Below are 226429 nucleotides of genomic sequence, written 5' to 3'. Positions count from 1 at the left end.
CATCGGGCGCCGCGAGGATGTGCGTGACGGCGGCTGGCGTCAGCACGTGGCAGCACAGCACGCTGAAGTTCTTGACGCCGAGGCGCTCGGCCTGTTGCACCACCAGCGCGGTGGGCGGCGTGGTGGTTTCGAAGCCGATGGCAAAGAACACCACCTCGCGGTCAGGATGGGCCTGCGCCGTCTTCAGCGCATCGGCCGCGGAATACACCATGCGGATGTCGCCACCGCGGGCCTTGGCCTTGATCAGCGACAGGCCGTCAGACGCCGGCACCCGCATCGTGTCACCGTAGGTGCAGACGATGGCGCCGCGCTCGAGCGCCAGGCGGATGGCCAGGTCGATGCGGCCGATGGGCAGCACGCACACCGGGCAGCCCGGGCCGTGAATCATCTGCACCTGGGGCGGCAGCAGCTCGGTCACGCCGTAGCGGGACAGTGCGTGCGTGTGGCCGCCACAGAACTCCATGAAGCGGTAGACGCGGTCGGGGTGCGCCTCGGCGTGGATGCGTTCACCCAGCTGGCGCGCGATGGCCCCGTCGCGGAATTCGTCGATGTACTTCATGTGGCGGCGCCTCCGGTGGTCAGTGCCGCTTCGGCGGCCTGCGCGGCATCGAGCTCGGCAAACAGCGCGAGCGTCTTCTCGGCCTCGTCCCGGTCCAGCAGGCCGATGGCGTGACCCACGTGCACGATCACGTAGTCACCGATTTCAGCTTCGGGCACGAGGGCGAGCGAGACCGCCTTGCGCACGCCGCCCAGGTTCACGATCGCCTCGTCGCCGTCGCGTTTCTCGACGACTTGGGCAGGCAGGGCTAGGCACATCAGCGGGCTCCTTCGGGGGACAGGACGGGAACGGGTGGGGTCGGGCAGCGCGGATCGGCCACGGGCGACGGAACAGGCAGCGGGTCGATCTGGCCGGACGCGAGGTCGGACAGGCTCGACAGATGAGCCACCGCCCAGGCCTGTCCCATGGCCAGGCCCGCGTCGCCGCAGGACACGGCCTCGGCCTGCAGCACGCGCAGCGTGGGCAAGCCGGCCTGCTCGGCGTGGTGCGCCAGGCCTTCACGCAGGCGGGCCACCAGCAAGCGGTTGTAGAAACAGCCACCGCCCAGCACCACGGTGCGCACGCCATGGCGTTGGGCGGCCTGCACGGCCCAGCGGGCCAGGCCATCGGCCAGGGTCACGTGAAAGCGCGCAGCCCCTTCACCGCGCAGCGCGGCATCCGGCTCGCCACGCCGGTCAGCCGGATCGGTGTCGGTCAGGGCCCACAGGCGCGTCATCAGGGGCAGCAGGTCGAGCGTGCCGTCATCGCGAACGGGCGCATCGTCGGCTTCGGCCTGCATCGGGTGCTCGGCCAGCCAGGCGGTGGCGGCCTGCTCCAGCGCGATCGCCGCCTGCGCCTCGAAGACCTGGCGGGCGCCCAGGCCGAGCGCGCCCGCAGCCGCATCGAACCAGCGCCCTGCCCCCGTCGTCAGCGGGCTGTTGAGCCGCTTCGACAGCATGGCCGACAGCAGTCGCGTGGCCGATTCGCCGTGGTGGGCGCCCAGGCGCTCGGGGATCTCGTCGGTGCGGCCCAGCGCGTGCAGCGTCGCGGCGGCCATGCGCCAAGGCTCGCGCGCGGCCACATCGCCGCCCGGCAGGCACAGGGGCGACAGGTGGCCCAGGCGCGACCAGCGCGCCCCGTCCACCCACAGCAGTTCGCCACCCCACGCCACCCCGTCGGTGCCCAGGCCCACGCCATCGAGGGCCAGGCCCAGCACCGGCTCGCCCAGGCCGTGCTCGGCCTGCAGCGCGGCAATGTGGGCATGGTGGTGCTGCACGCCGATGGCCGGCACGCCCAGCTGCTGAGCCCAGCGCTGCGCGAGGCGTGTGCTGAAGAAATCGGGGTGCAGATCGTGCACGATCGCGTCAACCGGGCCCTCGGCCAGCAGCGCCTCGATCGAGGCCTCCAGCGCCATGCACTGGGCCGGCTCCGCCAGGTCACCATGCAGCGGCGACCAGCGCACCGTGTCACCCTCCAGGCGGCACGCGGTGTTCTTGAGCCACGCGCCCACCGCGAGGATGCGGCGCGGGGCCGGCTGCGGCACCGACTGGGTGTGCAGGGCAACAGGAGACGACATCGCGTTCACAGCGTGGGCTCGACGTGCATCAGCCAGCTGACCCAGCGGTCCATGCCCGCGCCGGTGGTGGCCGACACCTCGATCACCTCGATGGCCGGGTTGACGCGGCGGGCGTTCTCGATGCAGCGGGCCACGTCGAAGCTCAGGTAGGGCAAGAGGTCGACCTTGTTGACCAGCATCAGGCGGGCCGCGGCAAACATGTCCGGGTACTTCAGCGGCTTGTCCTCGCCTTCCGTCACCGACAGGATGGCGACCTTGGCCGCTTCGCCCAGGTCCCACATGGCCGGGCAGACGAGGTTGCCGACGTTCTCGATGAACAGCAGCTTCTCGGCGTGGTGGTGATGGTGGTGGTGATCTCCATGGTCATGGTGATGCGCGTGCCCGTGGGCCGCCACCGCCCCATGCAAGGGCAGGCGCTCGAAGGCCTCGGCCACCATGGGTGCATCGAGGTGGCAGCCCTTGCCGGTGTTGACCTGGATGGCCGGCGCGCCGGTCGCACGGATGCGGTCGGCATCGACGCTGGTCTGCTGGTCGCCTTCGATCACGGCCACGGGCAGGCCCGGATGGCTGCGCTTGAGCGCCTCGATGGTGGCGCACAGCAGCGTGGTCTTGCCCGAACCCGGGCTGGACACGAGGTTGAGCGCGGTGACGCCGTGCGCGAAGAAATGCGCGCGGTTGCGCTGCGCGACGCGGCGGTTCTCACCGAGCACATCGGTTTCGATCTGGATGGCGCGCGCCTGGCTCATGCCCGGCACGCTGACCCGGGCCGCGCCGGCGCCGTAGTGCAGGTCGCCCGTGGCCGCATCGACCTGAGGGGTGCCCACCGCCTCGTGGGCGTGGTGGGCATGGCCGTGCTCGTGCGGATGCGGGTGGGTGTGAGGATGAACGTGGTCATGACCATGATCGTGGTCATGCGCGTGGGCGTGGGCCCCTTCAAGCTTGGCAGCATCGCCGCCAGAACATCCACAGACGACACACATGGTGGACTCCAATCGAATTCAGGGTTGGGTGGCGGGCTCGTCGTCCACCAGCAGGTCGACAACGCGCAGCTCGGTGCCGCCCGTGGGCTGCAGGCGCGCGCCGCCACATTCGGGGCAAGGATCCAGCCGGCTCAGGATGGGCACGGACTGGTTGCAGCCCAGGCACCAGGCCTGGGCCGGCGGTTCATCGATCTCGATGCGGGCCTCGGCCAGGCAGGTGCCAGGCACGATGGATTCAAGCGCAAAGCGCAACGCACGCACCTCGACGCCCGACAAGGCGCCCGCTTCCAGGCGCAGCACCTGCACGCGACGGAAACGCTCGCGCGCCGCGGCGTCTTCCACGAGCTGGACGATGCCGCCCGCCAGACTCAGTTCGTGCATGGGGACTCCTCAGGGCCCTGTAACGGACCGGGTTGCACAGTCTGCACCAAAGGCGCCGTCGCGGGGAAGTCGGCCGCAGGGCAGACGCTGCCATCCGGTGACATGACCGCAAACGGCACGCAAGGGTCATACGCGGCCGACACCGTGGGCAGCAGCGCCAGACGGGTGCGGTCACACAGGGCCGGGTCATGCAGCAGCAGGCTGGCCACCGGTCCCTGCGGGTGAAAGTTCCACTCGGTGGGGGCCACCACCTGGCAGGCGCGCACGGTGGCCCGCGGCCCCTCCCCGTCCAGCGCCACCCAGTGCAACAGCGTGCCCCGGGCCATTTCGACCCAGGCGACGCCCGCGTGATCTCCGAGCGAGACCGCACCGGACTGCAGGACATGCCGGCCCGCCGGCCCCGCGACAAACGCAGACAGGCCGGGAGACACAGGCAGGGCCGGCTCATCGGGCAAGGCCAGGCGCGCCAGGTCGGCGAGCCGCGCGCCCATGCGCCACCACAGCGTGCGCGACTCGGGCAGGCGATCGGTCTCGTGCGTGCGGCACCACGGCCCGGTTTCCACGGGCACCCCGTCCCACGCCGGCACGCGGGCGTGGCCGGGCTGGCTGGCCAGGCGCTGCACCAGCCCGCGCAAGGCCTCTCCCTCGGTCACCACCAGAGCACGCAGGGGATGGCGCACGGCCTGGGCCGCGGCACGCACGTCGCGCAACAGGCGTGCAGGCAAGGTGTCAGTGCGATGGCACCAGTCGGCCAGCGCCGCCTCGCCATCGCGCAGCCAGTGCAGCAGCCACACTGTCAGCGGCTCGCCGAACACATGGGTTTCGAGCCAGGCCCGCGTGGGCGCCAGCACGGCCTCCGGCTCGGCCGCCAGACGCGACAGCGGTCCCTGCAGCGCCGGGCAGCTGTGCAGCGACTGCAGGCGGTCCACAGGGATCGAGGCCTCGCCCCGCAGCACGCGCGGCCAGTCCAGCCACAAGCGGCGCAGGTGCTCGCGCAGCGTTTCGAGCTGCAGCGCGGCGGCGTCCCGGCCCGACAAGGCCGCGGCCTCGCCCTGGGCCGCACGCACGGCCAGGGCCGAGGTGATCTGGTGCGCATGCCCGCACAGGGAGAACAGCGCCGACACCAGCGTCGGCAAGGCCGAGGCCGGCTTGCCCCGCGTGAGCGCGTTCACCAGCTCCGGCCGCTCGTTGCTCAGGCGGGGTGCAGGCGCGTCGAGGTGCAGCACGACGCGGCCCGTCAGCCGATCGACCTCGCTCATCATGGGTGCCGTCATCGACGTCATCGCGATGACTCCGTGGAAGGCGGGCTGCTGCGGCCCGACCGACCGAAGAGGAAACCCCGTCGCGCCGCCACGCGAGCGGCTTCGTCGGGCACCTCCCGCAGCGCCTGCAGCACGGCGGTGGCGGTGGCCACGGCAGCGGCATGGTCGGCAAACTGGAACATCGGCGAAATCAGCGAACACGCTTCGAAGGCGCCGATGGCGGGCTCGAACGCCCCCAGAAAAGGCATGGCCTCGCCAGCCAGCGTGCGAACGCGCGTCTGCCCCACCGGCAGCGGTGTGGCCTCCGCCGCGTCGGCCCGCCAGACGAGGTTCATGAACCACGGCGTGACGAGCACGCCCAACGCGCCAGCTTCGATGGCTCGGGACTCGTCGGCTGCCCCGCCCACCCGCACCGACCGCGCATGAAAGCCCACAGCCTGCACGCACAGGCGCGGATGCACCACCGGCAGACCCGCCATGCGGGTGCGGGCGATCTGCGCGAAGGTGGCCTCCAGCTGCCGCACCCATTCAGCCTGGGCGGGCGACAGCGTCGGGGGCGATGCCACGGCGGCGTGCATGGTCAGGCCGCGTCCTCGCCCAGGACCATGAACTGGTCGGCGGCCCCATCGCACTGCGGGCAGCGCCAGTGGGCCGGCAAGGCCGTGAACGGCGTACCGGGCTCGATCTGCCACACCGGATCGCCCTCGGCCGGGTCGTACACCCACCAGCAGATCTTGCATTCCAGGCGGGCACCGTCCGGCAACCGGGCACGGTCGCCCAGGTAGCTGCCTTCGAAACGCGGCTGACCCAGGTCGCTCATGTCAGGCCCCTTCCACCCAGGCCAGCATGTCGGCCAGGCGCTCGTGCGAGTCTTCCAGGTCTTCACGGGCCGCGCAGGCCACTTCCGGCAGGTCCGTCACCTCGACCGTGTCGAGGATCAGCGCGTCCTGCGAGTTGAAATAGCTCACGCGCCAGGTCAGCGGCACCTCGGTGTGCACGATGCGGCAGTTGCCATAGCCGCGCGACAGGATCTGGATCGGGCCCTGACCCAGCGTCTGGTCGATCACGGCCACATCCTGCGGGCTCAATGGCAACAGCGTCAGGTTGACCACATGGGCCGCCACGCCGGGCTTCCACAGATGGATGTGGTCTTCCAGTTCGGTCAGGATGGCGGGTGCATTCATCACCCCGGCCGGCCAGGCCGACGTGTCGTCCGGTTGCAGTCGCACGCGGCGCGCGCCACCGGCCTGAACCCGGGCAGCGGCCGATTCCAGTACGCCTTGGGGAATGCGTCCCACCTCGATGCGGTCGCTGCGCACCACGCGCGCCTCGCTGCCCCGCTGCGTCACCTGGTGCAGCACGCGCCACACGCCGGCGAACACCGCCTCCTGCACCACCAGCTCGCCGTCGGCCAGGCTCACGCGCACGCTGACCTCGCCCTCGCCCAGCACCTGGTTGATCAGGCGGCGTTCGGCATCGTTCAGGTGCATCAGGTCGACCGGGTCGGCGGGCAGCCCGTGGCGGGCGCGGTCCAGGCATGCCAGCGCCAGGCGCAGTGCCTCGTGGGCTCCCGTCAGGCTGGCGATCTCCTCGCGTTCGGGCAGGGCCGGCGCCTGGTAGGTGGACATGCCGCTGGGCATGACCATGTAGTCCAGCGTGTCTTCTTCGATCTGGCTGCCGGGGCCCATGGGCAGATCGGCCACGACGGGAATGGGAAAAGGCTTCATGCGGGCTCCGTGTCAGTGGCAGGAAGAGGCGGCGCCGGCCGCCTGGATGGCGATCGGGGCGTGGGTGGTGGGGCTGGCCAGCGCGTTGCGCACCAGCGCCAGGAAATCGGTCCAGTCGTGCATGCCGGACACGGTGGTGACATAGCGGCCATCGCGCACGAACACCAGCGAGGGCCGGCGCTGGGCGCCATAACGCTGGCCGATCGCGTCTTCGTCTGCCGGCGTGGCAAGGCCGATGCGGAACGGCCGGCACGATTCGGTGCGCAGCTCGGGCAGCACCACGGCCACGTCCAGGCCTTCCGGGAAGCGCACGGCATCGCCAGCAATCAGGATCACGGCATCGCCTGCCGCCGCGGTCAGCCAGGCCGGGAGCGTGGCCAGATCGACCCAGTGCGCACCATGCTCGCGCACCAGGCGCTGCATCAACGGGTGAGCCTGCGCAGGGGCGTCGGCAAAGATCGGGGTCGACGAGGTGTTCTCAGCCATGGTGGGCTCCGTGAGGGATGGATGCTGGCTCACCATCTGAGCCAGTGGAGGAAAGGGATTGACCGGACAAGGCCGCCACCTGGGCCGCGCTCATGGCAGAAGGCAGCGCAAAGCCCGGGTCACCGAAGGGATCGATGCCGGCGTCAGGGCTCAACGCCCCTTCGATCAGATCGAGGGCGGCGTTGACCTCGGCCGCACGCTCGTCATCCAAACGCTCGCGGGCGCCTTCAAGAAAGATCAGCAACCACTCGCCGACCACCGGCTCACCGATCAGAGCCGTGTTGACGCGACGGCGCTCGCCGCGCCCCTCCACCCAGGCGTGGCCGGGCTCGATGGCGCACACGCGCATGGGCACACCGATGCACATGTCAGTGGCCCTCCAACGAGGTGCCTGGCACCAGGAAACGGTCGTCACCCACGCGACAGGCGGCATCGGCCGGCGGCCGGCCGGCCTCGTACGCGGCCATCGCCAGCGTGTCGATCGTGACCGCGTCCTGCGCGCCCAGGGGCCGGGTGCGCTGCGTCACGGCGACGCCCCAGCCGCGCAGCGTGTCCACGCCTTGCTGCAGCGCGTCCTCCATCGCGGCCTTGACCGTGTCGGTCAGGCTGCCGCCGTAGTCCTCGATCTGCTCGGGCTGGCAACCGATCAGGCGCACATGCTTCGGGAAGCGCTCGGTCAGCTGCGCCAGCATCAGCACCTCCTGAAAGCCGGTCTGGTGCAGGCTCATCTTCTTGGCACCCATGAAACGCGGCACCTCGTCGTCGTCCACGATCTTCAGCGTGCCGGGCTCCAGGCCGTAGTCCACCGCGTCGAAGATCAGCAGGTGGGTGGCGGACTGCACATACTGGATCAGGTACAGCCCCTGCGTGCCGCCGTCCACCAGCTCCACATCGGGCGGCAGTTCGAAGCGCTGCTGAAAGGCCTCGACGCAGCGCACGCCAAAGCCTTCGTCGGCCCACAGCAGGTTGCCGATGCCCAGCACGATGACCGTGTCCTTGCCACCAGGGGCGTGACAGGCCGGATCGGACGAGGTGGGGCGGGGATCGGTGTCGGTCATGTCGAAAATTGGGGGAGAAGAAGGGGCGCTCAGTGCGCCGAGGAGCGGGCCAGAGCGCGAGTCAGGTCTGCCGCGGAGGGCGTGCCGTCCGTCGACACCGCGCGCCAGGCCTTCCAGGCCTGGAAGCTGTCCCAGCGCGACTGCAGGGCCATCCAGAAACCGGCATCGAGCCCGAAGGCCATGGCGCAACGCAGCGCGGTGTCCGGCGTGAGGCTGCGGCGGCCCACGACGATCTCATTGAGTCGGCGGCGGGACACACCCAGCAGCCGGGCGGCCTGCCCCTGCGTCAGGCCGAGTGGTTTGAGGAACTGCCGCTCGAGAAAGCGGCCCGGATGCACCGGTGCACGATGCGGCACCCCCACCGGCTGCCGCCACGGCTGGGCCGCCGTCTGCAGACGTTGCTTCAACTGGGCGTGCAGGGTGGGCAGCATCGGGGCGTCCTTCGCGGCTCAGTCCTTGAAGGTGCGGAAGCCCGAGATCATCGTGCTGATGATGCTCTGGCGGCCCATGATGTCCTCGCGCACGGCGGCGTACACGTGCAGCACGACGAAGATGATCATCAGCCACATGCCGAAGTGGTGCCAGGTGTGCACGTCCTGCGACTGGCCGAACAGCGGAATCACCCAGCCAAAGGCCGCGTGGGCCCACGAGCCGGCTCCCGTGCCTTCGCCATACAGCGCGAAGCCGGTCACACACATGAACACCGCGTTGAGCAGGAAGAGCAGGAACATCATCAGCCGGGCCATGGGGTTGTGGCCCACATAGCGTCCCGGCGAGGGGATCAGGAAGGCGTACCACTTGAGCATGGTGACGACTTCCTTCCAGTAGGCCCAGCTCGATACCGGGATGGTGAACAGCTCGCGCGCATGGTGGTTGCCCACGATGGCCCAGTAGGCCCGCCCCAGCAGCCCCACGGCCAGCACGTAGCCCGACGCGAAGTGGGCAAAACGGATGTAGCCCATCACGTAGCTGTTGCTGGCTTCGCCGGGCATGGTGGGCAGCGGTGCACCGATGAAGTAACCGGTCACCGCCAGCACGAAGATGGCGGCTGCATTGACCCAGTGCCACAGGCGCACCGGCGCCTCGTACACGTAGACCGAGGTCGTGTGCTGACCAGCACGCACTTCGCGTTCGTCAACGCCGGTCGCGTGGGCCAGATCCTGTGCGGACGTGGATGAGGCGTTCATGCGGGTCTCCTCTTTGTCTTTCGGTGGATCAGGCAATGAGCCAGGGATCAGACCCGGGCGAGCATCAGCAGGCCGGCGGCGCCGAACAGGCTGCCGGCGGCACGCCATGTCCACAGCTGCGCGCGACGCATCGCCGTGCCCACGCCCAGACCCGCCACATGCAGCACCAGCGTGCTGAGCACAAAGCCGCCCACGTAGGCCAGCGCGCTGGCGCCCACCGGCAGCTCGGCACCGTGGGCCAGGCCGTGGAACACCGCTGAGGCGGCCACCAGCGACAGGCCGGCCACGGCCGACCACTGGCGCACACCGGCCAGCAGCACGCCGAACAGCACGACGCTGGTGGCGATCAGGGCCTCGGTGCCGGCCACGCGCAGGCCCGCCAGGCCCGCAGCCGCACCGGCCAGCAGCGCCAGCACGAACACGGCCGGGCCCATCAGCGCACGGCGTGCCGGGAGCGCGGCGGCCGACCACATGCCCACGGCCACCATGGCCAGCAGGTGATCCAGCCCCAGCGGGTGGGCCAGGCCTTCGGTCAGGCCATGGGCACCGTGGCCCGGGTGGGCCTGGGCCACACCGGCGGCCAGCAGCATCGACAGCGGAATCAGGCCGCGACGGGCCCGCAGGAAGAAGGAAGCGTTCATGGGGTGTTCCTGTTGGGTGGGCGCGGTGATCAGCGGACCTTGACCTTGCACAGCTCGGCGCCGTCCGGGCTCATGACGTGGGTCGAGCAGGCCAGGCAGGGGTCGAACGAGTGCAGCGTGCGCAGAATCTCGACCGGCTGTTCGGGGTTGACCATCGGCGTGTTGATCAGCGAGGCCTCGAAGGCGCCGATCTGGCCCTTGTGGTCACGCGGCGAGCCGTTCCAGGTGCTCGGCACCACGCACTGGTAGTTCTCGATCTTGCCGTCCTTGATCTTGATCCAGTGGCCCAGCATGCCGCGCGGCGCGGCCACGGTGCCCACGCCCTTGGCCTCCTTCGGCCAGGTCGACGGGTCCCACTTCTCGACGTTGGCCGTGGCGGTGTCGCCGGCCTTGATGTTGGCGATCAGTTCCTTGTAATCGTCCAGCATCATCTCGCCGCAGTACTGGCCTTCCAGCGCGCGGGCCAGCGTGCGGCCGATCGTGGTGGGCAGCAGCTGCTTGAGCGTGTACTGCGTCTCCGGCATGCCCAGTGCCTTGGGCAGGTGGGTGTTGATCATGCCGGCGGCGTACTCCAGCTGCTCCTTCGGGCGCTGGGCGTACTTGTTGCCCTTGTTCGCGTGCGCATAGGCCAGGATGTAGCGCGACAGCGGGCCCACCTCCAGCGCATGACCACGCCAGCGCGGGGCCTTGATCCACGAGTACTTGGCGCTCTCGTCGATCTCTTCGATGTTGGTGCGCGAGCCCTTGGTCTTGCTGCCCAGTTCGAAGTGTGGCTCGGTCACGCCGTCCCACGGGTGCAGGCCCTTGGTCTCGTCGGCATAGGTGTACCAGCTGTGGGCCACGAACTCCTGCACCTGCTCCGGATCGCGCGGATCGATCGGCAGGATCTCGTCCCAGTTGCCATTGAGGATCACGCCACCCGGCAGCTGGTGCGTGCTGTGGTCGTAGGGCACCTTCTCGTAGGTGCCGTAGTCGGCCACGTTGGTGGCGCTCAGGCCACCGCCGTACAGCCAGCCGGCTTGCTTGTAGATGGTGCCGATGGCCAGCACATCCGGGATGTAGACGTTCTTGTTGAACTCGATCATCTCGTGGATGCGCGCCTCGATGAAGTTCAGGCGCTCCATGTTCAGCGGCGCGCCAGAGGCGCCCTGACCATCGATGTTGATCGCGCACGGCACGCCGCCCACGAGGTAGTTCGGGTGCGGGTTCTTGCCACCCAGGATGGCGTGGATCTTGACCCATTCCTTCTGCAGGTCGAGCGCCTCCAGGTAGTGGGTCACGGCCATCAGGTTGGCTTCGGGCGGCAGCACATAGGCCTTCGAGCCCCAGTAGCCATTCATGAAGGGGCCGAGCTGGCCGCTTTCCACGAACTTCTTCAGGCGGTTCTGGATGTCGCGGAAGTAGCCCGCCGACGACAGCGGGTGCGACGGCGACACCATCTGCTGCAGCTCGCTGGTCTTCTTCGGATCGGCATTCAGGGCCGACACGACGTCCACCCAGTCGAGCGCGTGCAGGTGGTAGAAGTGCACCGCATGGTCGTGCACCTGCAGCGTCTTGGCCATGATCTCGCGGATCAGGTGCGCGTTCTTCGGGATCTGGATGCCGAGGGCATCTTCCACCGCGCGCACCGAGGTCAGCGCGTGGCAGCCGGTGCACACGCCGCAGATGCGCTCGACGAAGGCCCACGCATCACGCGGGTCACGCCCCTTGAGGATGACCTCGAGGCCGCGCCACATCGTGCCAGTCGACACGGCGTTGGTGATGACGTTGTTGCTGTCGACGTTGACCTCGCAACGCATGTGGCCCTCGATGCGGGTCACCGGGTCCACCACGATGCGGCGGCCGCTGTTGTCGAGCTTGAAGCCTTGGGTTTCGTAAGACATGAGAGAGGCTCCGCCTGATCAGGAATGGCTGTTGTTCGAGGTGTTCGCGCCGTTGCCCTGGGCCGCGCGCTTGATGGCCGAGACGGCCGCGTGGGCCGCCACGCCGGCACCCACCACCGCGGCGGCGCCACCGCCGATCTGGTCGGCCGTGCCTTCGATGCCGAACTGATGCACCGTGGTCAGGCGGTCGTAGAACGAGCCCTTGTCCCAGAAGCCGTCTTCCGAGCAGCCGATGCAGCCGTGGCCCGACTTGATCGGGAAGCTCGTGCCCTCGTTCCACATCACGGTCGAGCAGGCGTTGTACGTGGTCGGGCCCTTGCAGCCGACCTTGTAGAGGCAGTAGCCCTGGCGCGCGAACTCGTCGTCGAACGACTCCACGAACTGGCCAGCGTCGAAGTGCGGACGGCGGTAGCACTTGTCGTGAATGCGCTGGCTGTAGAACATCTTCGGGCGGCCCTGGCGGTCGAGCTCGGGGATGCGGTCGAAGGTCAGCATGTAGGTGATGACACCGGTCATCACCTCGGCGATCGGCGGGCAGCCCGGCACCTTGATGATGGGCTTGTCGGTGATCACCTTGTGCACGGGCACGGCCTGCGTCGGGTTCGGCTTGGCGGCCTGCACGCAGCCCCAGCTGGCGCACGAGCCCCAGCTGATGATGGCCTTGGCGTCCTTGGCCACGTGCTTGAGCTGGTCCAGGAAGGGCCGGCCGCCGATGATGCAGCTCATGCCATCCTGGTTCAGCGGCGGGTTGCCTTCCACGGCCAGGATGTAGTTGCCCTTGTACTTGGTCATGACCTCTTCGAGGATGGCCTCGGCCTGGTGACCGGCAGCGGCCATCAGCGTGTCGTCGTAGTCGAGCGAGATCATCGAGAGCACGACATCCTTGGCCAGCGGGTGGGCCGAGCGGATGAAGCTCTCGGAACAGCACGTGCACTCCAGCCCGTGCAGCCACAGCACGGGCGTGCGCGGCTTGGTTTCCATGGCGTGGGCAATCTGCGGCACGAAGGCCGGGCCCAGGCCGAGCGAGGTCGCGGTCAGGGAGCAGTACTTCAGAAAACTGCGGCGCGAAATGCCCTGGCGTCGCATCACTTCATAGAACGTTTCCATCGCGCGGTGTCTCCGGTTGTGTGGGGTGTCATCGGCGCGGCACACCCCCCTGGGTGCGCGGCCTCGGCCCTCTCCGTCTCCAGACGGTCGGGGATGTCTGTTCTCAAGACCCGTGCCTGCCTGAACGCCGCCCGTGCCACGCCGTGCCGAGTGCGCCAAGTGCCTGTCAGCACTGGTCTTTTGTCACATTCGTGACAGACGGTCGCGTGCCGACCCGGGTTAACACGCGACACCTTGGCTGACAGAATGGCAAGCAAACTGAAAGGACACTGACCACCCGGATGCAAGAGGCCTTGTCACCCGGCTTGCCCGACAATCGAGGCCATGCCTCAGCTTCCCGCCCTGATCCTGGCCGCTGGCCGTGGCGAGCGCATGCGCCCGCTGACCGACACCACCCCCAAGCCTTTGCTGGCCGTGCGCGGCCAGCCGCTGATTGCCTGGCACCTTCAGGCCCTGGCCCGCGACGGCGTGCGTGACGTGGTGATCAACACCGCCTACCTGGAAGGCCAGTTCGAGCCCGCGTTGGGCGATGGCAGTCGCTGGGGTCTGCGGATCACCTACAGCCACGAAGAGCGCGACCACGGTGGCGCGCTGGAAACGGCTGGCGGCATCGCCAAGGCCCTGCCACTGCTGGGCGACGCGTTCTGGGTGCTGGCGGGTGACGTCTTCGTGCCCGGCTTCCGCTTCGACGCCGACGAGGCCGAGGCCTTCCGCGCCGGCGACGACTGGGGGCGCATCTGGCTGGTGCCCAACCCGCCCCATGTGCCGCAAGGCGACTTTGCGGTCGATGGCGATCAGCGCGTGCGGCGCAAGGACGCGGCCCCCGCTGGCGCCCGCACCGGCACCTACTCGACCATCGGCCTGTACCGCCCGGCCATCGTCGACGGCGTGCGCGTGGGCGACAAGGCGGCCCTACGGCCCAGCCTGGAGCGCGCGATCGACGCGGGCCGACTCAGCGCCCGCTGGCTGGAAGGCGACTGGACCGATGTGGGTACGCCCGAGCGGCTGGCGGCGCTGAACGCCTGCTGAACCCACCGAAGGGTCCTGGCCGGTAGAATGGCAGGCTTCGTCCACAGCCCCTGGATCAACACCATGCCCCGCTGTTCTCTGACGGACGCCCCTCGGCGCGCCGCTCCGGTGCTCGCCTTGATGCTGTCCTGTCTGGCCGCCCCGGCGCTGGCCCAAGTCACCCAACTGGCTCGCGTGCTGCCCACCGACACCCTGCGCGGCGCACTCGTGGTCGGCGTGCCGCCCGAGGCCACGCTCAACAAGCAGCCCATCCGCCTTGCCCCCGGCGTGCGCATCCGCGGCAGCAACAACATGCTGATGCTCAGCGGTGAAATCGGCGGCTTCAGCGGCAAGGTCAACTACCGGCTTGAGACCGGCACGGGCCTGCTCAAGGAGATCTGGGTGCTGACGGACACCGAAGCCAGTGCGCTGTGGCCCACCACGCCCCTGGAAGCCGCAAGCTGGGCCTACGACCCGATCGCCCTGCGCTGGACCAAGCCCTGAAGACCGACACCATGAGCGACACCCCCACGAACACCGCGGCCCGCAAGGTCTACATCAAGACCTACGGCTGCCAGATGAACGAATACGACTCGGGCAAGATGTCCGACGTCATGAACGCGGCCCAGGGCTACGAGCCCACCGACAACCCGGAAGAGGCCGACCTCATCCTCTTCAACACCTGCTCGATCCGCGAGAAGGCGCAGGAGAAGGTGTTTTCCGACCTCGGCCGCGTCAAGCACCTGAAGGAAAAGGGCGTGATGATCGGCGTGGGGGGTTGCGTGGCCAGCCAGGAAGGCGCCGCCATCATCGAGCGTGCACCGTACGTGGACGTGGTCTTCGGCCCGCAGACGCTGCACCGCCTGCCGCAGATGCTCGCCCAGCGCCAGCAGGCCAAGCGCCCGCAGGTCGACATCAGCTTCCCCGAGATCGAGAAGTTCGACCACCTGCCGCCGCCGCGCAAGGAAGGCGCCTCGGCCTTCGTGTCCATCATGGAAGGCTGCTCGAAGTACTGCAGCTACTGCGTGGTGCCCTACACCCGCGGTGAAGAGGTGTCACGCCCGTTCGACGACGTGCTGACCGAGGTGGCCGACCTGGCCGACCAGGGTGTCAAGGAAGTGACGCTGCTGGGTCAGAACGTCAATGGCTACCGCGGCAAGATGGGCGACACCGCCGAGATCGCCGACTTCGCCATGCTGCTCGAGTACGTGGCCGAGATCCCCGGCATCGAGCGCATCCGTTACACCACCAGCCACCCCAACGAGTTCAGCCAGCGTCTGATCGACGTCTATGGCAAGACCGACAAGCTGGTGAACCACGTGCACCTGCCCGTCCAGCACGGCTCCGACCGCATCCTGATGGCCATGAAGCGCGGCTACACGGCGCTCGAGTACAAGAGCACGATCCGCAAGCTGCGTGCGGTGCGACCGAACATCAGCCTGTCGACCGACTTCATCGTGGGCTTCCCCGGCGAGACCGACGACGACTTCGACAAGCTGATGAAGCTGGCCACCGACCTCGAGTTCGACGCCTCGTTCAGCTTCATCTTCAGCGCGCGCCCCGGCACGCCGGCCGCCTCGCTGGCCGACGACACGCCGCACGAGGTCAAGCTCAAGCGCCTGCAGACGCTACAGGCCTACCTCGAGTCGAACGTGCTGCGCTACAGCCAGGCGCTGGTCGGCACCCGTCAGAAAATTCTGGTCGAGGGCCCCAGCCGCAAGGACCCGGCCGAGCTGATGGGTCGCACCGAGTGCAACCGCATCGTCAACTTCGCGGCCGGCCCCACCCAGGCCCTGCGCGACCGTCTCGTCGGCCAGCTGATCGATGTGACCATCACGACGGCCTATCCGCACTCGCTGCGAGGCGAACTGTTGCTGGCGTGATTCGTCCAAACGCGAAACAACCCCGGGATTTCGGTCGTACTGGGCCGATCCGCGGGTTGTGACGCATTGCACAGTTGGGGGACCGATCACCAAGCTGTGCAACCATGAAGTTACTGCGACTTTGCCTCGACCAGATCGGCGTCGGGCGCCCCCTCCCCTGGAACGTCTACAACGACGCGGGCCAGCTCGTGCTGCGTCAGGGCCACATCGTGCGAGACGAGGCGCAACGCGAAGGCCTCATCCTGCGGGGGGCCTACATCGACCACCAGGTTCATGGCGAGGCGACCGACACGCAGGACTTCCATGCGGTGCGCGAGCACGCCGCCACGCTTTGGCAGGACGTGCGCACGCGGGCCGAAACCTTGCTGCTCGAGCCGGGTGAGGCCCAGCCCTTTCGTCGCGGGCTGAAGGTCATCGGCGGGCACATCGAGTTCGCGGTGGTGCACCACCTCGACGAAAGCCTGTTCGAGCTGCTGCACCGTGAGGGCCGCAACACGCCGGCCGTCTCGCACGTGATCCAGGCGGCCTTCCTCGCCAACATGGTGGCAATCCGGCTCGGCTGGCCCAACGCCATGGTGCGCTCCACCGTGCACGCCGCCCTGACGATGAACCTGGCAAGCCTGCAACGACAGAACGCGCTGCACGAACGCGCGCGGCCGCTCGATGCCGCGGAGCGGACCGACATGGCCGAGCACGGCGCACAGGGCCGGCTGCTGCTGGAGATGCTGGGCGTGGAAGACCGCGACTGGCTGCAGGCGGTGGCGCATCACCACCCTCCGGAGGATGGCCGTTCGCTGGCGGCGTGGCGCCACATGGCGGGCGACATGGCCTGCCTGCTGCACCATGTGGACCTGTACCTGGCCAAGGTCAGCAGCCGGGCCTACCGGGGGGCCCTGGCGCCCGATGTGGCCGCGCGCCAGCTTTTCCACCGCGGGGGTGGCGCGGCCAACCCGTTTGCCAGTGCCCTGATCAAGGAAGTCGGGCTCTTCCCGCCCGGGGCCAGCGTGCGGCTCGCCAACGGCGAGCTGGCGGTGGTGCTGCGGCGCGGCGAGCTGGCCCACCTGCCGGAGGTCTGCGCCGTGCAGGGCGCCGACGGCGTGGCGCTGCCACAGCCCGTGCGCCGCCGCACCTGCGAGCCGGCCTACAAGGTCGTGGCGGCGGTGCCACGCGGCGTGATCACCCTGCCCGCTGAAGCGACGGCCCTGCACTGAGCATCATGCTCAGCGCGGACACCGTGCGAGCGCCGCAACCAGTTCATCCACCTGCGCCAGCGTGTGCGCCGCCGAGAGGGAAATCCGCAGCCGGGCCGTGCCCTCGGGCACCGTGGGTGGACGGATGGCCGGCACCCACACGCCCTGTTCGTCGAGCTGGGCCATGACGGCCAGGGCCTCGGCGTTCGACCCGATCACCAGCGGCTGGATCGCCGTCTCCGATGGCATCAGATGCCAGGGAATCTGCGCCGCAGCGAGCCCCTCGCGCAACCGCGTGCGCAAGGCGTGCAGATGTCGCCGGCGCTGCGGCTCCTGCCGGATCACGTCGATGGCGGCACGCAGGGACGCGGCGATCACCGCCGGGGCCGCCGTGGCAAACATGTAGGTGCGCGCCTTCTGCATCACCCACTCCACCATGTCGGGGTGGCCCGCCACGAAGGCGCCCGACACGCCGGCCGCCTTGCCCAGCGTGGCCATGTAGATCAGCCGGTCCATGCGCCCTTGCCAGGCGGGGGCCACCCCATCCACGCCGGTCAGGCCGAAGTGGGCCAACGTGCCCTCGCCCTGCGGGCCGAGCACCCCATAGCCGTGCGCGTCGTCGATCAGCAGCCAGGCATCGTGGCGCTCGCACAGGGCCATCAGCGCGGGCACGTCGGCCACATTGCCGTCCATGCTGAACACGGCGTCCGTCACCACCAGCTTGCGGCGTGCGGTGCTCGCAGCCAGGGCGGCGTCCAGCGCGGCCAAGTCCGCATGGGGCACCACGTGCAGTTCGGCCCGCGACAGGCGGATGCCATCGATCAGGCAGGCGTGGTTCAGAGCATCGGAAAACACCGCATCGCCCCGCCCCACCAGCGCCGGCACCAGGCCCACGTTGGCCGCATAGCCGGCATAGAAGTACAGCGCGCGCGGCAGGCCGACGTGGGCCGCCAGGGCTGCTTCCAGCTGCTCGTGCTCGGGGCTGTGGCCGCACACCAGCGGCGAGGCCGTCGCCCCCACGCCGTAGCGGTCGATGGCCGCGTGGGCCGCCGCCAGTAGCGCCGGGTGCTGCGACAGCCCCAGGTAATCGTTGCTGCCGAAGGACAGACGGGGCTGCCCGTCGATCAGGTAGGTGGTGCCGCGCAGAGCTTCATCTTGGGGCGTCAGGGCGGCCGGGGCCACCACAGGGGCCACCTGGCGGCGCCGGCGCAAGGCCAGGTTCTGGCGCAGGCCGTTCAGCGCCTCGTCAAACGGGAGAGTCATGCGGCCAAGGGTAGCAGAGGCGACAGTCCCGCGACATGCACGCCACAGGCGCGCGAGTCCGCGCAAATGCGAATCATTCCTGCTATCTTTCGGGATTGCGGACGCCGCGCCGCACCCTTTCCCGATCCACCCGCAAAAGGAATCGCAACAACATGGCCCGACTGCTGCCCCGCCTTGCCACCCTGACCGTGATCGCCCTGGCCTGCCAGGCCCACGCCGACGACAAGGTGCTCAACATCTATTCGGCTCGTCATTACCAGACCGACGAGGCCTTCTACGCCGACTTCACCAAGCAGACGGGCATCAAGATCAACCGGCTGGACGGCAAGGAAGACGAACTGCTCGAACGCATCAAGAACGAAGGCGCGAACTCGCCGGCCGACATCCTGATCACCGTCGACGCCGCCCGTCTGGCGATCGCCGACCAGGCTGGCCTGTTCCAGCCCATCCAGTCCAAGGTGCTGACCCAGCGCATTCCAGCCCACCTGCGCACGCCGAACTGGATCGCGTTTTCCACCCGCGCCCGCGTCATCGTCTACAACAAGGCCAACGTGAAGGCCGAGTGGGTGCAGACCTACGGTGACCTGGCCCACCCGCGCCTGAAGGGCCAGGTGTGCGTGCGCGCCGGCTCGCACCCCTACAACCTGTCGCTGGGGGCGGCCTTCATCGCCCACGACGGCGAGCAGCAGGCCGAAGCCTGGGCTCGTGGCCTGGTGCAGAACTTCGCCCGCAACCCCAAGGGGGGCGACACCGACCAGATCAAGTCCGTGGCCGCCGGCGAATGCGGCGTGGCCATCTCCAACAGCTACTACCTGGCCCGCCTGATGCGCTCGACCAAGCCGGAAGACCAGAAGGTCGTGAACGCCATCGGCATCGTGTGGCCCAACCAGCAGACGTGGGGCGCACACATCAACGTGTCGGGCGCCGGCATCATCAAGACCGCGCCGAACCGCGCAGCGGCCGTCAAGTTCATGGAGTACCTCGCCAGCGACAAGGCCCAGGCCTACTTCGCCGACGGCAACAACGAATGGCCCGCCGTGCCGAGCGTGAAGGTCGACAACCCGGCGCTCAAGGCCATGGGCCCGTTCAAGGCCGACACCCTGCCGGTGGCCGAGCTGGCCAAGAACGCGGCCACGGCCCAGAAGGTGTTCGACCGCGCCGGCTGGCGTTGAGTCGAGGTCAGCGCGGGAAGCTCACTGCGGGGCGGCTTCGCCCTGTCGGCCCCGCGCGATCTCGCTGCTCAGCACGATGAGGGGCAGCAGGCCCACCACCACGATCGCCAGCGCGGCGGTCGAGGCTTCGGTGAGTCGCTCGTCGGAAGCGAGCGTGTAGGCCTGCGTGGCGAGCGTGTCGAAGTTGAAGGGCCGCATCACCAGCGTGGCGGGCAGCTCCTTCATTACGTCGATGAACACCAGCAGCGCGGCCGTCAGCAGGCTGCCGCGCAACAGGGGGAAGTGCACGCGGCGCAGCGTGGCCGCGGGCGTCAGGCCCAGGCTGCGAGACGCGTTGTCCATGTTGGGCGTGACCTTCAGCAGCCCCGCGTCGACGGCCTGCACGGCCGGTGTCAGAAAGCGCACGGCGCAGGCATAGACCAGGCCGGCCAGCCCCCCGGTGATCAGCAGGCCCCCCTCCCATCCCCATGTGCGACTGGCCCAGTCGGTGAGCCAGTTGTCGATGCGCGTGACCGGGATCAGCACCCCCACCGCGATCACGGTGCCCGGCAGGGCATAGCCCAGACCCGCCAGGCGATGCACGCCCCGCACCAGCCACGAAGCCTGCAGGCGCGCGGCATAGCCCAGCAGCAATGCCAGCAGCACGGCGATGAAGGCCGTCATGGCCGACACCGTGACGCTGTTGCGGGCCAGCTCAATGAAGCGCGTGCCGAACTGCGCATCGCCTTCGGTCACAGCCATCTCCAGCAGGATGCCGGCCGGCAGCAGAAAGCCGAGGCACAGGGGCAGCAGGCAGGCCGCCACCGCCAGCGCCGCCCGGCCGCCGCGCAGCCGCACCGAGGCAAAGCGTGCACGCCGCAGCGTCGTGTCATGGAAGCGCGCCCGGCCCCGTGACAGGCGCTCCATCGCCAGCACGAGCACCACAAAGCCCAGCAGCGCCGTGGCCAGTTGGGCTGCGGCCACGCGATCACCCAGAGAGAACCACGCCCGGTAGATGCCGGTGGTGAAGGTCTGCACGCCGAAGTACGACACCGCGCCGAAGTCGGCCAGCGTCTCCATCAGCGCCAGCGCCACGCCCGCGGCGATCGCGGGGCGGGCCAGCGGCAGGGAGACCCGGAAGAAACTGGCCCACGGCCCCAGCCCCAGCGAGCGCCCGGCTTCCAGCATGCCGCCCGCCCGCTCGAGAAAAGCCGTGCGCGCCAGCATGTAGACATAGGGATAAAGCACCAGCGAGAACAGCACCACCGCCCCGCCCAGCGAGCGCACATCCGGGAACCAGTAGTCCGCTCGCGTCCAGCCGAAAGCCTCGCGCAACGCCGTCTGCACCGGCCCCACGAACTGCAGCAGGTCGGTGTAGGTGTAGGCCATCACGTACGCCGGCACGGCCAATGGCAGCACCAGCGCCCATTCGAGGGCGCCGCGCAACGGGAAGTCGTAGCGCGTCACCAGCCAGGCGGCACCCACACCCATGCAGGCCGTGCCGAAACCCACCCCAACACACAGCACCAGCGTCGAGCGGATGTAATCGGGCAGCACGGTCGCTGAGAGGTGGGCCCAGGTGTCGCCGGTGCCGGTCGACAGCACATGGCTGATGACCGCCAGCACGGGCAGGGCCATCAGCGCCCCCACGACCAGCGTCGCCACGCTGAACCACAGGGCCGGCAAGCGGGACAGTCGCCACGCGGCGGCGGCGGGGGAAGGCAGGGTCAGGCTCATGTCAATTGAGAATTATGATCGTTCGCATGCCCACCGCTGTTTTTCAGAGCGCGCCGGAACGTGCGCAAGTCCATGTCAGCGCAACACACGACGCCGCCTGGCTGGTCGTGGACCGCATCGCCCTGCGCTACGGCACGCGCACCGTCGTCTCCGACCTCAGCTTCGCCCTGCCCCGCGGCACGCTGGCCTGCCTGCTCGGCCCTTCCGGCTGCGGCAAGACGTCGGCGTTGCGGGCCATCGCCGGCTTCGAGCCACTGTTCGACGGCCAGATCCGCCTGGCGGGCCAGGTGCTGAGCGCGCCAGGCCGCCTGACCCCGCCCGAGAAGCGCCGCATCGGCATGGTCTTCCAGGACTACGCGCTGTTCCCTCACCTCACGGTGGCGCAGAACGTCGGCTTCGGCCTGCGCGGGCAAGGCGATGCAACCGACCGCGTGGCCGCCATGCTCGACACCGTGGGCCTGGCCGCCGCCGCTGCGCGCTACCCGCACGAACTCTCGGGCGGCCAGCAGCAGCGCGTGGCGCTGGCCCGCGCGCTGGCGCCCCAGCCGAGCATCCTGCTGCTCGACGAGCCCTTCTCCAACCTCGACGTGGCCCTGCGCGAGCACCTGGCGGGCGAGGTGCGCGACATCCTGAAGGCCACCCAGACCACCGCCATCCTGGTCACACACGACCAGCATGAAGCCTTCGCCATGGCGGATGTGATCGGGGTGCTGGCCGACGGCCGCCTTCAGCAATGGGACACGGCCTACGGTCTGTACCACCGCCCGGCCAACCGGCGCGTGGCCAACTTCATCGGCCAGGGCGCCTTCGTGCCCGCCACCGTGCTGGATGCGCACCGCCTGAGTCTGGCGTTCGACGCCGGCCAGGTGCACCGCGACGACACCACCTTCACGGCCGACACCGCCCTGCCCTTCACGCCCGGCAGCCGCGTCGACGTGCTGCTGCGCCCCGACGACGTCGTGCACGACGACGCCAGCCCGCTGCAGGCCCGCATCGTGCACAAGGCCTTCAAGGGTGCCGAGTTCCTCTACACCCTGGCCCTGCCCAGCGGCAACGAGGTGCTGTCGCTCGTGCCCTCGCACCACGACCACGCGATCGGCGAGCCCATCGGCATCCGGCTGGAGATGGACCACCTGGTCGCCTTCCCGCAGGAAGGCGCGGGCCGCTGAGGCTCACCGGCTCCAGGCGGCGAACAGGCCCTGGCGTGCGGCCTCCGTGATGGCGAGCACGCCCGGGTGCGTGAGCCGCCGGTCCACCGTGATCACGTAAAAGGCCTCGACCAGGTCGGTGGCCTCGCCCAGCAGCGTCGCACCGAACTGGCCGCGCACCTGCTCATCGAGCACCATCGGCGCCGTGAACACACCGTGCCCCTGCTGCCCCAGCGTCATCACCATCGCGCTGTCATCGAACTCGCCCGCCAGCACGGGCTTGAGGCGATGGCGTCCCAGCCACTGGCTCAGCCGCACCCCCATGGCCGACTCGGTGCCCGGCGCCAGCAGTGGCACGCCATCCAGGCATTGGGGAAAGGGCTGCCCGGTCAGCCGCTTCGCCAGCGGGCCGGCGGCATAAAAGCCCACGTGCGCCCCACCCAGGCGGTGGTTGTAGGCACTCACACTCAGCGAAGGCGGCAGGGGCGTGTCGGACAGCACCAGGTCCAGCCGGTGCACCGCCAGTTCGGCCAGCAGGCTGTCGAGCTTCCACTCCCGGCACACCACCTTGAAGCGCTGCGCCCCCTGAAACGCCGGCTCGAGCAGCCGCGCGGCCACCAGCTTCGGCACCGCATCGGCAATGCCCACGCGCAACTCCACGGGCCGGGCCGTGCCCCCCGGCTGGCTGAGCGCCTGCTCCAGCTGCGCACCCAGGCTGAAGATGTCCTGCGCGTAGCTGAAGGCCAGCTCGCCTGCTTCCGTCAGTGCCAGCTTGCGCCCCTTCTTGCGAAACAGCGGCTGCCCCAGGCTGTCTTCCAGCAGCTGGATCTGACCGCTCACGGTCTGCGGCGTCACGTGCAGATGCTCGCCGGCCTGCGCCACGCCACCCAGCCGTGCCACCGTCCAGAAGTAGAGCAGGTGCTTGTAGTTCATATCGGTTTTTCCGAACTCATGAGGAAATAAATTCGAATTTACCTGAAGCTTTCAGGCCCGTACAGTTACACCGTCATCCACTCTCATTGCGAGGTTCAACATGCGCGTTTTCATCCAGACTCATGGCCTGATCCTGTCGCGGGAGGACCGCGAACACATCCGTCAGCGCCTGCATCAGGCCCTGACCCGCTTCGGCCGCCAGGCCATGGGGGCCACCCTGCACCTGAGCGACACGAACGGCCCGCGCGGCGGTGAAGACAAGGATTGCCACCTGGTGGTCGAACTGGAAGACACCACCACCGTGGTGCGCGACCGTGGCGGCGCCGTCCGGGCCCTGGTGGACCGGGCCGTGCACCGCGCCGTGCATGCCGTCAACCGGCAGCTCAAGGAAATGCAGCACCGCGCCCAGCGCGTGCCGTCTCTGAGCCGCAGCCGCCACGAAGCCCCGCGCAACCGCCGTCTGGCGCGCGCGATGACCGCCATTCCCGACGGTGCCTGAGCGCACCCGACCCGTTTATCTTGAAGGAGCCCCTCATGTCTGACGACCTTCGTCGTACCCCCCGAGCCATCCCCCTGAACCAGCAGGCCGCCTGGCGTGGCGTGGAAGACGCCCGCTATGCCGACGGCAACGCGATCGGCGCCAGCGCCCGCAAGGTGCTGCGCAACACCTACGCGCTGCTGGGCATGACGTTGCTGTTCAGCGCCGCCGTGGCGGGCACCGCCATGACGCTGAACCTGCCGCACCCCGGGCTGCTGCTCAGCCTGATCGGCATGTTCGGCCTGATGTTCCTGGTGCACAAGACCGCGAACAGCGGCTGGGGCCTGCTGTCCGTGTTCGCCTTCACCGGCTTCATGGGCTACGGCCTGGGCCCGGTGCTGGGCAAGGTGCTCGCCATGCCGCATGGCAGCGCGGTCGTCACCAACGCGCTGGCCGCCACCGCGGTGGCCTTCATCGGCCTGTCGGCGGTCGCCCTGAGCACCAAGCGTGACTTCAGCGCCATGGGCAAGATGCTGTTCGTCGGCATGCTGGTCGCCTTTGCCCTCAGCCTGGGCGCGATCTTCTTCCAGATCCCTGCCCTGGCACTTGCGGTGTCCGGCCTGGTCGTGATGCTGAGCTGCGGCCTGATCCTGATGGAAACCAGCCGCATCGTGCATGGCGGCGAGACCAACTACATCCTCGCCACCATCGGCCTGTACGTGACGATCTACAACCTGTTCAGCAGCCTGCTGATGCTGTTCGGTCTGGGCGGCAACGACGAGTGACGCCGCCCGGGTCGGGTGCTGCGGCCGCCGCTGCCCGCCCCCTGTCACCCCGAACGACGGCCCTGGCCGCCCGACCTGCCCGCTCAGGTCCGGGCGGCCTTTCCTTTGGGAGCCGGGATGTCGCCCGCGGCGCTGACCAGCGCCCGAACGTGGTCGGCAACCTGGTCGGCTGGCACGTGGGCGTAGCCCATCACCAGGCCATTGAAGCCCGCGGGGCCACCGGTGCCGTAGGCGCTGAGCGCACGCGGCCCCAGCCCCCGTTGCGCGGTCGCCCGGGCCAGATCCACGTCCGGTAGCCCGTCAGGCAGGCTGACAACCAGGTGCATGCCGCAATCGCCGCCCAGCACTGTGCCCGGCCAGCGCCAGTGGTGGGCCAGCGCCTCGCGCAGGGCCTGCTGCCGCTCGGCATACAGCACCCGCATCCGACGCAGATGCCGCGTGAAGTGCCCCTCGTCGATGAAGGCCGCCAGGGCACGCTGTGTGGTCGCCCGCCCACGCGGCCACAACGCACCCGCCACGCCGGTTGCCCGCTCGGCCACCGCAGCGGGCAGCACGACAAAGCCCAGGCGCAGGCCGGGAAACAGGGTCTTGCTGAACGTGCCGAGGTAGGCCACCGGGGCATCGGGCTCCAGGCCCTGCATGGCCGCCAGCGGCGGGCCGGCGTGCCGGAACTCGCTGTCGTAGTCGTCCTCGAGGATCCACGCGCCCTGCGCACGCGCCTGGGCCAGCAAGGCCAGCCGGCGGGGCAGGCTCAGCACCGATCCGAGCGGATACTGGTGCGAGGGCGTGGTGTAGATCAGGCGGGGCGGCGCCTGCCGCCACAGTGCGGGCGGGGGCGACATCCCTTCGGCATCCACCGTCACCGGCACACAGTGCAGGCCGGCCGCGCGCAGGCCCGCAAAGGCGCCACCGTAGCCTGGGTGCTCGATCCAGGCGGTGTCGCCCGCATCCGCCAGCAGCTGCGCACACAGCGCCAGCCCCTCCTGCGTGCCTTCGGTGACGATCACCTGCTCGGGCCCGCAGACCACGCCACGCGAAGCCCGAAGGTAGGTCGCAATCGCCTGACGCAGTTCGGGCTCACCGGCCGCATCGCGGTAACCCGCCTCACGCCACGCCGCCTGGCGGGTGGCCCGCGCGGACACCCGCTGCCACACCGGCCATGGAAAGGCATCCAGCGCCGGGTTGCCGGGCACGAAGGGACGCAGTTGCGCTTCGGCCGAGCGCGGCCGCTGGAAACCGGCCGACCGGCGGGACAAGGGTGGCATGGCAGCGCTGTGCGGCACGGCGCGCCGGGGTCGCTCGAGGGCGCAGACCACCGTGCCCTGCCGGTCTGCCTGCACATACCCCTCGGCCGCCAGCTGTTCGTAGGCATGCAGCACGGTGTTGCGCGCGATTTTCAGCTGGCCGGCCAGCGCCCGCGTGGACGGCAGCACCGCGCCCGCCTGCAGCCGCCCTTCCACCACTGCCTCACGCAGCACACGGTAGAGCCGCCGCTGCAGCGGCTCGGGGACGCCGGGCAACAGCAGCGGGTCGTTCTTCAGCCAATGCAGGTCGCTCATGTCGTGGCTCCATCATCAAGCCGTCTTGTGGCTCTTTGCATGGTGCCACGGCCACCCTATCTTTCCGGGGTCGTTTCACCGATTCAGATCAGGAGGAATCACCTTGTCCCACGCCATCGACACATCGCCCGTCGGCACGCCCCCGTCAGGCCGCACCACCATCCGTCGCGCCAGCGAGCGCGGCCATTACGACCGCGACACGGTGCATGCCATCGTTGACGCGGCCTGGCTGTGCCATGTGGCCTTCACCGACACACGCGGTGCCGCCCACGAGGCCGAGCCCTTTGCGGTGTGCCTGCCCACGGCGTGCTGGCGGATCGGCAACGCGCTCTACATCCACGGCTCGAATGGCAGCCCGATGATGCGACGCCTGGCCAGTGGCACGGTGGCGTGCGTGACCATCACCCACCTGGACGGCCTGGTGCTGGCGCGCTCGGCCTTCTCGCATTCGATGAACTACCGCTCGGTGGTGGCGTACGGCCGCTTCAGCGTCGTGCCCGATGCGGACAAGCCGGCGGTGCTGGACGCCTTCATGGCCCGCTTGCTGCCGGGCCGCGAGCACGAGGCGCGTCCGGCGGATGAGAGCGAGCTGAAAGCCACCCTCGTGCTGTCCATGCCGCTCGATGAAGCCAGCGCGAAGGTGCGCAACTGGGGCCCGCGCGACAAGGAGCACGACGCCCATCACCCGGCCTGGGCGGGCGTGCTGCCACTGGCCATCACCCGGCTGCCCCCGGTACCCGACGAGCGGAGCCGGGCGACGGGCCAGGCCCTGCCGGCTTCGGTGACGGACTGGCTGGCCGCGGATCCCGGGCCGGCTCCCTTGTCACCCTGAGGCGGCCCCGGCGCGCTGGCTCAGGGCAGGCTCAGTGAACGAGCCAGTGCCTCGGGCGTGGCGTCCGGGTCCCACGGCCAGTGGGCCAGCATGGGAGCCTGGATGCGACGCTGCAGCGTCACCAGGTTGGCCGCCCGCTCCGGCATGGTGGGGTCGACCCCGTTGGCCACCCAGCCGGCCAGCGTCAGCCCGCGTGAGACGATGGCCTCCTGCGTCAGCAGGGCATGGTTCAGACAGCCGAGTCGCAGGCCCACCACCAGGATGACGGGCAGGCCCAGCCGCTGCGCCAGATCGGCGCTCGTCAGCCACTCACCATGATCCCCGCTGGCGTCGGCCAGGGCGGGCTCGTGCAGGGGCACGATGAAACCGCCCGCGCCCTCCACGACCACCGCATCGGCATGCTGGCTCAAGGCATGGAAGCTCGCCTCGATGTGAGAGAGATCGATGCGCTCGCCCGCGTTGCGCGCGGCAATGTGCGGCGACACCGCATCGGGCAGCGCGTAGGGGTTGTCGAAGCTGCTCGGCACGTGGAGGCTCGACGCCGCACGCAGGGCGGCCACGTCCTCGTTGAGCCACTGGCCGGGATGCCCGTCCACGCCGGGCACCCAGTCGCACCCGGCCGCCACCGGCTTCATGCCCACCACGCGGGCATGGCCCGCAGCCCGCAGGGCGTGGATCAAGGCACTGCTGGTGCGGGTCTTGCCGATGCCGGTGTCGGTGCCGGTGATGAAGTAGGCGGGCATGGTGTCTCGCGGAGGGAAAGTGGGCCCGTTCAGGGCACCGGCACGGTGGCGACACCGGCCTCGGGCAGTGCATCGCACTCGCTCAACACCTGATTCAGCACGCGCAGCAGCCCCTCGGCCAGAAAGGCCTGGTCGGCCTCAGTCAGCACATAGGGCGGCATCACGTACAGCGTGGCGCCGATCGGGCGCAGCAGCAGTCCCGCGTCCATCGCGGCACGGTGGTAGCGCGCGGCAAACGTCGGCTCGGCCACGTCGATGTCCCACGCCCAGATCATGCCGATGCGGCGATGCGCCTTCACCCGCGGATGCGCCCGCAGCGGGGCGGTCAGGTCGTCGAAGCGGGCCGCGGCCTCCCGGTTGCGCGCCAGCACATCGCGGCCCTCGGCATCGCGGGCGGCCAGGGTGTCGAGTACAGCCAGCGCCGCCCGGCACGCCAGCGGGTTGCCGGTGTACGAGTGTGAATGCAGAAAGCCGTGCACGGTGCGGTCGTCATAGAACGCGGCGTACACGTCGTCGGTCGTCAGCACGGCCGACAGCGGCAGCACACCGCCCGTCAGGCCCTTGCTCAGGCAGATGAAATCGGGCTTGACCGCGATGCCATCGGGCCCGATGGCCTGCTGGTGCGCGAACAGCGTGCCGGTGCGGCCAAAGCCCACGGCGATCTCATCGGCCACCCAGTGCACGTCGTAGCGGTCGCACAGCGCGCGCACGGCCACCAGGTAGGCCGGGTCGTACATCGCCATGCCGGTGGCGCCCTGCACCAGCGGCTCGAGGATCAGCGCGGCCGTCTCTTCGTGGTGCTCGGCCAGCCAGGCCTCGAGCGCCGCGATGCAATGCGCGAGGTGGGCCTCGGGGCTCCCACCCGGTGCCGCGCGACGCGGATCGGGCGACGGCAGCGTGGCACTCAGCCGCAGCAGCGGCGCATACGCCTCGCGGAACAGCGGGATGTCGGTGACGGACAGCGCCCCGGCCGTTTCACCGTGATAGCCCCCTTCCAGCCCGATGAAACGGTGCTTGCCGGGCCGGCCGCGGTTGCGCCAGCTGTGGGCGCTCATCTTCAGCGCGATCTCGGTGGCGCTGGCGCCGTCGCTGGCATAGAAGGCGTGGCCCAGCCCGGTCAGCGCAGCCAGCCGCTCGGAGAGTTCGACCACCGGCGGGTGCGTGAGCCCGGCCAGCATGATGTGATCGACCCGGCCCAGCTGGTCGGTGATGGCTTCGCGGATCGGCGCGAAGTTGTGGCCGAACAGGTTGACCCACCACGAGCTGACGGCATCGAGGATGCGATGGCCCTGCTCGTCGATCAGCCAGGGGCCGTCGGCGGCGACGATGGCGCGCGGCGGAAACCGCTCGTGCACCTTCATCTGCGTGCACGGGTGCCAGACGGCCTCGCGGCTGCGTTCGGCCAGGCTGCGGGCGCTCATGGCGCGATCAGGCCTGCGGGCGGTACACGCAGCGGTCGCCCGCGGCGCGCGACACAGCCACGCTCGACACCTGCGGAATGCGGCGCTGCACGTGATCGTGGATGAACACGCTCAGGTTCTCGAGCGTGGGTGCACCCAGGCCAGCCACTTCGTCGAGGAAGTGGTGATCCAGCTGGCTGCGGATCTCGGCCAGCACCTCGCGCAGCACGGCCAGGTCCACCACCATGCCCGATTCAGGTTGGCGCTCGCCGCGCACCGTCACCTCGGCCGTGTAGGTGTGGCCGTGGATGCGGCGGCTGCCCGCGGCTTCTTCGGGCGAGACATGGCGCTTCAGCGTGTGTGCAGCGTCGAAAGAAAAGGTCTGACTCAGTTCGAACATGATGTTTCCCGAAAGGGCTGACGGGCCCTTTCCGTGTGCTTCAGCGGATGCCCAGTGTCTTGTGGGTCTGCACGCTGAGCAACCAGCGCGGGTGGTCCAGACACCACTGGACCGCCCAGTTCATGGCCTGGTCGCGCGCACCGGGCAGCGCGCTGTCCATGGCCTGCACCCTGAACTGCTGGAAGTCCAGCTTTTCAAAGGCGCGAAGATCGTCTTCGGTGAAGCCGGCCTGCGGCACCACCACCTTGAGTTCATGGCCGCGCGTCTGCACCAGGGTCGAGCCCGCTTTCGGGCTCACGCAGATCCAGTCCAGCCCGGCCGGCGCGGCCACCGTGCCGTTGGTCTCGACCGCGATCTCGAAGCCCTGCGCATGCAGCGCCAGCACCAGGGCGTCGTCGACCTGCAGCAGCGGCTCGCCACCGGTCAGCACCACAAAGCGCTGGCCCTGTGAGCCCGCGGGCGTGTCGGGCCAGAACGACGCGATGCGCGCGGCCAGCTCGGCCGGGGTGGCGAACTTGCCACCACCCAGCCCGTCGGTGCCCACGAAATCGGTGTCGCAGAAGCGGCAGACGGCCTCGGCACGGTCGGCCTCGCGGCCCGTCCAGAGGTTGCACCCGGCAAAACGGCAGAACACGGCCGGCCGGCCGGCGTGCGTGCCCTCGCCTTGCAGGGTGTAGAAAATTTCCTTGACGCTGTAGGTCATCTCAACGCAATCCTGTCCACCAGATCACCAGCGCCGAGGACAGCACCAGCCCACCATAGGTCACCATGGCCCCGTCACGACCGGTCAGCAGCAGGCCGGCCAGCAGCACCCCGGCACCGACCAGCGCCACGCCGCGGGCCTGCGTCCACCACTGTCCCCGCAGCGTCTTCCAGAACGCCAGACGGGCCAGCGTGGGCGCCAGCAGCGCCATGCCGAGGGCCGGCAGGAAGAAGTTGACGAGGTGAATGAGCGCGTCCAGCGGTCCCATGGCGTTCCGGCATCAGGCCCGCGCCGCGTGCGGCGGCACTTGCCCTGAATCAACAAACAACGTCGAAATGGGCACGCCCTATCGCCGCAATCAAGAAAAGGGCAGGCCAACAGGCCCACCCATGGCCAACCCGGGATTTTATAATGCCGCCTCATGACTGTCTTGACCCTGGGCCTCAACCACACGACCGCCGCCGTCGATCTGCGCGGCCGGTTCGCGTTCGCGGTGGACCAGCTCGCGCCCACGCTCAAGACCCTGCACCAGCGGCTGACCGGCGCCACGCAGGCTGAAGTCGCGCTGCTGTCCACTTGCAACCGCACCGAGCTGTACTGCGCCGCCGGCCACCCGGCCGAGCCCGTGCACGCGCTGCAGCACGCGGCGGTCGACTGGCTTTCCGGCATTGGCGGCGTCTCGCACGACGAACTGATGCGCCACACCTATGTGCTGGAGGGCGGCCAGGCCGCGCGCCATGCCTTCCGGGTGGCCAGCGGGCTGGACTCAATGGTGCTCGGCGAGCCCCAGATCCTGGGGCAGATGAAGCAGGCGGTGCGCGAAGCCGACACGGCCGGTACGCTGGGCACCACCTTGCACCAGCTCTTCCAGCGCAGCTTTGCGGTGGCAAAAGAGGTCCGCACCTCCACCGAGATCGGCGCGCACTCCATCAGCATGGCTGCCGCTGCCGTGCGCCTGGCTGCCCAGCTGTTCGAAGACCTGCGCAAGACGCGCGTGCTGTTCGTCGGCGCGGGCGAGATGATCGAGCTGACGGCCACCCACTTCGCCGCCCGCACGCCGCGCGTGATGGCGGTGGCCAACCGCACGCTCGAGCGCGGCGAAAAGCTCGCCACCCACCTGGGCGCGCAGGCCATGCGCCTGGCCGACCTGCCCGATCGCCTGCACGAGTTCGACATCGTCGTCTCCTGCACGGCCAGCACGCTGCCCATCATCGGGCTGGGCGCGGTCGAACGCGCACTCAAGGCCCGCAAGCGCCGCCCCATGTTCATGGTCGACCTGGCCGTGCCGCGCGACATCGAATCCGAGGTCGGTCAACTGGGCGACGTCTACCTCTACACCGTCGACGACCTGTCGGCCCTGGTGCAGACGGCCGGCGAGAAACGCCAGGCGGCCGTCGCGCAGGCCGAGGCCATCATCGAGACCGGTGTGCAGGGCTTCGTGCACTGGCTGGACCAGCGCACCACCGTGCCGCTGATCCAGGCGCTGCATGCGCAGGCCGACGCCTGGCGCACGGCCGAGCTGGCCCGCGCCCGCAAACAGCTCGCCAAGGGGGCCGACCTGGAACAGGTGCTCGACGTCCTGTCGAAGGGCCTGACCCAGAAGATGCTGCACGGCGCCATGGCCGAGCTGCACAGCGCCAGCCCGCACCACCGCCCGCAGGTGGCGGCCACGCTGTCGCGCCTGTTCCTGCGCGGTGAACTGCCACGCGCTGGCGTGCAACCAGACGACCGACACCAGCCGGACGAGGACAAGGCGTGAGCGGCGGCCTGGCGCCGTCGCTGGCCGCCTCGCTCGAACGCCTGGGCCACCGCCTGCAGGAGCTCGACGCCGCCCTGGCCGACCCGGCCGTCGCCGCCGACAACAAGCGCTACCGCGAGCTCTCGCGCGAGCATGCCGAAGTCAGCAGTGTGTGCGACCTGGCCCGCCGCCACACGCAGCGCCAGCTCGACCGCGACACCGCCCGCCAGCTGCTGGATGACGCGGGTGACGACGCCGACATGCGGGCCATGGCCGCGCAGGAAATCGCCGACGCCGAGGCCGAACTGGCGCAGCTGGAAACCGAGCTGCAGACCGCCCTGCTGCCCCGCGACCCCGACGACCACCGCAACGCCTTCGTCGAAATCCGCGCGGGCACCGGCGGCGACGAATCGACCCTGTTCGCCGCCGACCTGGCCCGCATGTACCTGCGCCACGCCGAACGCCAGGGCTGGCGCACCGAGATCCTGTCGGCCAGCGAGTCCGACCTGAACGGCTACAAGGAAGTCGTGATCCGCGTCGAGGGCCACGGCGTCTATGGCCAGCTGAAATTCGAATCGGGTGGCCACCGCGTTCAGCGCGTGCCCGTCACCGAAACCCAGGGGCGGATCCACACCAGCGCCTGCACGGTGGCCGTGCTGCCCGAGCCCGACGAGGCCGAGGAAGTCGAAATCAACCCCGCCGACCTGCGCATCGACACCTTCCGCGCCAGCGGCGCCGGCGGCCAGCACATCAACAAGACCGACTCGGCCGTGCGCATCACCCACCTGCCCACGGGCCTGGTGGCCGAATGCCAGGACGACCGCAGCCAGCACCGCAACAAGGCCAAGGCGCTGGCCGTGCTGGCCGCCCGCATCCGCGACCAGGAACGCATTGCGCGCCAGGCAAAAGAGGCCGCCACCCGCAAGAGCCTGGTGGGCACGGGCGACCGCTCCGACCGCATCCGCACCTACAACTTCCCGCAGGGCCGGCTGACCGACCACCGCATCAACCTGACGCTCTACAAGCTGACGACCATCATGGAAGGCGATCTGGCCGACGTGACGGCTGCGCTGTTGTCCGCGCAGGCCGCCGATCAACTCGCCGAACTCGAGGCCGCCACGGGCGTGTGAGCCGCACCATGACCGCCCTGCCCCGCACCCCAGCCGACGCCCTGCAGCACGCCCGCGCCTGCGGCATCGAGCGCCTGGACGCCCAGCTGCTGCTGACCCACGTCACCGGCCAGTCGCGCACCTGGCTGCTGGCCCATGACCACGACCCGCTGCCGCCCGAGCAAGCGGCCCGCTTTGTCGATCTGGTCACGCGCCGGGCCGCAGGCGAGCCGGCCGCCTACCTGCTGGGCGACAAGGAATTCTTCGGCCTGACGCTGCAGGTCACGCCCGCCACGCTGATCCCCCGTCCCGACACCGAAACCCTGGTGGACTGGGCGCTGGAACACATTCCCGAGCAGCCCGACCCCGGCCGCGCTGCCTTCGCCGTGCTCGACCTGGGCACCGGCAGCGGCGCCATCGCGCTGGCCCTGGCCCACCGCCGGCCGCACGCCGCCGTGACCGCCGTGGACGCCAGCGCCGACGCGCTGGCCGTGGCGGCGGCCAACGCCCGCGCACTGGGCCTGCCCCTGCGCTGCCTGCATGGCAGCTGGCTGACCCCCGTGACCGGTGAACGCTTCGACCTCATCGTCAGCAACCCGCCCTACATCGCCGAAGGCGACCCGCACCTCGCCGCGCTGACCCACGAGCCCCTCACCGCGCTGACCGCCGGCCCCGATGGGCTGGACGACATCCGGCACATCGTGGCCGAAGCGGGCACACACCTGCAGCCCGGCGGTTGGCTGCTGCTGGAACACGGCTACGACCAGGCCGACGCGGTGGCGGCCCTGCTGCATGCAGCCGGCTTCACCGAGGTCGCCACCCGCATCGATCTGGGCGGGCAACCGCGCTGCACAGGCGGTCGGGCATCCTTCACGGACTGAGCGGATTTCTGCGTCCCACCTGGCGTTTCCCGTCAAAACAGGGAACTGGGGTCACGAACGCTCACAAATCTGATCCACAGACACAGAGCGTCTCCTTAGCATGGGCACCGTGTTCCGGAGGTTCCCGATGCGCCCGCTGTCCCGTTTCCCTGCTAAGCCCCGATCGCATCGGTCGAGCCGCGGCCGCGCCCGTGCCGGCTCTGCCTGGACGCTGGCGCTGCTGCTTGCCAGCACCGCAGCGCATGCCCAGATGGTGCCCAAGGCGAGCCACGCGTACCGCCAATCGCGCACCGGTGACCTGACGGAAGCACGCATCAGCTGGCAGACCGTCGGCCTGCCCGCCACACTCACCGCGCGCGATGCCGATGGCCCGGACCTCGACGGCCAACGCCTGCTGCGCCAATGGGAAGGCCGCGTCGGCGCCCTGATCGACCGCCCGGCCGACCCCATGCGCGACCACCTCGGTGCCAGCCTGTCGGTGGCACCCGGCCTGCGTCTGCGCAGCCTGCACCTGCTCACCGATTACTACGTGGCCGGCGGCCTGCGCGCCACGGCAGGGCTGGTGGCCGGCGAAACCGCCCAGGCCTGGTGGGGTGCCGGCGAGCGCGGCGGCGGGCTCAATCTCAGCCTTCAACGCGTCGAAGGTCCGGCCGCAGGCCTGGAGGGCAGCCCGAACACCCCCCGCACGGCCCCGTATGTGGGCGCCGGCTACAGCGCCCGCCTGACGCTGCCGGGCTCGCCCACGGCCTGGCAGCTCAATGCCGACGTCGGCGTCACGCCTCGCGCCACCGGCCACGACACCGTCCTCACCCGGGCCACCGACACGGAAAGCGCCCAGCGCCTGCGCCACGTCGTCAAGGTGTCGCTCGGCTACGCGTTCTGACGGCACGCCCGCGCTCCGCCCCGCTATCCCTTCCACGCTGCTGCACTTCCGCCACCCCGCCGTCCTCGGGCGTGGAGGCCTGCTATAAACCGGCCTTGTCACACACCCTTTTTTCCGGATGAGCAGGTTATGAGCAACGTTCAACAACGCATCGACGAACTCGTGAAGGGCAACCGCGTGGTGCTCTTCATGAAGGGCAACCCGACCTTCCCGCAATGCGGCTTCTCGGGCCGCGCCGTGCAGATCCTCAAGGCCTGTGGCGTCACCGACCTGACCACCGTCAACGTGCTGGAAGACGAAGAGATCCGCCAGGGCATCAAGGAATACGCCAACTGGCCCACGATTCCGCAGCTCTACATCAACGGCGAATTCGTCGGCGGCTCGGACATCATGATGGAGATGTACCAGGCCGGTGAGCTGCAGCAGGTTCTGACCCCGCAGTAAGACCGTGCCATCGGCCCTTCCCCGCCCGGCGCGCCTGATCGTCGGGCTCACTGGTGCCAGTGGCGCGGTCTATGGCGTGCGCCTGCTGGAACGCGCTCGCGTGCTGGGCGTCGAGACCCATCTGGTCGCCACGCCCGCCGGCATCCTGAACGTGCACCATGAGATGGGGCTGGGCCGCGCCGAGCTGGAAGCGCTGGCCACCGAAGCCCATGCGCCTGGCGACGTCGGTGCCTGCATCGCCAGCGGCAGCTTCGCCACCGACGCCATGGTGATCGCGCCCTGTTCGATGAAGACGCTGGCCGCAGTGGCCCACGGGATGGGCGACAACCTGCTCACGCGGGCCGCCGACGTGACGCTGAAAGAGCGCCGCCGCCTGGTGCTGATGGTGCGTGAAACGCCCTTCAACCTGGCCCACCTGCGCAACATGACCGCCGTCACCGAGATGGGCGGCATCGTCTTCCCGCCGCTGCCGGCGTTCTACCACCGCCCGGCGAGCATCGACGAGCTGGTGAACGAGACCGTGGAGCGCGTGCTGGCGACGCTGCAGATTGCATCGGCGCGGCCGCAGGAGTGGCGCGGGCTGTGAGTCCGGCGCTTCCGCCGTCTGCCCTCAGCGGCTGAGGCCGTGCGCCGCCCCCGCGTCGGCCATCTGGATGGCGGCGTCGGCGGCCGGCACCTGCCAGGTCCGGCGTGCGGCCGTCACCATGTTCGGGTATTCGGCCCGGCCCCGGCTGCCGTTGTAGCGGCCGAGCGCCAGGAACAGATTGCCCTTCTCGCGGTCCAGGTAGTGCCGCAGGATCACGCAGCCGAAACGCAGATTGGTCTGCATGTGGAACAGCGTGCTGGCGTCGCCATTGCCGATGGTGCGCGCCCAGAACGGCATCACCTGCATGTAGCCGCGCGCGCCCACCGACGAGATCGCGTACTTGCGGAAGCCGCTTTCCACCTGAATGAGACCCAGCACCAGCGTGGGCTCGAGCCCAGCCCGCTTGGCCTCGTAGCACACGGTCACGAGGAACTCGCGGCGCACCAGCTCATCGGGCTTGCGCTTGCGCAGCTTGTCTTCCAGCGCCAGGGCCCACCGCTCGCAGGACGCCTTCTGCGTGGCGTCGGCAAACGCCAGCTGGGGCGCCGCCCCACGCCCCACCGCCATCGACAGCGCGGTGCGCACCGAGTCGGCCAGCGGCTCTTCCACCTGGCCGCCCGCCTGCACCGTCAGGGCAGCGCCGCCCAGGGCGCACGCCAGCACGAAAGCACAGAAACGACGGCAGGACCACTTCAGCATGGCGCGAACTGTACTGGAAGCCGGCCTCGGGTGATCGCGGCATCTGACCGCTGTGGCCGCCTGTTTCGGGGAGATACATCCCCGCAGCGGCCACCCCGAGGCCACACCGGCCGTCAGGCCTGGGCCAGACGCGCCCGCAGGGTGGCGAGCAACTCGGCCACCGGCACCTTGGTGGCCGCGGCATCGCCACGGCCCTGGTACTCGGCCAGCCCTTCCTTGAGGCCCTTGTCGCCCAGCACCACCCGGTGCGGCACGCCGATGAGTTCCCAGTCGGCAAACATCGCCCCCGGGCGCTCACCGCGGTCGTCGAGGATGACGTCCACGCCATCGGCCACCAGGTCGGCGTACAGGCGGTCGGCCGCCTGCTTCACGTCGTCCGAGCGGTCGTAGCCCACCGGGCAGATCACCACGGTGAACGGCGCGATGGCGTCCGGCCACAGAATGCCGCGCTCGTCGTGACGCTGCTCGATGGCGGCGCCCAGAATCCGCGTGACACCGATGCCGTAGCAACCCATCTCGAAGTGCTTGGGCTTGCCGTCCACGTCCAGGAAGGTCGCGTCCATGGCCTTGGAGTACTTGGTGCCCAGGTAGAACACGTGGCCCACTTCGATGCCGCGCTGGATGGCCAGCACGCCCTGGCCGTCCGGCGACGGATCGCCTTCGACGACGTTGCGGATGTCGGCCACCAGATCGGGCTCGGGCAGATCACGGCCCCAGTTCACGCCACGGATGTGGAAGCCTTCTTCATTGGCGCCGCACACCCAGTCGGCCATGTTGGCCACGGTCCGGTCGGCAATGACTTTGACAGGCTGCTTCAGGCCGATGGGGCCGAGGTAGCCCGGCTTGCAGCCGAAGTGCGCGACGATCTCCTTCTCGGTCGCGAAGCGGAAGCCCGCCTTCAGACCCGAACCATCGGCCAGCTGGAGCTTGCCGGCCTTCACTTCGTTCAGGTCGTGGTCGCCGCGCACCAGCAGCAGCCACACGGTCGACTTCACGATCTCGCCGGCTTCGTTGGTCTCGTCGGTGGCCAGCACCAGCGACTTCACGGTGCGCGACAGCGGCAGGCCCAGCAGCGCGGCCACATCGGCGCAGGTGCTCTTGCCCGGCGTGGCGACCTTCTCGCAGGCTTCGGCAGCGGCGGCGCGCTCGGCCAGCAGCGACACGGCTTCCGCCAGCTCGATGTTGGCAGCGTAGTCGCTGGTGGGGCAGTAGACGATGGCGTCTTCGCCGGTGTCGGCGATCACCTGGAACTCGTGCGAACGGTCACCGCCGATGGCACCGGTGTCGGCCGCCACCGCGCGGAACTGCAGGCCCAGGCGCTCGAAGATGCGGGTGTAGGCGGCGTACATCGCGTCGTACGACTTGCCGGCCGCCTCGACATCCCGGTCGAAGGAGTAGGCGTCCTTCATCGTGAACTCGCGGCCACGCATGATGCCGAAGCGCGGGCGGCGCTCGTCGCGGAACTTGGTCTGGATCTGATAGAAGTTCTTCGGCAGCGCGCGGTAGCTGCGCAGCTCCTGGCGCGCGATGTCCGTGATGACCTCTTCCGCGGTGGGCTGGATCACGAAGTCGCGGTCGTGACGGTCCTTGAAGCGCAGCAGCTCGTCGCCCATCTTCTCGAAGCGACCGGTTTCCTGCCACAGCTCGGCGGGCTGCACCACCGGCATCACCAGCTCCACGCATCCCGCCTTGTTCAGCTCATCGCGGATGATGGCTTCCACCTTGCGGATCACCCGCAGGCCCATCGGCATGTAGTTGTACAGGCCGGCGCCCAGCTTGCGGATCAGGCCGGCACGCATCATCAGCTTGTGGCTGGCGATCTCGGCGTCGGCCGGGGCTTCCTTGAGGGTGGAGATGAAGAACTGGGAGGCTTTCATGGCGGGCAGAAGGGGCGCGGAGACATGCACCGCAGTCAGGGGCTTGACGATCGCACTAGGCGAAGCGGTCAGGGGGTGCAATAATGAAACCAGTTGAAAATTCGGAGTTGATTATGCTCGACCGGGAGGGCTTCAGGCCCAACGTCGGCATCATCCTGCTCAATCATCGGAACCAGGTTTTCTGGGGCAAGCGTATTCGCACCCACTCCTGGCAGTTCCCCCAAGGCGGCATCAAGCATGGCGAGTCGCCCGAGCAGGCGATGTTCCGCGAGCTCCACGAAGAAGTGGGCTTGCTGCCTGACCACGTCCGGATCATTGCGCGCACGCGCGACTGGTTGCGCTACGAGGTGCCGCAGCACTTCATCCGCAAGGACGCGCGCGGGCACTACAAGGGCCAGAAACAGATCTGGTTTCTGCTGCAGCTGACCGGCCGCGACACGGACATGAACCTGCGCGCCACCAACCACCCCGAGTTCGACGCCTGGCGCTGGCACGAATACTGGGTGCCGCTGGAGGCCGTGATCGAGTTCAAGCGCGGCGTCTATGAAATGGCGCTGTCCGAGCTCGCCCGCTTCCTGCCGAAGCCGCAAGGGCATGCCAACCGCTTCCTGCGGGGCAACATGCGCCGTCGCGCGGGCGATGGCCCTGACGACGCCGAGGAAGGCTCGGCCGCACACGGCGGCGCAGCCCCGACGACCGGGCTGCTGGCCCCCGACCGCGAATGAGCAGGCCGACCGCCGGCGCCCGGCGGTCGGCCCCCCTCACCGCCCGAAGGCGGACAGCACTCAGTCGATTTCGGTCTTGGTGGCGCACTCGGCGTCAGACGGGTTCACGCTGCAGCGGGCGCGCTTGATGATGTTCAGGCCCTGCTTGTTGTAGATGCCCTGCTTGGCAATCTCGATGCGCGACTCGCGGAACATCAGCACGTACTTCGGCACGGCCTCGGCCGGGATGTCGTCCCACATCGCCGCGGGAATGCCCTTCTCGGCTGTCTGCACGATGTTGAGCGCCCGATCGAACTGGCTCAACCAGTACTGGCGCGACTTCTCGCCAAACCCTTCCGGGAACTTGTTCTTGTTGAGCACCACCTGCACGGTCGGGATCAGGATCGGGAAGCGCCCGATGCCGCCCTTGGTGCCGATGCCCTTGTAAAGCTCGAAAGGCTTGAAGGCCACGGCCGGCAGGGTCACCATGTCGACGAAGCCGTTGTTGAACTTCGGCCCGATGTTGGTGACGTCGACCGAAACCGGCTGGGCGCCGATGCGCTGGATCATCACGCTCTGCGCCTTGTCGTAGTCGAAGGCGGCGATCTTCTTGCCCGACAGTTCCTCGACCGTGTTGATGGTGCGGTCGCGCACGATCGGATAGGCCGCCCCCAGCGGGAAGATGCCACCGATCTCGTGGTTGCCCTCCACCATCAGCTTGTTGGCCTGCGGCGAGGCAAACACCTGCACCACCTTGCGAACGACCTCGTAGCTCGCGTTGATGTCGACCTTGCCGCCCTTGACGACGGTGGTCGAGCCGATGCTGTCGAGCGAGCCGGCCAGGCTGTTGAACTGGCGGGTGCGGAAGGCCGTGGCGATCACGCCGTCACACTGACCAGCGCGATAGTCTTCGACGGCCACGCGCTCGTCGACGTAGCTCTTGAGCTCCATCTCGGCGCCCGCCTTCTGCATGGCCACCACGAAGTCGGTGGCGGCAGCGTAGACGTCACCGGTCTTGCCGGCCACGTCCCACACGCACAGCAGCTGTTTGGCCTGGGCGGCCGGGGCTGCCACGGCGCCCGCGACGACGAGGGCGGACAGCAGGCGAGGGGCAGAGGGACGGAACGGGGTGCGGGATAGGGACATGGAGCCTCCGGGATGGACACGCGCCGCGTGCCGGGGAAAAAGAGAACCTGGGACAGCTTTGTAACGCGCCCAGGCTACCCCACCCCGACAGGGACTACCCGAATATGGATCCAGTTGTTGTCACATTTCACGACACGACAGGCGGAGGCCCCGTGTGGTGAAACGCCGTGCCAGGCCGCGCAATGCCTGGCTTTGTACCGTTTGCGACAGTCTCAGGCGAGGACCAGGTTGTCGCGATGGATCATTTCCGGCTCGTTGGTGAAGCCGAGCACCGCGCCGATCTCGCTGGATGGCTTGCGGGCAATCAGGCGGGCCTCGCCGCTGGCGTAGTTGGCCAGCCCGCGGGCCACGTGCTCGCCCCGGAGACTGCGCACTGCGATCACGTCGCCGCGGTGGAAATCACCGATGACCTCGACCATGCCGATGGGCAGCAGGCTCTTGCCTTCGTCGCGCAGCTTGACCACGGCGCCGTCGTCGATGACGACCGTGCCCCGCAGCTGCAGGTGGTCGGCCATCCATTGCTTGCGTGCAGTGAGCTTGGCCGTGGCCGCCATGAAGAGCGAGCCAATCGACTCACCCTGGGTCAGCCGCACCAGCACATCGGGCTCACGGCCCCAGGCGATCACGGTGCTGGCCCCGCTGCCGGCGGCGCGCCGGGCGGCAATCACCTTGGTGATCATGCCGCCGGTGCCCACACCCGAGCCGGCGCCACCCGCCATCTGCTCGAGCGCCGGATCCCCGGCGGTGCAGACGTCGATGAAGCGGGCGGTCGGGTCCTTGCGCGGGTCGGCGCTGTACAGGCCTTTCTGGTCGGTCAGGATGACCAGGGCGTCGGCCTCGACCAGGTTGGCCACCAGCGCGCCCAGGGTGTCGTTGTCACCGAACTTGATCTCGTCGGTGACGACCGTGTCGTTCTCGTTGATGACCGGCACGACCTTGTGCGACAGCAGCGTCAGCAAGGTCGAGCGCGCGTTCAGGTAGCGCTCGCGGTCAGCCAGGTCGGCATGCGTGAGCAGCACCTGGGCGCTGCCCATGCCGTGCTCGCGCAGCTTGGTTTCGTACATCTGGGCCAGGCCCATCTGGCCCACTGCGGCGGCGGCCTGCAGTTCGTGCAGTTCCTTGGGCCGCGTCGCCCAGCCCAGGCGCTTCATGCCTTCGGCAATGGCGCCGCTGGAGACCATGATGACCTCGCGCCCGTCGGCCGCCAGTGCGGCCATCTGCCGGCACCAGGTGCCAATGGCCTCGGCGTCCACGCCCCGGCCTTCGTTCGTGACCAGGCTGGAGCCCACCTTCACGACAATGCGGCGGGCGTTCTTCAACACTTCGTTCATGGGCGACAGAGGGGCGGAGACGGGTTCGCGACAGGCGGGGGCGGAAGCAAGCCGACCGCGCGGGCAACCGGAAGGGGCCGCCGCGCACGGTCAACAGGCTTACTTCTTGGCGGCTTTCTTCGCCACCTTCTTGGCAGGCGCCTTGGCAGCGGCCTTCTTGGCCACCGGCTTGGCGGCGGCCTTCTTCACAGCGACGGCCTTCTTGGCCGGTGCCTTGGCCGGTGCTTTCACCGGGGCCTTGGCAGGTGCCTTGGCCGGGGTCTTCCCCACGGCCTTCTTGGCGGCGACCTTCTTGACGGCAGCCGGCTTCACGGCAGACTTGGGAGCAGCCGCCTTCTTGGCCACCGGCTTGGTCACAGCGGCCTTCTTGGCGGTCGCCTTCTTGGCTGCCACGGGCTTGGCCGCTGCCTTCTTGGTCACCGGCTTGGCGACGGCCTTCTTGGCGGCGGCCTTCTTGACCGCGGCGGGCTTGGCTGCCGCCTTCTTGGCGGTCACCGGCTTGGCCGGCTGCTTGGCCTCGGCCTTGACCGGCTTGGCGGCCTTGACTGCCTTCGGCACAACGGCGGCCTTGACCTTCTTCGCCGGGGCGGCCTTCTTCACGGCAGCGGGCTTGGCAGCCGCCTTGCGGGCCGGTGCCTTGGCGGCTTCGGCCTTCACGGCGGGCGCGTCGGCGGCCACGGTGGCCTTCTTCACGGTGGCCTTCGCGCTCTCCTTCTGCGCGGCAGCCTTTTTCGTGGCGGTCTTGGCGGGGGTCTTGGCAGCAGTCTTCACGTTGTCTTTCTTCGGTTTGACCAGGGCTTCCAGGTCGTCGTCGTAACGTAGACCGGCCTGGGCCATCAGGTCGGTCGCCATGGGCAGGTTGGCCTCCACATCGAAACGCACGTCGGCGTCGCGGTGGTGCTCCTGCATGCTCGCCACATGCTGGTAGATCGTCTGGACCAGCTGTTCACAGCCCGCACGCGTGAGCGCAGAGATCTGGAACACCGGGCCCTTCCACCCATAACGGCGGACGAACTCCAGCACCTTGGCCACGCGCTCTTCCGGCTGGATCATGTCCAGCTTGTTGAGCACGAGCCAGCGCGGCTTCTCGTAAAGCGCCTGGTCATAGATCTTGAGCTCGTTGACGATGGCCCGGGCCTGCTGGACCGGGTCGGAATCGTCGAACGGCGCAAGATCGACCACATGCAGCAGCAGTCGGGTGCGCTGCAGGTGACGCAGAAAGTAGTGGCCCAGGCCGGCGCCTTCGGAGGCGCCTTCGATCAGACCGGGAATGTCGGCGACCACGAAACTCTTTTCGGGGCCGGCGCGCACGACACCCAGGTTCGGGTGCAGCGTCGTGAAGGGGTAGTCGGCGATCTTCGGACGGGCGTTCGAGATCGCGGCAATCAGGGTGGACTTGCCAGCGTTGGGCATGCCCAGCAGGCCCACATCGGCCAGCACGCGCAGTTCGAGCTTGAGCTTGAACATCTCGCCCGGCCAGCCCGGCGTCTTCTTGCGCGGGGCCCGGTTGGTGCTGGTCTTGTAGTGCAGGTTGCCGAAGCCGCCGTCGCCGCCCTTGGCCAGCAGCTTCTGCTCGCCGTGCTCCAGCAGTTCGAGCATCACCTCGCCGGTCTCGAAGTTGCGGATGATGGTGCCCACCGGCATGCGCAGCACGATGTCTTCGCCGGCCGCGCCGAACTGGTCGGAGCCCCGCCCCTGCTCGCCGTTGCGGGCCTCATGGCGACGCGCGTAGCGGTAGTCGATCAGGGTGTTGATGTTGCGGTCGGCCACGACAAAGACGTGCCCGCCCCGCCCGCCATCGCCGCCGTTGGGGCCGCCGAAGGGGATGAACTTCTCGCGACGGAAGCTGATGCAACCGCTGCCGCCGTTGCCGGCAGCCACATCAATGGTGGCTTCATCGACGAATTTCATGGGGTGTCCTGAACTGGGGATGCGGGCGCGAAAACCGCCATTATCTCGCGGGGATGCAACCCGGAGGATGGGGTTGCGCAGGGAAGGCCGGCGCGATGCGGCTGGCCGTCGAGGCGTGGCTGCGGATGGCAGGGGCCTTCAAAAAACAAAAGCCCCGGCGGACCGGGGCTCGTGACGCGGGCCACACGAAGCGGCCCGCCAGGTCATGTCGACCCTCAGACCGGCGTGACGACGACGGTCTTGCGGTTTTGCGAGCCCTTCACGGCGAAGGACACGGTGCCGTCCACCAGGGCGAACAGCGTGTGGTCGCGGCCGGTGCCGACGTTGGTGCCAGCATGGAAGCGGGTGCCACGTTGACGGACGATGATGGAGCCGGCGGGCACGACTTGGCCGCCAAACACCTTCACGCCCAGCATCTTGGGTTGCGAATCACGGCCGTTCCGTGTGGAACCGCCGCCTTTTTTCTGTGCCATGGATCTGCTCCTTGGGTACTGAAGTTAGACGATGAAGGCGCGAGATCAGGCGTTCACGGCGCTGATTTGCAGCTCGGTGAAGTTCTGACGGTGACCTTGGCGCTTCTGGTAGTGCTTGCGGCGACGCATCTTGAAGATGCGGACCTTGTCGTGACGGCCATGGGCCACCACGGTTGCTTTGACGGTTGCGCCAGCCACCAGAGGGGAACCAACCTTGAGTTCAGCGCCGGAGCCGACTGCCAGAACCTGGTCGATCACGATCTCTTGGCCAACTTCCGCAGCAATCTGTTCTACTTTAATTTTTTCGCCAGCAGCAACCTTGTATTGCTTGCCGCCGGTTTTTATGACCGCGTACATGTTGAGACCTTTCGAAGGGAAAAGAACTTTCTTCACCCATCAAAGGGCGAAGCTCTCCACTCTAGCACAGGCGGTCAATGATGTAAAGGCACGTCGCGGGTGCCGGGCGGGTCCGGCATGTCGGCCGCCCCCAGAGCGGGCTGCAGACCGGCCGGCTCGTCGCCCTGCACGGGGCGCCGCTGCCAGCCAAAGAAGGCCTCGACCTCGGCGCGCTTGGCCAGGGCGTCGGCAAAGCCGAGGTGGATCAGCTCGCGCGTGAACGACGATTCGAACAGCAGGTAGCTGGCCAGGGCGGTGCCGCGCGCCGCCTTGCCGCTGCCGTACACGCCCACTGCGCGCAGCATGGCGCGCACCGCGGGTGGCAGGGCCCACAGGTGGCGGGCCGCGATGTCGTCGATGCGCTGGCTGGGCGCGATCACCAGCACGTCGACCTGACGCAGGCCGGTGGCCGCGCGCTGCTCGGGGGACAGCAGCGCCAGCGTCTTGTTGACGCGCTGGAGGCGCTCGATGTCGACCGCCAGAGCGTCCAGGAAGATGCTGGACATGGCGTGGCCGGCGATGGTCGCCAGATTCGGGTAGTCGGACGACGCACGCCGCGGTTCGGCCGGCTCGTGCAGCCGGCCCGCGCCGATCACGAACACGCGGTCGGCCCCCAGGTGGATGGCCGGCGAGATGGGCGCAGCCTGGCGCATCGAGCCGTCGCCCAGCCAGTGCGGTCGGCCGTCCACACCCAGGCGCACGGCGGGAAACACGAAGGGGATGGCCGAGGAGGCCATCAGGTGGTCGATGGCCAGGGGGGCCTGCACGCTGAGCCGCTGCGAGCGCGTCCACGGGGCAACGGGCTGTGCACTGTCGTAGAAGGTGACGTGCTCACCGGTGGTGTAGCTCGAGGCCGACACCGCCACCGCATCCAGGTGGCCTTCGGCCATCAGTCGCGGCAGGCGGTCGGTGCGGAACAGCGTGGGCAGGAAGTGGCGCAGCGGCTCGTTGTCGAGCAGGGAACGGGGCCGCGCGCGGCGCCACCGCGCCAGGGCCCAGCCCAGCGAGAACAGCGTCAGCCATTTGGCGCCCGTCTGGATGACGCCGAAGGAGTCGGAGCGGTAGACCTGTTCGGATCGGAAGTCGCGCCAGACCTCGACCATGGCGCGCACGGCGAGGTCATAGTGGTCGGCGCGGCACGCGAGCGCCAGGCCGTTGATGGCCCCGGCCGAGGTGCCGCAGATGATCTGGAAGGGATTGCGCCGCCGGGGCTGCGCGCAGTCGTGCCGGATGTGCTGCAGGGCCTGCAGCACACCGACCTGGTAGGCGGCGCGCGCGCCACCGCCCGTGAGGATGAGGGCGGTCTTTCCGGAGGGGCTCATGGCGGTTTATCGGCCTGCGTCAGCCTCGGATTGAAGGGGCCCCGCACAGTCGGGGGCGGACACGCGACGGTGCCCTGCCCCGCCGCTCACCAGCCGCAGGCGGTGTCCTGCTCGGGCTGGCCGAGGCCGTAGACCCGCTGCAGCGTGGCCCAGGCCTCGTCGGCGGTCTCGACGTAGCGGAACAGGTTGACGTCCTGCGGGCTGATCAGGCCGGTCTCGATCAGGTGATCGAAGTTGATGAGCTTGGTCCAGAACTCGCGGCCGAACAGCAGCACCGGGCGCTTGCGACACTTGCCGGTCTGCATCAGCGTGAGCACTTCAAAAAGCTCATCCAGTGTGCCGAAGCCGCCGGGGAAGCACACGAGCGCCACCGAGCGCATCAGGAAGTGCATCTTGCGCAGCGCAAAGTAGTGGAACTGAAAGCACAGCCGCGGCGTGATGTAAGGGTTGGGCTCCTGCTCGTGCGGCAACACGATGTTCAGGCCGATGCTCTTGCCGCCCACTTCGTGGGCACCGCGGTTGCCGGCCTCCATGACGCCGGGGCCACCGCCCGTCACGACGTAGATGGGCGCATCGAGCTGGGCCGACGCGGTGGTGACGAGGGCCGCGAAGGCGCGGGCTTCCTCGTAGTAGCGCGACATGTCGAGGTGGCGCTGTGCCTGGCGGACCGCGAAATCGCGTTCGTGTCCGGGCGGCAGGTCCATGGCTTCCTGCAGGAGGGCGTTGGCCGCCTCGGCGGGCAGGATGCGGGCGCTGCCGAACAGGACGATCGTGGATTCGATCTGCTCGTCGCGCTGCACCATCTCGGGCTTGAGCAGCTCGAGCTGCATGCGCACCGGGCGCAGCTCGGGATGCAGCAGGAACTCGGGGTCGGCGAAGGCGAGGTCGTAACTGCTGTCCGGCCCGCCGTAGAGCGAGGGTTTCGGGGCCCGGCGGACATCCTGGTCCGCAGTCGGGAAGTTGCGTTCGAGCAGCTCATTCGGGTTGTTCATGCTGGCGATCCTGAGAGGGGTTTCCCACATGCCGACGCAAGCACGTCGGGAACCCAGTATGCAGCCGCGCTCACAGGCCCGACACGCGAAACAGCGCGCAAGCCGGGGGGCAGTTGCGAAATCCCGTCAGTGCCCGGGGGCGTGGGGCTCGTGGCCGCCACAGACGGCACAGTCCGGTTGCCGGCGCGCACGCATCTCGGTCCAGCGCCAGTTGCGGCCATCCAGCATCAACAGGCGCCCGGCCAGGCTCTGGTGCCCGTGCCAGCGCCCATCGGGGCCAGACTGCAGCAGCAGCTTGAGCGCCTCGCCCGCCTGCATCACGCCCATCACGCCCACCACGGGCGCGAAGATGCCCAGCAGCGCGCAGCGTGCTTCCTCGGGCGGGGTGTCGGGGGGGAAGAGGCAGGCGTAACAGGGGCTCGCCGCATCACGCGGGTCGAAGACGCTGATCTGCCCGTCGAAGCGCAGCGCCGAAGCCGACACCAACGGCACACCCGCTTCATGGCAGACGCGGTTGACGAGCTGGCGGGTGGCGAAGTTGTCGGTGCAGTCGAGCACGACCTGCGCCCGCGGCACTTCGCGGCGCAGCAGGGCCTCGTCGGCGCGCTGGTGGAGGGGCTCGACCTGCACGCCGGGGTTGAGCGCGGCCAGCGCGGTGCGCGCGGAGTGCACCTTGGGCTGGCCGATGCGGTCGGTGGCGTGGACGACCTGGCGCTGCAGGTTGGTGAGGTCCACCTCGTCGGGGTCGACCACCGTGATGGCACCGACCCCGGCCGAGGCCAGGTACAGCAGGGCGGGCGCACCCAGCCCCCCTGCCCCGATCACCAGCGCGCGGCTGGCGAGCAGGTGATCTTGCGCGGCCTCGCTGAACTCGTCGAGCAGCAGATGGCGGCTGTAGCGCAGCCGCTGGTCGTCGTTCACTGCGCCTGGTTCTCTTCCGGCTTGCGCTCGGTCATGGTCTTGGAGACGGCAACCGGCTTGCCCTTGAGCTGGTTGAGGGCCTGCAGCAGCGGGAAGTCTTCGGCCGAGCCGAACTCGGGCAGCGGCTTCGGCGGCTCGTTCTTCTTGCCGTTGCCGTTGAGCTCTTCCAGCTTCTTCATCGCTTCCTCGCGGGCCTTCTCGCGGGCGGCGTCCTTCTCTTCCTTGCCCTGGCCGCTGCCGATGTGCTTTTCCAGGTCGGCTTCGCGCATGCGCAGGGCCGAATACAGGTTGCCTTCGACGCTTTCGTCGACCATCACGTCCGGCACGATGCCGCGGGCCTGGATCGAGCGGCCACTGGGGGTGTAGTAGCGGGCCGTGGTGATCTTGAGCGCGGTGTCGGCCGTCAGCTGGCGCACGGTCTGCACCGAGCCCTTGCCGAAGGTCTGGCCACCCATGACGGTGGCGCGCTTGTGGTCCTGCAGCGCGCCCGAGACGATCTCGGAGGCCGAAGCCGAGCCTTCGTTGACCAGCACCACCAGCGGCACGGTCTTGAGCGCGGCCGGCAGCTTGGCCAGCGGGTCGGTGCCGAAGCGGCGCGAGTAGTCTTCGGCGCGGGCCTTGAAGGTGGCCTTCGATTCAGGCAGCTGGCCATTGGTGGACACCACGACGACGTCCTTGGGCAGGAAGGCGGCCGAGATCGCGATGGCGCCCTCCAGCAGGCCACCCGGGTCGTTGCGCAGGTCGAGCACCAGGCCCTTCAGCTTGGGGTCTTCCTTGTAGAGCGCGTTGACCTTGGTGACGAAGTCGTCGACGGTGCGGTCCTGGAACTGGCTGATGCGCACCCAGCCATAGCCGGGTTCGATCATCTTCGTGCGCACCGACTGCACGCGGATCTCCTCGCGCACGATGGTGACGGGGAAGCTGCGGTTTTCGGTCTTGCGGAAGATGGTGAGGACCACCTTGGTGTTGGGCTCGCCGCGCATGCGCTTGACGGCCTGGTCCATGGTGAGGCCCTTGACGAAGGTGTCGTCGATCTTGGTGATCAGGTCGCCGCTCTTCATGCCGGCGCGGAACGCGGGCGAGCCCTCGATGGGCGACACGACCTTGACCAGGCCGTCTTCCATGCCGATCTCGATGCCGACCCCCACGAAGCGGCCGGTGGTGCCTTCGCGGAATTCCTTGAAGCTGGTCTTGTCGAAGTAGACGGAATGCGGGTCGAGCCCGGAAACCATGCCGCCGATGGCGTCACTGATGAGCTTCTTCTCGTCGACCGGCTCCACGTAGTCGGTCTTGATCATGCCGAACACCGCGGCAAGTTGCTGCATTTCTTCCAGCGGCAGCGGCGCCACCGTGTTGCGCGCCGTGGCACCGAGTTGCAGCGTGGTGAGGCCGCCAGCCAGGGCGCCCAGCGCAACCCAGCCCGCGATCTTGAATTTGGAGGTCATGGCGATCATTGCCTTGTGAAGCCAGCTTCGCGGCCCGTGTCGGTGGGCAGACGAATGAACGGTCAGTATAGGGTCGTGCGCAGGCGCTCGGCGCGGAATAAGGCCATGACCACCTGCCAATCGGACGCCGGGTGCATTTCGGTGGCATCCGGTGCACACCGAGGGCACGCCAGGCGCATGGGCGGGGGCGCTGCGTTCAGGGGGCGATCGGCGCGTAGTCGACCGGCACCCAGCTGAAGCGGCCCTGCCCGTCGGCGCGCACCTGGCCCAGGCCGGGGAACGGCAGGTGGGCGCCGGCCACAAGCAGGGCGTCCTTGGCGGTCCAGCCGAAGAGCTTCAGTCGGGTGGCAAGCGCCTGCTTGCTGTCGGCATCGAACTCGATGGTGACCTGGGGCCGCGCGAACTGCACCGCCGCGTTGTGAACGATGTCTCCCCACACCAGCAGTTGCTGCCCACGCGACTGCAGCAGGTAGCTGGTGTGCCCCGGCGTGTGGCCGTGGGACTTGACCGGCGCGATACCCGGCAGGATCTCGGCATCGCCGCTGAAGGTCTTGAACGCACCCGCCTTGACGTAAGGCGCCACGCCGTCCTGCGCCATCTTGAAGAAACGCTGGGCGCCTTCCGGGGCCTTGGCCGCCACATCGGGGCTGAGCCAGTGCCCGGCATCGCCCGCCGAGGCGTACACGGTGGCCTTGGGGAAGACGGCCTGGCCGTCCTGCACCAGCCCGCCGACGTGGTCGCCATGCAGGTGGGTCAGCAGCACCGCGTCGACCTGCTCGGGCTGGTAGCCGGCGGCCTTGAGGCTGGGAACGACCTGTCCCAGGCCCGGCCCGAAGAAGCGCCCGGCACCGGCGTCCACCAGCACCAGACGCTCGCCGGTGTTGATCAGGAAGGCAATCACGGCCGTGGGCGTGGGCGTGGTGCGGAACTGGCGTGCCAACAGCTTCTGGATGTCCGTGGCGGAGGCATTCTTCAGCAGCTTTGCATCGAGCATGATCTGCCCGTCGTACAGCGCGGTCACCTCGAAGGTCCCGACCATCTGCCGGTAGTAGCCGGGCACCTGGGTCTTCTGCTGGGGGGCTTCGGCCCGGGCGGCGGGGGCCACGGCACCCAGCACGGACAGTCCGAGAACGAACGGCGCAAGGCCCCGGGCAAGACGGATCGACATGAAGGCTCCTGGAAAACCGAGATGCCGAACAGTCTAGAAGAGACACGGCGCCACAGACGGGCGCCACGACGAATGCCCCCGTGACACAAACGGGTCGCCGGGTGCTATGGTTTGCCTACAACATCACAAGAGTTGGCACTCCACCTCCTGCGCAATGCGCCTCCTGACTTCCATGCCTGCAGTCTGGCCGCATGGTCTGCTCACCTGGCTGATCTACACCACGGCTGGTCTGGCCGCCCTGTGGCTGGTGCCTCCCGGGGGGTTTGCCTCGCCGCTTTACCTGGCCGCCGGGCTGGGGCTGGGCGCCGTTCTGGGGTGGGGCCGCTGGATGGCGGTGCCCGTTGGCCTCGGGGCGGTCACCGTCGTGCTCTCGCTGCATCTGAGCGGGCCGGGGCCCATGCCGCCGGCCATGTGGGTGCAGGCCCTGATCAGCGGCCTGGGCGCCGGCCTGCAGGCCTGGGTGGGCTCGAAGCTGATTCTGGGCCAGGACGGGCGCGCGGGACTGGAGCTCGATCGGCCACGCCGGGTGGTCCGCTTCATGGCGCTGGCCGGCCCGGTGGCCAGCGTGGTGAACGCGACGGTGTCCGTGGCCGGGTTGCTGGCGCTGGGCCTCCTGCCGCTGGACGGCGCGGTCAGTGCATGGCTGAAATGGTGGGGCGGCGACCTGCTGGGCGTGCTCGTGGGCGCGCCGCTCATGCTGACCTTCACCGGCCGGCCCACGGCGTTGTGGCGCGCGCGGCGCGTCACCGTGGGCCTGCCGATGGCGCTGGCCACCGTGCTGCTGTCGCTGAGCATCCACCAGGTGCAGACCTGGGAGGCCCGTCGCAACCGGGATCTTTTCGAGCACGACGTGACGGCCACCGTCCACACCCTGCGTCAGCAACTGGGTGACTATCTGGATGCGTTGGAATCCCTGCGCAGTGTGTACGCGGCCTCCGACCTGGTGGAGGCCGACGAGTTCAGGCGCGCGTCCCGGTACTGGCTTTCGGGGTTGACCGGGGTGCACGGTATGGGCTGGGCGGAACGGGTCTGGGCCCGTGATCTGCTGGTGTTCGAAGGTCACATGCGCGCCAACGGCGTCCCGGACTACCGGGCCTTCGACGGCGTGGCGCGGGAACCGCCCTCGGGCGACGAGCTGGTCCTCCTGCGCTTCATCGAGCCGCAGGAGCGCAATCGGGCCGCGCTGGGCTTCAACGTGCTGTCGCGCCCGGTGACGCGCGAAGCCTTCGAGCGCGCCCGCCGCGAGGACCGCCCCATCGCGACCCGCGGATTCCGCCTGGCGCAGGAGACAGGCTCGCAGCAGGGGGTGGTGATCTACCTTCCCATCTACGACGGCCAGCCCTTCACCCCGCAGGCACGGGTGCAGTCGACGCTGGGTGGTGTGTTCATCACGATGCGGATGGAGGACGCGCTGGGCAACATCCTGCGCAACCGGCCGGGCTACCTGTCGGCCTGTCTGGTGGACCGGACCGCGGCGGTGGTCCAGGTGCTCGGCGGGCCGTCTGCGTGCCCGGGTGGCGTGGTGCCCGCCGGCGTCCTGCTGAGCGAGGTGGTGCCAATCGATTTTGCGGGGGCACAGTGGGCGCTGCTGACGTGGACGAACGAGCCGGTGCCGCTGGCCGAGGGCCAGTCTGCGTGGCTGTTTGCGGTGGGCGGCGTGGCCTTCGCGGCGGCACTGGGCACGCTGTTGCTGGTGATGACGGGCCACACCCGCCGCGTGCAGGCCGCGATGGAGGAGGCCCGCGCACAACGGGCTGCCGCCGAATCGGCCAGCCAGGCCAAGAGTGCCTTCCTGTCACGCATGAGCCATGAACTGCGCACGCCGCTGAACGCGGTGCTGGGTTTTGCACAGGTCATGGAGATCGACCAGACGAACCCGCTGCCGCCCTCGCAGGTGGCGCGCGTGCAGCAGATTCAGCAGGCCGGCTGGCACCTGCTGGACATGATCGACGACGTGCTGGACATCTCGCGGCTGGATGCCGGCACGGTGCGGCTGGACACCCGGCCGCAATCGGTGCGCGAGGCGCTCACGGCGGTGGCCGGACTGGTGGAGACGCAGGCTCGGCAGCGCCGCATCACCCTGGTCTGGCCGGACCGCGTGCCCATGCACTGGGGTGTGCAGGCCGACCCGACGCGACTGCGCCAGATCCTGACCAACCTGCTGACCAACGCCATCAAGTACAACCGGCCGGGCGGCGAGGTGAAGGTGGCCGTGCAGCGGCAGCAACCGGCGCAGGGCGCGTCGCGGCTGGAAATCGCGGTGAGCGACAACGGCCTGGGCATGAGCGAAGCGCAGCAGGCGCAGCTGTTCCAGCCCTTCAACCGTCTGGGGCGCGAGTCGCTGGTGCCGGACGGCACGGGGATCGGCCTGGTGATCAGCCGTCACCTGGCGCAGCTGATGGGCGGCGAGTTGCGCGCGCGCAGCGAGGAAGGCAAGGGGTCGACCTTCACGCTGAGCCTGCCGGCGGTGGTGCTGACGCCCGAGGCCCCGCCTCCACCGGCCGCCACGGCACCGACGGCGTCCAGCCCCGCTGCCCCCCGGCCGAGCCGCATGGTGCTGCTGGTGGAAGACAACGCCACCAACACCGAGGTGATCCGTGCGGCCCTGCGCGCCCGGCCGTGGGTGCAGCTGCAGACCGCCACCACGGTGCAGGGCGCGATCCAGCAGTTGCATGAAGGGCGCGAGGGCACGCCAGCGTTGATCCTGCTGGACATCAACCTGCCCGACGCGTCGGGCCTGGAGATGCTCAAGCAGGTGCGCCTGAACCCGGACACGGCCAGCATCCCGGTGGTCGTGATCTCGGCCGACGCGATGCCCGAGCAGATCGACGCGGCGTTTGCCGCCGGCGCCAGTTGTTACCTGACCAAGCCGGTACAGGTGCCGGCGCTGCTGCAGCAGGTCGACGAGCTGTTGCCGCCGGCCTGAGCCTGGGCTTGCCGTTTCAGCGGGGCGCGTACTCGGGCACGAGGGCGTGCAGGCGGGCGCGCAGCACGGCCGGGGTGGCGGCAGCCTCGTCGTCGGCCAGCGTCAGCAGGCGGCCGATCCAGTCGGGCGGCAACTCGCCACGCAGCTGCGCCAGCCTCAGCCGCGGGTGCGGCGTGGGCAGCGTGGTGTCGGCATCGGCCAGCAGCTCTTCATAGAGCTTTTCGCCAGGGCGCAGGCCGCTGAACACGATGGGGATCTCGGCCTCGGTGTGGCCGCTGAGGTGGATCAGCTGGCGAGCCAGGTCAGCGATCTTCACCGACTTGCCCATGTCCATCACGAAGACCTGCCCGGTTTCGGCCAGCGCCGCGGCCTGCAGCACGAGCTGGGCTGCCTCGGGAATGGTCATGAAGTAGCGGGTGATCTCCGGGTGGGTGACGGTGACCGGACCGCCCCGGGCGATCTGCTCCTTGAACTTCGGGATGACGCTGCCGCTGGAGCCCAGCACGTTGCCGAAGCGCACGGCCATGAAGCGCGTGCCGGGCGCCTGGGCGGCCCAGTGCGACACCACCATCTCGGCGGCGCGCTTGGTGGCGCCCATCACGTTGGTCGGGTTCACGGCCTTGTCGGTCGAGATCAGCACGAAGCGCTTCACGCCGTGCTCGGCCGCGGCCTGGGCCACGCGGAAGGTGCCCAGCGTGTTGTTGCGCAGCGCGATCCACGCGTTGTCGTCTTCCATCAGCGGCACGTGCTTGTAGGCCGCAGCGTGGAAGACGAGGTCGGGCTGGTGGGCGGCCATGGCGCGGCGCAACGCGTCCAGGTCCTTCACGTCGCCGACCAGGCGCACCAGCGGCAGGTGCGGGAAGTGCTCGCCCAGATCCTGCTCGATCTGATAGAGGGCGAATTCGCTGAGCTCGAACAGCACGAGGCGGCTGGGGCCGAAGCGGGCGATCTGGCGGCACAACTCGGAGCCGATCGAGCCCCCGGCGCCCGTGACCAGCACCGTCTGGCCGCTGATCAGCGACGACACCGCGCTTTCGTCGAGTTTGACGGGCTCGCGGCCCAGCAGGTCTTCCGGTTCGATGTCGCGCACGCGGTCGATGCGCGAGCGGCCTTCGCGCAGCTCATCGGCCGAGGGCACGGTGACCACGGGCAGGCCGGTGTCGGTGGCGAGGTCGATGGCGCGCTGGCGTTGCTCCTGCGTCGCCGACGGCATCGCCAGCACGAGGTGGGTGACGTCATCCAGCGTGCCGGGCTCCTTCAAGCGCTCGAGCCCGCCCCACACGGTGAGGCCTGCGATGCGGCTGCCTTGCTTGCTGACGTCGTCGTCGAGCAGGCCGACCACCGTCCAGCCGCGGTGCTGGATGCCGGCGATGAGCAGCTTGGCCGCTGCCCCGGCGCCCAGCACGAGCGCACGCTGGGTGCCAGGCTGGCCGCCAAAACGGCGCGCGCGCGATTGCTCGCTGAGCATGCGGATGGTCATGCGGCCCAACGACAGCATCACCAGCGTGAACACGGGGTGCAGGGCCAGCACGGCCCGCGGGATCTCGACCAGCTGGGCCATGAGCACGACGACGGCGCTGGCCAGGCCCGCACCCAGGCAGACCCAGGCAAGGCGGGTGATGTCATGGAAGCCCGTGTAGCGCCAGCTGGCGCGAGGCACGCCCAGCGCCCACGAGACCACGCTGTAGACCGCGATCACGCAGAGCAGCACGCTGCCGTCGTAACTGGGGCGCTCGTGCAGCCAGCGCTCGACACCGAGGCGGAAGAGGTAGGTGGTGTGCCACGCCAGCACGATCAGCAGGGCGTCGGCCAGCAGCACGACGGCCTGGCGACGGGGGCGAAGCGTGTCGAGAAAGCGGTTCAGCGAGGTCCAGAGCATGGTGGGCGGGCACGGCGGCGCCCCGGCGGACGGGGGCAACCCGACATTGTGCCGTGCCTGCGGCGCCGGGCGCCCGGTCAGCGGCGGATCGTGGTGGCGTCCTGCCCGAACAGCACCTTGCGGGAGGCCTCGTTCACCGTGGGCGTGCCGGCCGGGTTGACCTCGGCGGCGCGGCCGTAGGCCCGCTGCGTGGCGGGCCGCGCGGCGATGGCGTCGAACCAGCGCTTCAGGTGGGGGAAGTCTTCCAGGCGCTGCTGCTGGCGTTCGTGCGGCACGATCCAGGGGTAGCAGGCCATGTCGGCGATCGAGTACTGCCCATCGACGATGAAGTCGCGGTCGGCCAGGTGGCGGTCGAGCACGGCATACAGACGCGCGGTTTCCTTCACATAGCGCTCGATGGCGTAGGGCAGCTTTTCCGGCGCGTAGGTGCCGAAGTGGTGGTTCTGGCCGGCCATGGGGCCGAGGCCGCCCATCTGCCAGAACAGCCACTGCAGCGCCTCGTTGCGCCCGCGCAGGTCGGCCGGGATGAACCGGCCGGTCTTGTCGGCCAGGTAGAGCAGGATGGCGCCGGATTCGAACAGGCTCAGCGGCGCGCCGCCATCGGCTGGCGCCGTGTCGACGATGGCGGGGATGCGGTTGTTGGGCGCGATCTTCAGGAAATCGGGCTGGAACTGGTCGCCGGCGCCGATGTTGACCGGGATGAGCCGATACGGCAGGCCGGCCTCTTCCAGGAACAGCGTGATCTTGTGGCCGTTGGGCGTGGCCCAGTAGTAAAGGTCGATCATGGCGCAGAAGGTGGCAAGGTGAGACAGGGGTCGCGAGGACGATGGCCCTCATCATGCCGCCAGCCCAAGGCCTGCGGGACAATGAGGGCATGTCTGCTGGTGAACCCCTTCCGCCCCTGCCCTCGCTGCCGACCGGTCGGTACGAGCATTACAAGCGCCTGCCCTACGAGGTGATCGGCGTCGCCCGCCACAGCGAGACGCTGGAGCCCCTGGTGGTGTACCGGCCGCTGTATGGCGAGGGCGCGCTGTGGGTGCGGCCTTATGCGATGTTCACCGGCACGGTGGAAGTGGGTGGGCAGACGGTGCCGCGTTTCCGCTACGTGGGGCCGGCCGCTGACTGATCGCCGTCCGCGTTCACGGGGCGGGCCTGCGGGGCCCAGACCATGAGGTCGCTGCGTGGCAGGGCCACGCAGGGCAGCATGGCGCCTTCGTCCTTGTCGTCCGGGCTGAGGCTGGGCCAGTCGATGCGGTAGGCCAGTTCGCCCGACCGCAAATGGCACAGGCAGGTGCGGCAGCTGCCGTTGCGGCACGAGCGCGGCAGGTGGACGCCGGCACGCTGCGCGGCCTCGAGCACCGACTCGGTGGCGTCGCACCCGAAGGTGGCGCCAAGCGGCTCGATGCGGACCTGCCACATCGGGGTCGGCCTCAGGGTTGCGCGGGGGCCTGGTCCACCGCGGGCGCGTCGCCACTGCCGGTCGCGGCCTTCACCCCGGCGGCCGTCACGTCGACCGCGGTCTCGACCACCGTGGCACCGACCGACACGGTCGTGGCCACCACAGACACCGCCGCATCGGCCACGGCCACCACGGCACAGCCCGGCAGGCAGGCGCAGACAAAGGCAAGCAGGGCAAGGCGACGCAGCATGGCACTCCCGGTACGGCAATCATTGGGTGGATTCAACCTGCCATTGTCGCCGGGATGTCAGGGCTCACCGGGGAACAGCGGCAGCGAGGTCGGCACGGGGGCGGCCTCGGCTGCGGCGGCGTCGGCCTCGGTCACTAGGCGGTCGATGCGCACGCCCAGCAGGCGCAGACGCTGGTCGAGCGGTGCCGTCTTCAGGGCGCGGCCGGCCCACAAGCGGATCACTTGCGCGTCGCGCGTGGGCTCGGGCAGGCTGACCGAGCGCGTGACGATGTGGAAGTCGGCATAGCGGAGCTTGACCGCGACGGTGCGACCCCGGTAGCCCTTGCGCTCAAGGTCGGCGGCCACCTGCTCACACAGGCGGGTGAACAGCAGGGTGAGCGTGGCCTTGTCCTGCCGGGGGTCGAGGTCGCGCTCGAACGTGGTCTCGCGGCTGAGGGATTTCGGCTCGCGCCAGGTGACCACGGGCCGGTCGTCCTGACCGTGGGCCGCGGCGTGCAGCCAGGCGCCGTAGGTGGCGCCGAAGTGCTCGACCAGCCAGGCCAGCTCGGCGGCCGCCAGCTCGCCGATGGTGCGCACGCCCAGGCGCGCGAGCTTCTCGCTGGCTTTCGGGCCGATGCCGTTGATGCGGCTGGCCGGCAAGGGCCAGATGCGCGCCGGGATGTCGTCGGGCATCAGCAGGGTCAGGCCATCGGGCTTGTCGAGGTCGGAGCAGATCTTGGACAGCAGCTTGTTGGGCGTGACGCCGACGGAGCAGGTCAGCCCGGTGGCCTCGTGCACGGCCTGCTTGAGGCGCTGCCCCACAGCGCGCACCCCGCCCAGCGGGTCGCCGTCCACCGCGTCCTGTGCGCCGGGCACCTCCGTGAGGTCGAGGTAGATCTCGTCGATGCCCCGGTCTTCCATCACGGGCGCGATGGCGACGACCGCCTGTTTGAACAGCCGCGAGAAGTGCCGGTAGCGATCGAAATCCACCGGCAGCAGCACGGCCTCGGGCGCCAGCGCGGCCGCCTTCATCAGCCCCATGCCGGAATGCACGCCCAGGGCGCGGGCCGGGTAGGTGGCGGTGGTGATGACGCCGCGGCCGGCGTAGTCGCGCAGCGTGGCAAAGCGACGGGTGCCGTCAGGCTGGGGCTCGGGCTGATGTCGCCGCCCCCCGCCGATGACGACAGGCAGGCCGCGCAGCTCGGGATAGCGCAGCAATTCGACGGACGCGTAGAAGGCGTCCATGTCGAGGTGGGCGATGAAACGGCGCGGCGACGGGATGTCGGCTGGCGCCTCGGGCGTGGCGTGGGTCATGGGGCGGTGGGCGCCCCGATCGTAGCCGTTCGGCCGGGTGGGATCAGGCCTCCTCGTCGAGCAGGCTGCCCATCATGCGGTTTTCGGTGCGGATCACGCCGAGGGCCGCCATGTACTCGTAGCTCGCGGCCTGCTGGTCGATGAGGTCGCGCTCGAGCGCCGCGCCCGTGGTGTCGGACTGCGTGACGCTGGTGGCCACGCCCGCGGGCTCGAGTGTGCGCTGCAGCGTCTGCTGGCGGCGGAAATCGGGGGTCTCGATGTTGGCGACGTTGTGCGCAGCGGTGTCGAGCCGCAGGCTTGCGGCGTGCACGCCGCTCAGCGCGATGGACGAAGCACCCATGGTGGTTCACCTCCTGTCCGGCATGGTGAGGCCGAACGGCGCCGAACACCATGGCCCTGCCGGATCCCGGCGTGGCCGATTACCGGAAAAGCGGCCGTTTGCCGCCGCTTTTCATCGGATGGCAAATTGCACGCGCGTGGCGGGCCCCGTCTCGCCGCGCGGCAGCTCGCCATCCACCCGCGAGGCCGTCAGCATCACGCGCTCGGGCGGCAACTGGGTGGCGAGGAAGGCCTTGACCGCGTCGCCCCGGCGGTCGGCCAGCTCGCGCAGCGCACGGGCGTCCACCGGCGCGCTGGCCCGGAGCCGGGCCGTCATCTCGTCGGCCGGCAACGCCTTGGCCAGGCCGACCAGGTTGCGCGGCTTCTGGATGTCGGCGGCCTTGTAGGCAGCGCTCAGCCAGGTCAGGCGCTCGGACTCGGCCACGGTGACTTCGGCCAGGGGCTGGCGCGTGGCACGGGCCTTGGCCTCGCGCATCAGGCGCTCGACATGGGCCGTGCGCAGGCCTTCGGTGTCGGCGGCCGGGTCGGCCTGTCCGGTGGCCTCGAGCTTGAGCGCGGGGCGGTCGGCCAGCTCTGCAGCCAGCGTGGTGAGGCGCTGGCGGGCGGTGGCGTCCAGCTCGGTGCTGCCGGGTGCGAACGGCACGAAGCCCAGCTCTTCGCTGCCGCCGCCGGACAGCAGCGAAAACGGCGCCGTCACGGCCTTGGTGATCAGGTTGACGAACACGCGCCAGATGATGCCGCCCACCGAGAACTCTGGCTCATCGAGTGAGCCAGAGATCGGCAGGTTGATGTCGATCTCGCCCTGGCGGTTCTTCAGCAGCGACACGGCCAGGCGCACGGGCAGGCTGGTGGCATCGGGGCTGTCGACCTTGTCGCCGAAGGTGAGCTGATCGAGGAAGACCTGGTTCGTGGCCTTGAGCTGTCCGCCATCCACCTGGTAGTGCACGTTCACCGAGAGGGTGCCCTTGTCGATGGCGTAGCCGGCATAGCGGGCGGCATAAGGCGTCAGCCGCGTGAGCTCGATCCCCTTGGCCGAGCCCTGGATGTCGGTGTAGAGCCGCGGGCCCAGCGGGTGCAGCTTGCCGGTGATGCGCAGCGGCGCGGCGTCGTCGACCGCGCCCGCAATGCGGACCTCGGCCGGCTCGGTGCGCTCGGAGGACACGGCCGAGATCGTGCCTTCGACCTGCGTGAGGCGGGCCGAGTAGTTGGGCTGGATGAAGTTGTCGGTGAAATCGACGCGACCGTCGGCCAACTGGATCTGCTGCCAGCGCAGCCGGTGTGCGGGGGCCGCTGGCGCGGACGCTGCGGCAGCCGGCACCGGCGCGGATGCCGCGCCTGACGCGGCTGGCGTGGTGAGCGAGCGGGCGGCCTCTTCATCGGGCTGGCGCACGATGTGAGCCAGGTTGAGGCGGCCATCGGGGTTGACGATCACGCGGCCGTAAAAGCCCTGCAGGCGGATGCGGCCGAGGTCGGCATCCAGCGGCGCGTGGGCGGCCCAGCGCACATCGAGGTTGTCGAGCGCGAGCGTCTGCCACGTAAGGAAGTCGGCCTCGTTGAGGCGGTCGAGCACGCGCAGCCCTGTGATGCCGGCGCGGCCCTGGTAGCGGGCGCTCAGGCCCTTGCGGGGGTCGTCCTGCAGCTGCAGGCGCCCCGCCGCCTGGGCCTGCGCACGCGCCAGGCTGACGTTGAGCAGCGGATCGAGGTAGGGCCGCACCGCACCGACCTCGAGGTTGCGCACGGCCACCTGGGCCTGCACCGACAGGGGCTGGGGCCGCACCGTGCCCTTGAAACGCAGCTCCCCCTTGCCCTGCGCCCGGGTGTCGAGGTCGACCGCCAGCGGGCGGCGCAGGTCATGCGAGAGCCCCTCCACGGTCAGCGCCAGCCGGCTGGTGTCGAACCGCGCGGCGGGCTCGACCCTCTCGTCGACGAAACGCAGCTGGCAGCCCTCGCATTGCACACGCCCCACCGTCCAGCGTGGCGCGGCGGCGGCCGGCGCCGCAGGGGGCGTGCGGGCTTTCGAAGTGGCGGACGGGCCGCCCAGTCCGAGCACCCGGCCCTGCCCGTCGCGGCGCACGCGCGCATCCAGCCCGGTCAGGGCCACGTTGTCGATCGAGACGGTCTGCACCGCACCGCCCTCCACGCGGGCCACGACGCCGGCCAGCGCCAGCTTCTGCCAGTCGATCCGGTCGTCGACACCGCGGGCTGCGCGCGCAGGCCGGGACTGGAGGTCGGCCACGCTCAGCGCGTCGGCCTGCACGTCCACCGCACCCTCGCCATCCCACCGGGCCTTCAGCGCGGTCTTGAGCGACACGGCCCCCTTCTGCGGCTGCAGCGGGAGGGCGCGCCAGGCGGGCACGTCGGCCAGCGGGGCGGTCCAGTGGGGCAAGGACAGCTCGGCCACGTCGATGCGGGCGCTGGCATGGTGCGCGGCCACATGGAGGTCGCCTTGCGCCTGGATGCGCGCGCCCGCCGCGTCGTTCAGTGCCAGCTGCCAGGTGGCGGGCGGGCTGGACGGGGCGGCGTTCAGCCCCCGCACATCGAGCTTCACGGTCTGCAGCGTGGGCCAGGCGGCTGCGGCCTGGGTCTGCACGGCCAGTTGCGGGGCCTCGACCTTCAGGGCATCGACCTGCCAGCGCCAGCCCGCTTCAGGCGTGGCCGGGGCCGAGGCCACCTGCGCACGCGACGCCACGGGTTTCACCGGCGCCGCATCAGCCTGCGGATGCACCGCCGCCGTCAGCCCGGACAGCGCAATCTGCCCGACGCGCGCCTGCCGCTCCAGCGGACGCACCGCCACGCCGGTCACGGCCAGTTCGCGCCAGCCTGCTTCCAACGGCCCCACACCCGGCAACCCGGTGGCCTGCACCGACAGCGCCCGGACGGTGGCCTGGCCTTCGATCAGCACGCTGGGCACGGCCGGCGCGGGCCGGGCCTCGAAGCGCACCGTCAACGCCGTGGTCAGTTCGCCCGATGGCATCTGCACCTGCCAGCCTGCCGGCAGCAGCGGCCGTGCGGCCTCCAGCCATTGCGGCAGCTTCACGCCCTGCCAGGCCAGCGACATCGTCGACGTGCGGGTGGCCGAGAAGGGCTGGCTGCGGCCCTCGATGCGCAGCGGGCTGCCATTGACCCGGGCCGACAGCACCGGCTCCACATCCACCGTCACGAAACTCGGCAGGTTGGAGAGAAAGGGCACGCCGAGGGTGATCTGGTCGACCTGGTGGGACTGGTTCAGCACGCGGTCGACATAGCGCACCGCCCCGCCCTCCAGGCGGATGTTGTGCACGGCAAACCGGGCCGGCTCGCCGGTGTCGGGCTCACTCGGTTGCGCGCGCAGGTGGTCGAGCACCGGGCTGAAGTTGAACCGATCCGGCGTCTGTCGTTCGATGAAGAGTTGCGGCCCCCGCACGGTCGCGCGGCGCACCACGGGTGCCAGGCGCCACAGCGATTCGGCCGAGATCTGCACCTGGGCTTGCTGCACCCGCAGATACGGTGCATGGGCGGGCCCCACGCGGGCACCCTCAACGGTGAGCGTCAGCGTCCAGGGCTGCAGGGCCACCGCGTCGAGTGAAACGGGTGTCCCCAAGGCCTCGGTGGCCGCCTGCTCCACGCGCGGCTTGATGAAGCCCGGCAGCCAGGCACCCACGAGCCCCGTCCAGGCTGCAGCCGCCACGCCAAGGCCCAGCGGCCAGCGCCACCAACGGCCCCCGCGGGCACGGGCGGCGGGATCGGCGGGCGACGGGACATTCCCGGGCTGGTCCATGCAAAAAACCTCGGCTGACAGAAAGCACATCGCCCCCGATGCCGGGACGGCATGGGGGCGATGGAAATCATACCGCCGGGGTCAGGCCACGGGGACCCCGCAAGGCCCCATGCCTGCCGGGCCGCATCAGCCCAAAGCGCGAGCCATGCGCGACTTGGGGGCCGACTCGTCCTCGGTGCGGGCGGGCTGCAGCACGAAGTCGAAGCGCACGCGGCCGATCGAGCCCGTCACGCCCAGCGATTCGTACCCTGCAGCCGACACGCCGGACTCCACCTCGACCACCAGGCCGTCGCGGGTCGCAAAGGCAAAGTCGTCGTCGTTGTACGGGTCGCCCGAGATGTTGACCTGGGTGGTCAGCAGGCGCTGGCCCGGGGCCGCAACCATGAAGTGCACGTGGGCCGGCCGGTTGCCATGGCGACCGAGGGCGTCGAACAGTTCCGACGTGGGGCTGTTCGGCGGGATGGCATAGCCCGGCGGCAGCTTGCTGCGGAAGCGGTAGCGGCCTTCAGCGTCGGTCTCGATGCGGCGACGCAGGTTGTAGGCAGGCTGGGCCGGGTCGAAGTGCGAGTAGCGGCCCTGGTCGTTGGCATGCCACACGTCGACGAGGGCGCCGGCCACCGGCTGGCCCTTGGCGTCAAGCACACGGCCTTCCATCACGAAGGTCTCGCCCTTGAGCTCGGCGCCTTCGTCCAGACACGTCTCGTACTTCGACAGCGGAGCACCGGCCACATACAGCGGGCCTTCGATGGCGCGCGGCGTGCCCTTGGCGATGCCAGCACGTTCGTCGGCCTCGTCCATGCGGATGTCGAGCAGGCGGTCGAAGCCCAGCCCGGCGGTGATCAGGCCGATCTGGCCGGTGGCGCCCAGGCGGGCCAGCCAGTCGGTGGCGGCCCAGAACTCGTCGGGCTGCACGTCCATCTCGTCGATGGTCTTGAACAGATCGCCCACGATGCGGGCCGTGAGGGCGCGCACGCGCTCGTTGCCGTCGGCAATGCGGACCGTGTTGACGCGGTCAAGCAGCGCCTGCTTGCTCATTTCGTTCTTGCTCACATTGTCTCCTTGGGGTGATGAAAAGGGCGACTCAGCGGTCGTCATCGTGGATGGACGAGGCATGCCGGCACAGGGCCTGCACCTCGATGTCCATGTACGGGAACAGCGGCAGGCGCGACAGCACATCGTGCAGGGCAGCCGGGCTGTCGACATCGAAGATGCTGACGTTGGCGTAGCGGCCGGCGATGCGCCAGAGGTGGCGCCACGTGCCATCGCGCTGCAGGCTTTGCGCCATGGCCTTCTCACGGGCCTTGAGTTCGTCGGCCACGTCGGCCGGCATGTCATGCGGCAGGCGCACGGTCATCTGGACGTGAAACAGCATCGGGGTCTCCTGGGGAATGAGCGAGAGGGGATCAGAGGCCGGCGGCGCCAACCGGGCGGACGCGATCCGGGTCACGGCGGTAGTGCGCCAGCTTGTCGAGGTCGAGCGCGAGGCCCAGGCCCGGGCCGGCCGGCATCTGCAGCGCGAAGTCGCGGTAGACGGGGCGCTGCTGCACGATGTCGTCCTTCAGCAGCAGCGGGCCGAACAGCTCGGTGCCCCAGTACATGGCCGGGCCGGCAGCAAACGCATGGGCCGATGCGATCGAGCCGATCGTGCCTTCCAGCATGGTGCCGCCGTACAGGCCCAGACCCGCGGCCTCGCCCACCGTGGCGGCCTTCAGCACCGCAGCCAGGCCACCCGCCTTGGCGGTCTTGAGCGCGAGGATGTCGGCCGCACCCAGTTGGGCGATCTCGTAAGCGTCCATCGCGTCGTTGAAGCCCTCGTCGGCCATCAGCGGCACATCGAAGCGGGCACTCAGGCGGGCCATGGCGCGGCGGTTGCGGCCGTGGATGGGCTGCTCGACCAGCATGATGCCGAGCTCCTGCATCGCGGCCATGCCCTCCATGGCCTGGGCCTCGTTCCACGCCTGGTTCACGTCGATCGTGAGCTGGATGGCATCGCCCAGCCCCTTGCGGATGGCGGCCACGTGGGCCACGTCCTCGGCCACCGGGCGGCGGCCCACCTTGAGCTTGAACACGTTGTGGCGACGCTGCTCGATCAGCGAGAGGCCTTCGTCCACATCGCGCGCAGCGTCACCGCTGGCCAGCGTCCACAGCACCGGCAGACTGGTCTGGGCGGTGCCCCCCAGCAGGGCATGCACGGGCAGGCCCAGGCGGTGGCCCAGCGCGTCCAGCAGGGCCGTTTCCACCGCGCACTTGGCGTGCGAGTTGCCCTGCACCTGCTTGCCCACACGCTGCATCGCAGCCTGCACGGCCGAGGCGTCTTCGCCAACCAGCAGCGGCGTGATGTAGCGGTCGATGGCCAGCTTGACGCTTTCCGGCGACTGCTCGCCGTAGGCGAGGCCACCGATGCTGGTCGTCTCGCCGATGCCGATGGTGCCGTCACTGCAGTGCAGCCGCACGATCACGAGGGTCTGACCGTGCATCACCGTCATCGCCAGCTTGTGCGGGCGGATGGTCGGCAGATCGACGAGGATGGCTTCGATGGCCTCGATACGGACTTGAGGAGAAGAAGCAGACATGGGAGGTATGGGTTCGGCTGAGGGTGTGGAGAAATGATCCTCGTGTACGCTCGGCCCGTCCAATATCGAATGGGTCCAATCCCATACCCCACAGGTATACACATGGAACTGCGTCACCTGCGCTACTTCGATGCCGTGGCCACCGAGCTGAGCTTCAGCCGCGCCGCGGAGAAGCTGCACATTGCCCAGCCGCCGCTGAGCCGGCAGATCCGTCAGCTGGAAGACGAACTCGGGGCCGAGTTGTTCGACCGCTCTGCGCGGCCGCTGGCCCTGACGCCGGCCGGCCGCTACTTCCATGCCCAGGTGGTGCAGAGCCTGAACCGCATCCAGGAGGCCGCCCGCGCCACGCGACGCATTGCCGAGGGCCACCAGGGCTGGTTCGGCATCGGCTTCGTGCCCTCGACGCTGTACGGTTTCCTGCCCGAAGTGATCCGCCGCTTCCGCGAGGCGCACCCGCGCGTCGAGGTCGGCCTGAGCGAGCTGACCACCGTGCGCCAGTACGAGGCCTTGAAGGCCGGCCGCATCGACGTCGGCTTCGGGCGGCTGGAACTGGCCGACGTGGCCATTGCCAGCGAGGTGGTGGCGCGCGATGCGCTCGTGGCCGCCCTGCCCGCCCGCCACCGGCTGCTGGCCACCAAGCGCCTGCCGCTGGCCCGCCTGGCTGAAGAGCCGCTGCTGCTCTACCCCGCGCAGACGCGCCCGAGCTATGCCGACCAGATGCTGGCCCACTTCGAGGCGCGCGGCCTGCGCCCCCGCATCGTGCAGGAGGCCAACGAGATGCAGACCGCCATCGGCCTGGTGGCCGCCGGCATCGGGGTGACGCTGGTGCCCGCCCCCGTGCAGGCCCTGCAGCGCCAGGACGTGGCCTACCGCCCATTGCGCGAGGAGGGCGTCGACTCACCCGTCGTGATGAGCCAGCGCCGGGGCGATGACTCGCCGCTGCTGCAGGCCTTCCGCGCCCTGGTCGCCGCCACGCTGGTGCAGGCGATCACCGCACCGCAGGCTCGCTAACATCGGCGCATGCAGCTCACCCGCATCCACCACGTCGCCCTCATCTGCGGCGACTACCCGCGCAGCAAGGCCTTCTACACCGAGGTGCTGGGCCTGCGCGTGCTGGCCGAAACCTGGCGGGCCGAACGCCAGTCACACAAGCTCGACCTCGCCCTGCCGGACGGTGGACAGCTCGAACTGTTCTCGTTTCCCGATCGGCCGCCACGGCCGTCTTATCCCGAAGCCCGGGGCCTGCGCCACCTGGCCTTTTCGGTCGAAGACCTCGATGCTGCGGTGGCCCACTTGCAGGCCCATGGCGTCGCGGTCGAACCCATCCGCGTGGACGAGCTCACCGGGCAACGCTTCACCTTCTTCGCCGACCCCGACGATCTGCCGCTGGAGCTGTACGAAACCGCTCGGTAGGCCAGGCCTGCCAGGTCAATCGAGACCGCCGGTGCGGGCGTGCAGGCACACGGACAGGGTGCCCAGCGTGCCGTAGCGCAGCTGAACCGGCACACCGCACGGCAGGTCGAACGCCCCGGCATACGAACCGGTGATGACCACCTGCCCCGCCCGCAAGCCTGTGCCCTGCTGTCGCAGAAACTCGGCCAGCCAGTGCAACGGGCCGCGCGGCAAGCCATCGGGCATCACGCCGTCACGCACCGCATCCGGCTGCCCCGGCATCTGAATGGTGATGGGGAAGCGCACGGCTTTGCGGGCCGCCTCACCATCGACCCGAGGACCGACGAACAACCCCTGGTTCACCAGCCCGTCGGCCAGCTTGTCTTCAAAAGAGGGCGCGGCATCGGCCGCATAGCGCGAATCGATCAGCTCCAGCGCCAGGTGCGTGGCCTCCACGGCCGAATCCACCTCGGCGGGCGACCAGGTCTCCGCGCGGGGGGGAAGGTCGGTGGCCAGCACGAAGGCCAGTTCGGGCTCGACCCGCACGGCCGGGGCGCCATCGCCCACCCACGGCCAGGCGGTGGCCACGGGCGCTGCAGACCGCGGGCCCTCTGCCTCTGCCCGGCACACCGTGGGTGCGTAGATGGGCGCCACCACCAGCTTGCCCGGCGCGGGCAAGGCGCACTTCCAGCCGGCCACCGGCCAGCCCAGCAACCGCGCCACCGCCGCCTGCACGGCCAGCGCTTCGGCATGGGTGCGTGGGCGCATGGCATCCGGCAGCAAGGGGCCACGGCGCCCGCCACGGCGGCGTTCGGCCAGCACCGCACCGGCCTCGGCCAGCACCGCCAGGCGGTCGGGGGCCAGCTGGGCTTCGTCGTTCAGCGTCAGATGGGGGTACAGCGGGGCGGGCGTCAGGGCGGCGTTCATGCACCCATCGTAGCGCCCGGCTGCCGCGCGACATCGACGCGCCGCAGGCCCCAGGCCGACCACAGCGCCAGCCCCACCAACACGAGCGTGAAGCCCGCCACCGGCCACCAGCCCCCGTGACCCCAGAACCACCCGCCCACCGAGCCCATGACGCTCGAGCCCAGGTAGTACGACAGCAGGTACAGCGACGACGCATGCCCCTTGCTGCCCACGGCCAGGCGCCCCACCCAGCCGCTGGCCACGGCGTGGGCCACGAAGAAGCCGAATGTGAGCCCGACGATGCCCGCCACCACGCCCCCCAGCGGCGTCACGCAGGTCAGCATCAGACCAGCGCCCATGCACACCATGCCCGACACCATCACCGGCCAGCGACCGAAGCGATCGGCCAGCGCCCCGGCCACCGCCGAAGACACGATGCCGAACACATAGGCCGTGAAGATCAGCCCGATCTGGGTCTGGTTCAGGTCATAGGGCGGCAGCACCAGCCGGAAGCCGATGTAGTTGTAGACCGTCACGAAGGCGCCCATCAGCAGCCCCGCGATCGCAAACAGGCGCGGCAGGCCGGGCTGGCGCAGGTGCGCAGCCCAGTGCCCCACATGGTCGGACCAGGCCTGCCCCCGACGCGGCACGAAGTTGCGCGAGGCGGGCAGCAGCGCGGCAAACCCGGCCGCGGCCGCCAGACCGATCACCCCCAGGCAGATCAGCGCCGCGCGCCAGCCCATGAACTCGGTCAGCACGCTGATGCCGATGCGGCCCATCATGCCGCCGAAGGCCGTGCCGCCCACATACAGGCCCATGGCCAGGCCCAGACCGGGCGGCTCGATCTCTTCTGCCAGGTAGGCCATGGCCACCGCCGGCACCCCGCCCAGCACGAAGCCCGCGACGGCCCGCGCCACCAGCAGCGCATGCCAGTCGGGCACCAGCGCGGCCACAATGTTGAGCACCGCCGCGGCGCACATCGACGCGCCCATCAGCGGCCGGCGCGCCACGGCCGACGACACTGCGCCGGCCCCGAGGATGGCGAACGCCAGCATGCCTGTCGACAGCGACAGCGCCAGCGAGCTCTCGGCCGGGCTCACACCAAAGGCCTGTGCGATGGCCGGCAACAGGGGCTGCACGCCGTACAGCAGCGAGAACGTGGCAAAGCCCGCCAGGAACAGGGCGACGCTGATGCGGCGGTAGGCGGCCGTGCCGCGTCGGGTCCACATCGGCGTGGTCGCCGGGGCGGTGTCGCTGGCAGAGGAGGTCATGGGAAACAGATGGGACGCAAACCCGGATTGTCGCCAAGCCTTCCCCGTCGGGCCCGCGCAGGGCCTTGTGGATTGCCACATTTCCGAGCACCCCAGCCCGCTTCCCTGGGAGAAACCCGGTTCCCCCCCGCTTGCCAACAAAGTTGTCCACAGGAAATGGGGACAACCGCCCCCGCAGCCGAGCCCCGCCGCGTACACTCGCGCCCTTGGGCCCCGCGCCCCCTGCTGCACCCGAACGGCCCCCGGCCCCCGCCCCCGCATGTCCTTTGCCGATCTGGCCCTGCCTTCCGCCCTGCTCAATGCCCTGAGCACCCTGGGCCTGTCCACCCCCACCCCGGTTCAGGTCGAAGCGGTGCCGCCGCTGCTGGCTGGCCGCGACATGCTGGCCCAGGCCCAGACCGGCTCGGGCAAGACCCTGGCCTACGCCCTGCCCCTGCTGGCGCACTGGCTGCAGGCCGAGCGCCGCACGCCCCGTGCCGTGCGCGGCCTGGTGCTGGTGCCCACGCGTGAACTGGCCGATCAGGTGGGCGCCACGCTGGCCGAGCTGTGTGCCGACTGGCCGCAGCGGCCCAAACTTGCCGTCGTGTACGGCGGCGTGTCGATCAACCCCCAGCTGATGCACCTGCGCGGCGGGGCCGACCTCGTCATCGCCACGCCGGGCCGCCTGATCGACCTGGTGCAGCACCGGGCCCTGACGCTGTCCACCGTGGCCACCCTGGTGCTGGACGAGGCCGACCGCCTGCTGCAGCTGGGCTTTGCCGACGAGCTGTCCCAGATCCTGTCGTGGCTGCCGGCGCGGCGCCAGACGGCGTTGTTCTCCGCGACGTACCCGGACGAGGTGGCCGGGCTGGCCGAGCACGTGCTGCATCGCCCGGTGCAGGTCACGGTCGCCGATGCGCCTGAGACCCTGCCCGACATCCGCCAGCGCGCGCTGGTGGTCGACGCCGAGCAGCGCACCATGCTGCTGCGCCACCTGATCGCAAACGAGCACCCGAACGACCGCATGCTCGTCTTCGTGGCCAGCAAGTACGGCGCCGAGCTGGTGGCGCACAAGCTCGCCCGCAATGGCGTGCACGCAGCCGCCTTTCATGGCGAGCTGAGCCAGGGCACGCGCCGCGCCACGCTGGCCGCGCTCAAGCAGGGCGAGCTTCAGGTCGTGGTCGCCACCGACGTGGCCGCCCGCGGCATCGACATCGCCAGCCTGCCGGTGGTGGTGAACTACGACCTGGCGCGCTCGCCGGCCGATCACATCCACCGCATCGGCCGCACCGGCCGCGCGGGCGAGGCGGGCACGGCCTACAGCTTCGTGCCGCCCGAGAGCGAATCGCATTTCCGCCTGATCGAGAAGCGCCAGGGCCTGCGTGTGCCGCGCGAGACCGTGCCTGGCATCGAGCCCCGTCCGCAGCCGGCCACGGCCAATGGCGACGAGACGACGGCGGACGCCCCCGGCACGCCGCCCGGCACCGGAGGCATCAAGGGCCGGCGCAAGAGCAAGAAGGACAAGCTGCGCGAACAGGCAGCACAGGCCGCAGCCGACGCCGCTCGCACACCGCGCCGCAAAGCCCTCTGAGGCACAAGGTCGGGTCTGTCCCGGCCCTGATCGGCGGCCGGCCTTGGCACCATGGGCGCATCGGCCTGGAGCGCGCCATGACCTCTTCCCGTTCAGACAACCCGCCGCCTTCACTGAGCGGCCGCACCGTCGGCGTGATGACGGACGACACAGTGCCCGTGCCACTGCCCTTCCGGCAGCTGCTGTACCGCTATTGGTTCTTCGGCTGGCTGTTCCGCGACGTCAACCGGCCCAACCTCTTCGAGCGCGCGGCCGCGTGGCGCCACAACCAGCAGCAGGTGCGCTGGCTGCCCACCTACCTGCGGCGCTGGGCGGTGTACTCGGCCCTGTGCTTTGGCCTGGCCGTGGTGATCGAGCACGGCTTCAGCGCCCAGGTGCTGTCGGCCGTGTTCTACGTGCAGGCGGTGCTGGGCATCACCTATAACGCCGTGACCTCGGTGCTGCTGCTCGGACTGAAGCTGCTGCCCGGGCCGATGTGAGCGCCCCTACAATGGTCGCCTGCTCCGGCCTTCGCCGGCCGGGGCAGAGCGTTCTCAGGGCGGGGCGGAATTCCCCACCGGCGGTAGGAGGCCTTCGGGCCTCGAGCCCGCGAGCGCCTCGCACTGCTTCGGCAGGGCGAGGGTCAGCAGACCTGGTCAGATGCCAGGGCCGACGGTCACAGTCCGGATGAAAGAGAGCGCGATCCCTGCCCCGCTGGACGGGTGCGGGTGCGTGCGCCTTCGCGGCGGCACACGCCTGCGCGCGCCAGACGGGCGGTGTTGTCGTGCGCCCTGATTTCTGGACCCGTTGTCGTTTCACGAGCCATGAATCAGTCTGACCTTCCTTCTGCTTCCCTTCCTGCTGCCGGCAAGCTGCCGCAGCGCCCCCGCGTGGCCCTGATCCAGGCCAGCTGGCACACCGAGATCGTCGGCCAGGCCCGCGAAGGCTTTCTCGCCGAACTGGCCCGCCTGGGCTGCGCCACCGATGCCGTGCAGGTGTTCACCGTGCCGGGCGCCTTCGAGATCCCGCTGCATGCCAAGAAGCTGGCCGCCTCCGGCCGCTTCGACGCCATCGTGGCCACCGGTCTGGTGGTCGACGGCGGCATCTACCGGCACGATTTCGTGGCCACGGCCGTGATCGACGGCCTGATGCGCGTGCAGCTCGACACCGAGGTGCCCGTGTTCTCGGTGGTGCTCACGCCGCACCACTTCCACGAGCACGACCAGCATCACCGCTACTTCCACACGCACTTCGTGACCAAGGGCGCCGAGGCCGCCCGGGCCTGCGTGATGACGCTGGCCAGCCTGCAGCAGGTGGCGGCCGTCACGGCCTGATGCACCCGCGGGGGCTCGCCACATGCGGCCCCCGTGCTCAAACCGCGCCCGTCACAGGGCGTGCGTCACCAGCTTGAAGTCGGGGTCGTCCGGATAGGACTTGACCGTGAAGCCCAGGCTGCGCATCAGGCGCAGCATGCTGTCGTTGTTGGCCAGCACCAGGCCCTGGATCTCGGCCAGCCCGCGCTCGCGCGCCACGTCCATGATGCTTTCCATCAGGCGCGAGCCCAGGCCCTTGCCGCCAAAGTCATCGGCCACCACCAGCGAGAACTCGCAGGTGGTCTGGTCGGGGTTGGTGATGTAGCGCGACACCCCGATCACGCGTTCGCGCTCGGTGATCTCGCCCTGCTCGTCGGCGTGGCGTTCCTTGTAGACGGCCACCAGCGCCATCTCGCGGTCGTAGTCGATGAGCGTGAACTTGGCCAGCATGGCCGGCGGCAGCTCGGTCATCGACGACACGAAGCGGAAGTAGCGGCTCTCCGGCGAGAGGTTGTGCACCAGCTCCTGCAGCATCTGCGCATCGGCGGTGTGGATGGGGCGCACGGTGTACTCGCCACCGCCGCGCATCGGCCAGACCTGCTCGAAACGCGCCGGGTAGGGCAGGATGGGCAGGTGCCCATAGGCGTTCGCCCGGCCCCCGATGGCCTGGGCTGCACTGTCGATCACGATGCGGGCATCGACCGCCACCGCACCATGCTCGTCGATGATGATGGGGTTGATGTCCATCTCGCGCAGCTGCGGCAGCTCGCACACCATCTCCGACACGCGCAACAGCACCTGCTCGAGCACCTCCATGTCGACCGCGCCGGCGCCACGCCAGTCACCCAGCGTCTCGGCCACGCGCGAGCGCTCGATGAGCCGGCGCGCCAGATACTGGTTCAGCGGTGGCAGCTCCATCGCGCGGTCGTTGATCAGCTCGATCATCGTGCCGCCCGCACCGAAGGCGATCACCGGCCCGAACGGGTCATCGGTGACCACGCCGATGTAGATCTCGCGACCACGGCGCGTGCGCGCCATCTGCTGCACCGTCACGCCGTTGATGCGGGCCTTGGGCTGCAGGTGGCTCACGCGCTCCATCATGTCGTTGTAGGCGTCGCGCACCGCCGTGCCGTTCATGATGTTGAGCACCACGCCCTGCACGTCCGACTTGTGGCTGATGTCGGGCGAGTCGATCTTGAGCGCCACCGGAAAGCCCATCTGCGTGGCGATCATCATGGCCTCGTGCGCGCTGCGCGCCAGAATGGTTTCCGTCACCGGGATGTGGAAGGCCGACAGCAGCGTCTTCGACTCCATCTCGGTCAGCACCTTGCGGCGCTCGGCCAGCACGCTTTCGATCACCAGGCGCGCGCCCTCGATGTCGGGCTTGGCCAGGGTGGTCAGCGGCGGCGGGGTCTGCTGCAGCAGCAGCTGGTTCTGATAGAACTGCGAGAGGTTGCCGAAGGCGCCCACGGCCGCCTCGGGCGTGCGAAAGCTCGGGATGCTGGCGTCGTTCAGCGCCACGCGGGCCTCACCCACCGAGGCATCGCCCATCCAGCACGACAGCAGCGGCTTGGCGATCGCGGCCTTGCACCGGGCCACGGCCTGGGCCACGGCGAGCGCGTCGCCGCCCACCTTGGGCGAATAGATGACCAACAGGCCGTCGATGGTGCGGTCGTGGTTGGCGGCCTGGATGGCCGCTTCGTAGTGGTCGGGGCCGGCGTCTTCCGACAGGTCGATCAGGTCGGCCAGCGAGGCCAGCTCGGGCAGTTGCGGGCGCAGTGCGGCCGCCGCCTCGGGCGCCAGCCGGCCCAGCTGCAGGTCGATCTCGTTGACCCAGTCGGCTGCCAGCACGCCCGGCCCGCCGCCATTGGTGACGATGGCCAGGCGCTTGCCCACCGGCCGGTAGCGCGAGGCCAGGCATTTGGCCGCCGAGAACAGCTCGACAAAGGACTTCACGCGCACGGCGCCCGCGCGGCGCAGGGCCGCATCGAACACGTCGTCGCTGCCGACGATGGCGCTGCTGTGCGTCTGCGCGGCCTCGTTGCCTTCCGGACGGCGGCCGGACTTCAGCACCAGCACCGGTTTGGCGTTGGCGGCCGAGCGCAGCGCGCTCATGAAGCGGCGCGCGTCGGAGATGCCTTCCATGTAGACCAGGATGCTCTTGGTGTGCGGGTCGCTGGCCAGGAAGTCGAGCGTTTCGGCCAGCCCCACGCTGGTGTGCGGGCCGAGGGACACGACCGACGAGAAGCCCACCGCATTCTTCTCGGCCCAGTCCAGCATGGCCGCCGTCAGCGAGCCCGACTGCGACACCAGCGCCAGCGGGCCGGCTTCGGCCAGGTTGCCGATGGCCCCGGCGTTCAGGCCCAGCACCGGACGCTGGAAACCCAGGCAGTTCGGGCCCAGCAGGTACAGGCCCTCGCGCCGCGCTAGGCGGTGCAGTTCACCGGCCAACTCGGCCCCGATCCCGCTGGACAGCACCATCACCGTGCGGCACGCCATGCGCGCGGCCAGCTCCATCGCCGGGGCGATCTCGGCCGGCGGCAGCGCGATCAGGGCCAGATCGGCCTTGACCTGGGCCAGGTCGGCCAGCGTGCCACTGGTCTGCGTGTCGACGAACTGCAGGCTGCCCTGGTAGCGCTGGGCTTTCAGGGCCGCGAGCAGCGCACGGGCATGGGACGACAGCGCCTCGGGCTCACCGGCCTGGCCGGCGAAGACAACGATGGAGCGGGGGGCGAAAAGCGGGGTGAGGTAGTGCTGGTCCATGTGCAGAGTCAGTCCGCACCGATCAAGGCCTTGACGTGTGCGGCTGCCGAACGACCCAGGGGGCTGAGCACGTAGCCGCCCTCCAGGCATGAGATGACACGCCCCTGACCATGGCGTTTGGCCACGGCCAGGAGCTGCTGCGTGACCCATTCGTAATCGGCTTCGACCAGGCCCAGGTTGCCCATGTCGTCTTCGCGGTGGGCGTCAAAGCCGGCGGAGATGTAGATGAGTTGCGGGCGGAAGGCATCGAGGGCCGGAATCCAGTGGGTCAGTACGGCATCGCGGAAGGCATCGCTGCCCGACCGCGTCGGCAAGCCCACGTTGACCATGTTCGGGCCGACCGCGTTCTCGCCATTGAAAGGATAGAGCCCTTTTTCATAGATGGAACACATCAGCACCCGGCTGTCGCCACGGAAGATGTCTTCGCTGCCATTGCCGTGATGCACGTCAAAGTCGATCAGGGCCACCCGTTCGAGGCCGTGGACGTCCAGCGCATGACGGATGCCGACCGCCACGTTGTTGAAGAAACAGAAGCCCATGGCCGCGGCACGCTCGGCATGGTGCCCGGGCGGGCGCACGGCGCAGAACGCGGCGGGCACCTCGCCGGCGAGCACCAGGTCGGTGGCCTGCACCGCGGCCCCGGCAGCCCGCAAGGCGGCCTTCAGCGTGTGCGGGTTCATGCTGGTGTCCGGGTCGACCTGCACATGGCCCTCGGTGGGCGCCATGGCCATCAGCTCCTGCACGTACAGGCTGGAGTGCGCGCGGCCCAGCTGCTCTTCGGTGGCCAGCGGCGCGTCGTACGGCAGCATGTAGTCCAGCAGGCCCTTGACCAGCAACTGGTCGTTGATCGCGCCGAGGCGCTCGGGACACTCCGGGTGCTGCGGGCCCATCTCGTGACGGGCGCAGTCGGCGTGCGTGATGTAGGCAGCCAGCATGAAAAGTCTCCTTCGGGCCGTCTTGGCGGCTCCTTGTGAAGACCAGTTTAGGACGGGGGGTCTGAAACGCAATGCCTCAAATTGACACAGCACCGGGCACGCCGTCAAGCGCCATCAAGGTGTGCGCCAGGTCAAAACCCTGCGTTGCGCACGCCGCTAAGGTCCCCTGACTCAACACCCCATAGAACGGACCCAGGAGGCCCCACCGATGAGCACCACCACCTTCTTCATCCCCAGCGTCAACCTCATGGGCCGAGGTTGCCTGACCGACGCAGTGCAGCAGATTGCCGAGCGCGGCTGGCGCAAGGCCCTGGTTGTCACCGACGCGCCGCTGGTGCGCACGGGACTGGTGGGGCGCGTCACCGAACTGCTGGGTCAGCACGGCGTCACTTCGGTCGTCTTCGATCACGTCAAGCCCAACCCGAATGTGGCCAACGTGGAAGACGGCCTGGCGCTGCTGCAAAGCAGTGGCTGCGATGCCGTGATCTCGCTGGGCGGCGGCTCGCCGCATGACTGCGCCAAGGCGATTGCCCTGGTGGCGGCCAACGGCGGCCACATCACCGACTACGAAGGCGTGGACAAGTCGGCCAAACCGCAACTGCCGCTGGTGGCCATCAACACCACGGCCGGCACGGCCAGCGAGATGACCCGCTTCTGCATCATCACCGACGACCGCCGCCACGTGAAGATGGCCATTGTCGACAAGCACACGACGCCGGTGCTGTCGGTCAACGACCCGGAACTGATGGCCGGCATGCCCGCGGCACTCACGGCCGCCACCGGCATGGACGCGCTGACGCACGCCATCGAGGCCTATGTGTCGACCGCGGCCACACCGATCACCGACGCCTGCGCCCTGCAGGCCATCACGCTGGTGGGCCGCCACCTGCGCCAGGCCGTGCAGCACGGTGACGACCTGATTGCCCGCGAGCAGATGGCCTATGCGCAGTTCCTGGCCGGCATGGCGTTCAACAATGCCTCGCTGGGTTATGTGCATGCGATGGCCCACCAGCTCGGCGGCTTCTACGATCTGCCCCACGGCGTGTGCAACGCCATCCTGCTGCCGCACGTGCAGGCCTTCAACGCGCGGGTAGCGGGCCGCCGGCTGGCCGATGTGGGGCAGGCGCTGGGCGTGGATGTGCGCGGGCTCGATGCACAGGCGGGCGCCGATTGCGCGCTGCAGGCCATTCGCGAACTGGCGCGCGATGTCGGCATCCCCTCCGGCACGGGCGAACTGGGCGCCAGGGAGGCCGACATCCCGACGCTGGCCGCGAACGCGATGAAGGACGCATGTGGCGCCACCAACCCGGTGCAGCCCACGTTCGAAGAGGTCTGCGAGATCTACCGCGCCGCGCTGTGAGCACGGCGATGTGACTCAGGCGCGCTCGATACGCCACCACGACGGCAACAGCCGCTGCACTGCGCGGCGGCCGTAGCGGTCGTCCATCAGCACCACGGTGCCCTGGTCGTCCGGCGTGCGGATCACGCGGCCGGCGGCCTGCACCACCTTCTGGATGCCCGGGTGGAGGTAGACGGCATCGTGCCCCTGCCCCGGCCCGAGCAGCGCATCCAGCCGCTCGCGCAGCGCCTCGTTGACGGGGTTGACCTGCGCCAGGCCCAGCGTGGCGATGAAGGCGCCGATGAGGCGCCGGCCCGGCAGGTCGACGCCTTCGGCAAAGGCGCCGCCCAGCACCGCGAAACCGATGCCCTGCCCTTCGGGCTGGAAACGCTGCAGAAAGGCGGCCTGTTCGGGCTCGCTCATGCGGCGAGCCTGTCGCCACACGGGGATGTCGGGGTGAGCCCGCTCGAAGGCATCGGCCACCTGCTGCAGGTAATCGTGGCTGCTGAAAAAGGCCAGGTGGTTGCCCGGGTGCCGGCGCCAGGTGTCGGCCATGAGGGCCACGATGCCGGGCAGTGAGGCGGCACGGTCCTTCCAGCGCGTGCTCAGGCCGGCAGCCACGCGCACCTGCAATTGCTCGGCGCGGAATGGCGTGGGCACCTCCATCACCACCGTGTCGCCAGGCAGACCGAGCAGGCGCAGGTGGTGCGCCGGCGGCTGCAATGTGGCCGAAAACAGCGTGACCGTGTGCGCGGCCGCAAACCGCGGTTGCAGATAGGGGGCGGGCAGCACGTTGCGCAGCGTCAGCGTGGTGCTGCGCCGGGCGCCGGTGCTGCCGGGCTCGAGGCCCAGGTCGACCATGGCGTGCGGGCCGTGCGTCTCGGCCAGGCGCACGAAGCCGATGGCATCGAGGTAGAAGCGCTGCAGCAGCGGCTCGACCTCGGTGGGGTGGTCGGCCTGCCAGGCGCCAATGTCGGCCACCGTCTGCTGCAGCGCGCTCAGCCAGCGGGTGGGCAGGTCGGGCAGCACGCGCCAGTCGCCGGGGGCGGCGTCGGTGGCGTCGAGCGCCTGGTTGAGCGTGCCCCACGCCCGCTGAAGCCGACTCAGCGTGCCCTTCAGCGCCGCGGGCGCCACCGTGCGCAGGCCCCGCAGGGCCGTTTGCGACAGCGCGGCCGAGTACATGCCCCTCGCCCGGTCGATCAGGTTGTGCGCCTCGTCGGCCAACACGCCCACGCGCCAGCCTTCGGTCTGCGTCAAGGCATGCAGCAGGGCGTGCACGTCGAACCAGTAGTGGTAGTCGCCCACCACCGCATCGGCCCAACGGGCCAGCTCCTGCGCCAGGTAGTAGGGGCACAGCCCATGCGCCAGGGCCAGCGTCCGAACGCTGTCGCGGTCCATCTGCGGCAAGGCCATGGCGGCCTGCCGGGCCGCGGCCAGGCGGTCGTAGAAGCCACGCGCCAGCGGACAGGAATCGCCGTGGCAGGCCTTGTCCGGGTGTTCGCACGCCTTGTCGCGCGCCACGAGTTCGAGCACACGCAGGCGCGCGCCCGGCTCGCCCGGGGGTTGCAGCTGGGCCAGCGATTCAAGGAACAGCCCCTTGCCCGCGCTCTTGGCACTCAGCGCAAACACCTTGTCGATGCGCTGGACCGGCATGGCCTTGAGCAGTGGGAACAGCGTGCCCACCGTCTTGCCGATGCCCGTGGGCGCCTGCGCGAGCAGGCAGCGCCCCCGCACTGCAGCACGGTACACCGCCTCGGCCAGTTCACGCTGCCCGGTGCGAAAGCCCGCATGCGGAAACGCGAGCGCATGCAGGGCGGCATCCCGCGCCGACCGGTGTGCGGCTTCCTGCGCAGCCCAGGCGGCAAAGCGGCCGGCGCGCTCTTCCAGCTCGGCCTGCAGCGTGGCGGCCGACGCGCGCTCGATGATCACGGTTTCCTGCTGCGAGGCCACGTCCACGTAGACCAGCGCCAGTTCCACCTCGGGCAGGCCGAGCTCGGCGCACAGCAGCGCGCCGTACACGCGCAACTGCGCGCGGTGCAAGGCCCGGTGGTTGGCGGGCTGGTCGTCCAGCCGGCCCTTGTGCGTCTTGATCTCTTCGAGGCGGCCGCGGGTGGCATCCCACCCGTCGGCCCGGCCGCGCACCGTCAGCGCGCCGAGGGTGCCGCTCAAGGGGCGCTCGGCCTGCCAGCCCGCACCGCGCCGGGCGGCCACCAGGGCATGGCCCTCCTGGCCTTCCAGCGCGGTCGGCGCGGGCGTGAAGCGCAGATCCAGGTCGCCAGCGCGTGCAGTGAAGGCGCACAGCGTGCGCACCGCGACGGTGTACGTCGGCGTGCCGGAAGGCGCCGCGGGCGCCGTGTCGGGAGCGTGGGGCATGACGGGCGCGAGTGTACAGTCGGGTCAGATCCCGTGGAGCCCTGATGACCGATCCGATGAGCGAACCCACGGCGGAGGCGATCGCACGGGCCGTGCACGCCCTGCAGCGGCGCTGGTCCGCGCGGCTGATCGAAACCCACATCTCGTGGGTGCTGCTGGACGGCACCCACGCGTGGAAGATCAAGAAGCCCGTGCACCTGCCGTTTCTGGATGCGCGCACCACCGCCACCCGACGCGCCCTGTGCGAGGCCGAATGCACGCTGAACCAGCGGCTGGCGCCCCGCCTCTACCTCGACGTGCGCAACATCACGGGCTCACCCGATGAGCCAGGCATCGACGGCACGGGGCCCGCACTCTCACCCGTGCTGCGCATGCAGCAGTTTCCACCCGGCTGCCTGTTCACCGAGCAGCTGGCCGCCGGCACGCTGGCCGAGGCCGACATCGACCGCCTGGCGCACCGGCTGGCGGCCTTTCACAGGGCGGCCCCCGTGGCCCCGGCCGAGCGCGCGTGGGGCACCGCCGAGCATCGCGCGGCCGCATTGACCGAGGCGCTTGGCAGCCTCGCGCAGGTCGATGTCGAACACACGGCCCGGGTGGCGGCGCTGCAGTGCTGGGTCACCCAGGCCATCGAACCCCTGCGCCCCGTCTGGCAGGCGCGGCACGCGGCCGGCCACATCCGCGAGTGCCATGGCGACCTGCATCTGGCCAACCTCATCCGCCTGCCGGACGGCGAGGTGACCGCCTTCGACTGCATCGAGTTCGATCCGGCCTTGCGATGGATCGACCCGATCACCGACATCGCCTTCCCCGTGATGGACCTGGCCGCCCATGGCAGGGCCGACCTGGGCTGGCGTCTGCTCAATGCCTGGCTGGATGAAACCGGCGACCATGCCGGTGTGGCCGTGCTGCGCGCCGACCTCGTCTACCGCGCCACCGTGCGGGCGCTGGTGGCCCGGCTGCGCACGCAGGATGCGCCCCCCGATGCCCTGCCCGACGGCCCCGACTACCTGGCCCTGGCCGAGCGGCTGGCCCACCCCGCGCCGCCCACGCTGACCATCACGCACGGCCTGTCGGGCTCGGGCAAGAGCCACCAGGCCCTGCGCCTGCTGCAGGTCACCGGCGCCATCCGCCTGCGCGCCGACGTCGAGCGCAAGCGGCTGTTCGGCCTGCCTGCGCAGGCTCGCTCGCAAGACCACGTGCCCGGCGGCATCTACACCGCCGAGGCCACGCAGCGCACCTATGCCCACCTGATGGACGGCGCGGCCAAGCTGCTGCAAGCCGGCTGGCCCGTGATCCTGGATGCGGCCTTCCTGCGCCGGGCCGAACGGGTGGCCTGTCGCGCGCTGGCCGACCAGCACGGCGCCCGCTTCCGCATCCTGCACTGCGAGGCGCCACCGGCCGTGCTGCAGCAACGCCTGGCACACCGGGCCGCACAGGGGCAGGACCCGTCGGAGGCCGATGCCGGCGTGCTGGCACAACAGCAGGCATGGGCCGAGCCGATCACGGCCGACGAACTCCCCAGCGTGATGCCGCCCCCTTGAGTGCCTGACGCAGGCACGCCGCTTGCCGCTCGCACGCAGGAGGACATCACCATGCGATGGCAACAGGCCCTGTTCGGCGAACGTTCGCTCACCAAGGTGGCCGGTCTGTTCGTGGACCGCGCCAGTGCAGAAACCGCAGCCAGCCAATTGGTGCAAGGGGCCGGCTTCAGCGCGCCGCAAGTGCGTCTGCTGGGCCCGGAGGTCGGCAACCTGCGTGATCGCGATCTGCTCGCACGCCAGGTCGAACCCGAGCAGGGCGGCATCTGGCGCACCATCCTGCGCGCCCACCTCACGCTGGGCCTGCTCGGCGGTTTGGCCGGCACACTGCTGTTCGCAGGATGGTGGCTGTCCGGCGCCGCCGCCATCCGCAGCACCCCGTTCATGGCCTGGGTCAGCATGGCCGGCTTCGGTGCCACGTTCGGCCTGCTGGTGGGGGGCCTGCTGTCGATGCGGCCTGACCACGGACGCGTCATCAGCCGGGTGCGCCGCGCGCTGCGCCATGGCCGATGGGCGGTGGTCGTCCACCCAGTGGGCCCGGAGCAGACGCGCCTGGCCCTGGCCCGCCTGCGGCCCATCAGCCTGCGCGTGGTCCGCAGCTTCTGAGGGGCGGCACGCCTGTTGCCGGCTGGGCGCGCACGCCTTTCTTCCGCCATGCGCCCTGCCTCCAATCCCCCCACCCTGCCCGCCGGCACCGGCATCCCGAAACTGACGGCGTGGGACAGCACCCTGGCATGGCGTGCCGACCCGTATCGATTCCTGGGCCGCCAGGCTGCGCTGCTGGGCAGCGACGTGTTCGAGGCCCGATTGCTGCTTCAGCCCACGTTGTGCCTGACCGGCCCCCAGGCCGCCCGTCTGTTCTACGACGACAGCCTGTTCCAGCGACAGGGGGCCGCGCCCCCTGCCCTGGTCAGCACGCTGTTTGGCCAGGGGGGCGTACAGGGCCTGGACCACGCCCGGCATCGCCACCGCAAGGCGCTGTTCATGGCGATCACGGCGCCCGAACGCCTGCAGCGGCTCATCGAGCTGGTCCGCCGCGAATGGCTGGCCAGCCTGCACGACTGGATCCTCTCGCCCCCTTTCTCGCTGTACCGGGCCCTGCAGCCCGTGCTGGCGCGCGCGGTGTGTCAATGGGCCGGGGTGCCCCTGGCCGATGACGACCTGCCACGGCGCACCGCCCAGCTGGTGGCACTCTTCGAGGACGCCGCGGCCGGCCCCGTGGCCCACCTGCATGCACGCTGGGCCCGACGCCAGGCCGAGGCCTGGCTCACGCCGCTGATCGCCGCTGCGCGGACCGGGCACACCCGCCTGCCCACGGACACCGCGGCCCACGCCATCAGCACCCACCGGGATCTGGAGGGCCACCTGCTGCCGCCACGCGTCGCCGCCGTGGAGCTGCTCAATGTGCTGCGGCCCACGGTGGCCGTGTCGGTCTACATGACGCTGCTGGCCCACGCGCTGCACACGCATCCGGTCTGGAAAAGCCGGCTCGCGGGAGCGGCATCCGGTCCCGATGCCATGGGCTTCGTGCAGGAGGTTCGGCGCCACTACCCCTTCTTTCCGGCGGTGGCCGCGCGCGTGCGTGCCGATTTCGACTGGCAGGGCCTGCACTTCGAGGCCGGCCGCCGCGCGCTGTTCGACCTGTACGGCACCAATCACGATCCGCGCAGCTGGCCCGGGCCCGACACCTTCTCGCCCGAGCGCTGGGCCCGCCAGGCGGCATCGGCCGCCTTCGTTCCGCACGGCGGTGGCGATCCCCACCTGCAGCACCGCTGCCCCGGCGAAGACCTGACGGCCCGGCTGATGCTCCTCGCGCTCGACATCCTGCTGCACGTGATGCGCTTCGACGTGCCCGTGCAGCGCCTTGCGCTGAACATGCGCCGCCTGCCCGCCCTGCCCCGTGCGGGCTTCGTGATCGAACGCGTACGCCGCATCGCCTGATTGGACGAGCGTCGGTCATCTTCATCGTGCTGGCCAACCTGCGCGTGCGGGTGCGCTTCGTGCCGTCGCGGATCACCTCGCTGGCGATCGCGGCGGTCATCAACGGCCATCCCGCGGGGGATGCCTGACGCTCAGTCTGGGCGGTGCCCTCTCGTCCCACCCTCAGGCCACCTCGCTCGAGGCCCTGATGGCGCTGGCCGACGGCCAGTTGTACGAAGCGAAGCGCGCGGGGCGTCACACCCTGCGCATCGCCTGACCGCCCGCCAGGCCGCCCCGCAGGGCGACGTGACGGGCGGCATCAAGCCACTCAGCGTTGCTGGTCGTTGCGGCCTTGCTGGCTGCCACCCTGGCTGCTGCCTTGGTTGCTCCCCTGGTTGCCGCCCATGTTGCCGCCTTGTTGCTCGCGTTGCGAGCCCGGGATGTCCTGCTGCTGCTGGCCCGGGTTCTGGCCTTGCTGCCCCGGCTGCTGCTTGCCCGGCTGGTTCTGCTGGCTTTGCTGCTTCTGACCCTGGCCCTGTTGGCCTTGCTGGCCCCCTTGCTGACCTTGGGTGTTGGTGATGTCGTTGCGATTCTCAGCCATGGTGTTTCTCCTGACATGCCGGCGAGATTGCCGGCTACGATCAGTTCGGCAAGTCGCGTTCCCGCCCCCGTTGCGGCGGCACGCCCGCCCGGTCTGCACCCATGACGGCAAACATTGCCACCCCTTGCCGACGGGCGCTGTGCGCACAGTGAACAATCCCCTCCATGCTCGAACGCATCGTCGCCATCCTGTTCCCGCTGTTTGCCATCACCGCGCTCGGCTTCATCGTCGGCCGGCGCCTGCAGCCCGACCTGAGCCACGCCAACAAGCTCAACATGGACGTCTTCACGCCCGCCCTGGTCTTCTCGGCCATGGCCAGCAAGGATTTCCACCTGCTGAGCTTCGGCCCGCTGCTGCTCGCGGCTGCGCTGCTGATTCTGGGTTCGGGCGCCGTGGCATGGGGCGCGGCCCGCCTCACGGGCACCGCACCGCACACGCTGGTGCCACCCATGATGTTCAACAACTCGGGCAACCTGGGCCTGCCGCTGGCGGTGCTGGCGTTTGGCGACACGGCCCTGGCGCCGGCTGTCGCCATGTTCGTGGTCGCCAACCTGCTGCACTACGGCTTCGGCACCTGGTTGCTTGATCGCGATGCGCGGCTGCTCACCGTGTGGCGCACCCCCACCATCCTCGCTGCGCTGGCCGGCATTGCCGTCAGCATCTCGGGGCTGAGCGTGTGGCCGCCCCTGTTGACCGCCATCCGCATGGTTGGTGAGATCGCCGTGCCGCTGATGCTGCTGAGCCTGGGGGTGCGGCTGGCTGCCTCCCGCATCGAAGCCGTGCGCTTCGGGCTGTTCGGTGCAGTGCTGCGTCCGGTCAGCGGCATGCTGATCGCGTGGGCGTTGATCGCGGTGATCCCACTGCCGCCCATGCAGCAGGCCCTGCTGCTGGTGTTCGGCTCGCTGCCTCCTGCCGTGCTGAACTACATGTTCGCCGAACGCTACGGCCACGAGCCCGACAAGGTGGCTTCGGTGGTGCTGATCGGCAACCTGATGGCGCTGGTGTCGCTGCCGGTGGCCCTCGCCATGGCGCTGCAGTAAGCCCCTCGAGGCTCAGTCGTTGCCAGTGGCGCTCGAACGCATGAAGGTGTAGATGAAGCCCAGCCCCACGGTGCCACCCGTCGTGCGGCGCACCAGCGGGCTGTCCTCGTTGGCGGCGCCCGCCACGGAGTCGAGCCGGGCAAAACCGAACACGCGCCAGTCGGTGCCCAGCGGGCGCGACATCGAGGCGCCCAGGCGCCAGGCCACCAGGCCGGGCTGGGCCCGGTAGGCTGGCCGGTCGGGCAGCACCTCGCCGGGACGCACCTCGTAGAAGGTCGAGGCCAGCCGCCGGTCGGCAAACACGGCGCCCACACTGGCCCCGTACAACCACCCGCCCAGCGTCCGGCGCTCGAAGCGCAATTCGGGCTCGAAGGCCATGCCACGGTGCGCTGCCCCATCGCTCAGGTCGAACACACCCCGCACGGGCAGATCCAGGCGCCAGCGCCCGCCGCCCGGCCCGGCGCCCAGAAACCACTTCAACCGCGGGCCGAATTCGACCAGCGTACCGAGGTCCCGCATGCCATTGCGTGCGTCGATGTCGCGCGAGCGCGACCCGAACGATGCGGCAAAGCCGACGTCCAATTCATAGTTCTCGGTCTTGACCGCGCGCAGGCCGGCGGTCTCACGGTCAGCCCGCAGGAAACGCCCCCGATAGACGAAATACGGCAGCACCAGCCCGCGACGAACCTGTTGCTCGGACCCCGGATACGCCTGCTGCGACACCCCGATGCCGGCGGCCCCGACCTCCCACAGCGGCCGCAATCCCGGCCCGGCGGGTGCGTCGGCGCTGCCCGTGCCGGACACCTGTGCCGCGGCCAGCAACGGCGCCCCACACAGCACCGTCAGGGCGGCCCAGCGCTTCATCGACATGGCAGGCAGTGGGCGGGCAGAACGGGCAGACATAGGCACTCCGGCAGGCTTCATCGCGACAACCTTACCCCATGCCGGGCACCCCGTGTCCACCATGGGCAGACAGCCCTACACTGAGGCCTTTTTCGTCATCCGTCCGATCTTTCCATGAGCGACAACCACGCAGAACGCCCCGCCCTGCCCGACCATCTGGCCGTCGACCCCCGCAGCCCGCACCACGACCGCACCGTGCTGGCCCACGACATCGGCATCCGCTTCAACGACAAGGAGCGCCATGACGTCGAGGAATACTGCATCAGCGAAGGCTGGGTCAAGGTCGCCGCCGGCAAGACGGTGGACCGCAAGGGCCGCCCGCTGCTGATCAAGCTCAAGGGCAAGGTCGAAGTCTTCTACCGTTGAAGGCCACACTGCTGCACACCGTGCCGGTCTCTTCCTTTTCTCGCCCGCGCGCCCGCCTGCTGGCCGCGCTGCTGCTCGGCGCCGTGGCGCTTTCGGGCTGCAGCGCGCTGCAGCGCAACAAGCCCTATCCGCCGCAAGAACGCTTCGCGTCCGGCGAGACCTTCTCGCGCCTGTTCGATGCCCCACCGGCCGCGGTGTGCCGCTCGGCCCGGCTGGCTCTGCTCAGTCAGGGCTACCTCGTCACGGTGAACGACGCCGCCCTCGTCGAAGGCAAGAAGAACTTCCAGCCCGATGTCGGCTCGCACATCGAGATGGTGATCCGCGTGGTCTGCGTGCCGGATGGCGACGGTGCCATCAGCATGGCCTTTGCCGCCGCCGTGCAGGAGACCTACACCGTGCGCCGCGTCAGCAACTCGGCCAGCGTGGGCGTGGGCTCGGTGGGTTCGCTGTCCGTGCCCTTTGGTGAAACCAGCGAGGGTCTGACCCGCGTCGGCAGCCAGACCATCCAGCTCGGCGAGTTCTACGACCGCCTGTTCACGCTCATCAAGAGTTACCTTGCCATGGACAGCGTGCCCGCCGCGGCCGCCCCGACGCCCACACCCTGAACGCGCCACGGCCCGTCGGGAACACGGCTTGCCGCGCTTCCCGACATCCTTGCCAACGCGAAAGGGCGTCACCATGGAAGCCAGAGCCAAGTTCCTGGGGCACCCCGTGCACCAGATGCTGGTCGCCTTTCCGCTCGGCTTGCTGGGCGGCGCCGTGGCCTTCGACCTGCTGTACTGGGCGCTGGATCTGCCCGTGATGGCCGACGTGGCCTACTGGACCATGGCCGGGGGCCTGCTCGGCGGACTGGTGGCCGCGCCCTTCGGCTTCATCGACTGGCTGGCCATTCCCAAGGGCTCGCGCGCGCGCCTCGTCGGGCGTCTGCACGGGTTGGGCAACCTGGTGGTGATGGTCCTGTTTGCAGGCAGCTGGTGGACGCGTCATCAGCAGGCCGACCACGTCGCTCTGACCGGCACGGCCCTGTCGCTGGCCGGCGTTGCCTTGGCGCTGCTCACCGCGTGGCTGGGCGGCGAGCTGGTCAGCCGGCTGGGCATCGGCGTGTCGGACACGGCGCACATCGACGCCCGAAGCTCACTCGATGAGCGAGCATGATTTCATGCGCTTTCAATAGCCCGCCAGCAGCGCCGTCACCCGCCGGTTCATGAACCCCGGCGACAGCTTGGACAGCAGCGCGAACACCTTGGTCTGCAGCCCCACGTGCGTGTGCACCGGCAGGCCGGCGGCACGCCCCGTGGCCAGCTTCAGCACGGCCTGCGCCACGTCGTCGGCCGACAGCCGCACGCCCAGCCTCGACACCGTCTTCATCTGTGCCACGTCGTTGCGCACCATGGCGGTGTCCACGAACAGCGGCAGCAGGTCGACCACGCGGATGCCCTGCGCCTGCCATTCGATGTCCAGCGCCTCGGTCAGGCTGCGCACCGCTGCCTTCGTGGCCGAGTAGGACGCCAGCATCGGCTGCCCATACAGCGCCGACGCCGAACACATGTTGATCACCCGGCTGCCCGGCGTGCGCTGCAGGTAGCCGTGCGCCGCATGGCAGCCATTGAGCACGCCCTTCAGGTTCACGTCGATCACGGCGTGGTGGCGACCGATGGCGGTGCCCTCGAACGGCGCCGTGGCCGAGATCCCCGCGTTGTTGAACAGCACATCCAGCCGCCCACCCGCGGCGCGCCAGAAGTCGGCCAGCACCCCAGCCCACGCAGCCGCATCCACCACGTTGAGCGCAACGGCATGCGCCTGCGTCTCGCCGATCTCGCGCGCCAGGGCCTGCACGGCGGCTTCATCGACATCGCTCAGCCCCACGAACCAGCCGGCCCGCGCCAGACGCAGGGCCGTGGCTCGCCCGATGCCCGCGGCCGCTCCGGTGATGAAGGCGGCCGGCCGCGACGACACAGTGGAAGGTGCGATGCTCATACCTGCTCCTTGGCCTGAAGCCGATCAAGTTGAAACCGCCGGGACAGCATCCTGTCCAGAAGGCGAACGGGCAGCCAGCGTGCCAGGAAGGGCAAGAGGCTGCTCTTGGGGCCCAGGCGCACCACCGGCGGGCAATCGGCCTGCGCCAACCGCTCGACGAGCAGGCGGGAGAAGGTCTCGGCCGGCATGGCGTCGGCCTGGCTTTCGTTGGCGCGGCCCATCACGCCGGCCTTCACAGCCTGGTAGGGCGAATCGGGCGCGAGGTGCACGCGGTGGGCCGCCGTGTCGCCAAAGCCCGAGCGGATGCCGCCCGGCTGCACGGTCACCACCCGCACGCCCAGCGGCTGCAACTCCATGCGCAACGCGGTGGAGGCCGCATTGAACGCCGCCTTGCTCGCGCAATACGGGCCCGCAAACGGCGTGGTCAGCACGCCCGACACGCTGCTGATGTTGACCACCAGCCCGCGCCCGCGCGCCACCATGGCCGGGGCCACGGCGCGCGTCAGCGCCAGCGGCGCAAACACGTTCACATCGAACTGGCGCTGCCATTCTTCGGCCGGCACATCCAGCATCGGGCCCATGGCGCCGTAGCCCGCGTTGTTCACCAGCGTGCCCACACCCAGGCCCTGTTGCGCCAGATCGGCCAGCAGCGCCGCCACGGCGACCGCGTCGGTCACGTCCAGCGTGCGCGTCATCAGGCCTTCGCGGGCCAGGTCTGCCAGCGTTTCGGCGCGGCGCGCGGTGGCGCACACACGCTGGCCCTGCTGGTGAAAGGCCCGCGCCAGGGCCTGGCCGATACCGGATCCGCAGCCGGTGATCAGCACCACTTCGTCACTGTGCTTCATGAGGGGTTCCATCTTTTGCAGCAGCGCATTCTGCGGGCGATCGCCGCGCCTGCCAGCCGGGGCTAACGCGAAGCCGACTGCGCTGCGAGTGCCCGGCGCGACGCCACCGCCAGCACCAGCGCGAAGCCCACAACCTGAGCCAGTGCCACGCTCAGGGTGGCCGTCTGCGCCACGAAGCCGATCAGCGCCGGCCCGCCCATCATCCCGAAATAACCCATGGCCGACACGAAGGCGATGCCGGCCGCCGGCGCCACACCCGGCACCTGCGCCGCTGCCACGAACAGCAGCGGCACCACATTGGCCAGGCCCAGCCCCACCAGCGCGAACCCGGCCAGCGCCAGCCACAGGTTCGTGGCCAGCAAGGCCGCCGTCATCCCGAAGGCGGCCAGCAGCGCGCTGGCCCGCAACAGGCGTGGCGCCGGCAGGCGCGCCCGCACCCAGTCACCGCCAAAACGCCCCGCCGCCATGGCCCCGGAAAAACTCGCATAGGCCCAGGCCGCACTGCCCTGGTCCACCTTCAGTCCGTCGCGCACATACAGCACGCTCCAGTCGTACATGGCCCCCTCGCACAACAGGCCGAGGGCCGACAGCACGCCCAGCAGCACCAGCGGCCCGTGGCCCCACTGGAACCGCGCATCGCCGCCCGCGGGCGCCACACCGCGCGCCATGCGGTGCGCGCCCCATGCCGCCAGCGCCCAGCACGCCAGCGCCGAGGCCCACAGGTGGTGCTCGGCCGCCATGCCGGCCCGCAAGGCCACGGCCCCCAGGCCCGCGCCCACCAGCCCGCCTGCGCTGAACAGGCCATGAAAGCCGCTCATCAAAGGGCGGCCCGCCTGTTGCTCGATGTCGTTGGCGACCACGTTCATCGCCACATCGAACGAACTCGAGACCAGCCCGAACGCAAACAACAGCGCCAGCACCCAGGCAAAGTCCTGCCCCAGCAGCAAGGCGGCAATCGCCACCGCCCCGGCCGCCCCGCCCACGAACAACACCCGCCGCGGGCCGAAGCGGGCGATCACCCGGCCCGCCTGCGTGAGGCCCACGCACGCGCCCAGCCCGGTGGCCAGCATGGCCATGCCCAGCGCCTGCTCGCCCACGCCGTAATGCGCCTTCACCGTCGGGATGTGCACACCCCAGGTCGCGAACAGCGCGCCTGCGGAGAAGAACAGCGCCCGCACGCCGGCGGGCGCGCTGCGATGCAGATCGGAGGCCGCGTGCGTCATCGGTTGTCGGCCCGGGTGGCGGTGGCCGCCGGTGCAGGCGCCCCCAGCGCACTGCCGGCCGAGGCGCCCACCACACAGGCAATGGCCGCCCACTGCAGCGCGCTCAGGCGCTCACCCAGCATGAAGAAGCCCACCAGCGCCGCCACCGCGGGCGAGGCGCTCACCAGCAGGCCGAACACATGGCGCGGCAGGCGCCGCAAGGCCACCATCTCCAGTGAATACGGCGCGGCGCTCGACAGCACCGCCACGGCCAGCCCGGTCAGCAGCACACCGGGCGCCAGCAAGGCCGATCCCGCCTGGGCCACGCCCAGCGGCAAGGTGAAGGTGGTGGCGACCAGCATGCCCCACGCCGCCGCCTGCCCACCGGGCAGGGCCGAGGCCCGCTTGCCAAACACGATGTACAGCGCCCAGCAGGCCGCTGCGGCAGCGGCCCACACCATGCCCACCGGATCGAGCCCCGTGGCCCCGCGCACCGGCAGCAAAGGCAGCAACCCCGCCACCGCCAGCACCACCCACAGCACATCCCGCGGCCGGCGCGAGCCGAACAGCGCCACGGCCAGCGGCCCCGTCACCTCGATGGCAATGGCCACGCCGATGGGAATGCGCGCCATCGCCTGGTAGATGCACAGGTTCATCAGGCCCAGCATGGCGCCATAGGCGATCAGATCGGGCAGCGCGCGGCGGCCCGGCCACGTGCGCCACGGCCGCCACACCGCCATCAGGATCACCGCCGCGATGGACACGCGCAGCGCCGTCACCCCCTCCGCGCCCACCAGCGGAAACAGCCCCTTGGCCGACGCCGCGCCCACGTACTGCGACAGCAGCGACGCCAGCAGACAGCCCAAGGGCCAGGCCACAGAGGAAGAGTCGGACACGACAGAGGCGCGTGCGGCGCTGGGGTTCATGCAAGCGATGCTAGCCGAGGGCCATGGCCCTCCGGGGGGAAGGCCCTGCCCCGCGTCAGCCTGCCAGGAAGCGGGCGATGCGCTGGGCCATCGCGTCGGGCTGCTCGCGGTGCGGCACATGGCCGGTGGCCGGCAGGATGTCGGTCTGCACCGGGCCGCGGCTGTGCTCGGCCACACGCAGCGCGTGCGCCGGGCTGCCGAACTCGTCGTCCTCGCCGTGAATGGCCAGCGCCGGGCATGTAATCTGCGCCAGCACGCCGTTCAGCGTCCAGCCGGCAAAGTCCGGATCCAGCCAGGTGCCGATCCAGGCATCGAGCACCCAGTCCGCCTTCGGGCCGTGGTAGCGCGAGATGCGGTCGACCTGGGCCGGGTCCGAGAACTGCACCTTGGCGGCGCGCACGCCGTCCAGCGTCTTGTCTTCCACAAAGGTCTGCGCGGCGATGCTGATCAGCGCCTCGCACTCGGGCGTGGTGGCTGCCACGTTGATGGCCATGCCGCCGCCCACGCTGTGGCCGAGCACCGCAAAGCGGCCCACGCCCAGCTGCTCGCGCACATGGGGCAGGTACAGGCGGGCCTCTTCGGCCACGAAGTCGTGGCTGGGCCGGGCCGGGCGCGCGTCCGAACGGCCGAAGCCCAAGCGGTCGTACGCGACCACGCGACGGCCGGTGGTGCGGCACAGCAGCTCGGGAAACCCGCGCCACAGCTCGATGCAACCCAGCGAATCGTGCAGCAGCACCAGCGGCACGCCGGTTTCAGCATCGGCGGGCGGCGTCCATTGGCGCGCGAACAGGCGGCCTTGCGGGTGGGTGATCCAGTGGTCGGAAACGGTGGGGGTGAAGGACATCGGAGAACCTGTACTGCAGATCAGGAGAAAGGCAGGCGCGTCAGGCCTGGCCGCCGCGCGAGCGCCACCACGTCTCGACGTAGAGCGCCTCGACCTTGGCGCGCGCCCACGGCGTGCGGCGCAGGAACTTCAGGCTGGACGCCACGCTCGGGTCATGCGTGAAGCAGCGGATGGGAATGAGGTGCCCCAGCTCGGCCCAGCCGTAGTGGTCGGCCAGGCATTCCACGATGTGTTGGAGGGTGGCGCCGTGGAGGGGGTTGTGGGGTTGGTTGTCCATATCGGATCGCTGGCGAAAGAGGATATGGCCGCAACAATTCAGAATAGCGATCAAATCGATACCCCACTCATTCGACCGCACCACGAGGAAACTCTCAATTATATATCAAGAGACAGGGCTAATCCAGTCGACTATTATACCCTTCTCATTCATCCTAAGTACTGAGTTTCCACGGCCAATCTCGCCAGAACGAAAAGAATCCATTCTCCGCTCGAGAGCCGAAACCCCTCTGTATCGCTTGACACGGCGGCCATCAAGATACTCATCCCATACCTTATCAACCCCATTCCACTCGATCACTCGAAGCTTCGCTTTGGAACTCAAGAAATCCACTTGATTAAAAGAGCTCGATCTACCCGACGCAACATCCGAGGCATGGTGATACGCATACTGACTCAAGCAAGCATCGAAGCATGCAGCAAACACCGGAATTCGCCTCCTGACATCTTCAGAAAAATCGGCAACAAGGTAGTTTTGAGGAAATGCGTGCGCAGCCGAATGCCTCTTTTTAGCCAAGGCCCCAAAAATCGAAAATATATTACCTGAGATCGCCACCCGAAAAACTTGCCCAACGTGGTCAACCGCTTTCTCGACTTCACCAAAACCAACAGCCTCAAGCAAAGCCTTGACGGCCCCATCAGAAATATTTGATGAAGAGCGACCAAAAAAATACTCTGAAGGGACAAACCTCCCGTTCTCCCCCGTTTGCCCAAGAAGCATCCCTTCAAGTTGAACAATAAAACCTCGGTCGGCCTTCTCAGCCCTCTCCAAAGAAAAGTTAAGCCCTTTCAAAGTCCCAATCAGAATAGCTGACTGCAACGCACCCGGCAAAGCAGAGAAAGGAACATTTTGACTCCCCAACCAGTGCAGAACCTCGTAAGCTCTCCGCCGAACAAAGTCCTCCAAGACGGAAAATGCAACCACGGAAAGCCCATTCAACCTCAGATGCGCTGCACTTCGATTATTTCCAAGCTGCGCTGATGTCAGGTTTGGCATCTGGTCAGCCTCTTCCCGCAAACTGGTGAGCGCTGCCCAAAAATCGTCAAATGCACTCTTCACGATTCCCTCAGAGCAGCGAGAATTCGCGACACCCGATCTCGCACGAACGAAGGGGTGTTTGTGCCTTGCCTTACTATGCGCTCAAAGGTGACATCCAAGAAAAGATCGGAGGTTGTTTTGAGAACTTCTGCTCTCTTGCTCTTCGCCGCAATTAACTCGACTTCAGTCAATTCGTTCACGGCGAGCATTTCAGCGTCATAAACACCAGCCAAGAATTGATCTCTCCAACCAGCCCCAGTGAACCTCTGAAATGCATGATCACCCCAAATTTCCTGACAAGCCCCGAGCGCCCTAAGAAATTTTTCCTTTAAAGCCTCCAAGACGCTCTCGGACGCGTTCATATTGCGAACCATACAAGCATCGAGCTCATCTCGGAGCGAGCCGGAGAAGTGTTTCCAAGACTCACTTAACGCAAAAAACCGGAGAACATATTCAGCATCCGCCATTTGCACATAAGCAGGCGACTTATCGTTTTCAATCTTAAGTTGCGACCTCAGGAACGGCTGATCGGAAAGTTTGTAAATCAGGTCACTGAACTCCCCCCGATAAGCCACCTTTCGCAGCTCTTGGGGCAACATCGGTTCTCCGCCGCGATTGAGGCGGGTGAAAACCTCAAACTTTAGATTAGGGTCGGACTGCTTCAGCAAAGTCACAACGCGAACATACGGCCTTATATTAAGCGCATTCCGGAGATCCTCTGGCAGACTCTCAAAATCGTACCCCTCCAACTCACCGAAAGTCTCCAAACCCTTGAGTTTCAGCTTTTCAGCCATAAAAGCGTGAATTGCTGTCAAGCGCTGCTTTCCGTCCACTACCGAGTACTGACCGTATGAATTCTCCGCCAAATAAATGGGAGGCACGGGCACATTCATCAGGAACGACTCGATCAACGCCGACTGCTTCACAGCATCCCAACGTTGCCGACGCTGAAAATCAGGCGCCAAATCTATTGCAGCTTTACCCTTGGAGTCTGGCTTTAGCATGCCAGCAAGAGAAGAAAGCGAAAGGTCGGCAGTTTGATAAACCAGCCGATCCTGCGCCTTAAGAAACCTATCCAAAATGGCAGATTCCTTGTCCATCGTTTTCATTGCTTGCGGCTTAGCCATTAGACACCTTAAAGTGACACCACATGAAATCTCTTACCTGATCCGATTAACGGAAGCCCCAAAAGCGCTACTCTATCAGCCGCCTCCCCCTAAAAGCTTCATCACACGAATGCTGCAGATCAGGAATCCAACAAAGGACTCCGACTCTGTACACCGTGGGCAAATGACTCGATTTAAGAGCCACCAGTCCGGCAATCTAGCGGGATCGCCGCATTCATCACTGTAAAGGCGACCATACATCACTCCACCGTCACACTCTTCGCCAGATTCCGCGGCTTGTCCACATCCGTCCCCCGCGCACACGCCGTGTGATACGCCAGTAACTGCAGCGGCACCACGTGCAAGATCGGTGACAGCGCGCCATAGTGCTCCGGCATGCGGATCACGTGGATGCCCGGCTCGGCTTGGATGTGCGTGTCGCCGTCGGCGCACACGTACAGCTCGCCGCCCCGCGCGCGCACTTCCTGCATGTTGCTCTTGAGCTTTTCCAGCAGCGCGTCGTTCGGGGCCACGGTCACCACGGGCATCTCGGCGGTCACCAGTGCCAGCGGTCCATGCTTCAGTTCGCCGGCCGGGTAGGCCTCGGCGTGGATGTAGCTGATTTCCTTGAGCTTGAGCGCGCCTTCCAGCGCGATCGGGTAGTGCAGCCCGCGGCCCAGGAACAGCGCGTTGTCCTTGCGCGCAAAGGCTTCGGCCCAGGCCATCACCTGCGGCTCCAGCGCCAGCACGGCCTGCAGCGCGGCGGGCAGGTGGCGCATGTCCTTCAGGTGCTCGGCTTCGGCTTCGGGGCTCAGTTGCCCGCGCAGCTTGGCCAGCGTCAGCGTCAGCAAAAACAGGCCGGCCAGCTGCGTCGTGAAGGCCTTGGTCGAGGCCACGCCGATCTCGGCGCCCGCCCGCGTCACGTAGGCCAGCTTGCATTCGCGCACCATGGCACTGGTGGCCACGTTGCAGATGGTCAGCGTGTGCTCCATGCCCAGGCTGCGCGCGTGTTTCAGCGCGGCCAGCGTGTCGGCCGTCTCGCCCGACTGGCTGATGGTCACGATCAGCGTGCGTGCATCGGGCACGCTGTCGCGGTAGCGGTACTCGCTGGCAATCTCCACATTGGTCGGGATCTTCGCAATCGACTCCAGCCAGTACTTCGCGGTCGAGCCCGAGTAGTAGCTCGTGCCGCACGCCAGGATCAGCACGCGGTCGATCTGGCTGAACACGGCCTCGGCCTGCTCACCGAACAGCGTGGGCGTGATCGCCTCGACGCCTTCGAGCGTGTCGGCAATGGCGCGCGGCTGCTCGAAGATTTCCTTCTGCATGTAGTGGCGATACGGGCCCAGCTCGACCGCGCCGCTGTGTGCCGTCACGGTGCGCACGGGGCGCTCGGCGGCGTCCACGCGCTGGTGCTCGGCGCTGCCGGGCGCGCGGTGCTCGATCCAGTGGCGGCCGGGCTGCAGGTCGACCACGTCGCCCTCTTCCAGGTACACGATCTGGTCGGTCACGCCGGCCAGCGCCATGGCGTCCGACGCCAGGAAGCGCTCGGTGTCGTCCGCGCCGCCCACGCCCATGATGAGAGGCGAGCCCTGGCGGGCACCGACCACGCGCTGCGGTTCGTCGCGGTGGAACACGGCAATGGCGTAGGCGCCGGTCAGGCGCAGCGTGGCGGCCTTCACCGCGGCAAACAGGTCGCCGTCGTAAAGGTGGTCGACCAGGTGGGCGATGACCTCGGTGTCGGTCTGGCTCAGGAACACGTAGCCGCGGGCCTGCAGTTCGGCGCGCAGCGCTTCGTGGTTCTCGATGATGCCGTTGTGCACCAGGGCCACGCGGCCCGGCTTGGTGTCGGCCGCATCGGCGCCCGGGCCGTGCGAGAAGTGCGGGTGGGCGTTGTGAACGGCCGGCGCGCCGTGGGTGGCCCAGCGGGTGTGGGCGATGCCCAGCGGGCTGTCGATGCCTTCGTCGCGCGTCTGGGCGGCCAGCTCGGCCACGCGCTCGGTGCTGCGCGAGCGGCGCAGCGCGCCATCCTGCAGCACGGCCACGCCGCACGAGTCATAGCCTCGGTATTCCAGGCGCTTGAGGCCCTCGACCAGAACCGGAACGATGTTGCGCGCCCCGACGGCGCCGACGATGCCACACATGTTTGGATGCTCCTGCGCGTTGTTGCGCCTGGAGACGATGCTAGCGCGGGTAACGTGGTGTTTTCTTTCGTTTTGATGCCATTTTCGGAAAGGAAATCCACCAAAGATTCTCACAAAACAAAGTACTCCAAATACTCGATCTTGATGAAATAATCTCTCATCATGAGCGCCATCGAACTCGACGACACCGACCTCCGCCTGCTGCGGCTGTTGCAGGAAGACGCCAGCCTGTCCAACCAGGCGCTGGCCGATCTGGCGGGGCTGTCGCCCGCGACCTGCCACCGCCGTGTGCGCCGCCTGCGCGACGAAGGCGTGATCGAGCGCGAGGTGGCCATCCTGTCGCCCACCCGGATGGCCGAGGCGCTGGGCTGGGGGTTGACTGCGTTGGTGGAGATCACACTCGACCTGCAGACGGCCGAGGCACTCGACGCCTTCGAGGCCCGCGCCGTGCAGGAGGCCGCGGTGCAGCAGGTGTGGCGGGTGTCGCCCGGGCCGGATTTCGTGCTGGTGGTGCAGGTGGCCGACATGCCGGGCTACCAGGCGCTGGCGCAGCGCCTGTTCACCGCCGACCACCGCGTGCGCACGGTGCGGGCGTTCTTTGCCACCAAGCGGGCCAAGTTCGGCACGGCGTGGCCCGTGCCTGACAGGGTGCGCTGAACCCGCGCTCGCAGCCGGGCTGCCTCAGGGTGCCGACGCGGCCAGTTCGGGCGCCAGCGGGTCCACCAGGTGGGCCTCGGTGCGCAGGCGCAAGGGCTTGCCATCAAGCATGTGCTGGGCCTCGGCACGGACAGCGGCCGGCGTACGCGGCGCCCCGGCCGGGCGATCCAGCAACGGCAGCACCTTCAGCAGCTCTTCGTCGCTCATGCGCGAGAGTTCTTCCACGGTCGGCGGGCGACGCCCGGCCAGCACCTCGGGGGCCGCCGGTGTCGCGCCCGCGGTCTGCAGGGGTGCGACAGCGGGCGGCGGCTCCGCCTCCGAGGTGGCGGCAGCCGCGGTCGATGCGGCGCGCACCGGCGCCACGTCCCCATAGCCCTGCGCGGGTTGCGCGGGTTGCGCCAGGTAGTGGTCCGACAGCGCCCGGTCCATCTGGCTCTGCGTCTTCACCTGCCACACCCAGGCGCCCAGCAGCGTGCCCAGCAACAGCAAGGTCACGCCGCCACCCACGGCCAGCCGCGGCGAAGGCGGCCACCAGTGCGGCACTTCTTCCACGCGAGGCGCCAGCCAGTCCATGTCCACACGGGTTGCCGGGCCTTGGCGGGCATCGTCCTCGTCGTCCTGATCGGGCTCGGTGGCCGCTGGCTGCAGGCTGGCGTCGTAACTGGCCCGCGCACGCGGATCGATCAGGATCTCGTAGGCGGCGTTCAACGCCACCATCTGCGCGTGCACCTCGTCCCCCGGGCCCTTTGCCCCACCGTGGCGATCGGGGTGCAGGCGCGCGGCCAGCACACGGTACGCAGCCCGGATCACCTCGGGCGGCGCATCGGGCGCCACCTTCAAACGCTGGTAATGGGTCAAGGGCGAGGACATCCTGGGTTACTTCATGCGGGCACGCGGCATGTTAGCGGTTGAAACCGCGCCGGAACATCGCCTGAATCAGCGCTTCGTTTTCTGGGGGCGAACCCATCCAGAAAGCGACACCTGCTTGGCGCGTGCCACGGTCAGTTGCCCCGCGGGCGCGTCCTTGGCAATCGTGCTGCCGCCGCCGATGGTGGCGCCGTCGCCCAGGGTGATCGGGGCGATCAGCACGCAGTTCGAACCCACGTGCACGTCGTTGCCGATCACGGTGCGGTGCTTGTTGGCGCCGTCGTAGTTGGCCGTGATGGAGCCGGCGCCGTAGTTCACGCGCTCACCCACGGTGGCATCGCCCAGGTAGGCCAGGTGGTTGGCCTTGGCACCGCGGGCCAGCGTGCTGTTCTTCACCTCGACGAAGTTGCCAATGTGCACTTCCGGGCCGAGCTCGGCACCCGGGCGCAGTCGGGCAAACGGGCCGATCAGGGCGCCCTCGCCCACCGTCGCGCCCTGGGTGTCGCCGTCGATGTGGGTGAAGGCGTGGAGGACCGCACCGGCGCGGATCTCGGCGTTGCGGACCACGCAGTTCGGACCGATGCGCACGCCGTCACCCAGCACCACATGGCCTTCGAACACGCAGTTCACGTCGATCTCGACGTCCTGGCCGCAGCGCAGCGTGCCGCGCAGGTCGAAGCGCGCCGGGTCGGCCAGGCGCACGCCGTCGGTCATCAGGCGCTCGGCCTGCACGCGCTGGTAGCGGCGCTCCAGGTCCGCCAGTTGCGCCGGGCTGTTGACGCCCAGCACCTCGACTTCATCGCGCGGCTGTGCGGCCACCACGGGCACGCCATCGGCGCGGGCCATGGCCACCACGTCGGTCAGGTAGTACTCGCCCTGGGCGTTGTCGTTGGTCAGGCGGCTCAGCCAGCCCTTCAGCAGCCGGGTGGGCGCGGCCATCATGCCTGTGTAGACCTCGTTGATGGTGCGCTGCTCGTCGGTCGCGTCCTTGTGCTCGACGATGGCCAGCACCTTCTCGCCCCAGCCGTCACGCACGATGCGGCCATAGCCGGTCGGGTCATCCAGCCGGATGGTGAGCAGGGCCAGGTGTTCGCCTGCGCACGCCTGCACGAGGGCCGCCGCGGTGGCGGCCTCGATCAGCGGGGTGTCGCCGTTGAGAATGAGCGTCACGCCATCGTCGGGCAACACCGGCACCGCCTGCTGCACGGCGTGGCCGGTGCCGAGCTGCGGCTCCTGGCGCACGAAGTGCAGCGGCGCGCTGGCAAAGGCGGCCTGCATGGCCGACTCGACCTGCTCGGCGCCGTGGCCCGTGATCACGATCTGACGGGCGGCCCCCAGCGTGGCGGTGGTGCCGATCACATGCGACAGCATGGGCCGGCCGGCCAGCGTGTGCAGCACCTTCGGGCGCGTGGATTTCATGCGGGTGCCTTTGCCCGCGGCCATGATGACGATGGAAAGTGACATGAACGACGATGTGGATTGGGGTCAGGGTGTCGGCTGCAGCGGCACGATCACGGTGCGCGGCCCCAGTGTCAACGGGAAATCTTTCAGGGCGGCATCGAACAGCGGCCCGTACAGCGCCGGGTCGGCCGAGCCCAGGCGGCCCAGGCTGGCCCGCGCCTCGTGCAGCACCGCGTGGGTGCGGCGGTCGCGCACGACCACGCCCACCAGCATCTCGACGTAGGGCTGCTCCATGCGGTAGCTCAGCGCCAGCCCGCCGCCACCGGTGCCCCACCAGCCGCCCACGCCGGGCCGGCCCCAGGGGTGATACCAGTAGGGGGCGCCGCCCCAGAAGGGGTCGTAGCGCGGGGTGACGCGGGTCGAGGCCGTGAGCTGCACGGTGTAGACCGCCTGATCGGGACCGCTGGCCAGCGTGAAGCCGTGCGAAGCAAGTGCCGGCGCGGCCGCAGCCTCGAGCTGGCCGATCTGGTCCGCGGCATTGGCCTGTGAAGGCAGCCGGTCGAACACGTAGGGGCCCGGGCTGCGGGTGGCCGGCCAGTCGCCAAAGGTCTGCACCTCGGTGCGCACCTCATTGAGCGCCGCACACCCCTGCAGCGCCAGCATCGCCACGCACAACAGCCCCCCGGTCAACCAGCGGAGGGCAGAAAACCGGGTCGTGCGGGCGGTGGTCATGGTCAGACTTCCTTGCTGCGGATCGGGATGGACTTGATCGACACGCTGGCCTCGGCGGGCAGCCCCACCTCGGGCGTGTCGCCACAACCTTCATCTTCGTCGAAAGCAATGTCCCCACCGGCTTCGGGCCTGCCCGTCGCCTTGATGGTCTCGAACGGGTAGAGCTTGCGGTCCATCAGGTGCGAGGGCACGACGTTGGACAGCGCGGTGAACATGTTGTCCACGCGGCCAGGGAACTTGCGGTCCCACTCGTTGATCATTTCGCGCATCTGCTGGCGTTGCAGGCCGTCCTGGCTACCGCACAGGTTGCACGGGATGATGGGGAACTCGCGGTGCTCGGCGTACTTCGCCAGGTCCTGCTCGCGGCAGTAGGCCATCGGGCGGATCACGACGTGCTCGCCGTTGTCCGTCACCAGCTTGGGCGGCATGCCCTTCAGGCGCGAGCCGAAGAACATGTTCATGAACATGGTCTGCAGGATGTCGTCGCGGTGGTGGCCCAGCGCGATCTTGGTGCAGCCCAGTTCCTTGGCCACGCGGTAGAGGATGCCGCGGCGCAGGCGCGAGCACAGGCTGCACGTGGTCTTGCCCTCGGGCACCACGCGCTTGACCACGCTGTAGGTGTCCTGTTCTTCGATGCGGAAGGGCACGCCGACCTTGGTCAGGTACTCGGGCAGCACGTGCTCCGGAAAGCCGGGCTGCTTCTGATCCAGGTTGACCGCGACGATCTCGAACCGGATGGGCGCCCGCCGCTGCAGGTTAATCAGGATGTCGAGCATGCCGTAGCTGTCCTTGCCGCCGGACATGCACACCATGACCTTGTCGCCGTCTTCGATCATGTTGAAGTCGGCGATGGCCTGGCCCACCTCGCGGTGCAGGCGCTTGCGCAGCTTGTTCATCTCGTGCGCGTGCTTGCGGGCGCGGGCGGCCTCTTCGGCCTCCTGGGCGCTTTGCTGCACCGCCTGGGCCACGGGCACACCGGCCTTGGCCTCGACCGCCAGGGCGGCACGGGCAAACAGCAGGGCGTCGTCCACCATGCGGTCTTCTTCGTCGGGCGTGTGGAAACTCAGGTGGGTGGACATGGGGGCGGTGGCATCGGTCATAACCGGGTATTTTCGCCGATCCCGGCAAACCGCGTGCTCACCACTGCCCGGTTTCCATGCGGATGGCCACCTCGCAGTCGTCAAAGATCTCCAGCTTGGCAATCTTCACGCGCACGCCGAGCACGCCGGGCAGGTCCATCAGGCGCTTGCACAGCTTGCCGATCAGGGTCTCGAGCAGGTTGGTGTGCTCGGACTGGCACTCTTCGATGATGATGGCGCGCACCTTGCGGTAGTCCAGCACATTGAGCAGTTCGTCGTCGCGCGGCAGCAGGGGCTGGCTGCCCATGTTGAGCTCGGCGTCAACCTGGATGGGCTGCGGCGCGTCGATTTCGTGGTCAAGCACACCGAGGCTGGCGTCGAAGCGCAGGCCGGTGAGGGTCAGGATCTGGTTGCCTTTGGTCAGGGACATGGCTCGCGCTCACATCATGGAAAAGTCGCGCTCGAAGCGCTGGAGGTGCTGGCCGCCATCGACCAGCAGCGTGGTGCCCGTGATCGAGCGGTTGGTCAGCGCGAAGGCCACGGTCGCGGCCACGTCTTCCGGGGTGGACGAGCGCCCCAGCGGCGACAGCGCATGCGCCTGCTGGAAGGCCTCGCCCTGCAGCCACTCGCTGGTCAGCGTGAGGCCCGGCGCCACGCCCACCACCCGCACGCGGGGCGCCAGCGCCAGCGCCAGCAGCGTGGTGGCGGATTCGAGCGCAGCCTTCGACAGCGTGTAGCTCAGGAAATCGGGGTTCGGGTTCCACAGCTTCTGGTCGAGCAGGTTGACGACCGCCCCCGCCCCACCCTCGTTCACGCCGCGCTCGGCCAGGTGCGCCGCCAGCGCCTGCGCCAGCACGATGGCCGGTGCGGTGTTGGCGCGCAGGTGCTTTTCCAGCGCGGCGTAGGTGAAGGTGGCCGCGTCGTCGTACTCGAAGGTGGAGGCGCTGTTGACCACGGCATCCAGCCGGCCGAAGGCCTGCACCGCGGCGGGCAGCAGGCCCCGGCAGGCGGCTTCGTCAGCCAGGTCTGCCGCCAGCACCACGGCCTGGCGGCCCAGTGCGCGGACGTCGGCGGCGGTCTGCTCGGCTTCGGTGCGCGAGGCGCGGCAGTGCACGGCCACATCCCAGCCCTGGCGGGCCAGCGTCAGCGCAATCAGGCGCCCGAGGCGCTTGCCGGCCCCCGTGACGAGCACGGCCGACGCAGCAACAGAGGGAAGTGTGGAAGACATGGACTTTCTACAATGCAGCGATGAACCGCCCGAACCCATCCGGCCAGAGTGTAGTGGCCGCCCCCGTCTCCAGCGAGCCGCTGGCCCGCCTGATCGCCCACGAGATCCGCGCACGGGGCGGGTGGATGCGCTTCGAGCGCTTCATGGAACTTGCGTTGTATGCGCCCGGGCTGGGCTATTACACGGGCGGCCGACGGGTGCTGGGCAGCATGCCGCAGGACGGCAGCGACTTCGTGACCGCCCCCGAATTGACGCCGTTGTTCGGCCAGCTTCTGGCCCGCCAGGTGGCCCAGGCGCTGGAGGCCACCGGCACCACCGAGGTGTGGGAGTTCGGCGCCGGCACGGGCGCGCTGGCCGAGCAGCTGCTGGGCGAGCTGGGTGATCGGATCACCCGCTACACCATCGTCGACCTGTCGGGCACGTTGCGCGACCGCCAGCATCAGCGCCTGCTGAAGGCCCATCCCGCGCTGGTCCACAAGGTGGTCTGGGCCGACAGCCTGCCCGACGAACTGACGGGCGTGATCGTGGGCAACGAGGTGCTGGACGCCATGCCGGTGCACCTGCTGACCTGGAATGGCGAACACTGGCTGGAGCGCGGCGTGGCGCTGGCCGACGCCGCCACAGCGGATGACGACGTGCCGCGCTTTGCCTGGGCCGACCGCCCCGCCCCGGAGGGCGCACGCCCGCCCACCGATCACCCGGACAGCACCTACCCGCCCGGCACCGTGACGGAAACCCACGGCCAGGCCGAAGCCTTCGTGGCCACGCTGGCCCAGCGCATGGCGCGCGGCGCGGCCTTCTTCATCGACTACGGCTTCCCCGAGTCCGAGTACTACCTGCCCCAGCGCCACGGCGGCACGCTCATGTGCCACCACCTGCACCAGTCGGACCCTGATCCGCTGAGCAGCGTGGGCCACAAGGACATCACCGCCCACGTGAACTTCACCGGCATCGCGCTGGCCGGCCAGGAGGCCGGGTGGGAGGTACTGGGTTACACCAGCCAGGGGCGCTTTCTGACCAACTGCGGGCTGGGCGAGGCACTGGCCAGCACCGGCGAGGCCTGCACCGCCGACCAGCTGAAGGCCCGCGCCGCCCTGCAGATGCTGGTGGCCGAGCACGAAATGGGCGAGCTCTTCAAGGTGATCGGCTTCGTGAAGGGACCCTGGTTCGACGCGATCGGCTTCGAGCACGGCGACCGGACGCACATGCTGTGACCCCCGGGGTCGCGGGGTCGGGGAACGCGTGTAAGGGAATGACACCGAGGAATCCACACGTGAAGATGGCGGCGCGCGCAGTCCCGCGCGGAGGCTCTCATCTACAAGCTGCTCAGGATTTCTTAATGTCTCGATTCCCTCGACTGGCCCTGGCCGGCACGCTCGCACTCGCGACCGCCGGCGCGGCACACGCGACGTCGTCCGTCATGTCCACCATCTCGAACATCGCGGTCACGACCGCCGGAACGGTGACGGCGTACTCTCCGTTCGCACAAGCGGTGGTCAGCGCCTATGATCTGGTGCCGCACCCGCTGGTTGGATGGTTGTCAACGAACGCCGTTTCGGATTGGGCATCCGACCTCTCCACCCCCTCCCCCTCGGTGTCGATCAATGTTGCGAGTGACTCGGCCACCGCATCCGCATCCGCATCTGCCACGAACGTGTCTGCATCCGTGACCACCAGTGCCGCGGGGGGCTCCGGTTATGCGACTGCATCCTTCAACAGCGTGTTCTCCATGGCGGCCCGGTCCAGGGTGACGGTCACCTGGGACGCCAGCGTGCTGGGCATGGGCGCCGGCAACGGCACTTTCCTTACCTACACTGGCTACGGCACCGTAACCGGTTCCACGCATGTCGACCTCGGGAACATCTCCGCGTCCACCCAGGGCAACGGCTTCTGGTACGGTGACGACGACTTCGGCTTCTCGTTCGAAGAGACCGCGACAGGCAAGAAGCTGACTGTTTCCACCGGCGCCACTGGGCGCGACATCGGCTTCAGTGCCTCGGTGTTTGCGCAGACCGTCGATTACGCCGCCCCCGTTCCCGAACCCGAAACCTGGGCGCTGACCTTCGCGGGTCTGGCTGTGGTGGGTGGCATCGCCCGTCGCCGCATCGCCAAGTAAGGCTTTCTGCCTCACGTTGAAAGCGGGCTTCGGCCCGCTTTTTCGTTGCGCAGGCGACAGCTCGGTCGCGGGATAGCGTGCATCAATGGAGGCCATCACCCAGATTTACGCCCCGGATGCTGCACTGCCGCGATAATTGCGCCCATGCTGCAACAACGCACCCTCAAGTCCCTGACCCGTGCCGTGGGCGTCGGCCTGCACAGCGGGCAGCGCGTCGAGCTGACGCTGCGGCCCGCGGCGCCCAACACCGGCATCGTGTTCCGCCGGGTGGACCTGGCCCAGCCGGTCGACATCCCCGTGCGTCCGGAATCGGTGTGCGACTGCCGCATGGCCACCACCATCTCGCCCGGCGGTGACCCGGGTGCGCCCAAGGTCAACACCATCGAGCACCTGATGTCGGCCTGCGCCGGCCTGGGCCTCGACAACCTGTATGTGGACATCACTGCCGAAGAGGTGCCCATCCTCGATGGCTCGTCGGCTGCCTTCGTCTACCTGCTGCAGAGCGCCGGCATCGAGCTGCAGAAGGCACCCAAGAAATTCCTGCGCGTGACCCGCCCGGTCGAGGTGCGCGACGGCGAAGGCCGTACGCTGAAGTGGGCCCGCCTCGAGCCGTACCACGGCTACAAGCTTGCCTTCGAGATCGACTTCGACCACCCCGCTGTCGACCAGACCGGCCAGCGCGTCGAGTTCGACTTCGGCGCTGGCCAGTACAAGCGCGACATCGCCCGTGCCCGCACTTTCGGCTTCACGAAAGACGTGGAGATGATGCGCTCGCGCGGCCTGGGACTGGGTGCCAGCATGGACAACGCCATCGTGGTGGACGACTACCGCGTGCTGAACGCCGACGGCCTGCGCTACGACGACGAGTTCGTGAAGCACAAGATCCTCGACGCGATCGGCGACCTGTATGTGGTGGGCTACCCGCTGCTGGCGGCCTACACGGCCTACAAGTCGGGCCACGCGATGAACAACCAGCTGCTGCGTGCGCTGCTGGCAGAGAAGGACGCGTGGGAAATCGTCAGCTTCGAAGACGAGGCCAAGGCCCCGCGCGGTCTGGCCGAGCTGGCCCCGGCCTGGTAAGGCCGAGGGGCGCGCCATGGTCCTGATCCGCACGGCGGCCCTCTTTCTGGTGCTCGGCTTTCTGGCCTGCATGGGCCTGTTCCGGCTCACCGGCCAGCCGGTGTGGCGCCAGCGCGCCATGACGTGCGCCCAGTGGGGCGTGGTGCTCGCACTGGGCGTGGTCGGGTTCTTCGTGCTGCGGCGCGCCGCCGTGTTCATCTGACACGGCCCGCGCCGCCGGGCATCAGCCCTCCGAGCGATCGTCGTCGCGGTCGAAAAAGCCCTGGCCGAACGGCCCGCGCACCGGCTGCAGCGTCTTGCTGAAGATCGACACGCCGTCGATGTCACGGAAGTCGACCGTCAGCGCATGCGAGTGGCGGTCGATGTTGACCTCGCCGAAGAACTGCAGGCCGGCAAACGGCGACAGGTTGGCCTGACCGACCGGCGGCGCCTTCTGGAACACCACCTGCGGACCAAAGGTGTTGTCCAGCGCGTTGGGGCCGAAGGTGCCGGCGTTCAGCGGGCCGGCCACGAATTCCCAGAACGGCTCGAAATCCTGGAACTGCGCCTTGGCCGGCTCGTAGCGGTGGGCGGCGCAGTAGTGCACGTCGGCCGTCAGCCACACCGTGTTGCGCACGCGCTCGTGCTTGATGAAGCGCAGCACCTCGGCGATCTCGAGCTCGCGGCCAAGCGCAGCGCCATCGCCGTTGGCCGGGCCTTCCCAGCGCGCGCGGCCCTGGGCGTCCTTGCCGTCGCCGATCTGCAGGCCCAGCGGCATGTCGGAGGCGATCACCTTCCACGTTGCGCGGGACTTCTTCAGCTCGGCCTTGAGCCACTCGATCTGCTCGCGGCCCAGGATGGCGGTGTCCGGCCCAGCTTCGGTCTGGCGGTTGTGGGTGTTGGGGCCCCGGTAGCTGCGCATGTCGATCACGAACACGTCGAGCTGCGGGCCGTGCGACAGCTTGCGGTACACGCGCTGCGACTCCACCGCCGAGAACGGCCGCATCGGTGCGTAATCCAGGAAGGCGCGCGTGCCGCGGGCCGTCAGCAGCGGCACGTTCTTCTCGGTGTAGCGGGCGTCGGCCGACAGGTCCTTGGCGTCCGACCAGTTGTTGGTGACCTCGTGGTCGTCCCACTGCCAGATCTGCGGCACTTCGGCGTTGAAGCGGCGCACGTTCTCGTCCAGCAGGTTGTAGCGGTAGCGGCCGCGGAATTCGTCCAGCGTCTCGGCGACCTTGGCCACTTCGGGCGTGACGATGTTGGTCCACAGCTGCCCGTTCTCGGCCGTCACCGACTCCTTGATCGGGCCGTCGGCGTAGATGGTGTCGCCGCTGTGCAGGAAGAACTGCGGCTGACGCTGGCGCATGGCCTCGTAGATCTTCATGCCGCCGAAGGCCGGGTTGATGCCCCAGCCCTGGCCGGCCGTGTCGCCGCCCCACACGAAGCGCAGGTCGCGCGGGCGGGTCGAGGGCACGCTGAAACGGCCCAGCACCGGCTCGCTCATCGCGCGGCTGTTGTCCAGGCCCTGGAACTGCACGCGCACGAACACGTCGCGGCCAGCGGGCAGGCCGACCAGATCCTGGCGGGCCGTGAAGTCGGTTTCTTCCAGCGCGTACGGGCCGATGATGCGGCGGCTCTTGCGGAAGAACTCGTCGAGCGACCACTCGACGATCATGCGCGAGGCCCGGTCGGCGCGGCTCCACAGCAGCGTGGCGCCCTGGGTGGGGTCACCCAGCTGCAGGCCCTGCGCCGCCACGGGGCGCACGGCGTCCGAGGTGATGAGGGCGGGTGCACCGGCCGCCCAGCTGGGGCGAACCAGCGCGGCCGAGCCGAGGGTCAGGGCAGAGGACTGCAGGAACAGGCGACGGGGGTGCTTCGAATCGGACATCGTGGGCTTCAGAGGTGGAGGGATCCCGGCATGCTGGCCGCCGGCCGTGACGCCGGCTTGACGCCCATGCGGTCCGGATGGACTGCCGGCCACGTGTACCGGCGGGGACCACGCAGTCCCGGGTTTCCCCGTCTCGATTGCGGAAAACGCTTGGCTACCATCGGCTCCCGGGCCACCACAAGGGCCCGCACCCCAGAACAAGCCGAACACACTTCGGTACCAAGGAGACCCCAGCATGGATTACGCCGCCCTGTACCGGCGGTCGGTGGACGACCGTGACGCCTTCTGGCGCGAACAGGCCGCCCGCATCGACTGGCACACACCGTTCGATCTGGTGTGCGACACGGCCAACCCGCCGTTTGCACAGTGGTTCGTCGGCGGCGAAACCAACCTGTGCCACAACGCGGTCGACCGCCATGCGGCCACGCAGCCCGATCAACCGGCGCTGATCCACGTCTCCACCGAAACCGGTCGCGAAGAAACGCTGACCTTCGGCCAGCTGCACACCGAGGTGCAGCGCATGGCCGCCGTGCTGCAGGGCCTGGGCGTCACCAAAGGTGACCGCGTGCTGCTCTACATGCCCATGATCCCCGAGGCCGTGATCGCCATGCTGGCCACGGTGCGCCTGGGTGCCATCCACTCGGTGGTGTTCGGCGGCTTTGCCAGCCACGCGCTCGCCAGCCGCATCGACGACGCGCGCCCCACGGTCGTGGTCACCGCCGATGCCGGCTCGCGTGGCGGCAAGGTCATCCCCTACAAGCCGCTGCTGGACGAGGCCCTGGCCCAGTGCAGCCACAGCGTGCCGCACGTGCTGCTGATCAACCGCGGTCTGGCCGAGGCCAGCATGACCGCCCCGCGCGATGTGGACTTTGCCCAGGCCCGCGAGGCCGTGCTCGACGCGCAGGTGCCCTGCACCTGGGTGCCATCCGAGCACCCCAGCTACACGCTCTACACCAGCGGCACCACCGGCAAGCCCAAGGGCGTGCAGCGTGACACCGGCGGCTACACCGTGGCGCTGGCCACCTCGATGGCGCAGATCTACTGCGGCAAGCCCGGCGAGGTCTTCTTCTGCACCAGCGACATCGGCTGGGTTGTGGGCCACAGCTACATCGTCTACGGCCCCCTGATCGCCGGCATGGCCACCATCGTCTACGAAGGCCTGCCGATCCGGCCGGATGCCGCCATCTGGTGGTCGCTGGTCGAGAAGTACAAGGTGAGCGTCATGTTCTCGGCGCCGACCGCCGTGCGCGTGCTGAAAAAGCAGGACCCGGAGTGCCTGCGCCGACATGACCTGAGCAGCCTGCGCCACCTCTTCCTGGCCGGCGAGCCGCTGGACGAGCCCACGGCCGCCTGGATCGGCGAGGCCATCGGCAAGCCCATCGTCGACAACTACTGGCAGACCGAGACGGGCTGGCCCATCCTGAGCCTGGCGCGCGGCATCGACCCCGATGCCAAGACCCGCCTGGGCTCGCCCGGCATCCCCATGCCCGGCTACGACGTGAAGCTCCTGGACGACCAGACCGGCGCCGAACTGACGGAGCCGAATCGCAAGGGCGTGCTGACCATCGGCTACCCGCTGCCGCCCGGCTGCCTGCAGACCGTGTGGGGGGACGACGACCGCTACGTCAAGACCTACTGGAGCACCTTCCCGCACAAGCCGGTCTACAACACCTTCGACTGGGGCCTGCGCGACGCCGACGGCTACTACTTCATCCTCGGCCGCACCGACGACGTGATCAACGTGGCCGGCCACCGCCTGGGCACCCGTGAGATCGAGGAAGCCGTGAGCAGCCATGCCGGCGTGGCCGAGGTGGCCGTGGTGGGCGTGGCCGACCAGCTCAAGGGCCAGGTGGCACGGGCCTTCGTCGTGGCGCGTGACCCGTCGCGCACCGCCTCGCCCGCACTGCGCCAGGCGCTCGAGGCCGAGATCATGCAGACCGTGGACCGCCAGTTGGGCGCCGTGGCCCGCCCGGCCCGCGTCGATTTCGTCAACGTGCTGCCCAAGACCCGCTCGGGCAAGCTGCTGCGCCGCGCCATCCAGGCGGTGTGCGAAGGCCGGGCCACCGGCGACCTGACCACGATCGAAGACCCGACCGCCTTGCAACAGTTGCAGGACGCGGTCAGCGAGGTGCGGGGCTGACGGACGCCGTTGCCCCAGGCGCCTTGCTGGCCGCCATTACACAACCCTGGGCGCCCGACCGGCCCGGGACCTGAAGGCGAGACCCCGGTCTCGCCTTTTTTCTGGGACTCCGCAAGTCGGCCGTTGGCGGGCACAATGCGGGTTTGACACCGCACCGGACTGAACCAAGATGAAGACCCCGCCTCCGCTGACCGACGCCGAGATCAACGAGATCGACGAGCTGCTGGCTGCCGTGCCGGCCCCGTATGAAACCGTGGATGCGGTGATCCTCGACGGCTACCTGGCCGGTGTGCTGGTGCAGCCGGTGATGCTCGAACCCGAGCAGTGGCTGCCCCCGATCTTCGGCACCGAAGGCATGCCCGAGGGCGGCATCGAAGGCTGGAGCGAGGCCCAGCACAACCGCCTGATCACGCTGATCACGCGGCGCAAGGACGAAATGCTGCGCGGCATCCTGGAAGACGGCTGGTTCGACCCGCTGGTGCCGATGATGGAAGACGAAGACGGCAAGGCGCTCGAGGGCAAGGACGCCATGGAGGGCCTGGGCTACTGGGCCGCCGGCTTCGAATGGGCTTTGGCCAACTTCCCGCAGCTGGAAGAAGCCGCCCTGCCCGGCGTGCCCGATCTGCTCGACTCCATCTGGCGCCATCTGCCCGAGCAGGACGAGACCCAGCGCGCGATGACGAAGGCGCTGGACGAGGAGCACCCGCTGCGCAACCTCGATGAAGGCATCGAGGCGCTGGTGTTCGACGTGGTCGACCTGGCCCAGATCGGCATTGCGGAGCGCACCAAGGTCGAGACCGTCGTGCGCGACCAGCCCAAGGTCGGCCGCAATGACCCCTGCCCCTGCGGCAGCGGCCGCAAGTACAAGCAGTGCCACGGCGCGAACTGACCTGACGCACCCCGGCCGCCAGCGCCGGTGCGCAGCGGCCCCGTCACGCCCGTGAAGATCCAGCTCCTGTCCGATCTGCACCTCGAGACCGAGGTCTACGCGCCCCGGCCCGCCCCGGGCGCCGACCTGCTCGTGCTGGCCGGCGATGTCGACAGCACCTGGGCCGGGCTCTCGCACTTCAAGAACTGGCCGGTGCCGGTGCTGTTCGTGCCCGGCAACCACGAGTTCGACCGCCGCGATGTGGACGAGGCCCTGAGCGGCCTGCGCGCGCGCTGCACCGAGCTCGGCCTGCGCCTGCTGGAGCGTGAATCCATCGTGCTGCGCGCGCCCGACGGCCGCCGCGTGCGCTTTGTCGGCACCACCCGCTGGTGCGACTTTGATCTCTTCGGCGAGAAGGAGCGGCCCCGCGCGATGCGCGCCGCGACCTACTTCGTCCGCGTCATGCAGTCCACGCGCGGGGGCGCGCCGTTCGACCCGGTCGCCGTGCGCGAAGAGGGCCTGCGCTGCCGAGACTGGCTGGCCACCGAACTGGCGCGACAGCCCACCGAGGCCGACCCGTGGGATGTCACCGTGGTGATCACCCACTTCGGCCCCAGCCTGCGCAGCGCCGATCCGCGCTACGGCCGCCAGCCCGGCACCGCGAGCTTCTGCAATGCCGACGACCACCTGCTGGCCGGCGCGCAACTCTGGCTGCACGGCCATCTGCATTGCCGGCACGACTACCTCGTGCCCCACGCCGGTGGCGTCACCCGTGTGGTGAGCAACGCACGCGGGCACGCCTACAAGGGCGAAGCCGACGGCCACGACGACCAGTGCTGCGTCAGCGTCTAGACTTCACGCTGGCGTGTCCGGCTTGATGGCGGTCAACGCCGCGGTGCCTGCGGGTGCCGACACTGATCCCTAGGCTCATCACACGAGGTTCCATCCATGAAGATCCTGCTTCCGGTCGACGGCAGTTCGTACACCAAGCGCATGCTGGCGTGGCTCACGACGCACGAGGAATGGCTCACGGGCGAGCACGAGTTCACCGTGCTGACCGTGGTGCCGCAGATTCCGCCGCACGCCGCCTCGATGTTCCCGCCCGAGCAGCTGAAGTCGTACTACGACGACACGGCCGAGGCCATCTTCAAGCCGATCCGCAAGTTCACCGCCAAGCACGACATGGCGACGAACTACGTCGCCAAGACGGGCCACGCGTCCGACGTCATCGCCAAGCTGGCCGACAAGGGCAAGTTCGATCTGGTCATCATGGGCTCGCACGGCCACAGCAACCTGATGAACCTGGTGATGGGCTCCGTCACCAACCAGGTACTGGCGCGCTGCAAGGCGCCCGTGCTGCTGGTGCGCTGAAGCCTCGGCGCGGCGGTCAGGCCAGCGTGAAGCGGCCGACCGCCTGCTGCAGCCGCATGGCCTGGTCGCTCAGGCTGGATGCGGCGGCGCTCGACTCTTCCACCAGCGCGGCGTTCTGCTGCGTCGTCTGATCCAGCAGCGACACGGCCTGGTTGACCTGGACGATGCCCAGGCTCTGCTGCTCGCTGGCCGAGGCGATCTCGGCCATCAGCTGGCTCACCTTCTGAACCTGGCCGATCAGCCGCTCGATCGATTCGCTGCTGTGGCTGGCCAGGTCGTAGCCCTGCTCGACGCTCTCGACGCTGCTGCTGATCAGGCTCTTGATCTCGCGCGCGGCCTGGGCACTGCGTTGCGCCAGCGTCCGCACCTCCCCGGCCACGACCGCAAAGCCACGGCCCTGCTCGCCCGCGCGGGCCGCTTCCACCGCCGCGTTCAGCGCCAGGATGTTGGTCTGGAAGGCGATGCCATCGATCACCGCGTTGATTTCAGCGATGCGGGTGCTGGTCTGCTTGATCTCGGCCATCTTGGCCACGACCTGACCGAAGACCTCACCGCCCTGGGTCGCCTCACGCGAGGCGGCCGTGGCCAGTTCGTTGGCCTGGGCCGCGGTGCTGGCGTTCTGCTTCACGGTGGCCGACATCTCTTCCATCGACGAGGCCGTCTGCTGCAGCGACGAGGCCTGGTTCTCGGTGCGCGCGCTCAGGTCGAGGTTGCCCTGCGCGATCTGGCTGGACGCGGTGGCCACGGAATCGCTGGCCGCCTTGATCCCGAAGATGGTGGCCTTGAGCTGCTCGATGGCCTGCGCCATGGCGTCCACCATCTGGCCCACCTCGTCCCGACTGCGGCTGCGCAGCGTCCGGGTCAGGTCGCCCGCAGCCAGGGCCTGGGCCACCTGCATGGCGTCTTGAACGGTGCGGGTGGTCTCGCGGGTCACCGCGACAGACACCCAGACGCCCAGCGACAGGGCCAGGAGGGTGATGGCGCCGATCAGGGCCAAGCCGGTCTGGTCCTGGCGGATGCGGCGATCAAAGAGGGTGTCCAGCCGCTTCAGGGCCTGCTCGCTCACCGCAAACTGCGCGGTGATGACCTCGGTGGTGGCCTGGAAGTAGTCGCTGCCCGCCATGTCGGGCAAGGTTTCGCTGCCCGACACGCGGTCCACCAGGGCCATGCCGCGCTTCACGGCCGCCTCGGCCTGCTCGGTGGCCCGGACGAATTCGGGCACGGCCTCGCCATCGCGGGCGGCGGTGGCGCGCGCCAGGTTGCGCTGGGCGTCGGTGGCATGGCTCAACGCCATGCTCTTCAGCGCCTGCAGCGTCTGGCGCTCGTCGGGCGTGCTGGCGCCACGCACCAGCATGCCGGTGCCACGGGCCCGGGCAAGGCCGAGTTGCTCGGTCAGGCGGGGAAGGTCACGGAAGGCGGCCTGGATCAGGAAATAGCTCTCGGCATCGGGGTCGAGGCTCAGGCCGCTGACGGCGCCGACGTCTTCCAGCAGCAGCAGGCTGCGCACCACCAGGGCGGTGTGACGGCGAACGCTCTCGGGCGGGGTCAGCGCGCCCTTCGCAACGTCGGCCCCCAGGGCAGTCCAGTCGGCCTGGAGCGCCTGGAGGGAGGCCGCAGTCGGTGCGTGCTCGAGGGTGGCCACGCTGTGCACAGCCTCGCCCAGGGCCTTGTCGAGGCCGGCGCGGCGGGCTGCCAGATCGCCCTTCTTGCTCGCATCGCCGCTCAGAAAGGCGTTCGACATGCCGCGGTGTTCCTGCATGAGCTTGATCACGGCCAGCAGGTCCCGTGAGGGCTCCATCCCGGTGCGCTCTTGCTCGACTGCGCCCAGTTTGGCCGCCGCCGTGCGCAGCACCAGCACCGTGGGCGCGCCCGCCATCAGTACGGCGAGCAGGCACAGCAGAACGAATTTGTGCCGCAACGGCAGGTTGGCAATCCAGGCAGACATCGGCACGACTCCGGACCCGGCGGGAACACACACCGGCGGCGAAACACTCTGGGCGGCTTCACTTTGCCCTGAACGCCCTTCCGACGCCCTGACATGCCGGGACGCACCAAGCGCCCGACGGCCTCTGTTACGGCGGTATTCGGGTTTTCTTGAGGGTCAAGATGAACAAAATGAAAAAGCCCCCTGGGAAGGGGGCTGGCTTGTGTGCCTGATGTCACCCGGAAAGCCGGGCGACGGGTGCGCGAGACGGCTCAGCCGCGCTGCTGACGGCGGCGCATCACGCCGGCGGTCAGCAGGCCGGCCACCATCAGGGCGTAGGTTTCGGGCTCGGGCACTTCGCACACGAACTTCAGCGAGTCGATGAAATAGGCGTCACCGGCGTAGCCGAACTTGAAGGACTTGCCCGTCAGCAGAGGGGCGGTGGTGTGACTGTCGAGCGAGTACAGCAGGGGCGTGGCGCCATCAACGGACAGGCTGAACTTGTTCGAACCCAAAGGCAGGTCGTCCATGTCCCAGTAGAGCAGCGAAACCGTCTTCGCGAAGGAGACGGTGATGGACTCGCCCTTGCCCAGGCGCGGATCGAGCACGCCCAAGAGGCCGCCGGTCGCCACGCCCAGTTCGCCACCCACCACCACCAGCTTGCCCGAATCGGCGGTCACTGTCGCGTCTCCACCCGCGTCGGTGTCCTTGTAGACATACGTCGTCTTCTTGTCCAGCAGGTTGGAGAAGGTGAGCGTGGTGAGGCAATCGGGCTTGCAATCATGGACGGGCGGCTTGTGGCCGCCAGTGGCGTGGGCCGAAACAGAGGCGAAAAGGGCCGAAACAGCCAGCATGATGGACGCAATGCGCATGAAAAGTTCTCCCACAGTTCGTTGGCGCCGAATCGGCCCCATGAGTGACATTGTCGAGACAGCGGCAGGGACTCCGCCACCCCCCAATTGACAATATCCCGCTTGTCTCCCCATGAACGCGGGGGCAATTTCCGCCCCCTTGCACGGAACTTCGGACGATGCCCCTCCCCCGGTCAGGAGAGGGGAGAGGTCCCTAGAATGTTTGCGCCCCCAAGCCAACAGGCCCACACCATGTCCGATATCCGCATTCGCGGTGCCCGCCAGCACAACCTCAAGAACCTCGACCTCGACATCCGCACGGGTGAACTGACGGTCGTGACCGGGCCCAGCGGCTCGGGCAAGTCGTCGCTGGTGTTCGACACGCTCTATGCCGAAGGGCAGCGCAGGTATGTGGAGACCTTCAGCGCCTACGCGCGGCAGTTCCTCGACCGCATGGACCGCCCCGCCGTCGACCGCGTGGACGGGGTGCCACCCGCCATTGCCATCGACCAGACCAACCCGGTGCGCACCTCGCGCTCGACGGTGGGCACGATGACGGAGCTGAACGACCACCTGAAGCTGCTGTTCGCGCGGGGGGCGCAGTTGTTCGACCAGGACACGGGCCAGCTGGTGCGCGAGGACACGCCGCAATCGGTGTTCGACGAGCTGCTGCGCCGTTGCAGCGCCAGCGAGGGCGGCCGGCGCGTGGTCGTGACCTTCGCGGCCGAACTGCCGGCCAACACCAGCACCGAGCAGATGGAGGAGTGGCTGTCGGCCAGCGGTTTCTCGCGCGTGCAGGCGCAGCGGGTGGTGAAGGTCAGCAGCCTCCCGTCCGCAGCGCTGGCAGCCGGGCAGGCGCGAGCTGCGGCGGCCCTGGATGACGCCGACGCGCCCAAGAAGAAGCCAGCGGCCAAGAAAGCCGCCGCCAAGAAGGCCACCAAGGGCGATGCGGCCGACGTCCCGGCCGCCGACGAGCGCCTGGTGCTCGACGTGGTGGTCGACCGCTTCCGCATCGGTGCCGACCCGAGCGGGACCGACCTCGACCGCCCCCGCGTGATGGAAGCGCTGGAAGTCGCCTTCAAGCGCGGCAGCGGCCACATCACCGTCTATGCATTGACCGACGACGAGCCCGAGCTGTGGCGCTTCTCGGCCGGCCTGCACTGCCCGGACAGCCACCGCCGCTACAGCACGCCACAACCGGGCATGTTCTCGTTCAACTCGGCCGCGGGCGCCTGCCCCACCTGCCGAGGCTTCGGTCGCGTCATCGGCGTGGACTGGGGCCTCGTCATCCCGGACGCGAAGAAGACGCTGCGCGGTGGCGCCATCAAGCCGCTGCAGACGCCCGCCTGGGCCGAATGCCAGAACGACCTCATCAAGTATGCGGGCGATGCCGGCGTGCCGCGCGACACCGCGTGGTCGCAGATGAGCGCCGAGCAAAAGCACTGGGTGCTGGAAGGCGACCCGGACTGGAAGGGCAACTGGAACAAGCAGTGGTATGGCATCCGCCGCTTCTTCGAGTACCTGGAAAGCAAAGCGTACAAGATGCACATCCGCGTGCTCTTGTCGAAGTACCGCAGCTACACGCCCTGCCCCACCTGCGACGGGGCCCGCCTGCAACTGGAATCGCTGCTGTGGCGTCTGGGCTCCAAGGCCGATGCCGACGCGGTGCTGCTGCCCGGCAAGCGCTTCAGCCCCAAGGGCCTGCCGCTGCCGCGCGAGGCCTTCGAGGCCCTGCCCGGCCTGAACCTGCACGACCTGATGCTGCTGCCGATCGACCAGCTGCAGCGCTTCTTCAGCTTCGTGACGCTGGCCAACCGGGGTGACAACGAGGCCCTGGCCCTGCTGCTCGACGAGATCCGCACGCGCCTGAAGTACCTGGTCGATGTGGGCCTGGGCTACCTCACGCTCGACCGCCAGAGCCGCACGTTAAGTGGCGGCGAAGTGCAACGCATCAACCTGACCACGGCGCTGGGCACCTCGCTGGTCAACACCCTCTTCGTGCTCGACGAGCCCTCGATCGGCCTGCACCCGCGCGACATGGACCGCATCAACCTGGCCATGCAGCGCCTGGTGGACGCGGGCAACACGCTGGTGGTGGTCGAGCACGACCCCGCCGTGATGCTGGCGGCCGACCGGGTGATCGACCTCGGCCCCGGCCCCGGCCATCAGGGCGGTCGCATCGTGTTCGATGGCTCACCGGATGAGCTCAAGCGCGCCGAAACGCTGACCGGCGCCTACCTGGGCGCGCGCCGCACCATCGGCATCGGCAAGCGCCGCCCGGTGGAAGAGAACACGCCGAGGCTGATCCTGCAGGGCGCGCGCGAGCACAACCTGAAGAACCTGAATGTCGACTTCCCGCTGCAGCGGCTGGTGGGCGTCACGGGCGTGAGCGGTTCGGGCAAGTCCTCGCTGATCCAGGACATCCTGCATCCGGCCCTGCTGCGCCACTTTGGTCTGGCCACCGAAAGCCCCGGCGAGCACGACGACCTGCTGGGCGCCGACTGGCTCAGCGGCGTGAGCTTCGTCGACCAATCGCCCATCGGCAAGACGGCACGCTCGAACCCGGCCAGCTATGTGGGCGCCTTCGATGCCGTGCGCACGCTGTTCGCGACCACGCCGCTGTCGCGCGAGCGCAAGTACACCGCCGGCACCTTCAGCTTCAACGCGGGCAATGGCCGCTGCCCGACCTGCGGCGGCTCGGGCTTCGAGCACGTCGAAATGCAGTTCCTGAGCGACGTGTACCTGCGCTGCCCCGATTGCGACGGAACCCGCTTCCGCGCCGAGGTGCGCGAGGTGCAGATCGAGCGGCTGAACAAGAAGCTCAGCATCTCGGACGTGCTGGAGCTGACCGTGGCCGAGGCCGTGCGCCTGTTCGCGCAGGACGTGGACGTGGTGCGTGCGCTGCAGCCGCTGGCCGATGTGGGCCTGGACTACGTGAAGCTGGGCCAGCCGGTGCCGACGCTGTCGGGCGGCGAGGCGCAGCGCCTGAAACTGGCCGGCCACCTGGTGGAGGCTGCCGCGCAGATGAGCAAGAGCGGCCAGCGCACCGCACGCAAGGGCACCCTCTTCCTGTTCGACGAGCCGACCACCGGCCTGCACTTCGACGACATCGCGAAGCTGATGCGCGCCTTCGGCAAGCTGCTGGACGCGGGCAACAGCATCATCCTGATCGAGCACAACCTGGACGTGATCCGGGCCTGCGACTGGCTGATCGAGCTGGGCCCCGAAGGCGGCGATGCCGGCGGGCAGATCGTGGCCACCGGCGCGCCGGAAACGCTGAAGCTCGGTCGCACCCACACCGCCGTGGCGTTGCGTGAGTACGAGCAGGCGTTGGGCCTGAAGGACGGCACCGGCTCAGTGGATGAGCCTGTGGAGGACGCCACCCCGGCCAAGGCAAAGGGTCGCAGCAAGCCTGCCCCGGCCAGCGAGGCAGCACAGGCTGTGCCCTCGCCCAACCGCGTCATGGTGCCCGCGGCCAACGACAGCACCGCCCTGCTCGCCGCCGAAGCCACGCCCACCTACGCGCTGGCCGCCAGCGACGACGGCGTCTCACTGCAGGCCCTGATCAAGGCACGCCGCGAACAACGTCGCGCGGCCGCCGCCAAGGCCCCGGGCCACGATGCCATCGAGGTGGTCAATGCCCACGAGCACAACCTCAAGGGCCTGAGCGTCCACATCCCACGCGGCAAGTTCAACGTGGTCACCGGCGTGTCGGGATCGGGCAAATCCACGCTGGCGTTCGACATCCTGTTCAACGAGGGCCAGCGCCGGTATCTGGAATCGCTTAACGCCTACGCGCGCTCGCTGGTGCAACCGGCCGGCCGGCCCGAGGTGGACGCGGTCTACGGCATCCCGCCCACCGTGGCCATCGAGCAGCGCCTGTCGCGCGGCGGGCGCAAATCCACCGTGGGCACCACCACCGAAGTGCACCACTTCCTGCGGCTGCTGTACGTCAAGCTCGGCGTGCAGCACTGCCCCTGCTGTGTCGACGCCAACGGCCATCCTATCCCGGTGCTGCCACAAACGCCCGAGGCGATTGCCGCCCAATGGGTCCGGGATCACCGCGGCCAGCACATCGGCCTGATGGCGCCGCTGGTCGTCAACCGCAAAGGCATCTACACCGAGCTGGCCAAGTGGGCCGCCGGCAAGGGCTTCACGCACCTGCGGGTCGATGGTGAGTTCCTGCCCGTCGCGGGCTGGGGCACAGCCAAGGGCCCGAAGATCGACCGCTACCGTGAGCACACCATCGAGCTGCCGGTGGGCGACGTGGTCGTCACGCCCGAGAACGAAGGCCGCCTGCGCGAGTTGCTGGCCAGCGCGCTGGAACATGGCAAGGGCGTGGTGCACCTGATCACCGGACTCGATGGCCTGGCCGATGCACTGGCCACGGGCAAGTCGACGCTGCACATGGGCCGCGTGAAGGTTTTCTCCACGCAGCGCGCCTGCCCGAGCTGCGGCACCAGCTTCCCCGAGCTCGACCCGCGCCTGTTCAGCTACAACAGCAAGCACGGCTGGTGCCCCGATTGCGTGGGCACCGGGCTGGCGCTGACGCGCGAGCAGCGCCTGGCGCTGGATGACTCGCAACAGGACGACAACCGCGGCCGCGAACAGACCTTTGCCGAGCCCGAGGTCGAGGACGTGGAAGACGTCGAATGCGGCACCTGCCACGGTGCGCGCCTGAACGCGGTGGCGCGCGCGGTGCAACTGCGCGGCGATTCGATTGCCGACGTGTCGGCGCTGGCCGTGAAGGACGCGCGCAAGTGGGCCGAGAAGCTCAAGCTCGACGGCCGCGAAGCCACGATCGCGCGCGACATCGTCAGCGAGATCAAGTCGCGCCTGGCCTTCATGGAGCAGGTGGGCCTGGGCTACCTGAGCCTGGACCGCGCCGCGCCCACGCTGTCGGGCGGCGAGGCCCAGCGCATCCGCCTGGCGGCGCAACTGGGCAGCAACCTGCAGGGCGTGTGCTACGTGCTGGACGAGCCCACCATCGGCCTGCACCCGCGCGACAACCAGCTGCTGCTGGATGCCCTGCACACGCTGGGCAAGGAAGGCAACACGCTCGTCGTCGTCGAGCACGACGAGGACACCATCCGCCGTGCCGAACACGTGATCGACATCGGCCCGGGCGCGGGCGTGCGCGGCGGCACGGTGGTGGCCCAGGGCACGGTGGCCGACATCATGGCCTCGGCCGATTCGGTCACGGGCCGCTGCCTGCGCTCGCCCATGGTGCACCCGCTGCGCCGCGACGAAGCGGGCGAGCCGCTGCCCCGTCGCACCATCGCGGCTGACACGCCGCTGTTGACGGTGAAGAAAGCCAGGCTGCACAACCTTGACCACGTCACGGTCGAGGTGCCGTTGCACCGCCTGGTGGCCGTGACGGGCGTATCGGGCTCGGGCAAGTCCACGCTGGCGCGCGACGTGCTGCTGGCCAACGTGCAGGCCGCTGTCGCCATTCCCCCGAAGGCCCGCGCCACCACGCGGCCCACGTGGCATGGCTGCGAAGGCATCGACGGCTGGGGCCTCGTCGACCGCGTGCTCGAAGTCGACCAGACGCCGATCGGCAAGACCCCACGTTCATGCCCGGCCACCTACATCGGCTTCTGGGACACGATCCGCAAGCTGTTTGCCGACACGCTGGAAGCGCGCGCGCGCGGCTGGGGCCCGGGCCGCTTCAGCTTCAACACCGGCGAAGGCCGCTGCCCCGATTGCGAAGGCCAGGGCATCCGCACCATCGAAATGGCCTTCCTGCCCGACGTGAAGGTGCACTGCGACACCTGCAACGGCATGCGCTTCAACCCCGAGACGCTGGCGGCCACCTGGCGCGGTAAGCACATCGGCGATGTGCTGAAGATGGAGGTGGACGAGGCGGTCGCGTTCTTCGCCTCGATGCCGTCGATCGCGCACCCGCTGAAGCTGCTGCAGGACGTGGGCCTGGGCTACCTCACGCTGGGCCAGCCCTCACCGACGCTGTCGGGCGGCGAGGCGCAGCGCATCAAGCTGGTGACCGAGCTCAGCAAGGTGCGCGACGACATCACCCGCCGCGGCCAGAAGGCGCCGCACACGCTGTACGTGCTGGATGAACCGACCGTGGGCCTGCACATGGCCGACGTGGAGCGGCTCATCAAGGTGCTGCACCGGCTGGTCGACGGCGGCCACAGCGTGGTGGTGATCGAGCACGATCTCGACGTCATCGCCGAGGCCGACTGGATCGTCGACATGGGGCCGGAAGGTGGCTCCGGCGGCGGCAAGGTGGCGGCGCTCGGCACGCCGGATCAGGTCGTGGCCAGCCGCTCGCACACGGGCGTGGCGCTCAAGGGTGTACTACAGCGGTGACAGCGGCGGGGTGACCCACCTGGCCTGCATGGACGGAGTCAGTGCAGGCGGTCGGCACGCGAGGCGCCGGCGGATTGCCGCAGCCAGGCTGACACCTGCGCGGGCGGCAGGGCGGGCGCGAGCCAGTCGCCCAGACCCAGCAGGCAACCGCCCGCCTGGAGCGCCTCGATCTGGGCCGGCGATCCAACCCCCTTGGCCACGACCGCCAGGCCCAGGTTGTGCGCCAGGGTGACCATCGCGTTCACGATGCGCGCACTGGCCACGTCATGCTCCATCGCCTGAACCAGCGTCGCGTCCACCCTCACGCCGTGGATGACGGGCAGCGACAGCATCGGGATGGACGACAAGGCCGCCCCCATGTCGTCCAGCACCAGCCGCACCCCGAGCGCATGCAGGCCGCTGACCACCTCGCGGTGATCCTGCATCACCAGCATGGCCGATTCGTGAAAGACCAGCTCCAGCTGGTCAGGTGGCAAGGCGCTCTCGCTCAATGCATGAGCCACCAGGTCGACAAAGGCCGAGGACATGAGCTGCGAGTTCCGGATCGGCACCGATACCGGTACGCCCTGCCCGCCCCGCCGCAGCCGGGCGGCGAAGCCGCATGCCTCACGCAGGACCCAGTCGTCCAGGGCATCGCGCAGGCCTGCCTCTTCTGCCACATGGGCCCAGCCCCTGGCAGTCAGCCCACCGGCGGCCTCGGTGGGCCAGCGCAGCTGAGCGTCCACTGCCACCACCGTGCCGTCTTCATCCAGCGACATCACGGGCTGGTACGCCAGGCTCAAGGTGCGGGGCTGCGCCAGTTCGCGTGCCAGGGCTTCGGCCGCCGCGCGCTGTGCAGCGTGGCGCTGGGCCAGGGCGGGCATGTGCACCGCGAGCGGTCCACGCCCCTGCGTGTACGCCATGGCGCCCAGCGCCGGATTGAGCAGGCTGTCGATGCGCGCGAAAGCCGCCTGCCCGATGGCCAGGCCAGCGCGGGGCTCGAGTCGAACGCTGTGGTGGCGAGCGACACTCAATGGGCACTGCAGCGCGTCCAGCAGAGCCAATGCCTGCAGCACCGCATCCCCACCTGCCTGCCATGCCAGCACCCACCCACCGCCCCCATCGTGTGAGGCCACCATGCCCGCCGAGGCCGGCAGGCAGTGCCGCAGCAACGCCAGGACCACACCCGGCACGGCCGCCGCGACCTCGGCGGGCAGGGTGTCCCGCAAGAAGGCATGGCGCTCGATCTGGAGGGTCATGACCGCGAGGTGGGCGCCACCACCGCCCGCATCGGCCACCGACACCGGCGAGATCGCGCAGGGACCGGGCGCCCGATCCAGCGGCGACACCGCCGTGCCATCGACCAGCAGCACGACCGGCGTGTGCCAGGCATCCTGGATGGCCTGCATCACCGCCGAGGCGCCGGGCTCGACCAGCAGGGGCTGCTCGACCATCACCAGGTCCGCGCGGCCTTCGCGCAGCACGGGCAGCACCTGCTCGATCTGGCTGACCTGGCCAGTCAACTGCAGACGCGCGCCCGCATCGGGCCCGAAGCTGGCCAGCGCCTCCTGCGCGTCCAGCCCCACCAGCACGACGGGGAACCGGCCGCCCGACATCAACCGGGTTTCCGGACCTGCGCCAGGCGCACCTGCAGCGCCTGCATCGCCAGTTGGCCGAGGTCTTCCATGGCGGCGAGCTGCGCGGCCCGCAACCGGTGCGGACGGTTGTCCACCACACACAGCGTGCCCACGGGCTGGCCCTCGCAGAGCAGGGGCACCCCGGCGTAAAAACGCACGTGCGGTGGTCCGATCACCAGCGGGTTGTCCACAAAGCGCGGGTCGGCATGGGCATCGTGCACCTCGAACACGCGCTCGGAGGCAATGGCCCGGGCACAGAACGAGAAATCATTGTGAGACTCGCCGCCTTGCGGCAGGCCGACCGCAGCCTTGAACCACGTGCGCCGCGCATCGACCAGCCCGATGGCGCCGATCGGGCAGCCCGTCACCGCCACAGCGAGACGGGTGAGGGCATCGAAGGTTGCCTCGGGCGGCGTGTCGAGCAAGGCCAGCGCACGCAACACCGCCAGCCGCCGTCCATCCTGCACGATGGGCGGAGCACAGTGAACCAGTTGCGCGAGGGCGTCAGAGGCGGGGGACTGCGGCATGCGGGTCGCGAGGGGCAAGGGATCCGAAACAGTCTGTTAAAGGATCATAAACGCCCTGGCGCGACCAGAATCCGGCTCTTTTCGAGCAGCCCTTCACATTACACGGCCTGCTTCACCCCCAGTACCGCGCACCACCCGAGCAGGGTGAGCACGGACCCCGCCGTGGTCCAGAGAATGATCCGGGCGATCAAGCCGGTGTCGGCGCCTTCGCGCTCGGCCAGCATCGACACATTGGCCGCGGCGGGCAGCGCGGCGGCCAGGGTGACCGCCACGAGCCCGGTGTGAGACAAGGGGTGGCCCATGGCCTGCAGCGACAGCCCCATGCCCCACACCAGTGCCGGATGCACGAGCAACTTCAGGCACACCGGGATGAGGAGCCCGCTCAGGCGGGCCGCCACGCCACCGGGCTGGGCCATGGCACGCATCTGTGCCCGTGCGACGATGGCCCCCAGCGTGAACAAGGCCGCCGGGGTGGCAGCCTGCCCCAGCAGGCGCAGCGTGTCATCCAGCGGCACGGGCACCGTCCAGCCGAGGGCCCCGATCGCCATGCCGGCCGCCATGGCCTGAAGCAGCGGGTTGCGCAGTGCACCGCGCAAGGAAGCACGCAACGAAGCCAGGGCATCGCTGCCGCCTTTCGCGCCGGCATGCATCCACGCCACGCAGCACGAGCAGGTCAGGATGACATCGACCAGCAGCGTGGCCGCCACCGGGCCGGCGGCCCCCGGGCCGAGCAGGCCGGTGAGCAGCGGCAGCCCGAGAAAACCGGTGTTGGGAAAGGCCGCCACCAGGGCCGCCATGCCGGCGTCCCGCCGGTTCATCCCGGAACGCACGGACCACACCAGCCCCGCCACGCTCACCACCGCGCTCGACAACGCGTACACGGCGAGCAGCCCCCACACCGGCCCGGCCTGCAGGCGCCCGCCTGCCCCCAGTCGGAACAGCAAGGCCGACAGCGCGAAGTACAGCACGAAGACCATCAGGGCGCCGATGCCCTCGACCGGCAGCAGGCCCTTGCGCGCGGCCACCCAGCCGATCAGCACCAGCGCAAAGAACGGCAACAGCAGCGACAGCAGAGACCCCATGCGCGCATTGTCACGGCAAGCCGCTGGCCGCGCCCGGCTCCACAGGCCGGATCCGCGCGCTCAGCGCACACGCCACATCGCCAGGATGCCGCCGCGGCGCATCACGCGCCAGCCGAACAGCACGGCCAGGATGACGGCATAGACCAGCACCTCATCGGTGTCGTTCTTGGCGGCCTTCTTCAGATAGAAGTGCAGCAGGCCCAGCATCGCCACCACGTAGGTCAGCCGGTGCAGCCACTGCCAGCGCCGGCCGCCCAGCGCCCGTACCGCGGCATTGAACGAGGTCAGCGCCAGCGGCAGCATCACGACGAAGCCCAGCATCCCGACCAGGATGAAGTTCCGCTTGAAGACGTCGCGCACGATGTCGTCCAGCACCCAGCCCTTGTCGAAGCCCGCATAGGACAGCAGATGCAGCACCGCGTAGACAAACGTGGTGACGCCCAGCGTGCGCCTAAAACGCACCAGGGCCGGCAGCGAAGCCAGCTCGCGCAGGGGCGTGATCGCCAACGTCAGCCACAGCCAGCGCAGGGCCCATTCGCCGGTCTCACGGATCAGTTTCTCGGCCGGGTTGGCCCCCAGCGACCCGACCACGGCGCCGATCAGCAGCGCGACGGCGGGCACCGCACACACCGCCCACAGCAGGGGCTTCATCCAGGGACGGACCAGCCAGGCGTTGAGAAAGGACAGCGCGGGCGCAGGCATGACAGACATGGGCAGACAGGCAGGTCAGTAGTTCTTCTTCAGGTCCAGGCCAGCATACAACTGCCCCACCTGGGCCTCGTAGCCGTTGAACATCAGCGTGGGCTTGCGGGGGGCAAACAGCCCCCCTTCGCCGATGCGACGCTCGGTGGCCTGGCTCCAACGCGGGTGGTCCACCCTGGGGTTCACGTTCGAGTAGAAGCCGTACTCCTGCGGGTTGGCCTTGACCCAGCTCGGCGTGGCGGGCTTTTCGGTGAACTGGATGCGCACGATGGACTTCGCGCTCTTGAAGCCGTACTTCCAGGGCACGACCAGCCGCACGGGCGCGCCATTCTGGTTGGGCAGCACCTCGCCGTACAGGCCGAAAGCCAGCAGCGTGAGGGGGTGCATGGCCTCGTCGATGCGCAGGCTTTCCACATAGGGCCAGTCGAGCACGCGCGACTGCACGCCGGGCATCTGCTTCGCATCGGCCAGGGTGTAGAACGACACGTACTTGGCGCGGCTGGTGGGCTCGACGCGCCCGGCCAGTGCCGACAGCGAAAACCCGATCCATGGGATCACCATGGACCAGCCCTCCACGCAGCGCAGCCGGTAGATGCGCTCTTCCATCGGGGCCGCACGCATCAGGTCCTCCAGCGTCAGCCGCTGGGGCTTGCCGACCTCGCCGTCCACCAGCACCGACCACGGCCGGGGCTTGAGCGTGTGTGCGTGTTCGGCCGGGTCGCCCTTGTCGGTACCGAACTCGTAGAAGTTGTTGTAGCTGGTGATGTCCTCGTACGAGGTGGGCTTGTCCATCACCAGCGCACCCGGCACGGCGCTGCGGGTGGCCGGCAGGGCCGCCAGCTTGCCGGGCCGTTTCACACTCGGTGCGGGGGCCTGCGCCAGTACGGCACCGCCCACTGCGACGCCCGCCACACCGGCCAGGCCCTGCAGCACCCGGCGCCGATCGGCGTAGATGGCCTGCGGCGTGACCTCGTGCTCGGGCAGCACGAAGCCGCTGTCAGGGTGCAGGCGGTGGTGACGGGTGCGGATGAAGGACATGGCTGGCTCCACGACAGGGACGCCGCGAACCTTACACCCTCGGCGTCAGGACCGGGCCGCTGGGGCTTTTGCCGCCCGCACGCGCACCAGCTCGGCCGTGTCGCGGTAGTCCGGCACGCTCGCGGCCAGGCCCAATTCTTCCTCAATGCGCAGGCGCAGCGTGTCGGCCGCCGTGGGTTCACCATGCACCACGTACACGTGCTTCGGTTCCTTGCCCAGGTGCTTCAGCCACTTCAGCAGGCCGCGCTGGTCGGCATGGGCCGACAGCCCTTCGATCTGCGTGACCTCGGCACGGATGGGCACGTACTCACCGAAGATCTTGAGCGAGGTGGCGCCCGCCACCAGCGAAGCCCCCCGGGTGCCACCCGCCTGGAAGCCGCTCAGCACGATCGCATTGCGCGCCTGAGGCCCGAAGTGCGAGATGTGGTGAAGCGCCCGACCGCCCGTCAGCATGCCGCTGCCGGCAATGATCACCATGGGATAGCGCTGTCGCATCAGCGCCTGGGACTCGGCCACGTCGCGCACGAAGCGCGTCATCGCCTGGATGCCTTCGCACTCTTCCGGCGTCAGGCGGTGCTGGTCCATGTGGCGGCGGTAAAGCTCGGTGGCCGAGATGGCCATCGGGCTGTCGAGCACGACCGGCAACTTCGGGATCGCCCCAGCCTCGCGCAGGCGGTAGAGCGAATACAGCAGGCTCTGTGTGCGCCCCACGGCAAACGCCGGGATGACCACCGTGCCGCCGCGCGCTGCCGTCCGTCGGATCACATCGCCGAGCACCTCGATCGCATCGACGTCGGCATGCAGGCGATCGCCATAGGTCGACTCGACCACCACCCAGTCGGCCATCTGGCCGTTGGCCGGCGGCAGCATCACCAGGTCGTCGTCGCGCCCCAGGTCGCCCGAGAACAGCACCGACTTGCCCTTGTGCTCGATGGCGATGCTGCTGGCGCCCAGAATGTGCCCCGCGGGCGTGAAGCGCACCTTCACGCCGCCGTCGAGCGCCACCACCGCATGGGCATCGACCCGACGCAGGTGCTGGATCGCCTTCTTCGCATCGCGCACGGTGTAGAGCGGCTTGGCGGGCGTGTGCTTGGTCGCCGCATGGCGATTGCGGTAGCGGGCTTCTTCTTCCTGCAGGTGGGCCGTGTCTTGCATGAGGATCTCGGCCAGGTCCGCCGTGGCAGCCGTCGTCCACACCGGGCCCTTGAAGCCATCGCGGTACAGCGCGGGCAGCATGCCGCTGTGGTCGATGTGCGCGTGCGTCAGCAGCACGGCGTCCAGGCTGGCCGGGTCGAACGGGAAGCCGGCCCAGTTGCGTTCCCGCAGTGTCTTGAAACCCTGGAACAGGCCGCAGTCCACCAGCAGCCTCAGGCCGCCCACTTCAACCAGCGTCTTGGAACCGGTGACGGTGGCGTTCGCCCCGTAGAAAGTCATGCGCATCGGTGCTCTCCGTTGAATCATTCAACGCTAGCACAGCGCCCTGCTGAAGGGCTTGCCACACGTCGCACCGCGCCCCAGGCACGGCGCGATGTGTGGTGCGCGCGACTCAGGCGGCCTTGCGGGCCGGGGCCTTCTTGGCCGCCACGCGGGGCGCACGCGGCTCGAACTCGAAGCCCACCTTGCCGGCCTTGGCATCCCAGCTCAGGAAGGCCTTGAACTTGCGCCGCGTCTTGTTGGACACGAAGTTTTCCAGCAGGTCGGTCTTGCCGGTTTCCAGCAGCTTGCCGAACTGCTCCGGCGTGATGGGTTGCTGCAGGATGACCTTGCCGCTCTTGAAGTCGCACTTGCCCTTGGCTGCACCCAGGGTGTTTTCACACACGTAGTTGGTGCCGTGCTCGTAGACGCTGCCGCCGCACTTGGGGCAGGCCCCCAGCGTGGTGGCGTTGCTGAAGTCCACGGCCTCGCCGCCCTCTTCTTCCTTCTTGGCGTCTTCGCCGAAGTCGAACTCCATCTTCCAGTTGTTGAGCTCGGCGTCCTTGACCAGCTTGAGCTCGGCGGTGAAGGGCCAGCCCGCCTTCGAGCGGAAGCCTTCCAGCGGGCCCAGCTTGTGCTCGCGCAGCAGCTGCTCCACCTCGTGCAGCTCGAAACTGCGGCCCGCAGGGATCTTGGTCATGCTGAAGCCGCAGCCGGTCTGGCCTTCGGCATCGCCGCCGCCCTTGCCGGTGCAGGTGAAGCGGCGGTAGTTCTCCTTCACGACGCCACCGCAGTTCGGGCACGGCGTGCTCAGGGTGGCGTAGTCGCCCGGGATGGTGTCGCGGTCGTATTCCTTGGCCTTCTGCACCACGCGCTGGGTCATGCTCGCGATCTCGGCCATGAAGGCCTCGCGGCTCAGGCGCCCGCGCTCCATCTCCGAGAGCTTGTGCTCCCAGTTGCCGGTCAGCTCGGGCTTGGTCAGGTCTTCCACACCCAGGCCGCGCAGCAGCGTCATCAGCTGGAAGGCCTTCGCGGTAGGGATCAGCTCCCGGCCCTCGCGGATCATGTACTTCTCGGTCAGCAGGCCTTCGATGATGGCGGCGCGCGTGGCCGGCGTGCCCAGGCCCTTTTCCTGCATCGCGGCCTTCAGCTCCTCGTCGTCGATCAGCTTGCCGGCGCCTTCCATGGCGCTCAGCAGCGTCGCTTCCGAATAGCGGGCGGGCGGCTTGGTCTTCAGCGCGTTGACGACGACATCTTCATTGCGCACGGCCTCGCCCGGCTGCACGGCCACCAGCGTGGTGTCGTCGCCCTCTTCCGCGGCCTCCTTGCCGTACACGGCCAGCCAGCCCGGCTTGACCAGCACCTTGCCGTTGGTCTGGAAGTGGTGGGTCTTGCCGGCCGCCGGAATCTTGGTGATGCGGGTGGTGACCATGAACTCGGCCGCCGGGTAGAACACCGCGATGAAACGCTTGACGACCATGTCGTACAGCTTGGCTTCGGCCTCGGTCAGGCTGCGTGGCGCCTGCATCGTCGGGATGATGGCGAAGTGGTCCGACACCTTGGCGTTGTCGAACACGCGCTTGTTGGGCTTGATGTAGCCGTCGTTGACCGCCTTGCGGGCGTGCTGGGCCAGCTCGCGCAGCGGGCCGGGCAGGTCCTCGTCGGCGATCATGCCCATCGTCTGCTGGACCACGCTCACATAGTCTTCCGGCAGCGCGCGCGAATCGGTACGCGGGTAGGTCAGCACCTTGTGCTTTTCATACAGCGCCTGCGCCAGGCCCAGCGTGGTCTTGGCGCTGAAGCCGAAACGCGAGTTGGCCTCGCGCTGCAGCGTGGTCAAGTCGTACAGCAACGGGCTCGACTGGCTGCTTGGCTTGGCCTCTTCCGTCACCGTGCCGGTCTGGCCGCGCACGGCATCGGCAATGGCCTGCGCCTCGGCGGCGCTCCAGACGCGGTCGGCGCGGAACTCGGCCTCGGCCGAACCCTCGGCTGCCGCCTTGTCCTTCTTGAAGTCCGGGTTGAACCACTTGCCGTCGTAAGTGCCGGCGGCCGCGTCGAACGTGCCCTTGATTTCCCAGTAATCGCGGTAGACGTGCTTGCGGATCTTCTCTTCGCGCTCGACCACGATGGACAGCGTCGGCGTCTGCACGCGGCCCACGGTGGTCAGGAAGAAGCCGCCATCGCGCGAGTTGAACGCCGTCATCGCCCGCGTGCCGTTGATGCCCACCAGCCAGTCGGCCTCCGAGCGGCAACGCGCGGCGCTGGCCAGCGGGGTCATCTGCTCGTCGGTGCGCAGGGCCTCGAAGCCGTCGCGGATGGCGGCCGGCGTCATGCTCTGCAGCCACAGGCGCTTGACGTCCTTGCCCAGGCCCTTGGCCTTGGTGGTGGCCGTGCTGTCCTGCGCGTACTGCACGATCAGGCGGAAGATCAGCTCACCCTCGCGCCCCGCGTCACAGGCGTTGATCAACGTGGTGACGTCCTTGCGCTTGATGAGCTTGACCAGGGCGTTCAGGCGCCCCTTGCTCTTGTCGATCGGGTTCAGATCGAAATGCGGCGGGATGACCGGCAGGTTGGCGAAGCTCCACTTGCCGCGCTTGACGTCGAATTCTTCCGGCGCCTTGATCTCGACCAGGTGACCCACGGCCGAGCTGACGACATAGTGCTCGGACTCGAAGTATTCGTCGTGCTTCTCGAACTTGCCGTCCACCGGCGTGAGCGCCCGGACGATGTCTTGGGCGACCGACGGCTTCTCTGCAATGACCAGGGCTTTGCTCATGGGCGTGTTTATATCTTCACTCAGCCTCGACGTTGGAGGCAGGGTTCCGTTCTTACAATCGGGCCTCGCGCGCACGTGCACACGTACGTACACGTGCACACACGCACGCGCGCGCCCACCAATTCAATGTAACCAAAAAGGCCGATGACGCAAGCCGCCACCAAGCCCCACCCTGCCGCCCGCACGGCCCCCAGCAGCGCACGGGCCACGGCCAGCCGTCGCACCCAGGTCCGGGACTCCGGCGTCCACGGCAAGGGGGTGTTCGCGGTGCGGCCCCTCAGGGCAGGCGAGCGGGTCCTCGAGTACAAGGGCGAGATCATCACTTGGGAAGAGGCCCTCGATCGCCATCCCCATGATCCCGAGCAGCCCAATCACACCTTCTACTTCCACCTTGACGACGGCCATGTCATCGACGGCAAGTACCAGGGCAACTCGGCCAAGTGGATCAACCATTCGTGTGCGCCCAACCTCGAAGCAGAGCAGGTCGGCAACCGGGTCTTCCTGAACGCCTTGCGCGACATCGAACCCGGTGAAGAGCTCTTCTTCGACTACGGCCTGATCATCGATGCCCGCATGACGGCCAAGCTGAAGAAGGAGTACGCCTGCTGGTGCGGCAGCCCCGCGTGCCGGGGCACGATGCTGGCGCCCAAGCGCCGCCGCTGACGCATGACCGAAACCGATCAGGCTGGGCTGGACGCCGCCGTGGCGGACCTGAATGCGGCCGCCGAACGGATCTGGATGGCGTGCCAGGCCGATTGGCCCGGCCTGTCGGTCGAGGTGCAGCCCGAGCTGGCGTCCACCAACACCACCCTCATGGCCCGCGCCGACGAGGCGGAGCCCGGCCCCGTTCTGCTGACTGCGGCCAGCCAGACCGCCGGGCGGGGCCGACAGGGCCGGCAGTGGGCCGCCCGCGCGGGTGACAGCCTGGCTTTCTCGCTCGGGCTCCCCGTGGCGCTGGACGCGATTCCGGGCGGCGGCAGCGCCCTGTCGCTTGCCGTCGGTCTGGCGGTGGCCGAAGCGCTCGACGCACTGCGTGCGGAACGCGAGCGATCCACGGGCCTCGGTGCACCGCAGCCGCTGGGCCTCAAGTGGCCGAACGACCTGTGGCTGGAAGGCCGCAAGCTCGGGGGCATCCTGATCGAAGCGCGCAGCGGGGCCCATCTGCCACACGGGTACCGTTGGCTCGTGATCGGCGTGGGCCTGAATGTGCGGGCTGCCGTGCTGCCCGGCACCGCCTGCGTGGCCGAGGGCCTGCCCGCCTCCGCACGACCGACCGCGGGTGAGGCCTGGACGGCCGTGGCCCCCGCGCTGCTGCAAGGCGTGCGGGCCTTCGTTCGGCATGGCTTTGCATCACTGCAGGCCGCCTATGCCGAGCGTGACGTGCTGGCCGGCCAGCCTGTGGCCTTGTGGACACGCACCGGCGCCGATCCGCTCGCCGACGCACCGCACGCCTCCGGCATCGCCACCGGCGTGGATGGGCACGGGGCCTTGCTCGTGCATACTGACGCCGGACTTCGCGCGTGGTCCAGCGGCGACGTCACAGTCCGCCCTCACGCCTCCTGACACCTCCACCCCATGCTGCGCTCCCTGGTGCTGATCCTGCTGCTTGTCAACGCCGCCTTCTTCGCGTGGACGCAGGGCTGGCTGAATGAGGTTGTCGGCATCCGGCCCGATGGGCAGCGCGAGCCCCAGCGTCTGACGCAGCAAAAGGCAGCCAGCCAGCTGATCGTGGTGACGCCCGAACCCGCGGAGACGCCCCGGAGCGCGCCCGCGGTTTCGCCAGCCAGCGAGCCGGCGTCGGCCGCTGTGGCGTCGGCCAGCGAGGCCGAGAGCACCCGCTGTCTGGAGGCCGGCCCCTTCCCCGCCACCCAGCGCACCCAACTCGAAGCGCTGCTGCGGCCGGTGCTGCCCACCGCCGCGCGGCAGATCGACACCGTCACGGTGCAAGGGCTGTGGATGGTCTACATGGGTCCGTACGCAGACAATGACGCGCTCGGGCGCAAGCAGGACGAGTTGCGGCGCATTCGTGGCATCACGTTCGAGCCCGTTCGCGCCCCCGCCAGCCTGGCACCGGGTCTCTCGCTGGGCCGCTACACCACGCAGGCGGACGCAGAAGCCGCGCTGGAGCGCATCCGGCTGCGCGGCATCCGCACGGCCCGCACCGTGACGCTGCGACCCGCTGGCGAGCTGCTCGTGGTGCGCGTGCCACGCGCCTCGGGCGCCGACCAGCAGGCGCTGGCCGCGCTCACCCTGCCTCAGAACCGCGGCTTCGCCGCCTGCCGCTGAGATCGCCGCCCGGTGCTCGCGGCCAGTGCCAGCAAGGCAGCCCAAGCGAGCGACCACCCCGCCGTCATCGCACCACCGCCTGAGCCGCCCGTGCGCGGCGGCGGGGTCTGCAGACGCGGCGGCACGAACCAGCTCGCAGTGACCGTGGTTTCGGGCGCCTCTCGGGCCCCCACGGCGTCCACCCGACCTGCCGCCCAAAGCACGGCTTTCTCGGCATCCAGCACGCCGCTGCCGCAGGTCGTCGTGTCGCAATAGCAGTTCTGCTGCGGCTGACCGGCCGAACACACGGCTGAGAACCCGGGCACGCTGCCCGTCGCCACGTGGGGCCGCAGTCCACCGGTCGGCCCGGGGTCGGTCAGCACTGCTTGCAGTTCATCGACGGTGATCGATGGATCCAATGCCAGCATCATGGCCGCCACCCCGGCCGCCATGGGCGCGGCAAAGCTGGTGCCCGCGGCATAAACCGCCCCAGGCGTGGCGCTGCTGCCTTCACCGGAGTAACCGGGCAGCAGGAGGTAGTCGTCGTTGATCCCCGTGCGCTCTCCCGAGGCCACGGCCAGCCCGCTGGTCGTCTGGTTGGCATAGTGGGCCTTCAGGCCGCGCTTGCTCAGGCCCGTCACGGCCAGCACGCCGGCACAATTGGCAGGCCGGCTGGCCGCCCCCGCACCGGTCACGAAATCGCCATTGCCCGCCGAGGCCACGATCAGCGCGCCCTTGCTGCGCACGGCGGCGATGGCCTGCCGGTACAGCCAGGCAGCATCGCGGTCGCTGTTGGCGCCGGTACAACTGCCCGCCCCACCGAAGCTCAGGTTGATGACCCGTGCCGGCGCCGGATTCACCAGCGGCTCGCCCTGATAGCGTACGCCGGCCGCCCACAGCAGCCCCTCGATCACGTCCATGACCGAGGCCCCGCAACTGCCGCTTACCCGCACCGGCAGCACCAGCGGCCCCCCCGCCCGCCCCTGCCCCAGCTGGGGCAGCATGCCCACCACGCCAAGGGTGTTTCCACTGTCCAGCGCCCTCGGCATGGCGCCCAGCATGCCCGCGATGGTGGGGCCGTGCCACGTGCTCCCGTGCGCGCCGCAGACCTCCGCGGGATACAGCGGCGGATCACGCGCGATCTCCAGGGACGTCAACTGGTCGCCCTCGTCTCTCGGGTCCGCATCGAGGCCATCGCCGTCCTTGGCGTACGCCGCCTCGCTGACGAAGTCGTAGCCCGCGAACCAACGGCCCGTGAGGCCCGGGATGTCACGCCGGCCGGAGTCCAGCACGGCAACCACGACCGGGTACAGCGCCCGCCCCGCAAGCTGATCCCAGGCACCCCGGACATTGGCCACCCCTTCCAGGCCACTCGTGGGCCGCGCCAGCCACCACTGCTGCGGCGCAAACGTGTCGGTCAACGGAGAGGCCAGCACGGGCGCCGTGTGCGGCGTCGGCAGGGCGGCCGCCGTCACACGCTCGTTGACGATGACCCATTCAACATCCGGGTCCGCGCGCCAGCGCGCTGCCTCGCGCTCGGCCTCGGCGCGCGTCATCAGACGCCGGGGGTTGACCACATGGGCGCCAAACGCCGTGGCCTTGCGCTCCAACAGCGACACCTGCCGCCGTTGCGCCACGGCCCTCAGCCGGGCGGCTTGAAGGCGGTCGGGCTCGGAGGTGCGCTGCGTGGCCGCCAACCGGACCACCGAGGCCGCCCCGCCCGATTCCCGCAACTTCACCACCAGCCCCGCAGCCCCCGCCGCATCCGCCGGCGTCCCGGCTGCGGCCCCCCACGCGGTGGCGCCCGCCCCTGCCAGGGCCCCCACAAACAGGGCACGCGCCACATCACGAACGCGTGACATCCCCAGCGACTTCCACCGCAACAGCCTGCTCACATCGGGCCCCCAAGCTCGAAAAGCCGCGATTATGTCGCAGGGCCCCGTGCGTGGCGCCGTGGGGCCGGCATGGGAAACACATGGGCACACATCGAGACAGATGACCTATGAAAAAGGCCCCTTTCGGGGCCTTTGGACACATGGGTGAGCGATTGCTTACTTCGCAATCACGCGTGCCATTTCCAGGCACTTGTTCGAGTAGCCCCACTCGTTGTCGTACCAGGACACGACCTTCACGAAGGTCTTGTCCAGTGCCAGGCCGGCTTCGGCGTCGAACACCGAGGTGCACGACTCACCGCGGAAGTCGGTCGCCACGACCTTGTCTTCCGTGTAGCCCAGCACGCCCTTCATGGCGCCTTCCGAGGCGGCCTTCATGGCCTTGCAGATGTCTTCGTACGAGGCTTCGGTGTTCAGCTCGACCGTCAGGTCGACCACCGACACGTCGGAGGTGGGCACGCGGAAGGCCATGCCGGTCAGCTTCTTGTTCAGCTCGGGGATCACCACGCCCACGGCCTTGGCAGCGCCAGTGCTCGAGGGGATGATGTTTTCCAGGATGCCGCGGCCGCCGCGCCAGTCCTTGTTCGACGGGCCGTCCACGGTCTTCTGCGTGGCGGTGGCAGCGTGCACGGTGGTCATCAGGCCGCGCTTGATGCCGAAGGTGTCGTTCAGCACCTTGGCCACCGGGGCCAGGCAGTTCGTGGTGCACGACGCGTTGGAGATGATGGTCTGACCGGCGTAGGTCTTGTCGTTCACGCCGTAGACGAACATCGGGGTGTCGTCCTTCGACGGGGCCGACATGATGACCTTCTTGGCGCCGGCCTTGATGTGGGCTTCGGCGGTTTCCTTGGTCAGGAACAGGCCGGTCGACTCGATCACGATGTCGGCGCCGACTTCGTTCCAGGCCAGCTCGGCCGGGTTCTTCACGGCGGTCAGGCGGATCTTCTTGCCATTGACGATCAGGTTGTTGCCGTCAACGGCGACGTCACCCTTGAAGCGACCGTGCACGCTGTCGTACTTCAGCATGTAAGCCAGGTAGTCCGGCTCCAGCAGGTCGTTGATGCCGACGATCTCGATGTCGTTGGCGAAGTTCTGGACTGCTGCACGGAACACCATGCGGCCGATGCGGCCGAAGCCGTTGATACCGATCTTGATCGTCATGTTGGTCTTACCTCAGAGAGTGAATGAACTGGGTGATGGGGGCAGGCGCCCGACGCGGCACGGGGCCGCCGGGGCAGCCCCATCCCAGGCTGCGCGCGTTTACTTCTTGATCGACAGGACCTTGCGAACCGTGGCGACGACGTTCTCGGTGGTGAAGCCGAAGTGCTTGAACAGCACGCCGGCCGGCGCCGATTCGCCGTAGGTGTCGATGCCGACGACAGCATCCACACCATACTTCCACCAGAAGTCGGTCACGCCCGCTTCCACCGCAATGCGGGGGAGCTTGTTCGGCAGCACGGCCTTCTTGTAGGCCACGTCCTGGCGGTCAAACACCGTGGTCGACGGCATCGACACCACGCGCACCGGGATCTTCTGCTTGGCCAGCTCGGCCTGCGCATGCAGGGCCAGCTGCACTTCCGAACCCGTGGCGATGATCACGGCCACCGGCTTCTTCTTCAGGCCCACTTCCGACGGCTCGGCCAGGATGTAAGCGCCCTGGGTGATGACGTCGGCGTCGACCTTCGGCGCGTACGGCAGGTTCTGGCGCGACAGCAGCAGCGCAGTCGGGCGGTTCTTGTTGGCCAGCGCGATCGACCAGGCCACGGCGGTTTCCGTCGTGTCGGCCGGACGCCAGACGTCCAGACCCGGGATCAGACGCAGGCTGGCGGCGTGCTCCACCGACTGGTGGGTCGGGCCGTCTTCACCCAGGCCGATCGAATCGTGCGTGAACACGTGGATCACGCGCTGCTTCATCAGCGCGGCCATGCGGATGGCGTTGCGGCTGTAGTCGCTGAAGGTCAGGAAAGTGCCGCCGTAGGGGATGAAGCCGCCGTGCAGCGCCACGCCGTTCATGATGGCGGCCATGCCGAACTCGCGCACACCGTAGTTGATGTGGCGGCCGGGCTTGCCCAGCTCCGTGACGGCCACCGAGCCGTCGTCCTCGAAGCGCACGGGCGGCGTACTCTTGGTGTTGGTCAGGTTCGAGCCGGTCAGGTCGGCCGACCCGCCCAGCAGCTCGGGCAGCGCAGCCGTGAAGTGCTCCAGCGCCTGCTGGCTGGCCTTGCGACTGGCCACGGTCTCGGCCTTGTCGTGGGCTGCGGCCACGGCTTGCACAGCGATCTCCGAGAAGTTGGCAGGCAGCTCGCCGGCCATGCGGCGCACGTACTCGGCAGCCAGCTCGGGGAAAGCGGCCTTGTAGGCATCGAAGCGGGCATTCCAGTCGTTGACCAGCAACTCACCATCGGCCTTGGCGTTCCAGTCGGCGTACACCTCTTCCGGCAGCATGAAGGGCTCGTGCACCCAGCTCAGTGCCTCGCGGGTCAGCTTGATCTCGTCGCCGCCCAGCGGCTCGCCGTGGGCCTTGGCCGTGTTGGCGCGGTTGGGCGAGCCCTTGCCGATGTGGGTCTTGCAGACGATCAGCGTAGGCTTGTCGCCGCTCAGCTTGGCGCGCTCGATGGCGGCGTCGACGGCGTCGATGTCATGGCCGTCGACGGGGCCGACCACGTTCCAGCCACAGGCCTCGAAACGCTTGGGCGTGTTGTCGATGAACCAGGGCGTGACCTGACCGTCGATCGAGATGCCGTTGTCGTCGTACAGGGCGATCAGCTTGTTGAGCTTCCAGGCGCCGGCCAGGGCCACGGCCTCGTGGCTGATGCCTTCCATCAGGCAGCCATCACCCAGGAAAGCGTAGGTGTGGTGGTCGACGATGCGGTGGCCTTCGCGGTTGAACTCGGCGGCCAGCAGCTTCTCGGCCAGCGCAAAGCCCACGGCGTTGGTGATGCCCTGACCCAGCGGGCCGGTGGTCGTTTCGACGCCCGGGGTGATGCCGACTTCCGGGTGGCCCGGCGTCTTGCTGTGCATCTGGCGGAAAGCCTTGAGGTCATCGACCGACAGGTCGTAGCCGCTCAGGTGCAGCAGCGCGTAGATCAGCATCGAGGCGTGGCCGTTCGACAGCACGAAGCGGTCACGGTCCAGCCATTGCGGGTTCGTCGGGCTGTGGCGCAGGTGCCGGCTCCACAGTGCCACGGCCATGTCGGCCATGCCCATCGGCGCCCCGGGGTGGCCGGAGTTGGCTTGCTGGACGGCATCCATGGCCAGCACGCGGATCGCGTTGGCCATGGCGGTGGAGTTCTTGGTGGCGTTGGGCATGGTGGGCACGAGCGACGGAATATCAAGAGGCGATGATTCTACCGTCTTGCCGCCTCGCCTCCCCTGCACCGCTACTTGAAACGGATCACTCTTGTACCGGCCCCAGCACAGGCAACAGAGGTCTTCTCTGTTGCTGGCACCTCTACGAAACCCCCAACAAGTGCGGGGGAAACCGACGCTAGACGCAGTGCCTCAGAGTGAGCGCCTGTCAGCACTCTGTAGATGGCCCGAAAGCGCTCCGCACTGAATAGCTCGTGACTACGAGTGATGAGAAGAGTGTCATTGAAATATGCGGCAACACGTGCGTCCGTAAAAGCATTTCGTTCTTGCTGCAACGATTTAATATATTCAATTGGCACGGGCCTCTCGAAATGACCGATTCGCGCACTTGGCAACGGCCGCAGACCTGCTAAGAAAAAATCCGAAAGTGCCAATGGATCGATGACCCGCACGGCGCGGTCGGCATAGTACACAGCCATGCCAATGTTGCATGCCATATATATACCACCAGGATCGCGCATGTGCCTAGCATTATCTTTGAAATGGCCCAACACACCAGACTGAGCAATGGTTTCAAGGTCGGTCTGCCCATAATAGACATGTCGCTCATCGACAATACCCGACACAAACACCGGGCGAGCATCCCAATACCGAGATTCGTTATTGACCCGAAAACCCAACAACAACAGCATGCCGACAATGATCAAGCCAGATCGCGCTGACGAGAGCAACGTTGAGACGTCTTTATCCCCCGATCTATCCCGCACAGCATGCACAGATAATGCAAGCGACAACACCAGCGGGCCCACGAAGAATCTTCCGATCATGTAATCCGCACCGACAGACGCGATGTACACCAGGAAAAAAAAGATGGACACCAGATATGCGAACCTATATTTTGATCGAACAGAGAATTGCAACAACAAACTCCCTGCGAGCGCAAAATACGCCAACGGATCAAAATGCCGCATGTACTCCAAGTACATCAAGGACTGGGCAACAGTATCGCCACCGACCACCTTTGCTCTCGCGGTATTTGGGACAGGCAAACCAAAATAGACAAGAGAGAAACCTGTCCACAGCAAGAAGGGCACCAACCCAGCCGCGAAGCCTACAGCAAAGTGTCGCCAACCATGTGGGCGACCCCAGGCGCCAACGATCTCAAAGATCAAAAATGGCAAGACAACCACAAAAATATCGTGCCTCGTTAACAAGCACATAGAGGTGGCCAGGCCCAACCAAAGTCCGCGATGAATCTTTGCCTTGACAAGCGCCAAGACAAAAAAAGTTATCGCCAACATAACCAACGGCGTCTCCAACCCCGACGTCATGTAATCACGCAGACTACGTGAGAGCAGGAAGGGCGACACAGACAACAGAAAAAGGCCGGTCCTCCGCTCCGCCAGAACATAGAATACGATCATGACGGCCGAAACCAGCAACAAGGACAGAAAAATGGCAGCCTGGAATATCTGCCCCGAAATCTCGTATGCAAAATAATTCAGAAATAACCACAGCGCAGACGTAAAAACCTGGACTCTCTCCCCAGGATTCCAGACAAACCCTTGCCCTCCCCGCATATTCTCCAGCACTCTAAAATTGATGAAGGCGTCCTCCGTCAGCCATGCGTACTGAAAAAAAACATACAGAAAAATCACAAAGAAGAGGCCGAAACTCACCCTCTTTGCAAATGTGTCACCTACTTCCAACATACATTTAGGCCTCTTTTGATGCAGAAGACTTTCAGCCCCCGTTGCGCAAAAATCGCATGCTTGATAAGCATAATCTGCATGGTTGTTCTCCCATTTAGCCTCGCCAAGCACTTCATGCTAGCGAGCGAGATGGTCGCCCATCCGGCCAGCACCGACTTTTATAAATTTTACATATCGGGTCTTCGCCTCCAAAGCGGAACAACCATGTATTGGCAATACGATAAGGCATCCGAAACCGTGTGCGACCCTTCAGGGCCACTCGAGTGCTTCACTCAGGCACGACTCGGACTTCATCCAAACTTAAACAGTCCAGCATTCGCCCCCGCCGCTTTTTTGATAGCGCGTCTCGGTTATGAGACATCATGGTGGACTTGGTTCTGCATTTCTCTCATTTGCATCTTTGTCACCTCTTGGATCATCGCCGAACAGCTACCAACAAACTTCTGCGGCAAGCAAGTTACGACATGGATATTCACGGCGCTAGTCTTAACTCACCCCGTACACGTCAGCCTGTCACTCGGGCAAGTCACTCCAATTCTGATGTTGCTCACAGCAGCCATGTTTCACGGCGCTACAAAAGGTAGTAAACGACTTGCTGGCTTCATCCTTGGCGCCCTGATTTGTTTAAAACCCTTTTTCGGCCTCTTCTTCGTGCCCCTGCTTGCTCGTAAAGATTACGAAACGGCTGCGTGCACCACCCTGGCCATCGTGATCATTGGTGCATCAACTGGGATTTGGCTCGGTCTCAGTACGTTCATTGACTTCACCCAAGCCGTCAACAGCATCACATGGAGCGCAAGCAACTGGAACGCCTCCCTATTCGGCTGGGTCTGTCGCATCTTTGGAGGCTCAGAGAATAGGCCGTTGATCGACGCGCCGCAACTCGGCGTGCTCCTGTACGTAGTGATAAGCATGGCGCTTACCGCCGCTTTATTTATTGTCAATCGTAAGCACACGCAAGCGTTATCCAACTGCCAGCTGCAAGACCGAGCACTGACCCAGACTCTGCCCACCATGCTACTTCTAGCACCGTTGGGCTGGATTTATTACTTCCCACTGCTTGCTTTCTGCATACCGAGCATGATCAAACAAGAACGTCGCTTTTTTCAATCAGCACTATTATTTTTCTTTTTGGCGGTGTGCCTAATCCCTCAAGCGTTGACCCTCGCCGCAGACTTAAATGATACAACACAACAACTGATCGAAGCATCGATTTACTTTTACGCGTTAGCAGGACTATGGGCTGCTTTTTTCATAACGAATCCGAGCCCCAAGTCGCCCACCTTAATCACGCAATCGCGCGAGTAAATCGGATCTCGCACGATCAGCGACCTGTCGCTGTTCTGGCATCATTCCGGCGATGGCAACTTGGTATTCCTTTTCTGCCACTTCACGCTTACCCTGACCGTAATATGCAAACGCACGCATGACTCTCGCCATTGCGTTGCGTCTATTGACGAACACCGCTTTCTCAGCCTCACCCAAGGCGTCTTTATATCGCCCAATCGCCAGCAAGGCTTCCGAGCGAAGCAAAAATATCCTTATTTCATCTGAGTTAGCGACGGGACTGTCCGATGGCAACCACATCTGGGCAGGATCGCCCCCGGTTTTGCGCACGACTTCCCAGAATTTTTCCGTGTGGGTTTCAACCGGCTCGAGAGTTTCAATCACCTTCGCCCATTCGCCCTTCTTTAAGTGCAACTGGGCGCGCAACATGGCTTCCTGCATCTTTACCTCGCGCACCGCAACTCCTACTGTAACGTCTTGCGCGAGCACCGCCTCCGCCTGGTCAATCATTCCATACGCGATGAGCGACGACACGTGATTCTTTCGAACGTAAGGCAACGACCCGTGCTTTTCTGCAGCCCATGCCCATAGAGTAAGGTCGCTTTTCCAGAGGGGAACTGTGACCTTCACATTCATCCAAAAGACAGCAAAGGCCAAGAGTGTCACTGCAATAGAGGCTGGGGTTTCTAGACGCAGAAGAGAGGGTGTTTTCAAAACCAAAACAACGCTCGATATAGCGATCATTGCGAGCGGCAATGTCAGATACCGATCCTGAGCAATACTGCCGGCCACACTCAAAGGCAAGACATTTATCACAGGCGCAATGACGCACATTATTGCAATCAGAAGCCACCAACGCCCTCGTAATCCTTGCACCACCATGAGACCAGCGAAGCAGGCCACCCCGGTGGAGACAAACAGCGGACGATAGCCATTCGCATAATCCCAGGGAATGGGGTGGTACGGTCCAATTGAGGTGAACGGTGCGAATACAAGCGAAGCGTAGGTCAGCAAGGTTTCACCTATCAAGGCAAAACGCCTCCAACCGCCCCACTCATTCGCAACGAATGTGTCGGTAAAAATCGCCTGATCGATGAAATAGCTTTTCGCGTAGAAATAGATCCCGGCACCCAGCAAACAAATTACCACCCCCTCAACCAGCCCTCTTAGCCGGATTACAGCAAAGCCAGCAGGTCGAGCATTCCTCTCTAGTGCATCGGACAATAATGCAAAAAAAATCGGCAACCCGATCACGGCTTCCTTGCTAAACATTGCTGCAAGGAAGAGAACAAATAAAATTGGTAATCTAGCGGCCCCACGCAGTAACAGCCCAGCCAAAACATAAACCAGCGCAATATTCGTCGCCAAGAGGTCAAATCTTGCGGACGCCCAAGCAACGGCTTCAATTAAAGCGGGGTGCAAGGCATAAAGCAATGTACCGCACCCCAACCACGTGACCGTTTTTACGTTCAGCGAACCCCGAATTCGCCGAGCAAGCACCAACATCACGGAAAAGATTAGCAAGGTATTCGCCAAATGTATGGCAATGCTGATCGTATGCGTGCGGGCTGAGTTTGAGCCCCCCCACTGCATCTCGGCAACAAATGTCCCGATGACCAGAGGGCGGAAATAGGGGGCGCCAGGAAGAACTGGCCCAAGGATCGTCTCTAAGCCACTTCGCCCGTGACCTCCGAGTGCACGGGCAACGATTTCCCAGTCGTCCCATACGTAGCCATTAGCCACGACGTCGCTATAAGCGAGGAGCAGAGCGACCGCCAGCAGCCCCACCCACAACCCTACATAGCCAGACAGTAAAAAAGGGCGCTCACGCGCCCTTTCTTCAGTTGCAATCCCGATCATGTGCCGCTGCGGCAAGAAGCAGGACGGTACTTGTTCTCCAGCGTGCCGCTGCATGCCCAATTGATGCTGCCCGTTGCAGTTGCACCGGCGGTCAGCGGCGAGCCGCCAGACGTAGGCGTCAGTGTGAGTGAGTTTGCGGACGATGCAGAACCCCCAGCAGTGGACGTGTAGGTAATGGTGATCACCCCAGTAGAACCTGCAACGCTAACGCTGGAGACGTTGGCCGTCGAGTTGGGGGAGGTCCAACCAAGGTTCAGCGGGCTGGTACCCGCTGCGGCATTCTCGGACACCGTGGTTTTAGCGGACGATGCTAGAGACAGACCCTCAGTCACACGGGCCCGGATGGTGTAGTCCTGATACGCCGGCAGCGCCACAGCCGCCAGAATACCGATGATCGCCACAACGATCATCAGTTCGATCAGGGTAAAACCTTGTTGAACGCGCTTCATGTTCACTCCTAGAGGCTTGCGCCCACTTGTTGAATCAACTTCGGTCAGGCACCTCGCCTTGACCACGTCGTTCATTAGGCAGGGTCTGTGCCAGCATGAACCGATGAAAAAACCGTGACTTACACCACACCTCAAAAGCCAAAGGTGACAAAGTTCGGCACATTGGCGAGCACCCCCTCACCCAAAGGATGAGCAAACTTCGTCACCTTCATCGCACCTGACAATTTTTGTCAGCCGGCTCGCTCAGGCGCCACCTTCGGTGCCGCGCGTGAGATGAAACCGCTGGCCTTCCCGCAGCGGCTCGATAAGATGCCGACTGTCCAGCGCCCGGATCTGTGACAGCACCGCCGGCACCTCGCCGGGCTTCGGGTGGGTGATGTACACACTCACCTCGCCATCCAGCTGCACTAGCTCCTGCGCCAGGCTCTGCGGCGACAAGTGACCGCTGATCTGAGCCAGGTGGGCTTCTTCGTTGCCGAACGCCGTCTCGATCACCAACTGGGCAATGCGATGGCCTTGCAGCGCCTGCCACAGCGCCGGATTCGGCCCCGTGTCGCCCGTGAAGACCCACCATCCTTGAGGCGTTTCCACCGCGTAGCCCACCGCGGGCACCGTGTGCGCCGCGGGCAGCACATGAACCCGTCGGTCCGGGAGCCCACCGCGCGCCGGGAACAGCAGCTCGGCCCCCACAGTCAACTCATGCAGCACCAGAATGGGCCGGGCCGCGCTCGGCAGGCGGGTGAAGTCGGGCCAGATGACGCCGTTGAAGACGTGCTGACGCAGCGCGTCGAGCGTTTCAGGCAACGCATGCACGTGGATTGGACGCAGGTCGTTCAAGCCACCCGCGCCCTGTCGCAGCTTGATCACCGTATCGGCAAGAAGCGGAATGGAGAGGACGTGGTCAAGGTGGCTGTGCGTCAGCAGGATGTGGTCGACCCGGGCGAGTTCATCCAGCCGCAGCTCTCCGACACCACTCCCCGCATCGATCAGGATGTCGTCGTCAAGCAGGAACGCGGTCGTGTGGCACCGCGCGGCAATCGAACCATGGCACCCCAGAACCCGGATCATGACGTGGCCTCCGGCGTGCGTGACAGGCCGGTCAGGCCTGGACGAACTGCATCTGCGTGCCAGCCAGCTCGATCAGGTCACCGCTCTTGAGGTGGACGGGATCGGCGGCCACCGCCTGGCCATTGACCAGGGGCCGCGCGGCCCCCTCCACGTGCGCAAACACATAGCCGCCGGGACGCTTGGTGATCGATGCAACCTGCACGCCGGGCTTGCCGACCGTGGTGACCACCTTGGTCAGCGCGACCTCGCGGCCAGCGGCTGCCCCGTTGAGCACCTTGATTGACGCCGGTGACTGCGCCCCCAGGCCGCCAAACCCGGTGCCCAACCCACCCGGCATGCTGTGGGCAAAACCGGGTGCAGGCGCAGCCGGAGGGGCGCCCACCGGCACGCTGCCCAGGCCGCCGGGACCCGTGTGCCCGCCCACCGCCGCGGGTGGCGTGCCGGGGCGCATGATCATGGTCTTTTCGTAGTCCTGGCCCTCTTCCGCCAGGTACTTGATCTTGTATTTGCCGATCTCGACCGTGTCGTTGTGCTGCAGCAGCTGCTTCTTGACGGCCTTCCCGTTGATGTAGGTGCCGTTGGTGCTGTTGAGGTCCTCGATGAACACGTCGCTGGCTACCATCTGCAGCACGGCATGCTCGCCACTCACCGCGAGGTTGTCGATGACGATGTCGTTGTATGGGCGACGCCCGAGCGAGGTCTTGTCCTTTGTGATCTGGACTTCTTTGATGACGACCCCGTCAAGCGAGACAACCAGCTTTCCCATTCGTAACCTCTCGGGTTGATCTTCTCGGTGTTCAGCCAGCGCCACCCAGGCGACGGAAGGGCCACCAGGAGCGGGCGGGTGGTTCGGCCGCTCCCTGCGCACGAACCAGTACCACGGCAATATTATCCCGGCCACCCGCTTCGTTGGCGGCAGCCACCAGGGCCGCCCCCATGTCCGGCAGCGAGTCGTGCGCAGCCATCACCTCGGCGATGCGCGCGTCAGGGAGCATGTCCGACAAGCCATCAGAGCACAGAAGGATGACATCGCCCGACTCGAGGTCGTGCTGGTGGGTTTCGAGCAGGACCATGTCCTCAACACCAACCGCCCGGGTCACCAGGTTCTTGTTGGAGGCGAACTGGGCCTGCTCGGGTGTGAGGATGCCAGCGTCAATTTGTTCCTGCAGTAACGAATGGTCTTTCGTCACCTGCTGCAACACGCCGCCCCGCCAACGGTAGGCACGCGAATCACCAATGTGGCCCAGCAGCATGCGACCGGAGCGGAACACACCCAGCACGAGCGTCGTGCCCATGCCCGCATAAGTCGGGTTCGAGGAAGCTGCAGAAAAGATGGCCCGGTTGGCGTTGTCGACGCAGATGTCCATGGCGCGGCGCACGTCGGCATCGCTGGCACTGTCGGCCGCCTCGGTCAACCAGCGGCCCAACTCGGCCTTGATGAAGTCGCACGCCATGCCGCTGGCCACCTCACCGGCGGCATAGCCGCCCATGCCGTCGGCCAGCACCGCCACGGCACATCGCTCGTCCAGGGCGACCGAATCCTCATTGTTCGTTCGCACCCGGCCGGTATCGGTCTGACTGTAGAACTCGAAGTCCATGGCGGGATTGTCACCTCGTTTTCGTCTTCGGGACCTGCCTCGGGTCGGCCAAACAGCCGGGCACTCACCCCCCATTCCCCCACGAGGGGGTGTCAAAGGGCAATATCAAGAGGCTGCAGCGCCCGCGCGACGGCGAGCAGGTCGGTGGCCATCTCGTGACCGGTGGCGTAGCGGGTTGTCGGATGCTTCTCCAGCGCGAGCGCCACGATGTCGCCCAGCGCCGCGGGCAGCTCGGGACGCAGCGAGCAGACATTCGGGGCCGTCTCGTGTGCAATGGCCCGCATCAGCACGGCCATCGAGTCATTGCGGTACGGCAACTGCCCGGTGAGCAACTGGAACAGCGTCACCCCCAGCGAGTACAGGTCGCTGCGGCCGTCGATGGTCTGCCCCGCAAGCTGTTCGGGCGACATGAAGGTCGGGGTGCCCAGCACGACGCCTGTCCGTGTGCGGGCCGCGTCGGCCACCCGGGCCACACCGAAGTCCATGACCTTCACGCTGCCTGCGCGCAGGTCGATCATGATGTTGGCGGGCTTGATGTCACGGTGCGTGACGCCGCGGCTGTGCGCGTAGGCCAGCGCCTCGGCCACCCGCGCCACAATGGGAAGCAATTGCGCCAGGGGCAACAGGCGGGTTCCTTGCGTGTGCTGGCTGAGGTCGACGCCCTCGATCAGCTCCATCGCGATGAACGCCACGCCGTCCTGCTCACCCGCATCGATGATGCTCACGATATCGGGGTGCTGCAGGCGACCCGCCATCTCGGCCTCACGCAGGAAGCGCGCGCGCGCATCGGCCAGCTCATCGCCCTGAAACTCCTGTGCGAGCGACATCGTCTTGAGCGCAACATGGCGATCGGTCGCCGGGTCATAGCCAAGAAAGACGGCGCCCATCGCACCCTTGCCAATCTGGCGCTCCACCAGGAACTTGCCGAGCTGCTTGCGCGCCACATCCGGCAACGGCCGCGCAGGCACGGTGCCCCAGGTGTTCATCGTCGCCGCCTGGGCCAGTCCACGGGCGCGCATCAGGCGCAGCTTCACCTGGCGCCACTCGGCGTCGATGTCGGCCATGTGTTCGTAGACATCGCGCGCGGCGTCGTACCGCCCTTCGCGCTCGAACGCCATCGCAATGCGATCCAGGGTTTCAAGGGCCGCCTGACGGTGGGCCGCCTCGGGAAAGAAGCCGCGCAAGGTGTCCCAGGCGCGGTCGACCGGGCCGTCGCCCAGCGCCTGGAGCGCCCGCTCGATCCGCTGGCGGCCGCCTGGCCGGATGCGCAACCAGTCGGCCGACTCCAGCTCGGCCAGCGCGTGCGGCTGGGTCTCGGGTCCTGGGTCGTTGGGCGGCGCACTCGGGCGCCAGACCGGCGCGGTCGTGGCCACCGCATTCCGGGGCGGCACATCAAGGTAAGACAGCACCGTTTCCGGGCCGGAGTCCGACTCTTGCTGATGCAGCGGCATGGGCGCCGTGCGGGCGTGTTCCCCCGTCACCGGTGTGCGGCTGGCGTTGCCGCTGCTGCCCGTCGCCGGCCACGGCTGGCGCACCGCCCTCTGCTGCCGGACCAACCACAGCGCGAGGCCGCACGCCAGGATCAACAGAACAGCAATGACAAGCAGCGACAGGAAGAGGTCCATGGGGTTCAGCTTTGCGCGGGCGCGCGCTTCGCCAGCATGGTACCCACGACCAGGACGAACAGCGCGCCAGCCACCCCCGCCACATGGTGGGTACCGCGACCCGGTGTGAGGTGATCGACCATAGCGGGGTCACCGACCGCCAGCGTCCCGGCAATCCAGCCCAGCAACATGCCACCCGCGGTGATGATCAGCGGGAAGCGGTCCATCAGCTTGAGCACCACGGTGCTGCCCCAGACGATGATCGGGATGCTGACGAGCAGACCGAAGATCACCAGTGGCATCTCGTGGCCAGCATGGCCCGAGCCTTGCGCCGCACCCGCAATGCCGATGACGTTGTCGACGCTCATGACGAAGTCGGCCACGATGATGGTCTTGATGGCGCCCAGCAGACGGTCGCTGCCGCTGACCTCGTGCGCGTCGTCCTCGGGCACGAGCAGCTTGATGCCGATCCACAGCAGCAGCCCCGCCCCCACCAGCTTGAGGTAAGGCAGCTTGAGCAGCGACATGGCGAAGAAGATGAGCACGACGCGCAGCACGATGGCGCCGGCCGTGCCCCAGATGACGCCGCGCGTGCGCAGGGCGGGAGGCAGGTTGCGACAGGCCAGCGCGATGACGACGGCGTTGTCGCCACCGAGCAGGATGTCGATCATCACGATCTGACCGACGGCCAGCCAGAATTCAGGGGTCAGGAAAGCGTCCATGAAAACTCAAACAGAACAGCCCCTGCGAAAGGGGCTGTGGTCAGTGAACGGGCCGGGGCACGGCGGGCGTGGCCCCGGCAGGCCAGCGTCAGATCAGGCTCTTGAGGATCTTGCCCATCTCGGACGGATTGCGCGTGACCTTGAAGCCGCACTCTTCCATGATGGCGAGCTTGGCATCGGCGGTGTCGGCGCCGCCCGAAATCAGGGCGCCGGCGTGGCCCATGCGCTTGCCCGGAGGGGCGGTGACACCAGCGATGAAGCCGACGATCGGCTTCTTCATGTTGTCCTTGCACCATTGGGCGGCTTCGGCTTCGTCCGGGCCACCGATCTCACCGATCATGATGACGGCGTCGGTTTCAGGGTCGTCGTTGAAGGCCTTCATCACGTCGATGTGCTTCAGACCGTTGATCGGGTCGCCGCCGATGCCGACGGCGCTCGACTGGCCCAGACCCAGTTCGGTCAGCTGCGCCACGGCTTCGTACGTCAGGGTGCCCGAGCGCGAGACCACGCCGATGCGGCCCTTGCGGTGGATGTGACCGGGCATGATGCCGATCTTGATCTCGTCGGGCGTGATCAGGCCGGGGCAGTTCGGGCCCAGCAGCAGCGTCTTCTTGCCGCCAGCGGCTTCCTTGGCCTTCATCTTGTTGCGCACCATCAGCATGTCGCGCACGGGGATGCCCTCCGTGATGGCGATGACCAGATCCAGGTCGGCCTCGACGGCTTCCCAGATGGCGTCAGCGGCACCGGCGGGCGGCACATAGATCACCGACACGGTGGCGCCGGTTTGCGAGGCGGCTTCCTTGACGGAGGCGTAGATGGGGATGTCCGAGAACTTCTCTCCAGCCTTCTTGGGGTTCACGCCGGCCACGAACGCGTTCTTGCCGTTGGCATAGGCCTGGCAGCCCAGGGTGTGGAACTGACCGGTCTTGCCCGTGATGCCCTGGGTGATGACCTTGGTGTCTTTGTTGATGTAAATGCTCATGACGAATCCTCTGGGTGCGGGGCTCAGGCGACAGCGGCGACGATCTTGGTCGCGGCTTCGGCCATCGAATCGGCGGAGATGATGGGCAGGCCGGAGTCGGCCAGCATCTTCTTGCCCAGGTCTTCGTTGGTGCCCTTCATGCGGACAACCAGAGGCACGTTCAGGTTCACGGCCTTGCAAGCGGTGATGACGCCATCGGCGATGGTGTCGCACTTCATGATGCCGCCGAAGATGTTGACCAGGATGCCCTTGACGTCCGGGTTCTTCAGCATGATCTTGAAGGCTTCGGTGACCTTCTCGGCCGTGGCGCCGCCGCCGACGTCGAGGAAGTTGGCCGGCTCGCCGCCGAACAGCTTGATGGTGTCCATGGTCGACATGGCCAGACCGGCGCCGTTGACCAGGCAGCCGATGTTGCCGTCGAGCTGGATGTAGGCCAGGTCGAACTTCGAGGCTTCGACTTCAGCAGGATCTTCTTCGTCTAGGTCGCGCAGGGCCACGATCTCGGGGTGGCGGAACAGGGCGTTGGAGTCGAAGTTGAACTTGGCATCCAGGGCGATGAGCTGGCCCTTGCTGTCTCGGTTCAGCGGGTTGATTTCAACCAGCGAGGCATCCGTGTCCATGTAGCACTGGTAGAGCTTCTGGCAGATGTCGATGAACTGGGCCACCGAGTCGGCGGGCATGGCCACGCCCTTGGCGAGTTCTTCGCCCTGCGCCTGCGTCAGGCCAGCCAGCGGATCGACGAAAACCGTGACGATCTTCTCGGGGGTGCTGTGGGCAACTTCCTCGATGTCCATGCCACCTTCGCTGGAGGCAATGAAAGCCACCTTCTGCGTGCCGCGGTCGGTCACGACGGAGAGGTAGTACTCCTTCTGGATGTCGGCACCGTCTTCGATGTACAGGCGGCGGACCTTCTGGCCTTCGGCGCCCGTCTGGTGCGTGACCAGCTGCATGCCCAGGATGTCGGAGGCGCGGGCCTTGACGTCGTCGAGCGACTTGGCCACCTTCACGCCGCCGCCCTTGCCGCGACCACCAGCGTGGATCTGCGCCTTGACCACCCACACGGGGCCGCCCAGCTTTTCAGCTGCCGCAACAGCCTCGTCTACGGAAAATGCCGGAATGCCTCTTGGGACCGGCACGCCAAATCGGCTCAGGATCTCTTTGCCTTGGTACTCATGGATCTTCATGGGTGTCTCGCAGTCTGGTGTTGCGTTCTTGTCGGATTGACAATGCCGCACGCCGCCGATCAGGCGGACGGGGCGCGACGCTTTCAAGGGATGGGCTTGTTGCGTTGCAGCGTGCAAGGATAGCACCGCGCACCTGTCGAGTCGCTGTCTCCCCCCGGTACAGCCCGCCAAGCGGCCGGTCTTTTTGCGAGGGGTTTACCCTAGGGATGCCCGCTTTTTGCCGCTGTTGACTCGCGAAGCGCGGCGAACGCGACGGGGCCCGCCACACCGGGCGGGTCAGCCTTCTGGCAGCGGCTCGGGTGTTTCGCCGCGGAGAACACGCCGGATCACATCACCCGAAAAGCCTCGGGCCATGAGAAACCGGGACTGCCGGGCTCGTTCGGTGGCATCCACCGGTGGTTCCCCAAATCGGCGGGACCACAGCGCAAATGCCCGCTCGAACTCGGTCTCTCGCAGGGCCTGGACAGCCTCCCGCGCGACTTCGGCGGGCAGCTGATGCTGAGCCAGTTCGGCCTGCACGCGAGCGGCCCCGTAGCGGGCGCCGCGCCGGTGCACCATGGACTCGGCGAAACGCTGGGCCGACAGCAAGCGGGCTGACTCCAGCTCGTCAAGAATGCGCTCGACTTCTTCCGCCGACTCGGCATGAGGCCCGAGCTTGCGCCTCAGCTCCACCCTCGAGTGCTCTCGGGCAGCGAGGTACTTCAGCGCGCGCCCTTTGAGCGACAGCGTCGGCGCACGCCGACGCTTCGGCGGATCAGCCGCATCGTGATCCGAGCCGGTCATGTCAGTGGGAAGTCGACGCAGCGTCAGACTTCGTCGTCCGCAACAGCGGGCGCTGCAGCCACCGGCGGCAGCAGGGCGATGCCGAGCGAGTCACGAATCTTGTTTTCGATCTCGCGGGCAATGTCCGGGTTCTCGCGCAGGAACTCCCGGGCGTTGTCCTTGCCCTGGCCGATCTTGTCGCCGCTGTAGGCATACCAGGCGCCCGACTTGTCAACGATCTTGGCGGTGACGCCCATGTCGATGATCTCGCCTTCACGGCTGATGCCTTCGCCGTAGAGGATGTCGAACTCGGCCGTCTTGAATGGGGGCGACACCTTGTTCTTGACGACCTTGACCTTGGTTTCGTTGCCGATGATCTCGTCGCCCTTCTTGATCGAGCCGATGCGGCGGATGTCCAAGCGCACGGACGCGTAGAACTTCAGCGCATTGCCGCCGGTGGTCGTTTCGGGCGAGCCGAACATCACGCCAATCTTCATGCGGATCTGGTTGATGAAGATGACCGTGCAGTTGGTCTTCTTGATGGTGGCGGTCAGCTTGCGCAGCGCCTGGCTCATCAACCGGGCCTGCAGGCCGGGCAGCGCGTCGCCCATTTCGCCTTCCAGTTCGGCTTTCGGGGTGAGCGCCGCCACCGAGTCGATGACGATCAGGTCGACCGAGCCCGAACGCACCAGCGCGTCAACAATCTCGAGGGCCTGTTCCCCGGTGTCGGGCTGGGAGATCAGCAGATCCTGCAGGTTGACGCCGAGCTTCTGGGCGTACTGCGCATCGAGCGCGTGTTCCGCGTCGATGAAGGCGCAGACGCCGCCCTGCTTCTGCATTTCCGCGACCACCTGCAGGGTCAGGGTCGTCTTGCCGGAGGATTCCGGGCCGTAGATCTCGATCACGCGGCCGCGGGGCAGACCGCCGACGCCCAGGGCCACGTCGAGGCCCAGCGAACCGGTCGAGACCACCTGGATGTCCTCCACGACCTCGCCCTCGCCAAGGCGCATGATCGAGCCCTTGCCGAACTGCTTTTCAATCTGTGCCAGGGCGGCTTGCAGAGCCTTGGCCTTTTCTGCGTTGAGGGCGGACTTGGCGGTCGTTTCCATGAATGGTCTCCGGATGGATGCGGCGCATGGTTGCGCTTGAACTGGCCGCCATTATGGCAAAAGCTGGATGCCTGTACAGTGGTTCAGGGGTTTTATTTGCCCCCTCTGACGGGCGGGGCGAAGCGAAGACAGACGAATTGATCTGCCACAAGGCCGGCCCCGACGCCCGGCGGCACGATGAAGTCAGTCAGATACCCCCCTCGACCACAACACAAAGGAGCCCAGATGGACCATCACCCGTTGATCAAGGATTTCCCCGAACTCCGCGAACGCATCCATGCGCTGAAGACCACCAACACCCACTTCGCCCGTCTGGAGCGGGAGTACGAAGACCTGGACAAGGCCATCGTGCGTCTGGAAAGCGGCATCGAACACGGTTCGTCGGCGGAACTGGAACAGAAGAAGCAGCAGCGCGTGACACTGAAGGATGAGCTTTACGCCCTGTTGAAGGCCTGACCCGACCCGGTCAGCCCGTCCACAGGACACCCCCCGCTGCGCCGCACCTCACCGGGTGCGGTCGACAGTGCCCGGAGGCCTTGACCTACCCGTCAAGGCCTCTTTGCTTGGCGGCCGCGGAACGCGTCCCCGCCTCGTAAAATGGCCGGCTATGACCGAAGCTGTCCGCCCCCCTCACGCCGCGCAAGCCGGCACCTCGTCTGCCGCCGCCGTGGCGCCCATGCGCCTGTCCGGGCTGGAGCCCGTGCTGATCGGCCAGGGCTCGCTGTTCGTGAACGTGGGCGAGCGCACCAACGTGACGGGCTCGAAAGCCTTCGCGCGCATGATTCTTGAGGGGCGATTCGAAGACGCCCTGTCGGTGGCGCGCCAGCAGGTGGAAAACGGCGCCCAGGTCATCGACATCAACATGGACGAGGCCATGCTGGACAGCAAGGCCGCCATGGTGCGCTTCCTGAACCTGATCGCCGGCGAGCCCGAAATCGCGCGCGTGCCCATCATGATCGACTCGTCCAAGTGGGACGTGATCGAGGCGGGGCTGAAGTGCATCCAGGGCAAGGGCATCGTCAACTCGATTTCGCTGAAGGAAGGCGTGGACGAGTTCAAGCGCCAGGCCCGGCTGATCAAGCGCTATGGCGCGGCCGCCGTGGTGATGGCGTTTGACGAGGTCGGCCAGGCCGACACCTACCAGCGCAAGGTCGAGATCTGCGAGCGGGCCTACCGCATGCTGGTCGACGAACTGGGCTTCCCGCCTGAAGACATCATCTTCGACCCGAACATCTTCGCGATCGCCACAGGCATCGAAGAGCACGACAACTACGCGGTCGACTTCATCAACGCCACGCGCTGGATCAAGCAGAACCTGCCCGGCGCCAAGGTGTCGGGCGGCGTGTCGAACGTGTCGTTCAGCTTCCGCGGCAACGAGCCGGTGCGCGAGGCCATCCACACCGTGTTCCTGTACCACGCCATCCAGGCGGGCATGGACATGGGCATCGTCAACGCCGGCATGGTCGGCGTGTACGACCAGCTCGACGCGCACCTGCGCGAGCTGGTGGAAGACATCGTGCTGAACCGCAAGCCGGTTTACAAGGACGGTGAAGACACCTCGCTGACGCCGACCGAACGCCTGCTGGGCATCGCTGAACAGGTCAAGGGCGCGGCCAAGGACGACTCGGCCAAGCTGGCCTGGCGCGGCACGGCCGAGGAACCGGCACCGGTGGATCAACGACTGAGCCATGCGCTGATCCACGGCATCACCGAGTTCATCACACAGGACACCGAAGAGTGCTGGCAGCAGATCAAGGCCCGGGGTGGCCGGCCGCTGCACGTGATAGAAGGCCCGCTGATGGCCGGCATGAACACCGTGGGCGATCTGTTCGGCGCGGGCAAGATGTTCCTGCCGCAGGTGGTCAAGAGCGCCCGCGTGATGAAGCAGGCCGTGGCCCATCTGGTGCCCTACATCGAAGAAGAAAAGCGGCAGCTGGAGCTGGCCGGCGGCGATGTGAAGGCCAAGGGCAAGATCGTGATCGCGACTGTGAAAGGCGATGTGCACGACATCGGCAAGAACATCGTCACCGTGGTCCTGCAGTGCAACAACTTCGAGGTGGTCAACATGGGCGTGATGGTCCCATGCAAGGACATCCTCGACAAGGCCAGGGAAGTGGGTGCCGACATCGTCGGGCTGTCGGGCCTGATCACGCCGTCGCTGGAAGAGATGCAGTATGTGGCCGCCGAGATGGAGCGCGACCCGTACTTCCGCGAGCGCAAGACGCCGCTTCTGATCGGTGGGGCCACCTGCTCACGCGTGCACACGGCCGTGAAGATTGCGCCGAACTACAGCGGCCCGGTGGTGTATGTGCCCGACGCCTCGCGGGCGGTGGGCGTGTGCTCGGACCTGCTGAGCGAAGAGCGCCAGGCGGCTTACATTGCCGAACTGAACGCCGACTACGAGAAGGTGCGCCAGCTGCACGCCAGCAAGAAGGCCACACCGCTGGTGTCGCTGGCCGAGGCCCGCGCCAACAAGGCGGTCGTCGATTTCGATGCGCACACGCCCGAGGCACCGAAGTTCATCGGCCGCCGCGTGTTCAAGAACTACGACCTGGGCGAGCTGGCGCCCTACATCGACTGGACGCCCTTCTTCCAGACCTGGGACCTGCACGGCCCCTTCCCCGCCATCCTCGATGACGCGGTGGTGGGCGAGCAGGCGCGCAAGGTGTACGCCGATGCCCAGGCCATGCTCAAGAAGATCGTCGAGGGCCGCTGGCTGACGGCAAATGGCGTGATCGGCCTGTACCCGGCCAACACGGTGGACGACGACGCCATCGTGCTGTATGCCGACGAAGCCCGCACCACGGAGCTGATGCGCTGGCACCCGTTGCGCATGCAGAGCGAGCGGCCTGTCGTGGATGGGGTGAAACGCCCGAACCGCTCGCTGGCCGACTTCGTGGCGCCAAAGGGCAACAAGGCCGATTACATCGGCATGTTCGCCGTGACCGCGGGCCTGAACATCGAGAAGAAGGAAGCCGAGTTCATGGCCCACCATGACGACTACTCGGCCATCATGCTCAAGGCCCTGGCCGACCGCCTGGCCGAGGCCTTTGCCGAGCGCATGCATGAGCGTGTGCGCAAGGAGTTCTGGGGCTATGCCGAGGCCGAGTCCCTGGACAACACGCAGCTCATCAAGGAACAGTACCGCGGCATCCGCCCGGCCCCGGGCTACCCGGCCTGCCCGGACCACACGGTCAAGCGCGACATGTTCAAGGTGCTCGAGGCGCACGACATCCACATGCACCTGACCGAGAGCCTGGCGATGATGCCGGCCGCCAGCGTCAGCGGTTTCTACCTGTCGCACCCCGAGGCGGCCTACTTCAACGTGGGCAAGATCGGGGGCGATCAGGTCGAGGACTGGGCGCAGCGCACCGGCCTCGGGCTCACGGATGCAGAGCGGGCGCTGGCGCCGCTGCTCTGAACCGGCTCAGCGTTCGCAGGCCGGGTAGAACTCGACCACCCCGGGGCGGCCCTGGAGGCCCCAGTCGCCGCAGAGATGCCGGGTGTATCGCGCATCGAGGTCGACCATGCGCTTGAGCCACGCGGTGACGGCGTGGCCCACCAGCGCCTTCTGCTCGGTCGTGGCCAGGTGCGTGGTGCACGATCCGGTCGCCCCCCCGGTGACCATCAGGAACGCCTTGGGGTTGCGTGGCTCGAGGTCGGTGCGCAGCCAATCGATGTACAGCGGGCGGGCGTGGGTGGCCACCGGTTGCACGATGTCGGCCTGGCACCCCACCACCAGCGTGGGCGCCTTGACCGGCCCGGGCACGCGGTCCTTCGAGGCGACCTGCGGCGCAAGCGCCACGGCGGCCTGAACCGCGCTGCCCGCTGCGATGAAGGGCAGCGGCTGGCCCGCACCCTGCCCGAGCACGATCTGCCGTGCCGGATCGATGCGGCCGGCCAGCGGCGTGCCTGCCTGGGCCGACCAGGCGATGACCTGCTGCATGGCATTCGCCGCTTGCAGGTTGCGCGCCTGGCTGTTGTCGAACAGCGATTGCGTGTCGATGACGACGCTGACAAAGCCGTGGGACGCGAGGTGCTGGGCCAACCACGCGTGCTGCTTCTGCCCTCCGAGTGGGCCCGGCACGAACACCGCCACGGCAAACGGCCCTTCGGTGGTGCCGGTCGGTGCATACACGGTGCCGGCGCGGTAACCCGCGGGCTGAGGGATGACCATGGACGTCACGGCGAAGGGGCCGGGCTTGCCGCCGATGTCGGCCACCGGATCGGGCCCACGCAGCGTGGTCGCCACCTCGGACAGCGTCAGCCCGAGCACACTGCCCATCGAGCCGCTGCCGGATCGACGGAGCAGGGACGCACTGACCTGCAGGGACGAGGTGCCGCGGATCTCATACCGCCCGGCGGACAGCACGGTGGCCTGCCCACTCCGCAGGGCGATGGGCGAGGCGCCCGCGTCCGTCACGCGATACAGATCCAGGGACACCAGCGGCTCGTCGCCGTTGGGAAAGACCGAGGACGTCACCAACCCGTCGACACGTGGCACGGCGGTGCGGGCCTCGGTCAGCTCGAACGCCAGCCGCGCGTCCAGACGCGCCACCACCGATTCGGATGAACTCACGATGCGGCGGGACCCGTGCCCGAGCGACATCCGGACCTCGGACGGACTCACCGCGGTTCCGACGCTGGTGTCGCTGTCCGTGTTGGGCGTCAGCACCCGAGCCAGTAGCCCCATGTTCTGCTCGAGCCCGCCGTCCCATGCGACGCGGCGCTCGCCGACCGTGACCCAGGTCGTCCCGTCCTCGGAGGGCGCCCGGATCACGGTTTCGGCAAACCCGGACTGACTGAGCCGCCGCACCTCGGCGTGCGCGGCCGACACGCCGAGCATGACGGCCAGGGCGAGCGCCGTGGGGCGCGTGACCTTGTGAAAGACAAGCATGGTTTCCTCTCTGAATGACTTGCGTGAAGAACGGCGACCACTGAACTGGTCGTCGCCCCGCATCCTAGGAAACCGGACACGAACTTGTCTGCGGGCTTTCACCTGCGCTTTCGCAAGCCCGCCCCTCGATCCGGGTCAGCTCATCCGATTGCAGGACAGCAATGGCGCCAGATACCGCCCCGTGTGGCTACCCGTATGTGCGGCCACCGCCTCGGGCGTGCCCGCCACCAGCAGCTCACCGCCCCCCGATCCACCTTCGGGCCCCATGTCGATCAGCCAGTCCGCCGTCTTGATGACGTCGAGGTTGTGCTCGATGATGACGATGGTGTTGCCCGCATCGCGCAGTTGGTGCAGCACCTTGAGCAGCAGCGCGATGTCGTGGAAGTGCAGGCCCGTGGTGGGCTCGTCGAGGATGTAGAGCGTGCGGCCGGTGTCGCGCTTGCTGAGCTCCAGCGCCAGCTTGACGCGCTGGGCCTCGCCGCCCGACAGCGTGGTCGCGCTCTGCCCCAGGCGGATGTAGCCCAGGCCCACGTCCATCAGCGTCTGCAGCTTGCGGGCAATCGCCGGCACCGCGCTGAAGAACTCCAGCGCATCCTCGACCGTCAGCCCCAGGATCTCGTGGATGTTCTTGCCCTTGTAGAGCACCTCGAGCGTCTCGCGGTTGTAGCGCTTGCCCTGGCACACGTCGCACGGCACGTACACATCGGGCAGGAAGTGCATCTCGACCTTGAGCACGCCATCACCCTGGCAGGCTTCGCAGCGGCCACCGGCCACGTTGAAGCTGAAGCGCCCGGCGTTGTAGCCCCGCTCGCGCGCGGTCGGCACGTCGGCCAGCAGTTCGCGGATGGGCGTGAACAGGCCGGTGTAGGTGGCCGGGTTGGAGCGCGGCGTGCGCCCGATCGGTGACTGGTCGACGTTGATGACCTTGTCGAACAGCTCCAGCCCTTCGATCTCGTCATGCGGCTCGGGCTCGGCGTGGCTCTGATAGAGCTTCTTGGCCACCGCCGCATACAGGGTGTCGTTCACCAGCGTGGACTTGCCCGAGCCCGACACGCCGGTAACGCACGTGAGCAGCCCCACCGGCACCTCGACGGTGACGCCCTTGAGGTTGTGCCCCCGTGCGTTGACCACGCGCAGGCGCGGCGTCTCGTCGGTGAAAGGACGACGCTCGGCCGGAACGGGGATGCCCAGCACCCGCGCCAGATACTGTCCGGTCAGGCTCTCGGCATTCGCCGCGATCTCTTCGGGCTTGCCTTGCGCCATCACGCGGCCACCGTGCACGCCCGCGCCCGGCCCCATGTCGACCACGTGGTCGGCGGCGCGGATCATGTCCTCGTCGTGCTCGACCACGATGACGCTGTTGCCCAGATCGCGCAGGTGCTGCAGCGTGCCGATCAGGCGGTCGTTGTCGCGCTGGTGCAGGCCGATGCTGGGCTCGTCGAGCACGTACATCACGCCAGTCAGACCCGAGCCGATTTGCGAGGCAAGACGGATGCGCTGTGCCTCGCCGCCCGACAGCGTGTCGGCGCTGCGGTCGAGACTCAGGTAGTTCAGGCCCACGTCGTTGAGGAAGCGCAGGCGCGAGCGGATCTCGTTGACGACCTTGGCCGCGATCTCGGCCTTGGCGCCCTGCAGCTGCAGTCCTTCGAAGTAGCGATGCGCCTCGGCCAGCGTGGCGTGGCCGATCTCGTAAATGGCCTTGCGGTCACCGGTCTGGGCGTCGAGCAGCTTCACATGGCGGGCCTCGCGGCGCAGGCGCGTGCCATCGCACTCGGGGCAGGCCTTGGGCTGCTGATAGCGGGCCAGTTCTTCCCGCACGGCGGCCGAATCCGTCTCCTTGAAGCGGCGCTCGAAGTTCGGGATGATGCCCTCGAATGCGTGCGCACGTTTGACCTTGCGTTTCTTGCCGCTCGGGCCGTCCGCCTCGTAAGTGAACTCGATTTCGTCGGTACCGGAACCGTACAGCAGCACGTGCTGGATGTGCGCGGGCAGCTCCTCGAACGGCTGCTCGATGTCGACGTCGTAGTGCCGACCGACGCTCTCGATGAGGCTGTAGGTGTAGGGGTTGCGGCGATCCCATCCCTTGACGGCCCCGCTGCCGATGCTCAGCGACGGAAACGCCACCACACGGTGCGGATCGAAGGCGATGACATGACCCAGCCCATCGCAGGTCGGGCAGGCGCCCTGTGGCGAGTTGAACGAGAACAGCCGCGGCTCCAGCTCCGACAGCGAGTAGCTGCACACGGGGCAGGCGAACTTGGCGGAGAAAAGGTGTACCTTGTCCGTGTCCATCTCGAGCGCCAGCGCGCGGCCTTCTGCCAGACGCAGGGCCGTCTCGAAGCTCTCGGCCAGGCGCTGTGCCATGTCGCCGCGCACCTTCACGCGGTCGACCACCACGTCGATGTCGTGCTTCTCGTTCTTCACCAGCGGCTTCAGATCGACCGCCTCGGTGATCTGCCCGTTGATGCGGAAGCGCACATAGCCTTGCGCCTGCATGTCGGCAAACAGCTCGGCGTGCTCGCCCTTCCGGTCGCGCACCACGGGCGCGAGGATCATCAGCTTGGTGTCCTCCGGCAGCGCCAGCACGGCGTCGACCATCTGGCTCACGCTCTGAGCCTGCAGGGGCTCGCCATGCTCGGGGCAGAACGGCGTGCCAGCACGGGCGTACAGCAGGCGCAGGTAGTCGTGGATCTCCGTGACCGTGCCCACGGTCGAGCGCGGGTTGTGGCTGGTGGCCTTCTGCTCGATGCTGATCGCGGGCGACAGCCCCTCGATCACGTCGACATCGGGCTTGTCCATCAGCTGCAGGAACTGGCGCGCGTAGGCGCTCAGGCTCTCCACATAGCGGCGCTGGCCCTCGGCGTACAGCGTGTCGAACGCCAGGCTGGACTTGCCCGAGCCCGACAGGCCGGTGATGACCACCAGTTCATGCCGCGGCAGGTCCAGGTCGATGTTCTTGAGGTTGTGCGTGCGCGCCCCGCGGATCTGGAGGGTGGGGTGCTCGCCGCGCAGGCGCGGGGCAACAGGCAAGGACGCAGCGGCCGCCTGGGCGGCAGGCACCACGGCGGTGGGATCGATCGGGGGCACGGAACGGGACATCGGGCAGTCAGCAGCAAGAAGAAGGCCCGCCTGCGGCCGCGTCGCGCCTTCAAAAGACACGAGCCCGGCCACCGAAAGGGCAACCGGTCATCATACGTCGCGCGTGCCCGACCGTGCCAGCGTCGAACTCACCCGAGCGCCGGACAGGGGTATGCCCCCCGCGACGTTCAGCGCGCCAGATGCTGGCGGAAGAACGCGGTCTGGCGTGCCACGACCTGCTCGAAGACCGGCCCGCTGTACGGCGAAAAATGGTGCGCGCCGGCCAGTTCGACGTATTCACCGCGCGGCAGGGCCTTGGCTGTGTCACGCACCTTCTGCACGGGAATGAGCCCGTCTTGTGCTGCGGCGATCACGAGCGTGGGCGCCTGCACCTGGGGCGCACTGTCGATCGGATAGAAGAAGGGCAGGCTGAAGAGGAAGCGCGCGGCCACCTTGTTCTCGCCCTCCTGTCCCTTGGGCACCAGCCTGCTGTAGCCCGCGACGCACTCATCGCAGATCAGGGCCGCCGTGCCCCCGTCTGCCGAAATGATCGGCATGTAGACCGGCGCCTCTCCGTCGCCACGCAGCGCATCGCGGATCGCCATCCACATCGCCGCGGGCTGGTGTCTGAGCGGATAGCGCAAGGCGCTGGACAGGCCGTGCACGAACGGAACCTGCGAGCTGACCGCCTTGACGACCTGCGGCCGGCGCGATGCCGCCACCAGCACCTGGCCGCCGCTGTAGGACGAGCCCCAGATTCCCAGGCGCGCGCCATCCACGTCCTGGCGGGCCGCCACGGCGTCGATCACGGACACCCAGTCGTCGACGTGGGCCGGCCCGTCAACCACCCGACGCGGCTGCCCGCCGCTGCGCCCGAAGCCCCGGTAGTCGAAGCGGACGACGGCAAAGCCGGCCTGCACGAACCGATCGGCAAACGGGCTGAGACCCCAGTCGCGCAGGGCACCGAAGCCGTGCGCCATGATGATCACCGGCGGGCGCGACACCCCTGCCGGGCGCTGGATCTCGGCGTCGCACGTGGTCGTGCCACAGCGCAGGCTGAGCGACTCGACGACGGCCCCAGGTGCCGCGGCGCGGGCTGCACCGGGAATCAGGAAGGCGGCCGCCATGCATGCAAAGGCGGAGAGAGACCTGGGAAAAAGGGCCATGCGCATGATAAAAAGCGTCTTTGAACAGACAGCGGGACAACGGTGCCAGATCGTACCCAGGGCTCCGTGCGTGCTTTCGCTGTTTCGCCCCAGCCCTGACAGTCGATCCTGCTGGGTGGGCTCATCTCCTGCCACGCCATGTCTCAGACCCTTTTTCATGCCCCGCTGATGTCGATGCCCACCTCGGCCGATCCCGAGTCCCTCGGCACCACGACGGCGACGCCCCCCACGCCCGACCATCGCAGCCGCCTGATGACGGCCATGGGCACCACCCTCGTCCACAAGCCCTACGGCGAGATCACGATCGCCGACGTCGTGGCCGAAGCACGGGTGTCGAAGCGGACCTTCTACGAACAGTTCGCCAGCAAGGACGAGTGCCTCCTGGCCTTGTGCGAGTTGCTGAGCGAGCGCACGCTGGCCGTGATGTCCGAAGGATTCGACCCGGACAAGGACTGGATGGCGCAGCTCAACTGGGTGATCGAGGCCTACCTCGGCAACATCCAGAAGCAGCCCGCGCTGATCCGCACGCTGTGCGTGGAACTGCTCAACCTGGGTACCCCGGGCCTGGCCGTGCGCCGCGCGATCCTGCAGCGCTTCGTGAACTTCCTGATCCGTCAGGTCGAGCTCTCGCGCCAGCACGAGCCGGGGCGCCTGCCGCTGTCGCACAACCTCGCCATGGCGGTGGTCGGTGGCGTCAACGAACTGATCCTGGAAGCGATCGAACAAGGCCGTGGCGACCGCCTGCTCGACCTGGCCCCCGAGGTGGAAGCCTTCGTGAAGGCCGTGCTCGACGCGCTCGAGCCGCACGCACGCTCGGCGCACGGCCTGCGCTGAGCGCGGCCCCGGTCAGTCAGCCGGGGCTTCGGCCACGCAGCGGGCCACGATGGCCCCCAGGCGCTCGATCTCGACCCGCACGGTGTCCCCGTCCTTCAGGAACTTCGGCGGATCGAAGGCTGCGCCCACGCCGCTGCAGGTGCCCGTGAAAATCACATCGCCGGGCTCCAGCGTCATCACCTCGGTAAGTTGCGCGATCTGCGCCCAGATGTCGTGGATCATCAGGCTGGTGTGGCTGTGCTGGCGGCGCTCGCCATTGACCCAGCAACTCAGCGCCAGCTGATGCGGGTCGCCCACCTCGTCGGCGGTCGTGATCCACGGCCCGAAGGGCGCGTGCGTGTCGAAGGACTTGCCCAGCGTCCACTGCGTGGTGCGCTTCTGGTAGTCGCGCACGGACACGTCGTTGCCCACGCAGTAGCCGAACACCACCTCGTGCGCGCGTTCGCGCGGCACATGCCGGCAGCGCTGCCCGATGATCGCCACCAGCTCGCCTTCGTAGTCCGTCATCTGCGAGACGCGGGGCAGCACGATGGGATCGAACGGGCCGTTGACGGCCGACGGCAGCTTGGGAAACCACACCTGGTGCGCCGGCACCGTGCGGCTCTCGCCGATGATGTTTTCCTGGACGTGCTCGAGGTAGTTCAGCCCGATGGCCAGGGCTTTGCCGGGCCGCGGCACGGGCGCCAGCAGGTGCACCGCATCAACGGCGGCATCGGCAGGGGCGTCGGCCAGCGCGGCCACGCGGTCCTTCAGGTCGGCCCAGCGGGTGATCAGGTCGATCATCGGCTGGTGGGTCGACAAGGCATCGCCCACGGCCGCGCTCAGGTCGATGAGGTCGCTGCCGCGGACCAGGCCGACACGGGCCTGGCCATCTTGTTCAAAGGTACACAGGTGCATGGTGCGAACAGGATGCAAAGGGGTCTTCACACGAAGAAGACCCGATCATGCACCCATCCGCACCCGCCGGGCCAGCAAGCCCCCGCCGGTGTCCGGATGGCTTCAGCGCGCGGCGTTCAGCGTGTCGCGCGTCTGCATCGCCACACGCCGGGCGGCGCTGGCAAAGTCGTCGCCGCTGCTGGCGTACAGCACCGCGCGCGAGCTGTTGACGATGATGGTGCCGGTGACGGCGCCGCTCGCATCGGTCTTCAGGCCGGCCTTGACGGTGGCCGCCGCATCACCGCCCTGCGCACCCACGCCGGGAATCAGCAGCGGCACGGTCGGCGCCAGTTCACGCACGCGAGCAATCTCTTCCGGGAAGGTGGCGCCCACCACCAGGCCGATCTGGCCGTTGGTGTTCCACGGGCCCTGCGCCTGCTTCGCAATGTGCTCGTACACGCGGGGCTGGCCTTCGATGTCGGCCAGACGCAGGTTCTGCAGGTCCGAGCCGCCCGGGTTGGAGGTGCGGCACAGCAGGATCACGCCCTTGCCCGGGTGCTTCAGGAAGGGCTCCATCGTGTCGAAGCCCATGAAGGGCGACAGCGTCACGGCGTCGGCCTGGTAGCGCGAGAAAGCCTCGTGCGCGTACTGCTCGGCGGTCGAGCCGATGTCACCGCGCTTGGCATCGAGGATGACGGGCACGCTCGGCGCCACGCGGCGCATGTGGGCCATCAGGCGCTCGAGCTGGTCTTCGGCGCGGTGGGCCGCAAAGTACGCGATCTGCGGCTTGAAGGCGCAGACCAGGTCCTTGGTGGCGTCCACGATGGCCGCGCAGAAGTCGTAGATGCGGTCGGGCTGGCCCTTCCATGCACCGGGAAACTTCGACGGCTCCGGGTCCAGGCCCACGCACAGCAGCGACTGGTGCTGTTGCTGCACGCGCAGCAGCTGTTCGGTGAAGATCATGTCGACGCCTGCCTCAGGTTACTTGCCGATGCGCTGGGCCAGCTCGACGGCCTTGCCGATGTAGTTGCCCGGGGTCATCTCCATCAGGCGGGCCTTTTCCTCTTCCGGCAGCTCCAGCGTGCCGATGAAGGCCTGGATGGACTCGCGCGTGATGGCCTTGCCGCGGGTCAGCTCCTTCAGGCGCTCGTACGGGTTGGGCAGCGCATAGCGGCGCATCACCGTCTGGATGGGCTCGGCCAGCACCTCCCACGAGCTGTCCAGATCGGTTGCCAACGCCTCGGGGTTGACTTCCAGCTTGCCCAGGCCGCGTGCCAGGCTGTCGTAGGCCAGCAGGGCATAGCCCAGGGCCACGCCCATGTTGCGCAGCACGGTCGAGTCGGTCAGGTCACGCTGCCAGCGGCTGATCGGCAGCTTCTGGCTCAGGTGCGTCAGCACGGCGTTGGCCAGGCCCAGGTTGCCTTCGGCGTTCTCGAAGTCGATCGGGTTGACCTTGTGCGGCATGGTCGACGAACCGATTTCGCCGGCCTTGGTCTTCTGCTTGAAGTAACCCAGGCTGATGTAGCCCCACACGTCGCGCGACCAGTCGATCAAGATGGTGTTCGTGCGCGTGACCGCATCGAACAGCTCGGCCATGTAGTCGTGCGGCTCGATCTGGATCGTGTAGGGGTTGAAGGTCAGGCCCAGCTGGTTCTCGATGACCGACTGGCTGAAAGCCTCCCAGTCCTTCTCGGGGTAGGCCGACAGGTGGGCGTTGTAGTTGCCGACGGCGCCGTTCATCTTGGCCAGCAGCTTGACCTCGGCGATGCGCTCGCGGGCGTTGGCCAGGCGGGCGACCACGTTGGCGACTTCCTTGCCCACGGTGGTGGGGGAAGCCGTCTGGCCGTGGGTGCGGCTCAGCATCGGGATCTCGGCGAACTGGTGCGCCATGCCGCTCAGGGTGCCGATCAGGGCGTCGATCGTCGGCAGGATCACCTGCTCGCGTGCGGCCTTGAGCATCAGGCCGTGGCTGGTGTTGTTGATGTCTTCCGAGGTGCAGGCGAAGTGCACGAACTCACCGGCCTTTTCCAGCTCGGGGTGGTTGGCAAAGCGCTGCTTGATCCAGTACTCGACCGCCTTGACGTCGTGGTTGGTCGTCTTCTCGATGTCCTTGATGGCCTGGGCATCGGCCTCGCAGAAGCGCGCCACCAGGCCACGCAGGTAGCCCCGTGCGGCTTCGGACAGCGGCGCGAACTCGGGCAGGCCGGCGTCCGACAGGGCAATGAACCACTCGATTTCGACCTGCACGCGGCGGTGCATCAGACCGAACTCGGACAGCAACGGGCGCAGTGCGGCCACCTTGGACGCATAACGGCCGTCCAGCGGCGACAGGGCGGAAAGGGCAGACAGGTTCATGGCGGAGGCCGGCCGCAAGACCGGATCAGGCTGGGTTCGATGGATCTGGGCCTGCAGCGGGCGCAGACCAACCTGCCATTTTACCGTCCGTCGGCCGCGCCGCGCGCATCGGGTGACCAGTGCGCGGCCAGCACCCCGGGATCGACCCGCGATCGCACGGCCAGCGCTTCGGTGCGCAGCCGCCAGGCATCGACCGAGGCCCAGGGGCGGTACAGGCCCACCGACAGCACCGTGAGCAGTGTGTGCCGCGCGCAGCGGCGCACGTAGGGCCCCACCGCCAGCGTGCTGCGGAATCGCAGATGGCGGCAGCCGGTGTGGTTCCACGCGAGGTGGTGCAAGCGCGCCTGCAGGAAGGGCCACACCAGCGCGGCAGACAAGGCCAGCCAGGATCCGAGCAGCACGCGGTGCGCGGCGGGCCCGGGCTGCCAGGGCGTCCACGTGACGAACAGTGCCCAGCCCATGCACAGCACGCCCGCCACGCCGGCCAGCACCAGCGCGCCCCAGGTCAGCACGCGCAGGCCGAGCGACCAGAACGCGGTGTGCCCACCCCGCCAAGTCAGGGCCAGCGGCCCCAGCGCCAGATGCTGCTGCCGGTAGGCCACCCAGCGCGCCCACACGGCGGGCAAGCCGGCCAGCGTCACGGCAGCGAGGCCGCCCCATATCAGCCAGACGACACGGGCCTGCGTGCTGGCCAGCGCCAGTGCGCCAGCCGAGAGCAACCCGAGGCCCGCGAGCGCAGGGCCCACGGCGCGGTACAGCGCGGCGAGCGTGCCCTTGAAGACGAGCCGCCGGCCACCCCAGGTCAGGCGACCGGGGTCATCGGCCAGCCGCAGGTGCAGCCACACAGGGGCCGCAGCAGAGGCCAGCGCAATCGCTGCGGCCCCTGCCCACGTCGACTCCCCGGCCAGCGCGCCCACGACACCGGCCACCAGCCCCACGCCCAGCAGGTCACGCAGGCAGGCCGCTCGCGCGGGCGCAGCAAGATCCAGGGCGTGGCCCGCCACCCAGGTGTGGCGCAACAGCCAGCGACGGGTCATGGCCCGGGCACATGGCAGGGCGAGGCCGGCGGTCAGCAGGACAAGCGCGGCGCACCGCCACCACAGCCAGGCGTACTCGCGGGCGTGCCCCTCGAAGCGCACAGGCACGGTGTGGATGACGCCCGACGGAAGCCGCGGAAGCGCGTCGGCAGCGGATGCGGCGCCGGGCCGCGTGGCAGGCGGCACGGTGGGCTGGCCTGTGGACCACGCCGACGGCGTGACCGAGCCGCCACCAATGGGGCGTGCCCGCGTGAAGGTGTCGGGTCCGGGCTCGGTGTCCACGGCGTCGACCACCCCCGCGCGGGAGCTGAGCGGCATCACGTGGGCCCTCAGCCCCCCCACCAGCCTGGCGATGTACTGCATGGGACGGAAGGCGGGGTTCGATGAAGCACAAAATGTAACCGGCAGAACCGCGTTGCGGGGGCTGGACACCCCCACATCGGGTGCCCTCCCTCCAAAGAACCTACTCCTGTGGCCGCCGTGTCCGCTTCGCTAGAATCAGATCAAACACACACGACGACACAGAATGAAACTGATCGGATCCCTGACCAGCCCCTTCGTCCGCAAGGTGCGCATCGTGCTGGCCGAGAAGAAGCTCGACTACAAGTTCGTGCTGGAAGACGTGTGGGCACCGGACACCACCATCGCGGACGCCAACCCGCTGGGCAAGGTTCCGTGCCTCGTGATGGAAGGCGGCGAAGCCATCTTCGACTCGCGCGTGATCGTCGAATACGTGGACACACTGTCGCCGGTCGGCAAGCTGATCCCCTTGAGCGGCCGCGAGCGCGTCGAGGTGCGCACATGGGAAGCGCTGGCCGACGGCCTGCTGGACGCCGCCGTGCTGGCGCGCATGGAGCAGACCTGGAACGGCCGCACCGACGCCCAGCGCAGCGCCGCATGGATCGACCGGCAGCTGCTGAAGGTGCGCCAGAGCGTGCGCGCCATGAGCCAGGGCCTGGGCGAGCGGCCCTGGTGTGCAGGCAACCACCACAGCCTGGCCGACATCGCCGTTGGCTGTGCGCTGGGCTACCTCGATTTCCGCTTCCCCGAGATCGAATGGCGCGCCGACCACCCCAACCTCGGCAAGCTGTACGACAAGCTCTCGCAGCGCCCCGCCTTCATCGACACGGCGCCGCCCCAGGCCTGACCGCCCTGCCCCGCGCCGCTCACGCGTCCGTCGTTGGCGAGAACGCGTGCGGGCTGGCCCGGTGCCAGTACTGCTCGAATGCGGCGTGCCGCCATGGGCGCTCGCCCCGCTCCGCAGCCAGAATCTCGCCCGGCGCCAGATAGACCAGCAGGTTCGACAGCCGCCTCACCTCGAAGCCCGACAGCCGGCGCACGATGTGGTCGGCCGAAATCTCGTTGGGGTGGGTGAGCCCCGCAGCCTGCACCAGTTCCTTCAATGCGCGCAGCGTGTTCTGGTGGTAGCGCAACACCCGCTGCGTCTTGTCCGGCACCGCCAGTGCGCGCTGCCGGGACGGATCCTGGCTGGTGACGCCCGTGGGGCAATGCCCCGTGTGGCAGCTCTGGGCCTGGATGCAGCCCAGCGCAAACATGAAGCCGCGCGCCGAGTTGCACCAGTCGGCGCCGAGCGCCATCATGCGCGCGATGTCGAAGGCGCTGATGACCTTGCCCGCACAGCCGATCTTGACGCGGTGACGCTGGTTCAGGCCCACCAGCGTGTTGTGGACCAGAAGCAGCCCTTCCTGCAGCGGCGCGCCGACGTGGTCGGTGAACTCGAGCGGGGCGGCGCCCGTGCCCCCCTCCGCGCCATCGACCACGATGAAATCGGGCCACAGCCCCGTCTCGTGCATGGCCTTGGCCAGTGCGAACCACTCCCACGGGTGGCCAATGCACAGCTTGATGCCCACCGGCTTGCCGCCCGCCAGCTGCCGAAGCCGCTCGATGAAGCGCACCAACTCCACCGGCGTCGAAAACGCGCTGTGGCGCGCGGGTGAAACACAGTCCTGCCCCACCATCACGCCGCGCGCCTCGGCGATCTCGGGCGTCACCTTCGGGCCGGGCAGCACCCCGCCGTGGCCGGGCTTGGCGCCCTGGCTGAGCTTGAGTTCGATCATCCTGACCTGCGGCGTGCGCGCATTGCGCGCAAAGGCGTCGGCATCGAACTGACCGTCGGCCGTACGGCAGCCGAAGTAGCCGGAACCGATCTCCCAGATCAGGTCGCCGCCGGGCTCGCGGTGGTAGCGGCTGATGGAGCCTTCGCCGGTGTCGTGGGCGAAGCGGCCGAGCCTGGCGCCGGCATTGAGCGCCAGCACGGCATTGGCGCTCAATGCCCCGAAACTCATGGCCGAGATGTTGAAGATGCTCGCGCTGTAGGGCTGCGTGCACGAACTGCCGCCCGCGCCGATCACCACGCGAAAGTCGTGGCTGGCGAGGGTGGTGGGCACCAGCGAATGGTTGATCCACTCGTAGCCCGCCTGCCCCACGTCCATCTGCGTGCCGAAGGGTCGCTTGTCCGGCTCACCCTTGGCGCGCTGGTAGACCAGCGAGCGCTGCTGGCGCGAGAACGGCGCGGCTTCGCCATCCCCCTCGATGAAATACTGGCGGATCTCGGGCCGGATGAACTCGAGCAGGTAGCGCAGATGGCCGATGACGGGGTAGTTGCGCAGCACCGCGCGCGAAGGCTGGCGCAGGTCGTTGAGGCCCACCGCCGTGAGTGCGGCCCCGACGAGCGCGACCCCGAGTGCCGGGGCGGAACCGTGCGCCAGCCAGGCCCACACGCCCCACACGGCAACCAGCACGGCCAGGCACAGCGCGGCGTAGCGGATGGGTACGTGCTCATTGAGCCGGATCAGCCAACGGGGCATGCGGACCTCCTTTCCACCCGGAATGCGGTGAGACAAACATACCGGGGTCGGCCAAGGCCGTCTGTGATGTGTGACCGGAATATCCAACCCTTTTCGCGGTCGCTCGCCCCCAGCTCTCCTTCACAACGGGCTCTCGCGAATGGGTTAGACTTTCACCCATAGCGCCGATTTGTCCGGATTGCGGGCGCTCAAGAAATGCCGCTAAAGAGGGCGCTGCTCAGACCGGCCCCTGCTTTAATGCGAGGCCGGTTTTTTGTTGTCATCACCGTCGTAGCGTTATGTCCTCCCTCGGGGTCGTCACCCCTGCTTCCATGCACTTCGGCACGCCGCTGCCGCTGCAAAGCGGTGCCGTGCTGCGCGACTACACCCTGGTCTACGAGACCTATGGGCGCCTCAACGCCGACCGCAGCAACGCGGTGCTGGTGTGCCATGCGCTCAATGCCTCGCACCACGTCGCTGGCGTCCACGCCGACGAACAGGGTCGTCCCATCCCCAAGAGCGAAGGCTGGTGGGACAACCTGATCGGGCCTGGCAAGCCGCTGGACACCGACAAGTTCTTCGTCATCGGCATCAACAACCCCGGCTCGTGCTTTGGCTCGACCGGCCCGATGCACACCAACCCGGACACTGGCAAGCTCTACGGCGCCGACTTCCCCGTGGTGACGGTGGAGGATTGGGTGAACGCCCAGGCCCGCGTGCTCGACCGGCTGGGCATCGACAAGCTGGCCGCCGTGCTGGGTGGCAGCCTGGGCGGCATGCAGGCGCTGAGCTGGACGCTGCAGCACCCCGAGCGGGTGGCGCACTGTGTGGCGGTGGCCACCGCGCCGAACCTGTCGGCGCAGAACATCGCCTTCAACGAGGTGGCGCGCCGGGCCATCGTGACCGACCCCGACTTCCACCACGGTCACTTCTACGAGCACGGTGTGGTGCCCCGCCGCGGCCTGCGCGTGGCCCGCATGATCGGCCACATCACCTACCTGTCGGACGACGTGATGGAGTCGAAGTTTGGCCGGGAGCTGGTGGGCCGCGAACTGGGTGACGCGCCGCGCTACAGCACGCAGGACATCGAGTTCCAGGTCGAAAGCTATTTGCGCTACCAGGGCGACAAGTTCAGCGACTACTTCGACGCCAACACCTACCTGCTGATCACCCGTGCGCTGGATTACTTTGACCCGGCACGGCATCACGGTGGCGACCTGAGCGCCACGATGGCGAAGGCGCTGGCCAAGTTCCTCGTGGTGAGCTTCACCACCGACTGGCGCTTCTCGCCGGCCCGCTCGCGCGAGATCGTCAAGGCCCTGGTCGACAACCGCCACGATGTGAGCTACGCGGAGATCGACGCACCGCACGGCCACGATGCCTTCCTGCTGGACGACCCGCGCTACCACGGCGTGGTGCGCGCCTACTTCGAGCGCATCGCGCTGGAGCTCGAGCGCCAGAGCACACCGCTGAACAGCGCACAGGGGCAGCCCGTGCGCATGGCCGTCTGAGAGGAGGCACGACGATGATCGAACGCGACCTCCATCACGTGATTGCCGAGCTGGTGCCGCCCGGCTCGCGCGTGCTTGACCTGGGCTGCGGCAACGGCGCCCTGCTGGCCCACCTGCGCGACACCCGCCAGTGCACCGGCTACGGCATCGAGATCGACGACGCCAAGGTGCTGGAATGCGTGCGCCGTGGCGTCAACGTCATCCAGCGCAACCTGGAAGAAGGACTGAGCCTGTTTGAGGACAACAGCTTCGACGTGGTGCTGCAGCTCGACACCCTCCAGCACCTGCGCAACACCGAAGCCATGCTGCGCGAGACCGCGCGCGTGGGCCGCATCGGGCTGGTCAGCTTCCCGAACTTCGCGCACTGGCCGCACCGCCTGAGCGTGCTGCGCGGCCGCATGCCGGTGACGCGCGCCCTGCCCTACCAGTGGTACGACACGCCCAACATCCGCGTCTCGACCTTTGCCGACTTCGAGGTGCTGGCCCGCAAGAACGGGCTGCGCATCCTCGAGTCCTTCGGGCTGCAGGCCGGCAGGACCGTGAGCACCTGGCCCAACCTGCTGGCCAGCACCGCCGTCTTCAAGTTCGAGCGGGGCTGAGCCGACCGCGCCCCGGCAGCGGTGCCGGGGCATGCGAATCAGAAGGCGTGGCGCAGACCGACCACGTAGCTGTGGCCCTTGTTGAAGCCCGCCAGCTTCTCGTTGTCGAGCATGTAGGCCACATAGGTGTCCGTGCGCTTCGACAGGTTGTGGTTGTAGGCCAGCGTGAAGATCCCGTGCGTGGTGCGGGGCGTGGTGCCCCCCTCGACCGGCTTTTCCTTGCTCTGTCCATACGACGCCAGCACCTTGCCTGCGGTCGTCACCGGCACGCTGGCGCCCAGTTGCCACAGCGTCGTGGCGATGCGCGCGCCGTTGCTGAAGCCGCTGTTCTCGATCTGGCCATACTGCGCGAAGAACTTCGCAAACCCCGCGTCATACGAGGCGCCGGCCATGCCGAAGGTCTGCGTCTGGCCTTCCGCAAAAGCCGCCTTGGGTGCCTGCGCAGAGCGCACGGTCTGCCAGGCCCCGCCCACCGAGAATGGCCCCGACGCATAGCGGGCCAGCACCGCGTAGCTGCTGCGCTGGCTCTTGTCGGTGGTCTCGCCCGCCTGGGCCGAGACGGTTGCGCTGAAGCCCGAAAGGTTGGGCGTGCTGTAGCTGACGGCGTTGCTCCAGCCCGAATCGCCCTTGTCGTTGCCCCATGAGCCATCGAAGGTGAGCCGCACCGCGGGGGAGAGGCCGAAGGCCCCACCGAACGGGTTGTAGGAGATGACGTTCAGGTACAGCAGGTCGATCTGCCGGCCCACCGTGACCGTGCCGAAGCCGCCCTGCACATAGAGGTTGGCTGCGCGCGACCAGAACGGGTCGGACGAGCCGAAGCGCCCGGACGCCCCGGTGTCGGGGCGCAGAAAGCTCTCGAGCACGAAGCCGGCCTTGAGCCCGCCGCCGAGGTCTTCAACGCCCTTGAATCCGATGAAGCTCGTGGTCATCTGGTTGCCATCCACCTTGGTGGCGCGGACGTCGGTCTTCGCGCTGGGCTCGAACGAGCCGACCGCGAGGTCGATGACGCCGTAGACATTCACTGAGGACTGCGCCGAGGCGGCGGTGCCCAGCGCCATCAGGGCGAGGGGGGCGATGTACTTCTGAAGGGACATGGACTGGTGACTCCGTATCGGGGTGGATGCCGTTCACCGTCTTGGTGAACTGTATACAGATTTGCAGGAACCATGCCGCACCGAAAACGAACAAGGCGCCCCGGAGGGCGCCTTGTGTGGGGGATCAGGTCAGCTCAGGCGAGCTGCGCCGGATCAGAAGTTGTGGCGGATGCCAACGGCGAGCGACTGGCCCGACTGGAGTGCGGTCTGACGCACGTTCGAGAACACGCCGTACACGTCGGTGCGCTTTGACAGGGTGTAGTCGTAGCCCAGGGAGAAGACTTCGTTCTTGGTGGTGACGCCGGCGTCGGTGTCCTTGTTCTTCAGTTGGCCGAACGAGGCCAGGACAGCCGCCTTGTCGGTCACGGGCACCGACACGCCAAGCTGATAAATCTTGTCCTTGTTGTTTGGACGGGCTCCGACAGCACCGGCCGTGCTCGCGTCTTCCTTGATCGAGGTGTACTGACCAAACAGCTTCGCCACACCCAGATCGTACGAAGCACCCAGGTTCCAGAGCTTTTCGTCCGAGGTGTATGCGCCACCGTTGGCGATGACCGTACCAGCGGCGTTGCTGATGCCACCCTTCACATAAGTCAAGGTGGCGGCAAACGGGCCGGCAGCGTAGGTGGCAGCGGCGGTGTAGCTGTTCTTCAGCTGTGCGCCCTTGCCTTCCTTCAGGGCCACTTGGCCGACGAAGCTCAGGCCCGAGAAGTTCGGTGATTCATAGGTGATCGAGTTCACCCAGCCGGTGTCGAAGCCGACGCCTGCACTCGGGATGTTCGTCTGAAGGCTCGTACCGAGATAGTTGAAATGACGCATCGTCGGGGAGAAGCTCATCGACGAACCGAAGGGGTTGTAGGTGTAGCCCGAGGTGAACAGCGGGTTGTCGTACTGGCCCAGCGCCACCTTGCCGAAGCCGCCGCTCAGGGCGATGTTCGAGGCACGGCCCCAGAAGTTGCCAGCGTTGTTGTTCAGCGTCTGGCCGGTGTCGACAGCGATGAAGCTTTCCAGCGTGAACTCGGCCTTCAGACCGCCACCCAGGTCTTCGACGCCGGCAAAGCCGATGAAGGAAGTCGTCATCGCGCCGCTGCGGACTTCGGTCGTGCGGGTCGACTCACCCTTTTCGTGGGCGCCTTCAAACGAACCCAGGCCCATGTCGACCAGGCCATACACCTTCAGGCTGGACTGAGCTTGGGCAGCGCCGGCGGCAGCAGCCAGGGCGGCCAGGGCCACCAGGGTCTTCTTTGCAAACATCAATTTCTCCTAACTGTGGGAAGGGGATGGGGCCGGGTTACACCGGTTGACAAGTCAACCGAAGAACCCTTGAAAGTCATTGTGGGAGTGAACTTTTTCACTGCCAAGCAAAAAGCAAGAACTGGGCCAAAGCGAGCGCACAAAGCCTCCTTTGCGTTGCCAGGACACGACAAAATGACTTCTCGATGAAGGAAACCGGACAGACATCCGCGGTGCGCACAAAAAAAGCGCCCCCGCAGGGGCGCTTTCAGGTTTGGGCGAGTCCAGCCGAGGCTGGCGTCGATCAGAAGGCGTGGCGCAGGCCGACGGCGACCACCGTGGCCTTGACGGAATCGACGTCGTCGTTCAGCAGACCTTCATCCTTGATGTAGGTGAGGCCGGCGTACACGCCCGTGCGCTTGCTCAGCGAGTGGTTGTAGGCCAGCGAGAACTGACGAGCCTTTACGTCTTCCACCTTGGTCTGGCCGTACGAAGCGTGCACCGAGCCAGCTTGCGAGACCGGCACCACAGCGCCCAGCTGGAAGAACTTGGCCTTGAAATCGCCGTCCACCTTGGAATCGAACTTGTCCTGACCGTATTGTGCGAAGGCCTTCACGACGCCGAAGTCGTACGAACCGCCCAGCAGGAACGCGCGCTGACGCTCTTCCGAAGCGACGGCGGTGGTGCTGCGCACGTCGCCGTAGACAGCCGACACAGCCAGCGGGCCAGCGCCATAGTTAGCGGCCACGGCGGTGGCACCACCGTTGTAGTTGGCGGCATCACCGCGGCCGCCTTCCTTGGCGCTGTGCTGAGCCGACACGGTCAGGCCGCTGAGGTTGGGCGAGACGTAGCCCACGGTGTTCTGCCAGCTGCCACCCAGACCCGTCAGGCCGGTGAACAGGTTGACCGTCGTCGACAGCGCCGGCGACACGCCGAACGGGTTGTAGGCGTTGCCAACGGTCTTGAACAGGCTTTCCTGGTTACCCAGGGCCACGGTACCGAAGTCACCGGCGACGCCGACGTAGGCGTTCTTGCCCCAGAAGTTCGACGTGCCAGCCGAACCGGTGTCGACGTCGATGAAGCTCTCCAGCTTGAACACGGCCTTCAGGCCGCCGCCCAGGTCTTCCTGGCCCTTCAGGCCGAAGAAGCTTTCGGTCAGGCCAGAGGATTCGATGGCGGTCGTGGACTCGCTCGAGCCTGCCACCTTGGTCTTGCTGTAGACGCCGGCGACGTCCACGTTACCGTACAGGGTCACGCTCGACTGAGCGTGGGCAGACACAGCCAGAGCAGCCAGAGCAGCAACAGCGATCAGATTCTTCTTGACGAACATTTGATTCTCCTTAGCTTAACGGACATCAGCCAGCGCTTGGTGCGCCAAGCACCATGGTGGGGCGCGCGCTGAAACCGACGATTGATTCTGCACACCAAAGGCGTGCGCTGGCGAGTGACAGGCGTATGAATTCGACGCGTCCTAGCCTTAAGGGGGAGTGATCCGTAGTTTTTCGTTGCCCCCGCGATACAAAACAGTCGTTTTACTTAGGAATTCAGGACAATCAGGATCTGGTCGCCGTACGCTTCCAGCTTCTTGGCGCCCACACCGCTGATGGTGGCCAGCTCGCCCAGCGTCTGCGGGGCCACACGCGCCATGTCGGCCAGCGTCGCGTCGTTGAAGACGATGTAGGCCGGCAGGTTGTGCTCTCTGGCCACGCCGCCCCGCCAGGCCTTGAGCGCGTTGAAGCGCTCCAGGGCGTCGCCGCTCAGGTCGGCGGCGGCCGCGGGCTTGCCGCCGACCCGGGTGGTCTTGCTGCGGCGCGGCGCATCGGCGGCCTCGCGCAACGTCAGTTGCACGTCACCCTTGAGCACAGCCCGGGCCGATGCGGTCAGGGCCAGCGTGTTGAACTCGCCTTCGGCCACCACGTGGCCCAGCGCCACCAGCTGGCGCAACACGGCGCGCCACTGGTTTTCGCTGAGATCGGCGCCCACGCCATAGGTGCTCAGCGACTCGTGGCCATACTGGCGCACCTTGTCGGTCTGCTTGCCGCGCAGGACGTCGATCAGGTGGCCGGCGCCGAAGCGCTGCTGGCCGTGCTGCCAGAAGCGGTAGATGCAGCTGAGCATCTTGCGCGCGGCCTCGGTGCCGTCCCAGGTGGCCGGGGGGCGCAGGCAGTTGTCGCAGTTGCCGCAGGGCGCGCTGTCTTCGCCGAAGTAGCTCAGCAGGCGCACGCGGCGGCAGTCGTGGGCCTCGGCCAGCGCCAGCAGCGCGTCGAGCTTGCCGCGCTGGATGCGCTTGAACTCGTCGGTGGCCGGGCTTTCGTCGATCATGCGGCGCTGGTTGACCACGTCGGCCAGGCCATAGGTCAGCCAGGCATCGGCCTCGCCGCCGTCTCGTCCAGCCCGGCCCGTCTCCTGGTAATAGCCTTCGATGTTCTTGGGCAGGTCCAGGTGGGCCACGAAACGCACGTCGGGCTTGTCGATGCCCATGCCGAACGCCACGGTGGCGACCATGACCAGGCCTTCTTCGCGCAGGAAGCGGTCCTGGTGGCGTTGGCGCACGCCCGCGTCCAGGCCAGCGTGATAGGGCAAGGCCGGCACACCCTGGTCCGACAACCAGGTGGCGGTTTCCTCGACCTTGCGACGGCTCTGGCAGTACACGATGCCGGCATCACCCGGGTGTTCGTCGCGGATGAAGCGCAGCAGTTGCTGGCGCGGGTTGTCCTTCTCGACCAGCGTGTAGCGGATGTTGGGCCGGTCGAAGCTGCTGATGAAGACGCGGGCGTCCTGCAACTGCAGGCGCTCGATCATGTCGGCGCGGGTCTGGTCGTCGGCCGTGGCGGTCAGCGCGAGGCGCGGCACATCGGGGAAGCGCTCGTGCAGCACTGAAAGCTGCAGGTAGTCTTCGCGGAAATCGTGGCCCCACTGGCTCACACAGTGAGCTTCGTCAATGGCAAACAGGCTGAGCAGGCCGCGTTCGTGCAGGCTGGCCAGCTGGGCCTGGAAGCGCAGGTTGGTGACGCGCTCCGGGGCCGCGTAGAGCATCACCAGCCGGCCCGACATCATCTCGCGCTCGATCCGCTGGGTGTCTTCCAGACTGAGGGTGCTGTTGAGGAAGGCGGCGTGCACACCGACCTCTTCGAGCGCGCCGACCTGGTCGTGCATCAGCGCGATCAGCGGCGACACCACCACCGTGACCCCCCGCCCCTGGCGGTGCCGGGCAATGGCAGGCACCTGGTAGCACAGGCTCTTGCCACCGCCGGTGGGCATCAGCACCAGGGCATCCCGCCCTTCGGTGACGTGTTCGACGATCGCCGCCTGCTGGCCGCGGAAGGCGCTGTAGCCGAACACCTCGTGGAGGATGTCCAGCGGGAGCGCGCTGCCGGCACGGGCCGGGGCGGCAGAGGTGTCGTCGGTCAAGGAAAAGGGGTGGGCGGGCACGGGCCGTATTGTGGGCCCTGCGCCCGCCCGGCTGGCACCCCGCGAAGGGCGCCCTCCTGCGGCGGAGGGGGAAACCCGTTCAGCCGCTGTTGCGCAGCCCCTGGGCCAGGCCGTTGATGGTGAGGTGGATGCCGCGCTGCACGCGCTCGTCCGGCTCCTCGTTGCGCTGCTGGCGCTCGCGGAAGCTCTGCAGCAGCGTCACCTGCAGGTGGTTCAGCGGATCGAGGTAGGGGTGGCGGTCGGCAATGTGGCGCTGCAGTTCCGGGTGGCGCTCCAGCAGCGCGGTCTGCCCGGTGACCGCCAGCAGGTGACGCACCGTGCGGTCGTGCTCGGCCTGGATGCGGCCGAAGATGGCTTCGCTCAAGGCCTTGTCGCTGACCAGCCCGGCGTAGCGTGAGGCAATGGCCAGGTCGGACTTGGCCAGCACCATGTCCATGTTGGACAGCAGGCTCGACAGGTAGGGCCAGTTGGCGTGCATGGCCTGCAGGCGCTGCTGGCCGGCTTCACCGTGCTTCTGCACATAGGCCTCGACCGCGCTGCCGAAGCCGTACCAGCCGGGCAGCATGATGCGGCACTGGGCCCAGCTGAACACCCAGGGGATGGCGCGGAGGTCGTCGATCGAGGTCGACTTCTTGCGCGAAGCCGGGCGGCTGCCGATGTTGAGGTGGGCGATCTCGGCGATGACGGTCGATTCCCAGAAGAACTGCTCGAAGCCCGGGGTCTCGTAGACGAGGTGGCGGTAGGCCGCGAACGCGGTGGCCGAGAGTTCCTCCATCACGTCGAGGTACTCGGGCGGGACGTCCTTGTTGGGCGGCAGCAGGCTGGCAGTCAGCGTGGCGGCCACGAGCACTTCGAGGTTGCGGCGGCCGGTTTCGGGCTGGCCGTACTTGGCGGCAATCACCTCGCCCTGTTCGGTCAGGCGGACCTGGCCCTGCACGGCGCCCGGCGGCTGCGCGAGGATGGCCTGGTAGCTGGGGCCGCCGCCGCGGCCGACGGAGCCCCCGCGGCCATGGAAGAGGCGCAGGCGCACACCGTGGCGCGCAAAGACCTCGACCAGGCCGATCTCGGCCTTGTAGAGCTCCCAGCCGGAGGTGAGGAAACCGCCGTCCTTGTTCGAATCGGAGTAGCCGAGCATGACTTCCTGCACGTCGCCACGGCTCTGGAGCAGCGCGCGGTACAGGGGCTGCGACAGCAGCGCGTCCATGATGGCCGGGGCGGCGCGCAGGTCGCCGATGGTCTCGAACAGCGGGACGATGTTGACGGCGAGCGTGGGCGCATCGGCGCCGCGGGCGGGCTTGAGCAGGCCGCACTCCTTGAGCAGCACGGCCACTTCCAGCAGGTCGGACACGCTGGCGGTCTTGCTGATGATGCACTGCGCGATCGACTGGCTGCCGTAGCGCTGGTGCGCCAGCTGGGCCTGCTGGAAGATGGCGATTTCGCCCCGGCTCAGCTCGCTGTAGTCGATGTGGGGCGAGTACAGCGGGCGGGCGGTCTGCAGCTCGTCGAGCAGGCGCGCCACGCGCTGCTCTTCCGGCAGCGCAAGGTACTGCGAGCCCGGCTCGGCGGCTTCGAGCAGGTCGGCAATGACCTGCTCGTGCACGTCGGCGTTCTGGCGCAGGTCGAGCGGGGCGAGGCTGAAGCCGAAGACCTGCACGGCGCGGCGCAGCTGGCGCAGGCGCCCGCGGGTCAGCGACACGGAGCCGTTGGCCTTGAGCGAGCGGTGGATGACGTTGAGGTCGGCGAGCAGTTCGGCGGCGGTCTCGTAGGCCGGCGCTTCGCCCAGGGCCGGACGCGCCGGCTTGCGGCCGACCAGCTGCTGGTAGGTGGCGGCCAGGCGGGCGTACAGGCCGCTGATGGCGCGGCGGTACGGCTCGTCCTGACGGTGCTGGGACTGGTCGGGCGAGCGGGCGGCCAGGTTCAGCAGCGCCTCGGACGGGTTGGCCAGCAGCGCCGAGATCGACAGCTCGAGCCCGAGGTTGTTGAGCTCGGCCAGGTAGTGGCGCAGCACGCACTCGGCCTGCATGCGCAGGGCCGAGTCGAGCACCTGCGCGGTGACGAAGGGGTTGCCGTCGCGGTCACCGCCAATCCAGCTGGCCACATGCAGGAAGTTGGGCAGTTCGAGCTCGTCGGCCTGCGGCGCGCGGGCCTGCTTGAGGTCGGCGCGCAGGCGGTCTTCGAGGTGGCTGTACAGGCGCGGCACTTCGCGCAAGAAGGTGCGCTCGTGGGTTTCCAGGCTGTTGGCGACTTCGTCCAGCACCGACAGCTTGGTCGGGCGCAGCAGGCGGGTCTGCCACAGCGTCAGCACGATGCGGCGCAGTTCTTCTTCGGATTCGGCGCGCTCTTCGGGCGTCTGTGGGGTGAGGTCGCGCTCGCGCAGCAGGCGCGCGAGCTGCATCTGCTCGTGCAGGATGCTGTGGCGGCGGACTTCGGTGGGGTGGGCCGTCAGCACTGGCGCAATCTGCGCGTGGCCGATGAGGTCGAGCACCTGCTGGGCGTCGAGCCCCTTGGCGGCAAAGCGGCCCAGCGCGTGTTCGAGCGTGCCCTCGGTGGCGGCGTGGCCAGTCAGGGCCGCCTGCCGCTGGGTGCGGATCTGGTGCTGGTCTTCCGCGATGTTGGCCAGCAACGAAAAGTAGCTGAACGAGCGGATGACCTGCAGCATCTGCTCGCGCGAGAGGCTGTCGAGCGTGGCTTCGAGCGCCTGGCGCGCGGCCTGGTCGTCGGCGCGGCGAAAGCGCACCGAGTGGCGGCGGATCTGGTCGACGAGCTCGTAGGTGGCTTCGCCGTGCTGCTCGCGCACGGTGTCACCCAGGACGCGGCCCAGCAGGCGGATGTCTTCCCTCAGGGGGTGGTGAGGGTCTTGGGAAGGGGCGGATTCGTGGTCGGTCGGATGCATGTGCCGGGTCTCTTGTGAAGGCGGGGACATGGAAAACAGGGGTTGTGCGCGCAGCGCCCCGACATGTTATGCGGCGTGATGCAGCAAGCCGCGGGCCCTCCATAAAAAAAGCCCCCGCGCGCGCCTGCAGCGTGCACGGGGGCAGGCCGGGGCCCCATCCACCCATCACGGCAGGGCCCCGGTTCAGGCTCAGAACCACAGTTCGGCTTGCACGCCAACCAGGGTGGCGGAGTTCTTGGACTTGTCGGTCAGGCCGGCCGGGGTCGAGCCGGCAATGCTGTAGGCCGCGTCGTTCCAGGTGATGTGGGTGGCGTAGAAGCGCAGTTCCGGGCGCGACCAGAAATCACCGTTGAGCGCCAGCGTGGGTGCAAACGTGATCTTGTTCAGGCGGCCCGTGCCGGCCACACCATCCTGCTTGGCCGAGGTCACGCCGATTTCGGTCAGCAGCTTGAAGTTCTGCGTGACGGCGTAGGACACGCGGCCGCCCAGCGAGGTGCGGGTCACTTCGGTTTCGGCATTGCTCAGGTCGGCGTAGCTCTTGGCGCGTTCCCACACCGCCTGGGCCTGGCCGCCCCACGGGCCGGACTGCCATTGGATCGAATCAACGGCACGCAGGCCCTTGTTCTTGGTGGCGGAGAAGCCACCGGTCAGCGCGGCGTGGCCGTTCGCGGCCTGCAGCCACACGGTGTTCGTGAGCCCCTTCATGCCGAAGTTGGCCTGATCGTGCTTGACCGACAACGAGAAGCCGCTGCTGCCGTTGATGTAATCGCCATTGACCAGCGACACCACCGCGCGCAGCTTGCCGTCGGCGCTGGTCTTGATGTCGTAGAGGTCGGCCGTCACGCGGGCGGCGGTGGCCTTGGTGCCGTTCTTGGTGGTGAACTCGTCGCTCGAATAGGCGTGCACGCCCAGCTTGGCGCCGCCCACGGCGATGTCATAGGCACCCGCGCCCACGTCGTTGCCGTAGTTGATGTAGAACGTGTCGACGATGTGCACGTCGGCGCGCTGGTAGCGCTTGCCGCCCCAGAACTTGACGTTGGGCGCAAAGTCCATGCCGGCCACCTCGATGAAGGCCTGCTTGGTCTCGTAGTTGTTCTCCGAGGTCGGGTTCGGCTTGGCCGAGAACAGCGCCGGCATCCAGCCCAGCTTCACGGTCTGGTTGCCCACCTTCTGCTCGTGTGACAGCAGGAACTCGCCATAGAAGTCGCCTTCGTTGCCGAGACGGTACATCTGACCGGCGCCGCCCAGGCTGTACTTGCCATAGGTCTGCGTGGTGCCCGAGGACTCGGCGCCCGACAGGACAGGGCCGGCGCGCAGGTAACCGTTGAATTCGAATGCCATGGCCTGCCCGGCCAGGGCGGTTGCGGCGGCGACGAGGGTCAGGCGAATGCCTTTGTTCATGGTGTGCTCCTCGGCAGGTCGGTCTGTTGGACGACCCGGTTGGTGGTGATACGTCAGGACAATGAAGAGGACCGTCTGCCAGAGCCAGGGAGGCTTGACGCGGGCATCTCCACACCCGCTGCGGTCTTCTTAACAAAATCTTAATTAATTAAAGATTAATAAACGTCCGGAAGAACCCTAGGTCGGCGTCACCCGGGCGCAACGCTCACAATCGGGCCACATGGACTACCTGACGATCAAGACCCTTCACCACGCCGCCGTGGCGCTGTCGGCCACCGGCTTCATCGCCCGCGGTGCGGGCATGCTGATGGGCGCGGCCTGGGTGCGCCAGAAGCCGGCGCGCATCCTTCCCCACATCGTGGACACGGCACTGCTCGCCACGGGCATCACGCTCGCGGTGATGCTGCGGCTGGACCCGGTGCAGACGCCCTGGCTGGGCGCCAAGCTGCTCGGCTTGCTGGGCTACATCGGCCTGGGCATGGTGGCACTGCGTCCCGGGCGTCCGCAAGCGGTGCGGGCTGGCGCCTGGGTGGCGGCGCTGCTTGTGCTCGGCTGGATGGTGTCGGTCGCGATCACCAAACACCCGGGCGGCTGGCTGAGCGCGCTGGCCTGAACCCCGGCGGAGATCCCCGCGGGGCCCTGCCTGCGATGCCCTCAGGGTCGGGCGGGTGCCGATGGCGGTGGCCGGGGCGCGGTGCTACAACAAGGCATCGATGGTCGATGCCTTGGGGGTCTGCATGCAGCTTCAGGACAGCGTGGTGCTCATCACGGGTGGCAGCTCGGGCCTGGGCGCGGCCGCGGCCCGCATGGCGTGGCAGGCCGGCGCCCGGGTAGTGCTGGCTGACAAGGCCGAGCCGCCTGCGTCTCATCCTCTGAAGGCGCTGGATCCGGTGTGCGAACGCTGGCACTGGCAGGCCACGGACGTCGCCGATGCAGTGTCCGGGTCGGCCGCCGTGGACGCGGTCCAAGATCGCTTCGGCCGGCTGGACGTGCTGGTCAGCGCGGCCGGTCTGGCGTGCGCCGAGCGGGTGCATGGCCGCGATGGCCCGCATCGCCTGGAGACCTTTCAGCGCATGCTGCAGGTCAATCTGCTGGGCAGCTTCAACATGATGCGGCTGGCAGTGCCCGCAATGCTGAACGCCCCACCGCGTCCGGCACAGGCCGGCTCCGACAGCCGGGGGCTCGTCGTCTTCACCGCGTCGATTGCGGCATTCGACGGGCAGGTCGGACAGGTTGCCTATGCCGCATCGAAAGGGGGCGTGGCCGCGATGACCCTGCCCGCGGCCCGCGACCTGGCGCGTGACCACATCCGCGTGATGACCGTGGCACCGGGCGTGTTCGACACCCCCATGCTCCGCGGCTTGCCCGACGAAGCCCGCGTCAGCCTGGAGGCCACCGTGCCCCACCCCGCGCGCCTGGGCCTGCCCGACGAGTACGCCGCGCTGGTGCGCCACATCGTCGAGAACGACTACCTCAATGGCGAGGTCATCCGGCTGGATGGCGCGCTGCGCATGGGCCCGCGTTGACTAGGAGGCTGGCATGCAGGACGACATCGTGATCCTCGCCGCACGGCGCACCCCGATCGGCGCGCTGATGGGGCGCCTGGCCGAGGTGTCGGCACCGCAACTCGGTGCCTCGGCCATCCGCGCGGCGCTGGACGACAGTCGGGCGCCGGCCGAGGCCGTCGACGAGGTGCTGATGGGTTGCTGCCTGATGGCGGGCCTCGGGCAGGCGCCGGCACGGCAGGCGCTGCTGGGTGCGGGACTGCCCGCCTCGGTGCCGGCCACCACGCTGACCAAGATGTGCGGCTCGGGCATGAAGGCCGTGATGCTGGCCCACGACGCCCTGTGTGCAGGCAACGGCACGCTGTACGTGGCGGGCGGCATGGAGTCGATGAGCCGTGCGCCGCACCTGTTGCCCGCGGCGCGCCGGGGCCAGCGCCTCGGGCATGGGGCCACGCTCGACCACATGCTGCGCGATGGCCTGGAAGACGCCTACGACGGCCAGTTGATGGGGGTGCACGCCGAACGCATGGCGCGCGAAGCCGGCCTCACCCGTGACGACCTCGATGCGGTGGCCTTGCGCTCGGTGCGGCTCGCCCGCGATGCCGTGCAACGCGGCCTGTTCGCCGACGAGATCGTGCCCGTGTTGTTGCCCGGCAGCTCGACCACCGACCTGGCCTTGCAGGAGGACGAAACCCCCGCCACCTGCCAGCCCGAGAAGGTGCCACGCCTGCGCCCGGCGTTTGCGCCGGACGGCGTGATCACGGCGGCCAGCTCGGCTTCGATCTCGGATGGCGCCGCGGCACTGGTGCTGTCGACCGCCAGCCGTGCTGCGGCCGAGGGCTGGCCCATGATGGCGCGCATCGTGGCCCACGCCACCGTGGCGGGCGAACCCGGCCGTTTTGCGGAAGCGCCAGTGCACGCCATTCGCAAGGTGCTGCAACGCGCAGACTGGCAGGTCAGCGACGTCGATCTGTTCGAGGTCAACGAGGCCTTTGCCGTGGTGCCGCTGCTGGTACAGCGCGCCTTCGGCATCCCGGAAGAACACCTCAATGTGCGAGGCAGTGCCTGTGCGCTCGGCCATCCGATCGGCGCGACGGGGGCCCGCATCCTGGTGACGCTGCTGCATGCCTTGCGGCAGCGGGACCAGCGACGCGGCGTGGCCTCGCTGTGCATCGGCGGCGGTGAAGCCACGGCCATGGCGATCGAGCGGCTGGACTGAGCCCGGCGCATCAGGGAAAGACAGGAGCCCACAACCCGCGCACCTCGGCATGATGGTCTGCAAAGGGACCGTGCCATGCCTGTGCTCGACACGCAGCTCAATCCGCGATCGGAAGGTTTCAAGGTCAACGCCCGGGCCATGCAGGCGCTGGTGGATGACCTGGACGCTCACCTGGCGCGCGTGGCGCAAGGCGGCGGTGCCGAGGCCCGCGCCAGGCACCTGGCACGCGGCAAGCTGCTGCCGCGCGACCGCATTGGGCAACTGCTTGATGGCAACGCGCCGTTTCTTGAGGTCGCCCCTCTGGCCGCGCTGGGCGTGTACGACGGCGCGGCGCCTGGCGCCGGGGTGGTGGCCGGCATCGGTCGCATCCATGGCGTGGAATGCATGGTGGTGGCCAACGACGCCACGGTGAAGGGCGGCACGTACTTTCCGCTGACGGTGAAGAAACACCTGCGCGCGCAGGAGATCGCCGAAGCCAACCGCTTGCCGTGCGTGTATCTGGTCGACTCGGGCGGCGCGCACCTGCCCCACCAGGACGAGGTCTTCCCCGACCGCGACCACTTCGGCCGCATCTTCTACAACCAGGCCCGCATGAGCGCAGCCGGCATCCCGCAGATCGCCGTGGTGATGGGGTCGTGCACCGCAGGTGGTGCCTATGTACCTGCCATGTGTGACGAGACCATCATCGTGCGCGAGCAGGGCACCATCTTCCTGGGCGGGCCGCCTCTGGTGCGTGCCGCCACCGGCGAGGTCGTGACCGCCGAAGAACTGGGCGGCGGCGATGTGCACACACGGCTGTCCGGCGTGGCCGACCACCTGGCTGACGACGACCGCCACGCCCTGTTGCTGGCACGCCAGTGCGTGGCGCGACTCAACCATCGCAAACAGCCGGACCTGGTCTTGCGGCCGCCTCGCCCCCCGCGACACGACCCCACCGAGCTGATGGGCCTGATCCCGCTGGACGAACAGGGGCAAACGGCCCGCCAGGCCTTCGAGGTGCGCGAGCTGATCGCCCGGCTGGTGGACGACTCCGAATTCGACGAGTTCAAGGCCCGCTACGGCAGCACCCTGGTCACGGGCTTTGCACACATCGAAGGCATGCCGGTCGGCATCCTGGCCAACCAGGGCATCCTGTTTGCCGAAAGCGCACAGAAGGGCGCGCACTTCATCGAAGTGTGCTGCCAGCGCCGCATTCCGCTGGTCTTTCTGCAGAACATCACCGGCTTCATGGTGGGCCGCCAGTACGAGCACCAGGGCATTGCCCGGGCTGGTGCCAAGCTGGTCACGGCCGTGGCCTGTGCCGAGGTGCCGAAGTTCACGGTGGTGATCGGCGGCTCGTTCGGCGCGGGCAACTACGGCATGTGCGGCCGCGCCTACAACCCGCGCTTTCTGTGGATGTGGCCCAACGCCCGCATCAGCGTGATGGGCGGCGAGCAGGCCGCCAGCGTGCTGGCCACGGTGCGCCGCGATGCGCTTCAGGCTCAAGGCATGAACTGGTCAGAAGACGAGGAGGCCGCGTTCAAGGTCCCCATCCGTGCGCAGTACGAAACCCAGGGCCACCCTTACCACGCCGCCGCCCGACTGTGGGACGACGGCATCATCCGCCCGACCGACACCCGGCGCGTTCTGGCCCTGGGCCTGAGCGCCAGCCTCAACGCGCCGATTCCGGAAACCCGGTTCGGCGTGTTCCGCATGTGAGGCACGTCGTGAACAGCCGACCAGACCGCCCCACCCCGGACGCCGCCCAGGCGCCCCCCGCGCCACTGTCGCTGACCTGGCCGGATCCGACCGAGCCCGGCGTGGCACGGGTCCGCCTGCAGCGCCCTGCCCCACACAACGCGCTCGACCCGGCACTGATCACGGCCCTCACCAACGCCTTTCGCGAGCTTGCCGGCGCACCACACGTGCGCGTGGTGATCCTCGAAGCCGACGGGCCGAGTTTCTGTGCGGGCGCGGACCTGCGCCACATGCGCACCGCGGCCGAGCAGGACTGGGCGGCCAACCATGCCGACGCCGAGGCACTGGCCGCGATGTTCCACGCGGTGGCCAGCTGCCCGGTGCCGGTCATCGCCAGCGTGCAAGGCGCTTGTTACGGCGGGGGCGTGGGTCTGGTGGCGTGCGCCGACATCGCCGTGGGCGTGACGTCGGCCACATTCCGGCTGTCGGAAGCGGCCCTCGGCCTGATCCCGGCCACCATCAGCCCGTATGTCGTCCGGGCGGTGGGCGAGCGCACCGCACGGCGCTGGTTCATGACGGCGGAGACCTTCGAGGCCCACACGGCACAAGCTCACGGACTGATCCATGAGACTCAACCCGACCTGAACGCGCTGGAGGCCAGCGTGAACCGGCTGGCCCAGGCCATCGCGCGCAACAGCCCGCAGGCAGTGCGAGCCTGCAAGCGCCTCGTCGACGAGGTGGCAGGCCGCCCCATCGACGCCCCGCTGCGCGACCTGACTGCCCGCCGCATTGCCGACGCCCGCGCCAGCGCCGAAGGTCGCGAGGGGGTCCAGGCGTTTCTGCAGCGCCGACCGCCGAACTGGCTGGAAGCCGACCGCCTGCACCGCCGCTCGCTGCGCGACGACGGCGCTGACGAGCTCAACGACTGAGCCAGGAGAAAGGCTCGCCATGTTCCGCACCATCCTGATCGCCAACCGTGGAGAGATCGCGTGCCGCATCGCAGCGAGCGCGCGGCGGATGGGCGTGCGCACGATGGCCGTCTTCACACCCGATGAAGCCCATGCACGCCATGTGCACGCCGCCGATGAGGCCTGGCCCCTGCCCTGCGCCGATGCCAGCCAGCCCCGTGCCGCCTGGCTGGACGGTGCGGCCTTGATCGACATCGCTCGCCGCAGTGGCGCCGAGGCCATCCACCCGGGCTACGGCTTCCTCAGCGAGAACGCGGCGTTCGCCCAGGCTTGCCGGGATGCCGGGGTGGTGTTCATCGGCCCGCCGGCCGAGGCCATTGCCGCGATGGGCAGCAAGGCCGCCGCCAAATCCCTGATGACCGAGGCCGGCGTGCCACTGGTACCCGGCTACCACGGCGAAACACAGGACCTGGCCACGCTGGCTGCCGAAGCCGAGCGCATCGGCTACCCCGTGCTGATCAAGGCCACGGCCGGCGGTGGTGGGCGCGGCATGCGGGCCGTGCACCAGGCCACCGACTTCGCGGCGGCCCTGGCCTCGTGTCAGCGTGAGGCCCAAGCCAGCTTCGGCGATGCGCGCGTGCTGATCGAGCGCCTGGTGGAACGCCCTCGCCACATCGAGGTGCAGGTCTTCGGCGACACGCAAGGCCACTACGTCCACCTCTTCGAACGCGACTGCTCCATCCAGCGCCGCCACCAGAAGGTGCTGGAAGAAGCCCCCGCCCCCGGCCTGCCCGCCGCCGTGCGAGCCCGCATGGGTCAGGCGGCCATCGCCGCGGCGCGCAGCGTCGGCTATGTGGGTGCGGGCACGGTCGAGTTCATCTGCGAAGCCGACGTGGCCGACACGGGCCGTTTCTGGTTCATGGAGATGAACACGCGCCTGCAGGTCGAGCACCCGGTCACCGAAGCCATCACCGGGCTCGACCTGGTCGAATGGCAACTGCGCGTCGCCGCGGGCGAGCCCCTGCCCTTGCGCCAGGAACAGATCACGCTGCGGGGCCATGCCATCGAAGCGCGGTTGTGCGCAGAGCAACCCGAGCAGGGCTTCCTGCCGGCCACCGGCCCGGTCACCGTGTGGCGCCCCCCGTCGCATGCGGCCTTCCAGATCGCGCCGGTGCGGCTGGACAGCGGCATCGGCGAAGGCGATGCGATCGGTCCGCATTACGACGCCATGCTGGCCAAGCTGATTGTGTGGGGCGAAGACCGGGCCACCGCGCTGCGGCGCCTGCAGCAGGCGCTGGACCACCTGCATGTGGCCGGGCTGCCGCACAACCTGGCCTTTCTGCGGCGGCTGGCCCGACACCCGCGTTGGTTGCAGGCCGAACTGGACACCGGGCTGATCGCCACCGAAGCCGATGCGCTGCTGCACCCAGATCCCGTCAGCGATCTGTGGGTGGCCGCGGCCTGGGTGGCAGGGCAAGAGCCCGGCGCGCATGCCCCGGGGGGGGAAGCGCCTTCGCCGCAGGCTGCGGGGGCAACGGGGGCTGCCGGCGGAATCCTGCCCGATGACACCGGCACGCTGAGGGCAAGTTGGCGCGACCCATGGTCGGCCACCGACGCCTGGCAACTGACTGGCGCCCGCACCACGCGCCACACACTGCAAAGCGGTGATCGGTTGGTCGAGCTGACGTGGACGCGCCGCGGTGGCGCACACGCGCTCCAGGTCGGCAACGCCCACGCGCAGCTCGTCCTGCACCGCCATGGCGACACACAGGTCAGCGTCACGCTCGTCCCGCTGGATCGGGCCGGCCACACCGACAGCACCGCCCCCGCAACTCCACCTCACGTCTCGGCCGGCACGCATCGCCTGCACCTGTACGCGCGGGGTGACGCCTGGCACGCCTTCTGCGCCGAATGGCCCCAAGCGCACCCGTTGACCGTGCGCGAGCGCCCACCTCAGGCATCCCGGAATCAGGACGCCGGCCACGCGCGACTCACCGCCCCCATGCCGGGCCGCGTGGTGGCCCTGCTGGTGGAAGCCGGGCAACACGTGAAGGCCGGCACGCCGCTGGCCGTCACGGAAGCGATGAAAATGGAGCACACCCTCTGCGCGCCGCGCGATGGCACCGTGGCCGAGCTGCGCTGTGCCGTGGGCGACCAGGTCGCAGAGGGCGATGAACTCCTGCGTCTGGATTGAACATGCTGCCCACCCACGTCACCCTCGTCGATGTCGGCCCGCGAGATGGCCTGCAGAACGAGGCCGCCCCGGTTTCTGCCGTCACCAAGACCGAACTGGTTCATCGCCTGCAGGCCGCCGGACTGCGCCAGATCGAAGCCACCAGCTTCGTCAGCCCCAAGTGGGTGCCGCAGATGGCCGATGCCACCGAGGTCATGGCCGGCATCCAGCGCCAGCCCGGGGTGCGCTACAGCGTGCTCACGCCCAACATGAAGGGCTTCGAAGGCGCGCTGGCCGCCGGCGCCGATGAAGTCGTGGTGTTTGCCGCCGCCAGCGAGGCCTTCAGCCAGCGCAACATCAACTGCAGCATCACCGAATCCATCGCGCGCTTCCAGCCCGTGGTGGCCGCCGCCCATGCCCATGGCATGCGGGTGCGTGCGGCGGTGTCGTGTGCGCTGGGCTGCCCCTACCAGGGCGAGGTCCCGGTCGATGACGTGGACGACGTGGTCGACCGCCTGCTCGGCATCGGCTGCGACCACATCGGCATCGCCGACACCATCGGCGTGGGCACGGCCGGCCAGGTGCAGCGCGTGATGGAGCGGGCCCTGCAACGCGTGCCGGTGGCCGAGCTCAGCGGCCATTTTCACGACACCTACGGCCAAGCCCTCACCAACATCCACGCCTGCCTGCAGCTGGGCGTCCACACCTTCGACACCAGCGTGGCCGGCCTCGGCGGCTGCCCCTACGCCAAGGGCGCCACCGGCAACGTCGCCACCGAAGACGTGGTCTACCTGCTGCACGGCCTGGGCATCGCCACCGGCATCGACCTGGACGCCCTGGTGGACACCGCCGATTTCATTTCCCGCGCGCTGGACCGCAAGCCGGTCTCGCGCGTGGCCAACGCGCTGCTGGCCACGCGACCCCCAGCCGGCTGAAACAGGCTCATGTATTGAGCCTGTCCGCCGCCATGGTTGCCGCCCGCCGTGACAACACGAGGAGACACCATGGACCTGCCCGGACTGCAACACCACCTCGGTGACGAGATCGACGCGCTGCGCGACGCCGTGCAGGCCTTCTCCCAGCGCGAGATCGCGCCGCACGCCGCCCGCATCGACCGCGACGACGCCTTCCCGGTCGACCTGTGGCCGCGGCTCGGCGAACTCGGCGTGCTCGGCCCCACGGTCAGCGAAGCGTACGGCGGCGCCGGGCTCGGGTATCTGGCCCACCTCGTCATCATGGAAGAGATCAGCCGCGCCTCGGCCTCGGTGGCGCTGAGCTACGGCGCACACAGCAACCTGTGCGTCAACCAGATCCACCGCCACGGCACCGAGGCGCAACAGCGCCGCTACCTGCCGCCGCTCATCAGCGGCCAGCACATCGGCGCGCTGGCCATGAGCGAGCCCGAGGCCGGCTCCGATGTGGTCAGCATGCGGCTGAAGGCCACGCCGCACCGCCGCGACGGCGTCGACGGCTTTCTGCTCGACGGCAGCAAGATGTGGATCACCAACGGCCCTGTGGCCGACACGCTGGTGGTCTACGCCAAGACCGACATGGACGCCGGCCCGCGCGGCATCACCGCCTTTCTGATCGAGCAAGGCACGCCGGGTTTCCGCGTGGCGCAGCGGCTCGACAAGCTCGGCATGCGCGGCTCACCCACGGGCGAGCTGGTGTTCGAGCAGGCCTTCGTGCCTCGCGAGCAGGTGCTGGGCGAGATGGGCGGCGGCGTGAAGGTGCTGATGAGCGGCCTCGACACCGAACGCGCCGTGCTGTCGGGCGGGCCCATCGGCATCATGCAGGCCGCGCTCGACAACGTGCTGCCGTATGTGCACGACCGCCACCAGTTCGGCCAGCCCATCGGCCAGTTCCAGCTGGTGCAGGCCAAGGTGGCCGACATGTACACCGCGCTGCAGGCCGCACGTTGTCTGGCCTACACCGTGGCGCGCAACCTCGATGCCGCCGGCCCGGGCGGGGCACGTCACCTGCGCAAGGACTGCGCCGCGCTCATCCTGTGGACGGCCGAGCAGGCCACGCGCGTGGCGGGTGACGGCATCCAGCTGCTCGGCGGCAACGGCTACATCCACGACTACCCGATGGGCCGGCTGTGGCGCGATGCCAAGCTCTACGAGATCGGCGCGGGCACGTCCGAGATCCGGCGCACGCTGATCGGGCGGGAGCTGTTCGACGCTACCGCCTGACCACTCAGCCGACGGCTGAGACCCCGATGGGCTCACCGCCCACAAAGGCCAGCAACTCACCGGGCTGCATGGTCACCCACGGCTCGTTCGTGGTCAGTGGTTGGGTGGCGATCACGGCCACGCGGTCGCCGGGCTCCGTGTGCTCGGCGAAATTCAGCGCCATGTCCTGGTCCTGCAGTTGCGCCAGGCCGAACGGATGGCGGCGCACCAGGTAGTGCAGGTGCGTGGCGCAGTGCGTCCACAGCGCATCGCCCTGGCTCAGCATGAAGTTGAAGGTGCCGTGGCGCGCAATCTGCGGCACCAGTTCCTTCAGCGTCAACGTGAGCTCGGCCACGGGTGGCATCGAAGCGTGGCTCTTGGCCAGCTCCTGCATCAGCCAGCAGAAGGCGCGCTCGCTGTCGGTGTCGCCCACCGGCTGGAAGCTGCCGTGCAGCCGCGGGTGGTAGTCGACCAGGTTGCCGTTGTGCGCAAACACCCAGTGCCGGCCCCACAGTTCGCGCATGAAGGGGTGGCAGTTTTCCAGCGCCACCACGCCCTGCGTCGCCTTGCGGATGTGGGCGATGGCATGCCGGCTCTTGATGGGATAGTGCTTGATCAGGTCGGCCACGGGCGACACACGGGCCGCCTGGTGATCGACGAACAGGCGCACGCCCCGCCCTTCGTAAAAGGCGATGCCGAAGCCATCCCCGTGCTCCGTGGAGCGGGTGGCAAAACCGGAAAAACTGAAAACGATGTCGGTGGGCGTGTTGCAGTTCATGCCCAGCAGCTGGCACATGGGGCGGCTCCTGCGAAGAAGCGGCCGGCAGGCGACCGCCGGAGAAGTGTAAGTCGCGCCGACGCCCTCCCCACACCGGGTGACCCCAGCGGGGGATGCCGGGGGGATGTGCGGGGCGCAGGGGCCGGCGATAATGCGCAGGCTTAACAAACGGCACCCTTTTTAACCAACCATCTCTCTGCAGGAGCGGCCATGGCCTCCATCAACAAAGTCATCCTCATCGGCAACCTGGGTCGCGACCCCGAAGTGCGTTACACCCCCAACGGCGCTGCGGTGTGCAACGTCTCGGTGGCCACCACGCGCAACTGGAAGGACAAGAATTCCGGTGACAAGGTGGAGGAAACGGAATGGCACCGCGTCGTGTTCTATGACCGCCTGGCCGAGATCGCCGGCGAGTACCTGAAGAAGGGCCGCCCCGTGTACGTGGAAGGCCGCCTGAAGACCCGCAAGTGGCAGGACAAGGACGGCAAGGACAACTACACGACCGAGATCGTTGCCGAACAGATGCAACTGCTCGGCGGCCGTGAGGGCGGCAGTGGCGGTGGCTATGGCGGCGGCGCCCAGGGCAGCGGCTACGGCGGCGGTCAGGGTGGCGGCGACGAGTTCGAGCAGGCCCCCCCGGCCCGTCCGGCTGCGCGCCCGGCACCGGCCCCCCGTCCGGCACCCGCACCGGCCCCCAAGTCGTCGACTGGGTTTGACGACATGGATGACGACATTCCGTTCTAGGATTTACCTTTGCCAAGATGGTAAACAAGAGGCCCTAAGTGCTTGTCACTTGGGGCTTTTTTCTTGTTGACGTGGTTCTTGGGGCTTGGGGTGTTCTCCGGGCTACAAGCTACTATTCAAGACATGTAAATAACTCTTCCTGCACAGCTCCGACATGACATCGTCTCGGGGGCCAAAGCGGCAGAGTCGGATGGATCCGCCTCAGTCTAGTTGCAAGCTTTGAGGGCCACGTAGCAGGTCGACCGCTCTTGGCCAGCAGCACCAATTCGATGACAGCGCTGTCAGCTGGCTTTGGTTAGCCTGAGCTTAGATTGTGACGATCAGGGCACCTAGCGGACAGAGCCTGCGGTCCGAAGCATTCATAAGCGAAGGGGAGAAAAGTGCGAATAGCTAACTTGAGAATCGAGAACTTTCGGGGCGTAAGAAGTGGCTTCGTGCAATTCGGCAGACATCCCGTTCTTGTCGGGGACAACAATACTGGCAAGACGACTCTGATCGAAGCTCTGACTCTCGTGCTTGGCAGAGATCGTCTGGTTCGCGAACTAACGGAGCATGACTTCTTCGGCTCCAATCCGCAGCCGGCCGATAGGATCAAAGTCGTCGCGACGGTCACTGATTTTCCTGGGGACGACCCGGAACAGAGCAGCCAGTGGTTTCGGGATGAACGGGCGGTCGTCAAATGGCTTGACGAGGCAACAGGCCATGTGCATCCGGCGCGCAACAACCCTTCGTGGAAGCTGTGCTGTCAACTCGGCGTTCAAGCGCGCTTTGACCACGACAGCTTGGCTGTCGAAACAGTGCGCTACTTCCACGACCACGATGATCCCATCGATCCCTTCGCCGACGAGGCACCAGCCCCTGTTCCGGGCAAGCTCATCCAGGAACTGAGCTTTTATCTCGTGCGCGCGAGCAGGACATGGGACAAAGTGTTTTCGTGGGGGAACGAACTTTTCAAGCGCACCGTGCTGGCGGCCGCGGCCCAGCCTTCAGGTGCGCTGCTCGCGGAGCGCGATCGCCTGCGGGCACCTGCCCAGCCGATCGATGCTGACCCCGGCATTCAACCTCTGATTGAAAATCTGAATAGCGAGCTTGCGCGCGCGTTCCCGAACGCTCCGAAGGTTCAGTTAAGGCTCACCAGCACGGACAGTAGGTCGGTGATGGATGAACCGCCCCGGCTTCTGCGGAGGCCAGTTGCTTTGAGTCAGACGTTGATCGCGGCCTGACTAGCGCGTTGGGAATGGTATCGGTCTTCGAACTCGGCAGGTGGCCTGTAGCCCAGGGGTGCCATCAGCCGATGGTGGTTGAACCAGGCGACCCATTCCAGCGTCGCCAGCTCGACCGCCTGCTTCGTCTTCCACGGCCCGCGGCGGTGAATCACCTCGGCCTTGTAGAGCCCGTTGATCGTCTCGGCCAGCGCGTTGTCGTAACTGTCACCGCGGCTGCCGACGGAGGGTTCGATGCCAGCCTCGGCCAAGCGCTCGCTGTAGCGAATCGACAGGTATTGCGACCCCCTGTCGGAATGACAGATGAGCCCGTCCTTCTCGGTCGGCCGCCGGGCGTACAACGCTTGTTCCAGAGCGTCGAGGACGAACTCCGTGTGCATCGAGCTGCTCTGGCGCCAACCGACGATCCGACGGCTGAACACGTCGATCACGAAGGCCACGTAGACCCAGCCTTGCCACGTCGAGACGTAGGTGAAGTCGGTGACCCACAGCTGGTTCGGATGGTCGGCCTTGAACTGCCGATTCACACGATCCAACGGGCATGGCGCCTTCGGGTCAGGCACCGTCGTGCGCTGTCGCTTGCCTCGGCGAACTCCCTGCAGGCCGTGCTGGCGCATCAAGCGCTCCACGGTGCAGCGCGCGATGTCGATGCCTTCTCGACGCAGTTGGTGCCAGACCTTGTCGGCACCGTAGACCCCGAAGTTCGCCTGCCACACGCGACGAATCTGCGGCGCCAGTTCAGCGTCGCGCAAGCTGCGTCGGCACAGCAGCGCCGGGTCGCGTTGACAGGCCGCGTGCCGCCAGTACGCCGACGGGGCGATCTGCAGCACGCGGCAGATCGACTCGACCCCGAATTCTTGGCGATGCCGGTCGACGAACGCCTTCAGGACTTGATGCGGCGGTCGAGCTCCGCCTGGGCGAAAAACGCGCTGGCCAGCTTCAGAATCTCGTTGGCCTTGCGCAGTTCGCGCACCTCGCGCTCGAGATCTTTGATGCGCTGCGCTTCCGCCGTCGTCGGCCCACCGCGCAGGCCGTGGTCGCGCTCGTGCTGCTTGATCCAATTGTCCAGCGTCTGCGCCGTGCAACCGATCTTGCCGGCGATGGACTCGATGGCCGCCCACTGTGACGGGTGCTCATCTCGGTGCTCCAGCACCATGCGCACCGCGCGCTCGCGAACCTCGGGGGAATACTTCGAACTTCTCATCTTGGCTCCATCATCTCAAACGAGGGAGCCTCCTTCAAAGCCGGGGCGGTTCAGTAGGTGCAATGATCAGTCTGTTAACTCCAACCCGTTCAAGCAATGGAGTTGGACCTAGCGCAAAAGGGGTGAGAACCGACTCTATTTGGGCGCCAGGCATACCTGCGATTGACGCCAAAAGCGTCACATCCTTTTCCGATACATCGACCCAAGCACCGGCAAACACAGCCGCGATGACGGCATCAGAGGGGGAAACGGCCCATGCCGGCAGTCCCGGTTGGGCTGCGCGCTGGAACAAGTTGCGTATGTGCCAGATTGATACGCTACATCCAGCAGACCGAGCCTGTATCTCCGCGTCAGCTGGAGACACGGACATGTGATCGCTCGCGAGAGCCGCAGCGAAGTCACGAACGCTCGCTCGTTCGAACTGCAGAACCCCGACAGCGTCATCAACTCGCCCCAAAGCACGTATGACCCTGTATCCGGCCTGAACTAGTCTGTTCTGATGCACGGTCGCAGGAGGCGTGAGAACAACCGTTTGGAGCCCATTTGCTGGCGGCTCCTCGTCTGCGAGACTGTCAGCGAAGTCTTCGTTGGTGACCACCAATGCGTTTGCGAGTAACAGCCTGGCCTCGTCCTCCGGTAAAGTCTGCATTGCGCAGTACACCAAGGCCACCGCCTCGTCTTGAGAATCGCATTGCAGAGCAGCGCTCGGCCCACTCTCGGTCTTGAATGCACCGACAAGCGGAGTCAAATCCCTTCCGCAGCTCAACAGTTCTGTAGAAACGTGCGGGGTAGTCTGCTTTGCCCAGGATGAGAACCAGTGCTCTAGCGCCTTGCCAAAGCGACCGACCCCAGCTCGAAATTCGACAGTAGCCCAATCTTCGACAGACGGGAGCTTCTCAAGCCACTGCAACACGTCGTCTGCAGCCAGAAGCACGACACCCGCCCACGGATTACCGTTCTTCTTGATGATTTCCGCTTTGATTTTTGCCAGCGCAATGGGGGTCACGCTCCACATCGTCAAGCCGACGTAGATAGTGTCGGCCTTACGCCATCCGTTTGGTAGAGCCTTTGTGCAAGCCGACCTGTAATCCCTCTTGAACTTCTGCTCGTAGTTCCTGTCTGTGCTCAGCTCCCAAACGGACTTGTGGGCTCGGAACTCCAAGTGTTCTTCGTAACTGCATTCCACCCAGCCATCCCAGCCCGCATACCCATTGGTCTCACCGGCAAGGAAGTGAAGATGCGGTTGTTGTTTCGCGACGGTGGCGTAAACCATCCGACGGACAAGTTCGCCAAGCTGAGTCTTTCCAGCTGGCTGTCTCGCCAAATCCTCCAAGTGACGAATTCCAATTCGCGCCATTGAGCCCCCCACACGTTGTCGCGTCGATCCTGGATTCCAGGACGACTTGTTGCGCCATTCAACAAACAAGCGGATCCTGCCATGGGTCGGGCCGTTGACACCGTGTTAGGGGGCGAGACTGTCGGCGTCAGCACCGCCAGCGACTGCTGTTGACACGCGCCAGAAATTAGACCGGATAAGTCGTTGACGCTATTGGCTTTTTGTCTTGTTTACACTAGAAAGGTCAACACAAGCGCGCTGACCCGACTCGGCGTTCCGTCGACACCAAGCCCCAGGGTGCGCACCACCCGGGGCTTTTTTCTTTTCCACCCGCATACCCCCTCACGCCCCCGGTGCTCTGCTTGAGTCGTTGTCCTCGCTCACTTAACATGCATCGCAGAAGCATCAATTAATGGGTGCGCGGAATGAACATGAGCAACGCAGGCGCCGACGCTGCCCCCTGGCCCGGTGAGGCGGCCACCCCGCCTGCCGCCCCCGTCCCCGCCGAGGCACACAGGCGGCCCGGCATCCAGGCCATGTGGGTGGGCGTGAGCCTCGAATACATCGAGTTCGCCGTCTTCTTCGCCGTGTACTTCGTGGCGCGCTGGCACAACCCCGAGGCCTTTCAGCAGGGTGCGACGCGCCTGTGGACGCTGGGCGGGCTGTGTGTCACGGCCGTCATGGTCACCGGCGGCTACCTGCTGACCCGCGCCATTGCCAGCACCCGGGATGGCGACCTGGTGTGGGGGCAGCGCTGGCTGGCCCTGGCCCTGCTCACCGGGCTCATCTACCCGCTGCTCAAGGTGCTGGAGTGGCGCTGGAACTTGGCGCACGGCATCGATGCCTCGGCCGGCGTCTTCGTCGTCGTGTACTACTACCTCACCATCAACCACTTCATCCACGCGTCGTGGGGCCTGATGGGCATGGCGTGGGGCCTGGTGCGGTTCCGGTACGGCGGCTACACCGCCGACGACCACCGCGGCCTCGAAGCCATCGCCACCTACTGGCATGCCACCGACATGGTGTGGCTGATGGTCTTCGCGTTGTTTTACGCCTTCGCATGATGAAACTGCAACCCACCACCCTGGCCTGGATCGCGCTGCTGATGCTCTCGCTCGTGAGCATTCAGGCCGCGGGCCAGTCACACGCTGGCACCAGCCGCATGGCCATGACCTTCGTCATTGCCATCGTTGCGTGGATCAAGGCGCTGATCGTGATCCGCTATTACCTGGAGTCCCGGTTCGCCGGTCCGGTCTTCCATCGAATCATGCTGATCTTTGCCTCGCTGGCGCCGCTTGCGCTGATGGTGAGCGGCCTGCGCGAGCTGTAAGTCGCAAGGCCATCGAGCCGGCCGGCACTGCGGAAAAACTTACCGGCTGCACGCCCGGCCTGATCGATTCGCATGCGCTGCGCCGGGAACGGCCATTGCCGCAGGGCGGGATGCGTGTCAGGCGTGCTGCACCGGGCGTGCGCTCTGTCGCCATCCGACCCCAGAAAAGGAGATCCAGCATGTTGCACAAAGCCAGTCAACTCAAGGGCGCCGTCGTCACGGCGCTGGACGGCGAGGTGGGCGTGGTCGACGCCCTGTACTTCGATGACGAGCAGTGGGGCATCCGTTATCTCGGTGTGCGCACCGGACACTGGCCAAGCGAACGCCATGTGCTGATCCCGCCCACGGCCATCCGGCAAGACGCATCGACCAACCGGCAGCTGCAGATTGAACTGCTCAAGGACGACGTGCTGCACGGCCCTCAGTTCGACTCCGCGCGGCCGCTGACACGGCGCCAGGAGCGGGCCTATGCGGCGTACTATGACACGCCGCTCTACTGGGAACAGGTCCCGGAACCCATGGAAGCCGGCGAAATGCCGCTGCCGGTCGACATCACCGGCTCGGCTCTGGAAGAGGAAGCGCTCGCCGCAAATCGCCCCCTGGCGGAGGCCCACATCCACTGCACGCGCGAGGTACTGGGCTACAACCTGACCACCCCGGAAGGGCAGATCGGCAAGGTCGACGACCTGCTGATCGACGAACACACCTGGGCGGTGCAGCAGCTGATTGTCGACACGGCGCGCTGGCGACCCGGGGGCGAGATCGCCGTGCCGATTGCGCTGACCCGCGGCATCGACCGCGAGCACGATGCGGTCTACGTGAGCGCCGACAAGGAAACCTTGCAAAGCTGGCCGGCGTACCACTGAGTGGCGCCCTGCCCCGCGCGCTGCGTCAGGCTTCCTGAGCCTGCAGCGCGCGCCACAGCACCTTGCCGGCGCCCGACTTCGGCAGCGTGTCGGCAAAGGCGACCACGCGGGGGCTCTTGTAGGCCGCCATGTGCTCGTGCGCCCAGTCGACGATCTCCTGCTCGGTGACGCGGCCGCGGTGCGCCTCCTTCAGCACGACGACGGCCTTGACCGTCTCGCCGCGCCGCTCATCACGGGCCGCGATCACGCAGACCTCCTGGATGGCCGGGTGGGCATACATCAGCGCCTCGACCTCGGCCGGCCAGACCTTGAAGCCCGAGGCGTTGATCATGCGCTTGAGCCGGTCGACCATGTAGAAGTAGCCGTGCTCGTCGGTGCGGGCCAGGTCGCCGGTGCGCAGAAAGCGCTTGCCATCCAGCTCGATGAAGCTCGATGCCGTGGCGGCCGGTTGCTTCCAGTAGCCCTGCATCACCTGCGGGCCGTGCACCACGATCTCGCCGACTTCGCCGGGCGGCAGTTCGCGGAAGGTGTCGGGGTCGACCACGCGCGCGTCGACGTCGAAGATGGGAATGCCCAGGCACTGCTTCATCGGCCGCTGGGGCGGGTTGATGTGCGTGGGGGCCATCGTCTCCGACATGCCATAGCCCTCGAGGTAGTCGAGGTCGCACATCTCCTTCAGGCGCGTGGCCAGGGCCTCGGGCATGGCGGCCCCGCCCCCGCTGAGGCGCGAGATGCTGGAGAGGTCGTACTCGGCCAGCCGCGGGTTGGACAACAGGTCGATCACCATGGTGACGATCATCTGCGTGCCCGTGACGCGGTAGCGCTGGATGAGTTGCGCCGCGGCATCACGGTCCCAGCGGGGCAGCACCACGATGGTCGCGCCCACGTAGATCGAGCCGTTCATGCCGTTCTCCATGCCCGTGACATGGAAGAAGGGCAGCACGGCCAGCTGCACCGCATCCTGCGTGGTCATCAGCCACTGCGTGCCGGCCACGGTGTTGTACATGACGCTGCGGTGCGTGTGCATGCAACCCTTCGGATGGCCGGTGGTGCCCGAGGTGTAGGGCATCACGGCGAGGTCGTCAGGGCCCTGCGTGAGCGGGCCGGGGCGGCGGTTCGCCGCCAGCGCGTCCGCCCACGCCTGCGCGCCCGGCTCGTCCAGTGGCTGGCGCGGGTCCTTCACAAAGGCCGGCACCGGGAGTTCGGTGGGCACCGTCAGGTGGTCGCTGTAAGCCGCGACCACGGCATGGCGCAGGCCGGGCGCGGCGTCATCGGCCAACGCGGCCGCGCGGCCTTCCTGCAGCAGCGGGCGGACCTGTGCAAAGAGATCCTGCGGGCAGAGCACGACGCGGGCATCGGCATCGCTCACATAGTGGCGCAGCTCCTCGGTCAGGTTCATCGGGTTGACGGGCACCACCACCGCGTTCGCACGCAGGATGGCGTAGTACCCGATGATGAACTGCGGGCTGTTCTGCATGTAGAGCAGCACCCGGTCGCCCGCCTTCACGCCGCACACCTGCTGCAGATGGCCGGCGAGCCGTTCGGTCTGGTCCTTCAGTTCGGCATAGGTCGTTACCGAGTCATAGAAGACCAGCGCGCGCTTGTCGGGAAAGCGCAGGGCCGAGATCTCGAGGTTGGTGTACAGGTTGGTGGCGGGCACGCTCAGGTGGCGGCTGACATGGCGGGGCCAGTGGGCAAAGTGGCGATCGGACATGGCGTTGGATCCGGGTGACAGGTGATGGGGTCAGTGCGCAGTGCGAGCGGCCTCGTAGCGGGCGAGTTCCAGCTTGCCGATCTGGTTGCGGTGCACCTCGTCGGGCCCATCGGCATAGCGCAGCGTACGCGAGTTCGCATAGGCGGCGGCCAGCGGGAAGTCGTCGCACACGCCTGCGCCCCCATGCACCTGCATCGCCCAGTCGATCACCTGGCAGGCCATCGTGGGCGCCGCCACCTTGATCATCGCGATCTCCTGCTTCGCAGCCTTGTTGCCCACGGTGTCCATCTTGTAGGCCGCGTTCAGCACCAGGAAGCGCGCCTGGTCGATCAGGATGCGGGCGTTGGCGATGCGTTCGCGGGTGACGCTCTGGTCAGCCAGGCGCCGGCCGAAGGTGGTGCGGTCCAGCGCGCGCCGACACATCAACTCCAGCGCTCGCTCGGCCACACCGATCAGCCGCATGCAGTGGTGGATGCGGCCAGGGCCGAGCCGGCCCTGCGCGATCTCGAAACCCCGGCCTTCGCCGAGCAGCACATTGCTGACGGGCACGCGGACGTTGTCGAAGCTCAGTTCGCCGTGGCCATGCGGTGCGTGGTCGTAACCGAACACATTGAGCGCGCGCTCCAGCCGCACGCCGGGTGTCTTCATCGGCACGAGGATCATGGACTGCTGCTGGTGGCGATCCGGGTGGTCGGGTGCCGTCTTGCCCATGAAGATGAGGATCTCGCAGCGCGGATCGGGCGCGCCCGAGGTCCACCACTTGCGGCCGTTGATGACGTATTCGTCGCCCTCGCGCAGGATGCTCGCTTCGATGTTGGTCGCGTCCGACGAGGCCACGTCGGGCTCGGTCATCGCAAAGGCCGATCGGATGCGCCCCTCCAGCAGCGGCTCGAGCCACTGCTTGCGTTGGGCTTCGGTGGCGTAACGCACCAGGGTCTCCATGTTGCCGGTGTCGGGCGCCGAGCAGTTGAAGGCCTCCGGCGCGATGTGCGAGCGGCCCATGATCTCGCACAGCGGCGCGTATTCGAGGTTGGTCAGCCCGGCGCCATAGGCCGATTCGGGCAGGAAGAGGTTCCACAGCCCGGCCGCACGGGCCTTGGCCTTCAAGTCCTCCATCACCTGTGTGGGCTGCCAGGGGTTGCCGCGCTGGCGGTTGGCCTCGACCTCATCGTGGTAGCGGGCCTCGTTGGGGTAGATGTGTTCGTCCATGAAGGCCTGCACACGCTGCTGCAGCGCGACGACCTTGGGGGCGTAAGAAAAGTCCATGGGGGCTCCTTGTGGGATTCAGCGGTGACGCATCAGGTCCTGCGCCATGCGCCAGGCCTGTTCGGCCAGAGGCCGCGCACGTTGTCCGGTGGTCAGCGCTTCCGCGCTCGCTGCGTTGCCCTGCAAGGCCCGTCGGGTGACGCCCTGCAGGATGCTGGTGAGACGGAAGAGGTTGAAGATCAGGTAATACGACCACGCAGCGCCCGGAATGCCGGTTCGGCCGGTGCGCTCGCAATACTGGCTCACGTAATGAGCTTCCGGTGGGATGCCAAGCGCATCGAGCTCCAGTGCACTCAGGTCACCCAGGCCGCGCCCGGTGTGGCCGTCCATGCGCCAGGTCATGCAGTGGTAGGCGAAGTCCACCAGGGGATGGCCCAATGTGGACAGTTCCCAGTCCAGCACTGCCAGAATGCGCGGTTCGGTCGGGTGGAAGATGACGTTATCGAGCCGGTAGTCGCCATGCACGATGGCGGGCGGCGCGTCGTCGGACGGCAGGTGGGCCGGCAGCCACTCGATCAGGCGATCGACCGCCTCGATGCGTTCGGTTTCGGCCGCGCGGTATTGCTGCGTCCAGCGCGCCACCTGTCGCGCCAGATAGGCGCCCGGCTTGCCGTAATCGGACAGCCCCACGGCGGCCGGATCGACACAGTGCAGCGCGGCGATCACCCGGTTCAGCTCGTTCAGCAGGGCGCGGCGCTCAACGGGTGTGTGACCGGGCAGGGTCGGGTCCCAGAAGATGCGACCCGGCACATGGGCCATCAGGAAGAAGGTGCTGCCGATGACGTCGGGGTCTTCGCACAGTGCCAGGGTGCGAGGCACCGGCACGTCGGTGGCGGCCAGGGCACTCATCACCCGGTGCTCGCGCTCCACGGCGTGCGCCGATGGCAGGAGCGCGCCCGGCGGCTTGCGACGCAGCACGAAGCGTTCGCCGCCGGCCTGCACCAGGAAGGTGGGATTCGACTGCCCGCCCTTGAACTGCGCGACCTGCAGGTTTCCGGCAAACGGCCCGACGTTGGTGCGAATGAAATCGGCCAGCCGGCCTTCGTCGAAGGCATGCTGGGGCAGCACCGGCAGGGTGCCGGAGAAGACGCTGTCGTTCAGGTCGCCCATGCCGCGCTGTGCGTCAGATCACGCTGGCGCCGCCATCGACCACCAGCGCCTGGCCCGTGACATGGCGCGAGGCGTCGGACGCGAGAAAGACCACCGCGCCTTTCAGGTCCTCGTCCCCGCCCAGGCGCCGCAGCGGCGTGCGGGCCACCAGCGCATCACCGAGCTGGTCGATGAGCCCGTTGGCCAGCCTGGTGGGAAAGAAGCCCGGGCACAGCGCATTGACGCGAATGCCGTACGGGCCCCATTCGGATGCCAGCGTGCGCGCGAAGTGGATGGCCGCGGCCTTGGAGGTGTTGTAGGCGATCGTGTGCATGCCCGGCGGTGTGCCCTTCAGCCCCGCCACCGAGGCGGTGACGATGATGTTGCCCTGCCCACGCGGGATCATGCAACGCTTGCCCACTTCCCGCGTGAGGAAGAAGGGCGCATTGATGTTGAGGTCCATGACCTTGTGCCAGGCCGCATCGGGATGGTCTTCGGCCTTGCACCCCCACGTGGCGCCGGCGTTGTTGACCAGGATGTCGATCGGCCCGGCCTGCTCGATCACCTGACTGACCAGGCCCGGGATGCGGTCGATCTGCTGCAGGTCGTTGACGACGGTATGCACCTCGTGGCCCAGCGCCTGCAGGTGGGCCCGGGCCTGATCGAGCTCGTCCGCCTTGCGGGCGGTGATGACGAGGCGGGCGCCCATCTCGCCGAGCGCCTCGGCCATCTGCAGGCCCAGCCCCCGCGAGCCGCCGGTGATGAGGGCCACCTGGCCGGTGAGGTCGAAGAGTTGTCGCACACCCATGTCAGCACACCTCGAACAGGCCAGCCGCCCCCTGCCCGCCGCCGATGCACATGGTGACAACCACGTACTTCACGCCGCGGCGACGGCCTTCGATCAAGGCATGCCCCGTGAGCCGCGAGCCCGACACACCATAGGGGTGGCCGACGGCGATGGCACCGCCGTTCACATTGAGGCGCTCATCCGGGATGCCGAGGCGATCACGGCAGTACAGCACCTGCACGGCAAAGGCCTCGTTCAACTCCCACAGCCCGATGTCATCGACCTTCAGCCCGGCCTTGGCCAGCAGCTTGGGCACGGCAAACACCGGGCCGATGCCCATTTCATCGGGCTCGCAGCCGGCCACGGCAAAACCACGGAAGATGCCCAGCGGCTTCAGGCCACGGCGTTCGGCCAGGCGGCGGTCCATCACCACGCAGGCCGAGGCGCCATCGGAGAACTGGCTCGCATTGCCGGCAGTCACCACGCCACCGGGCAGCGCCGCGCGAATCTTCTGCACGGCCTCCAGCGTCGTGTCCGGGCGTATGCCCTCGTCAGACGAGATCGTCACTTCGCGCGTGGTGAAGCGGCCCGTGGCCTTGTCGACCACCGCCATGGTAGTGGTCATCGGCACGATCTCGTCGTTGAACAGGCCGGCATGCTGGGCCGCCGCGGCGCGCTGCTGCGAGCGCACGCCGTACGCGTCCTGCGCCTCCTTGCTCACGCCATAGCGGGCGGCCACCTGCTCGGCCGTCTGCAGCATGTTCCAGTAGATCTCGGGCTTGTTCGCCACCAGCCACGGGTCGCGCCGCATGTGGGTGTTGGCCTCGTTCTGCACGCACGAGATGCTCTCGACCCCGCCCGCGACATACACCTGTCCCTCGCCGGCGATCACGCGTTGCGCAGCCAGGGCAATCGTCTGCAGGCCCGACGAACAGAAGCGGTTCACGGTCATGCCGGCAGTGGTGACGGGCAGGCCCGCACGCAAGGCGATCTGCCGCGCCACGTTGCCCCCGGTCGTCCCTTCGCCGAAGGTGCCTCCCATGATGACGTCTTCCACCTCGTCGGCTTCGATGCCGGCCCGCAGCACCGCGTGGCGCACGGCGTGGGCCCCGAGGGTCGGGCCATAGGTCATGTTGAACGCGCCCTTCCAGGACTTGGCCAGGCCCGTGCGGGCCGTGGAAACGATGACGGCTTCGGTCATGTGCATTCCTCAGTTGAAGCTGCGGCCTTCGGCGGCCAGGCGGGCGAGCAGGGGCGCGGGCGTCCAGAAGGTGCGGTCCACGCCGGGCTCGGCCGCGATGCGGTTCAGCGCCCGCACCACGTTCACCAGCCCCACTTCGTCGGCATAGCGCATGGGCCCCCCGCGGTAGGCGGGAAAGCCGTAGCCGTTCAGGTAGACGATGTCGATGTCGGACGCGCGTTGCGCAATGCCTTCTTCGGCCAGGCGTGCGCCCTCGTTGACCAGCGCGTAGATGCAGCGCTCGATGATCTCTTCGTCGCTGATGCGGCGCGGTGTGATGCCGTGCTCGGCACGGAAGCGCGCGATCAGCGCGTCCACGTCCGGGTCGGGCACGGCGTTGCGCTGGCCGGCTTCGTAGCGATACCAACCTGCGCCGGTCTTCTGCCCGAAGCGTCCGGCCTCGCACAGGGCATCGGCCACGCTGGGGCGTGCATCGTCCGGGTGCTCGGCTGCGCGGCGCTTGCGGATTGCCCAGCCGATGTCCAGCCCGGCCAGGTCGCCCATGCGGAACGGCCCCATGGCCATGCCGAAGCGCTCCAGCGCGCGGTCCACCTGCTGAGGCGAGGCCCCCTGCACGATGAGGTCGTTGGCCGCCGCGCCGTAGCGGTGGATCATGCGGTTGCCGATGAAGCCATCGCACACACCGGACACCACCGCGATCTTGCGGAGGGTGCGCGCCAGCTGCATGGCCGTGGCAAGCACATCCTTGGCGGTGTGCTCGCCGCGCACCACTTCCAGCAGGCGCATCACGTTGGCGGGACTGAAGAAGTGCAGGCCGATCACGTCCTGCGGCCGGCGGGTGAAGGCGGCAATGCGGTTTAGGTCGAGCGTGGAGGTGTTCGAGGCCAGGATGGCCCCGGGGCGACAGACCTCGTCGAGCGTGCGGAAGACCTCCTCCTTGACGCCGATGTCTTCGTAGACGGCCTCGATGACCAGATCGGCCTGCGCGAGGTCACCATAGGAGAGCGTGGGCTTGAGCAAGGCCATGCGCTCGTGCACCTGGGCCACCGTGAGCTTGCCCTTTTTCTGCGAGTTCTCGTAGTTGCGACGGATGGTGGTGACCCCACGCTCCAGCGCCTCGGGCTGGCGCTCCAGGATCACGACCGGGATGCCGGCGTTGAGGAAGTTCATCGCGATGCCGCCGCCCATGGTGCCGGCGCCGATCACGCCCACCAGGCCCACCGGCCGCAGCGGTGTGTCGGCCGGCACGTCGGGGATCTTCGGCGCAGCGCGTTCGGCTGCGAAGACGTGGCGCAGCGCGCGGGACTCGGGCGTCTGCATCAACGCCAGAAAGCCCTCGCGCTCACGGCGCAGGCCTTCGTCGAACGGGCTGTTCACCGAGGCGGCCACTGCCTCGACACAGGCCAGTGGCGCCGGATAACCTTTGGATGCTGCCGCCACGTTCTGCCGGACGAACTGCAGGAACGGCTCGGCCAGCGGGGCGTCGACGGCCCGGTCGCGCACGCGGGGCAGCGTGCCCTGCTCGGCCAGCTGGACAGCAAGCTGCTCGGCGCGCGCCAGGGCGGCAGACAACACATCGTCCGCGTCCACCACCGCATCGAACAGCGCGGTGTGCGCCAGCTTCGCCGCCGGCACCTGGGCGCCCGACAGGATCATGTTGATCGCCGTCTCCAGCCCCACCACACGCGGCAGACGTTGTGTGCCGCCCGCCCCCGGCAGCAGCCCCAGCTTGACCTCCGGCAAGGCCACCGTGGCATCCGCACGGGCCACGCGGCCATGGCACCCCAGCGCCAGCTCCAGGCCACCGCCCATGCAGACGCCGCGGATGGCCGCCACAACGGGCTTGGGCAGCCGCTCCACCGTCGCAATGAGGGTGTGCAGCGTGGGCTCCTGGGTCGACAGCGGTGTGCCGAACTCGCGCACATCCGCCCCACCCGAGAAGAAGCGGTCGTTGCCGGTGATGACCACGGCGGCCACCGCCGGGTCGGCCGCGGCGGCATCCAGTGCGCGCACGACGTTCTGGCGCACGGCCAGGCCGAGCCCGTTGACCGGGGGGTTGTCCAGCGTGATGACGGCCACCCGGCCGTTCAGTGCATAGGGCTCGCTCTGCATCGGATCTCCTGGCGCTCAATGTTCTGCATTGCAGAACTGTGTTTTGACATGCATTCAGCCTAACGCGGGCGCCCATCGAGAGGAATAGGGTTTACGTGGCCTTCCGCTCGCCTCACTCCTTTCACAATGCACAGCGACAAAATCAACTTCACAGAATTCCGTTCCGCATTGCAGATCACCATGAGCACCCCATCGATCGTCAATCGCCGCGACCTCGACTTCCTGCTTTTCGATTGGCTGCGGGCCGAGCAGCTGTGCACCCGCCCTCGGCATGCGGAGCACAACCGTGCCACCCTGAGCGCCGCGCTGGATACGGCCGAGGCCGTGGCCCGCGAGCGCTTTGCACCGCTGAACCGCCTGTGCGACGAACAGGAGCCGCGCTTCGACGGCGAGCGCGTTCACCTGCCCCCTGAAGTGGGCGACGCGTTGCGCGCCTACTGCGATGCCGGGCTGCTGGCCGCCAGCCATGATTTCGAACTGGGCGGAATGCAGTTACCGACGCTGGTGGCACAGGCGTGCGGCTCGCTGTTCAAGGCGGCCAACATCGCCATCAGTTCGTATGCGGGGCTCACGCAGGGCAATGCCAACGTGATCCTGCGCTTCGGCACCGAAGCACAGCGCCAGCGCTATCTCCCCCAGCTGCTCAGCGGGCGATTCATGGGCACGATGGCCCTGACCGAGCCCCAGGCCGGCTCCAGCCTGGCCGACATCCGCACCACCGCCACGCCGCTGGGCGACGGCCGCTACGCCATCAAGGGCCAGAAGATCTTCATCTCGGCAGGGGATCACGAACTGAGCGAGAACATCGTTCACCTCGTGCTGGCCCGCCTGCCTGACGCGCCGCCCGGCGTCAAGGGCATCTCCCTGTTCATCGTGCCCAAATTCCGCGTGCGCGACGACGGCACCCTCGGGCCGCGCAACGACGTGAACCTGGCCGGCCTGATCCACAAGATGGGCTGGCGGGGCACGACCTCGACCATGCTGTCATTCGGCGAGCGAGACGCCTGCGAGGGCGAACTCATCGGCCCGCCGCATCAGGGTCTGGCCTGCATGTTCCAGATGATGAACGAGGCCCGCATCGGGGTAGGCATGGGGGCCGTGATGCTGGGCTACCGCGGCTACCTGGCCGCCGTCGATTACGCCCGGGACCGCCCGCAGGGCCGCCTGCCGGACTCGAAGAACCCCCTGGAGCCGCAGCGCAAGCTGATCGAGCATGCCGATGTGCGCCGCATGCTGCTGGCCCAGAAGGCCTATGTGGAAGGCGGCTACGCGCTGTGCCTGTATGCCGCCCGCCTGGTCGACGACCAGCACACCCACCCGGACGAGGCGCAGCGCCGCGAGGCCGCCCTGCTGCTCGACGTGCTGACGCCCATCGTGAAGTCATGGCCCTCGCAGTGGTGCCTTGCAGCCAACAACCTTGCCATTCAGGTACACGGCGGCTATGGCTACACACGCGAATACCCCGTCGAGCAGTTCTACCGCGACAACCGGTTGAACCCCATCCACGAAGGCACGCACGGCATCCAGGCCATGGACCTGCTCGGCCGCAAGATGGTGATGCAGCAGGGGGCCGGCATGGCGGCGCTGGCTCAGCGCATGAGCCAGACCATCGAGGCAACCCGAAGCGACCCCGCGTTGCGCGAGACGGCCGAGGCGGTGCGCACGGCCCTGGCCGACCTGCAGTCGACCCTGGCGGTGTTGCGCCCCGTTCTGGCCGAAGATCCGGTGCGAGGCCTCGCCAACGCCGCCGTGTTTCTGGAAGCGTGTGGGCACACCGTGCTGGCCTGGCTGTGGCTGGAGCAGGCACGCGTGGCCGCCCCGGCACTGACCGCGGGGCCGCACGCAGACGAAGCAGCCTTCCTCCGGGGCAAGCTCCAGGCGTGTCGGTACTTCTGCCGTTGGGAACTGCCGCGCACGCAGGCACAGTACGCCTTGCTGCGCACACTCGACGGCACCCCGCTGGACATGGAAGCCGGCTGGTTCTGACACCGCTGTCGGCCTGTGCCTGCGCCCTGAGCCCTCCCTCCGCTTTGCCCATGCGCCACCCAGACCCCTCATCGGCCTCCACCAATCCGCAGCCCGAACCGGCGCCCCACACCGGGGACCCCGCCGTGCCGTCCGGCTTCGCGCCCTTTCACACAGCCACCGGCGGCTTCATCAGCCTCATCGGCCCCGTGCACGTGCGTGAGGTGCCGGGCGTCCCGCCCGTCATCGGCCTGCGGATCGCCCCCCAGCACCTGAACCTGCGCGGTATCCCGCACGGCGGCTTGCTCGCCACGCTGGCCGACACGGCGCTGGGGCACGCCATCAACCACGCGCGCGGGGGCCCGCTGTCCATCGTCACCGTCAGCCTCAGCACGGACTTTCTGGCTGCCGCGCGCCTGGGCGACTGGGTGGAAGCCCACGTCGAGATCGAGCGCCTGGGGCAGCGGATGGCGTTCGCGAGTTGCCGCCTGCGCGCCGGCGAGCGCGTGCTGCTGCGCGCAAGCGGGGCTTTTGCGGTGGTCGGCCCGGCCTGATCAGAGCCGGCCGGCCGACGCTTCCAGCTTGCGCACCAGCTCGATCAGGCGGGGCCGCGCTTCGTCCAGCAGGAACTCCTGCGACAGGCTGAAGGCGGGCCCGGCACAACTGATGGCCATGCAGGGCAGACCACCGCCCGGATTGAATGCCACGGCAATGCCGTTGACGTGCGGCTGCAGGTCGCCGAACGAGCGCGTGCACCCGAGCGTCCGGTAGTCGGCCAGGGCCGTCTCGACGCCCTTCTGGATGGCGGGCCACGCCTGCTCGTCGTACTCGCGCACGCGTTCGAGGATTTCGTGGCGCTCGGCCTCGCTCGTCACGGCCAGGTAGGCCCGCCCCAGGGCCGAGTTGACGATGGGGATGCGCGAGCCGACATCCACACTCAGCGTGAGTGCCGCCGAGCTGCGGCAGTTCTCGACATACAGCATCGACAGGCGATCGCGCGTGCCGAGCGACACAGTGGCCTTGCAGTGGTCCGCCAGCTCCTGCATCATCGGCCGCGCCAGCTGACGCACATCCAGACGGGCCAGCATGTAGCTGCCCAGGGCCAGCGTGGCGGTGCCCAGCCGGTACTTGCCGCTGTCCTCGATCTGGATCAGGTAGCCGAGCCTGGTCAGCGTGTACGTGAGCCGGGACACCGTCGATTTCGGGAGCCGGCAACGCTTGGCGATCTCCTGGTTGCCCAGGGCCTTGTCGCCCGAGCGAAAACAAGAGAGGACTTCCAGACCGCGGGCCAGGGCCGTCACGAAATGGCGGTCTTCCTTCTCGGCCACATCGGCGGCGGCAACGGGGTCGTGCATGATCGACTTCTTCTCCTGACTGCCCGCTGCATGGCGCGGGGCGGCTGAACGCGCCCCGCATTATCAGGCCGAGCGAACGCCGCGGCGCCTCCCCGAGCGCCACAGGGCCCGGGCCCTCAACGGCCTCGGGCCTCACAGGGGCCTTACAGCGACTTCAGCCGCACGGCCTTGAGCTTGCCGCCCTCCACGACACCCACCACGGTGTTCAGGTCGGACCCGCCCTTCTCGTCCACCCCGTTGATGTCGTTGGGGTTGATTGCGTCGGGCAGGGCCTTGGCTGCGGCATCGAGCTTGCCGCGGATGGCCACCGGGTCACTGACACTGCCCGCCAGCCGCATCGCGTTCACCACGAGGTGCAGCGCCGTGTAGTTCAACGACGACTCGGACGACGGGTTGCTGTCAGGACCGTAGGCCGTGCGATAGGCCTGCACAAAGGCCTTGGCCCCCGGGCGCTCGTCGGCGGTCAAAGGCAACGTCCCGATCGAGCCTTCCAGCATCTGCAGGCCGCCGGTCACGCGGGCCATCTCGTCCATCTTGGCCTGGTCCATGATGACGAACGGGCCCTTGAAGCCCAGTTCGCGGGCCTGCTTGGCGACCAGCCCCGTTGGCTCGGACGGCCCGCCGATGAACATCACATCCGGCTTGCTTTCCAGCACGCGGCTCACCCCGGTGTAGAAGTCGGCCGACTTGTTGTACGACATCGGGTTGGTGGCCACCACCGCACCACCGGCCTTGGTCCAGGCCGGCTCGAACGCGGCAACCCAGGCCTTGGCGTAATCGTGGTCGGCCGGCGCCATGCCCAGCTTCTTGCCGTGCTTCATCTGGTTGCGGATGAAGGGCTCGATGTAGGTCAGAAAGCTCGGCGGGATCCGCATCGTGAGCTTGTTGCCCTTTTCGGTGATGGTCGGCACGCTGGTGTAGGCCATCAGCAGGAAGTTCTCCTGCTGGTTGAAGGCCTGCAGCGCGAACGCCCCGCCCGAGTGCGGCACGAACACCACCGGTGCACCGTGCTGCTGCTTCAAGCGCCGCGCGTTGATCGCGGCCTCGGCCGGCGCGTACTTGTCGTCCAGCGCCACGACCTCGACCTTGTACTTCTTGCCGCCCACATCGAAGCCCTTGGCATTAATCTCCTTGGCCGCCAGGTTCAGGCCATTGAGCACGTTCTTGCCGTACAGCGCGGCGCCACCGCTCAGCGGGCCGGTGTAGCCGATCTTGACGACCTCCTGGGCCCAGCCTGCGCCCGAGCCGAAGGCCAGGGTCACGGCGACGGTCAGCGGCAGGCGCTTGAGCGCAAAGAAACGGGATGGCATGTGCGGTCTCCTCATGGGGGGTTGAACGTCGGGAAACGGGTGAGGCCGATCAGGCCCCGATGTAGGCCTTGCGGATGCCCTCGTCGTGCAGCAGCTGCTCGGGCAGCCCCTCCATGACGATGCGACCACGCTCCAGCACGTAGGCGCGGTGCGCGATGCGCAGGGCCGAATAGGCGTTCTGCTCGGCCAGCAGCACCGTCACGCCGCTGGCGTTGATCTGCTGGATGATCTCGAACATCTGCTTGACGACCAGGGGCGCCAGGCCCAGCGAGGGCTCGTCCAGCAAAAGGGCCTTGGGCCGGCCCATCAGCGCGCGCCCGATCGCCACCATCTGCTGCTGTCCGCCCGACAGCGCACCCGCCGGGTCGTGGCGCTTCTGCGCGAGGATCGGGAACAGCGTGTAGACCTCGTCGAGGATCTGCTGCGACCGCGCGCGGGTGTCGGGCGCGTTGCGGTGCACATAGGCACCCAGCATCAGGTTCTGCTGCACCGACATCTGGGCGAACAGCTTGCGGCCTTCCGGGCAGTGCACAACGCCCTGCGCCACGATGGCAGCCGGCCGCATGCCCACCAGCTCCTGGCCGTCGAACGCGATCGAGCCGCTGCAGGCCTTGTGGATGCCACTGATGGCCATGAAGATCGAACTCTTGCCCGCCCCGTTGGCGCCGAGCAGCACCACCAGCTCGCCTTTGTCGGCATGCAGGCTGACCTGGTCCAGCGCACGGAAGCTGCCGTACGACAGCGACACCCCTTCAAGCTTCAACATGCTCGGCTCCCAGGTAGGCGTCGATCACCTGCGGGTTGCTGCGGATCTCGGCGGGCGTGCCATCGGCGATCTTCTCGCCATGGTTCAGCACGATGATCTTGTCGGCCAGGCTCATGATCATGTCCATCTTGTGTTCGATGAGGCACACGGTCTTGCCATGGGCCACCAGCTTGCGGATCAGTTCGGCCAGGCCCAGCGTTTCTTCCGGGTTCACGCCGCCGGCCGGCTCGTCCAGCAACAGCAGATCGGGCTCGGTGGCCAGCGCCAGCGCAAAGGCCACGCGCTTGCGCTCTTCCTGCGTGATGTCGCCCGCCAGCCGGTGCGCCACGCGGTTCAGCCCCACGAACTCGAGTGCGGCTTCGGCCTTCTCGCGGCACAGCCGCTCCTCACGCTGCAGCAGCGCCGTGTTGAAGATGACGTCCCACAGGCCCGACCGCGTGCGCAGCCGGTGGCCCACGATGAGGTTGTCCAGCACGCTGGCCTGGTCGAACAGCGTGGTGGCCTGGAAGGTACGCGCCACGCCGAGCCGCGCGATCTGGTCCGCTCGCATGCCGGTCACGTCCTCCCCCTTCACGATGATCTGCCCGGCCGATGGCGCATGCGTGCCGGCGATCAGGTTGAAGAACGTCGTCTTGCCCGCGCCGTTGGGGCCGATGATGGCGTTGATGCGGCCCGCCTCGAACGTGGCCGACACATCGTTCACGGCTGTGAGACCGCCGAAGCGCTTGGTGAGGTTGCGGATCTCAAGCATGGCGGGCTCCGGTGTGGGGGGCCGACACGGTAGGGATCGATGGCGCAGCCTGTGCACGCTTGGCCGCCTCACGGCGCGCCTTGCGATGCAGCCAGGTGCCCACGATGCCGTGCGGCAGGAAGATGAGCAGCACGATGAGCAGCGGGCCGAAGACGACCATGCGGTAGTCCTGCAGGAACTGCAGCGACTGCGTCAGCCACGGCACCAGCACCGAGCCCAGGATCGGCCCGAACAGCGTGCCGATGCCGCCCACCAGCATGAACATCACCAGCTCGAAGGTGTGGTGGGTGGCCGCCAGTTCCGGCCCCAGAAAGCGCACGTGCCCGGCATACAGGCCGCCCGCCAGTCCGGCGTAGATCACCGACAGCACGAAGGCCAGCCGCTTGGTGCGCATCAGCGGGATGCCCAGCGCCTCGGCCAGGGCCTCGCCATTGCGCACCGCCATGAAGCTGCGCCCCAGAATCGACCGAACGATGCGCTGCATCACCACGGCCCCCAGCACCAGAAAGCCCAGCATCAGGTAGTACTGGCCGATGGGCGTGTCGACCTCGCCGCCGAAAGGATGCGCCGGCGCGGGAATGCCCATCACACCGACCGCGCCGTGGGTCACGGCCTCCCACTTCTCGATCAGCAGGTAGATGATGTAGCCCACACACAGCGTGAAGATCGAGAACACGTGGCCCGTCATGCGCAAAGACAGCATGCCGGTCAGCCAGCCCAGCACGCCACACACGGCGCCGGCGGCGGCAAACGCCCACCAGAAGCCCCACTGGTAATCGGTGGTGAGCAGGCCCACCGCATAGGCGCCGATCGCCATGAACCCGCCGTGCGCCAGGTTGAACTGGCCCGTGTAGCCGGTGATGAGGTTGAGCCCCAGCGCCGCGATCGCGAAGATGTACGACAGCGTCATCACCGACAGGAAGTAGTTGTTGGGCACCACGTAGGGGAACACGAGGGCCAGCGCGATGAGCAGGCTCCAGCCCGCCTTGCCTTGCAGCAGCGTCATGTCAGTGCGCACCTTTCGAGAACAGACCTTGGGGGCGGACCGACAGGATCAGCACCAGCAGCACGAAGGCAATCAGGTCCTTGTAGTCGGTCGAGAAGTAGAAGCCGCCGAAGGCCTCGGCCAGGCCGATGATCAGACCGCCGACGATGGCACCGGGAAAGCTGCCCATGCCGCCGAGGATGATGATCACGAAGGCCTTGGTGATGACCAGATGCCCCATGGCCGGGTAGACCAGGTTGATCGGCGCATACAGCACCGCGGCCACCGCCGCCAGCGCGCCCGAGATGGCAAACACCATCAGCGTGACCCGCGTCGCATCGATGCCAACGAGCGCGGCGCCATCGCGGTTCTGCGCCATCGCGACGATGGTGGCGCCCGTGGTGGTGCGCGTGAGGAACAGGTGCAGCAGCACGACCAGCCAGACTGCACCGGCCAGGATCAGCAGACGCTGCAGCGCCACCGTGAGCCCGAACACCTCCACCAGCTGCCCATAGGGGCTGCTCATGCGGTGGAAATCAGCGCCCCACAGCGCCTGCGCACCGGCCTCGAGAAACAGCAGGATGCCGATGGCGGCAATCATGTCGTGCAGCGGCGGCGCGTTGCGCAGCGGGTTGAACACCAGCCGCTCGGCCAGCATCGACAGCACGGCCACCGCCACCGCCGAGCCGGCCATGGCCAGCCAGTAGTTCAGGCCCAGCGAACCCATCAGGTAGAAGGCCACGTAGGCACCGGCCATGTAGAACGCGCCGTGGGCGAAGTTCGGCACATGCAGGATCCCGTAGACCAGCGTCAGGCCCAGTGCGACGAGGCTGTAGACGCCGCCGATCGTCAGGCCATTGAGCAGTTGCTGAAAGAACAACTCCAAGATGCGCTCCTTGGTTCGCGTTGCGGCAAAGGTGAACACCGTGCCGACCTGCGGTCCAGTTTGTTCCCCAGCCCGTATCAAGTCAACGCATTCACAGAACACATTTCTGCAATGCAGAACAAAATAGGGAAAACGCTGGCAGGGATTTCCAGTGGATGCCGGCCCGTGATGCAACGGAGCGCCAAAGAAAAGCGGCCCGTCCGGAGGGAGCGGGCCGCAAATGGCTCATCACATGAGCCAGAAGAGGAACAGGGTCAGCGCAGGCTCAGTGTCAGCTGCACCATGGTCTGGTTGAGCAGCTGATACGCCACTTCACCGAAGGTCATCGGGCCGATGGCCTCGCCGGTTCGGCGGCCTTCCAGTTCGCCATACAGGTAGTTGAGGATGCAGTTGCACGAGAACTGGGCCTCGGGCAGATCGGCGCCAGCCTGGGAGAAGGCCTCGTGATACTGCCCCGCGAACGGGCGCGCCAGCCGGTATTCGATGCCGCGGAACACCGGCCCGTAAAACGCCACCTGCCCCTGAGTGGCGTCCACCCAGCGGAAGCTCACGTTCACCGCCGCACCATTGCAGTCGGCCACCAGCGGCAGGCGCGTGTCATGGCGCCGCTCCTGCAGGTAAGCGGCCAGCGGCGTGCGCACGCCGTCGATCAGGCAGTCGCGCACCTCGAAGCCATCGTGCTCGAACTGGATGCGCGGCCCCTCGCCCTGCTCGAACAGGTTGACGATCCGCACATCGGCCCCCAGGCTGTCGGGCAGCGGCACATGCAGCACCACGGCGCGGTCTTCATGCATCCGCCCGGTCGTGCCATCCACGACCTTGGGCCGGCGCTGCCCCATGTCGTCAAGGTGCACACCGGCCACCCAGCCCACCAGGGGCTTCATGTACATGTCCTCGTACGACGGCGCGTGCTGCGCATAGGCGCCATGCACGGCCGAGAACGCCGGCAGGATCAGCAGCGAGAAGCCGTTCTCGGGCGCCTCCAGGCACACCTGGGGCAGCGTGTCCGCGTCGTGAACCTTGACGAAGGGCACATGGCCCGCGAACTGATCGAGCACGGTGACGAACAGCTGGCCGCGCGTCGTCACGCCGCCCTCCTGCCCCATGAAGTACGGGATGGTGCCGCCGATCCAGTTGCCGCGGGGCAGCCGGCTCAGCGCGGCCTCGTCGCCCGCCACCGTCAGCCACGCACCGCTCTCGATCAGGGTCACGGCCATGTCGTGATCGACCAGGGCCTGTCGCCACGCGCTCATGCCGCACCTCCCGGACGCAGGGCCTGCAACTGCTGCAGTTCATGGCCCAGCACGCGCTCGTGGCGCTGCACATAGCGGTGCAGTTCGCGCAGCTTGAGCTGCAGCACCTCTTCCCCGGGCTGCTGGCTGAGTTGCTGACGCAGGCGCGCGAGCAGCAGCTGGAAGCCCAGCGTGCGGATCTCGATGGGCAGCTCGCCGCTGATCAGCTGCACCCACACCGGGTCACGCCACTCCGGCAGACCGCTCGACACCACGATGGCCTCGCTGGCCGACAACGTGGTGACCGGCGCGGCCACGCTCGCCGAGCCAGGCGCGGCCGGTGTGCGGGGCGCACTGCGGCGCACCAGCGCATACTCGTGCGGCAACTGGCCACTGTCCAGCGCGTAACGGAACTTCCATCCTTCGGCAAACGGCAGGCGCAGCAGTTCGCACACCACAGCCAGGTCCACGCCCTCGCCCAGCAGCGCCAGCACCTTGCGCGACAGCGCGTGGGTGAAAGGCATCTGGTCGATCCCCAGCCAGTCCAGGTTGCGTTCGTCCTCGTACACGCGGTCCAGCGTGTGGATGAAACAGGCGTAGCCCATGCAATCCAGGTGGCGCCACACCTGACCATCCTTCATCGCAGGCCGAGGCGCCATCACCACCCGCCCGAAACCGAACCACGGTCGTCGCACCTCGGCGGGCGGTTCGGGCTCCTGCGTCACCCACAGGTGCACGCTGCGCGCGGTGCTGTCCACCGCATGTTGACTGACGCGCCAGGGCAGGCGCACGCCGGCGACCAGGCCGAGCGAGGCGGCCAGGTCGTCGGCGCCAGGGCCGGACTTCTGTTTCACGATGCTTGTCTCCGATGTTTTGTGACTGCTCCCCGGCCGGTCCGCTGCCCGTATTGAGACAGCAGGGGGCCACAAGCCGAGGGTTATCGCGGAGACCGGGCGATGCAGCCGTCCCGGCGTGCACCAGGTCTGCATCGGAATGGGACACCCGCCACGTCCGGGCCACCGCGGGGTATCCGGACGGCAAGCGTCATGCCACCGGATCAGAGCACCGGCAGCAGGTGCGAGAGCATGGCGGATGCGTACGGACTGGCCACGGCACGCAAAAAGCGGGGGAAGTCGACGTGCGCTGCATCGTCGGCCCGGTCGGAGACGGTGCGCACCACCAGGCAGGGCACACCGAAGTCGTGGCACACCTGGGCCACCGCCGCGCCCTCCATCTCGACAGCCAGCGCATCGGGCACAGCGGCCCGCAGCGCCGCGCACTCTCCATCGGTGCACACGAAGCGGTCGCCACTGACGATCAACCCCTGATGCACCTGCGGCCAGTCGAGCCCGAGTGCCGCCAGGTCGGCCGCCTGCAGCCCCTGTGGGGCGGTGTCTGCCAGCGAGGCCGGCGTCAATGCCGCCGAGAGCGCAACGCGGGCGCGGGCCACGGCACCCGGGTCGGCAGGCAGTCGGCTCAATCCTTTGCCGGGCAATTCGAAGCGCGGAAAAAGCGGCGACGCGTCCATGTCGTGCTGCATGAGGGCGTCGGCCAGCACCACATCGCCCACGCGCACGCCATCTCCCAGGCCACCGGCCACCCCGACGAACACGACCTGCCCCACGCCGAAATGGCTGGCGAGCAAGGCGGTGGTGGTGGCGGCCGCCACCTTGCCGATGCCCGACAGCACCGCCACCACCTCGCGCCCGTGCAGGTGGCCCACCCAGAAGTCGCGCCCGGCCAGCGTCACGCGGGCCTCGTCGGGCATGGCGGCCAGCACCGCGGCCATCTCCTCCGGCAAGGCGGCCATCAGGCCGATGCGGGCGGACACAAGGGGTGACATGGCAGACGGCGGGGTGGCGGAGACAGACATGGCGGGCGCTTCAAAACGGTCAGACACCCGATTGTTGCAGCGCCATAAAAAAACCACCCCGTGGGGTGGTCGCGCAAAGCCTTGCGGCGCCAACCAGGCGCAGGCCGAAACCCGAACCGGTTGCCAACACCCGAAGGCGTTGCATCTTTCAACATGATCCCTGAGCGGCGCCTGTCTTTCGTGTTGTATTCAGCGCTTCACCTTGATTGTATGTGCCATATTTGACCGCATCGCGCAAATCTGACCCATTGTTACCAATTCGAAGGCTGCGCTTCCTGCTTCGCCGCTGCGCGGATAATCTGTTTCGCCTCCGCCCCGATTTCCCAAGATGGACCTGCCCCACGTCGACGACATCGAGCCTGCAGACGACACTGCGCACGCCGAAACGGCGGCGGCGGTGTCCAACCTGCTGGCGCGCCACGGCGTGCCTCCGCGCAATCAGGCGGCGCAAATCGCGCAAATTTGCGCGATTTCCATCAGCCAGGCACGACGCAAGCTGCGGGGCGCGGTGTGGCTGTTCGACGAGGTCCGCGCCGTGTGCACGCACGTGGGCGCCGGCCTTGATGAGCTCTTCGGTGCCCGCCCGGCGGCGGCCGCCCGGGGCGCGGGCCGCTCTACCTCGCCGGCGCCGGCGCTGCAACCCGCACAACTCCACATCGATGGTCTGCAACTCGACTGCTCCGTGCGCCTGGGCCCGGCGCTGACCGCAGGCGCCACGCCCGCGCTGGTCGCGCGGTATGCCGAGGGCCAGTGGCATGTCGGCACGCACGCGGCCTTGCAGGCCGTCGCGCCTTCGTCGCCCCACTACGCCGTGGACCACCTCCAGGTGCAGCCATGCCGTGAGCCCGAGCGCCCGCGTGTGGCGGTGGTCGACGATGACCGCGACGCCGCCGAGGCCCTGAGCGACTGGCTGCGCGAGTCCGGCTGGCAGGCGCAGCCTTACACGCAGCCGCAGGCCCTGATGGCCGAGCCCGCCCCGGTCCACGACGCGTACGTGATCGACCTGATCCTGGCCGGCGGGCAGACTTCGCAGGCGCTGGTCGAACGCATCCGGGCCAACCAGCCGCATGCCCCCATCGTGCTGCTCACGGGTCAGCTGCGCGAAGGCCGGGCGTCCGAAGCCACGCTGGCCACCCTGCTGCGCACGCAAGACGTCACGTTCTTCGAGAAACCTGTGCGGCCCGCCGTGCTGATGGCCGCCATTCAGAGCGGCCTCGACCGGCAGCGCCGCGGCGTGGCGCCCCTCCCCGCCGATGCCTGACACCGACACCCGGGCACTGGCCGCCCGGCGCGTGGCCCCGCTGTGCCTGCTCATCGGGCTGGGAAGCGCACTGCTCCTGTTGCACGACGGGGCGGCCGGGCTCAACCTCGGGTGGGAGCGACGGTTCGGGCCGCTGCTGGCCGTGCTCTACCTGGGCACCGCGCTGCTGTTGTGGTGGCGCCCGCGCTGGCTCGACGCGGTGATGGGCACCACCCTCGCCTGCACCGGCGCGTACTTCCTTGGCGTCATCCAGGAAGCCGCACGGCTCGACACCCCCGAAGGCCTGTACGCGGTCGGGGCCAACGCCCAGTTCATGCCGCTGATCTATGTGGGGGCCTTCGTCACGCTGCGACGCGGCGCCGTGTGGCTCAGCGGGGCCCTGTACATGGCGCTGGTGGCACTGTACGGCGCGCTGTACCTCACCGGGCCACCCGATGGGCTGTTCACACAATTCAGCATCCACATGTGGACCGTGCTGCTGCTCGTCCACCCGGCGTGCATTCTGGCCTTGCAGCACATCACCGCGCTGCGCGGCCGCCTGGGCCGCGCCGAACGGGAAGCCCACGCAGGCAAGGAGCGCTTTCTGGCCATGCTTTCGCACGAGATCCGCTCACCGTTGCAGACCATGCTGGGCTCCATCGACCTGCTCGCGCTGCGGCTGCACGACGAGCCCGCCCAGCGCGCGATCGACCGCCTGCGGCGCTCGGCCACGCAGCTGGAGGCACACCTGCGCGACGTGACCGAATACACCCGGCTCGAAAACCCCGAGTGGCAGTTGCACGAGGAGGACACCGACCTCGTCGCCCTCATCCGCGACGTCTGCGACCAGCTCGCCCCGCTGGCCGAGCACAAGCGACTGTCACTGCGCTGCGAGGTCGCCGATGCGCACGCCGGGCCGCTGTCGCTGCAGCGGGTCGATCCCGTGCGCCTGCGTCAGATCCTCGGCAACCTGGTCACCAACGCCATCAAGTACACCCCGGACGGCACGGTCTGCGTGCGCGCCGCGCTGGTGGGCCGCGCCCAAGGCCACACCGACCTTCGGCTGGAAGTTGAAGACAGCGGCATCGGCATCGATCCGGCCGAGCTGCACCGCATCTTCGAGCCTCACGTGCGGCTCGAAGCACCTGGCAACGAACGGGTGGCCGGCTCCGGCCTGGGGCTGGCGGTGGTCCAGCGGCTGGTGCAGCGCCTGGGCGGGCGCATCCTGGTCGACAGCCTGCCGGGCCAAGGATCCCGCTTCATCCTGACCCTCCCCTTGCCGCCCGCGCCGCCGCAGCGACAATCAAGGCCTGCCGTCACCTGATTGCCCCGCCATGAGCCCCCTTGCTGTCCAGACCCTGACCCTCGGTACCCCGCTGTCCCCTTCTGCCGTGCGCGTGATGCTGCTGGGCTCGGGCGAACTGGGCAAGGAAGTCCTGATCGCCCTGCAGCGTCTGGGTGTTGAAACCATTGCGGTCGACCGCTACGACCACGCCCCCGGCCAGCAGGTGGCGCACCACAGCCGCACCATCACCATGAGCGACCCAGCCCAGCTGCGCGCGCTGATCGAGGCCGAAAAGCCGCATCTGGTCGTGCCCGAGATCGAGGCCATCGCCACGCCGGTGCTGGAAGAGCTGGAGGCCGCAGGCGTCGTGCGCGTCATCCCCACGGCCCGCGCCGCGCGCCTCACCATGGACCGCGAAGGCATCCGCTGCCTGGCCGCCGAAACCCTCGGCCTGCCCACCAGCCCTTATCGCTTCTGTGATTCGCTGGCCGAGTTGCAGGCCGCCATCGACGACGGCATCGGCTACCCGTGCGTGGTCAAGCCTGTCATGAGCTCGTCGGGCAAGGGCCAGAGCAAGATCGACGGCCCCGACGACGTGGCCGCGGCGTGGGATCACGCGATGGCCGGCGGCCGGGTCAGCCACGGCCGCGTCATCGTCGAAGGCTTCATCGACTTCGATTACGAGATCACCCTGCTCACCGTGCGCGCAGCCGGCCAGGGCGACCAGCTCGGCGAGGTCGTCACCCACTTCTGCGAGCCCATCGGCCACAGGCAGGTCAGCGGTGACTACGTCGAAAGCTGGCAGCCCCAGCCCATGTCGCCCGTGGCCCTCGAGCGCGCCCGCGAAATCGCCCGCGCCGTGACGGGCAACCTCGGCGGCCAGGGGCTGTTCGGCGTCGAGCTCTTCGTCAAGGGTGACGCGGTGTGGTTCAGCGAGGTCAGCCCCCGGCCGCACGACACCGGGCTGGTGACGCTGAGCACGCAGGTGCAGAGCGAGTTCGAACTGCACGCGCGCGCCATCCTCGGCCTGCCGGTCGACACCAGCCTGCGGCAGGCGGGGGCTTCGGCGGTGATCTACGGTGGCGTCGATGCACAGGACGTCGTGTTCGACGGCGTCGCCGAGGCCCTGGCCGAACCGGGCACCGATCTGCGCCTGTTCGGCAAGCCTGAAAGCTTCGTCAAGCGCCGCCTGGGCGTCGCGCTGGCCACCGACACCGCCGTGGACGCCGCCCGTGCCAAGGCCGTGCGCGCGGCCAGCCGGGTGCGTCCGCGGGCGCGCGGCTGAGCCGGCCCGCCCGCAGCGACTCAGGCGGTTGTGTTCGCGGGCAGCGCCCGGCCAGCCAGACCCGGATCCAACTGACCGGCGCGCGCCACCAGCGCCGGCAGGTCGATGATCTCGATCTCTGCGTAGTGCAAGGCCAGGACCCCTTCGCGCGCCAGCGTGCGCAGCGCCTTGTTCACGGTCTGCCGTGACACCCCGAGCATGCTGGCAAGGTATTCCTGCGGCAGACGCAAGTGGCGCCGCGGCTCGTTCTGCGTCGACTGGCCGAAGCCGGTCGCAAAAAACAGCAACCGGCGCGCCAGCACCTGCTGCAGGGGCAGCGTCGCCGCATCCTCCATGGCCGTCAGCATCAGGCGCACCTTGCCGCACGCCAGCCGGGCGATGTCGCGCCAGCACTCCGGGTGCGCGTCCAGCCAGGGCTCGATCTGCGCACGGGGCACGACCAGCACCGTGCTGTCCACATCGGCCAGCGCGTGCTGGCTGCGGGGCTGCCGGTCGATGAGGGCGATCTCTCCGAACCAGTGATAGGGCTCGAGGTAGAGCGTCAACCGCAGCGAGCCGTCGCGCGGGTCGGTCGAGCCGACTTTCAGCGCACCGGCCACCACACAGTAGAGACCGTCGTGGTGCTCGCCGCGTGCAAACAGCATCTCGCCTGCCTTCACCGTCACCAGCCGCGCGCGCTCGGTCAGCGCAAGCTGCATGTGCTCCGGACAGCTGCCGAACCACACGTGCGTGCGCAGTGCGGGCAGCAGGCTGGAAGGGGTCGGAAAAGGGCGGGGACTCATGGACATCCGGGCGGGGCCATCACCAAATCAGTACGGGTGGGGACAATCGCACGACAATCCCCCGTAATGGTTAGATGCGGGGCATCTAATTGTCGAACGATTGACAGTCTGATCCGGGTAAACCACATACGATCATCACAGTATCCCTCCAAAACGATCAGGACCATGACTCCCTCCCAAGCTGTGCACCCCGGCGCCATCCTCCGCTCCCAGTTCATGGCGCCGCACGGGCTGTCCGCCAGTGGTCTGGCGATCCGCCTCCACGTGCCGGCACCGCGCGTGAACGACATCGTCCGGGAGCGTCGCGGCATCAGCCCGGACTCGGCGCTGCGTCTGGCCCGTTTCTTCGGCACGACGCCGCAGTACTGGATGGACCTCCAGACGGCCTACGACCTGAAAGTGGCCGAGCACGCCGCCGGCGAGCAGATCCGCCGCGAAGTGGCCCCGGTGCAGGAGTCCCGGGTGCTGGCCAACGCGGCCTGATCGACACCTAACCTTTTCAGGTTAATCACCCACCCTCCCCGGGTGGGCGAGGCCTCACTGGAAGGCCACCTCGGCAAAGCTGCGCAGCTTGCGGCTGTGCAATTGCCCCGCCCGGTCACCGCGCAGGCGCTCCACCGCCCGCAGGCCGATGCGCAGATGCTGGTCCACCCGCTCGCGGTAGAACTGGTTCGCCATGCCCGGCAGCTTCAGCTCGCCATGCAGCGGCTTGTCGCTCACGCACAGCAGCGTGCCATACGGCACCCGGAAGCGGAAGCCGTTGGCCGCGATCGTTGCACTCTCCATGTCCAGCGCCACCGCGCGGCTCTGACTGAAGCGCCGCTCGGGTTCGCGCTGCGGCAACAGCTCCCAATTGCGGTTGTCGGTCGACGCCACCGTGCCGGTGCGCATGATGCGCTTGAGTTCGTAGCCGTGCAGCTTCGTCACATCGGCCACCGCGCCTTCCAGCGCCAGCTGGATTTCGGCGAGCGGCGGGATCGGCACCCACAGCGGCAGGTCTTCGTCGAGCACGTGGTCCTCGCGCACATAGCCGTGGGCCAGCACGTAGTCGCCCAGCTGCTGTGAATTGCGCAGGCCGGCGCAGTGACCCAGCATGATCCACGCGTGCGGGCGCAGCACCGCAATGTGGTCGGTGATGGTCTTGGCGTTGGCCGGGCCCACCCCGATGTTCACCATCGTGACGCCGCTGCGGTCCTTGCGCATGAGGTGATAGGCCGGCATCTGCGGCAGGCGCGGCGGCACGGCCCCCAGCGCGTCGCCGAGCTCCACCGCCTGACCCACGCGGCGTGTGACGACGTTGCCCGGCTCGATGAACGCGATGCAGTCGTCGTCGTCACGCGGGTTGGCCGGGTCGGGCGCACGGCGCATCAGCTCGTGCCCCATGCGCACGAACTCGTCGATGTAGAACTGGTAGTTCGTGAACAGCACGAAGTTCTGGAAGTGCTCGGGCGAGGTGCCGGTGTAGTGGCGCAGCCGGTGCAGCGAGTAATCCACGCGCGGCGCGGTGAACAACGCCAGCGGGCGCGCCCCGCCCCGGGTTTCGTAGGTGCCGTTGGCGATGCCATCGTCCATCGAGGCCAGGTCGGGCAGGTCGAACTGGTCTCGCAACAGCAGCCGCCGCTCGGGGCTCAGGCTGCCTTCCAGGTGCTGGTGCTCGCCCAGGCTGAAGTGCACGGGGATCGGGTCGGCGCCCAGCCCCACCTCGATCGGCACGCGGTGGTTTTCCAGCAGCAACTGGAACTGCTCGCGGTAGTAGTTCGCAAACAGGTCCGGCCGCGTCACCGTGGTCTCGTACGTACCCGGTCCGGCGACGAAGCCGTACGACAGCCGCGAGTCGGCACGCGCCACGGTATCGGTGTGCACGCGCACGAAGGGGTACTTGGCGCGCACGTGGTGCCGGAAGGTCTCACCGGCGACGAAACGCTGCAGGCTGTCGCGCAGGTAGGCGATCTGGGCATCGTAGAGCTGCGTCACATGGCGCAGCGCGGCGTCGGCGTTGTCGAAACGCTGGGTCGGGAACTTCGGAGGGGTGGCCATGAGGGATGGAACCAGATGGGATCCGCTGACACGATGCGATCCATTGTGCGCGCGCTGGCCGGCCCGTGCGGTGCAGCGGGCCACGTGCCCATCCGGCTGTCGTGGCGCGTCAACAGGGCACCCGGTCAGCGCGCAATCCGCTTGATCGCACGCGCGGCGGGCACGACACTGGTCGGTGGCGCACCCGCTTGGCCGTACGCGGGCCAGGCTCAGGGCGCGGCGGCTGCCTCGCCCTGCGGCCCTTCCGTCACGAAGGCGATGCGGTTGAGCCCCGCCTGCTGCAGCAGTCCGATCAGTTCGGCCACCTGGCCATAGGGCACCACCTTGTCGGCGCGCAGCTGCACCTCGGTGTCGGGTTTCTGCTCGGCCTGGGCCTTGGCCTGAGCGCGCAGCACGTCGACGGTCACCACCGTGTCGTCGAGGTGCAGCAGGCCATCGGCCGTGAGCGCCACAGTGAACGTGGCCGGCGCAGGCTCGGCGCTGGGCGCCGGGGCCTTGGGCAGATCGAGCTTGAGGCGCGAGGTCATCAACGGCGCGGTCAGCATGAAGATGACCAGCAGCACGAGCATCACGTCGATGAGCGGCGTCATGTTGATTTCGCTCATGGGCTGGCTGCCCTGGGGACGCTCGAGTCGACCGAAAGCCATCGCGCGCCTGCCGGTTCAGCCGCGCGACGCGGGGGTGTCGTCGGCCAGCAGCGCCTCGCGCAGGTCGTGCGCAAAGCCTTCCAGGTCGGCCTCGCAGGCCGAGATGTACTTGCCGAACAGGTTGTAGGCCAGCACGGCGGGGATGGCCACCGCCAGGCCGGCGGCCGTCATGATGAGGGCCTCGCCCACGGGGCCCGCCACCTTGTCGATGCTCACCGCGCCTTCGCTGCTGATGCTCATCATCGCGTGGTAGATGCCCCAGACGGTGCCGAACAGCCCCACGAACGGCGACACAGCCCCTACAGATGCCAGCAGCACCTGCCCGGCCTGCAAGCGGGCCAGCACGGCATGCAGGCTGTCGCGCAGGCGGCGCGTGAGTTGCGCGCCGCGGTCGGCGCGGCCTTCCAGCGTGCCGGTGCCCACGGGTTCGCTCACGGCGTCGACCAGGGGCAGGAGCACGGCCTCGCGGTCAACGGCGCCCAACGCCGCACGGGCCTGTGCCAGGTCAGCCGCCTGCCAGAACACGCGGGCGCCCTGCGCCAGATCGCGACGGGCCCGGCTGATGAGCCAGCCCTTCCAGAAGATGACGACCCACGCGCCGATCGACATCAGCAGCAGCATGATGGCCACCGCGCGCCCGACGGCGTCGCCCTGCTCCCAGAAATGCGTCCAGCCGGCCATGGGTTGCTTACTTCAGGCCGAGCACGTCGTCCATGCCGAACAGGCCATGCGGCTGGTGCGCCAGGAAGCGCACGGCACGCAGGCTGCCCTGGGCGTAAGTGGCGCGGCTGGATGACTTGTGCGTAATCTCGATGCGCTCGCCAATGCCGGCAAACAGCACGGTGTGGTCGCCCACGACGTCGCCCCCGCGGATGGTGGCAAAGCCGATGGTGCTCGGGTCGCGCTCGCCGGTGACGCCTTCGCGGCCGTACACGGCGCATTCCTTGAGGTCACGGCCCACGGCCTCGGCCACCACCTCGCCCATCTTCAGGGCGGTGCCGCTGGGCGCATCCACCTTGTGGCGGTGGTGGGCCTCGATGATCTCGATGTCGTAGCCTTCCTTGAGCGCCTTGGCCGCCTGGGCCAGCAGCTTGAAGACGACGTTGACGCCCACGGCCATGTTGGGGGCCATCACGATGGCGATGTCCCGGGCGGCGTCTTCAATTTCGGCCTTCTGCTCGTCGGTGAAGCCGGTCGTGCCGATCACCATCTTGACGCCCAGCTCGCGGCACACGCGCAGGTGGGCCATCGTGCCTTCGGGGCGGGTGAAGTCGATCAGGAAGCGCGCATCCTTCAGGCCCTGATGCAGGTCGGCGGCGATGGCCACGCCGCTGGTCTGCCCCAGAAAGGCGGTGGCATCGGCGCCGACCGCCGGGCTGGCCGCGATGTCGAGTGCGCCAGCCAGGCGGGCGTCCGGGGCGGCCTGCACGGCCTCGACCAGCATGCGGCCCATGCGGCCGGAAGCGCCGGCAATGGCGATCAGATGGGTGGCGTCGGTGTTGCTCATGTGTGTGCGTGCGATGTCTGGGGCGGGGCCGGCAGGCGGCCCGGGCGGGTCAGGGACGGCCGGCTTCGAGCGGCGGGTACTCGCGTGCGGCGCCTTGCGGCTGCTTGCGGACCTCGGTCTCGGTTTTGGGCGGTTTGGGCAGCGCCTGAATCTGTTCCGCCGTGAGGTTCGGCTCGGCCTTGCGCGTCACGGGCTTGTCGATCGAGGAGACGAAGGCCTGCTCGGAGGGCAGCGGCTCGGTGTCGAAGCGCTCGACGGCGTCGTTCTTGAAGAACACGCTCACCACGCGCCGCTGGTCGGGCACCCCCTGGCGGCGGATGGTGAAGACGTAATCCCAGCGGTCGGCGTGGAAGGGGTCGGCCAGCAGCGGTGTGCCCAGGATCTCGCGAACCTGCATGCGCCCCAGCCCGGGCTGGATCTGCGCCATGATTTCCTGCGTGACGACGTTGCCCTGCACGATGTCGACGCGGTAGGGTTCCAACAGGCCGAACAGCGTTTCAGGTTTGCTGAGGGAGACCGTGCTCGAGCAGGCCGAAAGCAGCGCCAGCGGCACCAGGGCCAGCACAGCGCGACGGAGAAAAGGCAGCGTCATGGGTACGGTCTTCTTCGATCTGAAGGGCTCGACAAGGCCTCACGCCAGCGCGGGAGGGGGGCAAGTCGATATCATTGGGCATTCTAGCGGGGGTCGAGACCGCCTGCCCGCACCCTGGAGACCGACATGAACCACGCCGAAGAACTCAAGAGCAGCGGGCTGAAGGCCACCCTGCCCCGCATCAAGATCCTGGAGGTCTTCCAGCAGACTGCGCAGCGCCACATGACGGCCGAAGACGTCTACAAGGTGCTGCTGGCCGAGGGCTCCGACATCGGGCTGGCCACGGTCTACCGCGTGCTGATGCAGTTCGAGCAGGCCGGCATCCTGTCGCGCAACCACTTCGAAGCCGGCAAGGCTGTGTTCGAACTCAACGAGGGCAAGCACCACGACCATCTGGTGTGCGTGAACTGCGGTCGTGTCGAAGAGTTCTACGATGCCGAGATCGAGCGGCGCCAGCAGGAAATCGCCGCCGAGCGCGGCTACAAGCTGCACGACCACGCCCTGTCGCTGTATATCGAGTGCAACCGCCCGGACTGCACGGGCAAGGGCACCGGCACGCGCTGACCGCCCGAGCGGCGGCGGCGATCAGAAGCTGCCGCCGCGTTCCATCGCGCGCTGGTGGCGCTCGATGAATTCCTTGTAGGTGTCGATGCCGCGCAGTTGCAGCACCGTGTTGCGCACGGCGGCCTCCACCAGCACGGCCAGGTTGCGCCCGGCGTCCACCGCGATCACCGCCTTGCGGATCGGCACGCCCATGACCTCTTCATACAGTGGCTCATAAGGCAGGCGCTCGAATTCGCGCTCCATCGTTTCCTTGCGCACCAGGTGCACGATGAGCTTGAGGCGCATCTTGCGGCGCACGGCCGTTTCGCCAAAGATGGCCTTGATGTCG

204 protein-coding genes, 1 pseudogene, 2 riboswitches and 1 other annotated feature (2 of these 208 running past the window's edge) are annotated in these 226429 nt (G+C 68.0%); of the genes and pseudogenes, 71 read left to right on the top strand and 134 right to left on the bottom strand.

What is annotated here, in order from left to right; genetic code table 11:
• The 17 genes in view from hypD to DEH84_RS02980 are tightly spaced (at most 47 nt apart) and all read right to left on the bottom strand, a layout consistent with a single transcriptional unit that may run on beyond the window.
• Positions 1 to 559: the 5' portion of a hydrogenase formation protein HypD gene (gene hypD / locus DEH84_RS03060; RefSeq protein WP_109034669.1), read on the bottom strand. 602 nt of this gene lie to the left of the window's left edge; 559 of the gene's 1161 nt are visible here — the first part of the coding sequence; it begins with the start codon at positions 557 to 559; the stop codon falls past the left edge of the window.
• On the bottom strand, positions 556 to 816 hold the full coding sequence (locus DEH84_RS03055) for a HypC/HybG/HupF family hydrogenase formation chaperone (RefSeq protein ID WP_109034667.1): 261 nt from the start codon (positions 814 to 816) through the stop codon (positions 556 to 558). Before DEH84_RS03055 ends, hypD begins: the two co-directional genes overlap by 4 nt.
• Positions 816 to 2114 (bottom strand): Kae1-like domain-containing protein, encoded by a 1299-nt coding sequence (locus DEH84_RS03050; protein WP_159098823.1) that lies wholly within the window; start codon positions 2112 to 2114, stop codon positions 816 to 818. Before DEH84_RS03050 ends, DEH84_RS03055 begins: the two co-directional genes overlap by 1 nt.
• Before the next feature lie 5 nt (positions 2115 to 2119).
• Positions 2120 to 3094, bottom strand: coding sequence for a hydrogenase nickel incorporation protein HypB (gene hypB / locus DEH84_RS03045; RefSeq protein ID WP_109034665.1), 975 nt, complete (start codon positions 3092 to 3094; stop codon positions 2120 to 2122).
• An 18-nt stretch (positions 3095 to 3112) separates the two neighbouring features.
• A complete protein-coding gene (locus DEH84_RS03040; protein ID WP_109034663.1) occupies positions 3113 to 3475 on the bottom strand; it encodes a hydrogenase maturation nickel metallochaperone HypA/HybF in 363 nt (120 codons plus the stop codon).
• Positions 3463 to 4758: a nickel-dependent hydrogenase large subunit gene (locus DEH84_RS03035; protein WP_109034661.1), complete on the bottom strand. Its 1296-nt coding sequence runs from the start codon at positions 4756 to 4758 to the stop codon at positions 3463 to 3465. Before DEH84_RS03035 ends, DEH84_RS03040 begins: the two co-directional genes overlap by 13 nt.
• Positions 4755 to 5315 carry a [NiFe]-hydrogenase assembly chaperone HybE gene (hybE, locus tag DEH84_RS03030; protein ID WP_109034660.1) on the bottom strand — a complete coding sequence of 187 codons (561 nt, stop codon included), beginning with the start codon at positions 5313 to 5315 and terminating at the stop codon, positions 4755 to 4757. Before hybE ends, DEH84_RS03035 begins: the two co-directional genes overlap by 4 nt.
• 2 nt (positions 5316 to 5317) lie before the next feature.
• Entirely contained in the window at positions 5318 to 5557 is a 240-nt protein-coding gene (locus tag DEH84_RS03025) for a rubredoxin (RefSeq protein ID WP_179950607.1), read from the bottom strand.
• Position 5558: 1 nt separating this feature from the next.
• Complete coding sequence (locus DEH84_RS03020; protein ID WP_109034658.1) at positions 5559 to 6464, bottom strand: hydrogenase expression/formation protein; 906 nt, start codon at positions 6462 to 6464, stop codon at positions 5559 to 5561.
• A 12-nt stretch (positions 6465 to 6476) separates the two neighbouring features.
• Positions 6477 to 6950: a thioredoxin domain-containing protein gene (locus DEH84_RS03015; RefSeq protein ID WP_109034656.1), complete on the bottom strand. Its 474-nt coding sequence runs from the start codon at positions 6948 to 6950 to the stop codon at positions 6477 to 6479.
• Positions 6943 to 7317: a HypC/HybG/HupF family hydrogenase formation chaperone gene (locus DEH84_RS03010; protein WP_109034654.1), complete on the bottom strand. Its 375-nt coding sequence runs from the start codon at positions 7315 to 7317 to the stop codon at positions 6943 to 6945. The genes DEH84_RS03015 and DEH84_RS03010 overlap by 8 nt, the downstream gene beginning before the upstream one ends.
• A 1-nt stretch (position 7318) precedes the next feature.
• The gene (locus DEH84_RS03005; RefSeq protein WP_109034652.1) at positions 7319 to 8008 is read right to left on the bottom strand and encodes a HyaD/HybD family hydrogenase maturation endopeptidase; all 690 of its coding nucleotides are present in this window, start codon (positions 8006 to 8008) and stop codon (positions 7319 to 7321) included.
• A 29-nt stretch (positions 8009 to 8037) separates the two neighbouring features.
• The gene (locus tag DEH84_RS03000; protein WP_109034650.1) at positions 8038 to 8439 is read right to left on the bottom strand and encodes a HigA family addiction module antitoxin; all 402 of its coding nucleotides are present in this window, start codon (positions 8437 to 8439) and stop codon (positions 8038 to 8040) included.
• An 18-nt stretch (positions 8440 to 8457) separates the two neighbouring features.
• Positions 8458 to 9195 (bottom strand): Ni/Fe-hydrogenase, b-type cytochrome subunit, encoded by a 738-nt coding sequence (cybH, locus tag DEH84_RS02995; RefSeq protein ID WP_109034648.1) that lies wholly within the window; start codon positions 9193 to 9195, stop codon positions 8458 to 8460.
• A 47-nt stretch (positions 9196 to 9242) separates the two neighbouring features.
• Entirely contained in the window at positions 9243 to 9836 is a 594-nt protein-coding gene (locus DEH84_RS02990) for a HupE/UreJ family protein (protein WP_109034646.1), read from the bottom strand.
• Between the two features lie 29 nt (positions 9837 to 9865).
• Complete coding sequence (locus tag DEH84_RS02985) at positions 9866 to 11719, bottom strand: nickel-dependent hydrogenase large subunit (RefSeq protein WP_109034644.1); 1854 nt, start codon at positions 11717 to 11719, stop codon at positions 9866 to 9868.
• An 18-nt stretch (positions 11720 to 11737) separates the two neighbouring features.
• A complete protein-coding gene (locus DEH84_RS02980) occupies positions 11738 to 12826 on the bottom strand; it encodes a hydrogenase small subunit (RefSeq protein WP_109034642.1) in 1089 nt (362 codons plus the stop codon).
• 324 nt (positions 12827 to 13150) lie between these two features.
• Here DEH84_RS02980 and murU point away from each other — a divergent pair, with 324 nt between their 5' ends.
• From murU to DEH84_RS02960, 4 genes are all read left to right on the top strand, one after another.
• Positions 13151 to 13855 carry an N-acetylmuramate alpha-1-phosphate uridylyltransferase MurU gene (murU, locus tag DEH84_RS02975; RefSeq protein ID WP_109034640.1) on the top strand — a complete coding sequence of 235 codons (705 nt, stop codon included), beginning with the start codon at positions 13151 to 13153 and terminating at the stop codon, positions 13853 to 13855.
• Between the two features lie 63 nt (positions 13856 to 13918).
• Positions 13919 to 14338, top strand: coding sequence for a hypothetical protein (locus DEH84_RS02970; protein WP_109038180.1), 420 nt, complete (start codon positions 13919 to 13921; stop codon positions 14336 to 14338).
• A gap of 11 nt (positions 14339 to 14349) precedes the next feature.
• Positions 14350 to 15717, top strand: a complete 1368-nt coding sequence (gene miaB / locus DEH84_RS02965) for a tRNA (N6-isopentenyl adenosine(37)-C2)-methylthiotransferase MiaB (protein ID WP_109034638.1) — start codon at positions 14350 to 14352, stop codon at positions 15715 to 15717.
• A gap of 104 nt (positions 15718 to 15821) precedes the next feature.
• The gene (locus tag DEH84_RS02960) at positions 15822 to 16928 is read left to right on the top strand and encodes an HD-GYP domain-containing protein (protein WP_109034636.1); all 1107 of its coding nucleotides are present in this window, start codon (positions 15822 to 15824) and stop codon (positions 16926 to 16928) included.
• 9 nt (positions 16929 to 16937) lie between these two features.
• On the opposite strand, the gene bioF is transcribed toward DEH84_RS02960, so the two are convergent.
• Complete coding sequence (bioF, locus tag DEH84_RS02955; protein WP_109034634.1) at positions 16938 to 18170, bottom strand: 8-amino-7-oxononanoate synthase; 1233 nt, start codon at positions 18168 to 18170, stop codon at positions 16938 to 16940.
• A 152-nt stretch (positions 18171 to 18322) separates the two neighbouring features.
• Between bioF and DEH84_RS02950 the strand changes: the two genes are divergently transcribed.
• Positions 18323 to 19342 carry a Fe(3+) ABC transporter substrate-binding protein gene (locus DEH84_RS02950; protein ID WP_109034632.1) on the top strand — a complete coding sequence of 340 codons (1020 nt, stop codon included), beginning with the start codon at positions 18323 to 18325 and terminating at the stop codon, positions 19340 to 19342.
• 21 nt (positions 19343 to 19363) lie between these two features.
• Here the strand turns inward: DEH84_RS02950 and DEH84_RS02945 are convergent, their stop codons facing one another.
• Positions 19364 to 21058, bottom strand: a complete 1695-nt coding sequence (locus tag DEH84_RS02945; protein ID WP_109034630.1) for an ABC transporter permease — start codon at positions 21056 to 21058, stop codon at positions 19364 to 19366.
• Positions 21059 to 21084: 26 nt separating this feature from the next.
• Between DEH84_RS02945 and DEH84_RS02940 the strand changes: the two genes are divergently transcribed.
• Complete coding sequence (locus DEH84_RS02940) at positions 21085 to 22227, top strand: ABC transporter ATP-binding protein (protein ID WP_109038179.1); 1143 nt, start codon at positions 21085 to 21087, stop codon at positions 22225 to 22227.
• Between the two features lie 3 nt (positions 22228 to 22230).
• On the opposite strand, the gene nhaR is transcribed toward DEH84_RS02940, so the two are convergent.
• On the bottom strand, positions 22231 to 23139 hold the full coding sequence (gene nhaR / locus DEH84_RS02935) for a transcriptional activator NhaR (RefSeq protein ID WP_109034628.1): 909 nt from the start codon (positions 23137 to 23139) through the stop codon (positions 22231 to 22233).
• 100 nt (positions 23140 to 23239) lie between these two features.
• Here nhaR and DEH84_RS02930 point away from each other — a divergent pair, with 100 nt between their 5' ends.
• Positions 23240 to 23638: a hypothetical protein gene (locus DEH84_RS02930; RefSeq protein WP_109034626.1), complete on the top strand. Its 399-nt coding sequence runs from the start codon at positions 23240 to 23242 to the stop codon at positions 23636 to 23638.
• A 35-nt stretch (positions 23639 to 23673) separates the two neighbouring features.
• Positions 23674 to 24402, top strand: a complete 729-nt coding sequence (locus tag DEH84_RS02925) for a Bax inhibitor-1/YccA family protein (protein ID WP_109034624.1) — start codon at positions 23674 to 23676, stop codon at positions 24400 to 24402.
• Between the two features lie 83 nt (positions 24403 to 24485).
• On the opposite strand, the gene pdxR is transcribed toward DEH84_RS02925, so the two are convergent.
• Entirely contained in the window at positions 24486 to 25961 is a 1476-nt protein-coding gene (gene pdxR, locus DEH84_RS02920; protein WP_109034622.1) for a MocR-like pyridoxine biosynthesis transcription factor PdxR, read from the bottom strand.
• 103 nt (positions 25962 to 26064) lie between these two features.
• Here pdxR and DEH84_RS02915 point away from each other — a divergent pair, with 103 nt between their 5' ends.
• Entirely contained in the window at positions 26065 to 26793 is a 729-nt protein-coding gene (locus tag DEH84_RS02915) for a pyridoxamine 5'-phosphate oxidase family protein (protein WP_245932666.1), read from the top strand.
• A gap of 20 nt (positions 26794 to 26813) precedes the next feature.
• Here the strand turns inward: DEH84_RS02915 and bioD are convergent, their stop codons facing one another.
• Genes bioD through DEH84_RS02890 form a run of 5 tightly spaced genes read right to left on the bottom strand, consistent with a single transcriptional unit; the run spans position 26814 to position 30307 of the window.
• Positions 26814 to 27536, bottom strand: coding sequence for a dethiobiotin synthase (bioD, locus tag DEH84_RS02910; RefSeq protein ID WP_109034618.1), 723 nt, complete (start codon positions 27534 to 27536; stop codon positions 26814 to 26816).
• 29 nt (positions 27537 to 27565) lie between these two features.
• Positions 27566 to 28957: an adenosylmethionine--8-amino-7-oxononanoate transaminase gene (bioA, locus tag DEH84_RS02905; RefSeq protein WP_109034616.1), complete on the bottom strand. Its 1392-nt coding sequence runs from the start codon at positions 28955 to 28957 to the stop codon at positions 27566 to 27568.
• Between the two features lie 7 nt (positions 28958 to 28964).
• Positions 28965 to 29336: a 6-pyruvoyl trahydropterin synthase family protein gene (locus DEH84_RS02900; RefSeq protein ID WP_425428986.1), complete on the bottom strand. Its 372-nt coding sequence runs from the start codon at positions 29334 to 29336 to the stop codon at positions 28965 to 28967.
• A 40-nt stretch (positions 29337 to 29376) separates the two neighbouring features.
• A complete protein-coding gene (gene queE, locus DEH84_RS02895; protein ID WP_109034612.1) occupies positions 29377 to 30039 on the bottom strand; it encodes a 7-carboxy-7-deazaguanine synthase in 663 nt (220 codons plus the stop codon).
• 1 nt (position 30040) lies between these two features.
• A complete protein-coding gene (locus DEH84_RS02890) occupies positions 30041 to 30307 on the bottom strand; it encodes a hypothetical protein (RefSeq protein WP_109034610.1) in 267 nt (88 codons plus the stop codon).
• A 153-nt stretch (positions 30308 to 30460) separates the two neighbouring features.
• Between DEH84_RS02890 and hemA the strand changes: the two genes are divergently transcribed.
• From hemA to DEH84_RS02860, 6 genes are all read left to right on the top strand, one after another.
• Entirely contained in the window at positions 30461 to 31798 is a 1338-nt protein-coding gene (gene hemA / locus DEH84_RS02885) for a glutamyl-tRNA reductase (protein WP_109034608.1), read from the top strand.
• Between the two features lie 8 nt (positions 31799 to 31806).
• Positions 31807 to 32907, top strand: a complete 1101-nt coding sequence (gene prfA, locus DEH84_RS02880; protein ID WP_109038178.1) for a peptide chain release factor 1 — start codon at positions 31807 to 31809, stop codon at positions 32905 to 32907.
• An 8-nt stretch (positions 32908 to 32915) separates the two neighbouring features.
• Positions 32916 to 33767, top strand: coding sequence for a peptide chain release factor N(5)-glutamine methyltransferase (gene prmC / locus DEH84_RS02875; RefSeq protein WP_109038177.1), 852 nt, complete (start codon positions 32916 to 32918; stop codon positions 33765 to 33767).
• Positions 33768 to 33894: 127 nt separating this feature from the next.
• A complete protein-coding gene (locus DEH84_RS02870; RefSeq protein WP_109034606.1) occupies positions 33895 to 34650 on the top strand; it encodes a hypothetical protein in 756 nt (251 codons plus the stop codon).
• 129 nt (positions 34651 to 34779) lie between these two features.
• Positions 34780 to 35094, top strand: a complete 315-nt coding sequence (grxD, locus tag DEH84_RS02865) for a Grx4 family monothiol glutaredoxin (RefSeq protein ID WP_109034604.1) — start codon at positions 34780 to 34782, stop codon at positions 35092 to 35094.
• A gap of 4 nt (positions 35095 to 35098) precedes the next feature.
• Complete coding sequence (locus tag DEH84_RS02860) at positions 35099 to 35680, top strand: UbiX family flavin prenyltransferase (protein ID WP_109034603.1); 582 nt, start codon at positions 35099 to 35101, stop codon at positions 35678 to 35680.
• 24 nt (positions 35681 to 35704) lie between these two features.
• Here the strand turns inward: DEH84_RS02860 and DEH84_RS02855 are convergent, their stop codons facing one another.
• A complete protein-coding gene (locus DEH84_RS02855) occupies positions 35705 to 36379 on the bottom strand; it encodes a lytic transglycosylase domain-containing protein (protein WP_109034601.1) in 675 nt (224 codons plus the stop codon).
• Between the two features lie 113 nt (positions 36380 to 36492).
• Positions 36493 to 38256: a proline--tRNA ligase gene (locus DEH84_RS02850; protein ID WP_109034599.1), complete on the bottom strand. Its 1764-nt coding sequence runs from the start codon at positions 38254 to 38256 to the stop codon at positions 36493 to 36495.
• A gap of 113 nt (positions 38257 to 38369) precedes the next feature.
• On the opposite strand from DEH84_RS02850, the gene DEH84_RS02845 reads away from it, so the two are divergent.
• Positions 38370 to 38981 (top strand): RNA pyrophosphohydrolase, encoded by a 612-nt coding sequence (locus DEH84_RS02845; protein WP_109034597.1) that lies wholly within the window; start codon positions 38370 to 38372, stop codon positions 38979 to 38981.
• 60 nt (positions 38982 to 39041) lie between these two features.
• On the opposite strand, the gene DEH84_RS02840 is transcribed toward DEH84_RS02845, so the two are convergent.
• The 10 genes and pseudogenes from DEH84_RS02840 to DEH84_RS02795 all read right to left on the bottom strand — a co-directional run bounded on the left by DEH84_RS02840 (position 39042) and on the right by DEH84_RS02795 (position 50065).
• Positions 39042 to 40106 carry a putative solute-binding protein gene (locus DEH84_RS02840; RefSeq protein WP_109034596.1) on the bottom strand — a complete coding sequence of 355 codons (1065 nt, stop codon included), beginning with the start codon at positions 40104 to 40106 and terminating at the stop codon, positions 39042 to 39044.
• Positions 40107 to 40318: 212 nt separating this feature from the next.
• Positions 40319 to 41437, bottom strand: coding sequence for a glutamate 5-kinase (gene proB / locus DEH84_RS02835; RefSeq protein WP_109034594.1), 1119 nt, complete (start codon positions 41435 to 41437; stop codon positions 40319 to 40321).
• A gap of 804 nt (positions 41438 to 42241) precedes the next feature.
• A pseudogene (gene cgtA / locus DEH84_RS19705) lies at positions 42242 to 43348 on the bottom strand (Obg family GTPase CgtA); the annotation flags it as partial.
• A 215-nt stretch (positions 43349 to 43563) separates the two neighbouring features.
• Positions 43564 to 43821 (bottom strand): 50S ribosomal protein L27, encoded by a 258-nt coding sequence (gene rpmA, locus DEH84_RS02825; RefSeq protein ID WP_109034592.1) that lies wholly within the window; start codon positions 43819 to 43821, stop codon positions 43564 to 43566.
• Between the two features lie 45 nt (positions 43822 to 43866).
• Positions 43867 to 44178, bottom strand: a complete 312-nt coding sequence (rplU, locus tag DEH84_RS02820) for a 50S ribosomal protein L21 (protein WP_109034590.1) — start codon at positions 44176 to 44178, stop codon at positions 43867 to 43869.
• A 74-nt stretch (positions 44179 to 44252) separates the two neighbouring features.
• Complete coding sequence (locus DEH84_RS02815) at positions 44253 to 45539, bottom strand: patatin-like phospholipase family protein (protein WP_109034588.1); 1287 nt, start codon at positions 45537 to 45539, stop codon at positions 44253 to 44255.
• 86 nt (positions 45540 to 45625) lie between these two features.
• Complete coding sequence (locus DEH84_RS02810) at positions 45626 to 46531, bottom strand: LOG family protein (protein WP_109034586.1); 906 nt, start codon at positions 46529 to 46531, stop codon at positions 45626 to 45628.
• Positions 46532 to 46657: 126 nt separating this feature from the next.
• Positions 46658 to 47452 (bottom strand): HesA/MoeB/ThiF family protein, encoded by a 795-nt coding sequence (locus DEH84_RS02805; protein ID WP_109034584.1) that lies wholly within the window; start codon positions 47450 to 47452, stop codon positions 46658 to 46660.
• Positions 47449 to 48897 carry a S41 family peptidase gene (locus DEH84_RS02800; protein WP_109038176.1) on the bottom strand — a complete coding sequence of 483 codons (1449 nt, stop codon included), beginning with the start codon at positions 48895 to 48897 and terminating at the stop codon, positions 47449 to 47451. The genes DEH84_RS02805 and DEH84_RS02800 overlap by 4 nt, the downstream gene beginning before the upstream one ends.
• Before the next feature lie 196 nt (positions 48898 to 49093).
• Positions 49094 to 50065: an MBL fold metallo-hydrolase gene (locus DEH84_RS02795; RefSeq protein ID WP_109034582.1), complete on the bottom strand. Its 972-nt coding sequence runs from the start codon at positions 50063 to 50065 to the stop codon at positions 49094 to 49096.
• A 172-nt stretch (positions 50066 to 50237) separates the two neighbouring features.
• On the opposite strand from DEH84_RS02795, the gene DEH84_RS02790 reads away from it, so the two are divergent.
• Positions 50238 to 52991: a CHASE domain-containing protein gene (locus DEH84_RS02790; RefSeq protein ID WP_159098822.1), complete on the top strand. Its 2754-nt coding sequence runs from the start codon at positions 50238 to 50240 to the stop codon at positions 52989 to 52991.
• A 16-nt stretch (positions 52992 to 53007) separates the two neighbouring features.
• Here the strand turns inward: DEH84_RS02790 and DEH84_RS02785 are convergent, their stop codons facing one another.
• Both DEH84_RS02785 and DEH84_RS02780 read right to left on the bottom strand, forming a co-directional pair.
• On the bottom strand, positions 53008 to 54870 hold the full coding sequence (locus DEH84_RS02785) for a polysaccharide biosynthesis protein (protein ID WP_109034578.1): 1863 nt from the start codon (positions 54868 to 54870) through the stop codon (positions 53008 to 53010).
• Between the two features lie 77 nt (positions 54871 to 54947).
• Positions 54948 to 55655 (bottom strand): glutathione binding-like protein, encoded by a 708-nt coding sequence (locus tag DEH84_RS02780; RefSeq protein WP_109034576.1) that lies wholly within the window; start codon positions 55653 to 55655, stop codon positions 54948 to 54950.
• Between the two features lie 89 nt (positions 55656 to 55744).
• On the opposite strand from DEH84_RS02780, the gene DEH84_RS02775 reads away from it, so the two are divergent.
• A complete protein-coding gene (locus tag DEH84_RS02775) occupies positions 55745 to 55996 on the top strand; it encodes a DUF1653 domain-containing protein (protein ID WP_109038175.1) in 252 nt (83 codons plus the stop codon).
• Here DEH84_RS02775 and DEH84_RS02770 read toward each other — a convergent pair.
• The 8 genes from DEH84_RS02770 to DEH84_RS02735 form a co-directional block, all read right to left on the bottom strand.
• A complete protein-coding gene (locus tag DEH84_RS02770) occupies positions 55972 to 56289 on the bottom strand; it encodes a 2Fe-2S iron-sulfur cluster-binding protein (protein ID WP_109034574.1) in 318 nt (105 codons plus the stop codon). The genes DEH84_RS02775 and DEH84_RS02770 overlap by 25 nt on opposite strands.
• A gap of 11 nt (positions 56290 to 56300) precedes the next feature.
• Entirely contained in the window at positions 56301 to 56519 is a 219-nt protein-coding gene (locus tag DEH84_RS02765; RefSeq protein WP_109034572.1) for a hypothetical protein, read from the bottom strand.
• 57 nt (positions 56520 to 56576) lie between these two features.
• Complete coding sequence (dinB, locus tag DEH84_RS02760; protein WP_109034570.1) at positions 56577 to 57812, bottom strand: DNA polymerase IV; 1236 nt, start codon at positions 57810 to 57812, stop codon at positions 56577 to 56579.
• Between the two features lie 43 nt (positions 57813 to 57855).
• Entirely contained in the window at positions 57856 to 58152 is a 297-nt protein-coding gene (locus DEH84_RS02755; RefSeq protein WP_109034568.1) for a flagellar basal body protein, read from the bottom strand.
• 111 nt (positions 58153 to 58263) lie between these two features.
• Positions 58264 to 61908 (bottom strand): DUF748 domain-containing protein, encoded by a 3645-nt coding sequence (locus DEH84_RS02750; RefSeq protein ID WP_159098821.1) that lies wholly within the window; start codon positions 61906 to 61908, stop codon positions 58264 to 58266.
• 126 nt (positions 61909 to 62034) lie between these two features.
• Positions 62035 to 62943, bottom strand: coding sequence for a dioxygenase family protein (locus tag DEH84_RS02745; protein WP_245932735.1), 909 nt, complete (start codon positions 62941 to 62943; stop codon positions 62035 to 62037).
• A 46-nt stretch (positions 62944 to 62989) separates the two neighbouring features.
• Positions 62990 to 63280 (bottom strand): muconolactone Delta-isomerase, encoded by a 291-nt coding sequence (catC, locus tag DEH84_RS02740; protein WP_109034561.1) that lies wholly within the window; start codon positions 63278 to 63280, stop codon positions 62990 to 62992.
• A gap of 31 nt (positions 63281 to 63311) precedes the next feature.
• On the bottom strand, positions 63312 to 64481 hold the full coding sequence (locus DEH84_RS02735; protein ID WP_109034559.1) for a muconate/chloromuconate family cycloisomerase: 1170 nt from the start codon (positions 64479 to 64481) through the stop codon (positions 63312 to 63314).
• A 102-nt stretch (positions 64482 to 64583) separates the two neighbouring features.
• Between DEH84_RS02735 and DEH84_RS02730 the strand changes: the two genes are divergently transcribed.
• Both DEH84_RS02730 and gloA2 read left to right on the top strand, forming a co-directional pair.
• The gene (locus tag DEH84_RS02730) at positions 64584 to 65492 is read left to right on the top strand and encodes a LysR family transcriptional regulator (protein ID WP_109034557.1); all 909 of its coding nucleotides are present in this window, start codon (positions 64584 to 64586) and stop codon (positions 65490 to 65492) included.
• Positions 65493 to 65501: 9 nt separating this feature from the next.
• Positions 65502 to 65894, top strand: coding sequence for an SMU1112c/YaeR family gloxylase I-like metalloprotein (gene gloA2 / locus DEH84_RS02725; protein ID WP_109034555.1), 393 nt, complete (start codon positions 65502 to 65504; stop codon positions 65892 to 65894).
• A gap of 15 nt (positions 65895 to 65909) precedes the next feature.
• Here the strand turns inward: gloA2 and DEH84_RS02720 are convergent, their stop codons facing one another.
• Complete coding sequence (locus DEH84_RS02720) at positions 65910 to 66800, bottom strand: 2-keto-4-pentenoate hydratase (RefSeq protein WP_245932665.1); 891 nt, start codon at positions 66798 to 66800, stop codon at positions 65910 to 65912.
• Positions 66797 to 68050, bottom strand: a complete 1254-nt coding sequence (locus tag DEH84_RS02715; RefSeq protein WP_109034553.1) for an MFS transporter — start codon at positions 68048 to 68050, stop codon at positions 66797 to 66799. The genes DEH84_RS02720 and DEH84_RS02715 overlap by 4 nt, the downstream gene beginning before the upstream one ends.
• A 259-nt stretch (positions 68051 to 68309) precedes the next feature.
• On the opposite strand from DEH84_RS02715, the gene DEH84_RS02710 reads away from it, so the two are divergent.
• The 3 genes from DEH84_RS02710 to DEH84_RS02700 all read left to right on the top strand — a co-directional run bounded on the left by DEH84_RS02710 (position 68310) and on the right by DEH84_RS02700 (position 70933).
• A complete protein-coding gene (locus DEH84_RS02710; protein ID WP_109034551.1) occupies positions 68310 to 69620 on the top strand; it encodes a DEAD/DEAH box helicase in 1311 nt (436 codons plus the stop codon).
• Positions 69621 to 69697: 77 nt separating this feature from the next.
• Positions 69698 to 70099 carry a hypothetical protein gene (locus tag DEH84_RS02705; RefSeq protein ID WP_425428985.1) on the top strand — a complete coding sequence of 134 codons (402 nt, stop codon included), beginning with the start codon at positions 69698 to 69700 and terminating at the stop codon, positions 70097 to 70099.
• Positions 70100 to 70145: 46 nt separating this feature from the next.
• Positions 70146 to 70302, top strand: a riboswitch (FMN riboswitch).
• 121 nt (positions 70303 to 70423) lie between these two features.
• Positions 70424 to 70933 carry a 6,7-dimethyl-8-ribityllumazine synthase gene (locus DEH84_RS02700; RefSeq protein WP_109034549.1) on the top strand — a complete coding sequence of 170 codons (510 nt, stop codon included), beginning with the start codon at positions 70424 to 70426 and terminating at the stop codon, positions 70931 to 70933.
• Positions 70934 to 70984: 51 nt separating this feature from the next.
• Here DEH84_RS02700 and DEH84_RS02695 read toward each other — a convergent pair whose 3' ends face one another.
• On the bottom strand, positions 70985 to 73675 hold the full coding sequence (locus DEH84_RS02695; RefSeq protein WP_109034547.1) for a bifunctional acetate--CoA ligase family protein/GNAT family N-acetyltransferase: 2691 nt from the start codon (positions 73673 to 73675) through the stop codon (positions 70985 to 70987).
• A gap of 8 nt (positions 73676 to 73683) precedes the next feature.
• Positions 73684 to 74610 carry a histone deacetylase family protein gene (locus tag DEH84_RS02690; protein WP_109034544.1) on the bottom strand — a complete coding sequence of 309 codons (927 nt, stop codon included), beginning with the start codon at positions 74608 to 74610 and terminating at the stop codon, positions 73684 to 73686.
• 208 nt (positions 74611 to 74818) lie between these two features.
• Here DEH84_RS02690 and yiaY point away from each other — a divergent pair, with 208 nt between their 5' ends.
• Positions 74819 to 75970: an L-threonine dehydrogenase gene (gene yiaY / locus DEH84_RS02685; protein ID WP_109034541.1), complete on the top strand. Its 1152-nt coding sequence runs from the start codon at positions 74819 to 74821 to the stop codon at positions 75968 to 75970.
• Positions 75971 to 75985: 15 nt separating this feature from the next.
• Here yiaY and DEH84_RS02680 read toward each other — a convergent pair whose 3' ends face one another.
• Positions 75986 to 78322 carry an ATP-dependent DNA helicase gene (locus DEH84_RS02680; RefSeq protein WP_109034538.1) on the bottom strand — a complete coding sequence of 779 codons (2337 nt, stop codon included), beginning with the start codon at positions 78320 to 78322 and terminating at the stop codon, positions 75986 to 75988.
• Between the two features lie 44 nt (positions 78323 to 78366).
• On the opposite strand from DEH84_RS02680, the gene DEH84_RS02675 reads away from it, so the two are divergent.
• Genes DEH84_RS02675 through DEH84_RS02665 form a run of 3 tightly spaced genes read left to right on the top strand, consistent with a single transcriptional unit; the run spans position 78367 to position 81801 of the window.
• On the top strand, positions 78367 to 79863 hold the full coding sequence (locus tag DEH84_RS02675; protein ID WP_245932664.1) for a bifunctional aminoglycoside phosphotransferase/ATP-binding protein: 1497 nt from the start codon (positions 78367 to 78369) through the stop codon (positions 79861 to 79863).
• Between the two features lie 51 nt (positions 79864 to 79914).
• Positions 79915 to 80466, top strand: a complete 552-nt coding sequence (locus DEH84_RS02670) for a hypothetical protein (RefSeq protein WP_109038171.1) — start codon at positions 79915 to 79917, stop codon at positions 80464 to 80466.
• A gap of 48 nt (positions 80467 to 80514) precedes the next feature.
• Positions 80515 to 81801: a cytochrome P450 gene (locus tag DEH84_RS02665; RefSeq protein ID WP_109034536.1), complete on the top strand. Its 1287-nt coding sequence runs from the start codon at positions 80515 to 80517 to the stop codon at positions 81799 to 81801.
• A 307-nt stretch (positions 81802 to 82108) separates the two neighbouring features.
• Here DEH84_RS02665 and DEH84_RS02655 read toward each other — a convergent pair whose 3' ends face one another.
• Positions 82109 to 82381, bottom strand: coding sequence for a hypothetical protein (locus tag DEH84_RS02655; protein WP_109034534.1), 273 nt, complete (start codon positions 82379 to 82381; stop codon positions 82109 to 82111).
• Between the two features lie 164 nt (positions 82382 to 82545).
• Here DEH84_RS02655 and DEH84_RS02650 point away from each other — a divergent pair, with 164 nt between their 5' ends.
• A complete protein-coding gene (locus tag DEH84_RS02650) occupies positions 82546 to 83421 on the top strand; it encodes an AEC family transporter (protein ID WP_109034531.1) in 876 nt (291 codons plus the stop codon).
• Positions 83422 to 83433: 12 nt separating this feature from the next.
• Here the strand turns inward: DEH84_RS02650 and DEH84_RS02645 are convergent, their stop codons facing one another.
• Entirely contained in the window at positions 83434 to 84324 is an 891-nt protein-coding gene (locus tag DEH84_RS02645; RefSeq protein ID WP_159098820.1) for a MipA/OmpV family protein, read from the bottom strand.
• Between the two features lie 114 nt (positions 84325 to 84438).
• On the opposite strand from DEH84_RS02645, the gene DEH84_RS02640 reads away from it, so the two are divergent.
• From DEH84_RS02640 to DEH84_RS02630, 3 genes are all read left to right on the top strand, one after another.
• Complete coding sequence (locus DEH84_RS02640; RefSeq protein ID WP_109034526.1) at positions 84439 to 84690, top strand: DUF3297 family protein; 252 nt, start codon at positions 84439 to 84441, stop codon at positions 84688 to 84690.
• A 20-nt stretch (positions 84691 to 84710) separates the two neighbouring features.
• Positions 84711 to 85295 carry a DUF2242 domain-containing protein gene (locus DEH84_RS02635; RefSeq protein ID WP_245932663.1) on the top strand — a complete coding sequence of 195 codons (585 nt, stop codon included), beginning with the start codon at positions 84711 to 84713 and terminating at the stop codon, positions 85293 to 85295.
• A gap of 73 nt (positions 85296 to 85368) precedes the next feature.
• Complete coding sequence (locus tag DEH84_RS02630; protein ID WP_109034524.1) at positions 85369 to 85845, top strand: DUF2231 domain-containing protein; 477 nt, start codon at positions 85369 to 85371, stop codon at positions 85843 to 85845.
• Between the two features lie 12 nt (positions 85846 to 85857).
• Here the strand turns inward: DEH84_RS02630 and DEH84_RS02625 are convergent, their stop codons facing one another.
• From DEH84_RS02625 to glmS, 9 genes are all read right to left on the bottom strand, one after another.
• Positions 85858 to 86667 (bottom strand): SDR family oxidoreductase, encoded by an 810-nt coding sequence (locus tag DEH84_RS02625; RefSeq protein WP_109034521.1) that lies wholly within the window; start codon positions 86665 to 86667, stop codon positions 85858 to 85860.
• Positions 86664 to 87512, bottom strand: coding sequence for an SDR family oxidoreductase (locus DEH84_RS02620; RefSeq protein WP_109034520.1), 849 nt, complete (start codon positions 87510 to 87512; stop codon positions 86664 to 86666). The genes DEH84_RS02625 and DEH84_RS02620 overlap by 4 nt, the downstream gene beginning before the upstream one ends.
• A gap of 62 nt (positions 87513 to 87574) precedes the next feature.
• Positions 87575 to 88735 carry an MFS transporter gene (locus DEH84_RS02615; protein WP_109034518.1) on the bottom strand — a complete coding sequence of 387 codons (1161 nt, stop codon included), beginning with the start codon at positions 88733 to 88735 and terminating at the stop codon, positions 87575 to 87577.
• Positions 88732 to 89640 carry an EamA family transporter gene (locus DEH84_RS02610; protein WP_109034516.1) on the bottom strand — a complete coding sequence of 303 codons (909 nt, stop codon included), beginning with the start codon at positions 89638 to 89640 and terminating at the stop codon, positions 88732 to 88734. Before DEH84_RS02610 ends, DEH84_RS02615 begins: the two co-directional genes overlap by 4 nt.
• Before the next feature lie 55 nt (positions 89641 to 89695).
• Entirely contained in the window at positions 89696 to 90484 is a 789-nt protein-coding gene (locus DEH84_RS02605; protein ID WP_109034514.1) for an alpha/beta fold hydrolase, read from the bottom strand.
• 40 nt (positions 90485 to 90524) lie between these two features.
• Entirely contained in the window at positions 90525 to 90761 is a 237-nt protein-coding gene (locus tag DEH84_RS02600) for a VF530 family protein (protein WP_109034512.1), read from the bottom strand.
• Between the two features lie 105 nt (positions 90762 to 90866).
• Positions 90867 to 91820 carry a hypothetical protein gene (locus DEH84_RS19045; protein ID WP_159098819.1) on the bottom strand — a complete coding sequence of 318 codons (954 nt, stop codon included), beginning with the start codon at positions 91818 to 91820 and terminating at the stop codon, positions 90867 to 90869.
• On the bottom strand, positions 91817 to 92899 hold the full coding sequence (locus DEH84_RS02595) for a DUF262 domain-containing protein (RefSeq protein WP_218929751.1): 1083 nt from the start codon (positions 92897 to 92899) through the stop codon (positions 91817 to 91819). The genes DEH84_RS19045 and DEH84_RS02595 overlap by 4 nt, the downstream gene beginning before the upstream one ends.
• A gap of 266 nt (positions 92900 to 93165) precedes the next feature.
• Positions 93166 to 95049 (bottom strand): glutamine--fructose-6-phosphate transaminase (isomerizing), encoded by a 1884-nt coding sequence (gene glmS / locus DEH84_RS02590; RefSeq protein WP_109034510.1) that lies wholly within the window; start codon positions 95047 to 95049, stop codon positions 93166 to 93168.
• A 162-nt stretch (positions 95050 to 95211) separates the two neighbouring features.
• Here glmS and DEH84_RS02585 point away from each other — a divergent pair, with 162 nt between their 5' ends.
• Entirely contained in the window at positions 95212 to 95706 is a 495-nt protein-coding gene (locus DEH84_RS02585) for an Lrp/AsnC family transcriptional regulator (protein WP_109034508.1), read from the top strand.
• A 24-nt stretch (positions 95707 to 95730) separates the two neighbouring features.
• On the opposite strand, the gene DEH84_RS02580 is transcribed toward DEH84_RS02585, so the two are convergent.
• From DEH84_RS02580 to DEH84_RS02555, 6 genes are all read right to left on the bottom strand, one after another.
• Positions 95731 to 96576 carry a J domain-containing protein gene (locus DEH84_RS02580; protein WP_109034506.1) on the bottom strand — a complete coding sequence of 282 codons (846 nt, stop codon included), beginning with the start codon at positions 96574 to 96576 and terminating at the stop codon, positions 95731 to 95733.
• 66 nt (positions 96577 to 96642) lie between these two features.
• Positions 96643 to 98037 carry a bifunctional UDP-N-acetylglucosamine diphosphorylase/glucosamine-1-phosphate N-acetyltransferase GlmU gene (gene glmU, locus DEH84_RS02575; protein ID WP_109034504.1) on the bottom strand — a complete coding sequence of 465 codons (1395 nt, stop codon included), beginning with the start codon at positions 98035 to 98037 and terminating at the stop codon, positions 96643 to 96645.
• Positions 98038 to 98058: 21 nt separating this feature from the next.
• Positions 98059 to 98706, bottom strand: coding sequence for a DUF4136 domain-containing protein (locus DEH84_RS02570; protein ID WP_109034502.1), 648 nt, complete (start codon positions 98704 to 98706; stop codon positions 98059 to 98061).
• Between the two features lie 2 nt (positions 98707 to 98708).
• The gene (gene ttcA / locus DEH84_RS02565; RefSeq protein ID WP_245932734.1) at positions 98709 to 99602 is read right to left on the bottom strand and encodes a tRNA 2-thiocytidine(32) synthetase TtcA; all 894 of its coding nucleotides are present in this window, start codon (positions 99600 to 99602) and stop codon (positions 98709 to 98711) included.
• A 241-nt stretch (positions 99603 to 99843) separates the two neighbouring features.
• A complete protein-coding gene (locus tag DEH84_RS02560) occupies positions 99844 to 100215 on the bottom strand; it encodes a dihydroneopterin aldolase (protein WP_109034500.1) in 372 nt (123 codons plus the stop codon).
• A gap of 9 nt (positions 100216 to 100224) precedes the next feature.
• Complete coding sequence (locus tag DEH84_RS02555; RefSeq protein ID WP_109034497.1) at positions 100225 to 101013, bottom strand: SDR family oxidoreductase; 789 nt, start codon at positions 101011 to 101013, stop codon at positions 100225 to 100227.
• A gap of 20 nt (positions 101014 to 101033) precedes the next feature.
• On the opposite strand from DEH84_RS02555, the gene DEH84_RS02550 reads away from it, so the two are divergent.
• The 4 genes from DEH84_RS02550 to DEH84_RS02535 all read left to right on the top strand — a co-directional run bounded on the left by DEH84_RS02550 (position 101034) and on the right by DEH84_RS02535 (position 104411).
• On the top strand, positions 101034 to 102227 hold the full coding sequence (locus DEH84_RS02550) for a class I SAM-dependent methyltransferase (RefSeq protein ID WP_109034495.1): 1194 nt from the start codon (positions 101034 to 101036) through the stop codon (positions 102225 to 102227).
• A gap of 125 nt (positions 102228 to 102352) precedes the next feature.
• A complete protein-coding gene (locus DEH84_RS02545) occupies positions 102353 to 103129 on the top strand; it encodes a PEP-CTERM sorting domain-containing protein (protein WP_159098818.1) in 777 nt (258 codons plus the stop codon).
• Positions 103130 to 103273: 144 nt separating this feature from the next.
• Complete coding sequence (lpxC, locus tag DEH84_RS02540; protein WP_109034490.1) at positions 103274 to 104209, top strand: UDP-3-O-acyl-N-acetylglucosamine deacetylase; 936 nt, start codon at positions 103274 to 103276, stop codon at positions 104207 to 104209.
• Between the two features lie 16 nt (positions 104210 to 104225).
• A complete protein-coding gene (locus tag DEH84_RS02535; RefSeq protein WP_109034487.1) occupies positions 104226 to 104411 on the top strand; it encodes a hypothetical protein in 186 nt (61 codons plus the stop codon).
• Between the two features lie 21 nt (positions 104412 to 104432).
• Here DEH84_RS02535 and DEH84_RS02530 read toward each other — a convergent pair whose 3' ends face one another.
• Entirely contained in the window at positions 104433 to 106076 is a 1644-nt protein-coding gene (locus tag DEH84_RS02530) for an alkaline phosphatase D family protein (protein WP_109034485.1), read from the bottom strand.
• Positions 106077 to 106311: 235 nt separating this feature from the next.
• Here DEH84_RS02530 and DEH84_RS02525 point away from each other — a divergent pair, with 235 nt between their 5' ends.
• The 4 genes from DEH84_RS02525 (at position 106312) to DEH84_RS02510 (ending at position 110455) form a co-directional block, all read left to right on the top strand.
• The gene (locus DEH84_RS02525; RefSeq protein WP_109034483.1) at positions 106312 to 108216 is read left to right on the top strand and encodes a propionate--CoA ligase; all 1905 of its coding nucleotides are present in this window, start codon (positions 106312 to 106314) and stop codon (positions 108214 to 108216) included.
• Positions 108217 to 108385: 169 nt separating this feature from the next.
• Positions 108386 to 109105, top strand: coding sequence for a UPF0149 family protein (locus tag DEH84_RS02520; RefSeq protein ID WP_109034480.1), 720 nt, complete (start codon positions 108386 to 108388; stop codon positions 109103 to 109105).
• A 51-nt stretch (positions 109106 to 109156) separates the two neighbouring features.
• Complete coding sequence (locus DEH84_RS02515; protein ID WP_109038166.1) at positions 109157 to 109936, top strand: metallophosphoesterase; 780 nt, start codon at positions 109157 to 109159, stop codon at positions 109934 to 109936.
• Positions 109937 to 110032: 96 nt separating this feature from the next.
• Complete coding sequence (locus DEH84_RS02510; RefSeq protein WP_109034478.1) at positions 110033 to 110455, top strand: universal stress protein; 423 nt, start codon at positions 110033 to 110035, stop codon at positions 110453 to 110455.
• 16 nt (positions 110456 to 110471) lie between these two features.
• Here DEH84_RS02510 and DEH84_RS02505 read toward each other — a convergent pair whose 3' ends face one another.
• Together DEH84_RS02505 and DEH84_RS02500 are read right to left on the bottom strand one after the other, a co-directional pair.
• The gene (locus tag DEH84_RS02505; RefSeq protein ID WP_109034475.1) at positions 110472 to 112400 is read right to left on the bottom strand and encodes a methyl-accepting chemotaxis protein; all 1929 of its coding nucleotides are present in this window, start codon (positions 112398 to 112400) and stop codon (positions 110472 to 110474) included.
• 251 nt (positions 112401 to 112651) lie between these two features.
• On the bottom strand, positions 112652 to 113251 hold the full coding sequence (locus DEH84_RS02500) for a PEP-CTERM sorting domain-containing protein (RefSeq protein WP_159098817.1): 600 nt from the start codon (positions 113249 to 113251) through the stop codon (positions 112652 to 112654).
• 231 nt (positions 113252 to 113482) lie between these two features.
• Between DEH84_RS02500 and DEH84_RS19350 the strand changes: the two genes are divergently transcribed.
• Positions 113483 to 119563 (top strand): excinuclease ABC subunit UvrA, encoded by a 6081-nt coding sequence (locus DEH84_RS19350; RefSeq protein ID WP_245932662.1) that lies wholly within the window; start codon positions 113483 to 113485, stop codon positions 119561 to 119563.
• A 38-nt stretch (positions 119564 to 119601) separates the two neighbouring features.
• Here DEH84_RS19350 and DEH84_RS02480 read toward each other — a convergent pair whose 3' ends face one another.
• The 7 genes from DEH84_RS02480 to DEH84_RS02450 form a co-directional block, all read right to left on the bottom strand.
• Complete coding sequence (locus tag DEH84_RS02480; protein WP_109034470.1) at positions 119602 to 121158, bottom strand: EAL domain-containing protein; 1557 nt, start codon at positions 121156 to 121158, stop codon at positions 119602 to 119604.
• Positions 121158 to 121706: a GAF domain-containing protein gene (locus tag DEH84_RS02475; protein WP_109034468.1), complete on the bottom strand. Its 549-nt coding sequence runs from the start codon at positions 121704 to 121706 to the stop codon at positions 121158 to 121160. Before DEH84_RS02475 ends, DEH84_RS02480 begins: the two co-directional genes overlap by 1 nt.
• A 98-nt stretch (positions 121707 to 121804) precedes the next feature.
• On the bottom strand, positions 121805 to 122788 hold the full coding sequence (locus DEH84_RS02470; protein ID WP_109034466.1) for an AEC family transporter: 984 nt from the start codon (positions 122786 to 122788) through the stop codon (positions 121805 to 121807).
• A 60-nt stretch (positions 122789 to 122848) separates the two neighbouring features.
• On the bottom strand, positions 122849 to 123499 hold the full coding sequence (gene msrQ, locus DEH84_RS02465; RefSeq protein ID WP_109034464.1) for a protein-methionine-sulfoxide reductase heme-binding subunit MsrQ: 651 nt from the start codon (positions 123497 to 123499) through the stop codon (positions 122849 to 122851).
• Between the two features lie 15 nt (positions 123500 to 123514).
• Entirely contained in the window at positions 123515 to 124528 is a 1014-nt protein-coding gene (gene msrP / locus DEH84_RS02460; protein WP_109034462.1) for a protein-methionine-sulfoxide reductase catalytic subunit MsrP, read from the bottom strand.
• 45 nt (positions 124529 to 124573) lie between these two features.
• Positions 124574 to 125968, bottom strand: a complete 1395-nt coding sequence (locus DEH84_RS02455; RefSeq protein ID WP_109034460.1) for an MBL fold metallo-hydrolase RNA specificity domain-containing protein — start codon at positions 125966 to 125968, stop codon at positions 124574 to 124576.
• Positions 125969 to 126074: 106 nt separating this feature from the next.
• A complete protein-coding gene (locus tag DEH84_RS02450) occupies positions 126075 to 128717 on the bottom strand; it encodes a DNA topoisomerase III (protein WP_109034458.1) in 2643 nt (880 codons plus the stop codon).
• A 144-nt stretch (positions 128718 to 128861) separates the two neighbouring features.
• Between DEH84_RS02450 and DEH84_RS02445 the strand changes: the two genes are divergently transcribed.
• The 3 genes from DEH84_RS02445 to DEH84_RS02435 are packed head-to-tail and all read left to right on the top strand — an operon-like array spanning position 128862 to position 131003.
• A complete protein-coding gene (locus tag DEH84_RS02445) occupies positions 128862 to 129380 on the top strand; it encodes an SET domain-containing protein (protein ID WP_109034456.1) in 519 nt (172 codons plus the stop codon).
• A gap of 3 nt (positions 129381 to 129383) precedes the next feature.
• Positions 129384 to 130280, top strand: a complete 897-nt coding sequence (locus DEH84_RS02440) for a biotin--[acetyl-CoA-carboxylase] ligase (RefSeq protein WP_245932661.1) — start codon at positions 129384 to 129386, stop codon at positions 130278 to 130280.
• Between the two features lie 12 nt (positions 130281 to 130292).
• On the top strand, positions 130293 to 131003 hold the full coding sequence (locus DEH84_RS02435; protein WP_109034453.1) for a sporulation protein: 711 nt from the start codon (positions 130293 to 130295) through the stop codon (positions 131001 to 131003).
• Here the strand turns inward: DEH84_RS02435 and DEH84_RS02430 are convergent.
• The 4 genes from DEH84_RS02430 to DEH84_RS02410 form a co-directional block, all read right to left on the bottom strand.
• Positions 130973 to 132844, bottom strand: a complete 1872-nt coding sequence (locus DEH84_RS02430) for a S8 family serine peptidase (RefSeq protein ID WP_159098816.1) — start codon at positions 132842 to 132844, stop codon at positions 130973 to 130975. The genes DEH84_RS02435 and DEH84_RS02430 overlap by 31 nt on opposite strands.
• Positions 132845 to 133033: 189 nt before the next feature.
• Positions 133034 to 134035, bottom strand: coding sequence for a type I glyceraldehyde-3-phosphate dehydrogenase (gene gap / locus DEH84_RS02420; RefSeq protein ID WP_109034448.1), 1002 nt, complete (start codon positions 134033 to 134035; stop codon positions 133034 to 133036).
• Between the two features lie 99 nt (positions 134036 to 134134).
• Positions 134135 to 136183 carry a transketolase gene (gene tkt, locus DEH84_RS02415; protein ID WP_109034446.1) on the bottom strand — a complete coding sequence of 683 codons (2049 nt, stop codon included), beginning with the start codon at positions 136181 to 136183 and terminating at the stop codon, positions 134135 to 134137.
• A 71-nt stretch (positions 136184 to 136254) separates the two neighbouring features.
• On the bottom strand, positions 136255 to 137895 hold the full coding sequence (locus DEH84_RS02410; RefSeq protein ID WP_109034443.1) for a glycosyltransferase family protein: 1641 nt from the start codon (positions 137893 to 137895) through the stop codon (positions 136255 to 136257).
• A 78-nt stretch (positions 137896 to 137973) separates the two neighbouring features.
• Here DEH84_RS02410 and DEH84_RS02405 point away from each other — a divergent pair, with 78 nt between their 5' ends.
• Positions 137974 to 139203: a glycosyltransferase family 87 protein gene (locus tag DEH84_RS02405; protein ID WP_159098815.1), complete on the top strand. Its 1230-nt coding sequence runs from the start codon at positions 137974 to 137976 to the stop codon at positions 139201 to 139203.
• Here DEH84_RS02405 and DEH84_RS19040 read toward each other — a convergent pair.
• The 11 genes from DEH84_RS19040 to recA form a co-directional block, all read right to left on the bottom strand.
• Entirely contained in the window at positions 139180 to 141042 is a 1863-nt protein-coding gene (locus DEH84_RS19040; RefSeq protein ID WP_159098814.1) for a tetratricopeptide repeat protein, read from the bottom strand. The two genes, DEH84_RS02405 and DEH84_RS19040, sit on opposite strands and share 24 nt — an antisense overlap.
• The gene (locus tag DEH84_RS02395) at positions 141039 to 141491 is read right to left on the bottom strand and encodes a pilin (RefSeq protein ID WP_109034435.1); all 453 of its coding nucleotides are present in this window, start codon (positions 141489 to 141491) and stop codon (positions 141039 to 141041) included. The genes DEH84_RS19040 and DEH84_RS02395 overlap by 4 nt, the downstream gene beginning before the upstream one ends.
• A gap of 243 nt (positions 141492 to 141734) precedes the next feature.
• The gene (locus tag DEH84_RS02390; RefSeq protein WP_109034432.1) at positions 141735 to 142559 is read right to left on the bottom strand and encodes an MBL fold metallo-hydrolase; all 825 of its coding nucleotides are present in this window, start codon (positions 142557 to 142559) and stop codon (positions 141735 to 141737) included.
• A gap of 31 nt (positions 142560 to 142590) precedes the next feature.
• Complete coding sequence (locus DEH84_RS02385) at positions 142591 to 143325, bottom strand: FHA domain-containing protein (RefSeq protein ID WP_109034430.1); 735 nt, start codon at positions 143323 to 143325, stop codon at positions 142591 to 142593.
• Between the two features lie 31 nt (positions 143326 to 143356).
• Positions 143357 to 144157 carry a Stp1/IreP family PP2C-type Ser/Thr phosphatase gene (locus tag DEH84_RS02380; RefSeq protein ID WP_109034428.1) on the bottom strand — a complete coding sequence of 267 codons (801 nt, stop codon included), beginning with the start codon at positions 144155 to 144157 and terminating at the stop codon, positions 143357 to 143359.
• A gap of 92 nt (positions 144158 to 144249) precedes the next feature.
• Complete coding sequence (locus tag DEH84_RS19345; protein WP_245932660.1) at positions 144250 to 145782, bottom strand: serine/threonine-protein kinase; 1533 nt, start codon at positions 145780 to 145782, stop codon at positions 144250 to 144252.
• Between the two features lie 5 nt (positions 145783 to 145787).
• A complete protein-coding gene (locus DEH84_RS02370) occupies positions 145788 to 146483 on the bottom strand; it encodes a TerC family protein (protein ID WP_109034425.1) in 696 nt (231 codons plus the stop codon).
• An 88-nt stretch (positions 146484 to 146571) separates the two neighbouring features.
• On the bottom strand, positions 146572 to 147465 hold the full coding sequence (sucD, locus tag DEH84_RS02365; RefSeq protein WP_109034423.1) for a succinate--CoA ligase subunit alpha: 894 nt from the start codon (positions 147463 to 147465) through the stop codon (positions 146572 to 146574).
• Between the two features lie 23 nt (positions 147466 to 147488).
• On the bottom strand, positions 147489 to 148649 hold the full coding sequence (sucC, locus tag DEH84_RS02360; protein WP_109034420.1) for an ADP-forming succinate--CoA ligase subunit beta: 1161 nt from the start codon (positions 148647 to 148649) through the stop codon (positions 147489 to 147491).
• 276 nt (positions 148650 to 148925) lie between these two features.
• Positions 148926 to 149432 carry a recombination regulator RecX gene (gene recX / locus DEH84_RS02355; protein WP_109034418.1) on the bottom strand — a complete coding sequence of 169 codons (507 nt, stop codon included), beginning with the start codon at positions 149430 to 149432 and terminating at the stop codon, positions 148926 to 148928.
• 23 nt (positions 149433 to 149455) lie between these two features.
• Complete coding sequence (gene recA, locus DEH84_RS02350; RefSeq protein ID WP_109034415.1) at positions 149456 to 150520, bottom strand: recombinase RecA; 1065 nt, start codon at positions 150518 to 150520, stop codon at positions 149456 to 149458.
• A gap of 225 nt (positions 150521 to 150745) precedes the next feature.
• On the opposite strand from recA, the gene DEH84_RS02345 reads away from it, so the two are divergent.
• Positions 150746 to 150976: an HP1242/YdcH family protein gene (locus DEH84_RS02345; protein ID WP_109034413.1), complete on the top strand. Its 231-nt coding sequence runs from the start codon at positions 150746 to 150748 to the stop codon at positions 150974 to 150976.
• A gap of 151 nt (positions 150977 to 151127) precedes the next feature.
• On the top strand, positions 151128 to 153941 hold the full coding sequence (metH, locus tag DEH84_RS02340; RefSeq protein ID WP_109034411.1) for a methionine synthase: 2814 nt from the start codon (positions 151128 to 151130) through the stop codon (positions 153939 to 153941).
• Positions 153942 to 153947: 6 nt separating this feature from the next.
• On the opposite strand, the gene DEH84_RS02335 is transcribed toward metH, so the two are convergent.
• The 3 genes from DEH84_RS02335 to DEH84_RS02325 form a co-directional block, all read right to left on the bottom strand.
• Positions 153948 to 155417, bottom strand: a complete 1470-nt coding sequence (locus tag DEH84_RS02335) for a poly(ethylene terephthalate) hydrolase family protein (protein WP_109034408.1) — start codon at positions 155415 to 155417, stop codon at positions 153948 to 153950.
• A gap of 135 nt (positions 155418 to 155552) precedes the next feature.
• Positions 155553 to 158516: an excinuclease ABC subunit UvrA gene (gene uvrA, locus DEH84_RS02330; protein ID WP_109034406.1), complete on the bottom strand. Its 2964-nt coding sequence runs from the start codon at positions 158514 to 158516 to the stop codon at positions 155553 to 155555.
• Positions 158517 to 158683: 167 nt separating this feature from the next.
• Positions 158684 to 159622: an alpha/beta hydrolase gene (locus tag DEH84_RS02325; RefSeq protein WP_159098813.1), complete on the bottom strand. Its 939-nt coding sequence runs from the start codon at positions 159620 to 159622 to the stop codon at positions 158684 to 158686.
• A 177-nt stretch (positions 159623 to 159799) separates the two neighbouring features.
• Here DEH84_RS02325 and DEH84_RS02320 point away from each other — a divergent pair, with 177 nt between their 5' ends.
• Complete coding sequence (locus DEH84_RS02320) at positions 159800 to 160495, top strand: TetR/AcrR family transcriptional regulator (protein ID WP_109034402.1); 696 nt, start codon at positions 159800 to 159802, stop codon at positions 160493 to 160495.
• 12 nt (positions 160496 to 160507) lie between these two features.
• Here the strand turns inward: DEH84_RS02320 and DEH84_RS02315 are convergent, their stop codons facing one another.
• The 4 genes from DEH84_RS02315 to DEH84_RS02300 form a co-directional block, all read right to left on the bottom strand.
• Complete coding sequence (locus tag DEH84_RS02315) at positions 160508 to 161392, bottom strand: fumarylacetoacetate hydrolase family protein (RefSeq protein ID WP_109034399.1); 885 nt, start codon at positions 161390 to 161392, stop codon at positions 160508 to 160510.
• Positions 161393 to 161494: 102 nt separating this feature from the next.
• Positions 161495 to 162334, bottom strand: coding sequence for an orotidine-5'-phosphate decarboxylase (gene pyrF, locus DEH84_RS02310; RefSeq protein WP_109034397.1), 840 nt, complete (start codon positions 162332 to 162334; stop codon positions 161495 to 161497).
• 18 nt (positions 162335 to 162352) lie between these two features.
• On the bottom strand, positions 162353 to 163726 hold the full coding sequence (purB, locus tag DEH84_RS02305; RefSeq protein WP_109034395.1) for an adenylosuccinate lyase: 1374 nt from the start codon (positions 163724 to 163726) through the stop codon (positions 162353 to 162355).
• A gap of 80 nt (positions 163727 to 163806) precedes the next feature.
• Positions 163807 to 165126: a DUF898 family protein gene (locus DEH84_RS02300; RefSeq protein WP_109034393.1), complete on the bottom strand. Its 1320-nt coding sequence runs from the start codon at positions 165124 to 165126 to the stop codon at positions 163807 to 163809.
• 163 nt (positions 165127 to 165289) lie between these two features.
• Here DEH84_RS02300 and DEH84_RS02295 point away from each other — a divergent pair, with 163 nt between their 5' ends.
• A complete protein-coding gene (locus tag DEH84_RS02295; protein ID WP_109034391.1) occupies positions 165290 to 165910 on the top strand; it encodes a glutathione S-transferase N-terminal domain-containing protein in 621 nt (206 codons plus the stop codon).
• Positions 165911 to 165929: 19 nt separating this feature from the next.
• Here DEH84_RS02295 and DEH84_RS02290 read toward each other — a convergent pair whose 3' ends face one another.
• Positions 165930 to 167591, bottom strand: a complete 1662-nt coding sequence (locus DEH84_RS02290) for an FMN-binding glutamate synthase family protein (protein ID WP_109034389.1) — start codon at positions 167589 to 167591, stop codon at positions 165930 to 165932.
• Positions 167592 to 167742: 151 nt separating this feature from the next.
• Positions 167743 to 167817: riboswitch (SAM riboswitch) on the top strand.
• Positions 167818 to 167869: 52 nt separating this feature from the next.
• Here DEH84_RS02290 and metX point away from each other — a divergent pair.
• The gene (gene metX, locus DEH84_RS02285) at positions 167870 to 169081 is read left to right on the top strand and encodes a homoserine O-succinyltransferase MetX (protein ID WP_109034387.1); all 1212 of its coding nucleotides are present in this window, start codon (positions 167870 to 167872) and stop codon (positions 169079 to 169081) included.
• A 14-nt stretch (positions 169082 to 169095) separates the two neighbouring features.
• Positions 169096 to 169680 carry a methionine biosynthesis protein MetW gene (gene metW, locus DEH84_RS02280; protein ID WP_109034385.1) on the top strand — a complete coding sequence of 195 codons (585 nt, stop codon included), beginning with the start codon at positions 169096 to 169098 and terminating at the stop codon, positions 169678 to 169680.
• 38 nt (positions 169681 to 169718) lie between these two features.
• Here the strand turns inward: metW and DEH84_RS02275 are convergent, their stop codons facing one another.
• The 6 genes from DEH84_RS02275 to DEH84_RS02250 all read right to left on the bottom strand — a co-directional run bounded on the left by DEH84_RS02275 (position 169719) and on the right by DEH84_RS02250 (position 179733).
• The gene (locus DEH84_RS02275; RefSeq protein WP_109034383.1) at positions 169719 to 170774 is read right to left on the bottom strand and encodes a porin; all 1056 of its coding nucleotides are present in this window, start codon (positions 170772 to 170774) and stop codon (positions 169719 to 169721) included.
• Between the two features lie 153 nt (positions 170775 to 170927).
• The gene (locus DEH84_RS02270) at positions 170928 to 172028 is read right to left on the bottom strand and encodes a porin (RefSeq protein ID WP_109034381.1); all 1101 of its coding nucleotides are present in this window, start codon (positions 172026 to 172028) and stop codon (positions 170928 to 170930) included.
• A gap of 283 nt (positions 172029 to 172311) precedes the next feature.
• Entirely contained in the window at positions 172312 to 173337 is a 1026-nt protein-coding gene (locus tag DEH84_RS02265) for a porin (protein ID WP_109034379.1), read from the bottom strand.
• Between the two features lie 206 nt (positions 173338 to 173543).
• Positions 173544 to 175418 (bottom strand): DNA helicase RecQ, encoded by a 1875-nt coding sequence (recQ, locus tag DEH84_RS02260; protein WP_179950605.1) that lies wholly within the window; start codon positions 175416 to 175418, stop codon positions 173544 to 173546.
• 100 nt (positions 175419 to 175518) lie between these two features.
• Positions 175519 to 178332, bottom strand: coding sequence for a phosphoenolpyruvate carboxylase (gene ppc, locus DEH84_RS02255; protein WP_109034375.1), 2814 nt, complete (start codon positions 178330 to 178332; stop codon positions 175519 to 175521).
• Between the two features lie 189 nt (positions 178333 to 178521).
• The gene (locus DEH84_RS02250) at positions 178522 to 179733 is read right to left on the bottom strand and encodes a maltoporin (protein WP_109034372.1); all 1212 of its coding nucleotides are present in this window, start codon (positions 179731 to 179733) and stop codon (positions 178522 to 178524) included.
• 220 nt (positions 179734 to 179953) lie between these two features.
• Between DEH84_RS02250 and DEH84_RS02245 the strand changes: the two genes are divergently transcribed.
• The 8 genes from DEH84_RS02245 to DEH84_RS02210 all read left to right on the top strand — a co-directional run bounded on the left by DEH84_RS02245 (position 179954) and on the right by DEH84_RS02210 (position 189410).
• On the top strand, positions 179954 to 180346 hold the full coding sequence (locus DEH84_RS02245) for a SirB2 family protein (protein WP_109034369.1): 393 nt from the start codon (positions 179954 to 179956) through the stop codon (positions 180344 to 180346).
• A 124-nt stretch (positions 180347 to 180470) separates the two neighbouring features.
• Entirely contained in the window at positions 180471 to 181259 is a 789-nt protein-coding gene (locus tag DEH84_RS02240) for an SDR family NAD(P)-dependent oxidoreductase (protein ID WP_109038163.1), read from the top strand.
• A 13-nt stretch (positions 181260 to 181272) separates the two neighbouring features.
• Positions 181273 to 182457, top strand: coding sequence for a thiolase family protein (locus tag DEH84_RS02235; RefSeq protein ID WP_109034367.1), 1185 nt, complete (start codon positions 181273 to 181275; stop codon positions 182455 to 182457).
• A 75-nt stretch (positions 182458 to 182532) separates the two neighbouring features.
• Positions 182533 to 184155 carry a carboxyl transferase domain-containing protein gene (locus tag DEH84_RS02230; RefSeq protein WP_109034364.1) on the top strand — a complete coding sequence of 541 codons (1623 nt, stop codon included), beginning with the start codon at positions 182533 to 182535 and terminating at the stop codon, positions 184153 to 184155.
• 65 nt (positions 184156 to 184220) lie between these two features.
• Positions 184221 to 185063 (top strand): enoyl-CoA hydratase-related protein, encoded by an 843-nt coding sequence (locus tag DEH84_RS02225; RefSeq protein WP_109038162.1) that lies wholly within the window; start codon positions 184221 to 184223, stop codon positions 185061 to 185063.
• 19 nt (positions 185064 to 185082) lie between these two features.
• Positions 185083 to 187236 (top strand): acetyl/propionyl/methylcrotonyl-CoA carboxylase subunit alpha, encoded by a 2154-nt coding sequence (locus tag DEH84_RS02220; protein ID WP_109034362.1) that lies wholly within the window; start codon positions 185083 to 185085, stop codon positions 187234 to 187236.
• Positions 187237 to 187238: 2 nt separating this feature from the next.
• Complete coding sequence (locus DEH84_RS02215) at positions 187239 to 188150, top strand: hydroxymethylglutaryl-CoA lyase (RefSeq protein WP_109034359.1); 912 nt, start codon at positions 187239 to 187241, stop codon at positions 188148 to 188150.
• A gap of 69 nt (positions 188151 to 188219) precedes the next feature.
• On the top strand, positions 188220 to 189410 hold the full coding sequence (locus DEH84_RS02210) for an isovaleryl-CoA dehydrogenase (RefSeq protein ID WP_109034357.1): 1191 nt from the start codon (positions 188220 to 188222) through the stop codon (positions 189408 to 189410).
• Positions 189411 to 189414: 4 nt separating this feature from the next.
• Here the strand turns inward: DEH84_RS02210 and DEH84_RS02205 are convergent, their stop codons facing one another.
• Complete coding sequence (locus DEH84_RS02205) at positions 189415 to 190185, bottom strand: class II glutamine amidotransferase (protein WP_109034354.1); 771 nt, start codon at positions 190183 to 190185, stop codon at positions 189415 to 189417.
• A gap of 192 nt (positions 190186 to 190377) precedes the next feature.
• Here DEH84_RS02205 and ssb point away from each other — a divergent pair, with 192 nt between their 5' ends.
• The gene (ssb, locus tag DEH84_RS02200; RefSeq protein WP_109034352.1) at positions 190378 to 190911 is read left to right on the top strand and encodes a single-stranded DNA-binding protein; all 534 of its coding nucleotides are present in this window, start codon (positions 190378 to 190380) and stop codon (positions 190909 to 190911) included.
• A 395-nt stretch (positions 190912 to 191306) separates the two neighbouring features.
• On the top strand, positions 191307 to 192134 hold the full coding sequence (locus DEH84_RS02195) for a DUF2813 domain-containing protein (RefSeq protein ID WP_218929748.1): 828 nt from the start codon (positions 191307 to 191309) through the stop codon (positions 192132 to 192134).
• Here the strand turns inward: DEH84_RS02195 and DEH84_RS02190 are convergent.
• Positions 192113 to 193338 (bottom strand): IS3 family transposase gene (locus tag DEH84_RS02190; protein WP_109034349.1). Its coding sequence is split into 2 segments (ribosomal slippage): positions 192113 to 193053 and positions 193053 to 193338, totalling 1227 coding nucleotides; the frame shifts between segments, so codons are not numbered across the junction. The two genes, DEH84_RS02195 and DEH84_RS02190, sit on opposite strands and share 22 nt — an antisense overlap.
• Positions 192947 to 193063 (bottom strand) — a sequence feature (AL1L pseudoknot). (Overlaps the previous gene by 117 nt.)
• 34 nt (positions 193339 to 193372) lie before the next feature.
• Entirely contained in the window at positions 193373 to 194611 is a 1239-nt protein-coding gene (locus DEH84_RS02185) for a hypothetical protein (protein WP_109034346.1), read from the bottom strand.
• Between the two features lie 494 nt (positions 194612 to 195105).
• On the opposite strand from DEH84_RS02185, the gene DEH84_RS02180 reads away from it, so the two are divergent.
• The 3 genes from DEH84_RS02180 to DEH84_RS02170 all read left to right on the top strand — a co-directional run bounded on the left by DEH84_RS02180 (position 195106) and on the right by DEH84_RS02170 (position 196870).
• The gene (locus DEH84_RS02180) at positions 195106 to 195738 is read left to right on the top strand and encodes a cytochrome c oxidase subunit 3 (RefSeq protein WP_218929747.1); all 633 of its coding nucleotides are present in this window, start codon (positions 195106 to 195108) and stop codon (positions 195736 to 195738) included.
• Entirely contained in the window at positions 195735 to 196004 is a 270-nt protein-coding gene (locus tag DEH84_RS02175; protein ID WP_109034344.1) for a hypothetical protein, read from the top strand. Before DEH84_RS02180 ends, DEH84_RS02175 begins: the two co-directional genes overlap by 4 nt.
• Positions 196005 to 196183: 179 nt before the next feature.
• Complete coding sequence (locus tag DEH84_RS02170) at positions 196184 to 196870, top strand: PRC-barrel domain containing protein (protein WP_109034341.1); 687 nt, start codon at positions 196184 to 196186, stop codon at positions 196868 to 196870.
• A gap of 25 nt (positions 196871 to 196895) precedes the next feature.
• Here DEH84_RS02170 and DEH84_RS02165 read toward each other — a convergent pair whose 3' ends face one another.
• From DEH84_RS02165 to DEH84_RS02140, 6 genes are read right to left on the bottom strand one after another with little or no spacing between them, the layout of a single operon-like run.
• On the bottom strand, positions 196896 to 198584 hold the full coding sequence (locus DEH84_RS02165; protein WP_109034339.1) for a long-chain fatty acid--CoA ligase: 1689 nt from the start codon (positions 198582 to 198584) through the stop codon (positions 196896 to 196898).
• Positions 198585 to 198614: 30 nt separating this feature from the next.
• Positions 198615 to 199850 carry an acyl-CoA dehydrogenase family protein gene (locus DEH84_RS02160; protein WP_109034336.1) on the bottom strand — a complete coding sequence of 412 codons (1236 nt, stop codon included), beginning with the start codon at positions 199848 to 199850 and terminating at the stop codon, positions 198615 to 198617.
• An 18-nt stretch (positions 199851 to 199868) separates the two neighbouring features.
• A complete protein-coding gene (locus tag DEH84_RS02155) occupies positions 199869 to 200960 on the bottom strand; it encodes a phosphotransferase (protein WP_109034333.1) in 1092 nt (363 codons plus the stop codon).
• Between the two features lie 13 nt (positions 200961 to 200973).
• On the bottom strand, positions 200974 to 201747 hold the full coding sequence (locus DEH84_RS02150) for an SDR family oxidoreductase (RefSeq protein ID WP_109034330.1): 774 nt from the start codon (positions 201745 to 201747) through the stop codon (positions 200974 to 200976).
• 1 nt (position 201748) lies between these two features.
• Complete coding sequence (locus DEH84_RS02145) at positions 201749 to 202927, bottom strand: acetyl-CoA C-acyltransferase (RefSeq protein WP_109038160.1); 1179 nt, start codon at positions 202925 to 202927, stop codon at positions 201749 to 201751.
• A gap of 9 nt (positions 202928 to 202936) precedes the next feature.
• Positions 202937 to 205039 (bottom strand): 3-hydroxyacyl-CoA dehydrogenase NAD-binding domain-containing protein, encoded by a 2103-nt coding sequence (locus tag DEH84_RS02140; RefSeq protein ID WP_109034328.1) that lies wholly within the window; start codon positions 205037 to 205039, stop codon positions 202937 to 202939.
• Between the two features lie 180 nt (positions 205040 to 205219).
• On the opposite strand from DEH84_RS02140, the gene DEH84_RS02135 reads away from it, so the two are divergent.
• Together DEH84_RS02135 and DEH84_RS02130 are read left to right on the top strand one after the other, a co-directional pair.
• Positions 205220 to 207025 (top strand): acyl-CoA dehydrogenase, encoded by a 1806-nt coding sequence (locus DEH84_RS02135; RefSeq protein WP_109038159.1) that lies wholly within the window; start codon positions 205220 to 205222, stop codon positions 207023 to 207025.
• Between the two features lie 50 nt (positions 207026 to 207075).
• The gene (locus DEH84_RS02130) at positions 207076 to 207558 is read left to right on the top strand and encodes a PaaI family thioesterase (protein ID WP_109034326.1); all 483 of its coding nucleotides are present in this window, start codon (positions 207076 to 207078) and stop codon (positions 207556 to 207558) included.
• Here DEH84_RS02130 and DEH84_RS02125 read toward each other — a convergent pair whose 3' ends face one another.
• From DEH84_RS02125 to DEH84_RS02085, 9 genes are all read right to left on the bottom strand, one after another.
• Positions 207559 to 208359: an IclR family transcriptional regulator gene (locus DEH84_RS02125; protein ID WP_109034323.1), complete on the bottom strand. Its 801-nt coding sequence runs from the start codon at positions 208357 to 208359 to the stop codon at positions 207559 to 207561. It lies immediately after the preceding gene.
• Between the two features lie 143 nt (positions 208360 to 208502).
• Positions 208503 to 209669 carry an ABC transporter substrate-binding protein gene (locus tag DEH84_RS02120; RefSeq protein ID WP_109034321.1) on the bottom strand — a complete coding sequence of 389 codons (1167 nt, stop codon included), beginning with the start codon at positions 209667 to 209669 and terminating at the stop codon, positions 208503 to 208505.
• 49 nt (positions 209670 to 209718) lie between these two features.
• A complete protein-coding gene (locus DEH84_RS02115; RefSeq protein ID WP_109034318.1) occupies positions 209719 to 210435 on the bottom strand; it encodes an ABC transporter ATP-binding protein in 717 nt (238 codons plus the stop codon).
• The gene (locus DEH84_RS02110; RefSeq protein WP_109038158.1) at positions 210422 to 211186 is read right to left on the bottom strand and encodes an ABC transporter ATP-binding protein; all 765 of its coding nucleotides are present in this window, start codon (positions 211184 to 211186) and stop codon (positions 210422 to 210424) included. Before DEH84_RS02110 ends, DEH84_RS02115 begins: the two co-directional genes overlap by 14 nt.
• Complete coding sequence (locus tag DEH84_RS02105) at positions 211179 to 212192, bottom strand: branched-chain amino acid ABC transporter permease (RefSeq protein WP_109034315.1); 1014 nt, start codon at positions 212190 to 212192, stop codon at positions 211179 to 211181. Before DEH84_RS02105 ends, DEH84_RS02110 begins: the two co-directional genes overlap by 8 nt.
• A gap of 1 nt (position 212193) precedes the next feature.
• Positions 212194 to 213057 (bottom strand): branched-chain amino acid ABC transporter permease, encoded by an 864-nt coding sequence (locus DEH84_RS02100; RefSeq protein ID WP_109038157.1) that lies wholly within the window; start codon positions 213055 to 213057, stop codon positions 212194 to 212196.
• Between the two features lie 254 nt (positions 213058 to 213311).
• Positions 213312 to 214310 (bottom strand): DUF6976 family protein, encoded by a 999-nt coding sequence (locus DEH84_RS02095; protein ID WP_109034312.1) that lies wholly within the window; start codon positions 214308 to 214310, stop codon positions 213312 to 213314.
• Entirely contained in the window at positions 214307 to 215143 is an 837-nt protein-coding gene (locus tag DEH84_RS02090; protein WP_109034310.1) for a hypothetical protein, read from the bottom strand. Before DEH84_RS02090 ends, DEH84_RS02095 begins: the two co-directional genes overlap by 4 nt.
• Positions 215144 to 215346: 203 nt before the next feature.
• Complete coding sequence (locus DEH84_RS02085) at positions 215347 to 216162, bottom strand: 5'-methylthioadenosine/adenosylhomocysteine nucleosidase (protein WP_179950604.1); 816 nt, start codon at positions 216160 to 216162, stop codon at positions 215347 to 215349.
• Between the two features lie 328 nt (positions 216163 to 216490).
• Here DEH84_RS02085 and DEH84_RS02080 point away from each other — a divergent pair, with 328 nt between their 5' ends.
• Genes DEH84_RS02080 through purT form a run of 3 tightly spaced genes read left to right on the top strand, consistent with a single transcriptional unit; the run spans position 216491 to position 219972 of the window.
• The gene (locus DEH84_RS02080) at positions 216491 to 217423 is read left to right on the top strand and encodes a helix-turn-helix domain-containing protein (protein WP_109034308.1); all 933 of its coding nucleotides are present in this window, start codon (positions 216491 to 216493) and stop codon (positions 217421 to 217423) included.
• Complete coding sequence (locus tag DEH84_RS02075; protein WP_109034305.1) at positions 217416 to 218726, top strand: sensor histidine kinase; 1311 nt, start codon at positions 217416 to 217418, stop codon at positions 218724 to 218726. The genes DEH84_RS02080 and DEH84_RS02075 overlap by 8 nt, the downstream gene beginning before the upstream one ends.
• A 10-nt stretch (positions 218727 to 218736) precedes the next feature.
• Positions 218737 to 219972: a formate-dependent phosphoribosylglycinamide formyltransferase gene (gene purT / locus DEH84_RS02070; protein ID WP_109034303.1), complete on the top strand. Its 1236-nt coding sequence runs from the start codon at positions 218737 to 218739 to the stop codon at positions 219970 to 219972.
• 20 nt (positions 219973 to 219992) lie between these two features.
• Here purT and DEH84_RS02065 read toward each other — a convergent pair whose 3' ends face one another.
• Complete coding sequence (locus DEH84_RS02065) at positions 219993 to 220754, bottom strand: Crp/Fnr family transcriptional regulator (RefSeq protein ID WP_159098812.1); 762 nt, start codon at positions 220752 to 220754, stop codon at positions 219993 to 219995.
• 165 nt (positions 220755 to 220919) lie between these two features.
• Between DEH84_RS02065 and DEH84_RS02060 the strand changes: the two genes are divergently transcribed.
• The gene (locus DEH84_RS02060) at positions 220920 to 221237 is read left to right on the top strand and encodes a HigA family addiction module antitoxin (RefSeq protein WP_109034299.1); all 318 of its coding nucleotides are present in this window, start codon (positions 220920 to 220922) and stop codon (positions 221235 to 221237) included.
• A gap of 54 nt (positions 221238 to 221291) precedes the next feature.
• Here the strand turns inward: DEH84_RS02060 and DEH84_RS02055 are convergent, their stop codons facing one another.
• The 5 genes from DEH84_RS02055 to DEH84_RS02035 form a co-directional block, all read right to left on the bottom strand.
• Complete coding sequence (locus DEH84_RS02055; protein WP_109034297.1) at positions 221292 to 222791, bottom strand: AMP nucleosidase; 1500 nt, start codon at positions 222789 to 222791, stop codon at positions 221292 to 221294.
• A gap of 209 nt (positions 222792 to 223000) precedes the next feature.
• The gene (locus DEH84_RS02050) at positions 223001 to 223438 is read right to left on the bottom strand and encodes an ExbD/TolR family protein (RefSeq protein ID WP_109034295.1); all 438 of its coding nucleotides are present in this window, start codon (positions 223436 to 223438) and stop codon (positions 223001 to 223003) included.
• A 15-nt stretch (positions 223439 to 223453) separates the two neighbouring features.
• Positions 223454 to 224119 carry a MotA/TolQ/ExbB proton channel family protein gene (locus DEH84_RS02045; RefSeq protein WP_109034293.1) on the bottom strand — a complete coding sequence of 222 codons (666 nt, stop codon included), beginning with the start codon at positions 224117 to 224119 and terminating at the stop codon, positions 223454 to 223456.
• A gap of 7 nt (positions 224120 to 224126) precedes the next feature.
• Positions 224127 to 224945 carry a 4-hydroxy-tetrahydrodipicolinate reductase gene (dapB, locus tag DEH84_RS02040; protein WP_109034291.1) on the bottom strand — a complete coding sequence of 273 codons (819 nt, stop codon included), beginning with the start codon at positions 224943 to 224945 and terminating at the stop codon, positions 224127 to 224129.
• 49 nt (positions 224946 to 224994) lie between these two features.
• A complete protein-coding gene (locus tag DEH84_RS02035; protein ID WP_109034289.1) occupies positions 224995 to 225537 on the bottom strand; it encodes an outer membrane protein assembly factor BamE in 543 nt (180 codons plus the stop codon).
• A gap of 126 nt (positions 225538 to 225663) precedes the next feature.
• On the opposite strand from DEH84_RS02035, the gene fur reads away from it, so the two are divergent.
• Complete coding sequence (gene fur / locus DEH84_RS02030) at positions 225664 to 226101, top strand: ferric iron uptake transcriptional regulator (protein WP_109034287.1); 438 nt, start codon at positions 225664 to 225666, stop codon at positions 226099 to 226101.
• Between the two features lie 21 nt (positions 226102 to 226122).
• Here the strand turns inward: fur and hprK are convergent, their stop codons facing one another.
• Positions 226123 to 226429, bottom strand: the 3' end of a protein-coding gene (gene hprK, locus DEH84_RS02025) for an HPr(Ser) kinase/phosphatase (protein ID WP_109038155.1). The gene runs 644 nt beyond the window's last position; only the last 307 of its 951 coding nucleotides appear in the window; the start codon falls outside the window, past its right edge — the gene reads right to left on this strand; it ends in the stop codon at positions 226123 to 226125.

This window comes from Aquabacterium olei (assembly GCF_003100395.1).
In the GTDB taxonomy this organism is placed as follows: Bacteria; Pseudomonadota; Gammaproteobacteria; order Burkholderiales; family Burkholderiaceae_C; genus Aquabacterium; species Aquabacterium olei.
Note: the sequence above shows the minus strand (reverse complement) of the source record. Positions and strands in the feature narration are given on the sequence as shown.

Bases quoted from the DNA above. Each gene is read 5' to 3' on its own strand.
- DEH84_RS02755 (WP_109034568.1), bottom strand. From the start codon at position 58,152: ATGGGTGCTTCGTCCATCGCGCTGAGCGGCGTGCACGCCGCAAGCCTG.
- DEH84_RS02105 (WP_109034315.1), bottom strand. From the start codon at position 212,192: ATGACGCTGCTGCAAGGCAAGGCGGGCTGGAGCCTGCTCATCGCGCTG.
- DEH84_RS02585 (WP_109034508.1), top strand. From the start codon at position 95,212: ATGAGCGCCATCGAACTCGACGACACCGACCTCCGCCTGCTGCGGCTG.
- ttcA (WP_245932734.1), bottom strand. From the start codon at position 99,602: ATGAACAAGCTGCGCAAGCGCCTGCACCGCGAGGTGGGCCAGGCCATC.
- prmC (WP_109038177.1), top strand. From the start codon at position 32,916: ATGACCGCCCTGCCCCGCACCCCAGCCGACGCCCTGCAGCACGCCCGC.
- DEH84_RS02990 (WP_109034646.1), bottom strand. From the start codon at position 9,836: ATGAACGCTTCCTTCTTCCTGCGGGCCCGTCGCGGCCTGATTCCGCTG.
- DEH84_RS02175 (WP_109034344.1), top strand. From the start codon at position 195,735: ATGATGAAACTGCAACCCACCACCCTGGCCTGGATCGCGCTGCTGATG.
- DEH84_RS02765 (WP_109034572.1), bottom strand. From the start codon at position 56,519: ATGCTGCGTCGCCTTGCCCTGCTTGCCTTTGTCTGCGCCTGCCTGCCG.
- DEH84_RS02315 (WP_109034399.1), bottom strand. From the start codon at position 161,392: ATGCACCTGTGTACCTTTGAACAAGATGGCCAGGCCCGTGTCGGCCTG.
- DEH84_RS03025 (WP_179950607.1), bottom strand. From the start codon at position 5,557: ATGAGCGACCTGGGTCAGCCGCGTTTCGAAGGCAGCTACCTGGGCGAC.
- nhaR (WP_109034628.1), bottom strand. From the start codon at position 23,139: ATGAACTACAAGCACCTGCTCTACTTCTGGACGGTGGCACGGCTGGGT.
- DEH84_RS02110 (WP_109038158.1), bottom strand. From the start codon at position 211,186: ATGCTTGAGATCCGCAACCTCACCAAGCGCTTCGGCGGTCTCACAGCC.
- DEH84_RS02520 (WP_109034480.1), top strand. From the start codon at position 108,386: ATGAAGACCCCGCCTCCGCTGACCGACGCCGAGATCAACGAGATCGAC.
- metW (WP_109034385.1), top strand. From the start codon at position 169,096: ATGATCGAACGCGACCTCCATCACGTGATTGCCGAGCTGGTGCCGCCC.
- DEH84_RS02615 (WP_109034518.1), bottom strand. From the start codon at position 88,735: ATGACGCACGCGGCCTCCGATCTGCATCGCAGCGCGCCCGCCGGCGTG.
- DEH84_RS02370 (WP_109034425.1), bottom strand. From the start codon at position 146,483: ATGGACGCTTTCCTGACCCCTGAATTCTGGCTGGCCGTCGGTCAGATC.
- DEH84_RS02610 (WP_109034516.1), bottom strand. From the start codon at position 89,640: ATGAACCCCAGCGCCGCACGCGCCTCTGTCGTGTCCGACTCTTCCTCT.
- DEH84_RS02845 (WP_109034597.1), top strand. From the start codon at position 38,370: ATGCTCGACCGGGAGGGCTTCAGGCCCAACGTCGGCATCATCCTGCTC.
- DEH84_RS02055 (WP_109034297.1), bottom strand. From the start codon at position 222,791: ATGGCCACCCCTCCGAAGTTCCCGACCCAGCGTTTCGACAACGCCGAC.
- DEH84_RS02405 (WP_159098815.1), top strand. From the start codon at position 137,974: ATGGTTGTTCTCCCATTTAGCCTCGCCAAGCACTTCATGCTAGCGAGC.
- DEH84_RS02250 (WP_109034372.1), bottom strand. From the start codon at position 179,733: ATGAACAAAGGCATTCGCCTGACCCTCGTCGCCGCCGCAACCGCCCTG.
- DEH84_RS02535 (WP_109034487.1), top strand. From the start codon at position 104,226: ATGGTCCTGATCCGCACGGCGGCCCTCTTTCTGGTGCTCGGCTTTCTG.
- DEH84_RS02870 (WP_109034606.1), top strand. From the start codon at position 33,895: ATGCGCCCGCTGTCCCGTTTCCCTGCTAAGCCCCGATCGCATCGGTCG.
- DEH84_RS03055 (WP_109034667.1), bottom strand. From the start codon at position 816: ATGTGCCTAGCCCTGCCTGCCCAAGTCGTCGAGAAACGCGACGGCGAC.
- DEH84_RS02150 (WP_109034330.1), bottom strand. From the start codon at position 201,747: ATGGGTGTGCGACAACTCTTCGACCTCACCGGCCAGGTGGCCCTCATC.
- glmS (WP_109034510.1), bottom strand. From the start codon at position 95,049: ATGTGTGGCATCGTCGGCGCCGTCGGGGCGCGCAACATCGTTCCGGTT.
- DEH84_RS02720 (WP_245932665.1), bottom strand. From the start codon at position 66,800: ATGAACGCCGCCCTGACGCCCGCCCCGCTGTACCCCCATCTGACGCTG.
- msrQ (WP_109034464.1), bottom strand. From the start codon at position 123,499: ATGTCTGTCATGCCTGCGCCCGCGCTGTCCTTTCTCAACGCCTGGCTG.
- recX (WP_109034418.1), bottom strand. From the start codon at position 149,432: ATGACCGGCTCGGATCACGATGCGGCTGATCCGCCGAAGCGTCGGCGT.
- purB (WP_109034395.1), bottom strand. From the start codon at position 163,726: ATGAACCTGTCTGCCCTTTCCGCCCTGTCGCCGCTGGACGGCCGTTAT.
- DEH84_RS02650 (WP_109034531.1), top strand. From the start codon at position 82,546: ATGCTCGAACGCATCGTCGCCATCCTGTTCCCGCTGTTTGCCATCACC.
- DEH84_RS02475 (WP_109034468.1), bottom strand. From the start codon at position 121,706: ATGCCGCAGTCCCCCGCCTCTGACGCCCTCGCGCAACTGGTTCACTGT.
- dinB (WP_109034570.1), bottom strand. From the start codon at position 57,812: ATGACCCACGCCACGCCCGAGGCGCCAGCCGACATCCCGTCGCCGCGC.
- DEH84_RS02625 (WP_109034521.1), bottom strand. From the start codon at position 86,667: ATGAGCATCGCACCTTCCACTGTGTCGTCGCGGCCGGCCGCCTTCATC.
- DEH84_RS02470 (WP_109034466.1), bottom strand. From the start codon at position 122,788: ATGGGGTCTCTGCTGTCGCTGCTGTTGCCGTTCTTTGCGCTGGTGCTG.
- DEH84_RS02245 (WP_109034369.1), top strand. From the start codon at position 179,954: ATGGACTACCTGACGATCAAGACCCTTCACCACGCCGCCGTGGCGCTG.
- DEH84_RS02545 (WP_159098818.1), top strand. From the start codon at position 102,353: ATGTCTCGATTCCCTCGACTGGCCCTGGCCGGCACGCTCGCACTCGCG.
- DEH84_RS02125 (WP_109034323.1), bottom strand. From the start codon at position 208,359: ATGCACGACCCCGTTGCCGCCGCCGATGTGGCCGAGAAGGAAGACCGC.
- DEH84_RS02155 (WP_109034333.1), bottom strand. From the start codon at position 200,960: ATGGGCGACCTGAACGACAGCGTCTTCTCCGGCACCCTGCCGGTGCTG.
- DEH84_RS03050 (WP_159098823.1), bottom strand. From the start codon at position 2,114: ATGTCGTCTCCTGTTGCCCTGCACACCCAGTCGGTGCCGCAGCCGGCC.
- DEH84_RS02160 (WP_109034336.1), bottom strand. From the start codon at position 199,850: ATGGACTTTTCTTACGCCCCCAAGGTCGTCGCGCTGCAGCAGCGTGTG.
- purT (WP_109034303.1), top strand. From the start codon at position 218,737: ATGAGCCCCCTTGCTGTCCAGACCCTGACCCTCGGTACCCCGCTGTCC.
- DEH84_RS02235 (WP_109034367.1), top strand. From the start codon at position 181,273: ATGCAGGACGACATCGTGATCCTCGCCGCACGGCGCACCCCGATCGGC.
- DEH84_RS02145 (WP_109038160.1), bottom strand. From the start codon at position 202,927: ATGACCGAAGCCGTCATCGTTTCCACGGCCCGCACGGGCCTGGCCAAG.
- DEH84_RS02230 (WP_109034364.1), top strand. From the start codon at position 182,533: ATGCCTGTGCTCGACACGCAGCTCAATCCGCGATCGGAAGGTTTCAAG.
- DEH84_RS02960 (WP_109034636.1), top strand. From the start codon at position 15,822: ATGAAGTTACTGCGACTTTGCCTCGACCAGATCGGCGTCGGGCGCCCC.
- DEH84_RS02675 (WP_245932664.1), top strand. From the start codon at position 78,367: ATGACCGATCCGATGAGCGAACCCACGGCGGAGGCGATCGCACGGGCC.
- DEH84_RS02275 (WP_109034383.1), bottom strand. From the start codon at position 170,774: ATGTCCCTTCAGAAGTACATCGCCCCCCTCGCCCTGATGGCGCTGGGC.
- DEH84_RS02680 (WP_109034538.1), bottom strand. From the start codon at position 78,322: ATGCCCCACGCTCCCGACACGGCGCCCGCGGCGCCTTCCGGCACGCCG.
- DEH84_RS02450 (WP_109034458.1), bottom strand. From the start codon at position 128,717: ATGAGCAAAGCCCTGGTCATTGCAGAGAAGCCGTCGGTCGCCCAAGAC.
- DEH84_RS02430 (WP_159098816.1), bottom strand. From the start codon at position 132,844: ATGTCACGCGTTCGTGATGTGGCGCGTGCCCTGTTTGTGGGGGCCCTG.
- gloA2 (WP_109034555.1), top strand. From the start codon at position 65,502: ATGCAGCTCACCCGCATCCACCACGTCGCCCTCATCTGCGGCGACTAC.
- recA (WP_109034415.1), bottom strand. From the start codon at position 150,520: ATGGAAACGACCGCCAAGTCCGCCCTCAACGCAGAAAAGGCCAAGGCT.
- DEH84_RS02630 (WP_109034524.1), top strand. From the start codon at position 85,369: ATGGAAGCCAGAGCCAAGTTCCTGGGGCACCCCGTGCACCAGATGCTG.
- DEH84_RS02770 (WP_109034574.1), bottom strand. From the start codon at position 56,289: ATGTGGCAGGTCCGCATCGAGCCGCTTGGCGCCACCTTCGGGTGCGAC.
- DEH84_RS02925 (WP_109034624.1), top strand. From the start codon at position 23,674: ATGTCTGACGACCTTCGTCGTACCCCCCGAGCCATCCCCCTGAACCAG.
- DEH84_RS02750 (WP_159098821.1), bottom strand. From the start codon at position 61,908: ATGGACCAGCCCGGGAATGTCCCGTCGCCCGCCGATCCCGCCGCCCGT.
- DEH84_RS02140 (WP_109034328.1), bottom strand. From the start codon at position 205,039: ATGCAGAGCGAGCCCTATGCACTGAACGGCCGGGTGGCCGTCATCACG.
- pyrF (WP_109034397.1), bottom strand. From the start codon at position 162,334: ATGATCTTCACCGAACAGCTGCTGCGCGTGCAGCAACAGCACCAGTCG.
- DEH84_RS02730 (WP_109034557.1), top strand. From the start codon at position 64,584: ATGGAACTGCGTCACCTGCGCTACTTCGATGCCGTGGCCACCGAGCTG.
- DEH84_RS02035 (WP_109034289.1), bottom strand. From the start codon at position 225,537: ATGACGCTGCCTTTTCTCCGTCGCGCTGTGCTGGCCCTGGTGCCGCTG.
- DEH84_RS02850 (WP_109034599.1), bottom strand. From the start codon at position 38,256: ATGAAAGCCTCCCAGTTCTTCATCTCCACCCTCAAGGAAGCCCCGGCC.
- DEH84_RS02395 (WP_109034435.1), bottom strand. From the start codon at position 141,491: ATGAAGCGCGTTCAACAAGGTTTTACCCTGATCGAACTGATGATCGTT.
- DEH84_RS02900 (WP_425428986.1), bottom strand. From the start codon at position 29,336: ATGTTCGAACTGAGTCAGACCTTTTCTTTCGACGCTGCACACACGCTG.
- DEH84_RS19350 (WP_245932662.1), top strand. From the start codon at position 113,483: ATGTCCGATATCCGCATTCGCGGTGCCCGCCAGCACAACCTCAAGAAC.
- DEH84_RS02050 (WP_109034295.1), bottom strand. From the start codon at position 223,438: ATGGCTTTCGGTCGACTCGAGCGTCCCCAGGGCAGCCAGCCCATGAGC.
- DEH84_RS02795 (WP_109034582.1), bottom strand. From the start codon at position 50,065: ATGTCGATCCGTCTTGCCCGGGGCCTTGCGCCGTTCGTTCTCGGACTG.
- DEH84_RS02550 (WP_109034495.1), top strand. From the start codon at position 101,034: ATGAACCGCCCGAACCCATCCGGCCAGAGTGTAGTGGCCGCCCCCGTC.
- DEH84_RS02080 (WP_109034308.1), top strand. From the start codon at position 216,491: ATGGACCTGCCCCACGTCGACGACATCGAGCCTGCAGACGACACTGCG.
- DEH84_RS02410 (WP_109034443.1), bottom strand. From the start codon at position 137,895: ATGTTGGAAGTAGGTGACACATTTGCAAAGAGGGTGAGTTTCGGCCTC.
- yiaY (WP_109034541.1), top strand. From the start codon at position 74,819: ATGAGCACCACCACCTTCTTCATCCCCAGCGTCAACCTCATGGGCCGA.
- DEH84_RS02525 (WP_109034483.1), top strand. From the start codon at position 106,312: ATGGATTACGCCGCCCTGTACCGGCGGTCGGTGGACGACCGTGACGCC.
- DEH84_RS02715 (WP_109034553.1), bottom strand. From the start codon at position 68,050: ATGACCTCCTCTGCCAGCGACACCGCCCCGGCGACCACGCCGATGTGG.
- DEH84_RS02840 (WP_109034596.1), bottom strand. From the start codon at position 40,106: ATGTCCCTATCCCGCACCCCGTTCCGTCCCTCTGCCCCTCGCCTGCTG.
- DEH84_RS02890 (WP_109034610.1), bottom strand. From the start codon at position 30,307: ATGGGACCGCTGGACGCGCTCATTCACCTCGTCAACTTCTTCCTGCCG.
- DEH84_RS02705 (WP_425428985.1), top strand. From the start codon at position 69,698: ATGACCTCTTCCCGTTCAGACAACCCGCCGCCTTCACTGAGCGGCCGC.
- DEH84_RS02480 (WP_109034470.1), bottom strand. From the start codon at position 121,158: ATGTCGGGCGGCCGGTTCCCCGTCGTGCTGGTGGGGCTGGACGCGCAG.
- DEH84_RS02735 (WP_109034559.1), bottom strand. From the start codon at position 64,481: ATGTCTGCTTCTTCTCCTCAAGTCCGTATCGAGGCCATCGAAGCCATC.
- DEH84_RS03000 (WP_109034650.1), bottom strand. From the start codon at position 8,439: ATGCTGCCCACCCTGCACGCCCAGTTGAAGCAACGTCTGCAGACGGCG.
- DEH84_RS02510 (WP_109034478.1), top strand. From the start codon at position 110,033: ATGAAGATCCTGCTTCCGGTCGACGGCAGTTCGTACACCAAGCGCATG.
- DEH84_RS03035 (WP_109034661.1), bottom strand. From the start codon at position 4,758: ATGACGTCGATGACGGCACCCATGATGAGCGAGGTCGATCGGCTGACG.
- DEH84_RS02385 (WP_109034430.1), bottom strand. From the start codon at position 143,325: ATGGGAAAGCTGGTTGTCTCGCTTGACGGGGTCGTCATCAAAGAAGTC.
- DEH84_RS02445 (WP_109034456.1), top strand. From the start codon at position 128,862: ATGACGCAAGCCGCCACCAAGCCCCACCCTGCCGCCCGCACGGCCCCC.
- bioF (WP_109034634.1), bottom strand. From the start codon at position 18,170: ATGACTCTCCCGTTTGACGAGGCGCTGAACGGCCTGCGCCAGAACCTG.
- DEH84_RS02130 (WP_109034326.1), top strand. From the start codon at position 207,076: ATGCGCCACCCAGACCCCTCATCGGCCTCCACCAATCCGCAGCCCGAA.
- metH (WP_109034411.1), top strand. From the start codon at position 151,128: ATGACCGAAGCTGTCCGCCCCCCTCACGCCGCGCAAGCCGGCACCTCG.
- DEH84_RS02980 (WP_109034642.1), bottom strand. From the start codon at position 12,826: ATGGAAACGTTCTATGAAGTGATGCGACGCCAGGGCATTTCGCGCCGC.
- DEH84_RS02085 (WP_179950604.1), bottom strand. From the start codon at position 216,162: ATGTCTGTCTCCGCCACCCCGCCGTCTGCCATGTCACCCCTTGTGTCC.
- miaB (WP_109034638.1), top strand. From the start codon at position 14,350: ATGAGCGACACCCCCACGAACACCGCGGCCCGCAAGGTCTACATCAAG.
- DEH84_RS02325 (WP_159098813.1), bottom strand. From the start codon at position 159,622: ATGGCGGCCGCCTTCCTGATTCCCGGTGCAGCCCGCGCCGCGGCACCT.
- DEH84_RS19040 (WP_159098814.1), bottom strand. From the start codon at position 141,042: ATGATCGGGATTGCAACTGAAGAAAGGGCGCGTGAGCGCCCTTTTTTA.
- DEH84_RS02095 (WP_109034312.1), bottom strand. From the start codon at position 214,310: ATGAGCGCGTGGCGACAGGCCCTGGTCGATCACGACATGGCCGTGACC.
- DEH84_RS02115 (WP_109034318.1), bottom strand. From the start codon at position 210,435: ATGTTGAAGCTTGAAGGGGTGTCGCTGTCGTACGGCAGCTTCCGTGCG.
- DEH84_RS02270 (WP_109034381.1), bottom strand. From the start codon at position 172,028: ATGTTTGCAAAGAAGACCCTGGTGGCCCTGGCCGCCCTGGCTGCTGCC.
- DEH84_RS02780 (WP_109034576.1), bottom strand. From the start codon at position 55,655: ATGATCGACCTTTACTACTGGGCCACGCCCAACGGCCACAAGATCACG.
- DEH84_RS03005 (WP_109034652.1), bottom strand. From the start codon at position 8,008: ATGACCGACACCGATCCCCGCCCCACCTCGTCCGATCCGGCCTGTCAC.
- DEH84_RS03040 (WP_109034663.1), bottom strand. From the start codon at position 3,475: ATGCACGAACTGAGTCTGGCGGGCGGCATCGTCCAGCTCGTGGAAGAC.
- DEH84_RS02215 (WP_109034359.1), top strand. From the start codon at position 187,239: ATGCTGCCCACCCACGTCACCCTCGTCGATGTCGGCCCGCGAGATGGC.
- msrP (WP_109034462.1), bottom strand. From the start codon at position 124,528: ATGTCCTTCATCCGCACCCGTCACCACCGCCTGCACCCTGACAGCGGC.
- glmU (WP_109034504.1), bottom strand. From the start codon at position 98,037: ATGTCACTTTCCATCGTCATCATGGCCGCGGGCAAAGGCACCCGCATG.
- DEH84_RS02530 (WP_109034485.1), bottom strand. From the start codon at position 106,076: ATGTCCGATTCGAAGCACCCCCGTCGCCTGTTCCTGCAGTCCTCTGCC.
- DEH84_RS02600 (WP_109034512.1), bottom strand. From the start codon at position 90,761: ATGGACAACCAACCCCACAACCCCCTCCACGGCGCCACCCTCCAACAC.
- uvrA (WP_109034406.1), bottom strand. From the start codon at position 158,516: ATGTCCCGTTCCGTGCCCCCGATCGATCCCACCGCCGTGGTGCCTGCC.
- DEH84_RS02655 (WP_109034534.1), bottom strand. From the start codon at position 82,381: ATGGCTGAGAATCGCAACGACATCACCAACACCCAAGGTCAGCAAGGG.
- DEH84_RS02970 (WP_109038180.1), top strand. From the start codon at position 13,919: ATGCCCCGCTGTTCTCTGACGGACGCCCCTCGGCGCGCCGCTCCGGTG.
- DEH84_RS02815 (WP_109034588.1), bottom strand. From the start codon at position 45,539: ATGAGCCCCTCCGGAAAGACCGCCCTCATCCTCACGGGCGGTGGCGCG.
- DEH84_RS02390 (WP_109034432.1), bottom strand. From the start codon at position 142,559: ATGATCCGGGTTCTGGGGTGCCATGGTTCGATTGCCGCGCGGTGCCAC.
- DEH84_RS02595 (WP_218929751.1), bottom strand. From the start codon at position 92,899: ATGGACAAGGAATCTGCCATTTTGGATAGGTTTCTTAAGGCGCAGGAT.
- DEH84_RS02690 (WP_109034544.1), bottom strand. From the start codon at position 74,610: ATGCTGGCTGCCTACATCACGCACGCCGACTGCGCCCGTCACGAGATG.
- rpmA (WP_109034592.1), bottom strand. From the start codon at position 43,821: ATGGCACAGAAAAAAGGCGGCGGTTCCACACGGAACGGCCGTGATTCG.
- DEH84_RS02320 (WP_109034402.1), top strand. From the start codon at position 159,800: ATGTCTCAGACCCTTTTTCATGCCCCGCTGATGTCGATGCCCACCTCG.
- DEH84_RS02560 (WP_109034500.1), bottom strand. From the start codon at position 100,215: ATGTCCCTGACCAAAGGCAACCAGATCCTGACCCTCACCGGCCTGCGC.
- pdxR (WP_109034622.1), bottom strand. From the start codon at position 25,961: ATGAGCGACCTGCATTGGCTGAAGAACGACCCGCTGCTGTTGCCCGGC.
- DEH84_RS02950 (WP_109034632.1), top strand. From the start codon at position 18,323: ATGGCCCGACTGCTGCCCCGCCTTGCCACCCTGACCGTGATCGCCCTG.
- DEH84_RS02335 (WP_109034408.1), bottom strand. From the start codon at position 155,417: ATGCTTGTCTTTCACAAGGTCACGCGCCCCACGGCGCTCGCCCTGGCC.
- DEH84_RS02665 (WP_109034536.1), top strand. From the start codon at position 80,515: ATGCGCCCTGCCTCCAATCCCCCCACCCTGCCCGCCGGCACCGGCATC.
- DEH84_RS02440 (WP_245932661.1), top strand. From the start codon at position 129,384: ATGACCGAAACCGATCAGGCTGGGCTGGACGCCGCCGTGGCGGACCTG.
- DEH84_RS02220 (WP_109034362.1), top strand. From the start codon at position 185,083: ATGTTCCGCACCATCCTGATCGCCAACCGTGGAGAGATCGCGTGCCGC.
- bioD (WP_109034618.1), bottom strand. From the start codon at position 27,536: ATGCCCGCCTACTTCATCACCGGCACCGACACCGGCATCGGCAAGACC.
- DEH84_RS02240 (WP_109038163.1), top strand. From the start codon at position 180,471: ATGCAGCTTCAGGACAGCGTGGTGCTCATCACGGGTGGCAGCTCGGGC.
- rplU (WP_109034590.1), bottom strand. From the start codon at position 44,178: ATGTACGCGGTCATAAAAACCGGCGGCAAGCAATACAAGGTTGCTGCT.
- DEH84_RS02945 (WP_109034630.1), bottom strand. From the start codon at position 21,058: ATGAGCCTGACCCTGCCTTCCCCCGCCGCCGCCGCGTGGCGACTGTCC.
- lpxC (WP_109034490.1), top strand. From the start codon at position 103,274: ATGCTGCAACAACGCACCCTCAAGTCCCTGACCCGTGCCGTGGGCGTC.
- DEH84_RS02135 (WP_109038159.1), top strand. From the start codon at position 205,220: ATGAGCACCCCATCGATCGTCAATCGCCGCGACCTCGACTTCCTGCTT.
- hemA (WP_109034608.1), top strand. From the start codon at position 30,461: ATGACTGTCTTGACCCTGGGCCTCAACCACACGACCGCCGCCGTCGAT.
- DEH84_RS02120 (WP_109034321.1), bottom strand. From the start codon at position 209,669: ATGCCATCCCGTTTCTTTGCGCTCAAGCGCCTGCCGCTGACCGTCGCC.
- DEH84_RS02700 (WP_109034549.1), top strand. From the start codon at position 70,424: ATGAATCAGTCTGACCTTCCTTCTGCTTCCCTTCCTGCTGCCGGCAAG.
- DEH84_RS02290 (WP_109034389.1), bottom strand. From the start codon at position 167,591: ATGCCCCGTTGGCTGATCCGGCTCAATGAGCACGTACCCATCCGCTAC.
- DEH84_RS02380 (WP_109034428.1), bottom strand. From the start codon at position 144,157: ATGGACTTCGAGTTCTACAGTCAGACCGATACCGGCCGGGTGCGAACG.
- bioA (WP_109034616.1), bottom strand. From the start codon at position 28,957: ATGAGCGCCCGCAGCCTGGCCGAACGCAGCCGCGAGGCCGTCTGGCAC.
- DEH84_RS02170 (WP_109034341.1), top strand. From the start codon at position 196,184: ATGTTGCACAAAGCCAGTCAACTCAAGGGCGCCGTCGTCACGGCGCTG.
- hybE (WP_109034660.1), bottom strand. From the start codon at position 5,315: ATGCACGCCGCCGTGGCATCGCCCCCGACGCTGTCGCCCGCCCAGGCT.
- DEH84_RS02670 (WP_109038171.1), top strand. From the start codon at position 79,915: ATGCGATGGCAACAGGCCCTGTTCGGCGAACGTTCGCTCACCAAGGTG.
- DEH84_RS02695 (WP_109034547.1), bottom strand. From the start codon at position 73,675: ATGGACCAGCACTACCTCACCCCGCTTTTCGCCCCCCGCTCCATCGTT.
- DEH84_RS02620 (WP_109034520.1), bottom strand. From the start codon at position 87,512: ATGAAGCACAGTGACGAAGTGGTGCTGATCACCGGCTGCGGATCCGGT.
- fur (WP_109034287.1), top strand. From the start codon at position 225,664: ATGAACCACGCCGAAGAACTCAAGAGCAGCGGGCTGAAGGCCACCCTG.
- proB (WP_109034594.1), bottom strand. From the start codon at position 41,437: ATGAACGAAGTGTTGAAGAACGCCCGCCGCATTGTCGTGAAGGTGGGC.
- DEH84_RS02345 (WP_109034413.1), top strand. From the start codon at position 150,746: ATGGACCATCACCCGTTGATCAAGGATTTCCCCGAACTCCGCGAACGC.
- tkt (WP_109034446.1), bottom strand. From the start codon at position 136,183: ATGCCCAACGCCACCAAGAACTCCACCGCCATGGCCAACGCGATCCGC.
- DEH84_RS02210 (WP_109034357.1), top strand. From the start codon at position 188,220: ATGGACCTGCCCGGACTGCAACACCACCTCGGTGACGAGATCGACGCG.
- ppc (WP_109034375.1), bottom strand. From the start codon at position 178,332: ATGCATCCGACCGACCACGAATCCGCCCCTTCCCAAGACCCTCACCAC.
- sucC (WP_109034420.1), bottom strand. From the start codon at position 148,649: ATGAAGATCCATGAGTACCAAGGCAAAGAGATCCTGAGCCGATTTGGC.
- DEH84_RS02800 (WP_109038176.1), bottom strand. From the start codon at position 48,897: ATGACCTCCAAATTCAAGATCGCGGGCTGGGTTGCGCTGGGCGCCCTG.
- DEH84_RS03015 (WP_109034656.1), bottom strand. From the start codon at position 6,950: ATGGCTGAGAACACCTCGTCGACCCCGATCTTTGCCGACGCCCCTGCG.
- murU (WP_109034640.1), top strand. From the start codon at position 13,151: ATGCCTCAGCTTCCCGCCCTGATCCTGGCCGCTGGCCGTGGCGAGCGC.
- DEH84_RS02775 (WP_109038175.1), top strand. From the start codon at position 55,745: ATGTCTGCTGGTGAACCCCTTCCGCCCCTGCCCTCGCTGCCGACCGGT.
- sucD (WP_109034423.1), bottom strand. From the start codon at position 147,465: ATGAGCATTTACATCAACAAAGACACCAAGGTCATCACCCAGGGCATC.
- DEH84_RS02165 (WP_109034339.1), bottom strand. From the start codon at position 198,584: ATGTCCGATCGCCACTTTGCCCACTGGCCCCGCCATGTCAGCCGCCAC.
- dapB (WP_109034291.1), bottom strand. From the start codon at position 224,945: ATGAGCAACACCGACGCCACCCATCTGATCGCCATTGCCGGCGCTTCC.
- DEH84_RS02855 (WP_109034601.1), bottom strand. From the start codon at position 36,379: ATGCTGAAGTGGTCCTGCCGTCGTTTCTGTGCTTTCGTGCTGGCGTGC.
- DEH84_RS02180 (WP_218929747.1), top strand. From the start codon at position 195,106: ATGAGCAACGCAGGCGCCGACGCTGCCCCCTGGCCCGGTGAGGCGGCC.
- DEH84_RS02300 (WP_109034393.1), bottom strand. From the start codon at position 165,126: ATGCAGTACATCGCCAGGCTGGTGGGGGGGCTGAGGGCCCACGTGATG.
- DEH84_RS02075 (WP_109034305.1), top strand. From the start codon at position 217,416: ATGCCTGACACCGACACCCGGGCACTGGCCGCCCGGCGCGTGGCCCCG.
- DEH84_RS02295 (WP_109034391.1), top strand. From the start codon at position 165,290: ATGAAACTGATCGGATCCCTGACCAGCCCCTTCGTCCGCAAGGTGCGC.
- DEH84_RS02810 (WP_109034586.1), bottom strand. From the start codon at position 46,531: ATGAACAACCCGAATGAGCTGCTCGAACGCAACTTCCCGACTGCGGAC.
- grxD (WP_109034604.1), top strand. From the start codon at position 34,780: ATGAGCAACGTTCAACAACGCATCGACGAACTCGTGAAGGGCAACCGC.
- catC (WP_109034561.1), bottom strand. From the start codon at position 63,280: ATGCTGTTTCACGTCCAGATGACCGTGCGCCTGCCGCATGACATGCCG.
- DEH84_RS02045 (WP_109034293.1), bottom strand. From the start codon at position 224,119: ATGGCCGGCTGGACGCATTTCTGGGAGCAGGGCGACGCCGTCGGGCGC.
- DEH84_RS02185 (WP_109034346.1), bottom strand. From the start codon at position 194,611: ATGGTTTACGCCACCGTCGCGAAACAACAACCGCATCTTCACTTCCTT.
- DEH84_RS02505 (WP_109034475.1), bottom strand. From the start codon at position 112,400: ATGTCTGCCTGGATTGCCAACCTGCCGTTGCGGCACAAATTCGTTCTG.
- DEH84_RS02580 (WP_109034506.1), bottom strand. From the start codon at position 96,576: ATGTCCTCGCCCTTGACCCATTACCAGCGTTTGAAGGTGGCGCCCGAT.
- DEH84_RS02555 (WP_109034497.1), bottom strand. From the start codon at position 101,013: ATGTCTTCCACACTTCCCTCTGTTGCTGCGTCGGCCGTGCTCGTCACG.
- DEH84_RS02785 (WP_109034578.1), bottom strand. From the start codon at position 54,870: ATGCTCTGGACCTCGCTGAACCGCTTTCTCGACACGCTTCGCCCCCGT.
- DEH84_RS03010 (WP_109034654.1), bottom strand. From the start codon at position 7,317: ATGTGCATCGGTGTGCCCATGCGCGTGTGCGCCATCGAGCCCGGCCAC.
- DEH84_RS02060 (WP_109034299.1), top strand. From the start codon at position 220,920: ATGACTCCCTCCCAAGCTGTGCACCCCGGCGCCATCCTCCGCTCCCAG.
- DEH84_RS02205 (WP_109034354.1), bottom strand. From the start codon at position 190,185: ATGTGCCAGCTGCTGGGCATGAACTGCAACACGCCCACCGACATCGTT.
- metX (WP_109034387.1), top strand. From the start codon at position 167,870: ATGTCCTCCCTCGGGGTCGTCACCCCTGCTTCCATGCACTTCGGCACG.
- DEH84_RS02745 (WP_245932735.1), bottom strand. From the start codon at position 62,943: ATGAGCAAGCAGGCGCTGCTTGACCGCGTCAACACGGTCCGCATTGCC.
- DEH84_RS02710 (WP_109034551.1), top strand. From the start codon at position 68,310: ATGTCCTTTGCCGATCTGGCCCTGCCTTCCGCCCTGCTCAATGCCCTG.
- queE (WP_109034612.1), bottom strand. From the start codon at position 30,039: ATGACCTACAGCGTCAAGGAAATTTTCTACACCCTGCAAGGCGAGGGC.
- DEH84_RS02645 (WP_159098820.1), bottom strand. From the start codon at position 84,324: ATGTCTGCCCGTTCTGCCCGCCCACTGCCTGCCATGTCGATGAAGCGC.
- ssb (WP_109034352.1), top strand. From the start codon at position 190,378: ATGGCCTCCATCAACAAAGTCATCCTCATCGGCAACCTGGGTCGCGAC.
- DEH84_RS02435 (WP_109034453.1), top strand. From the start codon at position 130,293: ATGCTGCGCTCCCTGGTGCTGATCCTGCTGCTTGTCAACGCCGCCTTC.
- DEH84_RS03020 (WP_109034658.1), bottom strand. From the start codon at position 6,464: ATGAAGCCTTTTCCCATTCCCGTCGTGGCCGATCTGCCCATGGGCCCC.
- DEH84_RS19345 (WP_245932660.1), bottom strand. From the start codon at position 145,782: ATGGACCTCTTCCTGTCGCTGCTTGTCATTGCTGTTCTGTTGATCCTG.
- cybH (WP_109034648.1), bottom strand. From the start codon at position 9,195: ATGAACGCCTCATCCACGTCCGCACAGGATCTGGCCCACGCGACCGGC.
- DEH84_RS02455 (WP_109034460.1), bottom strand. From the start codon at position 125,968: ATGCGCATGACTTTCTACGGGGCGAACGCCACCGTCACCGGTTCCAAG.
- DEH84_RS02570 (WP_109034502.1), bottom strand. From the start codon at position 98,706: ATGACCACCGCCCGCACGACCCGGTTTTCTGCCCTCCGCTGGTTGACC.
- DEH84_RS02790 (WP_159098822.1), top strand. From the start codon at position 50,238: ATGCCTGCAGTCTGGCCGCATGGTCTGCTCACCTGGCTGATCTACACC.
- DEH84_RS02640 (WP_109034526.1), top strand. From the start codon at position 84,439: ATGAGCGACAACCACGCAGAACGCCCCGCCCTGCCCGACCATCTGGCC.
- DEH84_RS02500 (WP_159098817.1), bottom strand. From the start codon at position 113,251: ATGCGCATTGCGTCCATCATGCTGGCTGTTTCGGCCCTTTTCGCCTCT.
- DEH84_RS02265 (WP_109034379.1), bottom strand. From the start codon at position 173,337: ATGTTCGTCAAGAAGAATCTGATCGCTGTTGCTGCTCTGGCTGCTCTG.
- DEH84_RS02065 (WP_159098812.1), bottom strand. From the start codon at position 220,754: ATGAGTCCCCGCCCTTTTCCGACCCCTTCCAGCCTGCTGCCCGCACTG.
- hypB (WP_109034665.1), bottom strand. From the start codon at position 3,094: ATGTGTGTCGTCTGTGGATGTTCTGGCGGCGATGCTGCCAAGCTTGAA.
- DEH84_RS02985 (WP_109034644.1), bottom strand. From the start codon at position 11,719: ATGTCTTACGAAACCCAAGGCTTCAAGCTCGACAACAGCGGCCGCCGC.
- DEH84_RS02930 (WP_109034626.1), top strand. From the start codon at position 23,240: ATGCGCGTTTTCATCCAGACTCATGGCCTGATCCTGTCGCGGGAGGAC.
- DEH84_RS02605 (WP_109034514.1), bottom strand. From the start codon at position 90,484: ATGTCCTTCACCCCCACCGTTTCCGACCACTGGATCACCCACCCGCAA.
- DEH84_RS02940 (WP_109038179.1), top strand. From the start codon at position 21,085: ATGCCCACCGCTGTTTTTCAGAGCGCGCCGGAACGTGCGCAAGTCCAT.
- gap (WP_109034448.1), bottom strand. From the start codon at position 134,035: ATGACGATCAAGATCGGTATCAACGGCTTCGGCCGCATCGGCCGCATG.